This window comes from Maribacter sp. 6B07 (assembly GCF_002700155.1).
GTDB lineage: Bacteria > Bacteroidota > Bacteroidia > Flavobacteriales > Flavobacteriaceae > Maribacter > Maribacter dokdonensis.
The window spans coordinates 1,297,164-1,527,849 of sequence record NZ_PDUT01000001.1 but is presented as its reverse complement, the minus strand read 5'-3'; the positions used below and the strand labels follow the sequence as shown (position 1 = coordinate 1,527,849).

General features: G+C 36.1%; 188 protein-coding genes, 1 tRNA gene and 1 pseudogene (2 of these 190 only partly in view). 108 read left to right on the top strand and 82 right to left on the bottom strand.

Features of this window, described 5'->3' with window-relative positions; all coding sequences use genetic code 11:
• Positions 1-4, bottom strand: partial view of a class I SAM-dependent methyltransferase gene (locus CSC80_RS06355; RefSeq protein ID WP_099190525.1) — the 5' portion only. 830 nt of this gene lie to the left of the window's left edge; only the first 4 of its 834 coding nucleotides appear in the window; it begins with the start codon at positions 2-4; its stop codon lies off the left edge, out of view.
• A gap of 1,103 nt (positions 5-1,107) precedes the next feature.
• Here CSC80_RS06355 and CSC80_RS06350 point away from each other — a divergent pair.
• The 4 genes from CSC80_RS06350 (at position 1,108) to CSC80_RS06335 (ending at position 20,571) form a co-directional block, all read left to right on the top strand.
• Positions 1,108-19,017, top strand: coding sequence for a T9SS type B sorting domain-containing protein (locus tag CSC80_RS06350; RefSeq protein ID WP_180268582.1), 17,910 nt, complete (start codon positions 1,108-1,110; stop codon positions 19,015-19,017).
• 21 nt (positions 19,018-19,038) lie between these two features.
• Positions 19,039-19,986, top strand: a complete 948-nt coding sequence (locus tag CSC80_RS06345; RefSeq protein WP_058105114.1) for a type IX secretion system membrane protein PorP/SprF — start codon at positions 19,039-19,041, stop codon at positions 19,984-19,986.
• Positions 19,987-20,030: 44 nt separating this feature from the next.
• A complete protein-coding gene (gene folB / locus CSC80_RS06340; RefSeq protein ID WP_099190521.1) occupies positions 20,031-20,402 on the top strand; it encodes a dihydroneopterin aldolase in 372 nt (123 codons plus the stop codon).
• Positions 20,403-20,500: 98 nt separating this feature from the next.
• A tRNA-Cys gene (locus tag CSC80_RS06335) sits at positions 20,501-20,571 on the top strand.
• Positions 20,572-20,640: 69 nt separating this feature from the next.
• On the opposite strand, the gene CSC80_RS06330 is transcribed toward CSC80_RS06335, so the two are convergent.
• Both CSC80_RS06330 and CSC80_RS06325 read right to left on the bottom strand, forming a co-directional pair.
• Positions 20,641-21,039, bottom strand: a complete 399-nt coding sequence (locus CSC80_RS06330) for a DoxX family membrane protein (RefSeq protein ID WP_099190519.1) — start codon at positions 21,037-21,039, stop codon at positions 20,641-20,643.
• Positions 21,040-21,045: 6 nt separating this feature from the next.
• The gene (locus CSC80_RS06325; protein WP_071340800.1) at positions 21,046-22,206 is read right to left on the bottom strand and encodes a DNA polymerase III subunit; all 1,161 of its coding nucleotides are present in this window, start codon (positions 22,204-22,206) and stop codon (positions 21,046-21,048) included.
• Positions 22,207-22,330: 124 nt separating this feature from the next.
• Between CSC80_RS06325 and CSC80_RS06320 the strand changes: the two genes are divergently transcribed.
• From CSC80_RS06320 to CSC80_RS06310, 3 genes are all read left to right on the top strand, one after another.
• Positions 22,331-23,521, top strand: a complete 1,191-nt coding sequence (locus CSC80_RS06320; RefSeq protein WP_091607953.1) for a phosphoglycerate kinase — start codon at positions 22,331-22,333, stop codon at positions 23,519-23,521.
• A 117-nt stretch (positions 23,522-23,638) separates the two neighbouring features.
• On the top strand, positions 23,639-25,270 hold the full coding sequence (locus CSC80_RS06315; protein WP_236973333.1) for a LysM peptidoglycan-binding domain-containing protein: 1,632 nt from the start codon (positions 23,639-23,641) through the stop codon (positions 25,268-25,270).
• Between the two features lie 13 nt (positions 25,271-25,283).
• The gene (locus tag CSC80_RS06310; RefSeq protein WP_058104569.1) at positions 25,284-26,288 is read left to right on the top strand and encodes a DUF4837 family protein; all 1,005 of its coding nucleotides are present in this window, start codon (positions 25,284-25,286) and stop codon (positions 26,286-26,288) included.
• 100 nt (positions 26,289-26,388) lie between these two features.
• Here CSC80_RS06310 and CSC80_RS19435 read toward each other — a convergent pair whose 3' ends face one another.
• From CSC80_RS19435 to CSC80_RS06300, 3 genes are all read right to left on the bottom strand, one after another.
• Positions 26,389-26,565: a DUF6747 family protein gene (locus CSC80_RS19435; protein ID WP_164674209.1), complete on the bottom strand. Its 177-nt coding sequence runs from the start codon at positions 26,563-26,565 to the stop codon at positions 26,389-26,391.
• A gap of 279 nt (positions 26,566-26,844) precedes the next feature.
• On the bottom strand, positions 26,845-29,280 hold the full coding sequence (locus CSC80_RS06305) for an OmpA family protein (RefSeq protein ID WP_236973332.1): 2,436 nt from the start codon (positions 29,278-29,280) through the stop codon (positions 26,845-26,847).
• A gap of 316 nt (positions 29,281-29,596) precedes the next feature.
• The gene (locus CSC80_RS06300) at positions 29,597-29,782 is read right to left on the bottom strand and encodes a twin-arginine translocase TatA/TatE family subunit (RefSeq protein ID WP_058104567.1); all 186 of its coding nucleotides are present in this window, start codon (positions 29,780-29,782) and stop codon (positions 29,597-29,599) included.
• A 195-nt stretch (positions 29,783-29,977) separates the two neighbouring features.
• Here CSC80_RS06300 and CSC80_RS06295 point away from each other — a divergent pair, with 195 nt between their 5' ends.
• From CSC80_RS06295 to purD, 17 genes are read left to right on the top strand one after another with little or no spacing between them, the layout of a single operon-like run.
• The gene (locus CSC80_RS06295) at positions 29,978-30,850 is read left to right on the top strand and encodes a M23 family metallopeptidase (RefSeq protein WP_058104566.1); all 873 of its coding nucleotides are present in this window, start codon (positions 29,978-29,980) and stop codon (positions 30,848-30,850) included.
• 6 nt (positions 30,851-30,856) lie between these two features.
• Positions 30,857-32,362, top strand: coding sequence for a GH3 auxin-responsive promoter family protein (locus CSC80_RS06290; RefSeq protein ID WP_099190517.1), 1,506 nt, complete (start codon positions 30,857-30,859; stop codon positions 32,360-32,362).
• Positions 32,363-32,408: 46 nt separating this feature from the next.
• Entirely contained in the window at positions 32,409-34,091 is a 1,683-nt protein-coding gene (locus CSC80_RS06285; RefSeq protein ID WP_099190515.1) for a hypothetical protein, read from the top strand.
• Positions 34,092-35,087 (top strand): hypothetical protein, encoded by a 996-nt coding sequence (locus tag CSC80_RS06280; RefSeq protein ID WP_099190513.1) that lies wholly within the window; start codon positions 34,092-34,094, stop codon positions 35,085-35,087.
• 3 nt (positions 35,088-35,090) lie between these two features.
• Positions 35,091-36,098 (top strand): dTDP-glucose 4,6-dehydratase, encoded by a 1,008-nt coding sequence (gene rfbB, locus CSC80_RS06275; RefSeq protein WP_099190511.1) that lies wholly within the window; start codon positions 35,091-35,093, stop codon positions 36,096-36,098.
• A 2-nt stretch (positions 36,099-36,100) separates the two neighbouring features.
• Positions 36,101-36,961 (top strand): glucose-1-phosphate thymidylyltransferase RfbA, encoded by an 861-nt coding sequence (gene rfbA, locus CSC80_RS06270; protein ID WP_099190509.1) that lies wholly within the window; start codon positions 36,101-36,103, stop codon positions 36,959-36,961.
• On the top strand, positions 36,958-37,503 hold the full coding sequence (gene rfbC, locus CSC80_RS06265) for a dTDP-4-dehydrorhamnose 3,5-epimerase (protein ID WP_099190507.1): 546 nt from the start codon (positions 36,958-36,960) through the stop codon (positions 37,501-37,503). Before rfbA ends, rfbC begins: the two co-directional genes overlap by 4 nt.
• Positions 37,500-38,270 carry a dTDP-4-dehydrorhamnose reductase gene (gene rfbD, locus CSC80_RS06260; protein WP_099190505.1) on the top strand — a complete coding sequence of 257 codons (771 nt, stop codon included), beginning with the start codon at positions 37,500-37,502 and terminating at the stop codon, positions 38,268-38,270. The genes rfbC and rfbD overlap by 4 nt, the downstream gene beginning before the upstream one ends.
• A 35-nt stretch (positions 38,271-38,305) precedes the next feature.
• A complete protein-coding gene (locus tag CSC80_RS06255; RefSeq protein WP_099190503.1) occupies positions 38,306-40,519 on the top strand; it encodes an ATP-grasp fold amidoligase family protein in 2,214 nt (737 codons plus the stop codon).
• A gap of 7 nt (positions 40,520-40,526) precedes the next feature.
• Complete coding sequence (locus CSC80_RS06250; protein ID WP_143751723.1) at positions 40,527-41,612, top strand: glycosyltransferase; 1,086 nt, start codon at positions 40,527-40,529, stop codon at positions 41,610-41,612.
• A 10-nt stretch (positions 41,613-41,622) separates the two neighbouring features.
• Positions 41,623-42,654: an EpsG family protein gene (locus tag CSC80_RS06245; protein ID WP_099190499.1), complete on the top strand. Its 1,032-nt coding sequence runs from the start codon at positions 41,623-41,625 to the stop codon at positions 42,652-42,654.
• Positions 42,651-43,772 carry a glycosyltransferase gene (locus tag CSC80_RS06240; RefSeq protein WP_074670869.1) on the top strand — a complete coding sequence of 374 codons (1,122 nt, stop codon included), beginning with the start codon at positions 42,651-42,653 and terminating at the stop codon, positions 43,770-43,772. Before CSC80_RS06245 ends, CSC80_RS06240 begins: the two co-directional genes overlap by 4 nt.
• Positions 43,750-44,835: a glycosyltransferase gene (locus CSC80_RS06235; protein WP_099190497.1), complete on the top strand. Its 1,086-nt coding sequence runs from the start codon at positions 43,750-43,752 to the stop codon at positions 44,833-44,835. Before CSC80_RS06240 ends, CSC80_RS06235 begins: the two co-directional genes overlap by 23 nt.
• Entirely contained in the window at positions 44,832-45,968 is a 1,137-nt protein-coding gene (locus CSC80_RS06230; protein WP_099190495.1) for a hypothetical protein, read from the top strand. The genes CSC80_RS06235 and CSC80_RS06230 overlap by 4 nt, the downstream gene beginning before the upstream one ends.
• Positions 45,969-45,991: 23 nt before the next feature.
• The gene (locus CSC80_RS06225) at positions 45,992-47,356 is read left to right on the top strand and encodes an exopolysaccharide biosynthesis polyprenyl glycosylphosphotransferase (RefSeq protein WP_099190493.1); all 1,365 of its coding nucleotides are present in this window, start codon (positions 45,992-45,994) and stop codon (positions 47,354-47,356) included.
• A gap of 10 nt (positions 47,357-47,366) precedes the next feature.
• Complete coding sequence (locus tag CSC80_RS06220; RefSeq protein WP_099190491.1) at positions 47,367-48,347, top strand: UDP-glucuronic acid decarboxylase family protein; 981 nt, start codon at positions 47,367-47,369, stop codon at positions 48,345-48,347.
• Positions 48,348-48,376: 29 nt separating this feature from the next.
• The gene (gene purD, locus CSC80_RS06215) at positions 48,377-49,648 is read left to right on the top strand and encodes a phosphoribosylamine--glycine ligase (protein ID WP_099190489.1); all 1,272 of its coding nucleotides are present in this window, start codon (positions 48,377-48,379) and stop codon (positions 49,646-49,648) included.
• Positions 49,649-49,707: 59 nt separating this feature from the next.
• Here purD and CSC80_RS06210 read toward each other — a convergent pair whose 3' ends face one another.
• A complete protein-coding gene (locus CSC80_RS06210) occupies positions 49,708-49,929 on the bottom strand; it encodes a hypothetical protein (protein ID WP_058104550.1) in 222 nt (73 codons plus the stop codon).
• 40 nt (positions 49,930-49,969) lie between these two features.
• Here CSC80_RS06210 and CSC80_RS06205 point away from each other — a divergent pair, with 40 nt between their 5' ends.
• Genes CSC80_RS06205 through CSC80_RS06195 form a run of 3 tightly spaced genes read left to right on the top strand, consistent with a single transcriptional unit; the run spans position 49,970 to position 52,580 of the window.
• Positions 49,970-50,899: a DUF6427 family protein gene (locus CSC80_RS06205; protein ID WP_058104549.1), complete on the top strand. Its 930-nt coding sequence runs from the start codon at positions 49,970-49,972 to the stop codon at positions 50,897-50,899.
• A gap of 39 nt (positions 50,900-50,938) precedes the next feature.
• Positions 50,939-51,541, top strand: a complete 603-nt coding sequence (locus tag CSC80_RS06200) for a DUF4254 domain-containing protein (protein ID WP_074670885.1) — start codon at positions 50,939-50,941, stop codon at positions 51,539-51,541.
• A complete protein-coding gene (locus tag CSC80_RS06195; RefSeq protein WP_343224339.1) occupies positions 51,528-52,580 on the top strand; it encodes a glycosyltransferase family 9 protein in 1,053 nt (350 codons plus the stop codon). The genes CSC80_RS06200 and CSC80_RS06195 overlap by 14 nt, the downstream gene beginning before the upstream one ends.
• On the opposite strand, the gene CSC80_RS06190 is transcribed toward CSC80_RS06195, so the two are convergent.
• The 8 genes and pseudogenes from CSC80_RS06190 to CSC80_RS06155 form a co-directional block, all read right to left on the bottom strand.
• On the bottom strand, positions 52,577-53,194 hold the full coding sequence (locus CSC80_RS06190) for a TetR/AcrR family transcriptional regulator (protein ID WP_058104546.1): 618 nt from the start codon (positions 53,192-53,194) through the stop codon (positions 52,577-52,579). The genes CSC80_RS06195 and CSC80_RS06190 overlap by 4 nt on opposite strands.
• 248 nt (positions 53,195-53,442) lie before the next feature.
• Entirely contained in the window at positions 53,443-54,498 is a 1,056-nt protein-coding gene (gene arsS / locus CSC80_RS06185) for an arsenosugar biosynthesis radical SAM (seleno)protein ArsS (protein ID WP_074670891.1), read from the bottom strand.
• Between the two features lie 213 nt (positions 54,499-54,711).
• Positions 54,712-55,047 (bottom strand): arsenosugar biosynthesis-associated peroxidase-like protein, encoded by a 336-nt coding sequence (locus CSC80_RS06180; protein WP_082642972.1) that lies wholly within the window; start codon positions 55,045-55,047, stop codon positions 54,712-54,714.
• Between the two features lie 240 nt (positions 55,048-55,287).
• A pseudogene (locus CSC80_RS06175) lies at positions 55,288-55,917 on the bottom strand (metallophosphoesterase family protein); the annotation flags it as partial.
• On the bottom strand, positions 55,902-57,242 hold the full coding sequence (locus CSC80_RS06170; RefSeq protein WP_099190485.1) for a sodium:solute symporter: 1,341 nt from the start codon (positions 57,240-57,242) through the stop codon (positions 55,902-55,904). The pseudogene CSC80_RS06175 and the gene CSC80_RS06170, both read right to left, overlap by 16 nt.
• 88 nt (positions 57,243-57,330) lie before the next feature.
• Positions 57,331-58,755, bottom strand: coding sequence for a SusD/RagB family nutrient-binding outer membrane lipoprotein (locus CSC80_RS06165; protein WP_099190483.1), 1,425 nt, complete (start codon positions 58,753-58,755; stop codon positions 57,331-57,333).
• Positions 58,756-58,765: 10 nt separating this feature from the next.
• On the bottom strand, positions 58,766-61,969 hold the full coding sequence (locus CSC80_RS06160; RefSeq protein WP_099190481.1) for a SusC/RagA family TonB-linked outer membrane protein: 3,204 nt from the start codon (positions 61,967-61,969) through the stop codon (positions 58,766-58,768).
• A 53-nt stretch (positions 61,970-62,022) separates the two neighbouring features.
• On the bottom strand, positions 62,023-62,757 hold the full coding sequence (locus CSC80_RS06155; protein ID WP_157681221.1) for a DUF2064 domain-containing protein: 735 nt from the start codon (positions 62,755-62,757) through the stop codon (positions 62,023-62,025).
• A 328-nt stretch (positions 62,758-63,085) separates the two neighbouring features.
• On the opposite strand from CSC80_RS06155, the gene CSC80_RS06150 reads away from it, so the two are divergent.
• Positions 63,086-64,600, top strand: coding sequence for a Do family serine endopeptidase (locus tag CSC80_RS06150; protein WP_099190479.1), 1,515 nt, complete (start codon positions 63,086-63,088; stop codon positions 64,598-64,600).
• A 78-nt stretch (positions 64,601-64,678) separates the two neighbouring features.
• Positions 64,679-65,452 (top strand): patatin-like phospholipase family protein, encoded by a 774-nt coding sequence (locus CSC80_RS06145; RefSeq protein ID WP_099190477.1) that lies wholly within the window; start codon positions 64,679-64,681, stop codon positions 65,450-65,452.
• A gap of 4 nt (positions 65,453-65,456) precedes the next feature.
• Here the strand turns inward: CSC80_RS06145 and CSC80_RS06140 are convergent, their stop codons facing one another.
• The 3 genes from CSC80_RS06140 to CSC80_RS06135 all read right to left on the bottom strand — a co-directional run bounded on the left by CSC80_RS06140 (position 65,457) and on the right by CSC80_RS06135 (position 68,511).
• A complete protein-coding gene (locus CSC80_RS06140; protein ID WP_236973331.1) occupies positions 65,457-67,115 on the bottom strand; it encodes an SLC13 family permease in 1,659 nt (552 codons plus the stop codon).
• A 17-nt stretch (positions 67,116-67,132) separates the two neighbouring features.
• A complete protein-coding gene (locus CSC80_RS19670; protein ID WP_236973330.1) occupies positions 67,133-67,303 on the bottom strand; it encodes a hypothetical protein in 171 nt (56 codons plus the stop codon).
• 158 nt (positions 67,304-67,461) lie between these two features.
• Entirely contained in the window at positions 67,462-68,511 is a 1,050-nt protein-coding gene (locus CSC80_RS06135) for a ferredoxin--NADP reductase (RefSeq protein WP_099190475.1), read from the bottom strand.
• Between the two features lie 242 nt (positions 68,512-68,753).
• Here CSC80_RS06135 and CSC80_RS06130 point away from each other — a divergent pair, with 242 nt between their 5' ends.
• From CSC80_RS06130 to CSC80_RS06000, 27 genes are all read left to right on the top strand, one after another.
• Positions 68,754-69,101: a YciI family protein gene (locus CSC80_RS06130; protein ID WP_058104536.1), complete on the top strand. Its 348-nt coding sequence runs from the start codon at positions 68,754-68,756 to the stop codon at positions 69,099-69,101.
• A 5-nt stretch (positions 69,102-69,106) separates the two neighbouring features.
• Positions 69,107-70,345, top strand: coding sequence for a sigma-70 family RNA polymerase sigma factor (locus CSC80_RS06125; RefSeq protein WP_099190473.1), 1,239 nt, complete (start codon positions 69,107-69,109; stop codon positions 70,343-70,345).
• A gap of 115 nt (positions 70,346-70,460) precedes the next feature.
• Entirely contained in the window at positions 70,461-71,930 is a 1,470-nt protein-coding gene (locus tag CSC80_RS06120) for a DUF5687 family protein (RefSeq protein ID WP_099190471.1), read from the top strand.
• A gap of 209 nt (positions 71,931-72,139) precedes the next feature.
• Positions 72,140-72,859, top strand: a complete 720-nt coding sequence (locus CSC80_RS06115) for an ABC transporter ATP-binding protein (RefSeq protein ID WP_099190470.1) — start codon at positions 72,140-72,142, stop codon at positions 72,857-72,859.
• 366 nt (positions 72,860-73,225) lie between these two features.
• Positions 73,226-75,781 (top strand): hypothetical protein, encoded by a 2,556-nt coding sequence (locus tag CSC80_RS06110; RefSeq protein ID WP_099190468.1) that lies wholly within the window; start codon positions 73,226-73,228, stop codon positions 75,779-75,781.
• A 3-nt stretch (positions 75,782-75,784) separates the two neighbouring features.
• A complete protein-coding gene (locus CSC80_RS06105) occupies positions 75,785-76,207 on the top strand; it encodes a polymer-forming cytoskeletal protein (protein WP_058104530.1) in 423 nt (140 codons plus the stop codon).
• Entirely contained in the window at positions 76,185-76,418 is a 234-nt protein-coding gene (locus CSC80_RS06100; protein WP_058104529.1) for an AtpZ/AtpI family protein, read from the top strand. Before CSC80_RS06105 ends, CSC80_RS06100 begins: the two co-directional genes overlap by 23 nt.
• Before the next feature lie 4 nt (positions 76,419-76,422).
• Complete coding sequence (locus CSC80_RS06095; RefSeq protein ID WP_143751722.1) at positions 76,423-76,815, top strand: DUF6168 family protein; 393 nt, start codon at positions 76,423-76,425, stop codon at positions 76,813-76,815.
• Between the two features lie 93 nt (positions 76,816-76,908).
• Positions 76,909-78,084 carry a F0F1 ATP synthase subunit A gene (gene atpB, locus CSC80_RS06090; RefSeq protein WP_058105111.1) on the top strand — a complete coding sequence of 392 codons (1,176 nt, stop codon included), beginning with the start codon at positions 76,909-76,911 and terminating at the stop codon, positions 78,082-78,084.
• A 38-nt stretch (positions 78,085-78,122) separates the two neighbouring features.
• A complete protein-coding gene (atpE, locus tag CSC80_RS06085) occupies positions 78,123-78,317 on the top strand; it encodes an ATP synthase F0 subunit C (protein WP_027065438.1) in 195 nt (64 codons plus the stop codon).
• 87 nt (positions 78,318-78,404) lie between these two features.
• Positions 78,405-78,905 (top strand): F0F1 ATP synthase subunit B, encoded by a 501-nt coding sequence (locus CSC80_RS06080; protein WP_074670920.1) that lies wholly within the window; start codon positions 78,405-78,407, stop codon positions 78,903-78,905.
• Between the two features lie 8 nt (positions 78,906-78,913).
• Positions 78,914-79,453, top strand: a complete 540-nt coding sequence (gene atpH, locus CSC80_RS06075; RefSeq protein WP_099190466.1) for an ATP synthase F1 subunit delta — start codon at positions 78,914-78,916, stop codon at positions 79,451-79,453.
• Position 79,454: 1 nt separating this feature from the next.
• The gene (locus CSC80_RS06070; protein WP_074670921.1) at positions 79,455-80,264 is read left to right on the top strand and encodes a hypothetical protein; all 810 of its coding nucleotides are present in this window, start codon (positions 79,455-79,457) and stop codon (positions 80,262-80,264) included.
• 29 nt (positions 80,265-80,293) lie between these two features.
• Positions 80,294-81,874 (top strand): F0F1 ATP synthase subunit alpha, encoded by a 1,581-nt coding sequence (gene atpA / locus CSC80_RS06065; protein WP_099190465.1) that lies wholly within the window; start codon positions 80,294-80,296, stop codon positions 81,872-81,874.
• A gap of 81 nt (positions 81,875-81,955) precedes the next feature.
• A complete protein-coding gene (gene atpG, locus CSC80_RS06060; protein WP_074670923.1) occupies positions 81,956-82,816 on the top strand; it encodes an ATP synthase F1 subunit gamma in 861 nt (286 codons plus the stop codon).
• Positions 82,817-82,953: 137 nt separating this feature from the next.
• Complete coding sequence (locus CSC80_RS06055; RefSeq protein WP_099190463.1) at positions 82,954-84,174, top strand: TCR/Tet family MFS transporter; 1,221 nt, start codon at positions 82,954-82,956, stop codon at positions 84,172-84,174.
• A 73-nt stretch (positions 84,175-84,247) separates the two neighbouring features.
• Positions 84,248-85,090, top strand: a complete 843-nt coding sequence (locus tag CSC80_RS06050) for an alpha/beta hydrolase (protein ID WP_099190461.1) — start codon at positions 84,248-84,250, stop codon at positions 85,088-85,090.
• The gene (locus CSC80_RS06045) at positions 85,090-85,584 is read left to right on the top strand and encodes an RNA polymerase sigma factor (protein WP_099190459.1); all 495 of its coding nucleotides are present in this window, start codon (positions 85,090-85,092) and stop codon (positions 85,582-85,584) included. Before CSC80_RS06050 ends, CSC80_RS06045 begins: the two co-directional genes overlap by 1 nt.
• Positions 85,577-86,137, top strand: a complete 561-nt coding sequence (locus tag CSC80_RS06040) for a hypothetical protein (RefSeq protein WP_099190457.1) — start codon at positions 85,577-85,579, stop codon at positions 86,135-86,137. Before CSC80_RS06045 ends, CSC80_RS06040 begins: the two co-directional genes overlap by 8 nt.
• Positions 86,138-86,286: 149 nt before the next feature.
• Positions 86,287-86,658: a hypothetical protein gene (locus CSC80_RS06035; RefSeq protein ID WP_143751721.1), complete on the top strand. Its 372-nt coding sequence runs from the start codon at positions 86,287-86,289 to the stop codon at positions 86,656-86,658.
• Between the two features lie 51 nt (positions 86,659-86,709).
• Complete coding sequence (locus tag CSC80_RS06030; protein ID WP_091607839.1) at positions 86,710-88,170, top strand: oligosaccharide flippase family protein; 1,461 nt, start codon at positions 86,710-86,712, stop codon at positions 88,168-88,170.
• Positions 88,167-88,601, top strand: a complete 435-nt coding sequence (gene dut, locus CSC80_RS06025; protein ID WP_099190453.1) for a dUTP diphosphatase — start codon at positions 88,167-88,169, stop codon at positions 88,599-88,601. The genes CSC80_RS06030 and dut overlap by 4 nt, the downstream gene beginning before the upstream one ends.
• 16 nt (positions 88,602-88,617) lie before the next feature.
• Positions 88,618-89,553: a hypothetical protein gene (locus CSC80_RS06020; protein WP_099190451.1), complete on the top strand. Its 936-nt coding sequence runs from the start codon at positions 88,618-88,620 to the stop codon at positions 89,551-89,553.
• A 34-nt stretch (positions 89,554-89,587) separates the two neighbouring features.
• Positions 89,588-90,346 carry a DUF4292 domain-containing protein gene (locus CSC80_RS06015; RefSeq protein ID WP_236973329.1) on the top strand — a complete coding sequence of 253 codons (759 nt, stop codon included), beginning with the start codon at positions 89,588-89,590 and terminating at the stop codon, positions 90,344-90,346.
• 4 nt (positions 90,347-90,350) lie between these two features.
• On the top strand, positions 90,351-91,574 hold the full coding sequence (locus tag CSC80_RS06010; protein ID WP_058104514.1) for a peptidoglycan DD-metalloendopeptidase family protein: 1,224 nt from the start codon (positions 90,351-90,353) through the stop codon (positions 91,572-91,574).
• 11 nt (positions 91,575-91,585) lie between these two features.
• Positions 91,586-92,431, top strand: coding sequence for an aldo/keto reductase (locus tag CSC80_RS06005; protein WP_099191431.1), 846 nt, complete (start codon positions 91,586-91,588; stop codon positions 92,429-92,431).
• 254 nt (positions 92,432-92,685) lie between these two features.
• A complete protein-coding gene (locus CSC80_RS06000; RefSeq protein ID WP_099190449.1) occupies positions 92,686-92,898 on the top strand; it encodes a hypothetical protein in 213 nt (70 codons plus the stop codon).
• A 5-nt stretch (positions 92,899-92,903) separates the two neighbouring features.
• Here the strand turns inward: CSC80_RS06000 and CSC80_RS05995 are convergent, their stop codons facing one another.
• Together CSC80_RS05995 and CSC80_RS05990 are read right to left on the bottom strand one after the other, a co-directional pair.
• Positions 92,904-93,416: an acyl-CoA thioesterase gene (locus CSC80_RS05995; RefSeq protein ID WP_058104512.1), complete on the bottom strand. Its 513-nt coding sequence runs from the start codon at positions 93,414-93,416 to the stop codon at positions 92,904-92,906.
• 60 nt (positions 93,417-93,476) lie between these two features.
• Entirely contained in the window at positions 93,477-94,448 is a 972-nt protein-coding gene (locus tag CSC80_RS05990; protein ID WP_099190447.1) for an SPOR domain-containing protein, read from the bottom strand.
• Positions 94,449-94,540: 92 nt separating this feature from the next.
• Between CSC80_RS05990 and dprA the strand changes: the two genes are divergently transcribed.
• The gene (gene dprA / locus CSC80_RS05985; RefSeq protein WP_099190445.1) at positions 94,541-95,659 is read left to right on the top strand and encodes a DNA-processing protein DprA; all 1,119 of its coding nucleotides are present in this window, start codon (positions 94,541-94,543) and stop codon (positions 95,657-95,659) included.
• Positions 95,660-95,840: 181 nt separating this feature from the next.
• Here the strand turns inward: dprA and trpS are convergent, their stop codons facing one another.
• Positions 95,841-96,809 carry a tryptophan--tRNA ligase gene (gene trpS, locus CSC80_RS05980; RefSeq protein ID WP_099190443.1) on the bottom strand — a complete coding sequence of 323 codons (969 nt, stop codon included), beginning with the start codon at positions 96,807-96,809 and terminating at the stop codon, positions 95,841-95,843.
• Positions 96,810-96,878: 69 nt separating this feature from the next.
• On the opposite strand from trpS, the gene CSC80_RS05975 reads away from it, so the two are divergent.
• Positions 96,879-97,619, top strand: a complete 741-nt coding sequence (locus CSC80_RS05975; RefSeq protein ID WP_074670942.1) for a lysophospholipid acyltransferase family protein — start codon at positions 96,879-96,881, stop codon at positions 97,617-97,619.
• On the opposite strand, the gene CSC80_RS05970 is transcribed toward CSC80_RS05975, so the two are convergent.
• The 4 genes from CSC80_RS05970 to recA all read right to left on the bottom strand — a co-directional run bounded on the left by CSC80_RS05970 (position 97,616) and on the right by recA (position 101,258).
• Positions 97,616-99,130, bottom strand: a complete 1,515-nt coding sequence (locus tag CSC80_RS05970) for a hypothetical protein (protein WP_099190441.1) — start codon at positions 99,128-99,130, stop codon at positions 97,616-97,618. The genes CSC80_RS05975 and CSC80_RS05970 overlap by 4 nt on opposite strands.
• 32 nt (positions 99,131-99,162) lie before the next feature.
• On the bottom strand, positions 99,163-99,729 hold the full coding sequence (locus tag CSC80_RS05965) for an RNA polymerase sigma factor (RefSeq protein WP_071340869.1): 567 nt from the start codon (positions 99,727-99,729) through the stop codon (positions 99,163-99,165).
• Positions 99,730-99,745: 16 nt separating this feature from the next.
• Positions 99,746-100,171 (bottom strand): hypothetical protein, encoded by a 426-nt coding sequence (locus CSC80_RS05960; protein WP_071340870.1) that lies wholly within the window; start codon positions 100,169-100,171, stop codon positions 99,746-99,748.
• Positions 100,172-100,250: 79 nt separating this feature from the next.
• A complete protein-coding gene (gene recA / locus CSC80_RS05955) occupies positions 100,251-101,258 on the bottom strand; it encodes a recombinase RecA (RefSeq protein WP_058105109.1) in 1,008 nt (335 codons plus the stop codon).
• Between the two features lie 370 nt (positions 101,259-101,628).
• Between recA and CSC80_RS05950 the strand changes: the two genes are divergently transcribed.
• The 9 genes from CSC80_RS05950 to CSC80_RS05910 all read left to right on the top strand — a co-directional run bounded on the left by CSC80_RS05950 (position 101,629) and on the right by CSC80_RS05910 (position 111,080).
• Positions 101,629-102,660, top strand: a complete 1,032-nt coding sequence (locus CSC80_RS05950; RefSeq protein WP_074670953.1) for a rhodanese-related sulfurtransferase — start codon at positions 101,629-101,631, stop codon at positions 102,658-102,660.
• 241 nt (positions 102,661-102,901) lie between these two features.
• Entirely contained in the window at positions 102,902-104,098 is a 1,197-nt protein-coding gene (gene ricT / locus CSC80_RS05945) for a regulatory iron-sulfur-containing complex subunit RicT (RefSeq protein WP_099190439.1), read from the top strand.
• On the top strand, positions 104,091-104,576 hold the full coding sequence (locus CSC80_RS05940; protein WP_074670959.1) for a gliding motility lipoprotein GldH: 486 nt from the start codon (positions 104,091-104,093) through the stop codon (positions 104,574-104,576). The genes ricT and CSC80_RS05940 overlap by 8 nt, the downstream gene beginning before the upstream one ends.
• A gap of 3 nt (positions 104,577-104,579) precedes the next feature.
• Positions 104,580-106,925 (top strand): transglycosylase domain-containing protein, encoded by a 2,346-nt coding sequence (locus CSC80_RS05935; RefSeq protein ID WP_058104501.1) that lies wholly within the window; start codon positions 104,580-104,582, stop codon positions 106,923-106,925.
• Between the two features lie 106 nt (positions 106,926-107,031).
• A complete protein-coding gene (locus CSC80_RS05930) occupies positions 107,032-107,730 on the top strand; it encodes a CoA transferase subunit A (RefSeq protein ID WP_071340875.1) in 699 nt (232 codons plus the stop codon).
• Positions 107,731-107,734: 4 nt separating this feature from the next.
• Positions 107,735-108,388, top strand: a complete 654-nt coding sequence (locus CSC80_RS05925; RefSeq protein WP_058104499.1) for a CoA transferase subunit B — start codon at positions 107,735-107,737, stop codon at positions 108,386-108,388.
• Positions 108,389-108,878: 490 nt separating this feature from the next.
• Positions 108,879-109,244, top strand: coding sequence for a hypothetical protein (locus CSC80_RS05920; protein WP_074670962.1), 366 nt, complete (start codon positions 108,879-108,881; stop codon positions 109,242-109,244).
• 146 nt (positions 109,245-109,390) lie between these two features.
• Complete coding sequence (locus CSC80_RS05915) at positions 109,391-109,915, top strand: GNAT family N-acetyltransferase (protein WP_099190437.1); 525 nt, start codon at positions 109,391-109,393, stop codon at positions 109,913-109,915.
• A 16-nt stretch (positions 109,916-109,931) separates the two neighbouring features.
• Positions 109,932-111,080, top strand: coding sequence for a serine hydrolase (locus tag CSC80_RS05910; protein WP_099190435.1), 1,149 nt, complete (start codon positions 109,932-109,934; stop codon positions 111,078-111,080).
• 8 nt (positions 111,081-111,088) lie between these two features.
• Here the strand turns inward: CSC80_RS05910 and CSC80_RS05905 are convergent, their stop codons facing one another.
• The 12 genes from CSC80_RS05905 to CSC80_RS05850 all read right to left on the bottom strand — a co-directional run bounded on the left by CSC80_RS05905 (position 111,089) and on the right by CSC80_RS05850 (position 124,618).
• The gene (locus tag CSC80_RS05905; protein WP_343224337.1) at positions 111,089-112,330 is read right to left on the bottom strand and encodes a methionine aminotransferase; all 1,242 of its coding nucleotides are present in this window, start codon (positions 112,328-112,330) and stop codon (positions 111,089-111,091) included.
• Entirely contained in the window at positions 112,330-112,875 is a 546-nt protein-coding gene (locus tag CSC80_RS05900) for a type 1 glutamine amidotransferase domain-containing protein (RefSeq protein WP_074670970.1), read from the bottom strand. Before CSC80_RS05900 ends, CSC80_RS05905 begins: the two co-directional genes overlap by 1 nt.
• Before the next feature lie 131 nt (positions 112,876-113,006).
• Positions 113,007-113,489, bottom strand: coding sequence for a very short patch repair endonuclease (locus tag CSC80_RS05895; RefSeq protein WP_099190433.1), 483 nt, complete (start codon positions 113,487-113,489; stop codon positions 113,007-113,009).
• A gap of 65 nt (positions 113,490-113,554) precedes the next feature.
• Entirely contained in the window at positions 113,555-114,301 is a 747-nt protein-coding gene (locus tag CSC80_RS05890) for a succinate dehydrogenase/fumarate reductase iron-sulfur subunit (RefSeq protein WP_058104492.1), read from the bottom strand.
• Positions 114,302-114,370: 69 nt separating this feature from the next.
• A complete protein-coding gene (locus CSC80_RS05885; RefSeq protein WP_058104491.1) occupies positions 114,371-116,386 on the bottom strand; it encodes a fumarate reductase/succinate dehydrogenase flavoprotein subunit in 2,016 nt (671 codons plus the stop codon).
• A gap of 12 nt (positions 116,387-116,398) precedes the next feature.
• Positions 116,399-117,079 carry a succinate dehydrogenase cytochrome b subunit gene (locus tag CSC80_RS05880; RefSeq protein WP_074670975.1) on the bottom strand — a complete coding sequence of 227 codons (681 nt, stop codon included), beginning with the start codon at positions 117,077-117,079 and terminating at the stop codon, positions 116,399-116,401.
• Between the two features lie 168 nt (positions 117,080-117,247).
• Positions 117,248-117,679, bottom strand: a complete 432-nt coding sequence (locus CSC80_RS05875; protein ID WP_074670976.1) for a hypothetical protein — start codon at positions 117,677-117,679, stop codon at positions 117,248-117,250.
• Between the two features lie 110 nt (positions 117,680-117,789).
• A complete protein-coding gene (locus CSC80_RS05870; protein ID WP_058104488.1) occupies positions 117,790-118,179 on the bottom strand; it encodes a DUF2721 domain-containing protein in 390 nt (129 codons plus the stop codon).
• A gap of 12 nt (positions 118,180-118,191) precedes the next feature.
• Positions 118,192-118,530: a cupin domain-containing protein gene (locus tag CSC80_RS05865; protein WP_099190431.1), complete on the bottom strand. Its 339-nt coding sequence runs from the start codon at positions 118,528-118,530 to the stop codon at positions 118,192-118,194.
• A gap of 4 nt (positions 118,531-118,534) precedes the next feature.
• Positions 118,535-121,381 (bottom strand): sialidase family protein, encoded by a 2,847-nt coding sequence (locus CSC80_RS05860; RefSeq protein ID WP_099190429.1) that lies wholly within the window; start codon positions 121,379-121,381, stop codon positions 118,535-118,537.
• A 37-nt stretch (positions 121,382-121,418) separates the two neighbouring features.
• Complete coding sequence (locus CSC80_RS05855) at positions 121,419-123,179, bottom strand: M28 family peptidase (RefSeq protein WP_099191425.1); 1,761 nt, start codon at positions 123,177-123,179, stop codon at positions 121,419-121,421.
• The gene (locus tag CSC80_RS05850; RefSeq protein ID WP_099190427.1) at positions 123,167-124,618 is read right to left on the bottom strand and encodes a M20/M25/M40 family metallo-hydrolase; all 1,452 of its coding nucleotides are present in this window, start codon (positions 124,616-124,618) and stop codon (positions 123,167-123,169) included. The genes CSC80_RS05855 and CSC80_RS05850 overlap by 13 nt, the downstream gene beginning before the upstream one ends.
• 147 nt (positions 124,619-124,765) lie before the next feature.
• On the opposite strand from CSC80_RS05850, the gene CSC80_RS05845 reads away from it, so the two are divergent.
• Together CSC80_RS05845 and CSC80_RS05840 are read left to right on the top strand one after the other, a co-directional pair.
• On the top strand, positions 124,766-126,058 hold the full coding sequence (locus tag CSC80_RS05845) for an aminopeptidase P family protein (protein ID WP_099190425.1): 1,293 nt from the start codon (positions 124,766-124,768) through the stop codon (positions 126,056-126,058).
• A gap of 9 nt (positions 126,059-126,067) precedes the next feature.
• Positions 126,068-126,838 carry an exodeoxyribonuclease III gene (locus CSC80_RS05840; protein WP_099190423.1) on the top strand — a complete coding sequence of 257 codons (771 nt, stop codon included), beginning with the start codon at positions 126,068-126,070 and terminating at the stop codon, positions 126,836-126,838.
• Between the two features lie 58 nt (positions 126,839-126,896).
• Here the strand turns inward: CSC80_RS05840 and CSC80_RS05835 are convergent, their stop codons facing one another.
• Positions 126,897-127,517 (bottom strand): fasciclin domain-containing protein, encoded by a 621-nt coding sequence (locus CSC80_RS05835; RefSeq protein ID WP_091607781.1) that lies wholly within the window; start codon positions 127,515-127,517, stop codon positions 126,897-126,899.
• Between the two features lie 92 nt (positions 127,518-127,609).
• Positions 127,610-128,887: a branched-chain amino acid transport system II carrier protein gene (gene brnQ, locus CSC80_RS05830; protein WP_099190421.1), complete on the bottom strand. Its 1,278-nt coding sequence runs from the start codon at positions 128,885-128,887 to the stop codon at positions 127,610-127,612.
• Between the two features lie 251 nt (positions 128,888-129,138).
• On the opposite strand from brnQ, the gene CSC80_RS05825 reads away from it, so the two are divergent.
• Positions 129,139-129,360 (top strand): hypothetical protein, encoded by a 222-nt coding sequence (locus tag CSC80_RS05825; protein ID WP_074670994.1) that lies wholly within the window; start codon positions 129,139-129,141, stop codon positions 129,358-129,360.
• A 16-nt stretch (positions 129,361-129,376) separates the two neighbouring features.
• Here CSC80_RS05825 and thiL read toward each other — a convergent pair whose 3' ends face one another.
• Both thiL and CSC80_RS05815 read right to left on the bottom strand, forming a co-directional pair.
• Complete coding sequence (gene thiL, locus CSC80_RS05820; RefSeq protein WP_071340892.1) at positions 129,377-130,420, bottom strand: thiamine-phosphate kinase; 1,044 nt, start codon at positions 130,418-130,420, stop codon at positions 129,377-129,379.
• 98 nt (positions 130,421-130,518) lie between these two features.
• Positions 130,519-131,976, bottom strand: coding sequence for a Gfo/Idh/MocA family oxidoreductase (locus CSC80_RS05815; protein ID WP_099190419.1), 1,458 nt, complete (start codon positions 131,974-131,976; stop codon positions 130,519-130,521).
• A gap of 127 nt (positions 131,977-132,103) precedes the next feature.
• Between CSC80_RS05815 and CSC80_RS05810 the strand changes: the two genes are divergently transcribed.
• The 13 genes from CSC80_RS05810 (at position 132,104) to CSC80_RS05750 (ending at position 143,618) form a co-directional block, all read left to right on the top strand.
• On the top strand, positions 132,104-133,351 hold the full coding sequence (locus CSC80_RS05810) for a choice-of-anchor B family protein (RefSeq protein ID WP_099190417.1): 1,248 nt from the start codon (positions 132,104-132,106) through the stop codon (positions 133,349-133,351).
• Positions 133,351-134,697 carry a hypothetical protein gene (locus CSC80_RS05805; protein WP_236973328.1) on the top strand — a complete coding sequence of 449 codons (1,347 nt, stop codon included), beginning with the start codon at positions 133,351-133,353 and terminating at the stop codon, positions 134,695-134,697. The genes CSC80_RS05810 and CSC80_RS05805 overlap by 1 nt, the downstream gene beginning before the upstream one ends.
• A 123-nt stretch (positions 134,698-134,820) precedes the next feature.
• The gene (locus CSC80_RS05800; protein WP_058104477.1) at positions 134,821-135,150 is read left to right on the top strand and encodes an iron-sulfur cluster assembly accessory protein; all 330 of its coding nucleotides are present in this window, start codon (positions 134,821-134,823) and stop codon (positions 135,148-135,150) included.
• 42 nt (positions 135,151-135,192) lie between these two features.
• Positions 135,193-135,558, top strand: coding sequence for a four helix bundle protein (locus tag CSC80_RS05795; protein ID WP_099190415.1), 366 nt, complete (start codon positions 135,193-135,195; stop codon positions 135,556-135,558).
• Between the two features lie 39 nt (positions 135,559-135,597).
• The gene (gene sufB, locus CSC80_RS05790; protein ID WP_058104476.1) at positions 135,598-137,043 is read left to right on the top strand and encodes a Fe-S cluster assembly protein SufB; all 1,446 of its coding nucleotides are present in this window, start codon (positions 135,598-135,600) and stop codon (positions 137,041-137,043) included.
• Positions 137,044-137,099: 56 nt separating this feature from the next.
• The gene (sufC, locus tag CSC80_RS05785; protein ID WP_058104475.1) at positions 137,100-137,852 is read left to right on the top strand and encodes a Fe-S cluster assembly ATPase SufC; all 753 of its coding nucleotides are present in this window, start codon (positions 137,100-137,102) and stop codon (positions 137,850-137,852) included.
• A gap of 76 nt (positions 137,853-137,928) precedes the next feature.
• Positions 137,929-139,245 carry a Fe-S cluster assembly protein SufD gene (gene sufD / locus CSC80_RS05780; RefSeq protein WP_099190413.1) on the top strand — a complete coding sequence of 439 codons (1,317 nt, stop codon included), beginning with the start codon at positions 137,929-137,931 and terminating at the stop codon, positions 139,243-139,245.
• 124 nt (positions 139,246-139,369) lie between these two features.
• Positions 139,370-139,963 (top strand): outer membrane beta-barrel protein, encoded by a 594-nt coding sequence (locus CSC80_RS05775; RefSeq protein WP_091607769.1) that lies wholly within the window; start codon positions 139,370-139,372, stop codon positions 139,961-139,963.
• 75 nt (positions 139,964-140,038) lie between these two features.
• Positions 140,039-141,253: a cysteine desulfurase gene (locus CSC80_RS05770; protein ID WP_099190411.1), complete on the top strand. Its 1,215-nt coding sequence runs from the start codon at positions 140,039-140,041 to the stop codon at positions 141,251-141,253.
• A gap of 73 nt (positions 141,254-141,326) precedes the next feature.
• Positions 141,327-141,752 (top strand): SufE family protein, encoded by a 426-nt coding sequence (locus CSC80_RS05765; protein ID WP_058104471.1) that lies wholly within the window; start codon positions 141,327-141,329, stop codon positions 141,750-141,752.
• A 5-nt stretch (positions 141,753-141,757) separates the two neighbouring features.
• Positions 141,758-142,090, top strand: coding sequence for an SUF system Fe-S cluster assembly protein (locus tag CSC80_RS05760; protein ID WP_058104470.1), 333 nt, complete (start codon positions 141,758-141,760; stop codon positions 142,088-142,090).
• Positions 142,091-142,119: 29 nt separating this feature from the next.
• Entirely contained in the window at positions 142,120-142,626 is a 507-nt protein-coding gene (locus CSC80_RS05755) for a DUF2480 family protein (RefSeq protein ID WP_099190409.1), read from the top strand.
• A gap of 71 nt (positions 142,627-142,697) precedes the next feature.
• Entirely contained in the window at positions 142,698-143,618 is a 921-nt protein-coding gene (locus CSC80_RS05750; protein ID WP_058104468.1) for a DUF3078 domain-containing protein, read from the top strand.
• A gap of 275 nt (positions 143,619-143,893) precedes the next feature.
• Here CSC80_RS05750 and hflX read toward each other — a convergent pair whose 3' ends face one another.
• Positions 143,894-145,105, bottom strand: coding sequence for a GTPase HflX (gene hflX, locus CSC80_RS05745; RefSeq protein ID WP_058104467.1), 1,212 nt, complete (start codon positions 145,103-145,105; stop codon positions 143,894-143,896).
• A gap of 110 nt (positions 145,106-145,215) precedes the next feature.
• Between hflX and CSC80_RS05740 the strand changes: the two genes are divergently transcribed.
• On the top strand, positions 145,216-146,193 hold the full coding sequence (locus CSC80_RS05740) for an endonuclease/exonuclease/phosphatase family protein (RefSeq protein ID WP_099190407.1): 978 nt from the start codon (positions 145,216-145,218) through the stop codon (positions 146,191-146,193).
• Between the two features lie 164 nt (positions 146,194-146,357).
• Positions 146,358-148,556 carry a S8 family serine peptidase gene (locus CSC80_RS05735; RefSeq protein ID WP_236973327.1) on the top strand — a complete coding sequence of 733 codons (2,199 nt, stop codon included), beginning with the start codon at positions 146,358-146,360 and terminating at the stop codon, positions 148,554-148,556.
• A gap of 6 nt (positions 148,557-148,562) precedes the next feature.
• On the opposite strand, the gene CSC80_RS05730 is transcribed toward CSC80_RS05735, so the two are convergent.
• From CSC80_RS05730 to CSC80_RS19430, 10 genes are all read right to left on the bottom strand, one after another.
• Complete coding sequence (locus tag CSC80_RS05730) at positions 148,563-149,072, bottom strand: DUF3124 domain-containing protein (protein WP_071340903.1); 510 nt, start codon at positions 149,070-149,072, stop codon at positions 148,563-148,565.
• Positions 149,073-149,163: 91 nt separating this feature from the next.
• Complete coding sequence (locus CSC80_RS05725; RefSeq protein WP_099190405.1) at positions 149,164-149,886, bottom strand: 3'-5' exonuclease; 723 nt, start codon at positions 149,884-149,886, stop codon at positions 149,164-149,166.
• A 943-nt stretch (positions 149,887-150,829) separates the two neighbouring features.
• Positions 150,830-151,243 carry a DUF6326 family protein gene (locus CSC80_RS05715; RefSeq protein ID WP_099190401.1) on the bottom strand — a complete coding sequence of 138 codons (414 nt, stop codon included), beginning with the start codon at positions 151,241-151,243 and terminating at the stop codon, positions 150,830-150,832.
• A 322-nt stretch (positions 151,244-151,565) separates the two neighbouring features.
• Positions 151,566-152,018, bottom strand: coding sequence for a hypothetical protein (locus tag CSC80_RS05710; RefSeq protein ID WP_099190399.1), 453 nt, complete (start codon positions 152,016-152,018; stop codon positions 151,566-151,568).
• 167 nt (positions 152,019-152,185) lie between these two features.
• On the bottom strand, positions 152,186-154,837 hold the full coding sequence (locus tag CSC80_RS05705) for a TrlF family AAA-like ATPase (protein ID WP_099190397.1): 2,652 nt from the start codon (positions 154,835-154,837) through the stop codon (positions 152,186-152,188).
• A gap of 386 nt (positions 154,838-155,223) precedes the next feature.
• On the bottom strand, positions 155,224-155,700 hold the full coding sequence (locus tag CSC80_RS05700; RefSeq protein ID WP_099190395.1) for a methylated-DNA--[protein]-cysteine S-methyltransferase: 477 nt from the start codon (positions 155,698-155,700) through the stop codon (positions 155,224-155,226).
• Between the two features lie 8 nt (positions 155,701-155,708).
• Positions 155,709-156,833: a hemolysin family protein gene (locus tag CSC80_RS05695; RefSeq protein ID WP_058104446.1), complete on the bottom strand. Its 1,125-nt coding sequence runs from the start codon at positions 156,831-156,833 to the stop codon at positions 155,709-155,711.
• Between the two features lie 37 nt (positions 156,834-156,870).
• Entirely contained in the window at positions 156,871-158,214 is a 1,344-nt protein-coding gene (locus CSC80_RS05690) for a serine hydrolase (protein WP_099190393.1), read from the bottom strand.
• A gap of 12 nt (positions 158,215-158,226) precedes the next feature.
• Positions 158,227-159,216, bottom strand: a complete 990-nt coding sequence (gene hemB / locus CSC80_RS05685) for a porphobilinogen synthase (RefSeq protein WP_099190391.1) — start codon at positions 159,214-159,216, stop codon at positions 158,227-158,229.
• A 20-nt stretch (positions 159,217-159,236) separates the two neighbouring features.
• On the bottom strand, positions 159,237-159,389 hold the full coding sequence (locus CSC80_RS19430) for a hypothetical protein (protein ID WP_167342549.1): 153 nt from the start codon (positions 159,387-159,389) through the stop codon (positions 159,237-159,239).
• Positions 159,390-159,548: 159 nt separating this feature from the next.
• Here CSC80_RS19430 and CSC80_RS05680 point away from each other — a divergent pair, with 159 nt between their 5' ends.
• Complete coding sequence (locus CSC80_RS05680; RefSeq protein ID WP_099190389.1) at positions 159,549-162,191, top strand: DEAD/DEAH box helicase family protein; 2,643 nt, start codon at positions 159,549-159,551, stop codon at positions 162,189-162,191.
• Position 162,192: 1 nt separating this feature from the next.
• Here the strand turns inward: CSC80_RS05680 and CSC80_RS05675 are convergent, their stop codons facing one another.
• The 7 genes from CSC80_RS05675 to hemA form a co-directional block, all read right to left on the bottom strand.
• Positions 162,193-162,981 carry a PhzF family phenazine biosynthesis protein gene (locus CSC80_RS05675; protein WP_099190387.1) on the bottom strand — a complete coding sequence of 263 codons (789 nt, stop codon included), beginning with the start codon at positions 162,979-162,981 and terminating at the stop codon, positions 162,193-162,195.
• Positions 162,982-162,994: 13 nt separating this feature from the next.
• The gene (locus tag CSC80_RS05670) at positions 162,995-163,939 is read right to left on the bottom strand and encodes a DUF4421 family protein (protein WP_091607719.1); all 945 of its coding nucleotides are present in this window, start codon (positions 163,937-163,939) and stop codon (positions 162,995-162,997) included.
• Positions 163,930-164,832, bottom strand: coding sequence for an oxygen-dependent coproporphyrinogen oxidase (gene hemF, locus CSC80_RS05665; RefSeq protein WP_074671063.1), 903 nt, complete (start codon positions 164,830-164,832; stop codon positions 163,930-163,932). Before hemF ends, CSC80_RS05670 begins: the two co-directional genes overlap by 10 nt.
• Positions 164,822-165,364, bottom strand: coding sequence for a GNAT family protein (locus CSC80_RS05660; RefSeq protein WP_099190385.1), 543 nt, complete (start codon positions 165,362-165,364; stop codon positions 164,822-164,824). The genes hemF and CSC80_RS05660 overlap by 11 nt, the downstream gene beginning before the upstream one ends.
• Before the next feature lie 42 nt (positions 165,365-165,406).
• Positions 165,407-166,438, bottom strand: a complete 1,032-nt coding sequence (hemE, locus tag CSC80_RS05655) for a uroporphyrinogen decarboxylase (protein WP_099190383.1) — start codon at positions 166,436-166,438, stop codon at positions 165,407-165,409.
• Between the two features lie 167 nt (positions 166,439-166,605).
• Positions 166,606-168,186, bottom strand: coding sequence for a hydroxymethylbilane synthase (gene hemC, locus CSC80_RS05650; RefSeq protein WP_099190381.1), 1,581 nt, complete (start codon positions 168,184-168,186; stop codon positions 166,606-166,608).
• Positions 168,183-169,439 carry a glutamyl-tRNA reductase gene (gene hemA, locus CSC80_RS05645; protein WP_074671081.1) on the bottom strand — a complete coding sequence of 419 codons (1,257 nt, stop codon included), beginning with the start codon at positions 169,437-169,439 and terminating at the stop codon, positions 168,183-168,185. The genes hemC and hemA overlap by 4 nt, the downstream gene beginning before the upstream one ends.
• 192 nt (positions 169,440-169,631) lie before the next feature.
• On the opposite strand from hemA, the gene CSC80_RS05640 reads away from it, so the two are divergent.
• Positions 169,632-170,528 (top strand): AraC family transcriptional regulator, encoded by an 897-nt coding sequence (locus CSC80_RS05640; protein WP_099190379.1) that lies wholly within the window; start codon positions 169,632-169,634, stop codon positions 170,526-170,528.
• Here the strand turns inward: CSC80_RS05640 and CSC80_RS05635 are convergent.
• Both CSC80_RS05635 and CSC80_RS05630 read right to left on the bottom strand, forming a co-directional pair.
• Positions 170,525-171,364 (bottom strand): N-acetylmuramoyl-L-alanine amidase-like domain-containing protein, encoded by an 840-nt coding sequence (locus CSC80_RS05635; RefSeq protein WP_099190377.1) that lies wholly within the window; start codon positions 171,362-171,364, stop codon positions 170,525-170,527. The genes CSC80_RS05640 and CSC80_RS05635 overlap by 4 nt on opposite strands.
• A gap of 9 nt (positions 171,365-171,373) precedes the next feature.
• Positions 171,374-172,444, bottom strand: a complete 1,071-nt coding sequence (locus CSC80_RS05630; RefSeq protein ID WP_099190375.1) for a mechanosensitive ion channel domain-containing protein — start codon at positions 172,442-172,444, stop codon at positions 171,374-171,376.
• Positions 172,445-172,620: 176 nt separating this feature from the next.
• Here CSC80_RS05630 and hemH point away from each other — a divergent pair, with 176 nt between their 5' ends.
• From hemH to CSC80_RS19425, 4 genes are all read left to right on the top strand, one after another.
• Complete coding sequence (gene hemH / locus CSC80_RS05625; protein ID WP_099190373.1) at positions 172,621-173,664, top strand: ferrochelatase; 1,044 nt, start codon at positions 172,621-172,623, stop codon at positions 173,662-173,664.
• Positions 173,665-173,694: 30 nt separating this feature from the next.
• Complete coding sequence (locus CSC80_RS05620) at positions 173,695-174,468, top strand: DUF3050 domain-containing protein (protein ID WP_099190371.1); 774 nt, start codon at positions 173,695-173,697, stop codon at positions 174,466-174,468.
• 50 nt (positions 174,469-174,518) lie between these two features.
• Positions 174,519-175,895, top strand: a complete 1,377-nt coding sequence (locus tag CSC80_RS05615) for an MATE family efflux transporter (protein WP_099190369.1) — start codon at positions 174,519-174,521, stop codon at positions 175,893-175,895.
• Between the two features lie 69 nt (positions 175,896-175,964).
• Positions 175,965-176,105, top strand: a complete 141-nt coding sequence (locus CSC80_RS19425) for a hypothetical protein (RefSeq protein WP_156894553.1) — start codon at positions 175,965-175,967, stop codon at positions 176,103-176,105.
• A gap of 1 nt (position 176,106) precedes the next feature.
• Here the strand turns inward: CSC80_RS19425 and CSC80_RS05610 are convergent, their stop codons facing one another.
• The gene (locus tag CSC80_RS05610) at positions 176,107-177,411 is read right to left on the bottom strand and encodes a dienelactone hydrolase (RefSeq protein ID WP_099190367.1); all 1,305 of its coding nucleotides are present in this window, start codon (positions 177,409-177,411) and stop codon (positions 176,107-176,109) included.
• 272 nt (positions 177,412-177,683) lie between these two features.
• On the opposite strand from CSC80_RS05610, the gene CSC80_RS05605 reads away from it, so the two are divergent.
• The 3 genes from CSC80_RS05605 (at position 177,684) to CSC80_RS05595 (ending at position 184,798) form a co-directional block, all read left to right on the top strand.
• A complete protein-coding gene (locus CSC80_RS05605; RefSeq protein WP_099190365.1) occupies positions 177,684-180,827 on the top strand; it encodes a glycosyl hydrolase in 3,144 nt (1,047 codons plus the stop codon).
• A gap of 170 nt (positions 180,828-180,997) precedes the next feature.
• A complete protein-coding gene (locus CSC80_RS05600; protein WP_099190363.1) occupies positions 180,998-184,123 on the top strand; it encodes a glycosyl hydrolase in 3,126 nt (1,041 codons plus the stop codon).
• 123 nt (positions 184,124-184,246) lie between these two features.
• Positions 184,247-184,798 (top strand): CopD family protein, encoded by a 552-nt coding sequence (locus tag CSC80_RS05595; RefSeq protein WP_099190361.1) that lies wholly within the window; start codon positions 184,247-184,249, stop codon positions 184,796-184,798.
• Between the two features lie 14 nt (positions 184,799-184,812).
• On the opposite strand, the gene CSC80_RS05590 is transcribed toward CSC80_RS05595, so the two are convergent.
• From CSC80_RS05590 to CSC80_RS05545, 10 genes are all read right to left on the bottom strand, one after another.
• A complete protein-coding gene (locus CSC80_RS05590) occupies positions 184,813-188,055 on the bottom strand; it encodes a sensor histidine kinase (RefSeq protein WP_099190359.1) in 3,243 nt (1,080 codons plus the stop codon).
• A 391-nt stretch (positions 188,056-188,446) separates the two neighbouring features.
• On the bottom strand, positions 188,447-189,334 hold the full coding sequence (locus CSC80_RS05585) for a PfkB family carbohydrate kinase (protein WP_099191418.1): 888 nt from the start codon (positions 189,332-189,334) through the stop codon (positions 188,447-188,449).
• Between the two features lie 74 nt (positions 189,335-189,408).
• On the bottom strand, positions 189,409-190,515 hold the full coding sequence (locus CSC80_RS05580; protein WP_099190357.1) for a DUF4960 domain-containing protein: 1,107 nt from the start codon (positions 190,513-190,515) through the stop codon (positions 189,409-189,411).
• 7 nt (positions 190,516-190,522) lie between these two features.
• Positions 190,523-192,247 carry a DUF5018 domain-containing protein gene (locus CSC80_RS05575; protein WP_099190355.1) on the bottom strand — a complete coding sequence of 575 codons (1,725 nt, stop codon included), beginning with the start codon at positions 192,245-192,247 and terminating at the stop codon, positions 190,523-190,525.
• Between the two features lie 36 nt (positions 192,248-192,283).
• Positions 192,284-193,984: a RagB/SusD family nutrient uptake outer membrane protein gene (locus CSC80_RS05570; protein ID WP_099190353.1), complete on the bottom strand. Its 1,701-nt coding sequence runs from the start codon at positions 193,982-193,984 to the stop codon at positions 192,284-192,286.
• A gap of 4 nt (positions 193,985-193,988) precedes the next feature.
• Positions 193,989-197,066, bottom strand: a complete 3,078-nt coding sequence (locus CSC80_RS05565) for a TonB-dependent receptor (protein WP_099190351.1) — start codon at positions 197,064-197,066, stop codon at positions 193,989-193,991.
• A gap of 79 nt (positions 197,067-197,145) precedes the next feature.
• Positions 197,146-199,356, bottom strand: coding sequence for a GH32 C-terminal domain-containing protein (locus tag CSC80_RS05560; protein ID WP_099190350.1), 2,211 nt, complete (start codon positions 199,354-199,356; stop codon positions 197,146-197,148).
• Entirely contained in the window at positions 199,334-200,896 is a 1,563-nt protein-coding gene (locus CSC80_RS05555) for a glycoside hydrolase family 32 protein (protein WP_099190348.1), read from the bottom strand. Before CSC80_RS05555 ends, CSC80_RS05560 begins: the two co-directional genes overlap by 23 nt.
• The gene (locus CSC80_RS05550) at positions 200,893-202,221 is read right to left on the bottom strand and encodes a sugar porter family MFS transporter (RefSeq protein ID WP_099190346.1); all 1,329 of its coding nucleotides are present in this window, start codon (positions 202,219-202,221) and stop codon (positions 200,893-200,895) included. The genes CSC80_RS05555 and CSC80_RS05550 overlap by 4 nt, the downstream gene beginning before the upstream one ends.
• A gap of 239 nt (positions 202,222-202,460) precedes the next feature.
• Complete coding sequence (locus CSC80_RS05545; RefSeq protein ID WP_099190344.1) at positions 202,461-205,217, bottom strand: substrate-binding domain-containing protein; 2,757 nt, start codon at positions 205,215-205,217, stop codon at positions 202,461-202,463.
• 298 nt (positions 205,218-205,515) lie between these two features.
• On the opposite strand from CSC80_RS05545, the gene CSC80_RS05540 reads away from it, so the two are divergent.
• The 5 genes from CSC80_RS05540 (at position 205,516) to CSC80_RS05520 (ending at position 212,170) form a co-directional block, all read left to right on the top strand.
• Entirely contained in the window at positions 205,516-206,928 is a 1,413-nt protein-coding gene (locus tag CSC80_RS05540) for an ATP-binding protein (protein ID WP_058104423.1), read from the top strand.
• A gap of 18 nt (positions 206,929-206,946) precedes the next feature.
• Complete coding sequence (locus CSC80_RS05535) at positions 206,947-207,729, top strand: enoyl-CoA hydratase-related protein (RefSeq protein ID WP_099190342.1); 783 nt, start codon at positions 206,947-206,949, stop codon at positions 207,727-207,729.
• A gap of 17 nt (positions 207,730-207,746) precedes the next feature.
• The gene (locus CSC80_RS05530; RefSeq protein WP_058104421.1) at positions 207,747-209,300 is read left to right on the top strand and encodes a hypothetical protein; all 1,554 of its coding nucleotides are present in this window, start codon (positions 207,747-207,749) and stop codon (positions 209,298-209,300) included.
• Between the two features lie 47 nt (positions 209,301-209,347).
• Complete coding sequence (locus CSC80_RS05525) at positions 209,348-210,421, top strand: PA0069 family radical SAM protein (protein WP_099190340.1); 1,074 nt, start codon at positions 209,348-209,350, stop codon at positions 210,419-210,421.
• A 315-nt stretch (positions 210,422-210,736) separates the two neighbouring features.
• Positions 210,737-212,170 carry a glycosyltransferase family 2 protein gene (locus CSC80_RS05520; RefSeq protein WP_074671118.1) on the top strand — a complete coding sequence of 478 codons (1,434 nt, stop codon included), beginning with the start codon at positions 210,737-210,739 and terminating at the stop codon, positions 212,168-212,170.
• Positions 212,171-212,253: 83 nt separating this feature from the next.
• On the opposite strand, the gene CSC80_RS05515 is transcribed toward CSC80_RS05520, so the two are convergent.
• The 3 genes from CSC80_RS05515 to CSC80_RS05505 all read right to left on the bottom strand — a co-directional run bounded on the left by CSC80_RS05515 (position 212,254) and on the right by CSC80_RS05505 (position 214,157).
• Positions 212,254-212,931 carry an HD domain-containing protein gene (locus CSC80_RS05515; RefSeq protein ID WP_058104418.1) on the bottom strand — a complete coding sequence of 226 codons (678 nt, stop codon included), beginning with the start codon at positions 212,929-212,931 and terminating at the stop codon, positions 212,254-212,256.
• Positions 212,928-213,512, bottom strand: coding sequence for a lysophospholipid acyltransferase family protein (locus tag CSC80_RS05510; RefSeq protein WP_317038729.1), 585 nt, complete (start codon positions 213,510-213,512; stop codon positions 212,928-212,930). The genes CSC80_RS05515 and CSC80_RS05510 overlap by 4 nt, the downstream gene beginning before the upstream one ends.
• 234 nt (positions 213,513-213,746) lie before the next feature.
• Positions 213,747-214,157, bottom strand: coding sequence for a BrxA/BrxB family bacilliredoxin (locus CSC80_RS05505; protein ID WP_058104416.1), 411 nt, complete (start codon positions 214,155-214,157; stop codon positions 213,747-213,749).
• 130 nt (positions 214,158-214,287) lie between these two features.
• On the opposite strand from CSC80_RS05505, the gene CSC80_RS05500 reads away from it, so the two are divergent.
• From CSC80_RS05500 to CSC80_RS05485, 4 genes are all read left to right on the top strand, one after another.
• Positions 214,288-215,028, top strand: coding sequence for a TerB family tellurite resistance protein (locus CSC80_RS05500; protein ID WP_074671123.1), 741 nt, complete (start codon positions 214,288-214,290; stop codon positions 215,026-215,028).
• A gap of 25 nt (positions 215,029-215,053) precedes the next feature.
• Entirely contained in the window at positions 215,054-215,638 is a 585-nt protein-coding gene (locus CSC80_RS05495; protein ID WP_099190338.1) for a HupE/UreJ family protein, read from the top strand.
• A gap of 85 nt (positions 215,639-215,723) precedes the next feature.
• Positions 215,724-216,161: a dCMP deaminase family protein gene (locus tag CSC80_RS05490; protein ID WP_058104413.1), complete on the top strand. Its 438-nt coding sequence runs from the start codon at positions 215,724-215,726 to the stop codon at positions 216,159-216,161.
• Positions 216,162-216,175: 14 nt separating this feature from the next.
• Positions 216,176-217,801, top strand: coding sequence for a S41 family peptidase (locus CSC80_RS05485; RefSeq protein WP_091609087.1), 1,626 nt, complete (start codon positions 216,176-216,178; stop codon positions 217,799-217,801).
• On the opposite strand, the gene CSC80_RS05480 is transcribed toward CSC80_RS05485, so the two are convergent.
• Positions 217,798-218,001, bottom strand: a complete 204-nt coding sequence (locus tag CSC80_RS05480; protein WP_058104412.1) for a hypothetical protein — start codon at positions 217,999-218,001, stop codon at positions 217,798-217,800. The genes CSC80_RS05485 and CSC80_RS05480 overlap by 4 nt on opposite strands.
• 38 nt (positions 218,002-218,039) lie before the next feature.
• Positions 218,040-218,618 carry a MarC family protein gene (locus CSC80_RS05475; RefSeq protein WP_058104411.1) on the bottom strand — a complete coding sequence of 193 codons (579 nt, stop codon included), beginning with the start codon at positions 218,616-218,618 and terminating at the stop codon, positions 218,040-218,042.
• 115 nt (positions 218,619-218,733) lie between these two features.
• Here CSC80_RS05475 and CSC80_RS05470 point away from each other — a divergent pair, with 115 nt between their 5' ends.
• Positions 218,734-219,303 carry a DUF3109 family protein gene (locus CSC80_RS05470; RefSeq protein ID WP_099190336.1) on the top strand — a complete coding sequence of 190 codons (570 nt, stop codon included), beginning with the start codon at positions 218,734-218,736 and terminating at the stop codon, positions 219,301-219,303.
• On the opposite strand, the gene CSC80_RS05465 is transcribed toward CSC80_RS05470, so the two are convergent.
• Together CSC80_RS05465 and CSC80_RS05460 are read right to left on the bottom strand one after the other, a co-directional pair.
• Entirely contained in the window at positions 219,296-221,131 is a 1,836-nt protein-coding gene (locus CSC80_RS05465; RefSeq protein WP_099190334.1) for a tetratricopeptide repeat protein, read from the bottom strand. The two genes, CSC80_RS05470 and CSC80_RS05465, sit on opposite strands and share 8 nt — an antisense overlap.
• 146 nt (positions 221,132-221,277) lie before the next feature.
• Positions 221,278-222,012 carry a LytTR family DNA-binding domain-containing protein gene (locus tag CSC80_RS05460; RefSeq protein WP_058104409.1) on the bottom strand — a complete coding sequence of 245 codons (735 nt, stop codon included), beginning with the start codon at positions 222,010-222,012 and terminating at the stop codon, positions 221,278-221,280.
• Between the two features lie 218 nt (positions 222,013-222,230).
• Between CSC80_RS05460 and CSC80_RS05455 the strand changes: the two genes are divergently transcribed.
• From CSC80_RS05455 to CSC80_RS05440, 4 genes are all read left to right on the top strand, one after another.
• Complete coding sequence (locus CSC80_RS05455; protein ID WP_074671142.1) at positions 222,231-222,458, top strand: hypothetical protein; 228 nt, start codon at positions 222,231-222,233, stop codon at positions 222,456-222,458.
• A 22-nt stretch (positions 222,459-222,480) separates the two neighbouring features.
• Entirely contained in the window at positions 222,481-223,038 is a 558-nt protein-coding gene (locus CSC80_RS05450; RefSeq protein ID WP_143751720.1) for a hypothetical protein, read from the top strand.
• Positions 223,039-223,529: 491 nt separating this feature from the next.
• A complete protein-coding gene (locus CSC80_RS05445; RefSeq protein WP_058104406.1) occupies positions 223,530-224,516 on the top strand; it encodes a ribonucleotide-diphosphate reductase subunit beta in 987 nt (328 codons plus the stop codon).
• A gap of 122 nt (positions 224,517-224,638) precedes the next feature.
• Positions 224,639-227,119, top strand: a complete 2,481-nt coding sequence (locus CSC80_RS05440; RefSeq protein WP_099190329.1) for a ribonucleoside-diphosphate reductase subunit alpha — start codon at positions 224,639-224,641, stop codon at positions 227,117-227,119.
• Positions 227,120-227,677: 558 nt separating this feature from the next.
• Here CSC80_RS05440 and CSC80_RS05435 read toward each other — a convergent pair.
• The 3 genes from CSC80_RS05435 to CSC80_RS05425 form a co-directional block, all read right to left on the bottom strand.
• Positions 227,678-228,601 carry a TIM barrel protein gene (locus CSC80_RS05435; protein WP_099190327.1) on the bottom strand — a complete coding sequence of 308 codons (924 nt, stop codon included), beginning with the start codon at positions 228,599-228,601 and terminating at the stop codon, positions 227,678-227,680.
• Between the two features lie 78 nt (positions 228,602-228,679).
• Positions 228,680-229,327 carry a gluconate 2-dehydrogenase subunit 3 family protein gene (locus tag CSC80_RS05430; RefSeq protein ID WP_071340965.1) on the bottom strand — a complete coding sequence of 216 codons (648 nt, stop codon included), beginning with the start codon at positions 229,325-229,327 and terminating at the stop codon, positions 228,680-228,682.
• A protein-coding gene (locus tag CSC80_RS05425; protein WP_099190325.1) for a GMC family oxidoreductase crosses the window boundary here: on the bottom strand, positions 229,327-230,686 show its 3' portion. Its footprint extends 350 nt past the window's final position; only the last 1,360 of its 1,710 coding nucleotides appear in the window; the start codon falls outside the window, past its right edge; the stop codon is at positions 229,327-229,329. Before CSC80_RS05425 ends, CSC80_RS05430 begins: the two co-directional genes overlap by 1 nt.

The following is a 230,686-nucleotide window of genomic DNA, read 5'->3' as shown; positions in this document are numbered from 1 at the left end:
TCATTTCATACTACATGTTTTGGCACAAAAGGTTAAAATGCAAAATTATATAGTGCTTAAAACCTAAAGCTTCGTAATAAAAATTCTAATAAATAATTGGCTGTAATTAGCTAAGCCTTGAAAGAGCTCAAAGCTTTTTTTACTCGCTTTCCGAGAAAGTCTTTTAGAAAGACATTGCTAATATGTAGTATGAATATAACAGGCTATAAATATAGTAATTCTTATCTCGTACTCATTTGAACTTCTAAATAATTTTTGTTTAGGTATATTAAAATAGAGGTTCAAAGGCTCAGTTTTAATATTTGAGTATACAATAAACAGTAGTAGATATTCAATATAATAGTTGCTCATAGCAGTACCTTTAAAGAATTTTGACTTTAAAATATAGGGGAGCAGCACAAGGTTTGTAGTTGTAGTAAAGTGCTTGAAAACTATTAGTGCCCTACAGCTTTATATAAGCTATTTTAAAGACTGTTTTTTTGCAGAAGACCACATTGCTTTTAATATTGTTTAAAACGCCTTAATGCACTCCAAATAACATTTTTCATTTTGATTTTAAGCGCCTTTTAATATCAGAAAAACAGGTAAATGTTATTAAAAAATATCTGGAAATACAATTTTTGAAACGTTTGGTTCGGATGTTTTGTGTTCATTTTTTAAGCATAAAATAGCATTATTTTACTCATTTAAAATTGTTGTTAGTGCATTAAAAATGAGTTAGAAATACATGAAAAATTTACTCTAATTTCAGAAAAAATGACACTGATTTTTATCCCTGAAAAAGAGGTGTTTACATAAAAAATCTGCCAAAATTTTTATTAGGATTACCTCATTCAATGCATTTTTAAAGTCGTGCCTTTGTGTGTATTATCGTTGAAATGCACACTTTTTGATAAAAACAAACCCATTTTATTTGCTGTTTCACAACAGAAAACATCGTTACCACAACAATAAATTCTTCACGTTACTACTAAGGTTAATATTTGTTATTGGAGAATTCCACGTGGACCGATGGGTAATCGATGTCGAGTGAAAGGAATGCTTCAACAATTTTAGGACATGACAAAGCTGACCACATTTTTAGATTTCAACAAACACATTTCTCTTATGGGAAAACAGTACTCAAAATGTTTATTTTTCATTTTATTCTTGGCACTTGGTTTACAAACTGCGGTTGCTCAGGTTAAAAATGATTTTGATGTTCGTTACGAAGCGGATATACGAGGTGAACTTACATTCATTGCTAACAACATTGTAAATAGAAGAATACCAGAGACCACAAGAAGACAATGGGTTTATAGAAATGGCAGATGGAGACGCGAAACTGTAACAATTCCCGAAGTTTCACCTAATGAACCACTTAATGCTACCGGAAGTTCTTCAGATTATAATGATAATTACGACATGCAGTATATTGATGTCGATAATGATAACAGCACATTCAGTTCTAGTAGTGCAAACTTAGAAATACCGGATGTTGATTGTTCATTGGTACGTTATGCAGGTCTTTATTGGTCAGCCGTTTATGTAAATCCAGATAGAAGTACTATTGATGATATTAAGTTTAGAACTCCAGGAGGAACTTACCAAGATATTACTGCAGATGAAATAATTTTTGATGGTAATGGTGATGTAGATTTTGGGTATTACAGCCCGTATGCAGCTTATAAAGATGTCACTTCTATAGTAGCTAGTTTAGGAAATCCAAATGGAGATTACTTTGTAGCCAATGTTAGAGCTAGTACAGGCAATAGTATTTCAGGTGGTATTTCCGGTGGATGGAAAATGGTCATTGTATATGAAAACCCAAATTTACCGGGTGATAAATTCATCACCACTTTTGATGGTTATGCGGGTGTAAAATCCGGGGAAAGTATTGACATACCCGTAAACGGATTTACAACCTTGCCAGCACCTTTTCCTGTGTATGCAAATATGGGTGTTGCTGCCTTAGAAGGTGATAATAGAATTGGTGGTGATGCACTACAAATTAATGCCAACGGCTCTTTTACCACATTGTCAAATGGTCAAAACCCAGCAAATAACTTTTTTAATTCCAGTATTACTCAGTTCGATGCTCAGTATACCAATAGAAACCCTAATAGTGTAAATACACTGGGTTGGGATGTTGATCTTTTTGAAATACCTAATGGTGGTGCCAGTAATACCGTAATACCTAATGGTTCTACAAGTGCTATTTTAAGGGCAAGTTCTTCACAAGATAAGTATGATATCTTCTTTACTTCTTTTGATGTCGATATAATTGCGCCAAACATTGTTTTGGAAAAAAGAGTACAAACTCCAGGCGGTGTTGACATTACAGGTCAAGGGGTAAACTTAGGTCAAACATTGGATTATGTATTGACTTTTGAAAATATTGGTAATGATGATGGGGTCAACTATACCATTAGAGACGTATTGCCAGTTAACGTATCTCCACCAGATGGACGTAGCTTTTTCAATGATACTGATTTTTCATTTCCCGCACCTATATGTACGGGAACACCTAGAACATGTTATGAAATTACGTATACCTATGATCCAGCAAGTAGGGAAATAGTTTTTAATGTTCCTGATGTTTATGTTGAGGATGAAGATGGAGAATATTCAATTATTTTTAGAGTTCAAGTTGCTGAAAACTGTTTTGATTTTATAGATGCATGTTCAGATTTAATAGAGAACTTGGCTTATAGCTCATATAGAGGTGAAAACAACTCTGCCCAAGTTACAGATGACCCAAGTGTTACAGATTTTAATTCTTGTGGATTTGTTGTTCCGGGAGCTACCAATTTCCTATTGGATGATTTGTCCGATTGTAACTTTCAAAGAACCATAGAACTTTGTGGTACAAGTACTATTTTAAATGCAGGTGATGGTTTTGATTCCTACGTATGGTATAGAGATACAAATAGTAACGGTGAAATTGATGCTACCGATATTGAAATCAATGACGGTGATCCAGATAATGACCCAAGTACACAAGTAGTAACACTTGTTGGTCAATATATAGTGGATAAAATTGTTGCCGATCCATGTAAAGGGTTTAAAGAAATTATAAATGTAGAGCCATTTGGTTCGGGTAATTTACCAAACCCTGTTACGGAATACTTTAATGAAGTAAATGGTGATGCCGACCCTAGTAATGACATACCTGGCGAAATAGTTTTCTGTTCAGATGATAGCTCTTTTTTACCTAAAATTTTCTTGTGCGGTATTAACGATACCCAACCATTGGCTGTTAATATTGTTGATGCTCAAAGTGTCACTTGGGAGATTTTGGATGAAGGTAGTTGCGGTGTTACTGTTGGTGAGGATTGTGCCAACAGGGCCCTTACTTGTTCTTGGACAGAAGTAGGTACCGGTAGTAATTATTTATTAAATGCACCAGGTGAATATAGGCTATCCGTAGTGTATCAAAATGGATGTACTAGCAGTTTCTATTTCAAAGGTTTTCAGAACAATTTAGATATAGATTTTAATAATAGTGATATTGTTTGTGATACTGATGGTAATATTACCATTACAAATATTGGAGCGGGTTACGGTTATCAATTGGTAGATAATGACACTAATAATGTTATTGTTCCATTTAGTGCTAACAACGGTCCAAGTTTTGATTTTGCTTCTGGTGAGAACGGTTCTTATAGAGTTGAGGTTACTCAATTAGATACAAACGGTGATCCAATTCAAGATGCATGTATTTTTTCAACTCCGGTTATAGGTATTAGAGAAAGAGCGGTAACATATGACGTAAGTGTAACTCCAGAGACGTGTTTCAATTTAGGTACTATTACGCTTCAGATTACAGATGCTGATTCTCCATATGATTTTGAAATAAGACTAGATGATGGCACTAACGGTGGATTGGGTACATTAGTAGATAGCCAAAATGGTCATGCAGATAATAACTATCCTTTTACAGATGTAAGTGCCGGTAATTATATCGCCTATATTTCTACAGATGATGGATGTTCTTATAGTGAAGCGGTTACTGTTTTAGATGAGAACGATTTAGAACTTACCGCTAGTGTAGACCAACATATTACTTGTGAAGATGGTATTATTTCAATGAATGCTAGTGGTGGTAACCCAGATTACTCTTATGTAATTTGGAGCTATGTTGATGAGGGAGGAGCTACGGTTATTTCTTATTCTGATTTTGCGGATATTCCTGCAACCAATTTCCAAACAGAGACTACGTTCAATGTTTCTGGAGCTGGAGATTATATTTTCTTGGTATTGGATAGAACAGGTTGTTATGTAGAATCAAATACGGTCTCTATAGAATATCACCCAACTGCAGATTTTGATCCTACGACTGTTACAGATGTACTTTGTTTTGGTGAAACTACCGGTAGAATTCAGTTTAATGTAACCAACCCTAATGGCTATACTTTAGATTTCGCATTATTTGATGATACCGATCAACCATTAGCAGATAACAGTACAGGTAGTTTTCCAAACTTGGCAGCAGGAGACTATAGAGTTGAAATTACCCAAACAAGGGGTACGGCAACTTGTATTTCAGAAGAAAGTTTTAGTATTGACGCACCAACGGCTGCAATTAGTGGTGATGCTATTTTGGTACAAGATTATACCTGTTTACAAGAGGGTATAATTGAGGCACAAAATGTAATAGGAGGTACCGCACCATATTCATACAGTATTGACGGTATTAACTTTGTTCCCGATACGACAGCAAATGCTAATCGTTTTGAAAACTTAACAGATGGTTCTTATACCATTACTATTAGAGATGCTAATAACTGTACTTTTGTAACCAATCAAATTGTTATTGATAGACCAAATCCACCAACGGATTTAACTATTACTGAATCTCAAATTACATGTCCTGCTGGAACATCTAACTTAACTGTTAACGCAATTAATGGTACAGCACCTTACGTATATTCCATTACTGCACCTTCTGCCATTGGTCCAACAAGTACCTCAGGAAATGAGGCTGTCTTTGAAGATTTGTCTCCAGATACCTATACGGTTAGAGTTACTGATGCGGATGGCTGTTTCTATGAAGAAAATTATACGATAAATGCAATCAATCCAATATCGGCTAGTGGAGAAACCACACAGCCTATTAGTTGTTTTGGAGCTGCAGATGGGGTTATTAGGTTCAATGTAAATTTCCAAGCAGGTCAAAACTTTACTTATACAATCACTGGTCCTACAGGTGTTGTTAGAACTGGTGGTACAGAAGCTGTCATTGACAACATCAACAACTTGGTTGCCGGTGTTTATACCATAGACATTGTAGATACGGATACTAACTGTACCTATTCTGAAACACATGAATTGGAAGGTCCTGCCTCGGCGTTGACCATTTCTAACCTAACTGAAACACAACCTAGTTGTATAACAGATGGTAGTGTTAGTGTAACCGCAACTGGCGGATGGGGAAGCTATGTATATGAATTGAACAATCCAGATACTTCGGTTTTTGGGTCTAACTCAACAGGTTCTTTTACTGGTTTAACCCAGTCTGGTACATATAACGGCACGGTAACAGATGCTAATAACTGTAGCGTTCCGTTTACTTTTGACCTTAATCCTGCAACTGCTCCGGTATTGGTTATTACACCAAATCAAGATTGTTTTGATGATGCCGTGTTATTGACCTTGACCGCAAGTGTTTCTTCTGGTGGTGACGGTACTTTTGAATATAGTTTAAATGGCGGTCCTTTTAGTACAACCAATGTATTTTCTGATCTTTCAGCAGGAACATATACGGTTGAGGTAAGAGATGGTAATAATTGTACAGACACTGAAAGTATTACTGTAAATCCTGCACTTACGGTAACTGCAAGCGCAAGTAACATTACTGCCTGCGGCACCGATACCGATATTACTATTAGTGGTGCAGGTGGCGATGGTAATTATGTATATGCAGTAGTTGCTGACGGGGTTACCCCAAATGCTGGAGACTTTGATCCAAGTGCTACGGTGACGGTTACCGGCGCAGGTAATTATGATGTTTACATAAGAGATAATAACGGTAATGCTGATTTCTGTGAATCTAATTATGACATCACTATTGACCAAGATGATCCATTAGCATTATCTATTTCTAATACAGATATACTTTGTAGTGGAGAAAATCAATCTACTTTAACAATAGTTGCTTCTGGTGGTGAGGCACCATATACCTATAGTATTAATAATGGGGCAAATTATCAAACTCCGAATACTTTTAATAACCTTGGTGCAGGTTCATACAACATTAGGGTAAGAGATGCTAACCTTTGTGAGGTAAATCAGATTTATAGCATATCAGAACCATTAAATTTATCTGCTTCGGCTGCAGTTGCGGCTTTAGTTGAATGTAATCCATCTGATGGCGCTGAGGTACGTATAACAAATGCTCAAGGTGGTACAGCACCATATACATACAGTTTTGATGGCGGTAATACGTATGATACTAGTGCTATTGGTTACCTTTTAGCGGGATCGCACACCGTGTATATTCAAGATGCTAACAATTGTACCTTTCCAATGGATATTACTATTGAGCAAGCACCTACACCACCAAATGTAGAATTAACGCCTAGCGTAGATTATTTATGTGATGGTACGGGTATTGTTACCATATCTGCAGATAATCCTAATCTAGAATACACTTATAGTATTGACGGAGTAGAAAACACACCAGCTAATTCTAATGTTTTTGATGCCGTATCTGTTGGTACACATACAGTTTCTGTAGATTATATAAGTAGTACACCACCATCGGTTAGTACTTTATTACAAGAAAACTTTGGGTCTGGTGTAAATACGAGTATTTCTCAAATTGACCCTTTATATTGTTATGAACCACAAGATGGTAGCGAAAGTCTTTGCGGATTTGGGACGGATACACATATTCAGGATGGAGAATACTCTGTTACCAGTGTTATTTCAAACCCATACGGAAGCTGGTTAAGTCCTAATGATCACACAGGAATAGCTAATGGTAGATTTTTAGCAATTAATGTTGGAGGTGCTGCTGGTGTTGGAGGTATTATCTATGCCAAAAGAGGAGTGGAAATTATTCCAAATAGAGATATTACCATCTCACTTTATGCTTTTAACTTGTTGCGTAATGGAACTTCGGGAGGTGACCCTACAATTGAAATAGAACTTGTAGATGCTGGGGGTAATGTAATTGCTAGTACAGCAACCGGAAATATTCCTAAAAATAATGGAATAAATGATTGGCAAAATTATAGTGTAACTCTAGATCCTGGGTCTAATTCTAATTTAGATATTGTTATTAGAACAAATTCTGCAGTAGTTAATGGAAATGACATTGCCATTGATGATATTTCAGCAACACAAACTCCAGAACAGTGTTCGCAGACAGTTACTATAGATGTTACGGTAGAAGATGGTAATGCATTTGAAGCTAGTCTTCTTACTTCTGAGGATTTAGATTGTAATGGTGATAATTCTGGATCAATTACTTTTGAAGTAGATAACTATGGCGCAAGCGGATTTGAATATAGCTTAGATAATTTTGCTAGTATTTTAGGTAGTACAACGGTATCGCCACAAACTATATCCGGACTCTCTGCAGGTACGTATAGAGTATATGTTAGAGACGCGGCGAGTTCTTTACCTGGTTGTACAACATTTTTTGATCATACTATTAACGAACCAACAGTTGTGGTTGCTGATGCAGACCTTTCACAAGAATTTACTTGTAATAATGGCGGAGCAGAAATAACAGCGAGTGCTACAGGTGGTACTCCAGGGTATGAGTACCAATTAGAAGATACTTCTGGCGGAATAATAACTGCATATCAAACGAATACAGTGTTCAATGGCTTATCGGCAGGAACATATAATATTCGTGCTAGAGATGCCAATGGTTGTTCAGATTTAATTGACACCCCAATTGTAGTTACGGCTCCGGAAACACCAGCTTTTACATTATTGGAAACAACGTGTTATAGTGGTAGTAATGATGCAACTATTGTTGTAGATGTTACCGCCGGTAATGGTGATTATCAGTTTAGAATCAATGGAGGAGCGTTTGTTACCCCTACACCAATTGATGCAACCACATATACATTTACAGGTCTTTCAAATGGAACGTACACTATTGAGGTTACCGATGCTTATGGTTGTGATGCTCCTGTCCAAACCGTAACCATTGAACAACAAGTAACGGTCAGTGCAAGTGCAAGTACTATAACAGCTTGCGGTACCGATAGTGAAATTAATATTACAGCAGCAGGTGGTGACGGAAATTATGTTTACGCAGTAGTTGCTGATGGTGTAACTCCTACAGTGAGCGATTATTCAGCTACCAATCCGGTTACCGTTAGTGGTGCTGGGGATTATGATGTGTATGTTTTGGATAACAATGGAGCGGCAGATGCATGTCCTGCCATGTACGACATCAATATTGATCAAGATGCTCCAGTAGCTGCTGTACCAACAGTAGTAGATGTAACTTGTTTTGGTGGAAATGACGGTAGTATTTCTTTAGCCCCTAGTGGTGGTGAGGCTCCGTATACTTTTAGTATAGATGGCGGTGCAAACTTCGGGTCTGTAAGTTTATTCAATAATCTAACTGCAGGCACATATGATGTTCGAGTTAGGGATGTAAATAATTGTGAGCTAACGTTGTCTGTTGACGTAGATCAATTACCCGAAATTGTCGCTGAGAGCCAACAAACACAAGATTATACCTGTAATCAACTGGCAGAAATTTCGGTAGGTAGCATTACACCTACTGTGGGCGGTTCTGGTTCTTATCAATATAGCTTAAACGGTGGTTCTTGGACAACTGCTACTACAGGTGGTACGGTTTTCACAGGATTAACCGATGGTGCGTATACTGTGCAGGTTAGAGATGCAAATAATACAGGTTGTGTTGTTGACCTTCCAAATATTGTTATAGCTCCATTACCAACGGAACCATCCTTAAGTAGTAGTGTTACTTATAATTGTGACGGAACAGGAAATATTACAATTCTTCCTAATGATGCTACATATACATACAGTATTGATGGCAATACGCCACAGACAAGCAATGCATTTAACAACGCATCTGTTGGTCAACATACGGTTACCGTGGATTATGGTAGTGACTGTACAACAGATATTATTGTAAATGTTCAAGACGGTAATGCTTTTGAAGCTGCAATTCTATCTTTTGAAGATTTGGATTGTAATGCAGATAATAGTGGTACAATTACTTTTGAAGTCGATAATTTTGGAGCTGGTGGTTATGAATATAGCTATGATAGTTCTTTTGCAACTATAGCAGGTAGTGATACCGCAACAACACATCAAATTACTGGTCTAGCTGCCGGTACTTATACTATTTATGTTAGAGACGTAGATAACCCTATTGCAGGGTGTACGGTTCCTTTAACGCAAACAATATCAGAACCTTCAGCACTTGTAGTTTCAAATACACCTGTTCAACCTACATGTGATGATGATGGTTCGGTAACTATTAATGTAACCGGTGGTACTTCAGCATATTCTTATGTAATAGAACTGCCGGACGGCTCCAATACGGCTGTACAAAGCACAGGGGTATTTACAGGTTTGGATCAATTAGGTTTACATACGATAACGGTTACAGATGCAAATGGCTGTACGGAAACGGATACATTTACATTAACCGCTCCTGTAGCTCCTGTAGCGAGTATTTTACCAAGTTCAGATGTATGTTTTGATTCTTCGGTTACTGGATCGGCTACTATAGAGGTAGGCGCATCAGGTGGAATGGCACCTTACACTTACAGAATTGGAACGGGTGCATATAGAGCATCGAACAGTTTTACGGGTCTTACCCCAGGTAGTTATACTTTTGAGATTAGAGATGCCAATGGTTGTACAGATACGGTAACTTTTGATGTTGAACCTCAATTAACGGCGAACCTTACCCTAACAAAAGATTTGGATTGCTCGGTATCGCCAGATGCAACTATGGATTTACAGGTTGCTGGTGGTTATGCTCCTTATACTTATGAGTTAGATGTAAATAGTGGTGGTTATACCGCTTTTACGGGAACATTCCCATATACCACTTCTACAGCAGGTACGTATAGGTTTAGAATAACTGATAATCAAGGTTGTACAGCTGTTTCTAATATAGTTACGGTTACACCAACAGTAAACCCTGTTGCAACGGAAACCGTTACCAACCCTACGTGTTTTGGAGATACCAATGGTATCGTTGAAATCAATGTGGATCCTAACTTTGGTTCATCACCTTATGAAATTAGTTTTGACGGCAGTGCCTTTACAAGCCAAAGGGTTTACACAGGTTTGGCCGCTGGTGCTTATAATTATATAGTTAGAGATTCTAAAGAATGTACGTATAATGGTAGTGCAACTGTTGTTGATCCAGTATTGTTTGATGCAAATGTTGTAGCTACAGACGTTAGTTGTGGTCCTTCTGGTGATATTCCAGGTAGTATTGAAATTACGATTACAAGTGGTGGGGTCCCTAATTTTACATACACCCTATATGATAATCTTAATAATGTTGTTCCTACGACAGGACCAAACCCTGTGGTAAATACGACAGCAACTACGGTAACTTTTGACGGATTGGCTTTCGGAGACTACTATGTTCGTGTATTGGATGCCAATGGTTGTGAGTATTACGAGAATCCGGTTAGGGTTTTGTCAAGTCCATATTTATCGGTTGACCCGGTTTTAATGCCAGTTAGTTGTATTGCTGGTGGTACCGCTGAACTTACCGCAAGTGGAGGTTCAGGAAATTACGATTTTACTATTTATGGTACAGGTACCGCACCAGATGCTGAGGCGGCGGGTGCTACAGCTGATGAGGAAGTTGCAACATACAACGGACTAAACCCTGGTGCCAGTTATGTTTTTCAAGTGATCGACACGACAACAGGATGTTCTAGTTTTGTTGAAGTTGATATTCCTAATGTATCTGCTATTGATGTAGTTGCAGATCCAACGGTAACAGATGTTTCTTGTTATGGAGATATAGATGGGTCTATTTCTTTCCAGTTTGAAGAATATGATCCTAATGTAACTACTATAAATTATGAAATAAGAGAAAGCATTAGTAATACACCATTAGGTGGTGCATATTCAGGTAGTGTTACAGGTCCAATAGGTCCTGGTCCAACACCGTTGGAAACGGTTTCAAACATTCCTCCTGGAGATTATGTACTATTTTTCCAAGAAGCAGCTACTCCTGAGTGTACAAATACTTTCGAATTTAGAATTTTAGAGCCTAATCCGGTGACTTTGACCTTGGCGGATCAAAATAACGGTTACTGTTCTGAAGATGCTAATGTAACCGTAATTGCAGGCGGTGGAAATGGCTCTTATACGTATGCCTACGTTGAAAATGGTGTTCCTCCTGTTGCTGGTGATTATATTACTAGTAACTATGCGGAATTAGACCCTTCGGTTAATACAGAGTGGGATATTTATGTGATGGACGGTAACGGTTGTTCTACGGCACTACCATTGGATGTTACTATTGCAGATGACCCAACACCGGCTATTTCTGGTGTCGTAATCAACCAATGTACGGCAGATGAAGGTGACTTTATTATAGAAATTACTTTAGACGGAGAAGGTATTCAACCTTATACTTTGAGTATAAATAGCGGTTCTTACCAATCATCTACGTTGACCACTGCAGGCTCAACACATCAGTTTACAGATTTAAGTTCTGGAAATTACACCGTTCAAGTTCGTGATTTTAACGGTTGTGGAAATGTAGAGACGATCGAAATATTTGCACCGACAGCTATTACAGCTGAAGTTACTACCCAACCTTCATGTACGGAAGGCGATGGAGAAATAGTAATTACAGCTTATGGTGGATCTACATTCTATGAATATGAGTTATTCGATAATGGCGGAGTTAGTGTAACTGGTAGCCCTCAACCTTCACCTATTTTTACAGGGTTGGATTCAGGCATTTATACTGCTCATGTTTATGATACGGTTTTGGGTGGTTGTACTGCACAAACAGACGTAGAATTAGAGTTGGCAACCCCTGTTTTATTTACGACAGATATAACAGATGTAACTTGTTTTGGAGCAACAGATGGTTCTATAGTGGCCATTTTAGATGCATCTATGGATAACCCACCGTACGTTTATCAGTTATTTATTGAAACCGCGCCTTCGGTGTTAACTCCTGCAAGTGCCCCTCAAACAACGGGTACATTTACAAATTTAGTCGCAAATGATGATTACGTTGTTAGGGTAACTTCTGGTCGTGGTTGTGAATTAGAGGTAGATAGTCCTGTAGGTACTCCGTTACAAATTGCAAATGTAAATGCAGATGTTGTTGAATTTGGTTGTACAGCTGGTAACAATACAAACAATGCAACAATAACCGTGGATACGGCAGCAATTACAGGAGGTAGCAATACCTATGTAACTTACGAATTTATTGATAGCAGCTCTGCTGTTGTTCAGTCTGGATCATCTAATGTTTTAACGGTTACCGATAGAACGGGTGAAACATATACCATCAATGTTTATGATGATAATGGATGTTCCGGTAGCACTACGGCTACTGTGCTTCCGTATGATGAATTAACAGGAGCAACGGCCGCGGTGACCAATACGGTTACTTGTGCGCCTGGTGCTGATGGTGAAATTACCGTAACGGCAACTTCTACAGCTAGTGATAGTTCTAAATACGAGTATAGTATTGATAATGGTGTTACATACCTTTCTACCAATGTTTTTGGCGGATTGTCTGCTGGAAACCATAACTTCTTGATAAGACATACAGATACGGGTTGTATTATAACTGCTTCGGCTAGAATTGAAGAGCCAAACACGTTTACGATTGATGTTGTTAAAACAAGTGATGTTATTTGCTTTGGAACAGATACCGGTGAAGTAACTTTTGAATTGATAGATGCTACATATAGCACAGGTTTTGATTGGGAAATTTTCCGTACCGATAATACTTCTGTTCTTAGTGGTTCTGAAGCTGCGAACGGTCCTACACCAATAATTAATTTAGGTGTTGGTGAATACTATGTTTCTATTTCACAAACCAACAATCCATTCTGTACCAATGTTGAATTTTTCAATATTGCAGGTCCAGATGCAGCTATTACGGGTAATACAGTAGTAACTGATATTACTTGTGTACCAGGAAATGATGGCAGTATAACCATTACCGATGTTGTAGGTGGATGGGGTGGCTATACCTATTTTGTTGGCACAAGTGCTCCTGCAACTACAGATTTCGTAGCTAACGCTACTTTTGATTCGTTACCTGCTGGTACATACCAAGCTTGGGTTCGTGATGCTGAAGGTTGTGAGCAATTAATACAAGATAATATTGTACTTGATGTTCCAGACCCAATTGCGGCAACATTAGCAGTAAACATAGAGAATTGTACAAACTTACAGGGAGAAATAGAAGTTAGTGTACCAACTGGCGGTCAAGGAAGTAACTATACCTACCAATTGGTAATGAACGGGTCTAATTTCCGTGCTCCGCAGAACACTAGAGTTTTCTCAGGTTTAGGAGCCGGAGCATATGAAGTGATCATTACAGATCAATGGGGATGTACATTTACAACTGCTCCAGTAGAATTATACGAACAGTTAAGTGCAACTACTACGGTAGACAAGGCTATTGATTGTACGGGTACACCAGGTGGTACTATAACTATCAATGTAACCGGTGGTTCATCAAACTTAGAGTTTATTATGACACCTCCAACAGGTGCTGCGGTTACGCAAACCAATAATGCAACATTTACGGACTTAACCGTTGATGGAACGTATAGTTTCTTAATAAGAGATTTAGATACTACAAATCCTGTTTGTGAAATTACGGTAACGCGAGAGTTGGCTCCTGCTATTCAACCTGTTTTTACAGATTCGCATATAGATATTACTTGTTTTGGAGCTAACGATGGTTCAATCACTTTGACACAAGTTGAAAACGGAGTAAATCCGTTAACATTTACGATATCTCCAGTAGCAGGAACATTCAATGCAAGTAACAATACATTTGAAGGCTTACCTCCAAATACATACGTTGTAACGGCAACAGGAACTAACGGTTGTACTACGGCATCAGGTAACATTGTAATAGACGAACCTGCAGTAATATCGAACATAGATACTACAGTTGTAGAATTCGGTTGTACTGCTGGTAATAATCCTAACAATGCTACAATTACAGTTGACGAGACTGCCATTACCGGTGGTAGCGGTAACTATGTAATCTATGAATTTGTGGATAGCAGTTCGGCTGTGGTACAATCTGGTGCATCAAATGTATTAGTGGTTACAAATAGAGCAGGTGATACTTATACCATCAATGTTTATGATGATAAGGGTTGTGCTGGTAGCACAACAGCTACTGTTCGTCCTTTTGATGAAATTACCGATATAGACGCTTCGGTTTCAAATACGGTTACATGTGCTCCTGGTAGCGATGGCGAAATTACGGTAGTGGTGACATCTACTTTAAGCGACCCAACTAGGTTTCAATATAGCATTGATAATGGTGCCAACTACCAAACTTCTAACGTTTTCGGTAGTTTGTCTGCGGGATCGTATACGATATTGGCAAGACATATTGATACGGGTTGTGTGGTTTCTGTTGCAGAAACTATAGAAGAGCCAAACACATTTACTATCGATGTTGTTAAAACAAGTGATGTAATTTGTTTTGGAACTGATACGGGTGCTGTGAACTTTGAATTAGTTGATGCAACCTACCCTGGCGGATTTACTTGGACTATTTATGACACTGAGGGAACATTAGCAGATACTAGTGATGACACGGTTGTTATTTCTGGTTCAGAAGCAACAACAAATGGACCTACAGCAGATATTGACTTATTTGCAGGTAGTTACTATGTTTCTATTACACAAGACAACAACCCGTTCTGTACAAATACAGAAGCATTTACTATCAACGGTCCTTTAGCTGATATTACAGGAAATACTGTAGTAACCGATATTACATGTGTACCAGGAAATGATGGTTCAATTACCATTACCGATGTTGAAGGTGGTTGGGGTGGTTATACGTATTTTGTTGGTACAAGTGTTCCTGCAACTACAGATTTCGTAACTAACGCTACTTTTGATTTGTTACCTGCTGGTACTTACCAAGCATGGGCTCGTGACGCTGAAGGTTGTGAGCGATTAATTCAAGACAATATTGTACTTGATGTTCCAGACCCAATAGCAGCAACATTAGATGTAAACATAGAGAACTGCACCAACTTACAAGGAGAAATTGAAGTAAGTGTGCCTACTGGCGGTCAAGGAAGTAATTATACATACCAATTAAGATTAAACGGTACTGATTTCCGTGCACCACAAAACACTAGAGTATTCTCAGGTCTTGGTGCTGGTAGTTATGATGTTACTATTATAGACCAATGGGGCTGTACTTTTACAACTAATGCGGTGGTACTTTATGAACAAATGGATGTTTCTACGACAGTAGATAAGTCTATTGATTGTACGGTGACTCCGGGTGGAGAAATAACGGTTAATGTAACCGGGGGTTCTACAAACCTTGAGTTTGAAATGACTACTCCATTAGGTTCTGTGGTAACTCAAACAACAGGTGTGTTTACAAACTTAACAGAGGCTGGAACATATACTTTTGTGGTTAGGGATTTAGATACGACAAATCCAGTTTGTGAAAGAACGGTAACTCAAGTTCTAGATGCTCCAGTAGACCCTGTATTATTAGATGCAACTATTGTTAATGTAAGTTGTTTTGGGGATAGTAATGGTAGTATTAGAGCCAATATTGATCCGGCAACAGATGATAATCCTATTTATCAATATGAATTATATGATATTGCAGATTTGGTAACGCCAATTGTGCCAGCTCAAAACGATCCGTTGTTTACAGGTTTAGCTGCAGGAGAGTACCAAGTAAGAGTAATTTCTAGTAGAGGCTGTGATGCTGTTAAGAATGAAACCATTACTCAACCAACGCAATTAACCGTTTCTGCAACAGCAACAGAATTTAGTTGTGCGGCAGATAATAGTGTAAATACTGCGACTATAACAGCTACGGCTGGTACAGGTACAGGAACCGCACCATACTTATACAGTATTGATAATGTTATTTTCCAAGCGTCAAATACGTTCAATGTTACGGACGATGGAAGCGTACAAACCATAGATGTTTACGTAAAAGATGCCAATGGTTGTACCACTTTCGATACCGTTACAATTCAACCTATAAATACATTTACGGCTACAGTAGCTCAAGATGTCGCAATTACATGTACAAACGATGAGAGAATAACAATTTCAGTAGTTGATAATGGTTTGGCACATAACTATGGTTATGAATTGTTACCAATTGGTAATGCCACAGGTACTTTGGTTAGTACAACAGCAACATCTGCAACTTACGATTTAAATACTGTTGGTTCCTATGTATTTAGAGTTACAGATTTAGATACGGGTTGTTATGTTAATACGGAAAGTTATACGATTGCTCCGTTCGATTTTATAACTGCTACGGCAACGGCTATAACAGAAGTTACATGTTTTGGTGATACCAATGGAAGTTTGGAAATTGATATTGATGGGTATACCGGAAATTACACTTATGAAGTGTTCAACGCCGCAGGAGCATCGGTTATAGCAGCAACTGCTTCGGATACCAGTGTTAATCCAAGAACAATAACAGGATTATCCGGTGGTAGCTACTATGTTACCATTACAGAAACAGATGTTCCCTTTTGTTCTGAAGATACAAATATGGTGACAATAATTTCTCCGGATAGACCACTGAGCGGTGTGATAACGCCTTTGGCAGAAGCTACTTGTACAGATGATCAAGGGGTTATTAGAGTTGAAATAGAGGGCGGCTATAGTCCTTATGATATCGTATTGACCAACACTACAACTGGTGATGTTTATACCATGGACGATGTAAATGAAGGAGTCTTTACAGATTTAGCTGCGGGTGCTTTCACAATAAGCATTACCGATGATGCCGGATGTATTGTAAATTATACTGAAACATTAACGCCAGCAACACCTATAGTGGCTAATGCAACTCCGCTTGTAACAGACCTAGCTTGTTACGGTGATACAGGAGCGGTTGTAACTGCAAATGTAACAGGTGGCGGTAGTGGAAATTATAGCTATCAGTTGAATTTCTATAATGAAACCGGTACTACGATTACTACAACGACTGGTGTTCAAACCAATCCTAATTTTACGGATCTAGGCGCAGGTTTCTATAGCGTTACCGTAGTCGATGGGTGGAACTGTGATACCACAACAAATGTTGTTGAGGTAAGAGAGCCAACAGAAGTACAGGCAAGTTTAATTAGAACAGATGCATTGACCTGTACTACTGGTGCTGAGTTTGAACTTACTGCCACAGGTGGTAGCGGAACATATGAGTATAGCGTTGATAACGTCAACTTCTTGCCTATGACCAGTAATCCGTTAGGGTTACCTGAAACAGGTATGTATCCTGCCGGTAGATATCAATTCTATGTACGTGATGCTATTAACGGTTGTGAGTCTGCAGTTTCAAATGCAATTACAGAAAGTGAGATTCCTGCTTTAGAATTAACGGTTGACACCTCTGCTGCGGTACTGAACTGTACAGGTGAAAGCACGGCTATCATTTATGCAACTGCCGATGGCGGATTAGGTAACTACCAATATGAGTTGTTTACAGATAGTTCTTTAAGCGTAGCTTCTAGAATTGCCGGTCCACAATCTCAAGGTGTGTTTAGAGATTTGGGAGCAGGTACGTATTATGTAACTGTAGTTAGTGATGATTGTACAACAACACCAGAAGAGGTTATTATTGTAGAACCTACACCGCTTTCTTATACAGACAATGTTGTTGATATTACTTGTGAAGGAGAGAACAACGGTGAAATAACGGTTACATTATCTGGTGGAGCAGGTGGTTATCAATATGCAATTTCACCAAATCTGAACCAATTCTATGATGAAAACACGTTTACAGAATTGGGTCCTGGAGAGTATACTGTTATAGCTCAAGACCAAAATGGTTGTTTTGAATACTTAACGTATACTATTTCTGAACCATCAAGTTTGGTTGTTGAAGTAGAGACTACACCGGAAATTTGTGTTGATAGTCAAGATGGTACTATAATTCTTGATATCACAGGAGGTACGGCACCATATAGTACAGCGTTGAATTCTAATAGCGATGAAGATTTTGTACTGAACAGAACTGAATTCTATGATATGGCAGCAGGTAATTATATCATTGTAATTAAAGATGCCAATGGTTGTGATACCAATGTTGTAGTTGATATTGAATCGGGAGTAAACCTTAATGCAACGGTAATTCCTGTTTACGAATGTTCGGGTGATGTGCCAGATAATTTTGTGAATATCACATTAGAAGATGATAGTGTAATTGGAGATGTATTATACGCAATAGATTCTGTGGACCCTGCAGATCTTCAATTGAATCCTGATTTTAGAAACTCGGCACCGGGCAACCATTACATTACTATTGCCCATGCTAACGGGTGTTTTGTAACTATTGATTTTGTTATTGAGGATTTTGAGCCATTGACTCTAGCATTGGAACAAAATAACATGAACGAAATAACAGCTGTTGTTGAAGGTGGTAGAGAAGGTTACACCTATTATTTTGATGGAATAGATAATGGCGATAGCAATACCTTCTATATTACTAGAACAGATACCTATGAAGTTCGTGTTGTTGATGAGAATGGATGCTCAAGGGTAGCAAATATATTTATGGAGTTTATAGACGTGGAAATACCTAATTTCTTTACCCCAGATGGAGATGGGCAGAACGATTTATGGATCCCAAGAAATATTGAGCAATACCCAGAAATACTAATAAAAATATTTGATCGTTATGGTAGAGTGGTTTCTGAACAATCTGTTGATTCTGAAGGTTGGGACGGAACATATTTAGACAATGAATTGCCAACGGGAGACTACTGGTACGTAGTTAAACTAAATGGCGATAGAGACGAAAGAGAATTTGTTGGACACTTTACCCTATACCGTTAAAAACTTAACCTAAAAATGATGATGCGGAACAGTCTATTGACACTGGTATTATTTATAAGCGTGCTCACCGCAAGAGGGCAAGAGCTTACTATACCTCAATTATCTCAATATCTTGCCGATAACCCCTTTGTAATGTCCCCAACTTACGCAGGTATCGGTGACCATGTTAAAATAAGATTGAATGGTCTTACCCAATGGGTAGGTATTAAAGATGCGCCAGATACCCAATCTCTTGCAGCAGATATGCGAATAGGAGAAAAATCGGGTATTGGTATGGTCTTGTATAATGACAGTAATGGTGAAACCAAACAACAGGGTGCAAGATTATCATTTGCACACCATTTGACTTTAGATCGTTATGATGATGAGTTTTTATCTTTTGGGTTGTCTTACAACTACAATCAATTTAGAATAGACAATTCTAATCCAGATTTAATTGCGGACCCGGCGTATGTTGGAGATAAGGCAACCACCAACCATAACTTTGACATTGGTGTATTGTACAGGTACGATAAGTTTTATTTCAGTGCCAACGCATCAAACATTTTAGATAAGGATCTAAGTAATTTTAATGAACTATATGAGCCTAATAGATTAAGAAACTACTATATCTATACCGGATATAGATATATGAAGAAAAGAACTAGTAAAGTAGAAGTAGAGCCTTCTGTATTGTTTCAGTTATTTGAGAGTGATGGTAGATCGGTTACGGATCTAAACTTAAAGTTCAGGTTTTATGATTTTGAAGATTACTTCTATGCTGGGGTGAACTATCGTTTCTTGAACGATCAAATAGGAAACCCACTTTACATAGCTCCTATTGCAGGTTTAAAGAAGAGTAATTTTTACTTCGGATATTCTTATCAGGTAATTTTAAACGAACTTCTTGGCTATAGTTCAGGTACACACGTAATCACCTTAGGGGTAGATTTATTTCAAGGGATCAGTAATTGTCGTTGTACATACTAAAGCTACAGGGAGATTCATTAAATTTGTACTCCAGAATATAAGTAATGGGTAAAGTACAATTAGAGAATATAAAAGCATATGCCCATCATGGGTGCTTGCCACAAGAAACCAATATTGGCAGTGATTATTTGGTCAACGTTTCCGTAGATACGAATTTATTAAAAGCTTCGGTCTCAGATGAATTAAAGGACACGGTAGACTATGTTCATATCAACAGAATTGTAAAGCAAGAAATGGCAATACCATCAAAATTGTTGGAGCATGTTGCCAAAAGAATCATTGATAGAATTTTTATTGAATTGCCTACCGTAGACACTGCAATGGTTTCTGTTTCCAAAATCAATCCGCCCATTAACGGAGATGTAGAAAAGGTAACCGTATCATTGAATTTGCAACGTGGTCAATTGGTAAACTAGAATCATCCACCTTAAATATTATAATTTACTACAATTTCTTGGTTGTGAATGCAGCTTAGATTGGTATAAATTGTTTATTTTTGCTCTCGCTAAAAAAGGGCATCGTGGCCGAGTGGCTAGGCAGAGCTCTGCAAAAGCTTGTACAGCGGTTCGAATCCGCTCGATGCCTCAAAAAAACCCTCCAAGTTGGAGGGTTTTACTTTTTAATAAAAGAACCTTTTTTATAGGCTATACTTCCTTAAGATTGTAGCAAAAACACCAATAATATTGTAGGTATAAAATAAACGGCAATAGTTTTAGCTCCTTCGTAATCCTTGGCCACACGTTGCCCAAATAGCAACATTAAAAGTGTTATACCTGATAATACTGCGCCATACATTGCAAAAGTGGTATTACCAGAACTCAAAATTTGGTAAATGCCAATAACGCATAAAAGTCCTGCAATAACTTCTGTTACCAAAATTATCCCAACCAGCAGTGGAACACTATTTTTAAACGGGGTTTTAGAAAAATGCTCTTTAAGCCATGAGACATTTCCGTTCCAATCGGTAATTTTATCAAAACCACTTTGTAAAAAGGTAATGATTAAAAATAATAGTAATAAAACTTCTGTAGCGTTGTTCATTAATATCTCCATTTAGGTTTATTTAAGTTCGGTCTTTTTTTTGTGAAGTAACCGTGTAAGCTTAATAGATAGATCGGTAAATATAATTTTTGAGTTACCGTTACGCTCCACATGGTAAATGGCATCTTCCAATTCTTTGGTAATGTCAAGAATATTATTCTCGTGAACAAAGGGAGCAAATTTTTTCAATTGAAACCCTTCTGCATGTATTCTTAAATAAGCTAGTTCTTCTGCACCATAGTTGATCATTAGGGCTTGCCGCATAACAGTAATGCAATAACTTAAAAAGTTTTTCTGTGTTTCCCTACCTGTTTTCGCTACTTCTTCACTCCACAATAAAAGATCATGAATTGCGGCTTTATTACCTTTTGCCTTAAACGCAGTTCTAACCCATTGTACAAACCAATTTTCAAAAACCAGATCTTCAGAATCTTTATTTAAAAGATCTAGGGCCTTGTTGAAATTTCCATTCGCCTCATGTGCCAAAAGCATAGCTTCTGGTTTATTGGCTCCCTTTTCAACTAGTGCCGTAGCAATGGCATCTTCTGCTAAAGGAGGAAAATGTACTACTTGACATCTAGATTTAATGGTCTGTATGATCTGTTCCTCATCTTCGCAAAGTAACAAGAAAATAGTTTTTTCTGGTGGCTCTTCAATAAGTTTCAATAATTTGTTGGATGCGGCGGTGTTCATCTTTTCTGCCATCCAAATGATCATGACTTTGTAGCCTCCTTCGTATGATTTTAAAGAAAGCTTTTTAACAATATCCTGAGCTTCGTCTACACCTATTTGCCCTTGTTTTTTTTCAATTTCTATATGTCTGTACCAATCGAATAAATTACCATAAGGTTGCTCCATGATAAATTCACGCCACTCTTTCATATAGTGGTTGCTCACTGCATGTGATTTTACTTTGTTAGAATTGGAGACCGGAAAAGCAAAATGTACATCTGGGTGGGCAAATGATTTAAATTTTAGATTACACGCTTCATTACCACCATTGTTTTCGCCATTGGAGTTTTGACATATTATATATTGGGCGTAAGCCAAAGCCATAGGCAACAGTCCGCAGCCTTCTGGACCCACAAATAGTTGCGCATGGGGTATTCTACCAGCATCTGCACTTGAAGACAGATGATTTTTGATATGGGAAAGCCCTAAAATTTCTTTGAATAACATAGATTCAAATATAGTTGTTTATAGCACAACAAATTTAAGGGTATTGAGTGTAAATTATCCTTATTAGCACTTTATCACAAACCTTTTAATCTTTACATTTGTTAACTAACAAAAGGATATATAGATGAAAGTATTAAATGACTTTAATTTTGAAGATAAAAAGGCGTTAATAAGGGTAGATTTCAATGTGCCACTTAACGAAAACTTTGAAGTAACCGATACCAATAGAATTGAGGCTGCAAAACCTACAATTATAAAAGTATTGGAAGATGGTGGTAGTGCCGTTCTTATGAGCCATTTAGGTAGACCAAAAGGAGAACGCAATCCAGATTTATCATTGAGCCATATTGTAGATGCAGTATCTGAAATTATTGGTGTTGCCGTTAAATTTGTTAGTGACTGTGTTGGTGATGAAGCTGAAAAAGCCGTTGCGGAATTAAAGAACGGAGAAGTACTTTTATTAGAAAACTTAAGATACTATAACGAAGAGGAAAAAGGTGATGAAGGTTTTGCTGAAAAACTTTCCAAACTTGGTGATATTTATGTCAATGATGCTTTTGGTACTGCGCACCGTGCTCATGCATCAACTACAATTGTTGCTAAATTTTTCCCAGAAGCTAAATGTTTTGGCTATTTATTGGCAAAGGAAATAGATGCTATTGAGAAAGTTATGGCTACTGGTGAAAAACCTGTATTAGCTATTCTTGGTGGTGCAAAAGTATCTTCTAAGATTACGATTATAGAAAACATTTTAGATAAAGTGGATGATTTAATTATCGGTGGGGGTATGACTTATACCTTCATTAAGGCTCAAGGCGGTAAAGTTGGAGATTCTATTTGCGAGGACGATAAAATGGATCTTGCAATGGAAATTCTTGAAAAAGCAAAACAGAAAAATGTAAACGTCCATATTCCTGTAGATGTGCTTGCTGCCGATGATTTTGATGCAAATGCAAACACCCAAATAGTGGATGTAGACAAAATTCCTGATGGTTGGCAAGGTTTAGATGCCGGACCTAAAACCTTAGAGATATTTAAAAACGTCATTTTAAATTCTAAAACCATTCTTTGGAACGGACCGATTGGTGTGTTTGAAATGGAGAAATTTGCAGGTGGTACCATTGCAGTTGGTAATTATATTGCTGAAGCTACAAAAGCGGGAACATTCTCGTTAGTAGGTGGTGGAGATTCAGTTGCTGCCGTTAAACAATTTGGCTTTGAGGACAAAGTTAGCTATGTATCAACAGGCGGAGGGGCAATGTTAGAAAGTTTAGAAGGTAAAACCTTGCCAGGGATCGCTGCAATATTAGCGTAGTCAGGGCGTTATCGACAAACGGTATATAACGAAAATTTGTGCATTTTAAGAGAATATATTTTATTCTCAGTAAAAAATGTACGATTTTCGTTTGTTCCGTTAAGATATTTTTGCCCCATGATGAATAAAATAACCTATAATTGTTTTTGTTTTGGATTGGCACTGTTTCCTATTATAGGTGCTGCCCAACAAAAAGATACCGGCACTACGGTACAAGACTCTTTACAAAGTAATTTAATTGTAGCTCAAGATTCTACAGATAGTGTAGTACCATTAGAGCAACTGAAAATAGTTAAAAGCTCCAATACAGAGTCTTTGGCATTGTTTAAGCCAACGGAATCATCCACCTATAACCTTCAAGACAATGTACTTGCTGCAAAGTTTGATAGTCTTTGGATGAAAGAGCTTGTAGATGCCGCACCACTTTTCAACGAAATGTACCAAGAGGTTCTAACGGAACCAGATACAACAGCGACTTTTGTTTTGGACCTACCTACCGATACTTTAAGGATGCGGTTGGCTAGAATGAACGAAAGAACACCGTTCAACATTGAATATAACTCATCATTGGAAAGCGTAATAAAATCTTTTCTTACCAGAAAAAGAGATTTAATGGAACGCATGCTTACCATTAGCCAATTTTACTTTCCTTTATTTGAACAGGAATTTGACAATAAGAATATTCCATTGGAGATGAAGTATTTGTCAATCGTAGAATCTGCATTGAACCCCAAAGCACGTTCTAGGGTAGGGGCAACGGGATTGTGGCAGTTTATGTACGGTACTGGTAAAGAAATGAAGCTTAATATCAATAGTTATGTTGATGAGCGTAGCGATCCTATTAAGTCTACCGCAGCTGCCGCCAATTATCTTAATAGATTGCATAGAATTTATGATGATTGGGATTTGGCTTTAGCAGCGTATAACTCTGGTCCAGGAAACGTAAACAAAGCTATTCGTAGAAGTGGCGGACAACGAAATTATTGGAATATTCGAAGAAATCTACCACGTGAAACGGCGGGGTATGTTCCTGCTTTTCAAGCTACCATGTATATATTTGAATATGCCGAGGAACATGGTTTAAGATCTAAAAAAGTGGATCGTGCCTATTTTGAAACAGATACTGTTCATGTTAAAAGCCTAATAACATTTGATCAAATTTCTGAATTGGCAGCTATTGACAAGGAGGAATTAAAAATACTTAACCCGCATTACAAATTAGATGTTATTCCTTTTGTAGAAGGAAAACCTAACGCATTGAGGTTGCCCGTACGAGAAATGGGAAAGTTTGTTGCTAATGAAGAAGCAATTTATGCCCATGTAAAAAATGAACTTAAAGAGAAAGAGAGCATTGTTGCTGAGATTCAAAAACAAGCAGAACAGAACAGTATTCGATATAGAGTAAGAGATGGCGATTTTCTTGGTAAAATAGCAGAACGTTATGGTGTACGTGTAAGTCAACTAAAGCAATGGAACGGTTTGCGAAGTAATAATTTACGCATAGGCCAAAGATTGACTATTTACCCGCGAAAAAAGCCTACTTCATCTGTTAAACCTAGGGAAACCCCTACTAGAACTGCGGTTGCCAACAATTCAAAAATTCATGAAGTAAGAAGTGGAGACTCATTATGGACCATTTCTAGAAAATATCCTGGGGTTACTATTGAAAATTTGCGAAAATGGAACGGTATTAGTGGTAACAATTTAAAACCTGGCACAAAATTAAAACTGTGCGACTGTTCATCGTAAATTAAAACACCAAATGAAAAAAAGAATATTACTTTGTTTTTTAGCAACTTTAGGATTATCAATAGCTTGTAAAGAAGAAGGCAAGGCAGATTATTTACCAGAATCTGTAGGTGCCATGAATACGCTTACGGTTGTAATTGATAATGATTTGTGGAATAGTAACGTAGGCGATGCCATACGAGAAAATTATACGGCAGCGGCACAGGGCTTAACATGGGACGAGGCGCTTTTTAGCGTAACCCAAATTCCCCAACAGATATTTAGTGGCGCAATACGTAATACGAGTTCTGTATTATATGTTATGGAAGACACTCTGAACATTGCCCACATGAAATCTAACATGTATGCCAAACCGCAAAAGGTAGGTGTTATTAAGGGGCATAATAAAGAAGAGCTTATTGAGAATATCAATAAAACGGCAAAAGAATTTATAGCGGAATATAAAGCTTTGGAAATTGGTAAGGCTCAAAAACGTTTTGAGAAATCATTGAATAAGGAAAAGGCTCTTGAAGATAAGTTTAATATTTCAATGAAAATTCCTTCCATTTATAGAGTAGGTAGAGAAGAGGATAATTTTGTATGGATCGATCGCCAAATTCAAAAAGGGAACATGAATATTATTGCGTATACCATGCCTTGGGACAGCTTTAAGAACGATTCTACTTTTGTTCAAGACATTGTTAAGATGAGAGATTCAATAGGCGGTCTTTATATTGGCGGGGAAGATGTACCTGGTAAAAAGAACCACATGATAACGGAGAAGGCTTTTTCCCCATATGTCTTTCCTGCTGAGGTTTCTGGTAAAAAGGCAGCAGAGGTAAGGGGAATCTGGGAAATGTCTGCATACCCTATGGCAGGACCATTTTTGACCTATATTATAAATGATAAGGAGAACAACCGTAAGTTGGTCTTGGAAGGCTTTGTTTTTGCACCGGCTACTAAGAAAAGAGATTATATGTTCGAGTTAGAGGCGATATTGAAATCGGTTCAATTCAATGTAGGAGATCAAAAGAACTAATTTCCATTTCATTATGATATAATAAAAAAGGCTCAGGAAACTCCTGAGCCTTTTTTATGTGAATTAAGTTCAACTATTCAGAACCTAAAATTATACGGTCTTATAGATTACTAAATGTAAAACCGGTAGATACTCTGTATATCAATGCGTACATGGCAAAAGCAATCAACACAAAACATAACCAAGAGAATACTTTGAAGTAATGCTCTAAGATATAGCTTTTCCAATTTCTAAAAGCTTCAATGTATATTTCCTTCACTAGAGTAATTTTTTCCATAATCAATATATTAGTTGTTGCTGGGTGTAAAGTTCACCATAATAGAAAGTTATATGGAATAGTTTAGGTGAAAGGATAATTATTACTACCAACTGTACCCTTTTAAAACCAAAATCTATTAACGGTTATTAGATCAGATGAACGACCGGTGTCATTATTTTATTGGATCGATAGCATGTATATTAAATGGGTTAAAGTGGTTTTTAGAGAGATTAGAAAAGAGTTTAAAAACAAAAAACCCGCTATTTAGCGGGTTTTATTATTCTAGTTACAGTTGTATTACATATTCACTATAATGAATTCTGATCTACGGTTTAGGTAGTGTTCCTCCTCTGTACAACGAACAGAACCATCACATTCATTGATTAAGCGTTCTTCTCCATAACCAATAGCACTTTCTATACGTTTTGGATCAATACCTTGAGATATAATGTAGTCTCTTGTAGATTTTGCACGTTTATCTGATAGGTATTTGTTGTATACGGCATCACCCCTGGAATCTGTATGAGATTCAATTTTAATGACCATGTTTGGTGAATCGTTCATAACGGCTACTAATTTATCAAGTTCTAGAGCAGCATCTTTACGAATGAATGATTTATCAAAGTTAAAGTGGATCATCTCTGTTTTGAGTTTCTTAATACCCTCTTCAACAGCAATCATATCGTTCAGTTTTCTCATGGAAACATCTACATTAACAATTTCATTTTCTTTAGTAGCGGCTTCTCTGGTGTCATCAAAATAAGAACCCTTTGTTGTTCTTAATACATACCTAGTATCGGCATCCAAGTCTTCAAAAATGAAGTTACCATTCTCGTCGGTCTCCATTTCTTTTAGTTTAATATTGTTTTCATCAAGTAGTTCAACCAATGCGTTAGGCATTAAATCTCCAGTAATCAACTCAGTAACAATACCTGAGATAGCGTTAATACTGGTTGGTATTTCCTCAATCTGTAAGGTTTTAAATGAGTAGATATCATCATCTCCCTTACCGCCACTACGATTAGAAGCAAAGTATCCTTTTTGTGTTTCTTCATCAACAATAAATGAAAAGTCATCTTTTTTACTGTTGACCGGTTTTCCAACGTTTCGTACTTCCAAGAAACCAACTTCATCATCAAAAGCTACTTCAAATACATCTAGTCCGCCTAATCCTACATGACCATCTGATGAAAAATACAATTTCTTGTCATTAATAAAAGGAAACATTTCTTTATGCTCGGTATTTATTTCTGGACCTAAATTTCTAGGCGAAGAAAAGCTGCCGTCTTCTAATACGTCTACTACGAAAATGTCAGTTTCCCCTATGCTACCAGGCATATCCGATACAAAGTATAATTGTTTTCCATCTGGACTCAATGCTGGGTGACCAGTAGAGTACTCATCACTATTAAATGAAACCTCTTCTGCCTCTAACCATTCGCCATTTACCTTTCTAGATCTATATATCTTTAAATGATTAATGCCGTTTTTATCTCGTTTTAGTTTTTTACCGTAATTGTTTCTGGTAAAATACATAGTCTCATTATCCGGTGAAAAGGCAACTGAGGCTTCGTGATATTTAGTATTTATTTTTTTTGAAAATTTAAGAGCATTCTTAAAGTCTTGGGTTTCATCATTTACCTTAGCTACAAATAAATCTAAATACGGCTGATTGTTCCATTTATACCTTCTGGTATTAAAAATAGATGAATCTTTTGCTGAGGCATATACCATTTGATCACCACCATAATACATTGGTGAAAATTCTGAATACTTTGAGTTTATACTAAGGTTATTTATATCAAATTTCTCTTCCATTCTAAGAAGTCCGTCCAACACAATTTCATTATGCTTGGTTTGCTGCTCCACTTCCTCACCGGCAAGTTTTCTATTGTATAACTTTAAAAGTCTTTTAGATCTTTTGTAGTTACCAATACCTTTTAGAGAATGAGCATACTTAAATAAATAATCTAAGCCCATGTCAGATTCATATTTGGTATAAAGTATATTGTACCACTTATATGCATTCTCCATGTCAGTATTAAAGTAATGCGCATCTCCTGCTTTTTTTAATACGTCATAAGAATATGATTTTTCTCCTTTTGATAATGCCTGTTCGTATAACTTAGCTGCTTCAGCATACCACATTTTATCAAAATATTCATCGGCTCTTTTAACAAGTTTGGTTTTAGATTCAGTATTTACCGTTGTAGTTTCTTTAAGCATATCATAAGTAACATCTTCAACAGGTACAGTTTCTGTATTGAGCAAAGACTCCGTTTCTCCGTCTAGTATCTTAAGTACCCAAACTTGATCTTCATATCTGCCGCCAAATTTTGAAGAGCAGTCGTTTAAAGCGTCGCGCCAAGAGTCATAATGATTTAGATAAACGTAGTAAAGTTGATTTTCAGGATTTTGAAAGTAACCGGCATTAAACCCCTTCTTGTTCAGCTTTCTTACTTGAGACTTTAAATTTTTACTTTTTGAGAAGGTACCAGAGATAACGTAGTAGCCATTTTCGGTGTTCTCAACTTTATTAAAAGCTCTGTATGGAACCGGTATTGCTTCTGCAGCTTTTTGAAATTCTTTCTTATCTTCTTCTTCAAAATCTGATACCATTCTTGTACCATATTCCTTTTCTTGAGATAAATCTGCTTCTATATTATCTCCAAAATTCTGGGCTTGGGCAAATAGAACAAATACTAGAAAAAATAAATTTAAAACACTTCTCATAAATATAAATCTAAGCTGAATGAATAATTCAACAGGGGGTTAAGTATAGTTCAAACGGTTAGCCATTGGTTTTTAGTACCGTTTGTTTAACGAAATTAGATTTATAGGGGTATTCTGAATACTAATTGTTGTGAAAGAGGTATTTTTTGTCGTGTATGTAGATTATTCAGTAGCTACCTACGTTGTAAGGGCGCTGTTAAACCTTGATCAATAAACCTTTGTACAAACTAATTGAAGGTGTAGATTGAATATTAAAAATACAAAAAGCCCTGTTTAACAGGGCTTTATAATGATTGACAAGAAGTTTATTTTGTAATTACTCCTTATTCTTTTCTCCTAATTGTTCATCCTCTTTAGAGGCATCTTTAAATTCTTTGATTCCACTACCTAAACCTCTCATAAGTTCAGGAATCTTTTTTCCTCCGAATAATAGCAGAATTACGACTACCACTAATATTATTTGTGGAGCGCCTATGGCCAAAAATGTAGATAAGAATGTCATAAGACTATAATTTAAATATGGATTTCAAAGATACTAAAAACTACTGTAGAAATCTTCAGTATATCCAAATACGTTTAATGGTTTGTATATTTTAACTATAATTTGGGTATATACGAACAAAAAGCTATCGTTATTGCCGTTATATTTCTTAAGTGAATAGGTTTAAAATTAAATTCTAAGTTTATCTTTGTTAAGATGGCCAAAAAGAAAGTCAAAAAAAGAAAGGAGATAAAACGTAAATTACTGCATAAGTACCGTTTGGTAATACTAAACGAAAGTACTTTTGAAGAAAAGATTTCTTTTAAATTAAGTAGGCTCAATGTATTTGTTACGGGATCTCTATTTATGATCGGTCTAATAGGGCTTACCACCTTATTGATAGCCTTTACACCGTTAAGAGAATATATACCAGGGTATTCATCTACCAGGCTGAAAAAGGAAGCCACTGAACTGACCTATAAAACGGATTCACTCATTAGAACCTTAAATTATACCAATAAGTATTTAGATAATATACGTATGGTTTTAAAGGGAGATATAGAGAATACCGTAGTTAATAGAGATTCATTATTTCAACAATATAAACTAGATCCAGCATCAGTAGATTTAAGTCCGATCAAGGAAGATTCCTTATTACGTGCCGAAGTTGCATTAGAAGATAAATACAACTTGTTTGAGCGTACTATAGATAAAAAAAATTTGGTTTTGTTTACTCCGGTCACCGGATCAATATCTATGGGGTTTAACCCCAATGAAAAGCATTATGCAGTAGATGTTACTGCAGTTACCGATAGTCCGGTAAAAGCTGTAGCAAATGGAACCGTAATATTTTCAGAGTGGACCGCCGATACTGGTTATGTTATTATTATAGAACATGAAGGAGGACTGTTAAGTGTGTATAAGCATAATGGTTCTTTATCAAAATATCAAGGTAATATCGTAAGAGGGGGAGAGGTAATTGCCGCTGTTGGTAATACGGGAGAACTTACTACCGGACCACACTTACATTTTGAAATTTGGGACAATGGTACACCAATTGATCCAACCAATTATATTGACTTTAATTAAAACAAAATGTCCTTAAAGACCATTGCTGCTAAAATATTTGCGCACCGTATTGCCAAAAGGACCAATAAATGGGTAAACAACCCCATTGAGACCCAAGAAAAGGTTTTTAAAAGTTTAATTGCCAAAGGAGCGGAAACAAAGTTTGGTAAAGACCATAGTTTTAAAACCATTAAAAAACATAGCGACTTCATTGCCCAAGTACCCGTACGTGATTATGAAGAACTAAAGTTATATGTAAACTTGGCGGTAGAAGGACAAGAAAATATACTTTGGCCCGGTAAACCACTTTATTTTGCCAAAACCTCTGGTACCACTTCTGGTGCAAAATATATTCCTATTACTGAAGGGAGTATAAAAGAACAGGTTAAAGCCTCTAGAAATGCCATACTCAATTATATACATGAAACCGGGAATGCCGATTTTGTAACTGGCAAAATGATTTTTTTACAAGGAAGTCCTTTATTACAAGAAAAGAACGGTGTAAAGTTGGGTAGACTTTCAGGTATATCTGCACATTACGTTCCTAATTATTTACAGAAGAATAGAATGCCCAGTTGGGAAACTAATTGTATTGAAGATTGGGAAACAAAGGTTAATGCCATAGTAGAAGAAACCAAGAATGAGGATATGACCGTAATTGCGGGTATACCATCTTGGGTACAAATGTATTTTGAAAAACTTAAAGAAAATACCAATGAGTATGTTGGTGATCTTTTCAAAAATTTTGAACTCTTTATATACGGCGGAGTCAATTATGAACCTTATAGAAAGAAGTTTGAAGCATTAATAGGTAGAAAAGTAGCCAGTATAGAACTTTTTCCGGCAAGCGAGGGTTTTTTTGCTTATCAAAATTCGCAGAAGGAAAGCGGAATGTTGCTGCTCCTAGATGCGGGAATATTCTATGAATTCATAAAGTCTGATGAATTCTTTAATGAACACCCCAAGCGAATTACGTTAAAAGATGTAGAATTAGGTGTAGATTATGTAATGATTATTTCCACAAATGCGGGACTATGGGGCTACAACTTAGGAGATACCATTCGGTTTATTTCAAAGGACCCTTTTAAAATTCTAGTATCGGGGCGTATTAAACATTTTATTTCAGCCTTTGGAGAACATGTAATCGCTAAAGAAGTTGAAGAAGCAATGTTGGTTGCAACGAATGCTACAGATGCAAGTGTAAGCGAATTTACGGTAGCTCCGCAAATTGTTCCTCAACATAACGAATTGCCCTATCACGAATGGTTCATTGAATTTGAAAAGTTACCAAGTGACATGGACAAATTCATTAATACGTTAGATGTGGCTTTGCAACAACAAAATAGCTATTACTACGATTTAATAGTAGGTAAGGTGTTACAAACATTAAAAATTACACCTGTACAGCATGGGGCTTTTATGGAATATATGAAGTCAATAGGTAAACTAGGCGGACAAAATAAAGTACAAAGATTATCCAATGATAGAAAAGTTGCTGATGGTTTATCAAAATATAAGCTAAGCAATAGCTAACTTTTTAATAACAGATTATAAATCGTAATTTCGTTCGAAATATTCAATGGGAAAAGCAATTACAACTACAAGGGCGCAAGAGTCAACAAATGCAATTGAACGCATGTACATCACCATGCGCCATTTGTTCAATAGAGGTTTTTATAAACCTAACGGCGTATCGGGGGAAGCTTTAAAAAATGCACTTCTACAATTAAGACCTGAAATATATGGTTCCGTAGGTGAAGAAAAAGCAGAATTGAACGGACTCATTTATGTTCTAGAAAGATTGCCAGAAGGTATAGAACAGTGCTCTTTTATTAATTTAACTTCAGATGAAGGGTATGGTATTTCACACATTAACCCAATAATACCACCAAAGAGAAGAAGAAATTGCTACCGAATAGATGAGGAGCAAATGAATATTGAAATTACTAGGGGACGATCAGATATTTATGACATTCTAACTCACCTTACATTTTTGTTCATTGAATCTGAGAAAATATGTAAAAAGGTCCTTATAACAGATACAGATAAAACCATCAGGGATTGGACCAAGCTTGAAAATGCCGTACAAAAGGATGAATTGCCTCAATCTGAACGTGAAATTGCCATTATTCATACGGCAAATATCTTAGGTAGATCCTTTGAAGAGATATTGGAGGTGTATAAAAAATTCAGTACCAAAGACAATCCCGATCGTTTTCTAAAAGTAATTTATTGGTTAGGTAAATTAGCCTTAGATGAAGAAATAACAGGTGAAAAAAGAACTATAACGTTCAGTGCATTGTTAAGAGAGCGTTTGGGGCATCATATTCATGGTGAACGATGGGCAAATAATATAAAAGAGGTACTGACCAAAAATAATTTATTGCAAAGACCAATTCATATTATCTCTGCCAATATGCACAGTGTAATGAATTCTTTATTTGCTAAAGCAGCCTTAAAGAGTGAATTTCCAAATAATGATTCTTTAGAGATTTTTGAAGCACTTAGTAGTTCTGGGAACGCTGCTTTAAGAAAAAAGGTTATTGATTTAGCAGAAGAAAATGGTATGATCGCTATTGATGATACATCAGGAACCAATATTGATGTGCAAATTTTTGATACGGCGAAAATAAAAATCAATAACTGCTCGTACGAATTTTCAGAAAATCAAGATGATAAAAAACCTGTTATATTTGTAATGGATTACGCATTTGGCGAACAGGCATATGAGACTATAGACGAGTTGTTGAAACCATATGTAACCAAGAAGGGCGGTTCGTCGTTGATTAACGTAGATTCTGTTTCCATTATGGGTAAGGCAGGAATATTAGAAGGCGGTAAGGGAGATTTAATGATTCCATCTGCACATATATTTGAAGGTACGGCAGATAATTACCCATTTAATAATGAACTTTGTGCCAAGGATTTTGAGGGTTATGGTCTTAAGGTTTTTGAAGGAACCATGGTAACCGTGTTGGGAACATCACTTCAGAACAAAGACATACTAAAGTTTTTTCACAAGTCTACATGGAACGTTATTGGACTGGAGATGGAGGGAGTACATTATCAAAAAGCAATACAGAGTGCTTCAAAAATTAGAAAGAGTATAGGAGAAGATGTAAAAGTACGTTATGCATATTATGCATCGGATAACCCTTTAGAAACCGGTAGTACATTGGCTTCTGGAGGTTTAGGAACTACTGGGGTAAAACCAACATATCTTATTACAGATAAAATTTTAAAACAAATATTCAATACGTAAATGGCAAGCAATCAATCACCATCTACCCAGAACAATTCAGATGAAATTGACTTAGGGCAATTGTTTCAATTAATAGGAAGGGGCTTTAATGCTGTTTTTCGTTGGTTTTTAAGAGTATTTCTTTATTTAAAAAAGAATCTACTCATACTTATTGGCCTGGTTGTTGTTGGTTTTGCAATTGGGTACGGTCTCAATCAAATTATATCTAAAAAGTATAAAACAGAGGTCATTGTTAAACCTCAATTGGAAAGTAAAAACTATTTATATGATGTTGTAACCGAAATACAATCTAATATACAAGCGAAAGATACTTTGTTTTTTAATACCATAGGTATAAATGAAGTTGATTTTACAGGTTTAAAAATTGAAATAGGTAGAGTCGCAGAGGTAAGCAATTCTGAAAGTGACTTAAAATATTTGGAACTGCTTCAAAGCTTTGAAAATACAGATGCTATTGCTGATATCGTTAGGGCCGAGTTACAAAACAAAAGCTCTTTCAACCATAGAATTACTTTTTATTATAACAATGCTGCATTTGGTAAGCAGTTTGCAAAAAAGGTTTTAGATTATATTAACTCCAATACCTATTTTAACGGGCTATTAGAAATATATAGAAACAATGCCCAAGATCGTATTGAACAGGACGAGAAATTATTAAAACAAGTAGATGAGATTATAGTTAATTATACAAGTGGTCTAGCTAACAAAGGTAATAGTACTGCAACTGATAAGATTATTCTTGATAACCAAGAGCAAGTTAACATTGCTGATATTTTTGAATACAAAACAGGACTGATCAGAGATATAGAATCCAAAAAAATAGAACTAGAAGAACGTACTGTGCCTGTAAGTGTTATCAACCTTGGGGAAACACAAGTAGAGCATAAGTCGTTTTTTGGGAAGAGTATTGTGTTGATTCCATTATTACTTCTTTCTGGCTTCTTCGTTTTTTCAGCACTCCTTTATTTGAATAAGAAGGCAAAATCTTTAATGTAGTGTATGATAGACCAGCTATCTGACAACACAATTCTAATCACTGGTGGTGCTGGTTTTATAGGGAGCAATTTTATTGTTTACTTTTTAACGAAATACCCTAATATTAGAGTAGTTAACTTAGACAAACTAACCTATGCTGGTGATATAAACAATTTGAGTGAATTAAGTAATAATCCTAATTACACTTTTATTGAAGGAGATATTTGCGATGCAACCTTAGTTTCAAAACTATTTCATAAGCATGAAATAAAAGGCATAATCAATTTTGCCGCAGAGTCACATGTAGATAATTCAATTAACTCTCCAGGGCAATTCATAAAAACCAATATTGAAGGTACTTTTACGTTATTAGAGGCAGCTAGAAACTATTGGAAAGGTGAAAATTATAGATTTCATCATATTAGCACAGATGAAGTTTATGGGTCTTTAGGTGAGAATGGTTTTTTTACCGAAGGGTCAAATTACCAGCCAAATAGTCCTTACAGTGCATCTAAGGCTTCATCTGATTTTTTGGTTAGAAGTTATCATCATACTTATGGTATGAACGTAGTCACCAGTAATTGCTCAAATAATTATGGACCGAAACAGCACGATGAAAAATTAATTCCTACAATTATTAGATCAGCTATAAAAGGATTGAAAATTCCAATTTATGGTAATGGTAAGAATGTAAGGGATTGGTTATTTGTAGAGGATCATTGCAAAGGAATAGATCTTATTTATTTTAACGGCGTTGCTGGTGAAACCTATCTTTTAGGAGGAAATAATGAATATGATAATTTAACGATTGCTGAAAAAATTTGTGAATTTATAGATTTAAAAGTACCCAAAAGTAATGGCAGTTACAGGGACCAAATTAAGTTTGTTGATGATCGATTAGGTCATGATTTTAGGTATGCCATTGATGCATCCAAAATTAAAAAAGAACTAGGTTGGAATGCATTAGAAAGTATCCATACTGGTTTAGAGAAGACAGTTGACTGGTATTTAAAAAAGTTTCAATCCAAATAATTATGAAAGGAATTTTACTTGCAGGAGGTACGGGATCGCGACTTTGGCCTTTAACAAAAGCATTAAGTAAACAGTTAATGCCAATTTATGATAAGCCAATGATTTATTACCCGTTATCTACGCTAATGATTGCTGGAATAAGGGAAATTTTAATAATAACTACACCAGATGATTTACCGTTATTCAAAAAACTACTGTCAGACGGTAAACAATTGGGTTGTACATTTCAATATGCTATTCAGCCAGAACCAAAGGGTTTGGCAGAGGCTTTTATAATAGGTAAGGAATTTATTGGTAATAGTAAGGTTGCTCTAGTTTTAGGAGATAATATTTTTTACGGTAATGGTCTGGAAAAATTATTAAAAGAAAATTCTAAGCCAGAAGGCGGTATAATTTATGGGTATCATGTAAATAATCCAAATAGATATGGTGTGGTTGAATTTGATGAATTTGGAAAAGCTATTTCAATTGTTGAAAAACCTAAAATTCCTAAATCTAATTATGCTATACCGGGAATTTACTTTTACGATAATAATGTAGTAGAGATCGCAGAGCAAATAAAACCTAGCAAAAGAGGAGAACTGGAAATTACAGATGTAAATATTGCTTACTTAAATAAAGGTAACTTGAAAGTAAGTGTTCTTGATAAAGGAATTGCTTGGTTAGATACGGGTACCTTTAGTTCTTTAATGAACGCATCTCAGTTTGTGCAAGTAATAGAAGAACGTCAAGGATTAAAAATAGGTTGTATAGAAGAGGTAGCATATACCCAAGGCTTTATTGACGCAAAACAACTAGAAAAGTTAGCCGAGCCGTTATTAAAGAGTGGATACGGAGAATATTTAATGCGCCTGATTAAATGAAAATATCTGAATCAAAACTAAAAGGATGTTTAATCTTGGAACCCCAAATTTATTCAGATGAACGAGGGATGTTTTTTGAGGTTTTCAGAAAAAAGGAATTGGAGGTTTTTTTAGGTCATAATATTGACTTTGTCCAAGAAAATACCTCTATTTCCAAGAAAGGGGTTTTACGTGGTTTGCATTACCAAAAAGGACTAGGGGCACAGGCTAAATTAGTTTCCGTCCAAAGAGGAGAAGTAATAGATGTGGTGGTAGATTTAAGACCAAACAGTGAAACTTTTGGACAGCATATCAAGGTTAATCTATCTGATAAAAACCGCACAAGTCTTTTTATACCAAAAGGTATGGCCCATGGTTTTGTAACACTTACCAACGAAGTAATTTTCACTTATTTATGTGATAATTATTACGACCCTGAATTGGAATCGGGCATTTTATATAGTGATCTAGATTTAGGAATAGACTGGAGCTACCCGATTTCAGAACTGACCGTATCAAAGAAAGACATGCTTCTGCCTAGTTTCAAAGATTTAGAAAAATGAAGAAAGTATTAGTAACAGGAGCCAATGGGCAACTAGGTCAATGTTTGCAAAAAATAGCTCCATCATATAAAGAATTGAATGTTATATTTAAAAGTTCCAAGGAGTTAGATATCACTGATATTTTAGGAATAGAGGAAGCATTTGTAAAGGGCAATTTTAATTATTGTATTAACTGCGCCGCATACACAAATGTAGAACAAGCCGAGAAAACACCAGATATTGCTTATAAGGTAAATGCAGAAGGTGTTAAGAATTTAGCCAATGTATGTAAAAGTTATAATACGACCTTAATACACATTTCTACCGATTATGTATTTGATGGTGAAAAGGATGAACCGTATACCGTAAAGGATGTGCCTAATCCAATTAACGAATATGGTAAATCTAAATTACTAGGTGAAAAGCATATTCAAGAGATAATGGACAATTATTGTATTATAAGAACATCTTGGTTGTATTCTGAATTTGGCAAGAATTTTTATACTACTATTCTGAAGAAGGCTAAAACAGATGATATTCTTAAAGTTTCAAATACTCAATTAGGATATCCCACGAATGCTATGAATTTGGGTGAATTTATCATTGGGGAAATAAAGTTGAATGAGTTTAAATATAGAGTTTACCATTTTACCGATAAAATTGAAATGACTTGGTACCAGTTTGCAGTGAAGATAATAAATGACAAAAAGCTTTCAAATAAGGTCGTTATATTTGATAATAACACAGCTTATCTTGCTTCTAGACCAAAAAATAGTAGGATTAATTGATCTTTTTTAAGAGGGTTACAATGAAAAATTAATTAATGAAAAAGTTCAAAATTTTATTAGACAAATATAACAACATTGTCCAAAATTTTTCTTATTTAACCTTACTACAAATATTCAATGTTTTTTTTCCCATTATAATTTACCCTTTTTTAATTGATATGTTCGGGTTAGAATTATGGGGAAAAATAGTTCTAGCTCAATCTTTAGCGCTTTATTTGTCATTATTTATTGATTTTGGATTTGACCGATTTGCAGTAAAGGAAGTTTCTATTTATAGAGAAGATATAATAAAGTTATCTGAAATTGTTTCTTGCATTGTTCCAATTAGGCTATTTCTTGGTATAATAGTATTCTTTATTTATTTCATAGTGGTTATAAACGTTCCTTTCTTTAAAGGAGATGAAATCTTGTATTTATTATTTTACGCCTTGAATTTTAATTTCATTCTTTTTCCAAAGTGGTTTTTCCAAGGGATAGAAGAAATGAAATACATAGTTATCATCAATGTGTCAGTTAAAATTGTTTTCGTTGTTTTAATGTTTTTAACCATTAAAAGTGCTGCGGATTATTTGAACGTGCCTATTTTTTTCGGAATTGGTGCATTTGTTGGTGGTCTAATTGGGTTATATGTAATGTTTAATCATGAAAAAGTTACTTTAAAATTATACAGTTGGGATAAGTACTTTTTTTACTTAAAAAGTAGTTTTTATCTTTTTGCATCAACCTTTGTTATTTCTATTAAGGATCGTTTTAACGTATTTATTGTTGGATATTTTTTAGGAATGCAAGAAGTAGCTTTGTATGATATTTCGATTAAACTTATTTCCTTTATAACGCAGCCAATAGAGGCTATAAATGGAGCAATTTATCCAAAGGTTGCAAAAGATTTAAACATGGGTTTTGTTAAAAAGGTTGCTTTTTACAGCTTTTTGTTAGTATTATCAATGGTAGTAGTTACACAATTTTTTTTAACAGAGATTTTTCATTTTTTGAATATTGAAGAGTTGAATAATGAGAAAGAAATTCGGCTATTTTTATTTAGTTCATTATTTCTTACGTTATCTGTTTTTTTAGCGCGAAATTGTTTTATAGTATTTGATAAGTTTAAACTACTTTTTCATACAATGCTAATGTCATCTGGGTTTTATTTGATATTAATCGTTCTATTGTACTTCTTAAATCAAATAACTTTCAAGTATATTGTTCTAGTAGTGTTTATTGTTTATATTTTTGAATTTTTATATCGCTATTATCTAGCAATTAAATACAATCTTATATCCATGGGCATTAGATCAAAATTGGGCAAATATTATTATGGTGGAGGCTCTTTTAGCTACTTAGCAAAACCTTTAGTTTATCTGTTTGACTTTTATAGGCATAGAATTGTTAAAGAAAAGGCTTTTACCGAAAACCGTTTTAAAAGAAGAATGGGCTATGATTTGGATTTAAACAATCCAAGAACATTAAATGAAAAAATACAGTGGCTAAAACTCTATAATAGAACACCCTTACATACTATATGTGCCGATAAAATTGCGGTTAGAGATTATGTGGCGGATAGGGTTGGTGCAGAGTATTTAGTTCCTTTAATTTTGGTTACAGAAAATGTCAATGATATAAATTATGAAAATTTACCAGAGGAGCCGTTTATTATAAAAACAAACCATGATTCTGGAAGTTATAAAATAGTAAAGGATAAAAATGATATTGATGATTGGAATGAACTTAGGCGTTTTTTTTCAAAAAGCTTAAAGTCTAATTTTTACTACAAATCAAAAGAATGGCAATACAAGAACATACCACCAAAAATTTTAGTTGAAAAGCTTTTAATTACAAAGAATGGAAGAATACCTGAAGATTATAAGATTCATTGTTTTAAAGGTGAACCCAAATATATACAGTTAGATGTAGACCGAGGTAAGCCGAATCATTCTAGAAATTGGTATGATATAAATTGGAAAAGAACACAGTTTCATTGGTCTACTAAGCTGAAGACGGGAGGAGAAACATTACCAAACAACTTAAATATTCCTCGACCCAGTACTTTAGACGTCATGATTGAATTAGCAAGGGTTTTAAGTGACGCATTTCCGTATGTAAGAGTTGATTTTTATTCATTAGATGATACTAAAGTATATTTTGGTGAGATTACTTTTAATCATGACTCTGGTTTTAGACCGATTATTCCTAAAGAGTGGGATTACAAGTTAGGTGAGTTGGTAACGTTGCCAGTTGATAATAGAAAATAATATAAATATGAAACTGAGAGTCGTTTTTTTACTACCATCACTTGGCGGAGGCGGTTCTGAAAGGGTTTTCATGAATTTGTGCAAGTATTTCAATAAAGATAAGTTTGAAGTTACTTTGTGTCTCTTAAAAAAAGAAGGTGAGTTTTTGCCTCAGATTGAGGAGGACCCAACTATTTCCATACATGATTTAAAAGTGTCAAGAGTTCGTTATTCGATTTATCCAATCATAAAATTTATCAGAAAGGAACAACCGGACATAGTTTTATCTACATTGGGTCACTTGAATGCAATGTTATCAGCTGTTTCTTTTTTAATTCCAAGAAATGTAAAGGTGATTGGCAGAGAATCTAATATTGTAAGCAAAAGCAATCATAATAGAATCTCGATTCTTTTTTATAAAATGTTTTATAAGAATTTTGACAAAATTATAGTTCAAAGTGATGATATGGAGATAGATTTAAAAAATCTTGTAAGAAATTTAAAAGAAAATCAAGTTGTAAAAATTAATAATCCAGTTGATTTAAAACATATACAAAGTCTTAAGCATTCTACAAGCATTTTGCTTCCTCAAGACAAAATTAATTTAATATCTGTAGGTAGTTTAACTTATCAAAAAGGATATGATTTGCTTTTTAAATCTTTTGCGAAATTTGAGGATAAAGAGAAATATCATATTTCTATTATTGGAAAAGGTAAGTTAAAGAATGAGTTAATTGAATTATTAAAAATATTAAACATCGAGAAACATGTTTCGTTACTTGGTTTTCAAGATAATCCTTATAAATACATATCACAATCATCAATATTCATTTCAAGTTCTAGATTTGAGGGTTTTCCAAACGTTGTTTTAGAATCTCTCATCTGTGATGTTCCGGTTATTGCAAACAATTATAAAGGCGGTATTAATGAAATTATAAATAAGCCAATTTTTGGTCAAATTATAGATATAGAAAATTCTGAATTATTAGAAAGAACTTGTAACAAGATACTTTCTAAAGACCATTCAAAAGATAAAATTAGCGAAGAAGTGAATCAAAGATATGGTATAACTTCTATTGTAAGCAGATATGAAGATTTAATACTGAACATGTAAATTATTGCACATGATAAATTACATTGTTCTTTACTTATATCTTTTTTCAAATTCTCTGCTCCAAACGATTTTAAATAAAAGAATTAAGGGATTAATATTCATTGCTTTTATAGCTTTAGTTTTTGTGCTTACTATAAGAGGAAGCCATGGTGTTGATACTGAAATTTACTTGACATTTTTCAATGATATTGGCAAAAGGGTAAAGGGTTATGACGGTTTGGACTTGGGCTTTTTATATATTTCAACGTTGATTAAAAAAATTTATAATAATGAAATTTTCTTTTTATTCTGTATTGCTTTCATTTCAGTAAGTTTAAAATTAAAAGCGGCCCATAAATTATCCCCATTGCCTTTGGTCACAGCATTTGTGTTGTTTGGAACGTATTTTTTATCGCTTGAAGCAAATCAGATTAGACAAGCAATGGCACTTGGAATAGGTCTTTTTTCACTTCATTATGTGATAGAAAGAAAGAAGACTTCTTTTTTTATATGTATCATCTTAGCTGCAACATTTCATGTTTCGGTCATCATATTTTTACCGGTTTGGTGGTTATATGATTTAAAAATCAAAAGAACTACTCTTTTAGCAATACTTGGTATTTCATTTTTATTTGTCTTTATATCCTTAATTGAGGTATTTCAATTTGCTGTCGGGTTCAGCTTTTTGTGGGGAGAATTTATTTTTTCGAAACTTTTGAATTATGCTTCTAAAATGGAAAGAGTAGGTTTTTCTCCTATTCAAATTTGGTATATTTTAATATCTATTATTTTTATTACAGAAAAGAAAAAAATCAACGATCCCAAATATTCGTTTTTATTGAACTTGTTCATAATTGGAATATCGCTCAATTTTTTCTTAAATAGTTTTTCCTATATGATACGAATTACTTATTACTTCATAGCTGTTGAAGGTTTTTTGTTGGCATATTTAATTAAAAAATCTGAAATGGTAACCAGAATACTATTGTTTCTATTAGCTGCTATTATGCTAGCGCTAAAAAATTATAAGTACATAAATGCTAACTTAGAATATTTTCTATGAAGAAGGTACTTCATCTATTTCCTGCGTATAAAATAGGAGGCGCCCCGGTAAATGTTTTAAGATTCATTAAAGGAAGTAAAGATAAAATTCGCAATTATGCTGCTGCCTGCAATATTGATGGAAATTTGTTTAACAAATATGTTGAAGCTACTGATGATAGCTTTGATGTAAATTTAACTAGTATTAAACTAAGCTCGTATCTTAAATTGCTCCGAATAGTAAAAAATGTCAAGCCTGATATTATACATGCTAATGGTAAAGGCGGGGCATTTTATGCGTTTTTAATTTATATATTCTATAAGGTAGATATTTATTATACGTTTAGGGGATTTCATATTAAGTATTCTGGAATTAGACATACATTTCATATGCTTTTTGAAAAATTATTTTCTTATTGTTATGTAAAGGCTATTGCAGTTAGTCATTCTGAAAAAGAATTGTATTTAAAGACTACTGGGGTGAATGATATAAAGGTAACGGTAATCGGTAATGGAGTAGACATTTCTAAAATGCAATTACCAAGTGAATTACAAGGTGTTTTAGATAAATATAAAATTAACATTGTAAGCTTATCTAGAATAGACCCTGTCAAGGACATTGTTACAATGTTAAAGAGCTTTGCATTACTGAACAATCAAGATACGGCTTTGCACATTATGGGCGGATTTTTAGATGGTGATATATTGTATAAGGAAAAAGTGGAAAGTACAATTAAATCATTAAAATGTAGCGATAGGGTGTATTTGTGGGGGGATATGCCTAGTGCGGGTAATTATATACATAATTTTGATTTATATTTGTCAACCTCCTTGTCAGAAGGTTTGCCAACTTCAATAATAGAGGCTGGACTAAGCAAAATACCAGTAATTGCATCTAACTGTAATGGGAATATTGATTTAATTAAAGATTTTGAAACAGGATATTTGTTTTCTAAAAAAGATATAGCAGGTCTTGTTAGTAAACTTCAATTAGCTATAGATCAACTAGGATCTGTTGAACAATCAGAGATTTTAATTAAAAATTTGAATCAAATGCATTCATATTCTATAGATTCTCATGTTAATAAATTAATAGAATTATATATTAATAAAGGTATTGAAGGTTTTACAAGTAAATAAATATTATTATCCAGATATTGGGGGTGTGGAGACTGTAGTAAGTCAATACGCTCAAGCTTTAAAAAATCTACACAAGGTCAAGGTTTTGTGTATTCATAAAAATTTTACTTTTAAGACGGTAAAGGAAAATATTGATGGGGTTGAAATAGTGAGGTGTTCTTCTTTTGGAACTTTTATGTCTATGCCACTTTCAGTTTCTTTTTTTTATCATTTCTTCAAATTATATAAATCTCATGATTTATTTCATTTTCACGAACCGTTTCCATTGGCATCTTTACTTTCGTTGTTTATTAGTAGTAAGAGAAAGATTGTTGTTACATGGCACAGTGATATTATAAAGCAAAAATCTTTAAAACGACTTGTAGAGGTTTTTCAATCACATTTATGCAAGAAAGCATCTATTATAACTACAACGTCCCCTAATTTGCTTAAATTCTCGAAGGTTTTGAAAAAATTTGAGAATAAAGTATCAATATTACCTTTAGGGATTAATTTGAATCCAATAGATGAAAAGTTATCAAAAGGAGAGTATATTTTATGTTTAGGAAGACTCTCGTACTACAAAGGTATTGATGTCTTATTACAAGCCTATTTGAAAGCTAAAACAAGAAAAGAACTATTTATAGTAGGTGATGGAGATAAAGATATAGTGGAGTTGATCACAAAGTATCAAAATAAATCCACAAGAAAAATCAAGTTTATAAATCAATTTGTCAGTGAAGAAGAGAAACGGAATTTATTAAAAAAATGTTTGTTTTTCGTTTTTCCCTCAATTGCTGCTAGTGAAGCATTTGGGATTATTCAATTGGAGGCGATGTCTTATGGCAAACCTGTAATTAATACTAATTTGCCAACTGGGGTCCCTTTTGTGAGTCTTGATAATGTTACAGGAATTACAGTTGAACCTTCCAATATAATAGCATTAGCTCAGGCTATTGATAAATTGTCTTTTGATAATCAATTGGTTGATTTAATGGGAGAAAATGCAAAAAAAAGAGTAATCTCTCATTTTTCTAATGTAAAAATAATGACAAAACTGCTTAGAATCTATGATAGTTTATGAAGCTAGATAAGAACTTTATTGGGTTTTACATTTTTGCATTAGTATTACCCTTGCCCTTACCTTTGATTGTATTGTCAATTGCTGCAGGTTTATTGATTTTAAACTGTTTTTTTTTAATAAAAAAACCAATTGGTATTGATTTTTTATCTTTGTTGTTTCTTTTGTTTTTCCTGTCTGATTTATTGTCCTTGGTATTTTCTGGTAGGAGTTTTTTTGAAAATACTATTATAAATGATGTGAAGATTATTTGTTCTGTTCTTCCAATATTGATTTTTAATATTAAGGATAAATTAAAATTAAAGTCAATACAAAAATCTATTTTAGATATTTTTACAGGTGGTGTTTTAGTTTACATAGTATATTGTATACTTTATTATTTCTATTTTATTTATACGCACCCAAGGTATACGGTTCAAATTGACAATTATTTATTTTGGGCAATAGAAAATAATTTTCCTGGTACTTTTCATAGATCTTATATTGGTGCTTATATAGTTTTTTCATCTGTATATGTGTTAAGAAATTTTCTTAGGCTAAAGAATGTTAAGTTAAAAGCGCTATATGGTCTTATTTTTTTACTTGAATTATGTGCTATATTTTTTTTAGGTTCAAAATTAACCATGGGTATTTTTTTATGGGTTAATACGCTCTTGTTATTGAAAAACTACAGGGTCTTGGTAATCCCATTATTTTTAAGTGTTTTGGTTGGTTTCTTTCTTATTAAAGAATGGATTTTCAAATCACTAACAAAATCATATTATGACAGGACTGTGTTTTTTTCAAGATCTGTTGAAATAATAGACGAGAATTTTTTATTTGGAATAGGAGAAAAGAATATTTTAAAGCATACGGTTACAATAAACGATGTGGTTACAACACTAATTCCTCATAATTCATTTTTAAAAGAACTTTTGTCTAACGGATTTTTAGGGTTTTCTATATTAACTAGTTTGTTGGGATATGTAATTTATTTAGCATTTAAAACCAACAATTCATTGTTTCAATATTTTTTAGTTTTAGTAATAAGTTTATGTTTAATTGAAGATTTTATGTATTTGCAAAGAGGTCTTTTCTTTTTTATTTTCTTTACTGTTTTCTTTTGCAATACAAGTATTAGGAAAAATTTAGTATAAATTGCGAATCTTTAATTAGTGTTATGCCCAATCCTTCAATTTTAAATTCAATAGAACGTAAGTTTATTCTCTTAGTTGGGGATTTGGTTATTATATTAGCAAGTCTAAATGTTTTTATCAATAATGCTATTGATATTGAATTTGCGTCTTTTAAATTAAAGGTTATAATAACTGTATTTGGAGTGTTTTCTTTTCTAACGCTTTCTTACATTTTGGATTTATATAATCTACAGAAAACCTTAAAAAGAAAGTATGTTGTTTCACAGGCACTGTATATTACTGCTTTATTTGTTTTCACTGTTTTTATATTTTCTGTATTGTTTTTTGACACTAGTTTTTGGAGAATTCCATTGCTGGTCTTCCTAATTCTAACACCAATAGAAGTTGCTCTTTGGAGATTGTTCTTTGTAAATGTTTTTAGAGTTATACCTACGACTAAAAATGTATTACTAATTTATGATAAGGAAACAGAAAAACATTTTAGGGAAGTAACCTCTTCTATTGATGGCGGCGATGTTGAAACTTTTTATAAGGTAAAACTGACATATAATCTTAATCAGCACAATGAAATAAGAAATAAGTTTTTTGTTGCAACAGAAAAAGTCGACTCTTGGATAGTGAATATTAAAAATTATAGTGATTTTCCGGATGATTTGGAAAAACTACTTTTAAAATCCATTTTAAAAGGCAAAGAGGTTATATCCTATACTTCTTTTTATGAAAATACTTATGAAGCATTACCTATACAATCTCATAATGACAGTTTTTATGAAATATTGCAATTAAGAAATAGAAAAATTAGGTATTTACATACAATATTTAGTTTTATTGTGAATCTTATTCTATCGATTTTTGTTGGTTTGGTCTTATTGTTCTGTATTCCGGTGGTTTTTATTTTGAATTTCTTTTTTAATAGAGGACCTTTATTTTATACTCAAAAAAGAGTTGGGCTTCATGGAAATGAGTTTAAAATTTATAAGTTTCGATCAATGGTAGTTAATGCTGAAAAGGAAGGGGCCAAGATGGCGGTAAAGAATGATGCTAGAATAACTCCATTTGGAAGAATATTGAGAGTATTTAGAATTGATGAGTTACCTCAAATATTATCGGTTATAAAGGGCGATATGCAATTTATTGGACCAAGACCTGAGAGAAGAGTTTTTGTTAACCAGTTGAATTCGTTAGTACCTTTTTACGGTACTCGTCACCTTATTAAGCCCGGTATTACAGGTTGGGCTCAAGTTAAGTATAAGTATGGAGAGAATCTTGAAGATTCTATCAAGAAGTTGGAATATGATTTATATTATATTAAAAACCGTTCGATAACTCTCGATTTAAGAATTATTTTTAAAACTGTAACTACAGTTCTTTTTTCAAGAGGTATATAACTAAAATAATATGAAAAAAATACTAATAACAGGCGCTGCAGGGTTTTTAGGTTCTCATTTATGCGACCGTTTCATTAGTGAAGGGTTTCATGTCATAGGGATGGACAATCTTATTACAGGTGATTTAAATAATATTTCTCATTTGTTTCCATTATCAAATTTTGAGTTTCATCATCATGATGTAACAAAGTTTGTTCATATTTCTGGTAAATTGGATTATATTTTGCATTTTGCCTCTCCTGCAAGTCCCATAGATTATTTAAAGATTCCAATTAAGACATTAAAGGTCGGTTCTTTAGGTACGCTAAACTTACTTGGGCTTGCAAAGGAAAAAGATTCTAGAATTTTGGTAGCGTCAACTTCTGAAGTTTATGGAGATCCGTTAGTACACCCTCAGAACGAAGAATATTTTGGTAATGTAAACCCAATAGGACCGCGTGGAGTATATGATGAAGCCAAACGCTTTATGGAGTCCATTACAATGGCTTATCATAGACACCATGGGTTAGATACACGTATTGTTCGCATATTTAATACCTATGGGTCTAGAATGCGTTTAAACGATGGTAGAGTGGTTCCAGCATTTATGGGTCAAGCGTTACGTGGAGAAGATTTAACGGTTTTTGGAGATGGTTCTCAAAGTCGTTCATTTTGCTATATCGATGACCAGGTAGAAGGAATATACCGATTGTTATTCAGTGATTATACAGATCCTATTAATATTGGAAACCCGCACGAAACTACCATTAAGGAATTCGCCGAAGAGATTATAGCATTAACAGGAACTAAACAAAAAGTTATCTATAAGCCTCTTCCTCAAGATGATCCTACGCAGAGGCAACCTGATATTAGTAAAGCTAAAAAAATCTTGGGGTGGGAACCAAAGGTACATAGGGCAGAAGGACTAAAAATCGTATACGATTACTTCAAATCGTTGTCTACAGAGGAATTACAGAAGAAAGAACATAGGGATTTTTCGACGACAAGATAAATTATGCAATAAACAAGGTTATTTATAAAATGAATATTTTAATATTAGGATCGGGAGGTCGCGAGCACACGTTCGCATGGAAAATAGCACAAAGTGAAAAAGTATCTAAACTTTTTGTGGCGCCAGGAAATGCAGGAACTAATAAAATCGCAACGAATGTACCAATTGGTGTAAATGATTTTGAAAAAATCAAAACATTGGTTTTAAAAGAAAATATTCAATTGGTGGTAGTTGGTCCAGAGGATCCTCTAGTTAATGGAATCCATGACTTCTTTTTGGATGATAACGAGTTAAAAAATATTGCTGTAATTGGTCCGGAAAAGTTGGCGGCTACTCTAGAAGGTAGTAAAGAATTCGCCAAAGAATTTATGATGCGCCATCAAATTCCTACCGCTCAGTATAAAAGTTTTACTTCAGAAACAGTTAAAGACGGATTCAAATTTTTAGAACAACTTAATCCTCCTTATGTATTGAAAGCTGACGGACTTGCCGCTGGTAAAGGCGTAGTTATTTTAAATGATCTTGATGATGCCAAAAATGAACTTAAATCTATGTTAGTAGACAAAAAGTTTGGCTCAGCAAGTGCTACTGTAGTTATAGAAGAGTTTCTAGACGGAATTGAGTTAAGTGTTTTTGTGCTTACAGATGGCGATTCGTATAAAGTGTTACCTACTGCAAAGGACTATAAAAGAATAGGAGAGGGCGATACCGGATTGAATACGGGCGGTATGGGGGCTATTTCCCCTGTTCCTTTCGCTAATAAAGCTTTTATGGACAAGATAGAGCAGCGAATTGTAAAACCTACCGTAGAGGGGCTTAAAAAGGACAATATGCCGTACAAGGGTTTTATCTTCATAGGTCTTATAAAAGTTGGAGATGACCCTAAGGTTATTGAATACAACGTTAGAATGGGAGATCCTGAGACAGAGGTGGTATTGCCACGTATTCAAAATGATATGGTCGATTTATTAAAGGCCGTAGCCGACCAGAAACTATTTGACATAGAATTACAATTGGATGAAAGAACCGCTACAACGGTTATGACCGTTTCAGGTGGTTATCCAGGGTCTTACGAGAAAGGTAAAGAAATTTCTGGTATTGAATCTATTGAAGATTCCTTGGTTTTTCACGCCGGTACTACGCTTAAAGAAGGTAAGGTCGTAACTAATGGTGGTCGGGTAATGGCAATAACTTCTTTTGGAAGTGATTTTAAAACTGCACTATCTAAGTCTTACGAAAATGTAGCGAAGCTCTCCTTTGAAGGTATGAACTATAGAAAAGATCTTGGATTTGATCTTTAACAATTACTTATTTCATCGGATTTCAATTTATAAAATCCGATGAAATAAATGTATTTTATTTATAGGTATGAGTGAGAAGTACTTGACTTGTCTTCTTCTCCCTTTTCATTGTATTTTTTCAACTCTAGCATCCAATACACAAATGCTACTGAACCTATTAGCATAAATATCCAATTAAGAATATTTGCTAATGCCCAACTATCAGTAAAACGCAAAAAATCCAACGGTGCAAACAATACATTTACGAACAAATCCGCGATACCTTCAAAAAATGATTTCATCTTATTACTATATTTACGAGCAAAAATATAAAAAGCTTAGATGATTTCAAGCATTTTTGAGAAAACAAAACCGGTGAATTTCATAATTCTTCTGGTTTTTTTGTTTCTATTTTATTGGTCGGTTCAATTTTACTTGTTTGATTTTGAAATAAGTGAAGTGGAAATCATGCCATCTATAGGTATTTTAGCCATTCTTCTTTTCAGTGTATTTGTTGTTGATTTCATTGTAAAACGCAATAAGCTTACTGGTACAAACTCTTATGCCATATTATTTTTCACGTTACTTTTTGTGGTCTTTCCAGAAACTTTGGGTGATAGTAAGGCTATTTTAACCAGTTTTTTTCTTCTATTGGCCATGAGGCGTTTGCTGAGTATTAAATCCTTGAAGAATATTAAGCTAAAGATTTTTGATGCAGGTCTATGGATCTGTATTTCAAGTGTCTTTTATGAATGGGCACTGCTATATTTACTTTTAGTATTCGCGGCAATTTATATCTATGAGCCTAAGAATATTAGAAATTGGATGGTAATTTTATCTGTTGGTTTTTGTTTTTTTATGATTCTTTATGGAGTTGTCTTACTTCTTGATAAGCCTAATTTTATAGCTGAGCATTATGATTTTGCAATTGATTATGATGCCATTTTTCCAATAAAATGGTGGACCAGCTTAAAAATGACGCTTTATGCTCTATTGAATATGGCCATGGCATTTTCTGCATTTATCCACCTAAGTAAATCTGGTGTCGGTAAGGTTATTGTTATGAGGTTAATTGCATTTTCATTTATCATTGGTCTGGTAGTGAATATTTTAGTGACCTCAGATAACAACAATGCGGTCATAATAACTTTTTTCCCATCGGTTATCTTTATTGTAAATTATCTTCAATCTATTAAAAAGCCTAAGTTTTTAGAGCTTGTAATCATTTCTAGCATTGTGGTTCCGTTAATAGTCTATCTGGTCAAATTATAGGTTACAACTATAAACTTTATCTTTGTAAAAAAGGCTCATATGTTTAGCGAATTCGCGTTTAAAATTTTTAATGACAGTATTGAAGAATATCATGTAAAAGATGATGTTTACCAAAGTTTTGAAAACCCTTATTCCAAGGAGGAAATTGAGCATTTATTATATAGAAAAAATTGGATCGATACGGTTCAATGGCATTATGAGGATATCATTAGGGATCCGGACATTAATCCTAACGATGCTTTGGTTTTAAAACGTAAAATTGATGCCAGCAATCAAGATAGAACAGATTTGGTAGAATTTATAGATAGTTATTTCTTAAAAAAATACCAATCGGTAGAAGTTAAGCCGAACGCTACTATCAATACAGAGAGTCCAGCTTGGGCAATAGATAGATTGTCCATATTGGCATTAAAGATCTATCACATGAAAGAAGAAGCAACAAGGTCAGATGCTGCTTTGGCACATAGAGAAAAATGCCAGGCCAAGTTAGAAGTTTTGTTGGAACAAAAAAGTGATCTTTCACAAGCTATAGACCAGTTACTTGCTGACATTGAAAGTGGCATTAAGTATATGAAGGTCTATAAACAAATGAAGATGTATAATGATGAGGAACTAAACCCCATCCTTCGTGGCAATAAATAGTCATAAACACATTTTGGTCATCCGACTCTCCGCTATGGGAGATGTTGCTATGTCGGTTCCTGTTATCACAGGTATTGTTAAAAAATATCCTCAGGTAAAAATCACTGTTCTAACAAAAGCATTTACTGCTCCTATATTCCATAATATAGCTAATGTTTCAGTTTTTAAGGCAGATGTAAAAGGTAGGCATAAAGGATTTTTAGGTCTTTGGAAATTATACAGAGAGTTGCAATTATTGCAGATTGATGCCGTTGCGGATATTCATAATGTTTTACGAAGTTCAATACTAAAACAATTTTTTAGGTTATCAGGTATTCCATTTGTACAATTGGACAAGGGTAGGGCAGAAAAGAAAGCTTTGATAAATGCCAATAGAGATGTTTTTAAGCCATTGAGTTCCACTTTTGAAAGATATGCCGATGTATTCGGCAAATTAGGCTATCCCATTGGTAAAAACGAAATGGAGACCATGTCTAAAAAGCCCATGTCTAACGATTTTGCCACTTTGCTTGAAAACCATAATTATAAAGTTATAGGTATAGCCCCTTTTGCTGCTTTTAAAGGAAAAATGTATCCTTTAGACTTAATGAAAAAAGTGGTTTTACAATTGGATTCTTCAGAGAGCTATAAATTGGTGTTATTTGGCGGTGGTACCAGCGAAATAGAAATTCTTGCTTCATGGGAAAAGCAGTTTAAAAATTGTATTAGCGCTGCAGGAAAGCTATCATTTTCAGAGGAACTCGGCTTCATATCCAATCTTGACCTTATGCTGGCCATGGATAGCGGTAACGCTCATTTAGCTGCCATGTATGCTGTGCCAACCGTAACAATTTGGGGTGTTACCCACCCTTATGCTGGTTTCTCACCTTTTAATCAGCCCGATGAAAATGCCCTTTTATCCGACAGGAATCTGTATCCTGCTATACCAACTTCTATTTATGGAAATAAGTACCCTGAAGGTTATCATAAGGTCATGGAAACCATAAAACCAGAAACCATCGTTCAGAAAATAGTTGATATTTTAAAACCTACAACTTAAGGGGTAGTAACCTTTGCTTCTATACTTTTAAAATATTGTCTTAATTGAGACATGAATCGGTATTTTTTAGCTGCTGGAGCAGAGCTGGTCATTAATGTGCGTACTCCAAAATAAGAACTCATTAAAAAGGTTGCAGCGGCTTCGCAATCTACATGTCTGTCCAAGAAACCGTTGAATTTTCCTTTTTGTAAGGTAGTTACCAAGTTAACTTCCCAAACCGTTACAATTTCATTTAAATGTTTCATGATGACTTCGTTCTTTCCGTTGAATTCAGATAAGAAGTTACTTAGAATAAAACCATAATCCATTTCATTATGTACGGCAGTTTCCATAGCATCGTCAAAACATTTTGTAATCAGCGTTAAAGGGTTCTCATGACCTTCAATGGGCTCTATTAATGTGCTATAAATTTTACGGGCCAATAAATTCTGTATGATTTGAACAAAGAAATCTTCCTTAGAATCAAAATGATAATAAAAAGCACCTTTAGAGAGGTCTAGTCTTTTTAGGATATCGTCTATACTTGTATTATAATATCCTTGGGAATAGAACAATTCTAATCCTGTAGTCTGCATACGTTGCATGGTAGCCATGCGCTTTAAGCTCTTGTTCATAATACTGAGATTTGGGTATTTAGACCATATGGTCTGTTTATAGAACTTGAGATTTATATAACTGAATGGAATTTATAGATGAGATGCATTTTTATTCGGTAAACGCACCGTTTTTAATTGAAAAACAATACTATAGCGTTAATAAACATACTCCTTGGTTGGTTGTGGCTATAAAAATAAAAAGGTTTGTAAAAGAAAAACCGCTCAATGCATTCACTGAACGGTTCATTTATTATCGGTAATTGTTACTAAGCAACGGTACCTTGGCAGCTACTACCGGCACCCGCTGTACAGCCATAGCAATGTTGTGATATTATAATGTTTCTATCGTTTAAGATATCTTCATTATAATCTTTTATATGCTTTACCTTACTGGCTACTTTTAAATCTAACATTTGGTTAAAGTCACAATCGTACAACCAACCGTCCCAGCTAATGGAAATGGTGTTGGTACACATTACATTTGCCACTGCAGACGGATTGTATGCTTCTACCAATGCATACATGTAATCTTCATAATTTTCTGATGCGATCAAATAATCCAAGAAACGTGCAATGGGTAAATTGGTAATGGCAAATAGGTTGTGAAAGTCAATATTAAAATCTTCTTTAAGCGCTTTTTTGAAATCTTTCTCCATGGCAGCTTGATCTCCTGGTAAATATGCGCCAGACGGATTGTAGACTAAATCTAATTTTAGATCACTGCCAGGCATGCCATAACCCCTTTCGTTCAATTCTTGTAATGCTTTTATCGATTTGTCAAAAACACCGTCTCCTCTTTGTTTATCCGTTTTTCCACGGGTATAGTGCGGCATAGAGGATATTACATGCACATTGTGCTTTTTAAAGAAATCTGGTAAATCATAGTACTTCTTGTTGGCACGTATAATGGTTAGGTTAGAACGAACAATAAAATCTTTAATGCCGGCTTTTGCCGCTTCTTCAACAAACCATCTAAAATCAGGATTCATTTCTGGTGCACCGCCCGTTAAGTCTAAGGTATGTGCTCCAGTGTTTTTGATGACCTCAATACATTGCTGCATGGTTTCACGGGTCATGATTTCTTTACGATCTGGACCAGCATCTACATGACAGTGTTCACAGACTTGATTGCACATATAGCCTACGTTTATCTGTAGGATCTCAAGTTTCTTGGGGCGTAATGGAAAATGCCCAATATCTGCGATTTTGTCTTTAAAATAAGGAAGCTCTCCATCAGCAAATATGCCTCCGTTCAATATTTCTAACTGCTTGTTGGAAACTGCTAAATCGTTTCCTTTTGCTTTTAATGATTTTGTAGCCATTTTTTAGTTGTTCGTTGTTCGTTGTTCGTTGTTGGCATTTTGTAAATGCTTCAAATTTTAACATGACAACAATTAATTTCTTATTCTTAACCGTGGATATTCATAATGAATATTCCATTTGCACTTTTTTTTAAACTTGCTTTAATTTCAAAGTAGTGATTGTTGAAAAAAGGATGCGACGAACAACCATCAACGAACAATCAACAATGAAATTTACATTGACAATTTGTTATACTTGTTCATCATTTGTACTCCATGCACCAAGGTGGCACCACCTTCAATAGCTGCTCCTACATGCACCGCCTCCATCATTTCTTCTTTAGTAATGCCTTTTTGTAAGCCGTCTTTAGTATAGGCGTCAATACAATATGGACATTTGACAACATGAGATACCGCCAATGCAATTAAAGACTTTTCTCTAGCACTTAGTGCGCCTTCTTCGAAAACCTTACCATAATAGTCAAAAAATTTGGTACCAAGCTCTTCGCTCCATTCTGTAATTTTTCCAAATTTTCTTAAATCTGCTGGGTCATAGTACGTATTTGCCATCTTTTTCTGAGTTTTAGTTTGTATCGTATCTTTTTGTTCTTGGTTAAAATATATTGGAATTCCCTGTCCCATTTTTTCTAGTTCAGGTAGTATTTCCATATTATCCCATATACCAGATGTAAGCGTGTCTCCATATGCTTCAGGTAAATGGTTTTTGTACATTAATTTTTGAGCGGTTTCGGCATCATATTCAAATGAATGATGGGCATAAGCAACTTCACCATCTATAATATCCAATATCATATACCATACCCTTGGAGTACCATCATTTGCAGGCATACCTATTACACCTGGGTTTAGCCATACATTTTCCTTTAGAGTTTGATGAAAAGGTAACCCGCAATGACCGGCTATTATAATATTACTATTAGTCTCTTTAAAACAGTTTTCTTTACTTTCCGTGGCGTTCGACTTAAAAATGAATTCAGAGGTATTTCCATAATTTCCATGGACTACCGTTACTTTTTTACCACCATAATCAAAACTGATGTATTCAGGAATTTCTTGCATCCACTCTAATGATTGCTGTGATAAATGCCCTTTGGTGTACGGAAACCACATTTTTGAAAAATCGTCGCAACGGCTACCGCTTTTAAAATCGCACCCACAATCTTCACTATCATTTGCCAATTGCAATTCTACATTGCCCGCAATACTTAAAGCACCCCATTTTTGAAACAACTGTACCGTTTCTTCCGGTTGTGCGCAATAACCGGTAATATCACCGGTACTAATGCAGTTTTCTGGTGCAATACCGGCATCTTTGGCTATGGAAATTAGTTTTTCCAAAGCTTGAAGGTTGCTGTACACACCTCCAAAAAGCAACAGCTTTCCTGATTTAGTGCCCAAATGTTTTATTTCTTTATCCATGTAGGTATCATATAAACGAAAAGGCAGCATAAGATGCCCCAAAAATTAATCCATAATAAATTGGCATACTTGCCAGTGGTAAATATTAAGCTATCTGGAAACCAATTGAAAATCAATAAAAAACCGAATAACAATCCGCAGAAAACACTTAAATGAAAACTGATTTTAGGAGCACTACCTTTCCAAAATAAAAAAACGGGGGTTAAACCGATTACCATTGTACCGCTAATGGTGGTGGCAGATAATATTTCAGCATCTAAAAAGACCGGAACCGTACCCAATACTGCTACAGCGACCATTGACCAACGACCAAATTTAACCGTGTTGCCAAGGTTTAGGTCAAGAGCCAATAATTTGGAAAAAGATGAAAAGGTAGAGTCCAAGGTCGATGCTGCCGAAGTGATCATAATAAAATTGATGACCAATAGTATAACAGTACCAAACGCCTTACCAACTTGAACAGCTGCCTGACCCTGCATGCCCTGCGATTGCGCATAAACACCTATAATGCTGAATAGAACAATGCAAATAGCTCCAAGTACACTTGCCCACAGAAAACTTTTCAATGTTACTTTAGGACTGCTAATAAAACCTCTATCGGTCAACACGGGATCATGAAAAGGGTAGCTGAAAGATTGCAACAAGGCAGCGAACAATAAATTCAGCCCGGTTTCAAAAGACCATATGCCAGAATTTACTACTTCGGATGTGGTTATAGCATTGTTTTTACCAAAGATGGTGAACAATATTACCGCTAATAGTATTGAAAATAGCCCCATTTGGACAACATCGGTAAAAATGGAACTGCTCATGCCGCCTTTTAGAACATAGGCAAGGGTTAAACCTGTAAATACTAAAATGGACCAATAGTAGGCGGTAGTGCCCATATCACCAAAGTAAGAACCTATGACCATGGTATTGCTCCATACTTCATTGAACAAACGAAAAGCAATCAATATGGAGAATATAGTTACGGCAGTTTTACCAAATTTTGAGGTTAAAAAATGATGTATGCTAGTATACTTACCGTGTAGCCTCATTTTATAAATGACAATACCTGCCACGGCAAATGATAAATAATAGCCTGCATAGGCTACACCACCAACAATACCAAAATCCAGACCTAAATTTGCAGCGTTGGTGATACTTTTGGCAAATATCCATGAGATGATAAGGCTGCCCATTAACATAAAGGTATTGGGCGCTTTCTTCTTTTGCACGGCTTTAAAAAACTGATTGGTATCTTTTGCCCACGGTGACAGTAAGAACAACACCAAACTAGATGTGATCACCAATCCCCATTGCCAAATTTGTACTTCAGTCATAAATTTAATTTATTCGTAATTTTAAGCTTCAGCAAAAAATTCCTTTTTTTCCTAACTCCTAACTCCTAACTCCTAACTCCTAACTCGGTTATTCATCCCACCACACAGGTACATTAATACTATTGCCATCCGTGTTATTTGAAGCTTGGGTATAATTGGCATTATTTAATGCTTCTTCTTCAGATGGATAAGGCATACGGGTAGGTATCAAATTATTGTTTAAACTAGCCGATATTGTTTTCAATTGCGGAAAACCCGTTCTTCTATACTCTATCCAACCTTCATAACCGTTTATTGAATTTGCAATCCATTTTTGAGTAATGATGTTTTCTATGATATTGCCGTTATCAAACGGGGCATCTTCTGTTAGGTAATTTTCAGATAGTTCTACCTGCCAATAGGCAAATGCCTGTGTTACGCCGGTATTGTATAAAGTTTGGGTATCTGCAGAAATGAATCCTCTTTCAGCAGCTTCGGCCAACAAAAAGTGGGTTTCCATACTGGTCATAAAATTCGCATCCAATAAACCGGTGTTTTCCCTAAAAATGGTACCTAATAATGAGTAATCTGCCAATGATACCCCAACTGATGCGTCTATACCGTTCAAAAGCCCATTGTATTCACCATCTGCACTGTTGGCAAAAGGTTGGTACAGACGACCAATACGAGGATCGTTCAAGTTGGTCAAAATTTCATCCATAGTTTCAGAAAGTACATAGTTGTTAAAGTCTCCAACCCTAAGTTGCGCAAGTCTAAAACTATTAGGTTCACCATCGGTAAAGTTGAAAATGGCATTTTCTTCATTATCATCAATGAAATTACCTTCACTTACTATGGTCTGTAATTGCGATGCAACATCTATTTTATTAGAAACCCTCATCAAGTATTTTATCTTCAATGAATTTGCAAAACGAATCCATCCATCTAAATCACCATTAAAGAGAATATCTCCCTCTAAAGCTATAGTACCTGAATAATTCTGAATGGCTAAAATTCCTTTGTCAAGATTGTCAAAAACACCACCTTCATCCATGTAAATTGACTCCTGAGTGTCATAGGACGGAGTAACCGTTTCTGTATCTCCTTGAAATGCTTCTGAATAGGGAGCATCACCAAATAAATCTGTTAACCCGGCCGCCATGTATGCCTTCATAATTCTTGCCGGACCTTCATAAACGGCATATGCAGCATTCTCTTGGGACAATTTTAATATGATTTCATTATCCCTTAAGTTTTGATAGAATATAGGCCACGGATTACCACCTAATTGGGGCGACTTTAAATCATGCCTGTCAAATAAGTTAAAGTCTAGAGCGGTACTATATTGTCCTAATAGGTTACCGGCAGTAAAACCTTCATATGACATTTGTTCCCCATAGTCATAAATTACCTGTCTTAACAAAAGACTAGGTTGTACGGTTACGGGATCGTTGGTGTTCGTATTAATTTCCTCAAAATCTTTTGTGCAGCCAATGACCAACAATAAGATTAAAATGCTATATATATGTTTCATCTTTTCTTTCTTAAAAATTAAATCCGGCTTTAAAACCTATACTTCTTGTTGTGGCATATGACATATCTTCAACACCACTAATAAATCCTTGTCCCTGTACTGCTAATTGCTCTGGGTCAAAATGCGGATTCTCTGTTATAGCAAATAAGTTCTTTCCTATTAATGATAAACTCAACGTAGCATCTTGGTTGAACAGGCTAAGATTGTTAAACGTATAACCAATAGATAGTTGGCGTAGCTTTAAAAATGATGCATCATAGGTGTTGTTTTCTTCGTGGTTTCTATCATAAAACTGGCGATAGTAACTTTCTGCGGAAACCGCTACAGTATTTGCTTCATAAACCGGATTGTCATCGGTGCCTGTATTTACTACACCCTCTGGTACAATACCTGTTTCTGGTCTAAAGGCCGTTTCTGCCAACTGACCACCAACATTTCCTAATGCCCTTGTTCTAGAAACTATGATTCCACCTTGTCGCCAATCTAATAGAAAGCCCATATTCCAATTTTTATAATTGAATTGGTTGTTGAAACCCAGCATAAAATCAGGATTATAATTACCCAATTTTTGTAATTCATTGTCCGGTATATATCTACCCTCATCGGTTAAAATGAAATCTCCATTTTCATTTTTTAAGTATCCGGTTCCATATAGATCTCCTACGCGACCACCTTCTTCTGCCTGTAAAAATACCGTTTGGTTTTGACTGTCATAGATTCTAGAGTACGCCAAAGTTAATCGCCCTTCATCTTGCGGTAAACTTTCTACGGTTGATCTATTGGTACTAAAATTTAAGGTGCTGTTCCATTTAAAATTTTGACTTATTATAGGGGAAACACCTACTATGACCTCAAGCCCTTTAGAGCGAACTTCACCTCCATTGACCACTTGTTGTGTATATCCTGAAGAAATGCCTATAGGTAATGAGATAATTTGATCCTTCGTCAAAGCATTGTAATAGGAAACATCAAAGCGAAGTTGATCATTGAAAAAACGTAGATCAGCACCCACTTCAAATGAGGATGTCAATTCAGGAACAAGATCGGCATTTGCAATAGTGTTTGAATTGCTGAATGTTGGTTGCCCATTAAATGGCGTTTGTGCAACAAATGCCCCTGTAGTTTGGTATGGGTCTGTGTCATTACCAACCTGTGCCCAACTTGCTCGTAACTTGGCAAATGAAATAACCTCAGGTAAACTGACCACCTTGGATACTATAAAACTACTGGATACCGATGGGTAAAAGAAAGAGGTATTATCTACTGAAAAAGGGGTAGCCAATGCGCTAGACCAATCGTTTCTTCCGGTGACATCCAAAAATAGAAAATCCTTATATCCAATTTTTGCTAAGCCATAGAAGCTGTTGATTCTCTTGTTTGATTCAAATTCGAAAACTTCAATAGGTGATGCTGCGTTAGATAACCTAAAAATACCCGGTTGAGCCAAACTTGTAGTTTGCGATTGTGAAGTAAACGCTTTTTGGTCTAATCGGTTTCCACCTAAAGAGACATCTATATTAAAATCATTGAACTGATTGGTATAATTTATTAAAAAATCAGTGTTTACCTCCCTATAGAATACATCGTGCTCCGCATAACCACCATTTGCGAAACGATTAGAACTATAGGCTCTTCGCAATTGGCGTAGTTCACTAGAATAATCCATCCCTGTTCTAACGGTTGCCGTTAAATGATTTGTGATATCATAGCTAGCGGAAATATTTCCGAATACCCTATCTCTATTGAACGAGTTTCTGTTTTCATTAAGAATGAAATATGGATTATCAAAAAAGGTATAGTTGTACGAGTATTGTTGTATACCCTCTAAACCTGGTTGCCAGTAATTTTTCAGATTCTCTATATTCAGCGAGCGTGGTCCCCAAGCAACCAAAGAATAGTTTGCGTTTTCCGACCCATAACCGTTAGACGGTCTGTTGTCAGAATTAGAATTGATATAACTTATAGATGAATTGATGCGTAATTGATCAATGGGTTCAAAATTGAGTCGTGCGCTCACCGTTTGCCGGTCTAAATCAACACCCGGTATTATAGATTCGCTTCGTAAGTCCGTAAATGAAAGTCGGTAATTACCGGTATCAAATCCGTTGGAAATAGCAATATTATTAATTAACGTAGTACCGGTTTCGTAGAAGTTCTTTAGATTGTCCGGTTGTGATCTAAATTCTGTAAGGGTGATAGGTATTCCGCTGTAAAGAGCGGTGTCTCCACCTCTTACAACGGTACCGTCTGGCAAGGTAACCGGACTATCATATTGCGGAATAAGATTACCAACATCTAAACGTGGTCCCCAACTGTACGTAATAAGGTCATTGGTTCCACCACCTAATCCGTCTACAAAGGCGAACTCTCCTGAATTTCCTTGTCCGTATTCATTCTGAAAATCGGGCAGTTGAAAAGCTGAATCCACAAAAATGCTGGTGTTATAACTAATGCCCAATCCTTTTGAATTCTTGCCGCTTTTTGTTTCAATAATAATCACTCCGTTAGAAGCTCTAGTACCGTACAATGCCGCAGCACTTGGTCCTTTTAAAACCGATACCTCTGCAATATCATCTGGGTTTACCTCCATGGCTCCGTTTCCAAAATCGATTTCTTGAAATCCGGCTGCCGCTTCATTGGTGAAATTAAAAACCGAATTATTGTTGATAGGAACGCCATCTACAATAAATAAGGGATTGTTGTTAGAGAAAGATGCTTCTCCACGAATGGTAATTTTAGAGGAAGACCCTACACCCGTAGCACCTTGGTTGATGGTTACCCCCGCCAATTTACCTGAAAGGTTGTCTAGGAAATTGACCGATTTTACCTCGGTAACTCCTTTGGCATCTAAGCTTTGAACTACATAACCTAATTCTTTGGTTTCTCGTTTTAGACCTAAAGCCGTTAATACCACTTCATCTAAGACCTCGGAAGAGTCGCCTAGGACTATATCAATTGTTCGTCTGTTATTTATGGTAATTATTTTGGTTTCATACCCTAAAACGGAAAATTCAAGAGCACCGGAAAGTTCGGGTACATCAATGGTATATATGCCGTTTTCGTTAGTGGTAGTGCCGTTTAGCGTGCCAGACAAAACAATGTTGACATAAGGTATGGTATTTCCATCGGTATCTTTTACAGTACCGGTAATTGTTTCTTGAGCATTGACCATAGTACATATAAACAAGGTCAACACTAGTAATAAGTGTTTCATATATAGTTTTTCGACTGGTTTTTCATTTATCCAACCATTGGATAAAGGGGGATCTAGATAAATGAAACCAAAGGCGAGCCCTTGTTGTATAGAAAACTGTTTGGAAATAGACGAAAGAAGTGCTGGTTAGTGTAGTATAGACTTCTGTTTACTCGTAATATTGCTATTATCACCAATAGCAGGGTAGTGGGTAAGTCTTTTGAGAATGATAAAATAGCCTTTAGATCTTTTTCAGTATCCAAATCCTGTAAAACGGGCAATTTCACCAATGCCGTTGATTCTTCTTGTAGCCACATGGTAATTTTGTGGTACAAGCCAAAGCGTTGCCAAGGTAGATCTTGAAATTCGCCTACCTCAAAATTCGATTTTTGTAAACCTAAAAGGTAAAAACCCCCATCAATAGATGGTCCAATAACGGACTTGCCCTTTGCCAATTGCTTGGCAGTATGTTTAAGTTGTTGTGTTTTTAAGTGAGGAGTATCGTTCCCTATGGTAATAACACTTGTAAAACCTTTTTCAAAAACGGAAGCTATGGCATTCGTGAAACGTTCACCAAAACTGTTGCCAATTTGGTTTTCATCGGAAAAATGAAAAACGGGCAAACCTGTATTTTTTGCTTTACGAAGTGTGGCCGTGGTAAGAATGTTAAACAATTGTTCACCTTTGGCAATACCCTTATTGGCTAAATCTTCCTTAGCGGAATTAGCAAATACCAATATAGCAGTAGTACCTAGTGAATTCAATTCAATTTTCTTTCTCGTTGTTAAACTTACGTAAAAATATGGCAAAGGTTTTTTAACTATACATTAATTGTATCATTAAAATATAAGAATCGCCTTACTTTAAGTCAAAATGTCAGTTTTAGACCAAGCAGTTTGTTTCTCTAAAACATTTTAGGGTTTACAAATTGCAAAAGCCTATAAACAAGCTATAATATCAGTTGATGAGCATAATTTTTATGCTTCAAGTAATGTAATTTTAAGGTTACAGACCACTTAGTCTAAAAAATCCCTTAAAATTTCAAAAACTTTTAAATTTTTTTTAGCAATGACATGGCTATACATGGCATAGCTATTGACACTAGGCAGTTAGAAGAATATTAAAATTTATATACATATGAAATCAAACACAAATTCTAGAGGAGCTTGGAAGGTTTACTTCTTCTCAGCTATTATTGCCCTTGCCGTAAGTTATGGGGTAATTCATTTCAACAAAAAAGATGTAAAAGAGTCTAGGGGTGTAACAGTGGTAGAATCTATACCCGGGGCACAGGCATTATATACCAAAGACAACGATGGTAATATTAAACCATTGGATTTTACAGAAACTTCAGAGAAAGTTTTAGATGCCGTTGTACACATTAAATCTACACAAACGGGATCATCATATCAAAATCAAGGTGCTCGTGAACTGCCTGATCCGTTCAAAGAGTTTTTTGGGGATATGTTCAAGGGGCAGTCTCCACAAGGATCCTCATCTAGACCTAGAATAGGTACGGGGTCAGGCGTGATCATCAATGATCAAGGATATATTGTTACCAATAACCATGTCATTGACAATGCGGATGAAGTTGAGGTAACCTTATATAATAATCAATCGTACAAGGCTACGGTAATTGGTACGGATCCTACTACAGATTTGGCGCTATTACAGATCAAAGCAGATAATTTAAAAACCATGTCTTTGGTAAATTCCGATGATGTTGAAGTAGGTGAGTGGGTATTGGCCGTTGGTAATCCTTTAGGGTTGAACTCTACGGTTACTGCAGGTATCGTTAGTGCCAAGGCAAGAAGTATACATATAAATACCGATAAGTTTGCGGTAGAGAGTTTTATTCAGACAGATGCTGCCATTAACCCAGGTAACAGTGGGGGTGCATTAGTAAATTTAGACGGAAACCTAGTAGGGATCAATACGGCCATTGCAAGTACTACGGGTACGTATACAGGGTACGGATTTGCAGTGCCTAGTAATATTGTTACCAAAGTAGTAGAAGACCTATTGAAATTCGGTAATGTGCAACGTGGTATGTTAGGGGTAACTATTAGGACTATGGATAGCAACTTGGCAAAAGAAAAAGATGTTGATTTTACTAAAGGTGTTTGGGTAGAGCAAGTTGGTGAGGATAGCGGTGCAGATTTGGCAGGAATGGAATCTGGTGATATTATCGTTAGCGTTAACGGAAAGGAAACGGCAACATCACCTAGACTTCAAGAAATTATTGCCGGTAAAAGACCAGGTGATAAGGTAACTATTGTGGTAAATAGAAACGGAAAGGAAAAAGAGTTTGAGGTTGAGTTACATAATTCTCAAGGTGGGACCAATTTTATCAAAAAAGAAAAGAAAGAGGTATTTAACCTTTTAGGAGCGGATTTTGAGAATGTGGATAAGGAAATCGCTAAAAAATTGAAAATAGATGGCGGTGTTAAGGTTTCTAAACTTTACCCTGGTAAAATTAAGAAGGAAACCCAAATGCGAGAAGGGTTTATCATAACACATATAGATGGTAAACGTATCAATGATATTGAAGATGTAGCCGCTGTTTTGGAAAACAAAAAAGGCGGAGTAATGTTAGAGGGCGTTTATGAAGACGGAAGTAAATATTATTATGCCTTCGGATTGGATTCTTAGTCCGTATTTATGATTAATTTTATGCCAAGCGAATAATAGTATTCGCTTGGCATTTTTTTTGAAATTAATTTTAGATAGATGCAAATAGGTTCTAAGTCCATAGGTTTGGTACTTTCGGGCGGAGGTATTAGAGGCATGGCGCATATAGGTGTGATTAAGGCAATGCAAGAATTCGGTCTTGAGGCCAATGTGGTTTCGGGTAGTAGTATAGGTGCCTTGGTAGGTGCTTTGTATGCTGCGGATAAGCCCGTAGAAGATATGCTTCGGTTTTTTAAGGAAACGCCACTCTTTAAGTATAATTACTTTGCGGTTGCCAAACCTGGTTTGCTCAATAGTGAAAGTTATATTACTTCTTTTAAACAGTATTTTCCAGAGGATAGTTTTGCCGCCTTAAATAGGGAACTACATGTTGTGGCAACCAATTTACAGAAAGGTGAGGAGCTGTTTATTCATGAAGGCGAGCTTATAAAACCCTTATTGGCCTCCGCTGCATTACCACCTGTTTTCAGTCCGGTGGAATATAATGGAGAATTATATGCAGATGGTGGGATCATGAACAATTTTCCTTCTGAACCGGTTTTGCCCAAGGTAGATTTTGTTATTGGTAGTAATGTATCTATTGTATCTCAATTGGAGAAAAAGCACTTAAACAACTCATTTCAATTAACGGGCAGGGTTACCGGATTGATGATTTACGCCATTAACCGACAAAAGATCAATAATTGTCATTTGGTGCTTGAATCTAAAGAATTGGAACATATTGGCTTGTTAGATAGAAGGGGTATAGAAAAAGCCTACGCCATTGGCTATGAAGCTGCTATTAAAAAGTTCGAGGAGGTATTTACCAAATAGCTGATTACAACATAGCACTTAAAAGTAAGGTGCCCACGATCCAAAGCACTAGGGATATAACCCCTCCGATTACTAAAAAGTGTTTGAATTTATAAATTCCCATACTGTAGATAAGCGCATTTGTTTGATATCCTAAGGGAGTAAAGAAACTGAAATTTGCCGCAAACATTACACAAAGAATAAATGGCTTGGGATCAAGACTTAATCCGCTGGCCAATGAAATTCCAATAGGTGCCATTATAATTGCCGTAGCATTGTTTGATACTACACTACTTAGTATCATTGTCGTTAAAAACAACAATCCGATAATGAATATAGGTTGCTCACCGGACATTAATGCCAACAGTTCTTCCGTGATCCATGTATCTGCCTTGGCATTGCTCATTGCTATACCTAGTGGTATCATACCTGCCAATAAGAAAATAATTTGCCAATTGATCTTCTCATAAATACGATTTAACTCAACACATTTGAAAAGGAGCATAGCTAAGGTTCCAGTAATTACACTTGTCATTACTTCAAAAACTCCGGTAGCTGCCATGGCAATGGTGGCAATTAATATAAGGATGGATAAGTTTCTTTTAAACGGCGTGGCAGGTGCACGACCTTCATATTGGTTTAATACCGCTAGATTATTGCTGTTTTCAAAATTAGATACGTACTCGGGCTTGGTTTGTATCAATAATCGATCTCCTACATGAAGCTTTGTAAACTCATGATTGCTTTGATGTAGTCGGTTCTGAAGAATACGTAGCTTCTTTCGCTTGTTTACCGCTAAAGGGATTGCCCTTGGTATCAACATGGTTTTTAATTCAGATAAGTTTCTGCCTAAAAATTTAGAACCGGGTAACAGCAATAATTCTAACAAAAGGCTTTCATCATCTTCCTCATTATTTTCATCATTCTTTACTTGGGAATCACTAACTTTTTTGATTTGGGTATTTTTAGTGGATGTAAAATGGTCTTTGTCTTCCGAATCCACTTCAAAATAACCTTCGGCACGCATTTTTTGAAGGTTTTCCAAACTACAGTGCAGAAGAATTACATCATTAGGTTGAATTAACAAATCATGATTCAATAAGTTTTGGTCAAAGCCTTTTCGTGTTAGTCGCAAAACGGTAATGTCAATTTCTTTGAACATGAAACTTTCACCTATTGGTTTGTTTACCAAAGGAGAATCACTTTCTACCGTCACCGTCAAGAGATATCGATCAAGGTCATAAATATCTGAAAGTTTACCAGTGTCTTTTGGCAAAAACCGATAAAAAAGGGCAATAATCCCCATTGAAATTCCTAAAAAAACAATGCCGGTCAACGTAAATTCAAAGAAACCCAATTTTTCACCGGTATACCTTGCGGCTATATTACTTACCAAAAGGTTGGTAGATGTGCCCATTAGGGTACAACTGCCCCCTAAAATACTTGCAAAAGATATAGGCAATAACAATTTGCCTGGGGGTAATTGATATTTTTCACGTAGTTCTGCAACAATTTTAATAAACACAATGACCACGGCAGTAGAGCTTACAAAGGCAGAAATACTTCCCGCAATCAGCATTATAGCGACCATGGCCAAGACAACCGGCCAGTTCTTTAGCACCTTTAAGCCTTTTGCGAGATAAGATATGGCTCCATTTTCTTCAAGTCCGATCGCTAAGATCATTAGACACAGAATGGTGATTACGGCTTTGTTAGAAATCCGCTGACGGCTTCTTCGGGTGAAACCAAGCCGGTTAATAGTAATGCGGCAATAATGCAGAAAGCGATTTTATCCATCGGAAAAACCTCAAAAGCAAATAAAATTATAACTACCGCAATGATGATAAAAACACCAATGATTTCTATAGACATACCTTTAGCGAATTGAAAATACTATTAAAGGTATTTTAACCCCCTAAAAACAATAACGCAATCCAATTTAATTTTGCCTTTGAAAAGGTAGCCCAGGAAATAAAAAACGCCATTACTAAATTATAATAATGGCGTTTTTTAATTAAACTAATATAGTTTTATACATCATCAAAATCTACCTTTATTGTAGGTGTGGTGGCATGCGCTTGACAGGTTAAAATAAATCCGTCCGCAATTTCTTTATCGGTCAAAATTTGGTTCATGACCATTTCAGCACTTCCTTCAGTTACTTTAGCAATACAGCTGCTACATACCCCACCTTGGCAAGAATATGGTGCATCAATGTTTTCTTTAAGAACGGCATCAAGAATTATGTTTTTCTTGTCCATGGTGAATTGAAATTCTTCATCATCAACAAGTACGGTAACTGCTGTTTGACCATCGGCCTGTATAGGTAGTTCCTCTTTTATTTCAGTGGGTGTAAAAAGTTCAAAATGGATTTTATCCTTATCTACTTCATTCTCTATTAAAGTATCTTGTACCAAACGGATCATCTCTTCTGGTCCACATAAATAGTATCCATCAAAATCAACGTCCTTATGCTTGTTTAATAGTGCATAATTTACCGTTGAGGTATCTATTCTACCGAATAAAGCCTTGTCTTCACGAGTTTGACTATTGGTAAAGTACACAAAAAACCGATTGGCATATTCTAATTCCAATTTCATCAAATCTGTATAGAACATAGTCTCCTCGTAAGATTTGTTACCGTACACCAAAACAAATGTATTCTTTGGGTTACTATCTAAAACGGACTTAACAATACTCATAATAGGGGTAATACCACTACCTGCTGCAAATGCGGCAATGTTCTGTACCTCTTTTGTTCTTTTAAAAACAAAACGACCTTCTGGTTCCATAACCTCTAAAGTATCGCCTACCTTTAATTGTGAGTTTGCGTAATTGGAGAATCCACCATTGTCTACTTTTTTGATTCCAATAGTGATACCATCTTTGTCCGTAGATGAACTAATAGAGTATGCTCTTCTAAGTTCTTTGCCCTTTATTTCTTTTTTTATGGTGATATACTGACCCGCCGTAAAGGTGAAAGTCTGTGCCAATTCTTTAGGAATTGAAAATGTAACGGCAACAGATGTTGGCGTTAATTTCTTAATATGTTTTACCGTTAATGGGTGAAATTGCGACATATGTTCATTTCTTTAAATCGATCTACAAAATTAAGCATGCTTTTGCGATATCATATGACATTTGTCAAAAAAGTCTAACCATCAATGGTATTTGAAGGGTTTTTATCATATTAAATAATTCTTAACTTATCTTTTTTTGAAAAAAACCTATAAAAATTGTCCCTAATTTGATTTCGGTAACGTCATGGGGTAAACATGAGAACTTAGAGCAAGTTCTATGTAAAAATTAAAAGGATTAAATTATGAAAGATTTTATGATGATTTTCATTGGTGCAGATTACCAAGAATTAGGTCTATCACCAGAACAATTACAGGAACGTATGGGGAAATGGTTTGCTTGGAACGAAAAAATGCAAAAACAAGGCATTGTTAAATCTGGCGATGCATTAATGCCCCAAGTAAAAAGAGTATCCGGACCAAACCGTACCGTTACAGACGCCCCTTTGATCGAAGGTAAAGAACTGATAGGAGGTTACTATATTGTACAGGCAGAAAGTGCAGAAGCTGTAGTTGAAATCGCTAAAGATTATCCAGATTATGATTTAGACGGTACTGTTGAGATTAGGGAAGTAATGGTTTTTGAGCAGTAAACTAAATGGAACATAAAGTAGTAGACCATCTTTTTAGACATCATTATGGGAAGATGGTCGCTATTTTAACCCGTTTTTTCGGGTTGTCATATATAGAGACCATTGAAGATGCGGTACAGGATACCTTTATAAAAGCAGCTACGCAATGGCGGACTAAAATACCTGATAATCCAGAGGGGTGGTTGAACCGTGTCGCCAAAAATAGAACCATTGATATTCTTCGTAGTATACAAGCCGAAAAAAATAGGAACCTTAGCATTACAACTGGAGCATCATCTTTACAAATTGAGGAACTGTTTTTAGATCATGAGGTTGCAGATAGTCAGTTGCGAATGATTTTTGTTGCCTGTCACCCAAGTTTACACCCTAGCGAACAAATAGCCTTTGCACTTAAAACCATTTCCGGTTTTAGTATCAAAGAAATTGCCGCTGCCTTATTGACCAAAGAGGAAACTATCGCTAAGCGATTACTAAGGGCAAGAAAAACCATTCAGGATAAAAATATTCAGTTTCAATACCCAAGTCCTGAAACTGTTCAAGAACGAATGGCACGGGTTATGGAAGTCATTTACTTAACGTTCAATGAAGGCTTTCATTCTACAAACAAGGAAAAGTTAATAAAAGAAGATTTATGTGGCGAAGCTATTCGCCTTTGTCAATTACTTTTAAAAAAGGAGCAATTTAGAAGTGGCAGTTTGTATGCACTTTTTGCATTGCTATGTTTTCATATGTCACGACTAGAAAGTAAAGTTTCCTCTGACAATCAAATAGTTAATTTGCGGTATCAAGACCGTACCAAATGGTATTTTCCATTGATAAAGATGGGAAACAGTGCCATGCTTAAAGCTACGGAATATGAAGATACCTCTGTGTATCATTATGAAGCTGCCATAGCCTCTGAGCATTTAAATGCCAAAACATTTAAAGATACCAATTGGAAAAATATCTCTTATTGGTACGAACAATTGTATATGTTTAAACCCAATATGTTTACGTTGTTAAATCATGCAACAGTATGTCTTCAGTTATCTGATTTTGAAAAAACACATCAATTGTTAAAGCGCATTGATGTTGCAGAACTTGGTCAAAGGGCTTATTTATATTACGGTTGTTATGCGGAATATTATATGAAAATAGGAGAGAAATCTTTGGCGATTTCTTATTTGGATAAAGCATTGGCTTGGACTACGAATACGTTAGAGAGAGATTTTTTGATGGGGAAGAAAGAGGTATGGACATGTTAATTTTCAATAAATATATATTAAGGTATAAAACTGAGCTGTTTAATAATTTTTAAATATTCTTTGTAACAAACTCAAGATTTTTCTTACTTATATTTAGAATACTAAAACCAACCGAATGTTTAAACGATTTTCTTCCTTACAATGGAAATCTTTTTTTAGATCCTCTAACCTTGGAAAAAGTTTAGGGATAAAAATAGTCATGGGATTTTTTGCGGTGTATATGTTGATATCGCTCGCCGTAACCGGTGGGGGTATGTATTTTTTACTACGCAAGTTCTTTCCGGACCAAAGCCCGTTATGGATTGTTAGCCAGTATTTTATCTACTGGATTTTGATGGAATTAATGCTCAGGTATTTTATGCAGAAATTACCCGTAATGGACATTAAGCCTTTTTTGACCACACCGGTAAAGAAAAGTACCATTGCACATTATATTTTAGGTAGATCTGCCGCATCTATCTATAATTTACTCACATTATTTTTCATTGTGCCATTTGCCGTCGTTTTGCTGTTTAACGGTTACCCTGCATTAAATGTATTTTTATGGGTAGTTGCCATTATTGTAATTGTTTTGAGCATAAATTATGTAAACCTTTTGGTGAATAAAAACGATAAGGTTTTAATAGGTATTGTTAGCATACTTGTTTTAGGCTACGGATTGGATTATTTCGGTGTGTTTTCTGTAAAGGCCTTTTTTGGGCCTGTTTTTCATGCTCTTTACGCATACCCAATTACGGTTTTGATTCCTATTGCGCTTGCAGTCGCTATGTACTATGTAAATTATAAATACTTAAAAGATAAAATTTACCTAGATGCAAAGCTCAAAGCAAAATCGGTACAGGCAAATACCTCAGATTTAGCTTGGACCAAACGCTTTGGCGAAATGGGCTCTTTTCTTCAGTTAGATCTTAAAATGATTTGGAGAAATAAAAGAACCAAGTCACAAGTGTATATTTCGCTATTGTTTGTCTTTTACGGTCTGGTATTCTATACCCAGGAGATATATAGTAGCATGATGCCTATGAAAGCCTTTGTGGGTATATTTATGACAGGTATTTTCTTAAGTAATTTCGGTCAGTTTATTCCGGCTTGGGATAGTAGTTACTATAGTATGATGATGTCGCAAAACATACCCATGCGAAAGTATCTGGAGTCAAAGGTTTCACTAATTACAGTGAGCATAGTAGCTATGTTTTTATTGACGATACCTTACGTTTACTTTGGTTGGGATGCCTTGGCAATTAATTTTGGATGTGCCTTATACAACTTGGGTGTAAACATACCCGTCATATTATATTTTGGTTCGTTTAATAAGAAAAGGATAGAGTTAGATCAGAGTCCGTTTGGTAACATGCAAGGTGCAAGTGCTACTCAGTTTTTGGTTATGCTTCCGGTATTAATTGTACCAATCATTATATTCTCCATCTTTTACTACATTTTTAATTTGGAAGTGGCGGTAGGAGTACTATCAGTGATGGGAATTATAGGCTTTGCCATGAAGAATTACTTATTAGGTCTAATTACCGAGCAATACAAGAAAAAGAAATATGGAATGATTGCAGGTTTTAAAGAAAAGGCGAGTTGATTGATAAGTACCGAGTAATAAGTACAAAGAAAAAAGCTTATTTAGGAAAGCTTAAAGAATTCAGTAAGGATTATAAAGTTGCAGAGATAAGTACATTAAATGTCGGCTAATTGATAATAAGCTATTGAGACAGATATATTGGATTTATTTCTTTTAACCAATAACGAACAAAAAGGCTGCTGAGCGTAGCCAAAGTAAATAACACGATTATGATTACAATAGAAAATTTATCAAAAATATATGGTTCACAACAAGTATTGAATATAAAGAACCTACAAATACCAACAGGACAAAGTTTTGGATTGGTAGGTAATAACGGAGCAGGTAAGACAACGCTGTTTAGTTTGTTGCTAGACCTAATACAACCAACTACCGGTCATATTATTAATAACGAGGTACAAGTAAACACCAGTGAAAATTGGAAACCGTTTACCTCTTCCTTTATTGATGAAACCTTTTTGATCGGGTATTTGACTCCTGAAGAATATTTTTATTTCATTGGGGACCTACGTGGACAAAATAAAGCCGATGTAGATGCACTTTTGGCACAATACCAAGACTTTTTTCATGGAGAAATATTAGGTCAAAAGAAATACTTGAGAGATTTATCTAAAGGAAACCAGAAGAAAGCCGGTATTGTAGCTTCATTTATTGGGAACCCCAAAGTTGTTATTTTAGACGAGCCGTTTGCAAATTTAGATCCCACAACACAAATACGCCTTAAGCAGATCATTAAAGATTTGGCTGCACAGCAAGATGTAACGGTATTGGTTTCTAGTCATGATCTAATTCATGTAACCGAAGTATGTGAGCGTATTGTTGTACTGAACAAAGGTGAGGTGGTCAAAGACATAGAAACATCTGCCGAGACTTTAAAAGAATTAGAAGTTTTCTTTGGGTCTGAAAAGGCTGAGGTAGTTGTGGAATAATTTAAACATATATGTCCGCTTAGAGCACAGTTAAGAACTACATATGGTAAAATTTAATTGGTTTTCAATAAGACGTACTACAGTTAGTGTAAAAACTTAAAACCGACCATTAGGTCGGTTTTTTTATATCTACATTTCGTCGCTGATCTTATAAAATCCGACGAAGTTGCATTGGATCAGATTATCTGCAGTAAACTCATAAGCTCTTGATCATTTTATTGTAAAACAAACTATATGGTCGGTAAAAATTTGGTATAGCGGTTCATAAATGGTGACACGGCTTAAAAATAAATATGCAGTTTACCGATAAACGGTATAATAATCTGGTTGTTTTTAAGTTAATCATACATACGTAGATTATCTATTTTGAATCTTAGAAACAAACTTATTTTATCCGGTGTTTTAACGAGTATGCTTTTTAATGCATGTTCCGTTAAGAAAGACAAGTTCGTAAACCGAAATTGGCACGCGCTCAATACCAAATACAATACCTTGTATAATGGTAACATTGCTTTTGAACAAGGGCGAGAAACGCTGAACGATACGTATCAAGATGATTATTTTGAAGTGTTGCCCATAGAACGTTTAGAAGTTAGTGGCGAAATAAAATTAGATTCAGAAGACAACAATCCTAATTTTCTTATTGCAGAGGAAAAAGCTACAAAGGCTATTCAAAAGCATAGTATGGATATTAAGGATGAAGAACGCAACCCTCAAATAGATGAGGCTTTTTTATTATTAGGTAAAGCGCGTTATTTTGATGAACGCTACATTCCTGCATTGGAATCCTTCAATTACATTCTCAATAAATATTCAGAAAGTGATAAGCTTAATGAAGCAAGTATCTGGAGAGAAAAGGTAAATATTAGGTTAGAAAATGACGATCTAGCGATAAAAAATTTAAAACGCTTAATGAAATATGAGCGTTTAAAAGATCAAGAATATGCAGATGCAAGGGCAATGTTGGCACAAGCCTATATAAATCTTAATGCTCCGGATACTGCGGTTCAAAACCTAAAAATTGCATCGCATTACACAAAAAAGAATCCTGAAAAAGGAAGGTACTATTATATTATTGGTCAGTTGTACAATCAATTGGGTTACAAGGACAGTGCCAATTATGCTTTTGATAAGGTGATTGAGTTGAATAGAAAGTCCCCTAGGATTTATATGATCAACGCCAAAATCGAAAAATTAAAGAATACCCAAGTCACTGGTGAGAATAAAGAAGAAATCTTGGAATATTTAACCAAGATGGAGCTAAATAGGGAGAACAGACCTTACTTAGATGGTATTTATAGACAATTGGCAGAGTTTCACTTAGAACAAGAATCCGATAGCTTGGCAATATTGTATTTCAACAAATCGCTCAGAGCATCGCAGAACAAGCCAAAATTGAATGCGCTCAACTATGAGAATTTAGCAGAATATAATTTTGATGAAAGTATCTATAAGCCCGCAGGTGCCTATTATGATAGTGTATTGACCAACCTTAACGAGAATACCAAGAAGTTTAGGGCGATCAAGAAAAAAAGGGATAACCTTGAAGATGTTATTAAGTACGAAGACATTGTGCATTATGCAGATAGTGTAATTACGGTTTACCAAATGCCAAAAGATGAGCAATTGGCATATTTTGGTAAACATATTGAAGAGCTACAAAAAGCTAAGGAAGCTGCGCAGAAAAAAGAGAAGGAAAGAATTACAGATGGTTTTGCTGCTTTTAACAACAGCAAGGGTGGTAAAGAGAATAAAGGCAAATTCTATTTCTATAACATTACTAGTTTGGGCTATGGTCAAAACGACTTTAAAAACCGTTGGGGCAATAGAGAATTGACAGATGATTGGCGATGGTCAGACAAGTCGCTTATTAATAGTGAGAATATTGCATTACAGAATGCTCCAGGAGCAAATGATAGTATTAGTGTAGTTAGTGATGATGAGAAATTCTCGTTAGACTATTATATGGATCGTTTACCTACAGATGTTGCTATTATAGATAGCTTAAAGACAGAACGTAATTTTGCCAACTATCAATTAGGGCTTATCTATAAGGAAAAGTTCAATGAAAATCTTTTAGCGGCAGAGAAATTGGAAAACGTTCTAGCCTCAAATGCCGAAGAGCGTTTGATCTTACCTTCTAAATATAACCTGTACAAGATATATGAAGAAGTAGATAGTCCGTTGAAAGAGACTATGAAAGCAGATATTATTGCCAACCACTCAGATTCTAGGTACGCGGAAATACTGTTAAATCCACAAGCGGTTCTGGCAGACAGTTCAGATAGTCCAGAGAAACGCTATGAGAATTTGTTCAAACAATATCAAGAACAACACTTTTTGCAGGTAATTACAGGTGCGGAGGAAAACATCAATAGATTTACAGGTGACCCTATTGTTCCAAAGTTTGAAATGTTGAAAGCAAATGCCATTGGTAGGCTGCAAGGTTTTGAGCTTTTTAAAGAAGCGTTAAATTATGTGGCATTGACGTATCCTAACAATCCAGAAGGTAAAAAAGCCGAGCAAATGATAGCAGAGCAACTTCCTAAATTGGAGCAAAAAGAATTTTCACCGGAAACAGACTCCAAGGGAACCTCTAACTGGAAAGTTGTTTTTCCTTTTAAGAGAAGTAATAATGAAAAGGCGCTAAAGCTGATGGAACTATTAGAGAAATCAATTACCGATCTTAAATACAAGAACAAGATTTCTAAAGATATTTATAACCTAGAAGATCAATTTGTAGTAGTTCATGGGTTTAAGTCAAAAGATTATGCACTTGGCTATGCAGAGCTATTAAAAAATAATAAGGATTACCGAGTTGCTGATGAGAATTTTGTAGTTTTATCAGAGAACTATAAGATTATACAAGTACACAAAAATATAATCGATTATAGAAATACGCTTTTAACCCCAAAACCGTGAACAATGTTTTCAGACAGACAAAAACCTAAAGCTATGAATGAAATAGGAGGACAACCCAACAGAATAGAGAAGAATACCAAAATCAAAGGAGATATCATCTCAGAAGCAGATTTTCGTATAGATGGAAAGTTAGATGGTAATGTAAAAACCTCTGGCAAAGTGGTCATTGGTAAAGACGGCTATATTCATGGTAAAGTAGAATGTGTAAATGCAGATATAGAAGGTAGTTTTAATGGCGAACTATTGGTATCTGATCTGTTATCCTTAAAGTCATCTGCTGTAATAGAAGGTACGGTATCTGTAAGTAAGCTGGCAGTAGAGCCAGGTGCTACTTTTAATGCTTCTTGTAACATGGGCGGTAAAAAAGGAGGAAGTAACCCTGCAGGTTTTAAAGCACCGAACAATGGAGCCGCAAAAGCCTCGTAAAGACAATGATAATTCTGAGCTTTTAAGAAACGCCGCAAGCTTATCTGGTGTTGCCATACAAATGGGTGTCACTATATTTTTGGGCAATCTTTTAGGAGAATGGTTAGATGAAAAATATGAAAAAACGTTTTTAGAAGATACATTTACTTTACTTGCAGTATTTTTGTCTATCTATTTGGTCATAAAAAAGGTTATGGCATTAAATAAATAAAACGTTGCTAAAAAATATCATTTTATATATAGTCGTGTTCACTGTTGTGGGCGCGACTTCTTTTTTTTTACAAGATCAGCTTTTAAGCAATGCTGAACCTTATTTTATTCCATTATTGAAAAAAGCCTATACATTTCATTATGTGTTTTCACTCGTATTGGTGATTGTCTTTTTCATTGCGGCTAAAAACAATTCATTTTTTCAGCAATTAGGGTTTCTATACATGGCGGCACTTGTATTTAAGATTACGTTGTTTGCTATGATCTTTTACCCATACCTACTTGGAGAACGTATTATGCCTCAGTTATATAGAGGAATGCTGTTGATTCCGATTTTAATTTTTCTATTTCTAGAGGTGTTTTTTATTGCCAAAATAATGGGGAATAAAAGTCTGTAAATTTTAAAGCTTTAAAATTGGGATGGTTATGTTATTATTAACTACTTTTGCGCAAAATTTCTAGGAGCTTAATTTTTTGATAAAGAACTAATGATGCAAGTTTCAAATACGATTAAAACCTTATTACAACTTCTAATACTTTGTTTTTCATTGCAAAGTTTCGCGGTATCAGACACAGCACCTGAAGGAGCGGTAAGTGGTAAGGAGCAGGTAGATGAGTATATTTTACATCACCTTAAGGATTCTCATGATTTTCATTTATTCTCCTATACCAATGATGCTGGTGAAAGAAAGCATGTTGGTTTTCCGCTTCCGGTAATACTTTGGTCAAGCAATGGTTTGGTGACTTTTATGTCATCAGAATTTCATCATGACGATAACGGACACGTAATTGTTGAAAAGAACGGTTCTAAATTTGTAAAACTTCACAGCAAAATTTATGAGTTGGAAGCTGGTGCTTCATCTGTAAATTTTGACGAAGAACATCACGCAACAAATGCGCATAAAGTTTTAGATTTTTCTATTACCAAAAGTGTTGTTGGTATCTTGTTGGTAGGTTTGTTATTGTTGTTTGCATTTTCTTCTTTAGCTAAACAATATACTAAGAAAAGTGTACCAACTGGTTTTGGTAGAGTGTTGGAACCTCTTGTTTTATATGTTAGAGATGAGATTGCTAGACCTAACATTGGAGAAAAACATTACAGAAGATTTACAGGGTATCTTTTAACGGTATTCTTTTTTATATGGGTGTTGAACTTGTTGGGGCTTACTCCATTTGGGTTCAATGTAACTGGGCAAATAGCGGTTACAGCTTGTTTGGCAATATTTACCTTGATCATATATACAGTTAGCGGTAACAAAGATTACTGGATGCACATTTTGTGGATGCCAGGTGTACCGGTTTTCGTAAAACCAATTTTGGCGATTATAGAATTGGCAGGTGCTTTTATCATTAAGCCTTTTTCATTATTGGTACGTTTGTTCGCAAACATATCTGCAGGGCATATTGTTGTAATGAGCTTAATTGCGATTATGTTTACTCTTAAAGAAAGTTTAGGTGTGGCAGGTGCTACGGGTCTTTCATTGGTTTTGTCATTCTTCATCACCCTTATTGAGGTGTTGGTGGCCTTTTTACAGGCATATATTTTTACGGCACTTTCAGCTTTGTTTATAGGTATGGCGGTAGCGGAACATGATCACGACCATGAGCATGATTCTCACGGTCATGAAGTGGCAGATGTAGAGGATGTTAGAGGAGATTTTATTTAACAAGAGTTTTTTTAATTTAATTATATAAATCAATTAGTATGGTAACTTACAATTTAATTGGAGCAGGTTTAATCGTTATCGGAGCAGGTTTAGGTCTTGGTCAAATCGGTGGTAAAGCAATGGAAGGTATTGCTCGTCAGCCAGAAGCGGCAGGAAAAATTCAAACTGCGATGATTATCGTAGCTGCACTTTTAGAAGGTTTAGCATTCGGTGCTTTGTTCTTAGGAAAATAAGAACACGAAAACCCAAAGACATCTTCCTGTAACGGTTGGTTACAGGAAATGTTTTTAATTATTGATTTAGATTTTAAAGATTAGAATATGGAAGTTTTATTGAATGATTTTTCACCAGGATTGTTTATCGTACAAACAATTCTATTATTAGGTTTAATTTTCTTAATGGTAAAATTTGCTTGGAAACCTATCTTGAACTCTTTGAACGAAAGAGAGACAGGTATTCAAGAAGCATTGGCCGCAGCTGAAAAAGCAAAAGCGGATATGCAAAACTTACAAGCGGATAATGATAGAATGTTGCAAGAGGCACGTGCAGAACGTGAATCTATGTTAAAAGAAGCTCGTGAGATCAAAGAAAAAATGATAGCTGATTCTAAAGAGCAGGCAAAAGCTGAAGGCGACAAAATGTTGAAACAAGCGCAAGCTGCTATAGAAAGTGAGAAGAAAGCTGCTGTTGCCGATATTAAAAGTCAAGTTGCAGAATTGTCTGTAGCTATCGCAGAGAAAGTTATAAAAGAGGAGTTATCTAGCAACGAAAAGCAATTGAAGTTGGTTGATACAATGTTGAGCGACATAAAACTTAACTAAAAAAAATAATGAGCGAATCTAGAGCTGCATTACGTTACGCAAAGGCGATATTGGACATGGCCAAGGAGAATAAAGCCTTGGTTGCTGTTGAGAAAGATATGCGTTCAATCGTCGCTACTATTTCAGATAGTAAAGAATTAAAAGATGTATTGGCAAGTCCGGTTGTTTCCGGTGCTTCCAAAAAGAATGCATTACTTGAAATTTTCAAAGGATGCGATTCAATTACTGAAGGTACTATTAGCATGTTGGTTGATAACAAGCGTGTAGGTATGCTAAATGAAGTTGCTTTAAAATACATTATTCTTAATGAGCAATTAAAAGGTAAGAACGTTGCTTACGTAACAACCGCTGTTCCTTTAGATGCTGCGATTGAGAAAAAAATATTAAAGCAGGTTGCTACTATTACTGGTGATGAGGTTACCATTGAAAGTAAAATTGACGAAAGTATTATTGGAGGTTTCATCTTAAGAGTTGGAGATTTACAGTATGATGCTAGCGTAAGCAACAAGCTTAATAATTTAAAAAGAGAATTTTCAAATAGTCTATAATATGAATAGAATAGTTTTTGGACTGGTTTTATTTTTTAGTGTGTCTGTTAGTGCTCAAAAAATAGGCGTTAAAAAAGGTGCAATATTAGTGGATAAGGTTGCCATTCCTATAAAGATGGAAACTGAGCATAGAGCTACAAAGACTATGGGAGATTATGATATTTTGTATTCATTTACGAATTCAAATTCATCAGAATTGTTTCTTCAAGTAAATAGTGTAGGAAGAATGTTGGTTCCAAATGGGGCGAAAGAGAGCTGGTTAGAGATATCAAATGCGGATTTTTCCAAAACTAATGCTATAGATATAGATCCTGATTATGGGACTGGTAAAAAGAAAATTATAAGTTTTTTAATTGAAAAGCTTCAGTTTTTTGATTTGTCGGGAAATGTAAATACGGAAAAAATTTCTACTTTCCTTGATACTAAAACTGAAAGTACCGCAAAAGAGAAGGTTAACAAAGTTAAAAATCAAGATAAAGAATTAGATGCAAAGGTAGCAGCGATTAATCCATTTGTACAAAAGGATTTAAGTATTACCAAGGGTGGTAGAATGGGAACTGACGTAATTGGAAAAGTTGTCTCGCCTGATGAATATTCTGGTACAAGATCAACTCCTATTAAAGTGTATGATGTTGACGGAAACTTAATTGCAACAGCAACAACAGATATTCAATCACCAGTAAAAGTTTCATTGCAAGATGGGTCTAGTTTTGAATATAAAGCAAAAAGACAATTAAGTAAGGTGACCAAACAAGAGTTTTTGACCGAGTTAATTGGAGAGTTGATTAAAAAAGGTAATAGTCCTTGGTAAAAATATTACAGTAAAATAATAAGTAAGATATGGCAGGAGTAAAAGCCGCTGAAGTATCAGCAATTTTAAAAAAACAATTATCAGGATTTGATGCTACCGCTACTTTAGATGAAGTAGGTACTGTATTAACTGTAGGTGATGGTATTGCAAGAATCTACGGATTAGCCAATGCTCAATACGGAGAATTAGTTGAGTTCGAAGGTGGACTTGAAGGTATCGTTCTTAACCTGGAAGAAGATAACGTAGGTGTGGTTCTTTTAGGACCTTCTAAATCTGTTGGTGAAGGAGATACGGTTAAACGTACGCAACGAATCGCTTCTGTAAAAGTTGGTGAAGGAATTGTTGGTCGTGTGGTTGATACTCTAGGTAACCCAATCGATGGTAAAGGACCTATTGCCGGTGATACTTATGAGATGCCACTTGAGCGTAAAGCTCCAGGTGTAATCTACAGAGAGCCTGTAACAGAGCCAATGCAATCTGGTATTAAGGCAATTGATGCGATGATCCCAGTTGGTAGAGGGCAGAGAGAGCTTGTTATTGGTGACCGTCAAACTGGTAAGACTACGGTTTGTATTGATACCATTCTAAACCAAAAAGAATTTTATGATGCTGGTGAGCCTGTTTACTGTATCTATGTTGCCATAGGTCAGAAAGCATCTACCGTTGCCGGTATTGCTCAAGTATTGGAAGATAAAGGTGCAATGGCATATACTACCATTGTAGCTGCTAACGCATCTGATCCTGCACCAATGCAAGTATATGCACCATTTACCGGAGCATCAATTGGTGAGTATTTCCGTGATACAGGTCGTCCTGCATTAATTATATATGATGATTTATCAAAACAAGCGGTAGCTTACCGTGAGGTGTCTCTTTTGTTAAGAAGACCACCGGGACGTGAGGCTTACCCAGGTGACGTTTTCTACCTACACTCTAGATTATTGGAGCGTGCTGCAAAAGTTATCAATGATGATGATATCGCAAAAGAAATGAACGATTTGCCAGAGGTGTTAAAACCAATGGTAAAGGGTGGTGGTTCTTTAACGGCTTTGCCAATTATTGAAACTCAAGCAGGTGATGTTTCTGCATATATCCCAACGAACGTAATTTCTATTACTGACGGACAGATATTCTTAGAGCAAGATTTATTCAACCAAGGTGTTAGACCTGCAATTAACGTAGGTATCTCTGTATCTCGTGTTGGTGGTAACGCTCAGATTAAATCAATGAAGAAAGTTGCCGGTACATTGAAACTAGATCAAGCACAGTTCCGTGAATTGGAAGCCTTTGCTAAATTTGGTTCAGATTTAGATGCTGCGACATTGAACGTAATTGAAAAAGGACGTAGAAACGTTGAAATATTAAAGCAAGCTCAGAACGATCCATTTACGGTTGAAGATCAGGTAGCTATAATCTATGCAGGTTCTAAAAACCTGTTAAGAGATGTTCCTGTTGAGAAAGTAAAGGAATTCGAACGTGATTATTTGGAGTTTTTGAACGCTAAGCACAGAGATGTTCTAGATACCTTGAAGTCTGGTAAGCTTACTGATGAAGTAACAGATACCTTGACTTCTGTTTGTAAAGAGCTTTCTGCGAAATATAAGAACTAAAAAAGTACTGAGTACTGAGTAAATAGTACAAAGTGTTGAAGCAACTTAATACTTTGTACTTTTTACTAAATACTGAATAAAATGGCAAATTTAAAGGAAATACGAAATAGGATTTCATCGGTTTCTTCAACGATGCAGATTACCAGTGCCATGAAAATGGTTTCTGCTGCAAAATTGAAAAAGGCGCAAGATGCCATTACGGCAATGAGACCTTATGCCGATAAACTGACCGAATTACTACAAAACCTAAGTGCTAGTTTAGAAGGTGATTCTGGTAGTGTTTATGCCGATAATCGTGCGGTGAATAAAGTTTTGGTCGTATCGGTTACTTCTAACAGAGGACTATGTGGGGCGTTTAATACCAACATCTTAAAGCAATCTGTTAACCTTGTTGAAAATGTTTATGCAGGTAAGGAAGTTGATTTTGTTGCGGTAGGCAAAAAAGCTAATGATTACTTAGGTAAACGCTATAATGTTATTGCTAACCATAGTGGTGTATTTGATGATCTAACCTTTGATAATGTTGCAGCAATAGCAGAGAACTTAATGGAATTGTTCACGGCTGGCGCATATGACCGTATTGATATTGTGTACAACAAATTCAAAAATGCGGCTACCCAAATTGTTATGACCGAGCAGTTTTTGCCAATTGTACCATTAGAGGTAGAAGAAACGGCAAGTGCAGATTATACTTTTGAGCCTTCTAAGGTTGAAATTATAGAGCAATTGATTCCTAAATCCTTAAAAACACAATTGTATAAAGGTATAAGAGATTCTTTTGCTAGTGAACATGGTGCTCGTATGACTGCAATGCACAAGGCTACAGATAATGCAACTGAGCTACGTGACCAATTGAAATTGACATATAACAAAGCAAGGCAAGCAGCAATTACTAATGAAATTTTAGAAATCGTTGGTGGTGCAGAGGCATTGAACAATTAAAAATGTTCACATATAGATGACTTCATGTTGTCTAAAGCTTAAACGCTTTAAACTATATATAAAAACCCCACTAACCAGTGGGGTTTTTGTTTTTATTGCTTTTATTTTCCTTTTTTTACCCGACTTTTGTCTTCACCATGAAATCCAATAAAACCGCCTTACTTTTTATATTCATAACTATTCTTGTTGATGTCATTGGCATTGGTATAATTCTACCAATTATCCCTGATTTGATTATGGAATTAACGGGTGAAGGCAATCATATGGCTATTATCTATGGTATGTGGTTAACAACGGCTTTTGCAGGTATGCAATTTCTGTTTTCGCCTGTATTGGGTGAAATATCCGATAAATATGGTAGACGTCCCATATTGCTTATTGCCTTGTTAGGGTTAAGTATAGACTATTTAATCCACGCTTGGGCACCCTCTATTGTTTGGTTGTTTTTGGGTAGGTTTTTAGCGGGAATTACCGGTGCAAGTTTTACCGTGGCATCCGCCTATATTGCAGATGTTAGTACCAGAGAGAATAAAGCAAAGAACTTCGGATTAATAGGTGCCGCATTCGGAATAGGATTTATAATAGGTCCAGGTATTGGTGGATTTTTCGGAGAGATAGATATTAGACTCCCATTTTATATTGCTGCAGGCCTAACATTTGCAAATTTCCTTTTTGGTTATTTCTTTGTGCCTGAATCTTTGACTCCGGAGAATAGAAGGCAAATCAACTTTTCAAAGATGATTCCTGGGGTTTCATTGTTCGCATTGCGCAATTATAAGGGAATTCTACTGTTGATTTCTGCATTTTTCTTGGCAAACCTTGCAGGTCAGGCATTACCTTCTACATGGTCTTATTACGGGATAGAACGGTATGATTGGAACCCAAGACAAATAGGGTTGTCTCTTATGGTAGTTGGCTTATTGGTTGCTGTTGTTCAAGGGTTTTTGGTTGGTAAATTAGTGACAAAATTTGGAAAACGTAAGGTTATCATCTACGGCTTTCTATTGTGGACAGTGGGTATGTTCTTGTTTTCTTTTGCCCATGAACCTTGGATGCTGTATGCATTCTTGATTCCATATGCATTGGGTGGTATTGCAGGTCCAACCGTACAAGGGGTTATTTCTAATCAAGTATCGGAAAAAGAGCAGGGAATTTTACAGGGCTCTATAACCGGTCTGGTTAGCATCACGGCCATTTTAGGGCAATTTATATTTGCGCCTGTATTTTATTATTTTATTAGGCCTGAGACTTCAATTTATTTTCCGGGCGCTCCATATGCCCTTGCAGCGGTTCTTCTCTTAATTGCCTTTATTTTGGCTACAACGGCTATAAAAAGGATGAATGTAGAACCGGAATAATATTTTTTCAAATAATAAGGTAACATTTTTTAATTCTTGAATCTAAAGGGTGAACAAAACAAAAACTCTTACGATGAAAACAATTAAATTATTAGTATTCGCATTATTTATTATTTCCTCTTTTTCAATAACTGCTCAAGACAACCCTTTTAAGGTTGAAGTCATTGGTAAAGGTGAACCAATACTTTTTTTTCCGGGCTTTGCCTGTACTGGTGATGTTTGGGAAGCTTCCGTTGCTGAGCTATCTAAAGATTATGAATGTCATGTATTTACGTTTGCCGGTTTTGGTGATGTGCCCGCTATAGAAAAACCTTGGCTACCAAAAATTAAAGATGAATTGGTTAAGTATATTTCTAGTAACAAATTAGATAATGCTATTCTGCTTGGGCACAGTTTAGGCGGTGCATTAGCACTTTGGATGGCTACAGAAAATAGTGCTTTTAAAGAATTGATCATAATTGATGCTTTGCCCTCAACCGGTGCTTTAATGATGCCTAACTTTAAAAGTGAATATATGGTTTATGATTCACCTTATAATAAGAAAGTAATGGGCATGAACGATAAGGATTTTGAGTCCATGGTCAGTCAAATGGCAAGCGGAATGGCTTTAGATGCATCAAACCAAGAAATAATAAAAGATTGGATGATAAAAGCTGATCGAGAAACATATGTCTATGGTTATACTGATTTATTGAAATTGGATTTGCGTAACGTCCTTTCTAAAATTGATATACCTGTAACCATTTTAGCGGCAACAGAACCTTATGGGATAGAAATGGCTAAAACCACATATAATAGTCAATATAAAACCCTTAAAGAATATAACTTGGAATTTGCCATGGGGTCTTCGCACTTTATAATGTTTGATCAACCAGATTGGTTCATTGAAAATGTACTTAAAGCATTAGAGGATTAATGACACTTAAGGAATCAACATATAAAAAGATATATGAGATTAATTACCCTAAAGTAATGCGTTTATGCATGGGGTATACCGGAGGTAATGATGTACTGGCCAAAGATTTGACCCAGGAAACGTTCATTAAAGTTTGGAAAAACTTAGATACGTTTAGAAATGAAAGCGGAATAGCTACATGGATCTATAGAATTTGTGTGAATACTTGTTTGGCAGAAATACGTAGGGAGAAGAAAGAAGAGAAAAAACTACAAATTGATGATTTGCAAATAAGTGAGAATAGTGAAGATCCTGTAGAAAAAGAAGATATGCTTTTTCAATTGTACAAATGCATCAACCAATTAAGTAGCACTAACAAGGCTATAATTTTGTTGGAACTAGAAGATGTGCCACAAGTAGAGATCTCAGAAATAATAGGGATTAAGCATGACGCTATCAGAACTAGAATACATAGAATAAAACAACAACTTACAAAATGTGCAAATCATGAATAATTTTGAAGATTTACAAAATACATGGCAAAACCAATCTAAGATATCTGCAACTGAAGAGAGTTTTAAATCACTCTTGAAAAGTGTAAAATCCATTGAAAACAAACAAAGAACAGGGAATGCGGTTTTAACAATTACAATCATAACATTGTTCGCTTTTCTACTGTACGTTTCTGGCTATAAAAATGCGACATTTTTACTGGGGATCGGTTTAATGATCGGTAGTTTAATGGTTAGAATAGGTATTGAGCTCTTTAGTTTAAGAAGATTAAGATCTATCAATTTTAGTGCTGACTATAATACGTTTAAACAAGATTTGACTACATATTACTCCTTCAGAAGGTTTACACATTTTATAATTACTCCATTGGCGATTATTATTTATACCGTTGGGTTTATTATTCTGTTACCTATGTTCAAAGCATCGCTGTCACATGGTTTTTATGTATATATACTATGTTCATCCATAGTTTTTTTGACGGTTTTCTGTGTATTTATTTATAAGCAGGTAAAAAACGAGCTTAATAAATTAAGGCAATTGCAGAAGGCAGATTAGGGCATTAAATTGTGATAGCCATGTTAAATGACGTATTAAACCCATATTACTTATTATCTTTATAAGTATAATATGGTCTAATGAAATATCTTAATACTTATTTTTTACTTTTTTGTCTTTGTTTAACTAGTTGTACTTCTCAGAAAAAGTTGCAAGCAGAACCTTCATTTGATATAGGTAAAGCGTCTTGTCAGGAATATGTGAGTGGTCGTGAAGAAAGTGGTTCTGGTACAGAATTGAGAATTCCGGTTACATTGATTGAGAATTCCGATATTCAAATGAATCATGTTTATTTTAGGGGGAAACAGGTAGATGCCATCGTCAATACAGTGAATGGCGAAAATGTGATCGTTGTCAGAATACCTAATACTGCTTCAAAGTCTCCTGAAGCTATAGATTTAAACCTAGGTAAAGATGAGGCCGTTGTGAGTTACAGCGAAAATGGAAAGTTGAAATATGCAAAGGTATCAGACATAAAACAAAAACAACCCCAAATTTATAAAGGCGCACCCAAAAACTAACTTTGTAACTAGGCTTTTAATAGGTACTTTTATCGCCTTAATGTACAGTGCTTGAATCCACTCAAAAAACTTTTTAAACAAACTGCGATCTATGGCTTGGCAACTGTCTTGCCAAGGATGATTTCATTTTTACTTGTACCTATTTATACCGATGTAATGGCACCGGGCAAATATGGTGAGGTTACTTTGATATTTTCTTGGTTTGCAATTTTCAATGTTTTTTTGGCCTACGGTATGGAAACGGCGTTTTTTCGTTTTTACAAGGAGTCAGAAAATAGAAAAAAGGTAGTTAGTACGTCGTTATTATCCATAATGGGCTCAACCGCTTTATTGGTTTTAGTGGGCATATTATTTAAGACGCCATTGTCCACTGCGTTGAATATTGACTTGCCTTTTATGAATTATGTGTTAGGGATATTGGCATTAGATGCTTTAGCTATTATTCCTTTTGCTTGGTTAAGGGCTAACGAAAAGCCAATGCGATACGCCATTGTTAAAATATTAAACGTATCTCTTAATCTAGGGCTCACCTTATTTTTCTTGATCTTCTTACCTAAGATAGCTACAGGTTCATCAACAGGTTTTTTCAACTCGTTATATAAACCGGATTATGAGATACCTTATATTTTAATTGCCAATTTAATTGCTAGTGGTGTTACATTATTATTGATGATCAGGGTTTACATCCGTAAGCCATATGTTTTCGATAAAGATCTCTGGAAAAGGATGGTCCGCTATGCTATGCCGGTTATGGTTGCCGGTATTGCTTTTACCATTAATGAGGTTTTTGATCGCTATCTGTTATCGGAGTTATTGCCAATAGATATTGCCAAAAGTGAAATGGGAAAATATTCAGCATGCTATAAACTTGCGCTGTTCATGACACTTTTTGCGACTGCTTTTAGAATGGGAATTGAACCTTTTTTCTTTAGTCATTCAGATACCAAAAACCCCCAGAAAGCTTATGCTCAGATTACAAATTATTTTGTGGTTTTGGGCAGTATTATTTTATTGTCGGTTGTGGTTTTTTCTGATGTTTTAAAGCGTTTTCTTGTTCTAAATGAATCATATTGGGATGCCATGCCTATAGTTCCATTAATTGTTTTGGCAAGTTTCTTCTTAGGAATTTACCATAACCTGTCCGTTTGGTATAAAGTTACGGATCGCACCAAATTTGGCGCTTATATTTCAATGATAGGTGCCGTACTGACTATAATTATCAATTTGATTTTTATTCCGTATTTCGGCTATATGGCATCAGCAGTGGCTACATTAATGGCATATGGTACCATGATGATGCTTTCATTTTATTTTGGACGTATGTATTATCCCATTCCATATAACTTTAGAAAAATTATCTTTTATTTAGGAATGTCCATCTTGTTTTCTACGCTTTCATTTTACATTTTTGATAGGAACCTATTTATAGGTATACCTTTGTTATTAGTATTCTTGGGCTTGGTATATAAGCTGGAATTTGAAAATCTTAAAAAATTATATCTAAACAGATGAACATAAAAATTATCAATAAGTCAGGTCACGATTTACCCAATTATGAGACCAATGCGTCTGCTGGTATGGACTTAAGAGCTAATCTTGCCGAAGCGGTTACACTACAACCTTTAGGAAGAGCTATTATACCAACTGGTCTTTTCATTGAATTACCTGTAGGTATTGAAGCTCAGGTAAGGCCAAGAAGTGGTTTGGCGGCTAAAAAGGGAATAACCGTACTTAATGCACCTGGCACAATTGATGCTGATTATAGAGGAGAAGTAGGTGTTATTTTAGTAAACCTGTCCAATGAAGATTTTGTAATTGAAAACGGCGAACGTATTGCTCAAATGGTCATTGCAAAACACGAACGTGCAGAATGGAACCAAGTAGAAAGTTTGTCTGAAACTGCTAGGGGAGAAGGCGGTTTTGGTAGTACAGGTGTTAAGTAGAAATCTGATAAATAGTATGGTAAAGGCGGTGTTTTTGGGTTTTGTGATCGGGGTTTTATGTACCCCCTTAACCATTTGTGCACAAGAAACGCCTGAATTGGATATTGAACAAAGTTCAGAAGTTTTCCTTGAAGAGTATTCTGATACTTTTCAAGAAAATTTTTTCGAAGGCTTAAAGCAGAAAGGCATTAGAAATTATGACCGTGCAATTACGTATTTCTTGGAATGTAAGCGTTTACAACCTCAAAATACCGTTGTTTCTTTTGAGTTGGCCAAATTTCATTTGTACGAGAAGCAATACATCAATGCACAAGAGTATGCGGTAGAGGCATTGACCGGAGAACCAGAAAATTATTGGTATGCAGAAACACTTGTAGATGTTATTAACGCCAAAAAATCCGTAATAGACGACGTTAGAGAAGAATTACCATGGAACAATGTTCAGATGAGGGTGAATTTAGCGGAGATCTATTATTTGAACGAAGATTATGTTACCGCACAAACGCTGTTAAAAGGTGTAAATATCTCTAAAAAGCAAGAGTATTTAGCAAAAAAGATTACGGATTCTATTGCTAACCAGAAAAGGACTTTTGTACATTCAGTTAGAGCCGTAAATACTGCACCTAATAAAGATTTAAACAGTATAGAAGGTTTTAAATCTAGAATAGAGGCAATGCTCAAAACAGATACGGGGAATGGTATGTTGTTAAAAACTACGGAAGAAGCAATGGAGAGTTTTCCGTCGCAACCCTATTTTTATTATGCCAACGGAGCTGCTTTGAACAGCTTACAAAAGCATAAAGATGCTATTGAAATATTAGAGGGTGCGTTAGATTATTTAATAGATGATATTCCTTTGGAAAATGCCATTTATAAAGAATTGGTCAAAGCCTATACCGCAACCAATAATACGTCTAAAGCAAATATGTACCTTAGTAAAATTAAATCTTGATGTATAGATGATGAAGTTTTTAAAAATAATAAAAATGAAATATGCCTTACCTATGGTCATGATAATTTTCATGGCATCTTGTAAAAGTACAAAGGTGATTTCTGGGGGTACGGTAGATGCTAAGCTATCATCCAAATCAGTTATAAAGGCACATTATCAAAATGAAGCTGGATTTAAAACATTGGCAGGTAGGGTAAAAATTAGTTATTCTGATGGTGAAACCTCACAGAACGTATCAGTGAGCCTACGTATGGAAAAGGACAAGGCAATATGGATGAGTGCTCCTCTTGGCATTGTTAAGGCTTATATTACTCCAGATAGGGTGTCTTTTTATAATAAATTGGAAAATGAATATTTTGATGGCGACTTCTCGTATTTAAGTGATTTGTTGGGTACAGAAGTTGACTTTTCCATTTTACAAAATCTGCTCACAGGGCAGGCAATTATAGATTTAAGACAAGGAAAATACGATATAGGCATCTCAAATGAGAGTTATCGTTTAACTCCTAAAGAGCAAGACGTTTTATACAAAACATTATTTCAGGTAGAGCCAAAGAACTTTAAGATGGCTTTACAGCAACTTTCGCAACCGCTGGAGAAAAGAGTTTTAGAGATTGCCTATAAAAATTATCAAAGTTTGGATAATGAAATTTTACCTAATGAAATTATGGTAAAAGCAATTACCAAGGATAGTGAAAATAATATAGACCTTGAATTTAAGAATTTGGAGTTGAACGGCACGGTTAATTTTCCATATTCAATTCCTAAGGGTTTTAATGAAATAGAGCTTTAAACAGATGTTGTTCAGATTTAAACCTAGTGTTTTGTTACTATTATTGTTTACTTCGGTAAACCTAATAGCGCAGACTAGCGAGCAAAAAGCTTTAGAGGAAAAACGCGAACAACTTCAATCTGAAATACGCGATATCAATAGATTGCTATTTGCTGAGAAAAAGGAGAAAGGCAACGTTCTGGATCAGATGGAAGCCTTGGATAAAAAAATTACGGTGCGCCAACAATTAATTCGGGTAACCAATCAACAATCTAATTTGTTGAACAGGCAAATTAATACCAATATCAGAAATATTGGCAAATTAAAAACCGAACTACAAGAGGTAAAGGATGAATACGCTAAGATGATACAAAAGTCTTATCAGAATAAATCCAAACAAAATAGATTAATGTTCCTGCTATCTTCAGAAAGCTTCTTTCAAGCCTTTAAAAGGCTTCAATATATGAAGCAATATACAGATTATAGAAAAGAACAGGGAGCTGAGATATTGGCTAAAACTGACGAGCTTTCACGGTTGAATGCCGACCTTAACGAGGAACGAAAAGTAAAAGAGGTATTATTGGCCCAGAACAAAAAAGCAAAGAATCAATTATTTGCCGAAATTCAATCTCAAAAAGCACTTCTAGGAACTATTCGTAAAAATGAAAGCAAGTATGCAAGTGCAATCGAAGCTAAAAAGAAAGAGGCAAGAAAGATCGATCAACAAATAGAAAAATTGATACGAAGTGCTATTGCTGCTTCTAACAAAAAATCTGGTAGCACTTCCAAGAATACCAGCAAATTTGTTCTTACCCCCGAAGCTTCTAGAATAGCCAGCAGTTTTTCAGCGAATAAGGGAAAGCTGATCTGGCCAGTTGAAAAGGGAATTAAGAGTCAGGGGTTTGGAGTGTATGCGGACCCGGTTTACCCAGGGATCAAGCACCAAAGTAATGGTGTGATCATTGCCACGGATGAAGGAGCCAAAGCCAGGGCTATTTTTGAAGGCGAGGTCATTGCAATTTTAGCAGTACCCGGTGGTAACAAAGGTGTTCAAATTAAGCATGGTAACTTTATAAGTACGTATTACAATCTATCTGAACTTTATGTGAAGAAAGGTGATAAGGTATCAAGTAAGGAAGAGTTGGGTATCGTATATACCAACAGGAACAATGGCCAGACCAGGTTAAAATTTTATTTATATCAAGATACGTCTCGTTTAAACCCAGAAGAATGGGTGTACCGTCTTTAAACTGTATTCAAATGGAAAAACACATCAATATTACCGACCTTACAGGGGGTTTTACATTACATAACGGAGTACAAATGCCGTATTTAGGCTTGGGTACTTATCAGTCAGATAATGATCAAGAAGTGGTTAATGCCGTTAAAAGTGCACTTGAAATTGGTTATAGGCACATAGATACTGCTGCAATCTATAAAAACGAAGAAGGTGTTGGTAAGGGTATTCGTGAAAGTGGTATAGATAGGAAAGAAATATTTTTGGTTTCTAAAGTTTGGAATGAAGATCAAGGCTATGATGAAACGCTAAATGCATTTGATGCGAGTTTAAAACGTTTGGGTGTAGACTATCTAGATCTTTACCTTATTCATTGGCCGGTTAGTGGTAAGTATAAAGAAACTTGGCGAGCTTTAGAGTATTTGTATGCTCAAAAGAAAATAAAGGCCATTGGGGTAAGTAACTTTCTTAAACATCATTTAGAAGATATTTTGCAAGATTGTAAGGTGGTGCCAATGGTTAACCAAATGGAGTTTCATCCACATTTGGTACAACAAGATCTTATTGATTTTTGTGCGGCTAAAGGAATTCAATATGAATCTTGGTCTCCCTTTATGCAGGGTAAGGTTTTTGAGTTGGATATTTGTGCAGATTTGGCGAAAAAGTACAATAAGAGCGTAGCGCAGATTATTCTACGTTATAATCTTCAAAAAGGTATTGTCGCTATTCCAAAATCTGTTCATGCAAAACGTATAGCGGCTAATGCGGAAATTTTTGACTTTGAACTATCATCTGAAGACATTTCCTTTTTAGATGGGTTGGAAACTGGTGAACGTATTGGTCCTGATCCCGATAACTTCAATTTTTGATACCCTATTTTGTGATAATGATTTTTATGTTATTTGAATAATATCATTTCTTTAAAAATTAGTTATCATACTGATTTACATGTAGTTATGTTTAGGTAATTTCATTTTTTTTGCGAAATTTGGTTAACTGATTAAAAGGAGACTATCATGGAAAATACCTTTACATTACATTCGACGACTACCGATAAAAATTATAATAAAAGAAGTACAAAGTTAAAAGCGGAAACCTATGAGGGTTTAGATCATATATTCCTATGATGGTCTATGCCGTATTTCTTATAGTAAGTTTAATGATTGCCCTATTTAGTTCATTGCTGTTCTCCAGTATTTTCTTTATAGTAGGCAGTGTAGTCCTAGCAGCACTTTATGTTTGGGTCAATACAAAAGGTGCGGACATGGAAGTTTCTTTTCAAATTGATGTTGATCAGTCTGAATTGGAAAGGGAGTTATACGAACAAGTGGCTTAAAGTAATTATTTGGTAAATAGAGCCTTTAATTCTGTGGCATTGTCCGGTTTCATTTTACCTGCTAAAACCAAACTTAACTGTTTCCTGCGAAGGGCACCCTCAAAACGAGTGATTTCTAAGGGTGTTTCAGGAACCAACTCTGGTACCTCGGTGGGTTTACCGGTTTCATCTACGGCAACAAAGGTATAAATTGCTTCATTTGCCTTAGTTCGTTTTCCGTTATAGCGGTCTTCTATCCAAACATCTATATACACCTCCATAGAAGTATTGTAGGCTCTAGAAACGGCTGCTTCAACAGTAACTACACTTCCTAATGGAATGGCCAAATTAAAGGCAACGTGGTTTACAGATGCGGTAACCGTTATTCTGCGGCTATGTCTTCCTGCGGCTATACTAGCGGCACGATCCATACGGGCCAATAATTCTCCTCCAAATAAATTTTGTAGGGCATTGGTCTCACTAGGGAGTACCATATCTGTCATTGTAGTACGAGATGCTGAAGGCGATTTTGCTTCCATTAAATAGAAATTTTCCGCAAAGATACGGGCATCAATGATACTTATAAAATGTGTGCAGGTTTATTTTTCAGATAACAACCAAGCGTCTTTGGACTGTGTAAGCTTAATTTCACGCAGTGCTTTTAAAGCATCGTTTGCATTTGTAAAGCTATCGAATGTAACCATGTGCAATCCATAAGCATTAGTGCCATAATAGCCAGCATTAAAGCCAAGTGACTTTAGCTGTTCTATTTTTCTGTCCGCATTTCCTTTAACTCTAAAGGCACCAGCAACAATATAATGCATTTCTTCACCTTCGTTAACTGTTGGTTGTGTAGTTGAAGTAGAAGAGGCATCAATGGTTACCGTTGGTAATTCTAATGGTGAAAGATCAAAAAATGTAGCTTCCTGTATTTGCTTGTTAACATACTCTTGGGCATCTTGTCTTGCAACTTGCTCATTGGTACGTTGCTGCTGGTATGCTCTGTATCCTGTAATTCCTGTTGAAAAGGCCAACATTAAAATAGCAGCATATTTCAAGTATGGTCTAAAACGACCGCTTTCTCTACGCTCAGGACTAATAACGAACGGTATTTTTTCTTCAATTTCTACGATTTCCTCTTTTAGTTCTTCCCTTAACACAGGGATTGAATTGAAATTGGAAAGTCCGAAAGAGGACGTTAAATAGTTGGTCTCATTTGCAGGCTGAAACAATATTTTGTCTTCGTTGTTCCTAGTAAGAGATCCAATATTCTTTAAGTGCAATGACGTTTCTTGTATCAAGGCCTCTTGCCAAATTTTCACTTGGTTTTCTATTTCTACCAATGCAGTTTCATAAGAAACTTTCTCGGCATTGGATACATAAGAAACCAAAAGCCCGTCATTTGAAACCAGTTGTCTATTAAAAACAATGGATTTATTGGGTGCGCTGAACGTATTGGTAACTACGTTTAATTTCGCAGAATTTTTTTGGGTAAGGAACGCTCCAAACCCTGGGACAACAACACAGTTGTACCTATAAAGTAAATCGCTTATATAGTGTTCTAAAACCATAGTTGCGCAAATATGGAAAAAATAAAGAGGTATAAAAACCTCTTACGTAACTTTTTATTAACATATTTTTTCACCTAATTTGTGAACAAGAAATGAAAACTACACAACATACTGCCGATGAACTTGTTGCAATACTTCGTTTGCAACATGTCCCCAATATTGGAGATGTCCTCGCAAAAAAATTAATTTCACATTGCGGGAGTCCAACAGCAATTTTTGAAGACAAAAAGCAAAATTTATTAAAAATTGATGGTATAGGTACCCATACAATTAAACATCTTTTTGATCTTGAGCATTTGGAAGCTGCTGAGGCAGAATTCAATTATATTACTAAATATGATATTGAATGCACATATTTTTTAGATGATCATTATCCTAAATATTTAAAGCATTGCATTGATGGGCCTATATTATTATTCAAGAAAGGAAATATTGACCTAGCCCAACGAAAAATTATTAGCGTAGTAGGTACCCGTAAAATAACGAGTTATGGAACGGCTTTTTGTGAGCAGTTTATAGAAGATGTGGCACCACTGGATCCTGTAATCATAAGTGGTTTTGCGTACGGAGTGGATATTTGTATTCAAAGGGAAGCCATAAAACATGGGCTACAGACTGTAGGATGCCTTGCTCACGGCTTAAATCAAATCTACCCTAAAGTTCATGCAAAATATCAAGCTGAAGTGCTTAAAAATGGCGGATTCTACACTGAATTTTGGAGTACAAGTAATCCTGAACGAGAAAATTTTTTAAAAAGAAACCGTGTAATCGCTGGTATAAGTGAGGCTACAGTGGTTGTAGAATCTGCTGAAAAAGGTGGGAGCCTGGTTACCGCTGATACTGCCAATAGTTATAATAGGGATGTATTTGCCGTTCCTGGAAGAACTACGGACAAGTACAGTTTAGGTTGTAATAATTTAATAAAGCAGCAAAAGGCACATGTAATGACCGCAGCGGCAGATTTGATTTATCTGTTAGATTGGGATATAGGAAAAAAGGAAACCAAGCCTATTCAAAAACAATTGTTCATTGAGCTTGATGAAATTGAGCAAGGCATCTACACATATTTACAGAATAATGGCAAGCAGTTATTGGATAGTATTGCCTTAGATTGTAAACTGCCAATTTTTAGAACGTCATCTACCTTATTGACTATGGAAATGAAAGGGGTGATACGACCATTGCCAGGGAAATTGTTCGAGGCTATATAAAGTTATAGCAAACTACTGGGTCTGTTTTTCTAGGTTTGTTACGTATTTTCTTTAGGTTCTTGTTCTTTATCGTGAAATGACTTTATGATGACGATGATTTTAAGACATGGGATAAGTATATTAAAGACAAAAACCGACCATTTGGTCGGTTTTTGTCTTTTGTAGTTTTTTAAACTACTCGTTAATACCCTAACTTTTCACGAACCCTTTCTAGTACTCCGTCTGCAACTTTTCTGGCTTTTTCAGCTCCTAATGCCAATGCGTCATCAATCTCATTAAGATTGTTCATGTAGTATTCAAACTTCTCACGTGGTTCTTCAAATTTATTTACAATGACTTCATAAAGTGCTTGTTTGGCGTGCCCATAACCATAATTTCCTGCTAAATAATTAGCACTCATTTCTTCAATTTGAGGCTGACTAGCTAAAAGTTTATATAGCGCGAATATGTTGTCGTTAGCAGGATCTTTTGGTTCTTCCATGGGAGTGCTATCTGTTTGTATTCCCATAATCTGCTTGCGTAATTTCTTATCTGTCTGAAACAAGCTGATCAAGTTGCCCTTACTCTTACTCATTTTGGCACCATCTGTGCCAGGTATATACATGGTTTCTTCTTGTACTTTTCCTTCTGGTAATACAAAAGTTTCACCTAATTGTGCATGAAAACGAGATGCGACATCACGCGTCATTTCAATATGTTGCATTTGATCCTTGCCTACAGGTACTATGTTGGCGTCATATAATAGAATATCTGCCGCCATTAACATGGGGTAGGTAAAAAGTCCGGCATTTACATCGTCTAATCTATCTGCCTTATCTTTAAAAGAATGGGCAAGTGTTAAGCGTTGGTATGGAAAAAAGCAACTAAGGTACCAAGCTAATTCTGTGGTTTGCGGTACATCGCTCTGTCTGTAAAAAACGGTGTTTTCAATATCCAGACCAAAAGCAAGCCATGTTGCTGCAACTGCATAAGTGTTATGGCGTAATTCTTCGCCATTTTTTATTTGTGTCAACGAATGCATATCTGCAATGAACAGAAAAGATTCGTTAGACGGATCATTGGCCATATCTATTGCCGGTTTGATCGCTCCTAGAATATTTCCTAAATGTGGTGTTCCCGTACTTTGAATACCTGTTAAAATTCTTGCCATTTTCTTTAATTGTATCAAGCAAAGGTAAAACAATACAAAAAAACTATCCTAAATAACTACTTTTGATTTATGCTTAAAGTCGTTAGACAAATTGGTCAGACCTTATATCGAATTTGGTTTTATATTCTAGTAGCCATACCTATCATTATATTTTTCCCTGTATTGGTCGTTTTTGCCTCAAAAGAGACTTGGTATCCGCAGTTTTTTTGGATGGCAAGAAACCTATGGGCAAAGCCGATACTGTACGGTATGTTTTGTTTTCCAAAAGTGACTTATGAGCAACGTTTGATTAAGAAGAAGAGCTATATGTTGGTGGCCAACCACACCAGCATGCTAGATATAATGCTAATGCTTGTGGTTAGTAAAAATCCGTTTGTATTCGTTGGTAAAAAGGAGTTGGTGAAAATACCACTTTTCGGATTCTTTTATAAACGAGTTTGTATTATGGTAGATCGGGATAATACCCAAAGTAGGACAGGAGTGTACAGAAGAGCACAGAAAAGGCTTCAGCAAGGGTTAAGTATTTGTATTTTTCCAGAAGGCGGTGTTCCAGAAGAACATGTGTTGTTGGATAAATTTAAAGATGGGGCATTTAAAATGGCCATTGCCCATAAAATACCCGTAGTGCCTATGACATTTTATGATAACAAAGAGCGTTTTTCCTTTACGTTTTTTAGTGGTGGCCCTGGTAAATGTAGGGCTAGAGTGCACAAGTTTGTAGAGACCCACTCATTGTGCCCAGAAGACACAGTAAACTTGCGGGACCGAGTAAGAAAAACAATACTTGATGATTTGATCAAGAATAGTTAAAATTTGAAAGTTAGGCCACTATAAACGCCAACAGAATACGGTCTAAATGTTCCATTTACATCAGAAAATGTGTTGAGCTGGTATTTAAAAATGGGTTCAACATTAAAACGGACTTTTTGTGAAAAATTATAATTTAACCCTAGACCCATATTGGCACTAAAATTAAGGTCGTTAATATTGTTTGCCTCTCCAATTTCAGTAGTTAGATCTCCAGATGTTAACGATACGGCATTATCTATTAAGAAAAGTGAACTGACACCGCCAATAATGTTTACCCCGAATTTTTTATCCAATAGGGCATAATTCAATTCTACAGGAAGCTCTAAATAGCCAAACTGTTGAGACATAAACCCATCTCTTGTAGGGCTTTTTGCTGTAACATCTTGGGCTAAATTGGTAGTGGTATACTTTTCAGAAGTAACAATGTTACTTGCAATTGTCAATGTATTTGAGGTTTCGGCATAATTAATTGTGGATAATTGACCACCTTTAGAAGCTAAACTGGAAGAAGAGGAAAATGCTACATCTTCCGTGTCATAACCATAATCAACTTTATTGATCCCAGAACGAATAGTTAGTTTTTTAGTCACGGCATAAGCCACGGTTACACCGTAACTCATATTTATATTACCACTTTTGGTATTAGGAGTAAAAATAGAATTGACTGGAGAACCTTCACCAAGTGCATTAAAATATACTGGTGCAACATTGGGACCTGCGGACCATCTATTGGTTGCTACTTTTTCCTTTTTCAATTCTTCTTGGTGTTCTATTTCCTCAAAAATTGATTTTTTGTTGGGTTCAACTGTTTCAGTAGTTTCTTCAATAGGGGTGTTGGCAGTAACGGTATGTTCTTCTTTAAGATTATCCGTGTTTAGAGATTTAAAGGATTCTCTTTTATTGATGGCCATGGCTTCGCTTGAATTCAAATCTTCGTTTAGCGGATTTTCCGTGTTGTTTTGATTAAAGCCTTCTTTAGAGATGTTTTCGGTAATTAAAGTTTCTTGTGATGAAGCATTGGTTTCTTGGTCAATAGTATTGTTTTTGGCAATATGGTCTGTGGTTTGAGCCTTTTTATCGTTGATTTTTTTGGTTAAAACTGTAGATGTATTGGTTTGTTTTTCCGGGTTTAATGAGCTGTCTTCAGGATCATTTACAGATTCTTCATTAGTTATGCTTTGTTCAACAATGGCATTTGAATTGGTAGTTATGGAGTCGATAAAAACCTCATTTTCGGTGTTCGGTTGAATGTCATCAATGGTTGTAGGGGCATTGTCGGTTTCCACCAAAATCTCATTGGTAGTTGGTTCTTCTGTAAGCTGATTAAAAATCAATAATCCGATCAATAAAGCTGCCGCTATTCCACTTAATGACCACCATATAGGTATCACCCTTCTCTTTTTTCTTTTGTCCAATGACGCATCAATCGCACGCCAGACCTTATTGTCCGGTGCTTGTTTGAAGTCCGAGAGTTTATCTCGAAAAAGTTCGTCTATATTTTTTCTCTGCATCTAGTACTATTTCAGTCTATAATCATGTTAGATTATAAAAAGTGATTTGATATTATGATAAGGACACTAATAATGGACTGTGTTACCTTTGTTTCTATTTTTTCTTTTAATAATGCGCGCGCCCTTGCGAGATTGGATTTTGAAGTACCTACCGAAGTACCCAGTATTTCGCTGATCTCTTTATGGGTGTATCCATCCAAAACATATAAATTGAATGTAGCTCTGTATTTGTTGGGCAATTCTTGTATGTAGCCCAAGAGGGTTTGTAGACTTATATCGCTAAAGGCGTTATCTACGGTTACTTCTTCTTCTGTGTTATCCGTAACTACATTTAAATACTCTTCTTTTCTATATTTTTGAAGAGCGGTATTGACCGTAATTCTTTTCATCCATCCTTCAAAAGAACCTTTGTTTTTAAACTGACCTATTTTGTCATAGATGGTCATAAAGCTATCATGTAGGGTGTCTTCTGCTTGAGATTTGGATTTTGAATATTTTAAACATATGCCAAAGAGGGTAGTTGCGTAGGCTCTATACAATAGTTCCTGCGCTTTGCGGTCTCCTTTTTTGCAATTATGTATGAGTTCTTCTAGACTCACAAATGGTCGGTTGTTTTTAAGGTTTGTTTACTGGAACTACAATTTCCATATATTCTGCCTCTCCGTCACTATTGTTTCCGGTATAAAATTTAAATGTATATGGTTTATCATAGATTACCTGAAAGTTAAAAGATGCAGTTTCCTGTATTAATTCTTCAGTGCAATCATCGAAATCTGTTCTTACGGTGCCTATGGCAACTACGCTTCTAACGGTCAAGGAATCCTTTACAACATCAAACCCTTCGTAATACGTACAGCTATCTGGTTTTAAATAATCTACAGATATTTTGTAGGTTTCGTTTAAATCAAACGATTCTGGTACTTCTGCTTCTACAATTTCCAGCGCTGTAAAATGGAAATTGGCGCCATCATCATCAATAGAACAACCATTGCATAGAAATGCCATGACGGTTGCCAGCAGCATTATCTTTTTTCTCATCATATAACAGTTTTGTTTATAAGATGAAAAGTAAGTGCAATGGTTGCGTTAAGTTACTTTTGCTAAAGTATATTTATTGAATTTATGCATTTAAGGCTGCAATGGCTTCTCTGATCTTACCATCTAATTCCTCAAATAATTCAGGATTATCCAATAATAGGTTTTTAACCGCATCACGACCTTGACCTAATTTTGTGTCGCCATAGCTAAACCAAGAACCACTCTTTTTTACTATTTCATATTCAACACCTAGGTCTATTACCTCGCCAACTTTAGAAATACCTTCGCCATACATAATATCAAACTCTGTAGTACGGAAAGGTGGTGCAACCTTGTTCTTTACAACTTTAACCCTTGTTTTGTTTCCTTGTACGTTACCATCGGTATCTTTTATTTGAGTAGATCTTCTAATATCTAAACGAACGGAAGCATAAAATTTAAGGGCGTTACCACCAGTAGTGGTTTCTGGGTTACCGAACATAACACCAATTTTTTCACGTAATTGGTTAATGAAAATTACTGTACAATTTGTTTTGCTGATAGAACCGGTAAGTTTTCTGAGCGCTTGTGACATTAAACGTGCATGAAGCCCCATTTTAGAGTCACCCATTTCACCTTCGATCTCACTTTTTGGGGTTAATGCCGCAACTGAATCCACAACAACAATATCAATAGCCCCAGAACGTATTAGATTGTCTGCAATTTCTAGTGCTTGCTCCCCATTATCTGGTTGAGAAATAATTAAATTGTCAATATCTACCCCTAATTTTTGAGCGTAAAAACGGTCAAAGGCATGTTCTGCATCAATAAATGCCGCAATACCTCCATTTTTTTGAGCCTCGGCAATGGCATGTAGGGTCAAAGTGGTTTTACCAGAAGATTCCGGTCCGTAAATTTCAATTACCCTACCTCTTGGGTAACCGCCTACACCTAATGCAATATCTAAACCTAATGAGCCAGAAGGAATCACTTCAACATCTGCAACAACACTATCCCCCATTTTCATTACAGCGCCCTTTCCGTAGGTCTTATCCATTTTGTCAAGGGTCAACTTTAATGCTTTTAATTTTGCTTCTTTTTCAGAACTCATTTTCATAATTTTTTGGAAAGCTAAATTACCAATTCTTTTTTGAACTATATAATATTGAAACCGTTTACGCAACCAATTTATGTATTTGACATCTATTTAAAAATAGAAGTTGCTTTATTGGTAATAGATCGCTGTTTAGTGTTGGCGATTTTTGGTGGCTATTTCCTTTTGTACTCTCTAAGAATGTTATGAAAAAGAAAAAATGGGATAGCCTTTAAAGAGCCTTGTTTATAAACAGGGCTCTTTTTAATTTATATAAGGTGTTAAACCTTTATTAAATAGGGGTTTCTTCAGAATTATCGTTATTTTTGCCCTTCAAAAAATTTCTATAACCTTCTGCCTATGGGCAGGCTTAAATTATTAGTATAGCATGCAACTGTACAATACGTTAAGTGCAATAGAAAGAGCGGCTTTAATTGAAGAAGCGGGCAAGGAGCGCCTTACGATCTCTTTCTATACCTATGCACACATTGGTAATACCACTATTTTTAGAAATCACCTTTTTATCCATTGGAATGAAATGGACGTTCTTGGGCGAATTTATGTTGCCCATGAAGGTATAAACGCCCAACTTTCTGTTCCTGCGGAAAACTTCAGTGTTTTTAAGGCACATTTAGACAGTATTTCATTTTTGGAGAATGTAAGATTGAACATTGCCATAGAACAAGACAACCTTTCTTTCTTGAAACTAAAAGTAAAAGTGCGCAAGAAAATTGTAGCCGATGGATTAGAGGATAATTCTTTTGATGTAACCAACAAGGGTATTCACGTGGGGGCAGAACAGTTCAATGAGCTTATTGAAGATCCAGATACTGTGCTAGTGGATATGCGTAACCATTATGAAAGTGAAATAGGTCATTTTAAAAACGCCATAACTCCAGATGTTGATACGTTTAGAGATTCGTTGGATATCATTGAAAAGGACTTGGCAGATCATAAGAAAGACAAGAAACTTGTAATGTACTGTACCGGTGGCATTAGATGTGAAAAAGCCAGTGCTTATTATAAACATAAAGGTTTTGAGCAGGTATATCAGTTAGAAGGGGGTATTATTGAATATACCAGACAAGTGGAACAAAAGAAACTTGAAAATAAGTTTAGAGGTAAGAACTTTGTTTTTGATCACAGAAGGGGAGAGCGTATTAGCGATGACATCATTGCCAATTGCCACCAATGCGGCGCACCTTGCGATGATCACGTGAACTGTGCCAATGAAGCTTGCCACTTATTATTTATTCAATGTAAGTCTTGTGCGGAAAAGATGAATAATTGTTGTTCAGATGCTTGCAAAGAAGTACATGAGTTACCGTATGAAGAGCAAAAGGCGCTAAGAAAAGGTAAGGTAGTCAGCAATAAGATATTCAAGAAAGGACGGTCTGAGGTGTTGAAGTTTAAAAAATAGAGCTTCGTTTGTATAGTAAACGTCAGAGCTAAGGCTGTTTTAGGTGTCTAAAGCTTGCTTTTTGAACACTCTTTTGTTGTGAAAACCCTATGGGCGACTAATAATTATTGAAGCTTTTTAAAACGGTTAGAGAGAACTTAGCTTTTATTTCACATTAAAAAAACTGTATCTTTACCTATAAGTTTTTTATGAACCTTTTTTGGTGAATTTTAGAAAATTCGACCAAATCAATATATATAATATGGGTTGTAGTAGTTGTTCTACCGGTAAGGATGGACAACCAAAGGGATGCAAGAATAACGGTACTTGCGGTACAGATGGTTGCAATAAACTGACAGTTTTTGACTGGCTTTCAAATATGTCGCTCCCAAACGGGGAACGACCATTCGATTTTGTTGAGGTAAGATTTAAAAATAGTAGAAAAGAGTTTTTTAGGAATACTGAAAATCTCTCACTTTCCATTGGTGATATAGTTGCCACACAAGCACAGTCAGGTCATGATATTGGCATGGTTACCTTAACGGGTGAGCTTGTTCGTGTGCAAATGAAACGAAAAAAGGAATCTTTTAAAGAAGAAGAGGCTCCTAAAATCTATAGAAAAGCCAGCCAAAAAGACATTGATATTTGGCAAAAATGTAGAGATCGAGAAGAAGAAATTAAGAAAAGAGCACGAGAAATAGCTATTATCTTAAAACTTCAAATGAAAATTTCCGATGTTGAGTTTCAAGGTGATGGCTCTAAAGCTACGTTCTATTATACCGCAGATGAGCGTGTAGATTTTCGTCAGTTGATAAAAGACATGGCCAAGGCTTTTGGCATTAGAATAGAAATGCGTCAAATAGGCTATAGGCAAGAAGCCCAGCGTCTTGGTGGTATAGGTTCTTGTGGTAGAGAATTATGTTGTTCTACTTGGTTGACCGATTTTAGATCGGTAAGTACCTCTGCGGCACGCTACCAACAATTATCATTGAACCCGCAAAAGTTGGCAGGTCAATGTGGTAAGCTTAAGTGCTGTTTAAATTATGAGCTAGATGTGTATTTAGATGCGCTTAAAGACTTTCCTTCCCAAGATACAAAGTTGTTTACGGAGAAGGGTCTAGCTTTTTGTCAAAAAACGGATATTTTTAAAGAAATGCTTTGGTTTTCTTATAAAGAAGATCCGGGCAATTGGCACGTGCTTTCTAAAGATCAGGTCAATGAAATCCTTCAAAAAAATAAAAAGAAGGAAAAGGTAGCTAGCCTTGAAATGTACGCAATGGAAATTGTAGTAGAGGAAAAAGTAGTTTTTGAGAATGTTGTTGGTCAGGATAGTCTTACCCGTTTTGATAAGCCTAAAGGCGGAGGAAACAGGAACAAGAGCAGAAACAAGAACAAGAATCGAAACCGTAATAAGAACAAGAATAGAAATCGTAATAGAAATCAAAAGAAGAATGCGTAGTATATTTTGTTGTTTTTTAGCACTTGTGCTCTTTGCTTCTTGTGACAGCAATATTATAAAATCTGAATACAGAACATTGGAAGATGGTGTTTGGAACAAGGATAATGTTTTAGAGTTTTCTCTAAGTGAAATGGATACCGTTACGGAACATGATATCTTTATCAATGTAAGAAATGACAATACCTTTCCATATAGTAATTTATTTATTATTGCAGCTCTAACTACACCTGAAGGTGAGGTTACTAAAGACACACTTGAATATGCCATGTCTTTACCAGACGGTACATGGTTGGGCAAGGGTAACGGTAGTATAAAGGAAAGTAAATTGTGGTATAAGGAAAACATCGTTTTTTCCTCTTCTGGCGTATATACTATTGAGGTATCCCAAGCAATGCGTAAAAACGGTAATGTTTCTGGTATTATTAACTTAGAAGGTATTACTGATGTAGGTATAGAAGTAACAAAAAGCACCCCTTAAAAAATGGCAAAAGCGGTAAAAAAGAAAACAACCAATAATTTTTCCAAATTCATCTTGTGGTTTTGGATCTTATTTGCATCTGGTATTGCCTTAGTGGCACTAATATTTTTATCTGCCTCATGGGGGCTGTTCGGTGAATTGCCACCCTATGAGTATTTAGAGAATCCACAAACCAATTTGGCATCACAGATTATATCTTCAGATGGCAAACTTTTGGGTAAGTTTTATTTAGATGATAACCGTACAGATGTAAAGTTTGAAGAACTTCCGGATAATCTGGTGAATGCACTTATTGCAACGGAAGATGCTCGTTTTAGAGACCATTCGGGTATTGATGCTCGTGGTACAGTAAGGGCATTCGCATATTTGGGAAGTAAAGGTGGTGCCAGTACTATTTCGCAGCAATTGGCGCGTCAGCTTTTCGTTGGGGTTCGTTCTAGAAGCAAGTTCGATGCTATAAAACAAAAAATAAAAGAATGGGTACTTGCTATTCGGTTAGAGCGTAGTTATACCAAAGAAGAAATCATAAGTATGTATTTCAATATCTATGATTTTGGTAACAACGCAGATGGTATTAGATCGGCTGCTCGTATATATTTTGGTAAAGAACCTAAGGATCTTAAAATTGAAGAATCTGCTATGTTGGTGGGTATGTTCAAGAACTCATCGCTTTTTAATCCATTGCGTAGAGAAGAAATGGTAAAGACCCGTAGGGATGTTGTTCTTGCCCAAATGGCAAAATATGATTATATCACCGAAGTTGAGAAAGATTCGCTTCAAGCGATGAAAATGGATATCAATTACAATCCTGAAACACATAGCGTAGGTCTAGCTACATATTTTAGAATGTATTTGCAACGTTTCATGAAAGATTGGATCGATAAAAATCCAAAGCCGGCCATTGGTGATGAACCGGACAAGTATAATTTGTATTTAGACGGACTCAAAATTTACACTACCATTGATTCTAAAATGCAGGCTAATGCAGAAGAAGCGGTCAATGAGCACATGACAAAATTGCAAGCGGAGTTCTTTCATCAAAATACACCGGATAGAAATAAAACCGCCCCTTTCTTGGATATTACACCAGAAGAAACGAAGGCAATTATGGAACGGGCTATGAAAAATTCCGATCGATGGAAGATTATGAAAAGCGAGGGTAAATCTGAAAAGGAGATCCGAGAGTCTTTTGATAAGAAAACAGAGATGACCGTTTTTGATTGGAAAAGTCCAACAAAAGAAAAAGATACAATTTTAACTCCGCGAGACTCTATTCGTTATTATAAAGCATTTTTAAGAACGGCAATGATGTCCATGGAACCACAAACGGGTCATGTAAAAGCATGGGTAGGTGGTATTAATTACAAGCATTTTCAATATGATAATGTAATTCAAGGAGCAAGACAAGCAGGTTCTACGTTTAAACCTTTTGTATATGCTGCCGCTATAGACCAGTTAAGGCTATCTCCTTGTGAAACTCGCCCAGATACACAATATTGTATAGAAGCGGGCAAACACGGTAACATGGAGCCTTGGTGCCCAAGAAACTCTAACCTTAAATATTCTGGTAATAGCTATTCTTTAAAGAAAGCCTTAGCAAATTCTGTAAACACCGTTACGGCACAATTGATTGATGAGGTGGGACCAAAATCTGTAGTGAGCATGGTACGTAATCTTGGTCTTACGGGAGATATTCTAGAAGTACCTTCAATTGCTTTAGGTACGTTAGATGTTAATGTATATGAAATGGTTGGTGCATATGGCGCCTTTGCAAATCAAGGTGTATATGTTAAGCCTGTTATGGTTACACGTATTGAAAATAAAGATGGTACCGTACTATATGAGTATGTACCAGAAACAAAAGATGTCCTAAGTAAAGATGTTTCTTATGCTATTTTAGACCTAATGAAGGGTGTAACCCAAGGTGGTTCAGGTACACGTTTAAGAACAACTGGGTTTAATAAATGGAGACCGGAGTATGATGAAATTATAACGGGTTATCCTTATAAGTTAACCAACCCTATTGCGGGTAAAACAGGTACTACTCAAAACAATAGTGATGGTTGGTTTATGGGTATGGTGCCTAATCTTGTTACCGGTGTTTGGGTTGGCGGTGAAGAAAGATCGGTTCACTTTAAAAGTATCACATATGGTCAAGGTGCCTCTATGGCTTTGCCTATATGGGGACTATATATGACCAAGAATTATGCTGATGAGGAGTTGGGTATTTCAAAAGAAGACTTTGTTAAACCTGAAAATATGTCCATTGAAATTGATTGCGATAAATTTGTTGAAGGCACTAATACTGATTCGGACACAGATGATGATCTAGATGATTTAGATTTTTAAGAGATAATGTAATGTATTTAAAAAAGGTCTTGGCGTGCGCTAAGACCTTTTTTTATTTTATCCCATTTATATTCGGTATTTTAGTAACAAGATAATTAATAACAAAATGATACGTAAAACTGTAAATAATGTAACCGAAGCATTAGCGGGTGTTAAAGATGGAATGACCTTTATGTTGGGCGGATTTGGTCTTTGCGGTATACCCGAAAATGCAATTACTGAACTAGTAAGATTGGGTGTAAAGGATATTACCTGTATATCCAATAATGCGGGAGTGGATGATTTTGGCTTGGGATTATTGTTGCATCAACATCAAATTAAGAAAATGGTATCTTCTTACGTTGGTGAAAACGATGAATTTGAAAGACAAATGTTAAGTGGTGAGTTAGAGGTAGAGTTGACACCACAGGGCACATTAGCTGAAAAATGTAGGGCTGCCCAGGCTGGTTTTCCCGCATTTTATACTCCTGCTGGATATGGTACAGAAGTAGCCGAAGGTAAGGAGGTTAGAGAATTCAATGGTAAAATGTACATTTTAGAAGAAGCATTTAAGGCAGATTATGCTTTTGTAAAAGCTTGGAAGGGTGATGCTGCCGGAAATTTAATTTTTAAAGGTACGGCACGTAATTTTAATCCTTGTATGTGTGGAGCAGCTAAAATTACCGTTGCGGAGGTAGAAGAGTTGGTGCCCGAAGGTGAGTTGGATCCAAACCAAATACATATACCTGGTATTTTTGTTCAACGCATATTTCAGGGTAAGGGTTATGAGAAAAGAATAGAACAAAGAACTGTACGTCAAAAATAAGCTCATGTTAGATAAAAACGGAATTGCAAAAAGAATTGCACAAGAAGTAGAAGACGGTTATTATGTTAATCTAGGTATTGGTATTCCTACCTTGGTCGCAAATTATGTACGAGATGATATTAGCGTGGAGTTTCAAAGTGAAAACGGAATTTTAGGTATGGGTCCCTTTCCAGTGGAAGGAGAAGAAGATGCAGATTTGATCAATGCGGGTAAACAAACGATAACTGCATTACCTGGAGCTTCTTTTTTCGACTCGGCCACAAGCTTTGCCATGATAAGGGGTAAGCATGTTGATTTGACTATTTTGGGGGCAATGGAAGTGGCTGAGAATGGCGATATAGCCAATTGGAAAATACCCGGTAAAATGGTGAAGGGAATGGGTGGCGCTATGGATCTTGTAGCTTCAGCGGAGAATATCATAGTTGCGATGATGCATACCAATAGAGCTGGGGATTCTAAGCTATTAAAACGTTGTAGTTTGCCATTAACGGGTGTGGGTTGCGTAAAAAAGATAGTTACCAACTTAGCTGTTCTAGAGGTAACTGAGAACGGATTTCTATTGTTAGAGAGAGCACCAGGTGTTAGTGTTGATGAAATTAAGAAGGCTACGGAAGGTCAGTTAATTGTACCTGATCAGGTTAAAGAAATGGAGGTTTAGAATACCGTGAATTCATCGGTGAAATGTGCTTTTCATTTTTTTCACAACAGGTTATATTCTATACACAACAATTTTTGTTGGAATTGGGGGAAACAAATATATCTTTAGGTCTCAATAAAACCCTTAATCTATTAATTACTTAACCACCATGAATTCTCAAACAAACAACATTACACCAGAACATAAGGTACAGGTTTACAGAAATGACTTTTTAAGCGGATTTCTTAGACTTACTAAAAAGCTGTTTATGCTATAAATAAACTGTAAAGAATTAAAAAAAGAGCGACATATTAGTCGCTCTTTTTTTTTGCACCATGTCTAGATATTTCTTTAAATATTATTACGGTGCTCAATTCATAAACCAATCAGTAGAAGTTCACAACAGATTTGCTAAGTTTTACCACAAATATTATTTTGTAAGAAAAAGACTACATATATTTGTATTGTAATTAAGAGTGAATCCCAAATCGCTTTTGAAACTTAACCTAATATGAAGTATGTATTCAACTATCTGGTTCTGATGGTACTGGTTACCTCATGTTCCAAAATAGAGGAGAACAATGACCCCATAATCGGTATTTGGCAGCATACAGTGAAAACTGCTACCAATGAAAATAAAATGGTGGTAGATAATGAGGAATGGATTTTCAATGACGTTTATTTAGGTAGGTTTCATGGCTATAACAAGGGTCAAGTGGTTTACCTAACAGATTTCAGTTGGAGTGTTCACGACGGAATTTATATAGTAAGCTATCCAGGCACAGATTTCCCCGACGATTTTGTAAAAATGGAAGAAACCGACGATGGTACTATTTTAATGAGAACAGAAGGAAAATTATTTGCAGAAAAACAATAAAAGTTCGCATATGAAAAATGCCCGCGAATAATAATACCGCTTTTGTAGAGCGGTATTAAAAACAGATAAGTTATCAAATCAACCTTTTTATAGAATTTCCCCCGATTAGGAGCAAAGTAATTTGCTCCTTTTTCTATTTTAGTAATATGGAACTCACATTTACCAAATGTTCTCTTAAAGATGCGGAACAATTAAGATTGATTTCTGAGCAGACCTTTGTAAATGCCTTTGAAAAAGATAACGACCCCGCAGATTTTAAAGATTATATAGAAAAGGCTTTTGCCTTTAATAAAATTAAATCTGAACTTTTAAATGCCAACAGCGAGTTTTATTTCGTATTCAGAAATGATATGTTGGTGGGTTATTTTAAACTCAACGTGCTTTCTGCGCAATCAGACGTTAAAAGAGCTGATAGCATAGAGTTGGAACGCATCTATGTTTTAAAGGAGTATCAAAATTTAGGTTTAGGGAAACAATTTTTGCATCACATTAAAAATATAGCATTAATAAAAAATAAGAAAATGCTATGGTTAGGGGTATGGGAAGAAAATGCAAGGGCAATTAAATTTTATGAACGTCACGGTTTTCAAAAATTTGACACCCACCCGTATTTCATAGGCTCAGATGAGCAGACTGATTGGTTAATGCAGTTCGATTTAAGTACCTTGTAACTTTAAACCAACATTTATGAAATATTCTCTTATCATCTTTTTGACTATTTTCTTAATTGGAAATATTCATGCTCAAGATTATTATTTTCCCAATCCGAACGCTTCTTGGGAACAGCGTGCTCCAAAAGACTTTAAAATTAAAGACGCATTATTGCAAGAAGCTATTGCTTTTGCAGAAGACAATGAATACTCTGGGTCTAGAGATTTACGTATAGCAATTGTTAAGGGTTTTGAGCGCGAACCTTTTCATAAAATATTGGGACCTACAAAGAAAAGAGGCGGACCTGCTGGTATGATTTTAAAGAATGGCTATGTGGTTGCACAGTGGGGAGATACAAAGAGAGTTGATATGACCTTTAGTGTCACTAAAAGTTTTTTAAGCACCATGGCCGGTCTGGCAGAAGACCAAGGTCTCATTGAAGACACCAAAAATTTGGTGGGTGATTACGTATGGGACGGTACTTTTGATGGTACCCATAATTCCAAAATTACATGGGAACATCTGCTACAGCAAAACTCGGCTTGGTCAGGTGAGCTATGGGGAGGTAAGGACTGGGCAGATAGACCGCCGAGTACTGGAAATATTGATGACTGGAAAATGGAAATGCCCAAAGAGCCGGGTACTGTTATGGAATATAATGATGTTCGTGTAAATGTTTTGGCATATTCCCTAACCCAGGTTTGGCGTAAACCAATGCCGTTGGTGCTAAAGGAAAATATTATGGATAATATTGGGGCATCTACTACATGGCGTTGGTATGGCTATGATAATGCATGGACAGAGATAGATGGTCTACAAATGAAATCGGTCACTGGAGGAGGTCATTCAGGGGCAGGAATGTTTATCAGTACCCAAGATATGGCACGCTTTGGTCTGTTGTTCTTAAATAATGGTAGGTGGGAAAATAAACAATTGATTTCCGAAGAATGGATTAAAAAGGCAACAACACCATCCATACCTAATAGTAACTATGGGTATATGTGGTGGTTGAATAAAAAGGGTGCAAGACATTGGGAAGGATTATCTGAAAACATTTATTACGCTGCCGGTTTTGGAGGTAATTTTATAGTTATAGACAAAGAAAATGATCTTGTAGTCGTTACACGTTGGTTAGAACCGAATAAAATTGGAGCATTTGTGAAGAAAGTAAACGCTGCCTTATAAATTGAAGCTTATAGGCTGTTCAAAATCTCAATTGCCTTTTCAAGGGTAGCTGTCTTTTTTGCAAAGCAAAATCTGAGCATATGGTCATTTCTATTTTCAACATTGAACGATGAAATAGGAATTGAGGCTATACCGTTTTGTTTAATTAAGCGTTCAGCCATAGCTTCATCAAATTCCGTGGATATAGCGGAGTAATCCAATAATTGAAAGTACGTTCCTTGTGATGGTTTATATTTAAATTTGGACGATTTTATCCCATTAAGAAATAAATCTCGTTTTTCCTGGTAAAAATTATTCAAATGTAGATAATTGGAAGGGTTTTGTAAATAGGTTGCTAATGCACGTTGAACAGGATGATCTACACAAAATACCGCAAATTGATGCACCTTCCTAAATTCGGCCATTAGTTCATTTGGTGCTACGCAATACCCAACCTTCCAACCGGTAACATGAAAAGTTTTGCCAAAAGAGGCACACACGAAACTTCTATGGGCAAGTTCTGGATATCTTGATGCGCTTTCATGCTCTTGATCATCAAAAGTGATATGTTCATAAACTTCATCACTTAATAATATGATGTTGGTAGATTTTAAAATAGTCTGTAGTTGCTCCATATCCCATTTAGATAAAACCGTTCCACTGGGGTTATGGGGTGTATTTAAAATCACCATTTTAGTTTTACTGGTAATTTTTTCCTGAAAGACTTCCCAATTTATGCTATAGTCTGGTGCATTGAGTTGTACATACACTGGAATGCCACCATTAAGAAGAATAGCGGGCTCATAACAGTCGTAAGCAGGTTTTATAACGATAACCTCATCACCTTTACTAACAAAGGCTGTAATAGCCGTAAAAATAGCTTCAGTTGCACCTATGGTTACGGTTATTTCTTTTTCTGGGTTGTAATGTTTGTTATGTAGTGTGTTTATTTTATCGGAAATAATTTCTCTTAAGCCAAAATAACCAGGCATGGGTGCATATTGGTTATAGCCTTGATCTATAGCATGGCTTACCAAGGATTTTAGTTTCTCATCTACTTCAAAATTTGGGAATCCTTGAGATAGATCAATGGCATCATGTTTTCTTGCAAGATTGCCTATTGTAGTGAAAATCGTCGTCTTTACATCTGGTAATTTTGATGCGTTTATAAGATGTTCATAGTTCATAGTAGTAAATGTATGAATTTTAACTACGGACATAAAAAAAGCCCAACCAAATGGCTGGGCTTCTACATTCCACTTCAGATGCATTATGCATGTTGCATTTCATGCTTTCCTTCTTTTATTTCTTCAACCAATTTAGAATTAAAAGCAGGTAAATCATCCGGATTTCTACTTGTCACGAATCCTTCGTCAACAACAACTTCTTGGTCTACCCAATCAGCTCCTGCATTTATTAAATCATCTTTAATGGAGTGGAATGAAGTCATTTTTCTTCCTTTTACTACACCTGCACTAATCAATGTCCATGGTGCATGGCAAATAGCTGCTACAGGTTTTTTCAATTTAAAAAAGTCTCGTACAAAATCTAAAGCCGTTTCTTCCCTTCTAAGTAAATCTGGGTTAATTACTCCGCCAGGTAATACCAATGCGTTATAATCCTCAGCTCTAACTTCGTTCAAGGTTTTATCTACAGTGTAACTGTTAGACCAGTTACCGTCTGCCCAACCTTTTATTTCTCCTTTTTCTAAACTTACAATGTCTACATTAAAGCCTTCTTTCTCCATGGCTTCTTTTGGAGATTTTAATTCACTTTCTTCAAATCCATTTGTAGCTAATATTGCTATCCTCTTCATAATATATAGTTTTTAACGATTAATAATTTCTTTGATACTAAGTTACACACCAAAGGGAGTAATGTCCGTTAAAGCCTTATTAATAAAGGGGTTTCAAGGGTTAAACATTTGCTAAATGAACTTTATACATATTATTTTGTGCTCTTTTCAAAAGAATTTAGATGGCTTATAGTTATCTGTAGGCAGTTTTCAAGATCCTTTTTCACTTGGGTTTCCCAAAACCTAAAAATGGTGTATCCTAATCTTTTTAGTTCTTGGTTGACTTCTTGATCGCGTTGTATATTACGTTCAATTTTTGCAATCCAAAAATCACGGTTGGTCTTAATTTTTGGTTTACGCTCTTCCCAATTTTTACCATGCCAATATTCACCATCAATGAATATTACTGTTTTGTACTTTGGCAGGGCTATATCTGGTTTGCCTATTAGCTTTTTATAATCAATGCGATATCTATATCCAGCGGCATAAAGGGCTTTTCTAAAGGCAAGTTCGGGTTTGGTGTTCTTACCCCGTATTTTGCTCATTATTTTAGAACGTTGTGGAGTAGTGTAAAAACCAGATTCCTCAATGAATCGTGGTACTTTAATTCGCTCTTGTTTATAGTCTTTTGACATATCTTAAAAATAAAAAATCCCGAACCTTAATGGTCGGGATTTTTAAAATTTTATGATTTTTAAGTCTAACTTTTAACGTTAGCACTTAAATATTCGCGGTTCATTCTTGCAATATTCTCTAAAGAAATTCCTTTAGGACATTCAATTTCACAAGCACCGGTATTGGTACAGTTACCAAAACCTTCCAAATCCATTTGTGCTACCATGTTCTTCACACGATCTACGGCTTCTACTTGACCTTGAGGTAATAAAGCATATTGTGATACTTTTGCGCCAACAAATAACATTGCAGAGGCATTTTTGCAACTTGCTACACAAGCTCCACAACCAATACAAGTAGCGGCATCCATTGCTTCATCAGCTGCGTGCTTTGAAATAGGAATGGCATTTGCATCTTGGGTATTACCAGAGGTGTTTACAGAAATATATCCACCAGCGTGCTGAATACGATCAAAAGAACTTCTGTCTACCACTAAATCTTTAATTACAGGAAATGCCTTTGCTCTAAATGGCTCAATAGTGATAGTATCGCCATCTTTGAACATACGCATGTGTAATTGACAGGTTGTAACACCTCTATCAGGACCGTGGGCCTCACCATTGATGTACATTGAACACATACCACAAATACCTTCACGACAATCATGGTCAAAAGCTACTGGTTCTTCTCCTTGGTTGATCAATTGCTCGTTAAGAACATCCATCATTTCTAAGAAAGACATATGTTCAGATATATCCGTTACCTTATAATCGACCATAGAACCTTTATCTTTTGGTCCCTTTTGTCTCCAGATTTTTAATGTCAGATTCATAATTATTTCGTTTTTGGTTGTTCGTTGTTCGTTGTTGGTTCATTTAAACCAGCAACTAGCAACCATCAACTACTTATAACTTCTTTGTTTTAATTCTATTTCGTTGAACTCTAATTGCTCTTTATGCAAAACAGCATCACCAGGTTCTCCTTTATATTCCCAAGCCGAAACAAAGGCAAATTCAGCATCGTTACGTTTTGCCTCACCTGCTTGTTCCCCGCCAATTTCAACGGATTCTTCTCTAAAGTGTCCTCCACAAGATTCTTCTCTTACCAAAGCATCTTTTGCGAACAATTCACCCAACTCCAAGAAATCTGCTACACGACCCGCTTTTTCCAATTCAGGGTTCATTTCGTTGGCAGCACCTGGAACATTAACTTCTTTCCAGAAACTTTCTCTTAGTTCCTTAATTTCTTTTGCAGCTTCTTTTAAACCTTCCGCATTACGGGACATACCACATTTATCCCACATAATCTTACCTAGTCTCTTGTGGTAATAATCAACAGAATGTTGTCCCTTATTATTGATAAAGAAATCAATTCTATCTTTTACAGATTTTTCTGCTTCATCAAATTCAGGGGAATCAGTAGCAATTTTACCTGTTCTAATTTCATTGGATAAGTAATCGCCAATGGTATATGGTAATACAAAATAACCGTCTGCAAGACCTTGCATTAACGCAGAGGCACCTAACCTGTTGGCACCGTGATCAGAGAAGTTAGCTTCACCAATACAGTAAAGACCATCAACAGTAGTCATTAAATTATAATCAACCCAAACACCACCCATGGTATAGTGTACTGCAGGGTAAATCATCATTGGTGTTTTGTACGGATCTTGATCTACGATTTTTTCGTACATCTGAAAAAGGTTACCGTATTTCGCTTTTACTATAGCCGCACCTAGTTCATATATTTTGTCAGCAGAAGCATTGTTGATGTTATGAATTTTAGCTTGCTCTTTACCATATCTTTCAATAGCAGAGGCAAAATCCAAATAAACAGCTTCACCGGTAGCATTTACACCATAACCGGCATCACAACGTTCTTTTGCTGCTCTTGATGCAACATCACGTGGTACTAGGTTACCAAATGCAGGGTATCTTCTTTCTAAGTAATAATCTCTTTCGTCTTCAGATAAATCTGTAGGTTTCTTTTTGCCCTCGCGAATAGCAATTACATCGTCCATATTTTTAGGAACCCAAATACGACCATCGTTACGTAAAGATTCTGACATCAAAGTCAATTTAGACTGATAGTCACCTGAGCGTGGAATACAGGTTGGGTGAATTTGAGTATAGCAAGGGTTGGCAAAGAACGCTCCTTTTTTATGGATTTTCCAAGCAGCCGTTGCGTTAGATCCCATTGCGTTGGTCGACAGGAAATATACATTACCATATCCACCAGAGGCAATTACTACTGCATGTGCAGAGTGGCGCTCAATTTCACCGGTAACCAAGTTACGGGCAATAATACCACGAGCCTTACCATCAACTTTTACTACATCTAACATTTCATGACGATTGAACGGGGTAATTTTACCACGGGCAATTTGTCTGTTCATTGCAGAATAAGCACCTAATAATAATTGTTGTCCGGTTTGACCTTTGGCGTAAAAAGTTCTTGAAACCAATACACCACCAAATGAACGGTTGTCTAGTAGTCCGCCATAATCACGTGCAAAAGGAACCCCTTGTGCCACACACTGGTCAATAATATTTGCAGAAACTTCTGCTAATCTATATACGTTTGCTTCTCTTGAACGGTAATCACCACCTTTTACGGTATCGTAAAATAAACGGTATGTAGAATCACCATCACCTTGGTAATTTTTTGCTGCGTTAATACCACCTTGTGCAGCAATAGAGTGTGCCCTTCTTGGAGAATCTTGATAGCAAAATGTTTTTACATTATAGCCTAATTCTGCTAAAGTTGCAGCAGCAGAACCACCCGCCAATCCTGTTCCAACTACAATAACATCTATATTACGTTTGTTGGCAGGGTTTACCAAATCTATATGGTTCTTATAATCGGTCCACTTCGTTTTCAACGGACCTTTAGGTACTTTTGAGTCTAATACAGACATAAGTAATAGGTATTAATGATGATTAAAATGATGAAAAAGTGCAATGAAAATAAATCCTAATGGAATTATTATAGCATACGCTTTACCAAACAATTGTAATTTTTCTTTTCTCATGCTCGTTGCACCGGCAGACTGAAATGCAGAACTAAAGCCATGCATTAGGTGTAACGATAAGAATACGAAGGCGATTACATAAGCGCCAACACGTAATGGGCTTTCAAACTTATGGGCAAGTTCCTCATAATATCGAAAGCCTTCACCGTTACCCAATAAACCAGACATATCGCCTTGAATATATTTTGTATTGATTTCTGGAATCCAGAAATCAATAAAGTGAAGTACCAAAAATGCCAAAATGCACAAACCGCTGTAAATCATATTACGGCTCATCCATGATGAATTGGCAGCACCATTGTTTTTTGCGTATTTTTTTACCCTAGCACTTCTGTTTTTGGCTTCTAAGATGAAACCCATCACAAAATGATAGATTACACCGAAAATTAAAACAGGCTGCAGAACATATTGTACGGCCCAAAATGTACCCATAAAGTGCGAAGCTTCATTGAAGGCATTAGGACTGAAAACCGATAAAATGTTAATTGCAAAATGCTGAAGTAGAAAAAACATTAAAAAGAAAGCAGAAAGTGCCATTGCGTACTTTCTACCAATCGAAGATTTAAAAAATCCGCTCATTAGTTGATAATTTTATATGCGAATTTACATCACAAGCTAGTTATTAACAAGAATTAACAGGATTTAGTATGTCTATTTAGACTGATTATAAAATCTATTTTGAAGATGTTTAAGATTTTTTTGTAAATAAGGCTTTCAAATAATTATTCTTTCAACAAAATTATAATGTTAATTTACTGATTCTGTAGATTTTTCGGAAATTTCAGTTGCCCAAGCCACAGCTTTGTCTAAATCTACGAACCTTTTTATCCTTTTTGGGAAGATTAATTTTTTTAAGAACATGCTTAACGCATGACCTTTTAAAGGACCTACCGCAGCAATATGTTGCATATCAAACCTATTTTTGTAGAACTTGAACCAGTCAAAAGGAGCTACATGATATCTATTGATTCTATTGGCAATATAAATGAATGGAATATGATCGTCGTAAATTTCTTGAGCGGCATAAACGGCTTTTTTTGCATTATCCCATCTGAAGAGAACGCCTTCGTGCATTTCAGAAATAACAATACCGCCTTTAAAGAAATAGAATACGCCAAATTCAAACTCCCTTATTTCCCGTATTTGATTAATTAATTCGAGATCTCGAACTTTTTTCATGCCAATTAATTATCGGACGGCAAATATACTGGATATTAGTTAAATAGCTTATAAAAACATCGACGAACGGTAAGGTAATTAGTTTGGGGTTCTTTAAACAAGTAGCTCCATTAGTTCTCCATATCCTTTAGCTGAATTTCTAGTGCTTTTGTCGATAGCTGCACCTCGATCAAGGATAAGACCAAAGACACCATTAGCGCAAATAAACTAATGCTAAATATCAAATTTGCCCAAAATGTAAGTTCTACATAAATAAGGGTCATTGTAATTACTGCCAATAAAAAACTGAAGATCGCAGTGGCTTGCATGTTTTTTATAATGGTGAGGCGTTTACGTAATTTTTGAACTTGTAGGCCAACGGATTGCGATGCCGTTTCTTGATATTTTTGATGTAATTGGCGTATTAATGCGGCAATAGCCAAGTATCTTGCATTGTATGCCAACATTGTCAATGAAATGGCAGGGAAAAGTAGTGCTGGTATGCCTAAAGTGAGTTCCATAAATAATAATTTTTAATCCGTAGCTATTCCAAAATAAGTCCAAGTTACATTTTGGTCAAATGGGTTGTGTTGGCCATGTATTTCACCAGGGGCTATAGTAATGCATTTTCCAGGGCCAACCTCATAATCCTTTCCTGAAATAGTAAATACGGCTTTACCGGTCTGTATATGAAAAACTTCAAACATAGTATCATGTTTATGAAGCTCAACTTTTTGACCAGGCTTGAAAACAGCGGTACCGTACATCATTAATTGTGGTATTTCACCACGATTTATCAATGTCTTTTTCCTAATACTTGGGTCATGGCTAACACCTAGTTCCGATAGCTCGTTCCAATCTACTATTTTCATTGTGCTATTCTATATCAAAAGTTGCTTTTTCAACAGTTCCGTTTCCTTTGATTTCTATGGTATAGGTTCCTTTTGGTAGGTAGGTGCTCCCATTATCAGCTTGTTTTAAAACGGTTTTGTGTTTTTTAAGGTAATTCATCTTGCCAATTTTAGAGAAAGCAACATCATAGGATAAAACATTTAAACCTTTGTCTGCAATAATTTCAGTTTTACTCACTACGATATCATCTGAAGATATTATTTTGGCTTCATACACATCATCACTATCAGAGTAGAAGGTGATGTCTAATCCTGGTGTTCTAGGTTTTGACCAAGAGCTCCAAGAATTACCCCAACGTGAAGAATGTTTAATATTTTCTATGGCATATACGTGCAGTGCTTTGTTCTGAACTTCTGAAGTCAAATTTTGAAGCGCAGCGATATTTGCGGTATAAATACTTCTACCATGCGTACCCACCACTAAATGTTTAGCATCTTGTTGTATGACTAAATCATGAATGGCAACATAGGGCATTCCATTTTGGAAAGACTGCCATGTTGTTCCCCTATCCAATGAAACGTATAAGCCATTATCCGTACCAACAAATAAAAGGTTTTCATTTTCCGGGTCTTCTACTATAACATTCACGGCAGATGTAGGTATGTTATTAGAAATGTTTTTCCATGTAGACCCTTTGTCATCACTTACAAAAACATAGGGAGTAAAGTCGTCTGAACGGTATCCGTTTAATGTAGCATATACTCTATTTTCGTTATGTTTTGATGCAATGACCTTGCTTACCCATAAATTTTGAGGTAGGTTATTAGATACGGTTATCCAACTACCACCACCGTTATCAGTTCGTTGAATTAAACCATCATCACTACCGGTATATAACAATCCGAATTTATAGGTAGATTCAGAAATTGTTGTCAAGGTACCATAGGCTACATTACCTTGTTTTCCTCCTTGTGTCAGGTCAGCTGAAATAGTTTCCCATGTGTCTCCTTTATTTAAGGAACGATGCATTTTATTACTGCCCATATATAAAATATCTTGGTTATGGGGAGAAAGTAAAATAGGAGTTTGCCAGTTGAAACGGTAAGGAGCCTCGCCTAGCTCATGTTTTGGTTGAATATAATTTCTTTGGTCTTTTTCTAAATCGATTCTAAAATAATTTCCGAATTGATATCCCGTGTAAACGATATTAGCGTTGCGATCGTCAATCTCTACCTGCATACCATCTCCGCCTAAAATAGATTTCCAAGGGTATTGCCCTGTTTGCTGCCATTCACTGTTTTCCTCTGCATTGTGTGGTCCCATCCAAACTCCGTTATCTTGTAATCCGCCATATATGTTATATGGTTTTTCATGATCTACGGCAATGGCATAAAACTGACCAACCGTGGGAGAGTTGTTCTTAAACCAATTTTTACCGTCATCGTAGCTCGTGTTAACTCCGCCATCATTTCCATTAATGAGATGCCCAGGTAATTTTGGATTGATCCATAACGCATGGTGATCTGCATGAACGTTGTCACCATTTATTGATGTATATGTTTTGCCGCCATCTTTAGATGCTATAATGGGTACGCCGGCTAAGTAAATGGCATCAACATTATTGGGGTCAACTGTAACCTGGGCAAAATAGTAGCCGTAGCTATAAAAAAGATCGTCTATATAGTCTTCGTTTTGTTTTGACCAAGTTTTACCGCCATCATTACTTCGGTAGACTTCTGCACCAATAACCGGAGTATCGAACAACATACTGTTGGCATCTTCTAAATACAACGCTAAGTCTGCCGGTTGTATGGCATTACTACGAACCATTTGCTTGACATTGGCAGCTCTATATTTTTCGTGAAAATTATTGGTTTTTAGAAATTCGTTCAGCTCTTTGTCGTTCAGCTTCAAGAACTGTTCTTTGGAGAGCGATTTGAAATCATCTTTTGTTAAGCCCGACTGTTTCTCCTTTTTTTCTTTGGATTTTTCTCTTCTAAATTGATTGTCATGAACTGCATAAAGAATGTTGTCATCAAAAACGGCCAAGCCAATTCTACCAACTCCTTCTCCCGTAGGAAATCCGTTTGAGGGTGTTGAAATTTTTGTCCATGTGGTGCCGGCATCTGTACTTTTATAAATGCCAGAACCTTCACCGCTGCCGTTAAAATTCCATGCTTTTCTATCTTTTTGCCATGCTGCCGCGTATTGTATCTGATAATTATTAGGGGAAACCGCAACATCGATGATGCCTGTATTGTCATCAATGAATAAAGTTTTTTTCCAAGTTTTACCGCCATCTGAGGTTTTGTAAATGCCGCGTTCTTTGTTAGGAGAATATAAATGACCGGTAACGCCTACGGTTACTTCATTTGCATTATCAGGATTTACTATAATGCGCCCAATATGGTGCGAATCTGATAAGCCCATATGTTGCCAGGTTTTACCCTTATCGGTAGACTTTAAAATTCCGATACCGGCGTATGATGAACGTGATGAGTTATTTTCTCCTGTACCTGCCCAAATGGTTCCGCTTTGCCAATGAACCGTAATGTCGCCAAGATTCTGGGTTTGGGTTTCATCCATTACCGGAGTAAAGGTGTTACCGTTATTGTTGGTGTACCACAATCCACCAGAAGCGTATGCTACGTAATATTCTGTTGGGTTGTTGTCGTTGACCGCTAAATCTACTACACGACCACTCATTACAGACGGACCTACATTTTTTAATGGAATATTTTTGACCAGTGAATTGGCATCCATAGCCTGTTTGGCAATCAATGATTCATCTATTTTTTCTGATGTAGTTGGTTGAACCTGTGCCGATACTATTGAAATACCGGTTAGTAATAGGAAATAAAACTGTTTCATTATAATGTTTTTGATACTGCAGATGGTAAGTTACTGATTAGTTTTTAGAGCTGGTTTTCAATTTCTTGATCAATTCTTGTGATTTTAACGATACCCTTGATTGTGATTCTTTAATGGCGTTTTTAATATCGCCATTTGATTTTGAAACAACATCGCTGGCGGTTGAGATGGCTTTAACGTACCAATCTTCCCAAGCTTCTAGAATAGCTTTTTCATTCTCAATGGCGTTGCCATCCTTAATTGCGTTTACACTTAACTGAAACTCAGTTTGTAAACGGTCTATGGCTTTTTGTTCCAATAAGGATATTTGTTCTAAGGCAAATGCCGTAGATGAATTTACTAGGGTGAGTCCGCTCACTAGTGCCGCAGTACCCACATTTTTCATGGTTTCTTGTGAAACCTTATCTATACGGTCGTTATCGGTATGGTAAAATTGGTCTGTAAAATGCCAAAGTAAAAGTCCGGGAATATCAGCTTGTAAAAACGGAGTGTGATCACTGCCACCTTCAAACGGGTTGGTTTCTACCACCCAATTCGCAAATTCGCCCTGTTTTGTAAAGGTCGATGTTATAAAATCATTTAAATAGTGTGGTTTCATGTCTTCTAACTTTAAAACATCACCGCCCCATTCACTGTGTTTATCATTGCCACGAGTCCAAATGGCACTTGGGTCTGGCATTTTTTCAATCAAGAAAGTGCCGCCTGTTATTGCAGTATTTTCGCCTACCATATCAAGACTAATTCCCCATTTAATTCCTTTTGCACGCTCTGGATTTTCTTGAATATACCGGTTGGTAGAAACAATTTCATCGCCCCATAAAAAAGTCATGGTTCTTTTAAATGCTATTTTATTTTCGCCGAATAATTTGGCTGCGGTTTTAGCCATTTCTAATTGCGTGCCAACACCCGTTGCATTGTCATTGGCACCGGGTTCTTGAACATGTGCGCTGTACACCAAACGTTCATTGGGCAATTCACTTCCTTTAATATCTGCAACAATGGTCAGTTCTTCGGATGGATATCTTTTGGTTTCTATCTTTACTAGAACTTCGGTATTTCCTGTTTTAAGTTGCGCCACTAATTTTTCTTTTGCTTCATATGACAGGGCAATGCCCCAGAAATCACTATCAGATGGTGAAGGAAGACTTCTAAATTGAATTGAAGTGGTATTTTTCTCTGGTTGTAAATACCCTGGGTTGTCATAGGTGAGAATTCCTATTGCCCCGTTTTTCACTGCGGTTTTGTACAATTTTCTAGCACTCATTTCTGCAAAAACTACTTTGCCTTTCAAGGAGGCGGACTCCATATCTTCAACAGATGTTACCCATACAATTTCTGCCTCAATAACTTCTTTTGGGGTAGAAGCTGAATTTAAATAAGTCATGTTCCTATTGGTTTGTGAAAGTAGCAAGGGCATTTCTTGACCTACAATTTGTAGTGATGCCGAAACAGGTTCCCAAGTTTGGCGGCTCATTGCTCGCTTTTCAATACGGTAGGTAAACCGATCACCAGTTTTTGCTTTCTCTTCTAATACATAACCTGCTGCTTTAAGACTATCTGCAATAAGGTGAATTGTTTTATTAAAACCGGTGTTGCCCACAACACGCCAATAATCTTCTACAAAATCTGTAGTTTCAGAGGCAAGCTGACCCGTGAATTCTGGACGAACAAGCTCAAAATAATCTACTGGTTTTTCTTCAGGCTGCTGAGAGCATCCTGCTAAAAAAGAAAGGCAGAGTAATGCGGGTACAATGCCCTGCCTTAATAATATTCTTTTGATGGAGATTACTCTTCCCATTTCCATTCGTTGCCAATGATCAATTTCTCTTTTAAATCATTTTTAATCATGAATTCTTTAGTAGTTTCACTATCCATTTTTGTTGCTGGTAAAGTATCGGCATTTGCCAGAGTATACAGCATCATTGTGCCAAAACGTGCCGTATTTTTCATATGGTCTTCATTCACCAAATGAAAATCGTCACAATCAGAATGGTAGCATCCGTAGATAGAACGGTCTAAATTACTGTGTACCGATAAAATGGGAACTCCCTCAAGCATAAATGGTTGGTGATCGCTATGTAGCCCTGATCTGTTGGAGAATTTGTTTTGATAAATAGTATCCTGTTTTTGAATGGCAGCACCTAAATCTTTAAAAAACTGTTCATTATCTAATTTACCGCCAGCATTTATACCTATTGGGTTACCGGACATATCTAGGTTCATCATATATTTAATGTTCTCAATGGTATTGTTTTCAACAGCTTGTTCTACCAAATATTTAGAACCTAGTAAACCTTGTTCCTCTCCCATGAACATAACAAACTTCACGGTTCTTTTTGGCTGAAGATTATTAGCCTTGAATGCCCTTGCAATATCAAGCACTGCAAATGAACCAATACCATTATCTATGGCACCGGTAGCCAGATCCCAAGAATCTAAATGACCACCAATGACAATTTCTTCTTGAGGTATTTCCGTACCTGGTAATGTTGCAACTACGTTTCTTGCCTTAATTATATCGCTTGTATTGGTCATGTCAATTTTGGCGGTAGCTTTTTTGGTCTTCAACGTTTCTTTTAATGCCATGCCATCTTCCTTGCCAATACATACAGCAGGTATTGGAATCAACTCTCCTGTTACCGATGCGGTGCCTGTTAATAGAACACCATGGTCCACTTGGTTAATGATAATAATACCAATAGCACCATATTTTATGGCTAAAGCCGTTTTCTCGCTACGGTGTAAATTGCTTAACCCTTCTTCGCTACCTGGTAGAATATTAATATATACCAAAGCTATTTTTCCTTTTACGGCATCTGGGTTGGCAGCGTAGTCTGCATCTAGTCCATTGCCCATGTCTACAATTTCACCGGTAACGTGTGCCTCTACAGGTGCATGACCTAAGGTCACTACCTTAATATCATCCTCGTTGATGGTTAAAGTAACTTCGCCTCTTGCCCATGCCTCAACTTCAAAAGTTTGATAAACAACATCTTCAAAACCATATTCCTTGAATTTGTTATAGGTGTATTCTTCTGCTTGTGCACCGTTGGTTGATCCTGTTAACCTATGACCTATAGTTTCTGTAGCTTCCTTTAATGTGTTATAGCCTTTGGAATTTTGTTTTATTTCGGTATCAATACGGGCAAAAAGATCGGATTGTGTTTCTTCTTTTGGTGTTTCTGAACATGCCTGTAGGCATAGTGCACCTAAGATGAGGTAAGCAATTTTTCTCATGAGTTGTCTTTGTTTGGTTTAGGTATACAAGTTAGCCATTTTGTAGCTAAGAAGTTGTGCTAACATTCTTGTAAATTTTATAATTCCATGCCCTATTTTTTAAGGAAACAACACATAATGCGTAATTTTATATCAAAATATAAATTCATGAAATACGATCAAATACCTAACTCCCTATTTATAAAGAACCGTAAGAAGTTTATGGACCGCATGCAACCTAAAAGTATTGCAGTTTTTAACTCTAACGATATTTACCCGATAGGAGCCGATAGTGTTTTGCCTTTTGAGCAACATAGAGATATATTTTACCTATCCGGTGCTGATCAAGAAGAAACGATACTGGTGTTGTTTCCCGATGCCATTAATAAAAAACATCGCGAAGTTTTGTTTGTTCGTGAAACCAATGAGCATATTGCCATTTGGGAAGGTGAAAAATTAACCAAAGAAAAAGCTACGGAAGTCTCTGGTATAGAAACCATTTGTTGGTTGCAAGATTTTGATAAAATCTTCTTCGATCTAATGACCGAAGCCGAGACTATTTATTTCAATACAAACGAACATTACAGGCAGGCGGTAGAAACGCAGACTAGAGAAGATCGGTTTATTGAAAAATGTAAGCGTGAATATCCTGCTCATCGCGTAGCAAAGAGTAATCCTATTTTGCAGGAAATTAGAGGTATAAAAGAGCCTGAGGAAATTGATATTATGCAAACGGCATGTAATATCACTGAAAAGGGATTTCGAAGACTACTAAGTTTTGTGAAACCAGGGGTAATGGAGTATGAAATTGAGGCTGAGTTGCTGCATGAGTTCATAAGAAACAAATCTAAAGGTTTTGCTTATCCGCCAATTATTGCATCTGGTAATAATGCTAATGTTTTACATTACCTGGAGAATAATAAACCATGTAATGCAGGTGACTTAATTTTGATGGATACTGCTGCGGAATATGCCAATTATTCTAGTGATCTTACTAGAACTATACCTGTAAGCGGAAAATTTACCAAACGCCAAAAAGAGGTGTACAATGCTGTTTTACGTGTAAAAGACGATGCTACTAAAATGTTGGTACCGGGTACGCTTTGGGCAGAATATCACAAGGAATGTGGTAAAATAATGACCTCAGAACTTTTAGGTCTTGGTTTGTTGGATAAAGCCGATGTACAAAATGAAAATCCCGAATGGCCTGCATACAAGAAATACTTCATGCACGGTACAAGTCACCATATTGGTTTGAATACGCATGATTATGGGGCTTTGAAAACACCAATGAAAGCCAATATGGTATTTACAGTAGAGCCGGGTATTTATATACCTGCGGAAAATATGGGTATTCGTTTAGAAGATGATGTGGTTATTCAAGAAAAAGGAGAACCTTTTAACTTAATGGCGAATATTCCGATTAAGGCAGATGAGATAGAGGAATTAATGAACAACTAAATAGCAAGCATGAAATTAGTATCGTGGAACGTTAATGGAATTAGGGCTTCGGTTAAAAAGGGATTTGAGGATATTGTTAAGGAATTTGATGCCGATGTGTTTTGTGTTCAAGAAACCAAAGCGCAAGATGATCAGATTGCCGAAGCATTGAAAGAAATTACAGATTATGAACTGTTTAGTAATAGTGCCGAAAGAAAAGGATATTCTGGTACCGGAATTCTTTCTAAAAAGAAACCCGTGGCGTTCAACAAGAATATGGGGGTAGAAATTCATGATTTAGAAGGAAGGATTACCCATTCTGAATTTGAACACTTTCATTTGGTGAACGTCTATATTCCAAATAGTGGTAGTGGACTAAAAAGATTGGATTACCGTGCAGGATGGGATAAAGATTTTACCAATTACCTAAAAGAGCTTTCAAAATCAAAACCTTTGATCATTACAGGTGATTTTAACGTGGCACATACTGAGAACGATTTAGCCAACCCCAAAAGTAATTACAACAAAACTTCTGGATTTACCCAAGTGGAGATAGATGGGTTTGACCATATGTTGAAAGAGGTTAATTTAGTTGATAGTTTTAGAAAACTACACCCTACTACGTTCAATAAATATACTTTTTGGAGTGCACGTGGTGGTGCAAGGGGTAGAAACGTGGGCTGGCGTTTAGACTACTTTTTGGTAAGTGAATCTATTTGGGACAAAGTAAAGTCCTCCGAAATTCATGATCAGATTATGGGCAGTGATCATTGCCCTATTAGTTTAGAAATAGATTTTTAAAAAAAAGAACGGCCCATTTTTAATGGGCCGTTCCTATAAATTGGGGGAATATTAATTCTTACATACCTGGTAAAACCACGGCATCAATAACATGAATTATTCCATTTGATTGGTTTACATCTGCAATTGTCACAGTAGATATATTACCCGCGGCATCTTTTAATTGAACCTTCTTTCCTTTTAGCATTGCGGTTAAAGTGCCACCGTTTACTGTAGTTAATTCAGCTTTTCCGTTACCATCCTTAATCATCTTCATTAAATCCATAGCGCTGACTTTTCCAGCAACTACATGGTATGTTAAAATCGATTGTAATTTCGCTTTGTTTTCAGCCATTAACAAGGTCTCAACAGTCCCTTTTGGTAATTTCTCAAATGCTTCATTTGTAGGAGCAAAAACTGTAAACGGACCTTCACCTTTTAAAGTTTCTACTAATTCTGCTGCTTTTACTGCTGCAACTAGAGTTGTGTGGTCTTTTGAGTTCACTGCATTTTCAATGATGTTTTTATTAGGGTACATTTCAGCGCCACCGACCATTTTGGTCTCCATCATCATTTTTTCCTTTTTCATCATTTTCTTGTCCTTCTTCATTTCCATAGCACCATCTTGAGCGAAGGATGAAGTAGTAAGTCCTAAAGTTAAGGCAAGAGTGGCAAGTTTAATCGTATTTGAAATTTTCATAATCTAATTTTTTAGTATACCTCACTTACGGAAACCAAATGGCGAAGGTTTGGTTTTTGGGTATGAATTAGATGAAATAAGTTTTCAGTAATTTATTTTTTGTTGGCGTTTATATAAATATTGAAAATTACGAACACAATCAAAGCTGGCAAGACCCAGCCTAAACTATACTGCTGAAGCGGAATCCACGAAAACGTATTTGCTTCAGGTGTTACTGCTCTAATACTTCCCAAGAAATCAGGAATACTAAATAGTATGGTGGCTATGGTTACCGCTCTAAATACCAAAGACGATGCATATTTATCTGGCACTACATTCAAAACAATGAGTATAATGGTAATGGGGTAAATGAACATTAAAGAGGGTATGGCTACGGCAATAATATAAGCTACATTGAACTGACCAACGAGAACACCTAATACACTACCAATAATAGCCATAATGGTATATGCCGATTTTGACTCATTAAATCTTGATGCTACAAAATCTGCCGTTCCGGTTACGATACCTACTGCGGTGGTAAAACATGCTAAACCTACCAGTATACTTAAGAACAAATTACCGATGTTACCTAAACTCTGTTTTGCTAAACCGGATAATATTTCGGTTCTGGTAGTTTCTGCATTAAAAACAGCATGAGACAAGGCTCCAGAAAGAATAAGCCCCATATAAATTAAAAACAAGGCCAAACCGGCAAACCAGGCAGCATTTCTAATTAATGTTTTCTTTTCCTCATAGGTTGCATCAACATATTTTAGGTTAATGGATATGATGATTACCCCCCCAACAACTACAGCGCCAATAGCATCGAATGTTTGGTAGCCTTCCAGTATTCCGTTGGCAAACGGACTGGCAATCGTAGTGCTTCCAAAATCAAAGGGGAAAGAGAAAATCGTTATTCCTATTACCAAAAGAAGAATTAAAATGATAGCCGGCGTCAATATCTTGCCCAGTATATTCAATATTTTAGAACGGTTAAGCGCAAACAATAACACAAAAGCAAAATAGATGCTGCTGGTAAACCAAGAAGATATATCCCAAAATGGCTGAATGGCCATTTCATGCGTTACAGATGCTGTTCTAGGGCTGGGGAGTGCTATGGCAATAGCGTATATGAAAAATGCATATACTAAGCTGAAAATAGGTGAGACCTTATTGCCAAAGTCTATAAGGGAACCCTGTAATTTTGCATGAGCCAAAATTCCGAGAACGGGAATGGCCACGGCAGAGAGTCCAAAACCGATAGTAACTACCAACCATTGATTTCCAGAATTAAACCCTAATAGGGGAGGTAAAATAAGATTGCCCGCTCCAAAAAAAAGAGAGAATAGAGCAAAGGCGGTTACAAGGGTTTCCTTCTTTTTAAACATAGGTACAAATTAAGTGAAAGATTATTAAATAACAGGTAAGCCAAGCTTTTTCATTTTTTGAAACCGCAAAAAAAAGAGCATTGACAACAGCATAGGTGAAACTCACAACAATTAGTGGTTCAGTCCTTTAATATACTGTACTTTAACAAAAGGAAAATAAGCGTATGCTAATTTCCTGAAGTTTCAACCTAATATATTAACCGCATTTTCTCGATCACCCAAATCGGAATTCTTGCAATAAAACCTACAGCATGAAAAAAATATTCTGCAGCATCTTTGGCCATCACTATTCCATTTCTAAGAAAGTGACATCGCACATTAAGGAGTACAAATGTATTCATTGTCAAAAAGAAGTAACCACAGACGTAAGTGGCAACCTGTCTATATTGACACCTGAATTACAAGATATCAATAGAACATTAGAACATATTTACCAAAGAAGACATACGGCTACTCAACAACAGGTAGCATAGTCATAATAGGTATTTATTAGTCAAATGAATTCCAACCCTGCGCGGTTAACGGAATCTTCGTATTATTCCTAGAAATTAAGTAAGCCCCTTCGTCTTTTCCCGTGGTATGCCCTATGACGGTAAGGTTAGGATTGCCTTTAATTTTTGGGAATTCTTTTTGGTCAATAGTGAACAATAGCTCATAGTCTTCGCCACCGCTTAACGCTACAAGGGTACTGTCTATCTTGAATTCTTCACATGCAGATATTACGGTAGGGTCTAAAGGAATTTTGTCTTCGTACAAGTCAATTCCCAATCCGCTACTTTTACTCAAATGAAGAATTTCTGAGGATAGACCGTCGCTAATATCTATCATTGATGTAGGATGAACTTCCAATTGTTTTAATAACTCAGGTATATCCTTTCTTGCTTCAGGCTTCAACTGTCGCTCTACGATATAAGAATAAGGTTCTAAATCGGGTTGACTATTAGGGTTTACTTTAAAAACCTCTTTTTCCCTTTCCAGAACTTGCAAGCCCATATATGCCGCACCCAAATCACCGGATACAACCAATAAATCGTTTGGTTGTGCACCTGAACGGTAAGCAATATCTTCTTCATTGGCAATACCTATGGCCGTAACACTGATCATTAAACCTGTTTTGGAAGAGGTAGTGTCACCACCCACTAAATCAACATTATATGTTTTGCATGCCGTAGCTACGCCAGCATATAATTCTTCAAGAGCTTCTAGCGGAAATCTATTAGAGACTGCAATAGAAATGGTTACTTGAGTAGCCGTAGCGTTCATGGCATAAATATCGGATAGGTTTACCATGATAGATTTATACCCTAAATGCTTCAATGGCATATAGGCAAGATCAAAATGAACGCCTTCAATTAAAAGATCGGTACTTATTACAGTCTTTTTATCCTTGAAATCTAAAACTGTGGCATCATCACCAATTCCTTTGAGTGTAGATGCTTGTTTTATTTCAAAACCCTTGGTAAGGTGTTCAATGAGCCCAAATTCGCCCAATTTCTCCAATGATGTTCTTTCTTGTTCTTTATCTTCTAGCATGTTGCAAAAATAAGAAGTAAAATAAGATGTATGGCATAAAAAAGACCGAAGCTGAAAAGCATCGGTCTTAGTACTGAAATTATAAAGTTGTTGCGTGCTTATCCTAAAGAATAACCATCTCTATAGGTGCGTTTTACGTATTTATTTGCGGGTTCAAAATTAGTGATTTTCATATTTGCGGCATCCCATTGTAAGCGTTTTCTACCGTGGTATTGTTTGCCACCGCCCCAAAAGCTTTGGTTCTCTACCGTAGGGTCTACTTCAAAATAAGATTTTAATGCCAAGTTACCAATTAGGATACTTTCTGTAAATGGTCCGGCATAATCAAAGGATGAACTGGTCTCTGCATTACCGTAACCGGCCATACAAGCGTTTACCCATTGTAAGTAGTGCCCTTCTGGTACACGAGCAATGGTTTGTTCAACTTCAAACTGTTCGTTTAGGCTCAGTGGAAGTAAACGCGGATTTGCACCATAACAATCTGCCATTAACTTTCCTTTGGTACCTATGAACAATACACCACCATCCCAGTTTCCTAAAGCTTCATCATCACCTAGTTCCTCTGGTCTTTCAGGTAATAGTCCGCCATCCATCCAGGTTACTTTTATTTTTCCTTTGCCATCCGTTCTTGGGTAGCTTAAATGTATTTTACTGGAATTCGGGAAACTTTTAGGGTAATCTTTATATTGGAAATTGCCACTGAAGGAGTCAGATACACTACACTCTACGGTATCAGGATATAAAATTGGAAGAATTCTATATACCGGATCCATAATATGGCAGGCCATATCACCTAGTGCACCTGTACCGAAATCTGACCAACCTCTCCAATCAAATGGTAGGTAGGCATTGTTATAATCTCGCATTTGTGCGGTACCTAACCAAAGATCCCAGTTTAGACCTTTAGGAACACGATCTTTTTTAGTTGGTGTTTGTAATGCCTGTGGCCAAATTGCTCTGTTGGTCCAACATTTTACGGTATGTACCTCCCCTATAATTCCGGTATCATAAATTTCTTTCATGGTACGTACACCGTCACCAGAACCACCTTGGTTACCCATTTGAGTAACAACTTTGAATTTTTTGGCAGCCTCTGTTAACATTCTTGCTTCCCAAATATCATGGGTCAAAGGTTTTTGTACATACACGTGTTTGCCCATTGACATTGCCTGGTAAGCTGCAACGGCGTGGTTGTGATCGGGGGTAGAAACAGAAACGGCATCAATGTTTTTACCTTCTTTATCTAGCATTTCCCTAAAATCCTTGTAATAACTGGCTTTTGGGAAGTTTTCTCTAGAAGTAACCGCTTGTCTATCATCTACATCACAAAGCGAAACAATGTTAACGTTGGGGCTCTCGGCAAACGATGCAATATCGCTTTGCCCTTTACCTCCTGCGCCAATACCTGCAATGTTAAGTTTATCGCTGGGAGCAATAAAGCCCGTTCCTCCAAGTACATGTCTTGGTACGATCATAAAACCGGCTGCCGCCATACCGGTATTCTTCATAAATTTTCGGCGGGTGTTCTTTTTGTCGTTGATTTTGTTGTTTGACATAAGTTGTTGTTGTTTGATTCGGTAATGAAGATAATCGATTTCTTTTGAAATTTAAATGGTTAACGGATTTAATACATTCTGTATGAATGCATTTAGTATCTTTAAGTGTTGACTATAAATTGATTGCATGAAAAAGGTGATTTGGTTTTTAACATTTTCTTTGCTTTTTAGCTGTTCTTCAGATGATAGCGCCAATTTAGAGCTAGACGATGAGGTAGAAAATGAAACGCCTTCCAACATACCTAACGAAATTGGAAGTATACCATGCAATAATGGAATGGCAGGTATTTACCCTTGCAATGGCTATGATTTGGTAGCGCATATTTCTTTGGACGATTTTTCTGCTAGCGAGGCTAATGATATATGGGGGTGGACCGATGCCGAAACAGGTAAGGAGTATGCCATAATGGGCTTGGATAATGGTATGGTATTTATAGATATTTCCGATGCTGAAAACCCCATGTACTTAGGAAAACTACCAACAGCTACAACTGCCAGTTCCTGGAGAGATGTAAAAGTGTATGAAGATTTTGCTTATGTGGTCTCAGAGGCTAATGGTCATGGTGTTCAGGTGTTTGATTTAAAGCGGTTGCGAAATGTTGTTGGCCCTCCCCAAGAATTTACGGCTGACGGGCGTTATACCGGACTTGGAAATGCACATAACATCGTAATAAATGAAACCTCTGGTTTTGCCTATCCGGTCGGTACAGATAGGGATGATGAGTTTAACGGCGGAGTGCATTTTCTTGATCTACAAAATCCTATTGTTCCTGTACTTGCAGGTGGTTGGGGTTTGAATGGCTATACGCATGATGCCCAGGTGATTACATATAATGGACCTGATGCTGATTATCAAGGGGCGGAAATATTTGTGGGTGCTAATGAAGACTTAGTGGTAGTCGTGGATATATCGGACAAGAGTGCACCGGTAACCTTGGCCACATTGCCATATCCTAATATTGGCTATACACACCAAGGTTGGTTTACGGAAGATCAGCGTTTTTTTATCCTAGGTGATGAATTGGATGAGGTGAGACAAGGTTTTCAAACACGTACGCTAATTTTTGATATGGCAGATTTAGAGAATCCCGTGTTGCATCACACGTATTTAGGTCCTACGAATGCCATAGATCATAATGGTTATGTATTGCAAGATGAGTTTTTCTTGGCCAATTATACTGCTGGTGTGCGAATTTTGGATATTTCTGAAATTGAGAACAGTGTAGTTGTTGAAACAGGGTATTTTGATACCTACCCTGAAAATGATAATACGCAGTTTTCAGGTGTTTGGAGTGTTTATCCTTATTTTGAAAGTGCCAATATTGTTGTAAGCGATATCAATAGCGGTTTCTTTATTATTAAAAAATCGAACTGATGATAAGACGAATTCTTTTGTTCTTGGTGCTGTGTGTTGTTTTTTCTTGTGCAAAAGAAGATGCAGAAGTTGCTTTTAACGGGCTAGAATCTGAATTTGTAGGGGAGTTGGTTTGGGTCAAAAATTTTGGCGGTAGTGGAAACGAAAGTGCTCAGGCAATTATTGGAACAAACGATGGCGGTTTTGCCGTTTTAGGATATACAGGTAGTATTGATGGTGATATTGCTGCAAAGTTTGAGGAAGAAAATGATTATTGGTTTTTAAAATTTGATGCCAACGGAGTTTTACAATGGAACAAAACTTATGGCGGTAGTATGGACGATATCGGTCAGAGTTTGGTTCAAACTACAGATGGGGGTTATGCGTTAACGGGTTATGCCATGAGTAGTGATGGTGATGCTACCAATAATCAAGGTTTTCATGACAACTGGATTTTAAAATTAGATGCACAAGGTGTTTTGGAATGGGAGAGCAGCTACGGATTTTCTGGACATGATCATTCATACGATATTCTTGAGGCGTCACAAGGTGGGTACTTTTTTACGGGTTTTTTAGATATTACCTCGGCCAGGGCCGACGGCAATACTGAAAAAGGAAACGGTCTTACCAGCCATGGGGTGGGTGAATTTTGGGGAACCAAAATAGATGAAAATGGAAGTATTCAGTGGCGAGGTTATTTTGGTGGAACAAACAATGACCGTGCTCACAGCGTGGTTCAGAGTAATGATGGTGGTTTTGTAATGGCCGGCTTTACTGAAAGTGATGATTACGATGTTAGTAGCACCAATGGTAGTTATGAGTTCTGGGTAGTTAAGGTAGATGCATTTGGCAATCTGCTTTGGGAGCATTCATTTGGGGGCGATGGTATTGAGGTTGCATATGATATAGCAAAAACCTTAGATGATGGTTATGTTGTGGTAGGAAATACATTTAGTAACAATGGAGATGTATTGGTCAATCATGGAGGGTCTGATGTGTGGATGATTAAAATTGATGCCGAAGGTAACCTTGTATGGGAGCAGACCTATGGCGGATCGGAGTTTGATCTGGCACAAGCTGTTGTGCAGAGTAAAGATGGCGGTTTCTACATTACCGGTAATTCAAAAAGTGATGATAAGGACAGTTCGTTTAATTATGGTGAGAATGATATTTGGCTGGTGAAAACCAACAGTGTAGGAGAATTGGTCTGGGAGAAATCCTATGGTGGGTCGGGACTGGATTTTGCATATGATCTCATTGAAAATGAGGACGGAAGTGTAATGGTGGTGGGAGAAACGGCAAGTACTGATTTTAATACCTTGACCTCTAAAGGAAATACAGACCTTGTACTTCTAAAAATTAAATAACCTTCAACAGTTGATTATAGGATTTCTCTATTGACTTATACGTTATAATAATGTAAGGTTCTATGGTAAAAACCTACTTATAACGTATATTTGTAAACTATTTTTAGATTAAATCGAGATATTATGATTCAAGTATCAGAAACGGCTAAACAGAAAGTCATCAGCCTCATGACAGAAGAGGGTTTTGATGCTTCTAAAGATTTTGTGCGTGTTGGTGTTAAGAGTGGCGGGTGTAGTGGATTATCTTACGAGTTAAACTTCGATAATAAGAAAGATGAAGCTGATAAAGTGTTCGAAGACAATAATGTACGAATTATCGTAGATAAAAAAAGCTTTTTATATTTAGTAGGAACTGTGTTGGAATACTCAGGTGGTCTAAACGGAAAAGGATTTGTTTTTAACAACCCTAACGCACAAAGAACCTGTGGTTGTGGCGAAAGTTTTTCATTATAAATTAAAGTAAAAAGAGAAAAAAGGAAATAAGTAAAGGTGGTTATGTATAGTTCTTTTGAAGATTTAGAAGTATACAAATTATCGATAACGTTTACAGGGAATATCTATAGATTGCTAGAAGGGCAGCCTCTGAAAAATGATTTTGCAATGGTTGATCAATTAAGAAGAGCAACAATTTCAATTTCAAATAATATTTCCGAAGGTTTTGAACGAGAAACGGATAAGGAATTGATTAGGTTCCTATATTTTGTGAAAGGATCTTCAGGAGAAGTGAGAAATCTTTTCAATGTAATGGAGGAAATAGGATATTTTGATAAAAGGGAATTAATAGAGTATAGAGCGCAAATTGTGGTAATTTCAAAGCAGCTAGCAAACTATATTAAATATGTTAAGAAGAGATGTAGTTAGTTTTAACTCGTTATCTTTTAACTTATTAACTATAAATATATGGCATATACAGAAGAAGAATTAAAGAAAGAACTGGAAACCAAAGAATACGAGTATGGTTTCTATACAGATATTGAATCCGAAACGTTTCCCAATGGTTTAAACGAAGAGATCGTTATTGCTATTTCTAAGAAAAAAGGAGAGCCGGAATGGATGACGCTTTGGAGATTAGAGGCTTTTAAGTACTGGAAAGAAATGGAAGAGCCAGAATGGGCTAATGTACATTATCAAAAACCAGATTTTCAAGCGATATCTTACTACTCCGCCCCAAAGAAAGCAGATCCGAACAAAACTTTAGATGATGTTGATCCAGAGTTGTTGGAGATGTACAAAAAGTTGGGAATATCTGTAGACGAGCAAAAGAAACTCCAAAACGTTGCGGTTGATATTGTAATGGATTCTGTATCCGTAGCAACAACATTTAAGAAGACCTTGGCGGAAAAAGGTATTATATTCTGTTCCATTTCTGAAGCTATTAAAGATCACCCAGAATTGGTGAAAAAGTATATTGGTTCTGTAGTTCCAAAAAGAGATAATTTTTACGCAGCCTTAAATTCTGCGGTTTTCTCTGATGGTAGTTTCTGTTACATTCCAAAAGGTGTACGTTGCCCAATGGAACTTTCTACTTATTTTAGAATAAATCAAGCAGGTACAGGTCAGTTTGAGCGTACCTTGGTTATTGCGGATGAAGATAGTTATGTAAGTTACCTTGAAGGTTGTACTGCACCTTCTAGAGATGAAAACCAATTACATGCAGCCGTTGTAGAGCTTATTGCTTTAGATGGTGCGGAAATTAAATACTCAACGGTACAAAACTGGTTCCCTGGAGGAAAGGATGGTAAAGGAGGAGTATTCAACTTTGTTACCAAAAGAGCATTGGTAGAAAAGAACGCCAAAGTTTCTTGGACACAGGTAGAGACAGGATCTGCCGTTACCTGGAAATATCCTTCCTGTATCTTAAAAGGAGATAACTCCATAGGGGAATTCTATTCTATTGCAGTAACCAACAATTACCAACAAGCAGATACGGGAACTAAAATGGTTCATATTGGTAAGAACACCAAGAGTACTATTATTTCTAAAGGTATTTCTGCAGGTAAATCCCAAAATAGTTACCGTGGACTGGTACAGGTGAACAGCCGTGCAGAAGGTGCACGAAACTTCTCTCAATGCGATTCTTTGTTGATGGGTAACGAGTGTGGTGCACATACCTTCCCGTACATTGAGGCAAAGAACAAAAGCGCTATGATAGAGCATGAAGCTACTACTAGTAAAATTGGTGAAGATCAAATTTTCTATTGTAACCAAAGAGGTATAGATACTGAAAAGGCAATTGCATTGATTGTAAACGGTTTCAGCAAAGAAGTATTAAACAAACTACCGATGGAATTTGCTGTAGAAGCCCAAAAACTATTGGAAATTAGTTTAGAAGGTTCTGTAGGATAAGAAAAGTCAATATTAAAAAAAAGCCATAGGCACCAGAATATTTAAAGTAACATATTATGTTGAAAATTAAAGATCTACATGCTAGTGTAGAGGATAAGGAAATATTAAAAGGAATTAATCTAGAAGTTAAAGCAGGTGAAGTGCATGCTATCATGGGACCAAATGGTTCAGGTAAGAGTACATTGGCTTCTGTAATTGCAGGTAATGAGAACTTTGAAGTTACCCAAGGGTCTATTGAATTAAGCGGAGAAGATTTAGAGGATGTATCTCCAGAAGAAAGAGCGCATAAAGGTGTTTTTCTTTCTTTTCAATACCCAGTGGAAATTCCAGGCGTTTCTGTAACCAACTTTATGAAAACTGCCATTAACGAATCTCGTAAGGCAAAAGGTTTAGAGGACATGCCTGCCAAGGATATGTTGAAATTAATTCGTGAGAAATCTGAATTATTGGAAATCGACCGTAAGTTCCTATCTAGATCTTTGAACGAAGGTTTCTCTGGTGGCGAGAAAAAGAGAAACGAAATTTTTCAAATGGCAATGTTAGAACCAAAGGTGGCTATCTTAGATGAAACCGATTCTGGTTTGGATATTGATGCCTTAAGAATTGTCGCTAGTGGTGTAAATAAATTAAAGAGCAAGGATAATGCAGTTATCTTAATTACACACTACCAACGTTTGTTGGAATATATAGTGCCAGATTATGTTCATGTTTTGCACAATGGTAAAATTGTGAAATCTGGCGGAAAGGAACTTGCCTTGGAACTAGAAGAGAAAGGATACGACTGGTTAAAGCAAGAAACAGCGGTTTAAAAAATTAGTACTAAGTACAAAGTACTTAGTATAGAGTACTTATTACTTTGTACTAAGGACTTAATACTAAAGATATATGGATTTAAAAGATAAATTGATTTCCTCTTTTATGGCGTTTGAGAACAACGTGGATGTAGAGCATCCGGTACACGATGTTCGTATGGCGGCTATAAAGAACTTTGAGGAAAAAGGGTTTCCTTCCAAAAAGGAGGAAGCATGGAAATATACTTCGCTTAATAGCTTACAGAAAATTGATTTTAGCATTTTTCCAAAGGAGGATAATGCGTTGGAATATAAAGATGTAAAGCGTTACTTTTTACACGAGATCGATTCTTATAAGATTGTTTTCGTAGATGGTATTTACAGTTCTTACCTTTCTGAGACCACGCATGACGGTGTAGATATCTGCTTAATGAGTGCTGCACTTACCAAGCCAATGTACAAACCGGTTATAGATGTGTATTTCAATAAAATTGCATCTAAAGACGAGTCATTGACATCTTTGAATACAGCATTTAGTAGAGAAGGGGCGTATATCTATATTCCTAAGAACAAGATGCCTAAAAAACCTATTGAAATTTTACATTTCTCCACAGGTAATGAGGCTTCACTAATGTTGCAACCACGTAATTTGATCGTTGTTGAAGAAAATGCCGAAGTACAAATAATTGAACGTCACCAGAGTTTAACCTCAAACGAGGTACTTACCAATGCGGTTACGGAAATTTTTGCTGCTAAAAGTGCTATCGTAGATTTTTATAAGATTCAGAACGATGTTGAATCTGCTTCATTAATCGACAATACCTATATTGATCAAAAGGACAAGAGTGTCGTTAAGGTTCATACCTTTTCCTTTGGGGGTAAATTAATTCGTAACAACCTTAATTTTTATCAGAATGGGGAGTATATAGATTCTACCATGAAAGGTGTTACTATATTAGGTGAAAAGCAACATGTAGATCACCATACCTTAGTTCATCATATTGAACCTAATTGTGAAAGTCACCAAGATTACAAAGGTATTTATGGTGATAGTTCAACTGGGGTATTTAATGGTAAAATTATCGTTGATAAAATTGCTCAAAAGACCAATGCTTTTCAGCAGAACAATAATATTTTAATCAGTGACAAGGCCAGCATCAATACAAAACCGCAATTAGAGATTTTTGCCGATGATGTAAAATGTTCTCACGGTTGTACTATTGGTCAGTTAGATGAAGATGCATTGTTCTACCTGCAATCTAGAGGTATTCCACAGAAAGAAGCAAGAGCATTATTAATGTATGCCTTTGCAAATAACGTATTGTCTTCTGTTCGTATTCCGGAATTAAAGATTAGAATTAATAAATTGATAGCAAAGAAGCTAGGGGTGAACCTTGGGTTTGATTTGTAATATATTTTTTCAATTCAAGATTATTTAAAATTAACGGTTCGTTAGGTTATTCTTAACGAGCCGTTGTATTTTCTTACACCACTATTAAGCTATTTTCGTCTTATAAATATTTAACTGGAATTTTATGAAACGACTTTTACTTACCTCATTTTTAGTATTTACCTCTATTATTTTACATGCTCAAGATCAGAAATGGAGTGTTGAGGCTAATTACCCATTCACATTAGATGATGGTACATTTTCCAATAATGATGGAGCAATTGATTTAGGTATAAAATACCGCTTTTTTAGAACAGACTTAGTTCGTTTGGGTTTAGACCTTAATGGTGGTTTTGTATATGACAAAGCAGGTAATAATAATGAAGATACGTTCAAGTCTAAAACATATCTTTTTCAACCGAAGTTGTTTGCGGAGTTTAGTGTGCCATTTGCACCAAAATGGCATCCTATGGTCGGTGTTGGTTATTCTGTTGTGAGTAATAATTTTAGTGGATCAATTTCAGGTACAGATTTTTCAGATCGCAGTGGTGCTGATGGAGGATTCAATTTTGATATCGGAATCTCCTATGATATATCATCAAGATTCTTTTTACAATTAAAGTATGATATGATTTTACTTCAAGTTAAAGATGAGGTTGTATTTGATAATGAAAGAATAAACATTGATTTTAGAGAAAATATAGATCGCCTAAAAATAGGAGTAGGATTTAGATTCTAAAATTACATATTACAATACCCTTCATACCCGATATGTTTTCATTATCGGGTATCTTTGTATATAAGAAGATTGACTATGTTAGATATTAAAAAGATAAGAGAAGATTTTCCAATTCTTAAGCGTGAGGTAAATGGTAAGCCATTGGTCTATTTGGACAATGCCGCTACATCGCAAACGCCACAACAGGTTATTGATGCTATTGTAGATTATTATCAGAACTACAATGCCAACATACATCGTGGGGTGCATACGCTTTCACAAGAGGCTACAGATAAATATGAGCAGGCTAGATTAAAGATTCAGAAACATTTTAATGCTGCAAAATCTTATGAAATCATATTCACGTCCGGAACAACGCATAGTATAAATCTTGTTGCCAACGGATTCTCTGCATTGATTAAGAAAGGTGATGAGGTAATTGTTTCTGCCATGGAGCATCATTCCAATATTGTGCCTTGGCAAATGTTATGCGAGCGTACCGGTGCAATTTTAAAAGTAATTCCAATGAATCAAGAAGGGGAGTTACTGATGGATGCGTACGAAGAGTTGTTGTCCAATAAAACGAAATTGGTATTCTGCAATCATATTTCAAATGCGTTAGGTACCATTAACCCTATTGAAGAAATAATAGAAAAGGCACATAAGGTTGGCGCTGCCGTATTAATTGATGGGGCACAGGCAGCTCCGCATTTAGTGGCAGATGTACAAGCTTTAGATGTTGACTTTTATACCTGCTCCGCTCATAAAATATGTGGACCAACGGGAGTTGGTATGCTATACGGTAAAGAAGAATGGTTGAATAAGTTACCACCATACCAAGGTGGTGGCGAAATGATCGCGGAGGTTACTTTTGAGAAAACTACCTATGCAGATTTGCCACATAAATTTGAAGCGGGTACGCCTAATATTTGTGGTGGTATTGCTTTTGGCGCGGCATTGGATTATATGAATGCCATAGGTTTTGAGGAAATTGCCAAGTATGAACAAGCATTATTAGAGTACGCTACGCAAGAACTATTGAAGATAGACGGACTTAAAATCTATGGTACAGCTAAGAACAAAACGTCTGTGATATCATTCAATATAGAAGGTATACACCCTTATGATATGGGTAGCATTCTAGATAAATTGGGTATTGCGGTACGTACAGGTCATCATTGTGCACAACCAATAATGGACTTCTTTAAAATACCGGGAACCGTGCGTGCAAGTTTTGCATTTTATAATACCAGAGATGAAGTAGATGTGCTTATCGCCGGTGTTTTAAAAGCAAAAAGCATGTTGTTGTAACACAAAGTTTCATTGGTAATGTAAAGGTTTGAAATGCATCAATTGTTATCGTATTTTTGTATAAAATAAAGCAATGGAAATAAAAGAGATTCAAGAAGAGATAATAGACGAATTTTCCATGTTCGATGATTGGATGCAACGGTATGAATATATGATCGAGTTGGGCAAATCTTTGCCATTGATCAAAGAAGAATTTAAGACCGATGATAATATTATAAAGGGTTGTCAAAGCAAGGTTTGGGTACATGCGGAGCTTGAAGATAATAAGTTGGTTTTTACCGCGGATAGTGATGCCATTATTACTAAAGGTATTATTGCCATTTTAATTAGGGCGTTCAGCAATCAAAAGCCACAAGATATTTTAGATGCGGACACAGAATTTATTGATGAAATTGGATTAAAAGAGCATTTATCGCCTACAAGGGCAAATGGTTTGGTGAGTATGATCAAACAACTAAAGTTATACGCAGTGGCGTATCAAACACAAATTGAAGAATAGAAATTATGAGTGACGAAAATATAGCAGAGGATAGTGCAGAATTAGGGGAGAAAATTGTTCGTATTTTAAAAACAATATATGATCCGGAAATTCCTGTGGACATCTATGAATTAGGCTTAATTTATGATGTATTGGTGAACGAGGACAATGAAGTAAAGATTTTAATGACCCTAACTTCTCCTAACTGCCCAGTGGCGGAAAGCTTGCCTGCAGAGGTTGAAGAGAAAGTAAAATCTTTGGATGCCATTAAAGATGCAGAGGTTGAAATTACTTTTGATCCACCTTGGACCCAAGATTTAATGAGCGAAGAGGCTAAATTAGAATTAGGTCTACTTTAATAAGACCAAGCAATTGATAATGTGCTTCTATGGAAGATGAAATTTTAAATAAAGTTGCCCAAAGCAAATTGATCACCTTTAATCTTGAGGATTACTATCCAAAAGGTGAAAGAATGGTTTTGGACATCAAAGATTGGCTATATGAAGGCTTTATTCTCAAAGAAAAAGAATTTAGAGCCTTTGTTGATGCCCATGACTGGTCGCAATATAAAGATGCATACGTTGCCATGCATTGTTCTACAGATGCTATAATTCCTGGCTGGGCTTACTTATTGCTAAGTGTAAAGCTTAGCGGTATTGCCAAAAAGGCGGTACAAGGCTCACTGGTAGATCTGGAAACCAGTATATATCAATCCGTAATTGAAAATATAGATATATCAGAATATCAAGATAGATTAATTATCATAAAAGGTTGTAGTAAAAAACCTGTTCCTGCCAACGCATATCTTTTTCTGGCTGAGCGTTTAAAGCCTGTAGCAAAGTCTATCATGTACGGTGAGGCTTGCTCTTCTGTGCCTTTATACAAAAGAAAATAACATTTTCCTTTTTATAGATGGCGTCAATAATATTACCTTTGCGCCACTATAAACTATAAACATTAAGTATTATGAAGAAAATTGTATTAACCCTAGCTCTTGCTTTTGTAGCAACCGTTGGTTTTTCTCAAACGGAAGAGGAATTAAAAACACAGTTAGGTGCGGCTAAAGATTCAATAGCGGCTATACAAGGTAGAGCAGATGCTATACAAGGTAAAATTGACGCCTTGCCAGGTTGGAAAAAAGGTGCCTTTGGTACTATTGGTGCAAACTTGAGCAGCTTTAACAACTGGTATGGTCAAGGAACTCCAGATTTAGCTTCTGGTAACATTGGTGTAACTGTAAATGCGTTTGCCAACTTAAAGGAAGAAAAATTCTTTTGGAGAAACTCTGCTAATGTAAACCTTGGATGGGTAAAGTTCGATGATAAGAACGACGATACCGATGATGATAGCTTTCAAAAAGGTACCGATGTATTTAACATCACATCTCTTTACGGTAGAAATATTAGCAAAACGTGGGCCATTTCTGGTTTAGGTGAATATAGAACTACTATACTAGATAACTTCAACGATCCAGGATACCTTGATTTAGGGGTTGGTGCTACTTGGAACCCTAATGCCAATTTAGTGGTTGTAATACACCCATTAAACTACAACTTTGTTTTTAGTGATAACGATGCAGTTTTTGAGTCTTCTTTAGGTGCTAAGATCGTTGCCGATTATACCAAAAAATTTGGAGCGATCAATTTCAAGTCTAATCTTTCTATGTTCCAAAGCTACAAGAGCGGAGACCTTTCTAACTTAACTTGGATCAATTCTTTTGGTTACACGTTATGGAACGGTATTGGTTTAGGTTTTGAATTTGGTTTACGTGACAACAAGCAAGAAGCTTTAAATTTCGCATTAGCTGATAACCCTGCTGAAACGTTTGATACTGTAGATAACAAGTTACAGACATACTTCTTGGTAGGTCTTAACTATGCGTTCTAAGTATAAGAAGTTTTAAGTGTACATATTAAAAAAGCCCTCTAAACAGAGGGCTTTTTTCGGTTAAGTAATTATCGTAAAATTTGGGGTTTTACTTTTTGTTTTCATAAGTAAAATATCGATTTGGGGTCAATACCTTTGCTTAAGTACACTGTAAAATTAATGCATAAGGTCTTGCTGAAAACAATTTATGTTGTGAACTGATCGCATTGTGTTGTGAGATTTACCATCGGTTTCATTTCATCGATGAACTGCATCAATTCTATTAAAATTGGTATTTAGTATTCGTCCAAATGCTCTGGATAAAGAAAATTATTATATGGAAAACGGGTTACATGGATGTCTCTTACCTCATCATAGACACGTTTTCTAAACTCATCTAAATTTTCTTTGTTCAATGCAGAGATAAAAATAGCACGGTCACCCACTTTTTCCATCCAGGTATGTTTCCAATCATTAATGGTAAAATGTCTTCCGGTACGCTCGGTAACTAAATCGTCTTCATCAATGGTTTCATGCTCGTACTGGTCTATTTTATTGAAGACCATAATGGTTTTTTTATCCGAACTTTTAATATCCGATAGAATATTGTTTACAGAGTCTATATGCTCTTCAAACTGTGGATGAGAGATATCTACAATATGTAAAAGTAAATCTGCCTCACGAACTTCATCTAAGGTACTTTTAAAGCTTTCTACCAATTGCGTAGGTAGTTTTCTAATAAATCCAACCGTATCACTTAAAAGAAAGGGTAAATTGCCCAGAACTACCTTTCTTACCGTGGTATCCAAGGTGGCAAATAGTTTGTTCTCGGCAAATACATCGCTCTTACTAATAACGTTCATTAGGGTAGATTTGCCCACGTTGGTATACCCCACCAAAGCAACGCGTACCAAAGCGCCACGGTTACCTCTTTGGGTTTCCATTTGGCGGTCTATTTTCGCCAACTTCTTTTTAAGCAGTGTTATACGATCACGTACAATACGTCTATCCGTTTCAATTTCGGTTTCTCCGGGCCCACGCATACCTATACCACCTTTTTGTCGTTCAAGGTGGGTCCAAAGTCCGGTAAGTCTTGGCAGCAAATATTCATATTGTGCCAGCTCTACTTGGGTACGGGCATAACTGGTCTGTGCACGTTGTGCAAAAATGTCCAGGATCAAACTTGTTCTATCAATGATCTTACAGCGTAATATTTTTTCAATGTTACGTTGTTGTGCAGGTGATAGTTCGTCATCAAAAATAACAGAACCTATTTCGTTCTCTTGAACATAACGTTCTACCTCTTCCATTTTACCACTTCCGATCAGTGTTTTTGGATTAGGTACATCCATACGTTGTACAAACCTTTTGGTTACTTCTCCACCAGCGGTGTAGGTAAGGAACTCTAACTCATCTAAATACTCAGTTACCTTTTCTTCATTCTGTTCCTTATTGATAATACCAATAAGAACCGCTTTTTCATAATCTATACTCTTCTTTTCTATCATAATACCGTAAAGTGCAAAATTAAGCAATTACCCATAAGCTATTTCGTATTTTTATTGACTCGATAATCAAGAGTACGTGCTCTGAAGTAGTTTACTCATTAATATTATACATGCGATTACCATTTTTTAAGAAAAAGACTAAAAAACAGCGCTACACGGTTGCTTTCTACAATTTAGAAAATCTATTTGATCCAGAACGCAATGTGAATATTTTGGACAAGGATTTTACCCCTAATGGAGTAAAAAGATGGACCGTTGAAAAATACCAGCGTAAACTTCAAAAACTTGCAAAAACTATTTTTAAGATAGGGGATGAGGAACACCCTTACCCACCTGCCTTAATAGGTGTGGCAGAAGCAGAGAACAATAGTGTGCTCAAGGCATTGTTAGATACCGATCCTTTAGAAGATGTGGACTATGGTTTTATACATTTTGATTCTCCCGATGAACGTGGTATAGATACTGGGCTAATTTACCGTAAACGCTTTTTTAAAGTGTTGCATGCAGAACCATTGGCTTTGTTGGTAGACAATGTTGGGGGTGTAAGGGATACCACAAGAGATATACTATATGTAAAGGGAGAGTTGAATAAAGAGTTGGTGCATGTATTCGTAAATCACTGGCCGTCTAGAAGAGATGGCGGTGTTGAAACTGAATATAAACGCGTAATTGCGGCAAAGGAAATAATTCAGCGTATTGAAGCTATTAAAATGGAAGAATTGGACCCCAATATTATTGTCATGGGCGATTTTAATGATGATCCATCTTCTTTGAGTATGCAGACCTTAAAAGATGAAGCCGGACTATTTAACCCTATGGAAACTTTGCATATTCCAAATAGCCGAGGGTCTTCCATGTATGGAAGCAAGTGGAATATGTTCGATCAAATTTTGGTCTCCAATTCATTTTTCAATTATGAAAAGAACACCCATAGTTTTGATAAGGCGGATATTTTTGACCATAAATCGCTTAGGGAAAAGAAGGGGAAATATAAAGGTACTCCGTATAGAACCTTCGTTTCTGACAAATATCTAGGAGGTTATAGCGATCACTTTCCGGTCTATGCTATGTTTACTTTCAACTCTTAACAGGGAAAGAATTGGAAAGAAAAATCCTACACATCAAAAAATAGCGTTTTCACAACAGGTTCGCCGTAATGTTTAGGTAATTCATCGAATAAAAGTGTTCATTCACCGAACACTGCCCATGGTTATTATATTTGTAGTCCAAATCTTACAATAATAACCTAACGATGACTACCTACAAATCTACCTACCGTGCTAGTAGTATACTTTTGCTACTATTATTTGTGTTCACTATGGGCCAAATGACCATGGCACAAACCTCTCAACAACGTTTGCAAATTTCGGAAAACAATAAGAAAACGGCTTTGGCAAGTTTCAGGTCTAACTTAATTTCTGAATACGCTCTTGAAAGAACAAAATTAAAAGAGGTGGCCAAACTGAACAATTGGAAAATTAAAGAAACGTTGGCCAACGGTAAAAAAATAGAATTACAGGGTATAGGTGCAGATGGTAGTCCGCTATACTACGAAACATATTCAGATGAAGCAGGTTTGGTGTCAAGAGCAAGTACTTTAAATACAGATGGTTTGATGGGTTTGGATTTAAACGGTGATGGTATGAACGTTGGGGTTTGGGATGCCGGTATTGCATTACAGCATCATGTAGAGTATACTTCTAGAATTGCGATCGGAGATGAGAATTCTGAAGTAGATACCCATGCCACCCATGTAACGGGCAGTATTATCTCTACAGGTCTTAAGAAAGATGCTAGAGGTGTTGCCAACAAGGGCAATGTTATTTCTCATGATTGGACAAGAGATAAAATAGAGGTTGCAGAAGCAGCTGCCAATGGTCTTTTGCTTTCTAACCATTCTTACGGGATTAAGGCAGATCGTGTACCAGATTGGTATTTTGGAGCCTATACCAAAGTTGCTCAGGACTGGGATAAAATTATGTACAACGCTCCTTATTATTTAATGGTTACCGCAGCTGGAAATGCTCAAAAAAGCATGGATAATGACACACCTACATACGGTAAAACTGCAGATGGATTTGATGTGTTATTGGGTTTTACAATTTCTAAGAACAATATTACGGTTGCCGGTGCCAATTCTAAAATAGATAACAACGGAAACCTAAAAAGTGCCGATGTTTCCGCATACAGTAGCTTTGGTCCTGTTGACGATGGTAGAATTAAGCCAGATTTGGCAGGTAACGGTGGTTCTGTGTTGTCTACAGATGCTGCCAGCAACACTAGTTATGAAACATCTTCGGGTACGTCAATGGCTACACCTGGGGTTACGGGCTCGTTATTATTGTTGCAACAATATCATGAAGAGCTTTACGGTGCGTACATGAAAGCCGCTACATTAAAGGGTTTGGCTTTGCATACTGCAGATGATATAGATGCTGAAGGTCCTGATTACAAAATGGGATGGGGTATCATGAATGCTAAAAGTGCTGCCGAGTTATTGAACAATAAAGATTTTACAAGCCATGTGGCAGAAGAGTCTTTACAAAACGGCGATTCTTTTTCATTTGAGGTTACTGCCAATGGTGATGACACATTGATCGCTTCTATTTCTTGGACAGATGTACAATCTAGCGTTGTAAATACGGGTGAGCTGAACAGCACAACGGCTGCCTTGGTAAACGATCTTGATATTAGGATTACAAAAAACGGACAAACCTTTTTACCTTGGAAATTGAACCCGGCTCAAGCCAATAGTGCAGCTACCAAAGGGGATAATAAAGTAGATCCTTTTGAAAGAATTGAAATTCACAATGCAAGTGGTACGTATACCATTACCGTTACCCATAAGGGAGAACTTGTTAACGATGCTCAAGATTTTTCCTTGATCGTATCTGGCGTTTTAATGACTTCTTGTTCTATTGATGCCCCTGAGGTTGCCTTGGAACAAGCAGAAGTAGCTCAAGTAACCTTAAATTGGAATGATAGTGATGATGCCTTATATGAAATTCAGTATAAAGAAGTATATCAGGAAGAATGGACTACCGAGTATATTTCTGTCAATAGCTTTATTTGGAAGGGATTGTCATTAGATCAAACCTACTCTTTTAGATTAAGAACATTCTGCTCACAGAACATTGCTTCTGAATATAGTGATGTAGCTACGTTTACTTTTACGGGCGAAGAGACCCAATTGGAAACATTAAGCGCTTTAAGTGCCGATTCTCAAATTCCTTTTAATGTTTACCCAAATCCTGCGGTAGATGAAATTCAGTTAAACGTAAAAACATCGGATACGGCGGTTTATAGAATAATGAGCACTAGCGGTGTGGAATTAAAAATGGATGCGGCCACAAACTCAAGAATCAATGTTTCAGACCTACCTTCTGGTCTTTACGTTTTACAGATTCAAGATTTTGATGTTAATAAGAGTACTAAGTTCTATAAGTACTAAATAGCTTTAGTTAATTCTTCTGGATTGTGTAGTAAACGAAAGTCCTTGTTGCCCAACAGTGGAATTCATTACGCCTTCAAACAATGGTTCTGGGGAATTTTTGGGTGCATGCCATTCAAAAATAAAATTAGAACCTGTACCACCTTCAACATCCATTTCATCAATAATGATTTCTACGGTTTCAAGAGGTGCCAAATATATTGGGTGATTAAAATAGTTGCGTAATGATACGCCATGGGTATCAAAATACTCGGCTTTGGTCAAGTATATGGTGTCTATATCACTGGTATTGCGTAAACTTACCATAGCCGTTAAATTATGGGTTTTATGCTCAGAGCTGCTATATATTTGGGAATAGATAGATAAGTAAGATTTACCATGTTCTAAAGAATCCATCGTTTTTATAGTCGCTTTTCTCTTGGTCCAGTTTTCAGGATTTATAGAGCTTATTTCCTTTTCTTGCACACAGCTTGCTACTAAGACAATTACCGAGAATAATAGGATGCACTTTTTCATAAATAAGTCGCTTTTAAAACAATGATGGTACAAACAAAATTACATCATTAGTCATGTATTTATATCGTTAGATGCTTTTTTTAACTCAAATCTATTTTTTGGCTACTTTCTTTACTTCATCATCTTTTAATACCGGTTGGTTTCTTAGTCGTAAATAGACCTGGGCAGTAGTAAGCACATCTAATTCGCAATAGGTTATAATGCGGTTTAAATCGTTCTGTTCATAATAGACCACGCGTACCATACTGCCGTCAATATCTTCTTTGGGCGATGGTATTCCCAGCACATGTGCCATTAATTTTAAGGAGGTATAATGCTTGTAATCACCAAACTTCCAAAGCTCCATGGTATCTATGTGTGGTACTTCCCAGGGTTTTTTGCCAAACAAGTCTAGTTTCTGGGGCAATGATATGCCGTGAATAATCATTCTACGGGCAATATAGGGGAAATCGAACTCCTTACCGTTATGGGCGCAAAGCACATGCTTGGCATGGTTAAAATGCTCGTCCAATAGGTCTTTAAAATCCTGTAGAAGCTTGTTTTCTTCATCGTGAAATGTGGTGATCCTAAAACTTCTACGGTCACCTTGAATAATAAAATAACCTACCGAAATACAAATGATTTTACCAAACTCCGCCCAAATACCGGCACGTTCATAAAAATCCTCAGCCGTAATTTCGTCTTTTCGTTGGTATTGAGATTTATGTGCCCACAGTTCTTTGGTGGTATCATCCAACTGGTCAAAAGCACTTTTTTCTGGCACGGTTTCAATATCTAAAAACAAGATATTTTCAAGATGTATTTTATCGGGCATAGAAAGGTAAGATACTAATAAGTAAGAAATTATGGTAATTTCATTATCGACTTACTTACAATAGCTGTTTTTTAATTCTTAAAATAGACTCTCCCATCTAATTGATATGAAATGGTGAACCGACCAACAAGTCTGTTTTTTACTGGTAGATGGAGTTGAAAATTGTAGAAAGCAACGACGGAAATGGCACAAGCATCGGTAAAATACAAAGAATGTAATGTTGAATGGGTGTTTTAAATACTGAACAAACCAAGCAGTTTGTTTTTTTGTTTGTAAAAACGTGTGGGTTGGGCACAGAAATAGGAATTAAACCTATAGATTTTCTTGTGATAGACCTAGAAATGAAATCACGGATAAGAAGTAAGTGAGATTTTTATTTGCAAAGATTGGTCTCGGGTGAGAATAGTGGGAAGTAAGGAACTATACGTTCTTATACTTGCTTTATTCTTTCTCTTGCAGTTCAGATTCAATCAAATTCAAAATCTCAGTAAAGTAATCTAACATTTTAAGGTGTAGTTTAGATTTTTTGTCCAGAATTATAAAGTACAATGTCCCAACTTATATCTTTTGGCTAGTTGAGTAATATTTTTTCTTTAAGTAAACATAAGTTGGTAAGGTCAGAACTAATAAAATCCCGATTATTTTAGTCAAATCGGTTATTATAAAACGACCAGTTTTCCATTCCATGTTTTCAGATTTGCCCTCAAAGATTTCTATTCCGCTATACACAAATAATGAAAATAGAATTATAATTAAAATCAGAAAAGCTAGATTAAAATATGCTCTTTTCATAAGTTCCTCAAATGACACTCAACGTGTTTGGCAATGGTTTGCTGCGCGGTTAAGTACCTAATTTAGCAAATAAAAACTGAATAGGTAATCTTTGGTAAGTAGACTAGAACTAACAATAAATTATATACGTTGAAGGCAACTGGCTTTTTTCTTAAAGTATTGGTTTTTCTTTGGGCCACTTCCAAGCATACCAAACAATTAATACGGTAATAATACTTTCTAAAAATGCCAAGAATACATAGAAACTATACCACTCGGTATTTGAATTGAAGCCAATAAATAACATCATTGTTGTAAACAATATTCCAAATACAATATTCAGAACACGATTTATTTTCGGTTTTAGGATAATTGAAAGTGCAACCATTACTGATGAAGTTGCCAAAATCATTGTGGCTATTAATAATTTGGTGGGACTATCCAAAATATTTTCTCCGGTAAGTAAACTGTTTATTTTTCCTGGTGTATAGAGTTCAAAATAATCTCCATATAAATAACAGAAAGTTGCTGATGCCCATAAAGCAGCAAGTTTAATTTTGATATTCACCTTTGGGTTTTCTAACATGTCCTTTAAAGTTTTAGAATACAAGTGCCTTTGTATGTATAAGACGCAAAATCTAATTAAATGGTTGCCTGAATTCTAAATTTGGTAGGGTTTTTAGCTTGTAGCCATCCGTTTGGTGAAGTTTAGTACATGGGCAAGAAAACCTTTTGTTGCCTTCTTAGCACGCAGCTAAAGCTTATTATTTAGGTTTATTTTTTCTTGTCCAAAGCTAAATCCATTCCCGATAGCTATCGGGGCAGCGACATTATAAAAATACGCAGACCTTTCGGCTTTGCCCTAAACTCCGCATTACGTTCAGGCTTTGTTGTTTGCTGGTTTTTTTTCATCCGATTACTCTTTCTGGAAACGATTCTAATTCTTTAGTCAATTCCTTCGCAACTTTTTTCAATTCCGCATTGTCCATTATGCAGTCAACATAATATTCTTTATTATCATTTGCATTTTGCGGTCGAGATTCCAAGTCAAATATTAGTCGGACAGTTTTTAAATCTGATTGATTTTTTATTAATTCAAATTTCAAATTCGGTTCCATAAACATAAGCGAATCAGAATTCGTTTCAATGTCATATGAAAGTTTTTCAAACCATTCGATTATTTCTTTTAAATCTCTTACCAAAAGTGAAGGGTCAATCGTTTCCCAATTTCCACAATCACTTTTTATTTTTAAATAAACTAACAACCAATTTGAGTCATATTCGCAATTCGTTATTTCAGGAAACTGGTAGTTAGTTATCCTAAATTCAACAGTTTGGTTATTTATTCCTTTAAATATCATTTATTTCAGATTGGTTTTTTCAGTTTGCGCACAACGGTCTCGTGTATGAGTAGTAGCGGATTTCTACTCATAAACCTTTCGGTTTTGCACTGACCTTTGTTTTATGTTTTTCCTTTTGTTTTATCACTTAAACCGCTCTTACTTATACACATTGTTACCTGCTGGCTTTACTTAATTCCATATATTTCTTGTCTTTGAGTGAAAGCTCTTTTTCCACCTTCTAAAATTTCACAGCATTTTTCTCTCGTCTCTTTTCTATCGATAGAACCAGCATTCAATACGTGAGATTTAATACTCGTACTTTTCAACGGAATTATTAATTCAGCGTCACCTAAAACAGCTATGTTGGCATTATGTGTTACAATTATTACTTGTCTTTGTTCTTTTATCTTTCTCAAGTTTTTGACAATTGTCTTGTAGATGAATTCACTATCTAAATTATCTTCAGGCTGGTCTATTATTAATGGCTTATTACTGTCAGAGAGCATAAGTATTCCTAAAAGCACCGAATGTTGTTGACCTAAAGAAAGTTGAGAGATAGGTTTACTGTAGTACTCAACTCCGCCTTTTCCATCATCTATAGCTTTGGTTACAATAATGGAAGGGAAATCTTCAAAATTTAAAGCTTCGTAATCTTCGAAATTATTGTCTTTCATTGTTTTGTCAATAATACTAGTAGCTTCAAACTCTGATAATAGTTGATTACCATCATTATCTTGAATGGCTAATAAAGTTGCTTTATCCCCTTTTTTACAAATTTCTACGAATTCAAAAGGTGACACGTTTTCTGAAATGACCTTGGATTTTTTAAAGTTTCTCCAATCCATTTTTGAACGTAAAAGGGCTTCAAAGTCAGGTGAGAATTTACCCTTCTTGTATTTTATTGATATGAAAAAACCATCAATAGTGTTTTTTAAATCGGCATTAGCCTTTTTTGCAAAACTATTGCGTTGAGTAAAAACATCGTTTTTTAATTGAACTCTTTTTGCAATTAAGCCGTCTCTAACTAAAGATAATTCCTTTAATTTTTTCTTATCAAGATTGAGTTTTGTAATGATTTTTTGATAGTCAACTATGTCTTTAGATATTTGATTTATTTTGCCCAAATCAAACGGTATTCCCTGTTTTTCTAACTCTATTTTCTTTGCATCAATTTTATCTTGGATAGATTTCTCTTTGGCTTTCCAATTATTGAGTTGTTCATTTAACTCTGCTATTTTAGCGGATAATTCTGCATTTAATTCACCTGACTTGGCTTTCACTACTTTTGAAAAGTCAGACACTATTTCTTTTACTTTTTTAAAATAGTCTTTTCCTACAATAATATCTGTGTCTTCTAAGGCTTCGAAATTCGTGAATGTGTCATCATCACTTAGGATTTCTTTGTAGTTTTTAACAAGCTGATTCAAATCATTTATTAGTTCACTTCTTATATCACGTTCTTTAATCAAAGCGTTTTGATATTTGACTAATTCTCCTGCTTTTTCCTTTTGAAGGTTCTGTAATTTTTTCTGCTCATTTTTTAAGGCTTTTTCAGTTTCTTCAAAACTTAAAAGTCCTATTCGAAGTTTTTTAGCCTCGCTTTGATTATCTAAGAGCAAGGTTATTAATTCTTTATCTTCAACACCTTTTGCACCTAACTTTAAAAAACTATCTAAAAAGTCAATAAGTACTTTAGGATTTTCATCACTATGTTGAATTGTATCTGCTGTTTCTCCTTGACCGTAGGTTTCAATATCAACTTTTAAGATACCATTTATAGGGTCTGTAATGTTTTGAAGTTCATTATTTTTCTCTCTTGCAAAGTTTATAGTTTGGTTAGCTTCATCTGTATATTTTAGTTTTATCTTTTGTGGCCAAACGTCAGAATCAACAACACTTGATTTTGAATTATTTCCAGTTGTTTCTCTAATAGCTTCTAAAAGTGTAGACTTTCCTGCTCCACGACTACCGATAATGCAAGTTAAATTGTTACTTAAATTAATTTCTATTTTATCTAACAAACCACCTTCAATTGAAATACTTTCTATTATTGGTCGCATTTCTGGGACTTCATTCTCAAGTCGAACTCTGGATTCGTGAGATAACAATGCAATTTTTATTGAATGAAAATCTAGCTCATCAACTTTGAATCTAGTTAATTTTGTTTCTCCTTCTGCATTTGTTCCTAATCTATTTAAGGTATGTGAATCTGATGACATCAGTTTGGGTAGAGAATAACCGTCATCATATTCTAAATGAGCTTTTCTAAGTTTTATAAGTCTTTTTCTGTCTGGGCTATCATCTAATTCTGTATATAAATTAATACTTGTTTTTGAGTTTATTTCAAGCCCTAATAAATTTTCATTTTTTAAAATTTCTTCAATCGGTGGACCAAAGCGACCAATTGTTTTCTCAAATCCCGATGGCAATTCTATGTGAGCAAGAACTCCAAAACCACCATAATTTTTGGCTAATTCTAGACATTCTACAATTCCTTGATTGCATAATGTTTTTTCTTTATTGATTGATAGATTGCCAAAAAAATCTCTTAGGTTTTTATAAGTCTCAAAGTAAACTAATAAATGTCCTTGAGTTGTACTTATTTCAACTCCAGGTATTACTAGAAGGTTTTTATCTTTAGCATATTCAATCGCAGTATGAGAATTTTGAATTTCATTGTGGTCAGTAATACTTATAATGTGCAAGTTTTTTTCAATTGCTGTATCAACAATTGCATTTGGTGTCATTGAAGTATCAGTAACATCGTATGAACCAAACTCACCATAGGAATGGATATGTAAATCAGCTCTTAAAAATTTTGCTCCAATGTTTTTCATTTCGTTTTTTCAGCTTGCAGGTAACTATTGTTTATGTACACAATTGCACATATTCTCCAATATAGCGGAATATGTACAATTGTTTTTCTGTTCACTAATATAGTATTAAAGAATAAACCTACAATAATCACCTGGATCTCCATTACGGGAAACCATAATGGTACTACTTTTTAATGATTTTAAAGAAGTACCTACAAAACGGGCGTAAAATCTCCCAACCGACCCACTGGTCTGTTTTATAAAGTAAAAAAAGAATAGTGATGTTCATATTGTACGATAGCCATGGCAATAGTATCGACCAAATGCACCTACTGTTTCGTTTAAAGGGAAATATGGGCACGTAACCAACCAAGCGGTCTGTTTTTTGTAGGGTTTTAGAAGTGTGTTTAAAACAAACTTTGCTGTTTTGCTGGACTCTCGTGGTTCAATAACCACTGTTTTCTGTGTAGACCGCCGGCGTAACCGGTAAGTGATCCATCTGTACCGATCACTCGGTGGCAGGGCACTACGATCCATAACGGATTTCTGGCATTTGCAGATGCTGCGGCACGGGTAGCATTGGGATCTCCCAACGCCTTTGCCAATTCTAAATAGGATTTTGATTTCCCGTAGGGTATGTTCTGTAATGCTGCCCAAACCTTCTTTTGAAATTCGGTACCCACGGGGTTCAAGGTTAAATTGAACTCCGTTCTTGCTCCCTCAAAATATTCGTTGAGTTGGTACACGGCATCTTCTAAGGATTCCGGTATCACATCGGTTAATGGTTCATCGGAGTTGAGTACGGTAATGGCGGACACTCCTTCCGCATCGCCAACAATTTTGGCAACGCCTAAAGGGGTTTTTATGTACGCAATATCCTCCATGTTCCCAATTATTCGTCCGGCGATGTGGGTTTTTCAATTACTCCCGTGGCTTTTGCACGTGTTTCCCAGTTTTTTCGGGCAAGACTCTGCAGATCGGCAATATTGTCGCTCTCGTCCATGATTTCAAGTCCCAGTAGGGTTTCTATAACATCTTCCATAGTGACCAAACCACTTACGGAGCCATATTCATCCACTACAAGAGCAATGGCTTCGCGTTTTTGAATGAATATCTCAAACAACGTAGGGATCGGTGTGCTTCTACGTGTAACCAGGATTTCTCGTTTGATCTCCTTTAAAGGAATGTCACCGTTCTTATTGATCATTTCTTCAAGAACGTTATCCTTAAGAACAAAACCGGTAATGTTATCTATTTTGTCCGTATACACGGGTATTCTAGAGAAGCGTAGTTTAGGGTTGTCCTCAAAGAAATCTGCAATGGTCTTTTCATCGGATGCAATTTTCATTACGGCACGTGGTGTCATAATATCCTTCACTAACACTTCATCAAATTTCAATAGGTTTTTGATGATGGTAGATTCCGATTTTTCAAACACACCCTCTTCATGTGCCATATCTGTCATGGCATGAAAATCTTCGCGACTCAAAACACTGCCATGGTGATTGCCACCGCCTACCATTTTGGTAAACAGGCGCAACAACCAAAGTAGACCGGTGTATTTAAGCCCTAGCACCATAATGTTCAATGCCTTGGTAGAAAAATTCGCCAATTGTTTCCAGTAAGTTGCCCCAATGGTCTTCGGTATTATTTCAGAGGCCACAAGAATAAGTATGGTCATGATGGTTGAAACCACACCTACCATAACATCCTCAGTAAATTCTATGCCAAAAATAGAACTGGTTTCACTACCGTACAGCTCCGCATACGCCGCTTTTGCCTGTACACCTACCAAAATTGCACCTACGGTGTGGGCAATGGTATTGATGGTCAAAATAGCGATCAAGGGTTGATCCACATCTTTTTTCAATGCCTCTAGCGTTGTTGCATAGCTTTTGCCCTCCTTCATTTTCACATTGATGAACGTTGGGGTAATACTCAGTAATACTGCTTCTAGAATAGAACACAGGAACGAGAAGAAAATGGATATGAATGCGTAAAATATAAGTAAGCCCATAGGGTTGTTTTAGAAATCTAAGATATTGATAAATATACTAATGATCGTGCTGTTTTGATCTATCAAATGCGCTATAAAATATTTGTTGAATGGCGGGGCGTATATTTAGGTCGTAAATATTACGGTTTTCACGGGTTGGAAATACCCTGTTCGATAGAAAAATATATACTAATTGATGTTCCGGATCTGCCCAAACAAAAGTGCCGGTAAAGCCGCTATGACCAAAACTGGTGGCACTCACTTCTGGCGCCGGATAGGCATTTGCCAAGGTAAACTGATCATTTTTTAAATAGGGCTTGTCAAAACCTAAACCTCGCCTATTATCATTTGCAGGATATTGTACACTTGTAAATTCTTGCACGGTGTTCTTGGAGAGGTACTGCTTGCCATTGAAAAGGCCGCCCTGTACATACATTTGCATAATGATCGCTAAATCTTGCGCTGTACCAAATAGACCGGCATTCCCTGAAATACCGCCCAGGAGCGATGCATTTTCATCATGCACCCAACCTTGCGTTAGGGTATGTCTGTACAGGGTATCTATCTCGGTAGGTACAATGTTGTTGCTAAAATTCTTAGTGCTGGGTAAGAACCCGAAGGTTTTCATACCAAGTGGTTTATAAAATTGCTCCTCCAAATATTGCTCGTAGGGCATGCCCGTTAGTTGAGTGATTAGTTCTGGAAAAATGAGGAAGGATAAACCGGAATATTTATATTTTTTGTCAGCAGCTACTTCAGAACGATTGATGATACGGTACATTTTTCGGTTGAATCTATTTTTAACATAGATGTCTTTAAAAGCCCGATTGCTGAAGTTGCGATTTGCTTTTGTACGAAGGAACCTATTTTTAAACCGACCGTTATTTTTTAAGGTCTTGCTTAAGAATACAATGTAAGGTGCTAACCCAGCCTGATGCGCCAAAATCTCCCGTAGCGTTATGTTTCTTTTGTCCTTATGCCTTTTCCAAGGTTTCCAATAGGTGCTAAAAGGTTTATCTAAATCCAACTTCCCCTCATCTACCAATTTCATGATGGCAGGTAAGGGACCTAAAATTTTGGTGACCGATGCTAGATCATAAATATCATCCAATGCCACAGGCTGAATGCTATCATAGGTATGAAATCCGTAGGCATGGTGAAAAATGATGTTTCCCTCTTTAGCCACTAAAACTTGTGCACCGGGGAAAGCGTTATTTTTTATACCATTGGTTATAATACTATCTACCTTGCGATATACAAAGGCAGAATCCAATGCGTAGGTCTTCAAGGAAGATTCTTGTAAACTAGAACCCACCGGAAGCAACAACGGTGTGGTCCGCTCTACCTGTGCAAAGCCAACAGCGTAAAATAAACCGAAAAGTATAAATAAATAATTACGCATGTAAACCGTTTTTTAACCTAACAATTTAACGGCATCTTTGGCAAAGTAACTAGCTATGATATTAGCACCCGCTCTTTTAATCGCGGTCAATTGTTCCATCATTACGGCATCATGATCTAACCATCCTTTTTCTGCGGCTGCTTTTACCATAGCATATTCACCTGAAACTTGGTATACGGCAACGGGAACATCAACCTCATTTTTAATTTCACGAACAATATCCAAATAGCACAATCCCGGTTTTACCATCACGATATCCGCACCTTCATCAATATCCAACTGCGTTTCTCTAATAGCTTCAAATCGATTCGCATAATCCATTTGATAGGTCTTTTTATCCTTAGGTACATTTTTAATATCTACGGGAGCGGAATCCAAGGCATCCCTAAACGGACCGTAAAAAGCACTGGCGTATTTAGCGCTGTAGGCCATAATACCGGTATCTAAGTAACCTTCGTCTTCCAATGCTTCACGAATGCTGAGAATACGACCGTCCATCATATCACTAGGGGCAACAAAATCTGCACCCGCCTTGGCATGGGATACGCTCATTTCGGTCAAGACCTCAATGCTTTCGTCGTTCAATATTTCGCCATCGGCTACAATACCGTCATGACCGTAAGAGGAGTAGGGATCCAGGGCAACATCTGTCATCACCAACATTTCAGGACATGCATTTTTTACGGTTTTGATCGCCAATTGCATTAATCCGTTTTCATTTAAGGCCTCAGAACCTTTGTTATCCTTTAAGTTATCTGGAACTTTAACAAATAATAGCACTGAATGTAAACCCATTTTCCAAAGCTCTTTCACTTCTTTGGTCAAATTATCTAAACTAAGTCGGTAATAATTGGGCATAGAAGGTATTTCTTCCTTGATTCCCTTACCCTCCACTACAAATAACGGTACTAAAAAATCGTTGGGTGAAATAATGGTTTCACGAACCAAACTGCGTACAGCTTCTGAACTTCTTAATCTTCTGGGGCGTATAAGTGGGTACATAATTCTATTTTTTGTTTCCTTTATTTTTTAGATTCTTGACTTTTTTTAATGATGCTCTTTAACCGTTCTTTTCTAAGCGCTGCTTCCTTCTTCAATTTGTTCTTCTTTCTATCCATGAGCTTGGCATGCTTTGCTTTGTTCAATGTGTTTTTGGCCTTGCCTTTTTTTGCCATATTCGAATATTTAAATTCAAACGCTCAATCGCTTTAAAGCCTTAGTTGTTATGCCATAAAACGTGCATCTCTTGAAGTTTTACAAAAATAGGGGAATTTGAAGAATAGCTACAGTGGTTATTACTTATTTTTATGGGCTTAGCCGATAATTGATTCTTGATGCAAAAATTCAGAGAACTATTAAAGTTCAAATATACATGGCGTAGCTATCAACAAAAATTTTTGGATGGTTTTCAAAGTCATATTAAAGACGAACATTTACATGTTGTTGCACCACCGGGATCGGGTAAAACCATACTTGGCTTAGAAATTCTAATTCGTATAGGTAAACCAACCTTGGTTTTGGCGCCTACATTGACCATACGTAACCAATGGCGTTCTCGGTTGTTAGATTTTTTTGCAGTTCATAAAGATTTTAATGAGTATTCACTAGACCTAAAAAAACCTAGCTTAATTACCTTTTCAACCTATCAATCGTTATTTGCCTTAACCAAGTCTTTTGATGAAAATGAGAAACAACAGCTGTTAGATTTTATCACATCCCATGGCATTAAAACCTTGGTTTTAGATGAGGCGCATCACCTTAAAAATGAATGGTGGCAATGCCTTTATCATTTAAAGCAAATAGAAGGTCTAACGGTGGTCTCGTTGACCGCAACTCCGCCTTACGATAGTTCTACAACTGAAATCAATCGTTATTTTAGTTTATGTGGTCCTATTGATGATGAAATTGCAGTACCAGATCTTATTAAGAACGGAGACCTTTGTCCGCATCAAGATTTTGTGTATTTCTCCAAGCCTGAGGAGGCACAGATCAAATACATTGTAAACTACCGTGAGCAAATTTTAAATTTTACCAATCAACTTCTTGCAAATAAGGAGTTACAAGAGGCGTTGATCACTCAGGATTTCTATGTTCACCCAAAGGAATCTTTGGAATATATCTATCAAAACCCAACTTTTTTTAGTTCGGTTATTATTTATCTGAATGCTTGCGGTTATGCCGTAAATGAGCAGAACTTAAAAATTCTTGGTTTTTCTAACAATGATGTAAACTTTCCCAGTTTTACCTATGAATGGTCAGAAGCATTGTTACAGCATTTATTGGTGGATCAGCGGGAAGCATTTAGTGCTCTTGAAGCAATTTTATTGCCTTTGGAAAAGGAACTAAAGCGTATAGGTGTTCTCGAAAATAAGCGGGTAAATTTTGTTGGTGATGAGGTTTTGTATAGAAACTTATCCAATAGCCCTAGCAAGCTTGAAAGTATTTATCAAATTGTAAAAAGTACAAATGCCAATTTGGGTGATGCTGCTAGAACCGTCATTTTGGCTGATTTTATCCGAAAGGAGTTTTTAAATTTTGAAGGAAACGATACTAAAGCTTTAAACAAGCTTGGGGTAGTGCCTATTTTCAAATACATTTTGGAAAAGCAAAGTGATTACTCACAACTTGGTGTGTTAACAGGGTCATTGGTGCTATTGCATGAAACTGTTTTGCCAAATTTGAAAGCCCTTTTGGCTATTGAAAAGCAGCATGTGCAGGCTGTTGAGGGTGCTGTTGGGTATCTTTTTATACAAGTACCCGATACGCTTAAACATAAAATAGCAGAGTCTATTACGCAGTTATTTCAAGATGGAGCAATAAAAACCTTGATCGGTACAAAAGCTTTTCTGGGCGAAGGATGGGATGCTCCTTGTATTAATACCTTGATCTTGGCATCTTATGTAGGTTCTTTTGTTTCATCAAATCAAATGCGAGGTCGCGCCATTCGTGTAGATGCAAATAATCCTGATAAAACAGGTACTATATGGCATTTGGCTTGTTTGGACCCAACTGCTACCGATGGTGGTAAAGACATGGAAAAACTGCAGCAACGTTTTGAAGCCTTTACAGGGGTGTCGCTTCGTGATGAAATTTATATTTCTAACGGAATAGACCGATTGGTATTGCCTCCGCAATGGGATGAAAACACCCATTTAGCAACGATTAATGCAGAAATGCTAGAAACCGCACAACAGAAATCTGACTTTCTATATAGATGGAATCACGCCATTGAAAAAGGTTCCATTTTGGTGCGCGAACTTAAGATACCATCTGCCGGTGATCAGCCTTTTGCCAAAACAAAAAAATTACATGCCTTAAATGTAGGTAAGTACGTGATGCTTGAAGTAGTATTAGGGGTGTCTATGTTTGTTCCTGAATTTTTAATTAAAAATATGGGTGCCGTTTTGGGCAAAGGCATTTTGCAGGTTTTTTATATATTCTGCGCAGCCCTTCTTCTTGGTTTTGGACCAAAAACGTTCAAAGCATTAAAGCTTTACGTTCTATTTGGCAATCAATACAAGAAAACAAAGAAAATAGCAAAAGCGGTGTTGGGGTATTTGCTAGATGATAAGACTCCGTATTTTGAATCGAACAATGCTACCATACATGCCGAACAGGATTTAAAAGGAACTTTTGCTATCTATTTAAAAGATGCTAGCCAACATGATAGTAATGTATTTATTTCTCTTTTAGAAGATATTATAGCACCCATTGACAATCCACGTTATCTATTGGTAAACAGTAATTGGTTTAAGCGAAAGTTGAACATTAGAAATTACTACGTAGTTCCAAAGGAAGTAGCTAAAAACAAAACCGAAGCTTTGATTTTTCAAAAACATTGGAACGCACATGTAGATGGCTCTAAAATACTTTTTACGAGAACCTTAAAAGGTAGAAAAGTGCTGTTAAAGGCTAGATTTGCCCATCTAAAATATCAATTTGAGGAGGTGTCTAAAAAAACGATTACCTGGAAATAGTTTAAATGTTTATTTCCCCAACCAAATAACAAACCCCGTTACCCGATATTTTTACGCGGTCTCCATGATATTCACATTGTATATCGCCGCAACGCTCAGACAATTGTTTGGCGGTCATTACTTTCTTGTTCAATTTCTCTGACCAATATGGGGTTAAGGTGGTATGTGCAGATCCGGTAACAGGATCTTCTGGAATACCGCATTGCGGAGCAAAAAAGCGTGATACAAAATCTACATCGTTACCCTTTGCAGTAATAATGACACCTCTACAATCCAACTCGTTCAACAAATGAAAATTTGGTTGCATGGCTTCTATTTCCTCCTGGGTTTCATAAATAAGCATGTAATCGGTTTTGCCTTTAAAAATTTCCAAAGGTTTTTTTCCTATTGCTTCCGTGATATTTGGTTGTTCTGTAACAGCAGTTACAACATCGGTAGGGAAGTCCATCGTTAACAAACCCGAGTCGTTTTTTTGCACCAATAATTCTCCGCTTCTTGGAGAAATAAACCGTAGGGTATTTTCTTTGAAACCATAGTAATAGTATAGTACAAAGGCTGTTGCCAACGTGGCATGACCACAAAGATCAACTTCAACTTCTGGGGTAAACCAGCGTAACTCATAATGATCATCTTTGGCAACGGCAAAAGCAGTTTCGGCTAAATTATTTTCAGCGGCTATCTTTTGCATGGTGTCATTTGCTAGCCATTTTTCAAGAATACAAACCGCTGCAGGATTGCCACCATATAATGTGGTAGTAAACGCATCGATCTGATAAATTTTTTGCATCATGGGATAAGGATTATCATTCTATACCAAATTTACGACTTATCTCATCGGCTTTAGCGATCCATTTTTTAGGGGCATCAAATCTATACCCTACATAGAATTCTAAAAAACTGATGGAATCGTCCAAAATAAAATTCTCATCGGAAGTATGACTTAATAATTGCGTATTGATATTTACACCGCCAAAGAAGGATTCGGAATTATATCCGCCTGTCATTCTGAAAACCAATTGTGCCAAGCCGTTAAAAGAGTTCTTACCGTCCGTACTTGAATAATTGAAACCTAAACCACCGGTTGCACCAGCAGAAAGCAGGTAATTTTCGTCAAATATCCAATTGTAATAGTACCCGGGACCAATAGCCATTTTGAACGATTTTTCCAATTGATTCTCGATCAGCGGATCTTCCAATTTAAATTTGGTATAATAATACGTTATGCTGGGAATAAAGCTACCTACGCTTTGTTTTTGCCATTCGTTCTGAAAACCGATGGCTCTAAATGAAAAATCCGGATTAAATATGTAGCTAGAACTTCCGCCTATTTTTAAGGTCTTTAAGTCATCTATGGGCAAGGTGATATCTTGTGTGCGTATAAAGAACCCCTTTTGCTTGTAATAATCTATGGTCTGCATGTACTGCCCAAAGAATGTTCTAATATTAAAGGTGATTAATTTGGAGTCTCCGTTATCCTTATTTTCCGAAAGGAAATTGGGGGCATAACCCAGATCAACTTCTAAAAACCGAAATAAAATGGACAAGCCCAAATAGCTCTTGTCATTGGGTATAAACTCCGTTTTGTTACGTGTTATCTTATCTCTAAGCGTAAAACTATTGGAAGTCGTCTGTAACGCTAGTCGAAGTGTAATTTTATCAGGGAAGTCTTCCTTGTAGTGAGAGTTTTGAGCGGTACACCAGCTAATTGAGCAACATATACCCAAAAAAAGCAGTACCCTTAAACCCATGCTTTTGGTGCTTTTAAAATATGTAATAAACGTTCTTCTTCACTGCCTTTTTCGGGTTGGTGGTCATAACGCCATTGTACATGTGGAGGCAAGCTCATTAAGATACTTTCTATTCTTCCGTTCGTCTTTAGTCCGAATAAAGTTCCTTTGTCATGGACTAGATTAAATTCTACATACCTTCCTCTTCTGATTTCTTGCCAATCTCTTTGTTCCTTAGTGTAGTCAAGGTCTTTACGTTTTATAACGATTGGTACATAACATGATAGGAAACTGTTACCTACTTCCGTAACAAAGTCGTACCACTGTTGCATATTCATCTCTGGAGTAGCTTTACAATAGTCAAAAAATAAACCGCCTAGTCCACGCGCCTCATTTCTATGGGTGTTCCAAAAATACTCATCGCATCTTTTTTTATAAGTATCATAAAATGTTGGCTGATGTTTGTCGCATGCTGTTTTACACACTTGGTGAAAATGAACGGCATCTTCATCAAAAAGGTAATATGGAGTCAAATCCTGACCACCGCCAAACCATTGATCTACAATTTCACCTTGCTCATCATACAATTCAAAATAACGCCAATTGGCATGAACGGTAGGCACCATAGGATTTTTTGGGTGCAAGACCAAGCTTAATCCGCATGCAAAGAAATTACCTTCCTTCACTTTAAAATATGCTTTCATACTATCGGGCAATTCGCCATGAACACCAGAAATATTTACGCCTCCTTTTTCAAACACTGCCCCATTTTCTATAACACGGGTTCTACCACCACCACCTTCCGGTCGTTTCCAGATATCTTCTTGAAAAGTAGCTTTACCGTCTACTTCTTCTAATTTCGCGGTTATCGTATCTTGAAGTTGTTGTATGTATGCGTAAAATTTATCTTTCATTTTCTAAAACGTAAAGTTCCATATCTAACGGTTCTTCGTTAGGTGGGGTAAAGGATTTTTTTAAGGTTTCTTTCCAAAGATAACCACATTTTTCTGCGACCCTAATGCTACCAATATTCGTTTTGTGTACAAGAATCCGTAGCGTATTAATATTCGGTAATTGTAATGCCCATTTAGAAATGGTTTCTACCGCAATAGTGGTGTACCCTTTATTGGCTTGGTTATAATCTATGCAATAGGCTAATTCTGCTTCATTTTTAGCAAGATCAATAGCTTTTACATACACCAGCCCTATTATTTTACGGTTTTGAGGCTTTTTTAAGGTGAATAGATATTCCTCGTTTTTAATAAACTCGCTGACTTTCTTTTCAACAAAGAGCTTGGACAGGGTCGGATTTAAATTTGACGCAAGTGTACTAGGGAAAAATCTGCTTAAGTGATTTTCGTTTGCACAGCAAAAATCACATAATCGCCACCCGTCTCGCTCAGATATAGGGTTAATTTCGAAATCTGGTAGTTGAAAAGAATTCATGATGCTACTGTAATTTCGGCTATATGTTACAAATGATTGGAATTAAGCCGGCTTATATTCTTTTACGGCGTCAATAAAGGCTTTTGCGTTTTCTACTGGAACATTGGGTAAAATACCGTGCCCTAAATTAACCACATAGCTATCCTTACCAAACTCGTTGATCATTTGGTGAACCATTTTCTTGATTTCTGCCGGTGGAGAAAGCAATCTGGCAGGATCAAAATTTCCTTGAAGGGTAATTTTGCCACCACTTAAATAACGTGCGTTTCTTGCCGAGCAGGTCCAGTCCACACCCAATGCAGATGCACCTGATTTTGCCATATCGCCCAAAGCGAACCAACAACCCTTACCAAAAACAATGACCGGAGCCTCTTCTTTTAAAGCATCTATAATCTGCTGAATGTACTGCCAAGAAAATTCTTGATAATCTGTTGGTGATAACATACCACCCCAAGAATCAAATACCTGTACTGCATTTACACCAGCAGCCACTTTAGCCTTTAAATAAGCAATGGTGGTATCGGTAATTTTTTGAAGCAATTCATGTGCAACAACGGGCTGTGTAAAACACAATTCTTTAGCCTTATCGAACGTTTTGCTGCCTTGACCTTGTACGCAATAGCATAAAATAGTCCAAGGGGAACCTGCAAAACCGATCAAAGGAACTTCATTGTTCAGCTTTTCTTTGGTAGCTTTTATAGCTTCCATTACATACCCTAAGGTTTCATGAACATCTGGAACAATGACGCTATCCAAATCTTTCTGATTCCGAATAGGATTCGGTAAATACGGACCAAAATTCGGTTTCATCTCCACATGAATGTTCATGGCCTGTGGTATCACCAAAATGTCACTAAAAAGAATAGCGGCATCCATACCATATCTACGAATAGGTTGTACCGTAATTTCAGATGCCAATTCAGGAGTCTGACATCTTGTGAAGAAATCATATTTTTCCTTGATTGCCATAAACTCAGGTAAATATCTACCCGCTTGGCGCATCATCCACACTGGTGGTCTATCTACAGTCTCACCTTTTAATGCTTTTAGAAATAGGTCGTTTTTTAAGCTCATATTCTTTTAATAGCTTTTAGCTGCCAGCCTTTGGCTTTTAGCTATTTTTTATTTTACTAATTAGACCATGGGTCATTTTAGATTCTTTTTGAATTAATTCAAATATTGACCTCAAGTCTCTTATTCTATTGCAACTATGTTAACAGCCAACAGCTAAAGGCAATGTATTAATCCTGATAATCTCCATTCACCAATTCAATAACACTTTCTACCGTTGGTATTTTGGCAACTTTTACTTCTGTGAAATGTTCCCTGGCCGCTTTTGCAGTGGTTTCGCCTATGCAATACGCAATTTTGTCTGCCGAATTTTCTTGAAGATAACTTTCAACGTTAGACGGACTAAAGAACATGATGCCTTTTACGGATTCTGGTATGGACTTACCGGATAATTTTGTTCTATATGCTTCAATGGCATTGACCGTAATATCGTTTTCCTCTAAAATAACAGGCAATTCTTCCAAGCTAAGATTTCCGTGAAAATAGGTTACTTCTGTACCATCAATAAATTCCACTAAGTGATTGGCCAGGTCTTTCGCATTGTTTTCGTAATGCGTTATTTTGCCAAACTTATTTTTTATAAATCGTCTTGTTTTTCTACCTACACAATAGATATTCTCAAAATTTAATTCGGACACATCTCTACTTGCCAATACTGCTTCAACCGCATTTTTGCTGGTGAAGACTACATTCTTGTGCTCCTTTTTAAGAACAATCGGAGAAATACGATTAAAATTGATTTTTATGAAATCATCTGAATCCGCATTTACAGAAATATTAAGGCTAAGTTGCTGTTGAGGTGTAAGTTTCTTTGTAGAAAAAATGTTTACCTCGGTTCCGGCACTTGCCAATTCGGTCATTAAACGTCTACCACCTCTGGCCAAAATGGTCTTGGCACAATCTATACCTAAATTTTGGTGTTTCCCTAGTGGTGCGGTTAGCTCTGTTTCTAATTTTTTACTTCCATCAACATTTAACAATACGCCTTTTAGCGTTACAATATTTTCTTTGTTGATATAGGATAGTGCCCCTATAGGTGCGCTACAACCACCTTCCAGTTCCCTAAGAAATTGTCTTTCCAATGTAACGCAGGTATCGGTTTCCTCATGGTTCAGTTGTGCACATGCTTCACGAACTTCTTCATTGTTCTCCATGGCTACTACCATAATTGCTCCTTGGGCAGGTGCGGGCAACATCCAGGTAAGACCAATGGTATTCTCTGGTTCTAAACCAATACGTTCCAGGCCTGCAGCGGCAAAAATGGCACCGTTCCATTCATTATTGTACAATTTCTCTAAACGGCTGTTTACATTTCCCCTTAGATCTACAACAGTGTGTGTTGGGTATCTGTTGAGCCATTGTGCCTGTCTACGTAAACTACCGGTAGCGATAACGGCATTGCGTGCTCCCAAAAACTCTTCATTGTCCTTAAATGCCATGATATCCATGTAATTGCCACGTTTTAAAACAGCGGCCTTTACAATCCCTTGCGGCAGGGCAGTGGGTACGTCTTTCATGGAGTGTACGGCAATATCAATATCCCCATTGATCATGGCAACATCCAATGTTTTGGTGAACACCCCGGTGATACCTAATTCATATAAAGGCTTATCTAAAATTAAATCTCCCGTAGATTTTACAGGAACTAATTTTACAGTATGGCCTAATGCTTGTAGTTGATCTTTTACGGTATTTGCCTGCCATAGCGCTAACTCGCTATCGCGTGTGCCTAATCGTATTACTTTACTCATTTCTCGTCCAATTCTAATTGAAAAACTTTTTGGATAAATTCTAAACTTGAATTGGAATCTACCGAGTCATCTTTAAGATGATTTGCAAATTGTTTGGTTATTTTTTGAATGATGCGATTGGTAACCACATCTGCCTGGTGCGAATTGAAATCTACCGTTTTTTTAGATTGATAGTCAAGCTCCTCATCTTTAATGGTCTTCAATTTCTTTTTTAAAGCTTTAATAACAGGAGCAAATTTTCTGGTTTCTAACCACTGGTTGAAATCATGCTTTACTTCTTCATTTATAGCTTCTGCATCTGGAATGTATTGTTTTCTACGTTCCAAGGTTTCATCTGTCATTTGAGATAAATGATCTAAATGGATTACGGTTACGTTGTCCATATTGGAAACGGAAGCGTCAACATTTTTAGGAACGGACAAATCTAATATCAATAAAGGTTTATTGGTATAGATCAATTCTTTGGTAATCGTTGGTTTTTGTGCACCTGTGGCAACCACCAGAATATCCGATTTTCTTATTTCAGATTGTAAATCGCCATAATCTTTTACCATAAGGTTGAACTTCCCTGCAATTTGTTCAGCTTTACCTTTGGTTCTATTGATAAGGGTGATATGTGAATTTTTGGTGTGCTTTATTAAATTCTCGCACGTATTGCGACCAATCTTACCAGTACCAAATAATAAGATGTTCTTATCCGATACATTTTCAACGTTACGCATAATGTATTGTACAGATGCGAAGGCTACCGATGTAGCTCCGGAAGAAATCTCAGTTTCGTTTTTAATACGTTTACTGGCTTGTATGATGCTATTGCAAAGACGCTCAATGAACGGATTGGCAATACCAAATTCTTTAGATCGCTTAAAACTTTGCTTTAGTTGGCTAATGATTTCAAAATCCCCAAGTATCTGACTGTCCAAACCTGTACCTACACGAAACAAGTGATTGATAGCTTCTTTGTTCTTGTAGACATATGCCACTTCTTGAAAAGCTTCAACGGTTCCGTTAGAGTGGTCACATAATAATTTTATAAGTTGAAAAGGGTGTTGGGCAAAACCGTGTAACTCGGTTCGGTTGCACGTAGAGGTGGCCAATAAACCATCTATTCCCTGCTTTTTAGCTTCAGTAAGTAATTTACCAATGGCAATTTCGTCTAAACTAAATTTACCACGGGCCTCGGCATCGGCCTTTTTATAGTTAAGGCCAATGGTGTAAAAGGAGTTGTGTTTAGAAATGTGATAGTCCTTCATAAAGCGGGTACAAAAATATGGTCATCAATTCAATAAAAACAACGCTAGAGGTACTATTAATGTCGTCTGCCGAATTTTTAGATAAAAAATGACATTTATCAGTTAATTAGCTATAATTTTATAGTGTTATCAGCGAATAGTAGGTGTTTTATTTAGATGCTTTCTAAATAGAATAAAAATAGAAATTGAAAAATGGAAGATAAAAGTAACGCTCAAGGGTCATACGATGAGGTTTTGATAGAAGACGGATTCTATGTGCTAAAGTTTCAGAATGAGGAGGATAGGATGGTACAGTATACCCGTGATATCAATAAGCGGTTCATACAGTTTCACTTCTGTCTTAAGGGAAGCGGAGCCTATAATTTTAATCAAGGAAATTATTGTCTAGATGTTAAGGAAGAGAATTCTTTACTGTTGTATAACACCCAATTAGACCTTCCTTTAAATTTGGACCTTAATCCAAAATCCTCATTGGTTTCTGTGGTGATGACCTTACGAAAATTTCACTCCCTCTTTACGGCAGAGGCAGATTATATTCCGTTTTTAAGTGCAGATAACAAAGAAAAAAAGTACTATGCACAAGAACCTTTTTCGCCCTCTATTGCCGTTATATTAAGTCAGATCGTGAATTATAATCTACATCCTTCTATAAAATCGTTGTACGTAAAAGGTAAGATTTATGAATTGATTGCCTTGTACTTTAATAGAAGTCCTAATGCAGATATTGAACAATGCCCATATTTGGCAGATGAGGAGAATGTAAAGAAAATCAAAAAAGCCAAAGAAATTATTTTGGCAAATATGGCCGAACCACCAACATTGGCAGAACTGTCAAGTGAAGTAGGCCTGAGTTTAAAACGCTTAAAAGAAGGTTTTAAACAAATTTACGGCGATTCTGTGTACAGCTTTTTATTTGATCATAAGATGGATTATGCAAAGCGGTTATTAGAAACCGGTCAGTATAATGTGAATGAAATAGGGTTAAGGGTTGGGTATAGTACTTCTAGTCACTTTATTGCGGCATTTAAGAAAAAGTATAATACAACACCTAAAAAATACTTGTTGGCCTTGGCGGGAGGTACTGCTTAAAGAGGTCTTGCCACCATAATACCCGTATTGCTTTTAATGCCTTTTAAATAATCTGCCAACGGTTTTTTTGATACTTCAACCTCCATAGACCCGGTTGATGCATGTAGTAAGTGAATTCTACCATCTTTTTCTCTGGTGGCAATACCCGTATGGGTTACATCTAAACCGTTAATGGAAGTTGCTAAAGCAATAATATCACCTGTTTGTATTAAATGTTCGTTGGCTGCAATATCATCTTGGGCCAGTACACAAATAGCCTGATTATTTAAATAGTTCTCTGAAGCTTTAATTTTTGAGAAATTGACATCATCTGACAAGAAGGGATATAAATCTCGGTGTGTACTCATAAAATTGATATCCTTTGTGATTGCTGCTCCACCAATTTCACCGGTAATATCTTTAAGAAGTCCTTTTTCGGCATTGTTGGCAATCCACTCAGAGAAATAATGAAGGCGAGAGGCGTAACCATTTAAAGAACCATCTTTATATCTTATAATTTCCAAATTTTTTAAGTAGGCATCAAACGATTTTTCTTGTTGGCGAAGTAATAGTGAAAATGCAAGCACGTTTTCCACAAAAGTGGTGCAATCTAATCCTTGTAGATTTACTACTAAAGTTTCTGTATTGCCAATTTCTAAGGTTTTGGCAACATACGGAGTTTGCATAAATGTTTTACCAACGCTGACCATGGTGGCGCCAATATCATCCTGATACATTCCGTCGATTTCAACTAGTTTGCTTTCTACAGCCGTGCTGTCTTTTGGCGAGCAGGTGATTTGTTGGGCTTGAACTGAAATGCACCCACAAAGAAAAAGAATCAAGAATATATGTTTCATTAAGCTAAATTATGAATTGTTATTTTCTTCCGTAGATTTTTCCAATAAAACCCTGTTCTTGGCTATACTCTCAGGATAATTTTTCTGTAAAAAAGTAATGAGCTTTTCACGAACATGAACACGTAGATCCCAAGCAGTGGGAGAGTCCTTAGCGCTCATAAGGGCTCTTATTTCTACACAATTCTGTTTGCTATCGGTTACTTGAAGTACATTAACCTCTTTGTCCCATAAATCTGTACTTTTTAAAATCTTGGTCAGTTCTTCACGCAAGGCATCAAAAGGTACAGTATAGTCGGTATAAAGAAAAACGGTTCCTAAAATATCAGATGAGGTTTTGGTCCAGTTTTGAAATGGTTTTTCAATAAAATACGTAGTGGGCACGATCAACCTTCGCTTGTCCCAAATTTTTACTACGACATAGGTCAATGTTATTTCCTCAATTCGTCCCCATTCACCTTCTACAATGACCACATCATCAATTTTTATGGGTTGCGCAATGGCAATTTGAATACCTGCCAAAACGGTACCTATCATTTTTTGTGCTGAAAAACCTATAATAATACCAGCAACACCTGCAGAGGCAAAAATACTTACGCCAAGCTCACGTATACTTTCAAAGCTCATAAGAACTGCGCCAATGGCCAATATAATGATGGTAAAAATAAATATACGTTCCAGTATGTTGAACTGTGTGTAGATTTTTCGGGCTTTCAAATTATTTTCTACGTGAACATCATAGTTACTGACAATTACAGTTTTTATAATCTTTAATAAATTGAGCAACAACCAGGTTAAAGATGCAATAAAGAGAATAGTACTTGTTTTCTTAAACCAGTAATCATGCTCTTCTAATTGTAATAAAGTTCGTATAGACTCCGATCGCAACCAAATCGAGAATATGATCAAGAAAATGGGTCTACTAATTTTTTTGAATGCTCCGTTTGGTAGTAGATATTTAGGGTCTTTACCATATTTTTTGATGAAAAAGGAAATGACCCAATAGGCAATTAGAACACCAAGGGTAGAAGCTATAAAGAAGTAAAGTGCACTTTTTGGTACCGTATCAAAAAAAGTATTCATATAAAATGGGTTAGAGATCTCTATACTCTACAACTTACTAAAACAAAATAACACTAAAAATTTATTGGCCTGTTATTAGTTTGCTTTATAGAAGTATAGAAAAACTATTGTCAAAAATTAAAATATCATCTATGTTCAAGTGTTATTTTTGCATTTGAAAAATAAACACATACGCTATGAAAGGAGTTTTATTGGTTAATTTAGGTTCGCCTGATAGTCCTACCCCAAAAGATGTTAAGCCTTATTTAGATGAATTTTTAATGGATGAGCGCGTAATAGATGCGCCCAAATGGCTAAGAACAATTTTGGTAAGGGGAATTATTTTACAGACCAGACCAAAAAAATCTGCTGAGGCCTATGCTAAAATTTGGTGGGAAGAAGGTTCTCCTTTAATTGTAATCTCTGAACGATTTACCAATAAATTAAAGACAGAGACCAAAATGCCAGTTGCCTTGGGTATGCGCTATGGCACCATGACCATTAAAAACGCCATGCAAGAATTAAAGGATAAAGGTGTGGACGATGTGCTTTTAGTACCACTTTACCCTCATTATGCCATGTCTAGTTTTGAAACGGTAGTGGTAAAGGTACTTGAAGAGCAAGAAGCTTCATTTCCTGGAATGAAAATAACTACCTTGCCTGCTTTCTATAAACATCCGGAATTTATCAAGGTGTTATCGGAAAGTATAAAAGACGGGCTGAAAGGCTTTGATTACGACCACGTTTTATTCTCTTACCACGGTATTCCAGAACGTCATATCCGTAAGAACGATCCAACCAGATTTCACTGTAAAATAGACGGTACATGTTGTAATGTTAATTCCGTAGCTCATAATACCTGTTATAGACACCAAGTTTATGACACAACCAAAATGGTCAAGGAATATTTAGGGTTACAAGAGGAACAAGTGAGTACTTCTTTTCAGTCGCGTTTGGCGGGTGACCCATGGCTAAAGCCTTATACCGATTATGAGTTTGAACGATTGGCGAAAGAAGGCAAGAAGAAATTAGCGGTTATTACTCCCGCTTTCGTGAGCGATTGTCTTGAAACGTTAGAAGAAATAGCTATGGAAGGCAAAGAACAGTTTTTAGAAGCTGGTGGAGCTGACTACAAACATATACCTTGTATGAACGATAATGATGCTTGGGTAAAGGTCATGGCCAAATGGGTCAATGATTGGGAAGAGACCAATAAGTTAGATGTTGCTCCAAGCACATAAATTTTTAATAATTCTAAGAAAATCACCGCTATGAAAATCGAAGAAATAGAAATTATATTAGAGCCTTTAAGAGAGCAATTAAGAAATCATGTCCTTTATAACAAATTAAAGTCTGTTGAGGATATCCAAATATTCATGGAAAGCCATGTATATGCCGTATGGGATTTTATGTCGCTCTTGAAAGCATTACAAATTAACCTTACTTGCACAACATTACCGTGGAAACCGGTAAAGAATACAAATACCGCTCGGTTTATTAATGAGATTGTTTTAGAAGAAGAAACAGACGTAAACGAATTGGGAGCATTAAAAAGTCATTATGAAATGTACTTGGATGCTATGGTAGAAGTAGGTGCGGATACTAGTAAAATAACCGATTTCCTAAGTAAAATTGATTCGCTTGATACGGTTTTAGCAACAATTGGTAATGCCAATTTAAATGATGCCGTACAATCATTTTTGTCATTTACTTTTAAAACGATACAAACGCAAGAACCTCATAAAATTGCAGCTGCATTTACTTTTGGTAGGGAAGATTTAATACCTGATATGTTCTTGAAAATTGTAGATCAGGCTGGTGATAATGCATACCCTAAATTAGAATACTATCTAAGAAGGCATATAGAATTGGATGGGGATGAACACGGTCCGCTTTCTTTAAAAATGATTCAAGAATTGTGTGGTGATAATGAAGCCAAATGGCACGAAGTATTAGAATGTTCTGAAAAGGCATTAAAAGAGCGTATTAATTTGTGGGATCATATAGCAGATTCCATTGTTAAAAATCAGTCGACTGTAGTGTAGCGCTATTATTTCTTCTAAGAATGAAAAATTAAAAGTTAAAACTCAATGCAATGGCAAACGTTTCCGCAGAACAATTAGGAACGGAATCAATATCTAGTTTGCTTATAAAACAAGCATTGCCTGCCAGTATCGGTATTTTGGTAATGTCACTCAATGTTCTAGTAGATTCTATCTTCGTTGGTAATTGGATAGGGTCCATTGCTATTGCAGCTATAAACGTAGTTTTACCCATTTCTTTTTTTATAGGAGCTTTAGGTATGGCCATTGGTATTGGCGGTGCCAGTATTATTTCAAGGGCCTTAGGTGCAGGAAATAAAGAGAAGGCATTACGTACTTTTGGTAATCAAATTTCATTTACCATTTTGATCACCACAACAATGGTTGCCGTAGGGCTTACTTTTGTTGATACCCTAATCCCTGCATTTGGCGGTAAGGGCTCTATTTTTGAGTTGGCTAAAATCTATTATGTTATTGTACTGTATGGTGTCCCTTTCTTGGGTCTTAATATGATGGGCAATAATGTGATCCGATCGGAAGGCAAACCCAAATTTGCCATGATCGCCATGATAATTCCGTCAATTGGGAATTTGATTTTGGATTATTTGCTTATTAACGTGATGGATTACGGTATGGAAGGGGCCGCTTGGGCCACAACCATAAGTTACTTGCTATGTTTTCTTTACATCGTTTATTTTTTTCTGTCCCATAATTCAGAATTAAAACTGAGTCCAAAATATGTACGCATCAAGTTTTCAATAATCAAGGAAATAAGCTCACTTGGGATGGTGACCCTTTCTCGACAGGCTGTAGTGAGCGTAATTTATCTATTGATGAATAATATTCTTTTTGATTTGGGAGGTGAGGCAATGGTAGCGGTATATGCAATTATTGGTAGAATGTTAATGTTCGCCCTTTTTCCGGTATTTGGTGTTACACAAGGCTTTTTGCCTATTGCAGGGTTTAATTATGGTGCTGAAAAGTACGATAGGGTAAAAGAATCTATATACACAGCTATAAAATATGCGGCAATATTGGCAACAATTGTCTTCGCCGGACTCATGATTTTTCCTGCTGAAATAGCCGGACTCTTTTTAAGCCATAAACCAAATATGAGCGAATTGGAATTGGCAACCAATGCATTTGTTTTGGAGAATACCCCTTCTGCCATGCGATGGGTATTTGCCGCTACTCCCATTATTGCCTTACAGCTTATTGGTGCGGCATACTTTCAAGCCATAGGTAAAGCTGTGCCGGCATTGTTATTGACCTTATGCCGACAAGGGTTCTTCTTTATTCCCTTAATACTGATCCTACCAAATTTTCTAGGCGAACTAGGTGTTTGGATTTCCTTCCCCATTGCAGATGTACTTGCAACTATTGTTACAGGGTATTTTTTGAAAAAGGAAATTGATAAGAATTTGGTTTAATTCAATAGTAAATCAAACCTTACAAAACATATTCCGTAAGTAGCGTTAGAAACGCTAAATAATACGAATATGATTTTTATCTTATCACAATTAATTGCGGTTGCCATATTTCTATTGGTATGGAAATTGAAAGAGTTGATTTCCAATCAAAACACATATATGAAGCTGCTAAAGGAAGAAGTTCCTAAAGCAGCTAAATTGAGAAATTAGGTTAGTTTGCAGGTTGTGCATGTAACAATTCCATTCCGGTAGATGACCTAGGTTTAAAACCTGTCCAGTCTTTTTCGTTGGAATCTTCCTGAACTTCAAAAAACTTGGTGTTGTCTTGGTTTTTTAAATGCTTACCTATGAAGGCAGTTACAAAATGCTGGTTTATATTATTCATTTTGCGCTGATCCCAAGATGGCTCTGCGTATCTGTAATATTCATCTATATGTAGACCTGGTGCCAAAGCTTCTGCTGGTGGTGGGTTAGGGGCTACATTATGTCTTGCATTCATATAGGTCAGCAAATAACGGTCGGCATTTACTGCACCCTCGTATATGGCTTTAATTCCCTTTTCATAACCAGAGATATCATCTTGGCTGCCGGCAATAAAGAAAGTAGGGGTTTTTAATCCTTTTAATCCTTCGGCATCCCAAACACCACGTTCCATTCCCCATGGTGCAAATGCTACGATTGCCTTAATTCTGGTATCGGTCATTTTTTCGTAATCAGCATTTCCGGCTGTATGTACTGAGATTGCAGTGCTGCCACCGGTCATTCCTGTAAAGAATTGTGCCAGACCAGCGCTATAACCGGCTCCACCTACATTTAATACGCCGTAGCCTCCCATGGAATACCCTATAATTGCGGTATTGTTAGCGTCTACTACACCTTCTAAATTATTTTTAGAGCCTTTTGCACCCATTTTTTCCATTTCATTGATAACAAAACGAATATCCTTTGGTCTATTCAATAATGTGCTTTGAAATGCATTGGCGTCTTTGAAAGTAGAATCGGTATGATCTATGGCGGCAACGATATACCCTTTAGATGCGAGGTTTTCGGTTAAATAGGTCATTAAGTATCTAGAGCCAACATAACCGTGAGAAACAACAACTAAAGGAAATTTATTTCCGGTCTTTGGTGTGGCATCTTTGTATGCGCGTCCCTTAAAGGTAAATGGAGTTAAAGGTCTTAACGAATCTCCCCTAGTCCCCATGACTTCATCATATACAACGGTTTTAGCATCGTCGCCTACATTGGCAGGATACCAAACTTCAATCGTAATTGGTCTGTCATACGTTGGGTCGTTACCTTCTTTTGAATTTAAAATATCTACTTGGTTGGGGTTAACAAGGTTTACCGTCTTTACACCTACCTTATATTCCCCTTTGGCACTTAGTTCTGGTGCATCTGGTAATTGGTCTCCGTAAAGAAAATCATTGGTTTGGGCATTAACCGTATTTATTGTCAATCCGTTGAATAGAATGACAATTAACGATGCCGAAAATAATAGTGCTCTAAATTTCATAATTGTTAGTTTGTTGCTCTAAATATAAGAATACTTTAATTGTTCGCATATTTTATTGTTAATGTTACAGAGCCGATTTTTTTACTTTCTGGGAGTACTTAATTATTTAAATAGGAATAGTTACCCTTCTTTTTGAAGATTGAATTTGTAAATGCCTAGTAAATTTTCATTTTGATAATAATCCTGTTCTAGAGATGCTAATAAAATCTTAAAATCAACATTTGCTCAACTAATTGTTTAATTTTAGAGAAGACTAACTTCAAACTATCAAAATGAAAAAGCACCTTACCAATGCTGGCATACTCTTGCTGGCATGTTTGCTATTGCCGTTATCGGTACTATCTCAAAGAAGAAACAAATCACAAAGTACTTTACCGACCTACCCAGAGGAATTATATTCTAGTTTAGATTATAGATTAATAGGTCCGTTTCGTGGTGGCCGTTCTGCAGCAGTAACTGGAGTACCCGGGGAACCCAATTTGTTTTACTTTGGCGCAGCTGGTGGCGGAGTATGGAAAACACTGGATGGCGGCCGTACTTGGGATAATATTTCCGATGGATATTTTGGTGGAAGTATTGGTGCCGTAGAAGTTGCAAAAAGCGATCCTAATGTCATTTATGTTGGTGGTGGTGAAAAAACCTTAAGAGGTAATGTATCTTCTGGTTACGGAGTATGGAAAACCGAGGATGGCGGTAAAACATGGGCTACCGCCGGATTGGAAAAAAGCAGGCACGTACCTCGTCTTCGCGTGCACCCTACAGATTATAATACAGTTTATGCTGCTGTGCTTGGTGATATTTATAAACCAACAAAAGACCGTGGTATATATAAAAGTACCGATGGTGGAAAAAATTGGAAACAGGTACTTTTTGTAAACGAACAGGCCGGTGCGGTAGATCTGACTTTTGATCCTAACAACCCAAGAATATTATATGCATCTACATGGCATGCACAACGTACACCTTACAGTTTAATTAGTGGTGGCGATGGTTCTGCACTTTGGAAAAGTATGGATAGTGGTGAGACCTGGACAGAGATTTCCAAGAATGATGGTTTTCCTACCGATACTTTAGGTATTATAGGAGTAGCTGTTTCGCCAAAAAACTCGGAAAAAGTTTGGGCAATTGTTGAAAACAAAGATAAAGGTGGATTATATCGTTCAGAAAATGGAGGTAAAACATGGTCTCTTGTAAATGAAGAACGTAAAATTCGTCAGCGCGCATGGTATTACACTAGAGTGTATGCCGATACTCAAGATGAAGATGTTGTTTATGTGCTGAATGTAAACTACCATAAGTCTACCGATGGTGGTAAAACGTTCAATACCTTCAATGCTCCGCATGGGGATCACCATGATCTGTGGATTTCTCCTGAAAATTCTCAACGTATGATCATTGGTGATGATGGTGGTGCACAAATTTCCTATGATGGCGGAGAAACGTGGAGTACCTACTACAATCAGCCCACAGCTCAATTTTATAGGGTCACTACGGACAATTCTTTCCCGTATAGAATTTATGTGGCACAACAAGATAATTCAACCTTGCGAATAGAGCATAGAAGTGATGGTCGTACTATTGATGATAACAACTGGGAGGAAACTGCAGGAGGTGAGTCTGCATGGATTGCCGTAGACCCAACCAATGATGATATTGTCTACGGTGGTAGTTATGACGGATTTCTAACTCGTGTAAATCATGAAACGGGTTCTGTAAGAGGAGTCAATGTATGGCCGGACAATCCTATGGGAGCCGGAGCAGAAGCAATGAAGTACCGTTTTCAATGGAATTTTCCTATTCTGTTCAGTAGACATAATCCTAAGAAACTATATACCTTCTCCAATTATGTGCATGTAACGGAAAACGAAGGCCAAAGCTGGGAAGTTATAAGTGGTGACCTTACAAGAAATGACCCTACAAAATTAGGTTCAAGTGGCGGTCCTATTACTCAAGATAATACCAGTGTTGAATATTACTGTACCATTTTTACGGCAAACGAGAGTCCTTTAAAAGAAGGTTTGCTTTGGGTAGGTAGTGATGATGGATTAATACATGTTTCAAAAGATGCCGGGACAACATGGGAAAATGTTACTCCGCCGAATATGCCAGAATGGAATATGATCAATAGTATTGAACCTTCTAATTTTGATGAGGGTACCTGCTATGTTGCGGCAACGAGATATAAGCTGGGCGATTTTCAACCCTACCTTTATAAAACAACGGACTATGGTAAAACATGGTCAAAAATAACTAACGGTATACCTGCTGAACATTTCACAAGGGTGCTTCGTGAAGATCCAAAAAAGAAAGGTTTGTTATATGCCGGTACAGAAACCGGTATGTATGTTTCGTTCAACGACGGGGCTAGCTGGTCTTCTTTTCAAATGAATTTGCCAATTGTGCCAATTACGGATTTAACGATCAAAGATGATAACTTAATAGTAGCTACACAAGGTAGAAGTCTATGGATTATTGATGACCTTACTGTTTTACATCAGTTAGATGAATCTAAGAAAAGTGCAAGTACCGTATTATTCAAGCCAAAGGATTCTTACCGAACTAAGGGTATGGCAGCTAAAAAGCCCTCCAAAACATCAGGACAGAATTTGGAGAACGGTGTAATTACTCATTTTTTACTTAAGAATTATTCAGAGAAAGATACGGTTCAGCTGACCTATACCAGTATGGCAGGTGATACCTTGGCGAACTATAGTTCTATCGCAAAGAAAAAAGAGGAGAAACTAGACCTTAAAAAAGGCGGTAACACTTTTGTTTGGGATACGCGAGGTAAAGGAGCCACCAAATTGGAAGGTATGATTTTCTGGTGGGCTAGTTTTGACGGGGCAAAAGCAGTGCCTGGTGATTATAAAGTGCATTTGAACGTAAACGGCAGCAATAGTAGCGAAACGTTTACCATTTTGCCAGACCCAAGAGCGGAAAGTTCAGTGGCAGAAATGCAACAGCAATTCGATTTTATTACCGATATCAATACTACCATTGAAAATGCGCATCAATCTATAAAGAAGATTAGAGATGTTACCAAGCAACTGAATTCATTTACGGAGCAGTATAAAGATGACGCTAGAACCAAGGATTTAATCGAAAAGGCAAAAGTGATGAAAGAGAAACTTGGTGAGGTAGAGAAGGCGCTGTATCAGACCAAAAACAGAAGTAGACAAGATCCTTTGAACTTCCCTATTAAGTTGACCAATAAATTGGGTCATTTAAACAGCTTGGTTTCTATAGGCGACTTTCCACCAACTGAACAAGATATTGCCGTAAAGAATGAACTAACGGCCAAGATTAATAAAGAACTTCAAATTTTTAACGAGGTAATATCATCAGAACTCAAAGAATTTAATAAAGGCTTCAATGAATTGAACTTGAACTATTTGTTTATTGATGACAGTAAGTAAGGTTCAAAACTGTCATTTCGAGTGAATTTTTGAAGGATGAAAAAATTAGTATCGAGAAACCTTTGTGTTCCCAATGGTTCTCGATACAATTTTTCTTTAGGCTTTACTCTAAGAAAAACCACTAGAACGGACAATTTAGAATATCATAAACAACCACCTAACTACCACACATGAAAAAACAACTATACTGCTTTGTAACGTTACTGGCAACGACCTTAACTTTTGCACAAACTGCCAATGATTACTTTGAACCTTTAAAATTTAGAAATATTGGTCCGTTCAGGGGTGGGCGATCGGTAACTGCTACGGGCGTTATTGGTGACCCAATGACGTATTATATGGGTACGACAGGTGGCGGAGTTTGGAAAACCGAATCTGCAGGGCAACGGTGGGAAAATATTTCTGACGGATATTTTGAAATGGGTTCCGTTGGTGCTGTATCGGTATCGGCGTCTAACCCTAATATTGTATATGTTGGTATGGGTGAACATGCGCCACGAGGGGTAATGACATCTTACGGAGACGGAGTATTTAAATCTACGGATGCCGGTAAAACATGGAAGAAAATGGGACTTGAAAAAACCCAGCATATATCGCGAATTATCATTCATCCTACAAATCCAGATATTGTTTATGTTGCCGCACAAGGAGCTCTTTTTGAAGGCAATGTTGAACGTGGAATCTATAAATCTATAGATGGAGGAAAAACATGGAAAAATACGTTATTCGTAAACAACTTAACCGGTGCTTCTGAATTGTCTATGGATGCCAATTATCCAGAAATTATGTACGCTGCCATGTGGGAACATCAACGTAAACCGAATATGGTGGTAAGTGGAGGACCCGGTAGTGGACTTTATAAATCTACCGATGCAGGTGAAACATGGCAAAAAATACATAAAGGATTACCTGAGGAAAAAGGGAAAATGGCTATTGCCGTTAGTCCGTCTAATTCCGATAAGGTATATGCATTAATTGAAAGTGATTCAAATGCGGATAAAGGTGGTCTGTTCGTTTCAAATGATGCCGGGGAATCTTGGAGTATGGTCAGTGGCGATAATCGTTTGGTGCAGCGTGCATGGTATTACATAGAGGTATTTGTTGATCCAAATGATGAAGATACCGTTTATGTATTGAGTGCTCCTGCTTTACGATCTGAAGATGGTGGAAAAACCTGGGAGGATCTAGATATTGCACATGGCGATACTCACGATTTGTGGATCAACCCCAATAACTCTAAAAATATGATATTGGCAGATGACGGTGGCGCATCTGTTTCCTTTGATTATGCTAAAACGTGGTCTACACAGAACAATATGCCAACAGCACAGTTTTATAGAATTAGTGTAGACAATCTATTTCCGTATAATATTTATGGTGGTCAACAGGATAACACCTCTGTAAAAATTGCAAGTTTGTCTACAGGTAGCGGTAGCATTACAACAAGGGATTGGACCGATTCTGCCGGTGGTGAAAGTGCCTTTTTGGCATTTGACCCAGATAACCCAAGGTATGTTATGGGCGGTCAATATTTAGGTACTGTTGAGGTAATGGATATGGTGTCAAAATCGGCTACGCAAATTATGCAAGCGCCTATTCAGTATTTAGGTCGCGAGGCTAGGGATATGAAATACTTGTTCAATTGGAATGCTCCTATTATAGCTTCGGTACATGAACCTGGAACTTTTTACCATGGTGCCCAATATGTTTTTAAAACTATGGACATGGGTAAAACCTGGGATATTATTTCACCGGACCTTACACGTGATATCGATGCAAAACAAGGAAATGGTGGAGGTCCGTATACCAATGAAGCTGTTGGTGCGGAAAATTACGGTACTTTGGCATATATCTTGGAATCCCCACACGAAAAAGGATATATATGGACCGGAAGTGATGACGGATTGGTGCATTTGACCAAAAACGGTGGCGAAACTTGGGAGAACGTTACCCCTAAAGGGTTAAAGGAATGTTTGATCAATGCGATTGAAGTTTCTCCGCATGATCCTGCTACGGCTTATATTGCTACCACAAGGTATAAGTTTAATGACTACACGCCTGGATTTTATAAAACAACCGATTATGGCAAAACATGGACGGCAATAAACTCAGGGATTCCGTACGGCGCATTTACCCGCGTAGTTCGTGAAGATGAGTTTAAGAAAGACCTGTTATATGCAGGTACCGAAAAAGGAATATATGCATCATGGAACGGAGGTAAATCTTGGGAGCCTTTTCAATTGAATTTGCCAAAAACCCCTATTACCGATTTAAAAGTTCATCAGGGAGATTTAGTAGTGGCTACTTCTGGACGCTCGTTTTGGATTTTGGATGATATTATTGCCTTAGGCCAATATCAGCCATCTAAAAAAGGACTTCAGATGCTGAAGCCAAAAGAAGCTTATAACGGTTCTTGGGGCAGTCCTTTAAATGGTGATTCTTCAAAATTTACGGGCAGTGATCCTTTTGAAGGTATCAACCCTGCAAATGGGGTGGTATTGTATTATGAGCTTCCAAAATTAAAAGATAGTACGGCTATAACTTTAGAAATTACAGATGCTAAAGGAAAAATAATCAGAACCATTAGTTCTGAAAAAAATCCTTCATACAAGCCTCATAATGGTGGTGGCGCTCCACCGGCACCGGTTTTAAGTAAAAATGAAGGTTTAAACCGTTTTGTTTGGGATATGAAACATCCTATCATGCCAGGAATACCAGATGTCTATATTGAAGCTGGGTTTTCAGGTCATAAGGTTTCTCCTGGTAATTACACGTTTACGTTAAACGTGGATGGTCAAAAAGTGACTACTACGGGTATTATAAAAGAATTGCCTACCTATGAAACAAAACCTGGGCAATACGAAGAGTTCGATGTATTTATGACCGCTGCCGAAGCAGAATTGACCGTAATGCACAATATGGTCAATCAATTATATGCTGCTCAAAAAGAGTTGACTGCGATTTTAAAGAAAGTAACGGATCCAACGGTGAAAACTGCCGGTGAAAAACTACTGACCGATATGAAGGCCTGGGATGCTGAAATGGTGCAACGTAAATCCCAAGCTTATGATGATGTGGAGAACTTTCCTAATAAATTTACGGCTGAATATCTGTTCATGATCAACCAGACCAATAGCAGTATCCCCAGGTTGAATAAGTCTAGTATAGATAGAAAGACTGAGTTAGATGCGCAATGGATGGGTCTAAAAGCTAGGGGAACTCAATTAAAGAATACGGCAATACCTGCTTATAATAAAACCCTGTGGGATGCAGGAATTGGAGCAATAAGATTATAAAATACATTCAATCGACTTTTACTAACTTTGAATTTCTATAAGACTAGAAAAGAGAAGAGGGAAAAGTGATTGAGTTCTGCATTTGAACTTGCTTCTTGAACTTGAGTTTGTTTTTATAATCCTATGTCAGAATATTACAATTATATAAAGTCCTTGCATCTCATCTTTGTCATCACATGGTTTGCAGGGCTTTTTTATATACCTAGGTTATTCATTTACCATATTGAGGCTAATGCTAAACCATCACCTGAAAAAGAGATTCTTTCCAAACAGTTAAAGTTGATGACCAAACGCTTATGGTATATTATTACATGGCCATCAGCTGTATTGGCAGTGTTCTTTGCTATTTGGTTGCTAGTCATTTATCCAGGATGGTTATCACAACCTTGGATGCATGTTAAACTAGGTTTCGTGGTCGTATTGATTTTATATCACTTAAAAAACCATCAGATTTTCAAGAAGTTTCAACGCGATGATATTCAGTATACTTCTAAATTTATGCGAATATGGAATGAAGGTGCTACGTTGATTTTGTTCGCCATTGTATTCTTGGTGATTTTAAAGAGTTCTTTTAACTGGATTTTCGGAGTAATAGGTATTATCGTTTTAGGTATCCTTTTAATGTTAGGCATAAAACTGTATAAAAAAATTAGAAGCAAGAATCCTGAAGCTTAGTTATTTATCTTTAATTATGATTTTATAGATTTTTTTGCCGCAATTTTGGCTTTTGGCAGTATAAGTTTAAAAGTAGCCCCTTTACATTTTCCTTCTGATTCTGCGATTATGGTACCACCATGGGATATGGCAATCTGTTTCACCATATACAATCCTAAACCCGTTCCTTTAATATTGTCATGAAATCGTTCAAATGGGGTAAATAATTTATCTAACGCATTTTTATCCATACCCAAACCATTGTCCTTGACCAAAAAGATATTATTGTCACCTTCCTCTTCAAAATCTACATCAATTCTAGGGTTAGGTTGGTCTCCCATATATTTAATGGCATTATCCAAGAAATTACCAAAAACCTGTATTATTCTATTACGATCCCCAAAAATATTGGGCAGATTCTCAGCTATGTTAAGTTGTATGTTTTTGTTTTTTAGCTGACCTTTAATAAGATTTCTTGATAGCGCCAATATTTCATTGGTTTTCAACAACTCATTTTTATTCTCAATTTTACCTAATCTGGCAATTTCCGTAATGTCAGAAATTAGTTCGTTCATATTATTACACGAGACATCTATTAGGCTCAAATACTCCGCTACATCCGGATGGTCTTCCAATTCCATTTCTAACGGTATAAGACTAGCTAATCCTTTAATGTTGCTTAACGGACTTTTTAAATCATGTGATACGGCAAAAGTGAAACGTTGTATTTCTTCGTTTTTTGATTTTAAGTTGTTTGCAGCCTCTACAAGTTTGTTTTTTTGAAGTTGTAATTCTTTGGTGCGTTCATCGACCTTTAGCTCCAGCCTTTTTTGATTTTTTCGAATATTCAGTAATTTAATATGTTGAGCTATATAGAATAACAATAAAACCAGGGCAACCATTAACAGTTTAAACCACCAGGTCTGCCAATAAGGCGGGGTAATTGTTATATGAAGGTCAATTTCATTATCTACCCAAACGCCATCAGAATTGGTTGACTTCATTTTAAGCTTGTATTCCCCGGGATTTAAGTTGGTGTATGTTGCTGTAGGATTGTTGCCTACGTAATTCCAGTTTTTCTCAAATCCTTCAAGGTAAAAGGCATAGTTTACACTTTCTGGTCTTCTAAATGTAAGTGCTTTAAAATCAATATTAAAAACAGATTGATCGTGACTAAATGTTAATGAGTCTACTTGGCTAATATCTTTTTTTAAAACCCCAAACTCATCATTGGGTAAAACGGGTTGATTAAAAATTTTAAGTCCAGATACAAACAACCTAAGCGTATCTTTTTGCTTTTCAACATCTTTGGCGGTAAATACATTTAGTCCATTTATCCCTCCAAATAGGAATTCCCCTTTTTTAGAGGTCATTGATGAACTTGCTATGTATTCTTTTGCCTGTAGACCGTCACCTATATCATAATTTATAGTTTCACCTGTTTTGGTATTGTATCTAATAATACCATCTTCGGTGCTAAGCCATAAATTACTGTCTTGGCCATTGATAATGCCTTTTACAGCATCGTTCTTAAGACCTTTTTCTTTTGTAATTGCTAAAAAGGAATCTTTTTCGGGGAGATATTTTAACAGTCCGCCCTGGGTACCCACCCAGACATTGTTTTCATTATCTTGTATAATGACATTGACGAATCTATTGGTTAAGCTATTTTTGGTATGATAATGAACAATTGACCAATCATTATCTTTCTCTGTCAGCTTAAACAGACCTGAGTTTAAGGTGCCGATCCAAATATTACCTTGATTATCTTCGAATATTTTATGTAAAGAATTTATGGTAGTACCGTCTATGTCAGATATGAGCGTTATATTTTGATGCTTATCTGTCTTAGGATCATATAGTTGAACTCCCGCAAAATAGTTTACGACCCATATTCTTTCCTTTCTATCTTTTAATAGGTCTATAACTATATTGGATTTTAAAAAAGAGTTTTCTGAGGTTAGTACACTATAATTTTTGGTTTTAGTATTCAGAACCGATATACCATGGGTCCAAGTTCCCGCCCATAATTCGTTTTCTTTAGTTTCTAAAATGGAAAGAACAACATCGCTATTAAAGGTTTTGTTCTTTAAAGAGTAGTTTTCAAAAGTATTTAGAGACCTATTCCAATAATTAATACCGCCACCATCTGTACCGATCCAAATGTTGCCCTTGGGGTCTTCCAAGAAGCAATTGACAAGTTTGTTACTAAGTGATTTTGGATTAAACGGATCAGATTCTATATGTTGAAACTTGTAATACTCCTTGTCATAAAAATTAAGCCCACTTTTGTAAGGTGCTACCCACATGGTGCCATTTCGTGTACATAATATTGCCCATATAGAGTTTCCTGCCAATGAATGGGGCTTTGTTACATCATATTCTACGTGGTTCTTTAAATCTAAATTTTTAGAATAGATATATAAACCTCTGTTTTCTGTACCGACCCAAAGTTCATCATCCAAATTTTTTTCTAAAGACCGAATACCAAAACCGGGACTAGTTTCTTTTTCTTCATGAATACTTACCGTGTCTTCCTCTACCGTCAATTTATACAACATACCATTACCGGAACCTAATAAGAAGTTCTTTTGGGAAAACTCTATACCTGTAATGATGGCTTCTGTCTCTAGAACGTTACTGGTAATATTCATGTCAAAATCTAGCAAAAGCGTATTGTAGGTAAAAATGACCAATACCCGCTCATTATCTAATATTTCAACCTTTACAACTTTATTTAATCTTGGGTTTTCTAATTGTAAAAGCTCATTGGGTGGTGAAAAGTGTTTTAGTTTTCCTGTTTTCAACTCATATTTGTACAAACCTGTTGATTCTGCACCTAACCATAACACATCATCTTTTCTTACGATAGTTTCAAAAACTTCATTACTTATTGTTTTTCCCTCATTTTTAAATGGATATGGAGTTATTATATTTAGACTACGATGGTAAAGGCTTAGTCCTTCATTGGTACCAATGATTATATTTTCATCATCTTCATATAAAGACACAATATATTCATGGGTCAATCCCGTTTTTCCGTCCGTGCTCTTGGTATATATTTCAAAATCTTTACCATCATATCTATTAAGCCCATTACGGGTGCCGATCCAAAGAAAACCACAACTATCTTCTAAAAGAACTGTAGCGGTACTTTGAGATAAACCATCTTGAATATGTTGAAAATGAAGGTTTTCTTGTTGTTGGGATCGTGTTATATGCGACACTAAGAACACTACCAAATAAGTAAGAATGATAGGGAATTGTTTTATGTGCATGCTTGTTCTTTAATAATCTACTACGTACTAACGCAAATAAATGTAAGAAATTACTTCCAAATCATTTATTAACCTGTAATAATTATATAGTAAATTATTTAAAAATAAGGTTAGTTTTATTTGAAATGATATTTACTGAATTAAATGAGATATAAGCAGCTTTAACCCATGTTAATTTGCTGTCACGCATTTTTGAGCTTAAAATATATTTGGTGTAAAGCGCATCGTTTTAATTCGTGGATGTTGCTATTACAAGATAAAAATTGATCTAGTTAAATGAAACATATAATTAGAAAGCGCAACATAAAAAGTAATGTTGCGCTTTTTTTGAATTATTTATAAAGTTAGCCTGTATGGATAATAATCTGTCCTTTAAATGGACCACAAATTATTACGGATGCATGAACTTTTTAATTTTCAAATCTGTAATAATAGGGTTTGCACCTTCACTTTTTGCCACCATTGCCCCAACTGCACAACCAAAATTTATGGCATCTTGGGGGTCTTCATTATTAAAGAGTTTATAAAGTACAGAGGCCAAGAACGAGTCGCCTGAACCTACCGTATCTAGTACCTTAATTCGATAACCACTATTATAATAAAAATTGCCTGAAATATATAAAACCGCTCCATATGCACCTTTTGTCACACAGATAGTATTAGTTTTAGTTTTTCTGGCTATAAACTCAATAGTCTGCTCCAATGAATTGAACCTTGATCCCAAAGTGAGGGCTATTTCAAATAATTCATCATCATTGAACTTAATAAAATCAGAAGTAAGCATCAAATTCAACAATAACTCATTTGTATAATAAGGAGTTCTTAGATTTACATCAAACACTTTATAAGGCGCAAGTTTCAACAAGGTGTTCAATGTGGCTCTTGATTGGGCATCACGACAAACCAAACTGCCAAAAACAAAAAAATCACTATTACTAACTACAACCTCTTGTGATTTTTTATGAACAATTTTATCCCATGCTACTGGATAAGCAATATCATATGATGCTATTCCTTTTTCGTTTAAAACCACATTTACACAACCAGTTTGGTGCTCTTCCTGTACTGAAACATTATTTGTATAAATTTTAGATCTCTTTAAAAAATTTATTATTTTTTTTCCATTGGTATCGTTTCCAACGCTACTAATCAAAGATACATTTGCACCATATGATTTAAGTCTTAGCGATACGTTTAGTGGTGCTCCACCTATTTTTGAATGTGTTGGAAAATTATCAAATAAAACTTCTCCAAAACAAACGGCATTAATTTCTTTCATTTTTAATTTATTAAAAAAAGCACAGGTCCTAAAACCCATGCCTTTAAACTAACTCAAGCAAATTCTTTTAAATACTACAATGAGCTTAAATAATCAATACTATTTTTATAGACTTGTTCTACATTGCTTAAATAAGGGTTTTCTCTACCATCATTCATATTCCATTCCATTCCTCCAATACCAATGGTTATCATGTAACCTTGAAACCTTTCAAAAGGTTTCCATATAATGATACCTGCGGCACCTTCGTTACTTAGGGTATGGTCCCATATAGATATTGGTTCTGCATTGTAGATAGAATTAAAATTGGAATACTTTGGTTCTGGTATAGAACCTAGGTTCCAAAGCGCATTATGGTCTTCCTTATACCCAGGGTTAATAACATCTACAAAATTATTTGCGTTACGTGGTACATCGTTAGATATTATATTGGCTACCGTTGAATTCGTAAAGCCAATTCCCCAAAGATCAGGATTGTCACCTCCTAGACCTGTGCCAATAATGGTTCTTAGTCCAGAGGTATCTCTGCCCAATTCTTCTACAAGACCGGTACCTAAAAGGCCTGCAACAATTTTGCCGCCCTGTACATAAAATTTTGATAGTACATTCAGCTTGTTCAACAATGCTGCTGGTTGGTCTGATGTACCAACATTGTCATATACATAAACAATTACATTGACACCTTCTAAAGCCTCATCGGTCAATTCATCATAAGCTATGTAAACAAAGTTATTGCCATAGGTTGCTTGGGTCCATTCTGCTGCGGCCTTAACATCATCATCTGCAATTTCCGCAATAGTAGCGCCATCACCCAAAAAAGCAATTTTAGAAGGTAGTAGTGTGGCATTTAAGGTATAAATACGTTGACCAAAACCATTGTCAACTACAACCGTCAATTCATTTGTTAAATCCAATGTAGTGCCGCTTTGTGGACTGGTAGTCACCCCTGTTGGGGCTATTGCTTCAAATAGTACGGTAGATAGGTCTATATTGCCAACCAAGCTAACATTTATTGTACCTGCAAGGTGATCAATCTCTGCACTCTTACCATTGATCATTATTTCCTCTACAATGTCTAAAACTGTGGGTGCATCGGTATAATTTTCTCTCTCATTGCATGATTGTAATCCTATTAATAGGATTACAACCGCAATGATATTTTTTATTAATACTCTTTTCATAATTTTTTTAATTTAAAAGGTAGTCAATTACGTTAGTGTGCAGTTGGTAGATATTATCCTGAAATTCGTTTACCGCTCCATTATTATCTTCCATACTCCATTCTAACCATCCACCGGTATTTAAGATCATGGTACCTTGGTATTCGCTGGTAGGCTTAAATTCCGCTAAACCAATACCACATCCTCTAGCATCTAACCACTCGTACCATCTTATTAAAACACTATTGGTTGCAGCCTCAAATTCTAAAGCACGTTCTTCTGAACAATGATCTGCCGAGAATAAACTGTTATATTCACCGCCAAAATCAATTCCAAAATTCCTGTCTTCTTTATAGCCTGCATTGTTCATTGGAAAATAATCTGTACCACCCATTTCCAGACCGGCCAATAACGGATGATTTTCAGATTCTGGAGTACTTGGTAGAGAATAACTGCCCCTTAATCCCCAAGCATCAGGGTTAGAACCTCCTGGACCTATATTTCCACCTTCGTTGGTCATCACGGTTCCGGCTATGTTTATTCTACCTATATCATCTAAAAGGTTTATGGCAAATCCTTCTACCATTATATTACCGCCCGCTTTATAGTAGTTGGTGATTATTTCAACCTTATCTGAAGTTATACCGCCATCTGGCATTTCCTGTGTATCTACATTGTCCCAATACAACAAAATCAATTCTGTTTCCGTCAAATCATCTGCGGTCAAGGCACTGGCCTTTAGGTACACAAAATCTTCAGCGTAATTGGCCTTTAACCATAAGGCTGCCGCTTTGGTATCCGCTTCTGAAATGCTTTCCACACAATCTGCACCGCTTATAAACGCAATTTTATTACTCGATGTAACTGTTCTTGCAGTAACATCATATGTATTGGACAACCCTTCTACATTGGTAACGGTATAGGCTACACTCCCCGCAGAAAAGTCTTGTACTATCCCAGATTCGGGATTTATGGTAGAGCCCTCCGTAACTTCAATCAACGGTGTTATAGCAGATAGATCTGAACCGGCTGGAAAATCTAGGGTAATTGTAGCGGCATCATTATCTATTATACCCGTTACACTGCATATATCTTCTCCAGTTTTAAAACTTGTAATTAATGCATCTGGTAATTGTACTACGTACACAAAATAAGATTTTCCCGTAAAACCGTCATTAGAGGTTATGGTATATTTCACCGGAGCCGTAAAGTCTTGAGCCACACCAGAAGCGGGACTTGAAGTGGTGCCGCCAGGTATAGTATACTGTGGTGTAAGGGCCTTAATATCCTCTTGGCTTCCAATGGTTAAACTGATAGTGCCATTTTCTTGGTCAATAACACCTTCATTTTCACCAATTGAAAATGTGGTGATCAATGGGTTTCCAAAAGAAGAGACAGTTACGGTATACGGTCTGGAAATTCCATTATTGGTAACCGTAAATACTACTGGTCCATTAGAAAAATCAATAGTACTACCAGAAGATGGCTCCAACGTAGCACCTTCTGGCAATGTGGCATCTATGGTTACGTCACTGGTATCCGTTCCTGCAGGCAGGGTAAGAGCTACGGTACCGGTTGCATGATTAATTGTCGATGCTTGCCCATTGACCTCAAATGAACGAATAATTGAATTTGTATAATCTGGTGCCAAATCTTCAAAAGTTACATCATCCGTACAACTGGAGAAGAATACAAATAGCGCACCTATTAATAGGAGAGTACTTGATTTAATATTTTTAGCTATATTTTTCATTTTATATTGTTTATTAAAATTTTAGTTGATTTTACATTAGTATCCTGAACGTTGCTTATATACACCACCACTTGCATCTATTTCTATTTGAGGTATAGGAAGATATTCATCTCTATTGGCCGTAAAAGAAGCACCGCTATAATAGGCCCTTTTACCACTTTCCGTTAACAAATAGTCATTAATCCAGGTATCGGCAATGCCCCATCTCACTAAATCATAAAAGTGATGACCTTCATTATGTAATTCCAATCTACGTTCCATACGCAATGCCTTTCTAGCATAACCTTGGGTAACACCCGTACTGGAATACAATTCAATATTATAGTTTGCGGCATTAGTATCTGGATTTTCAAAATCATATACATAAGGTGAGTTTTTAGCCCTATTTCTGATTTCATTGATTATGTTGATTCCAGTAGCGATATCATTTAACTCTATTGCGGCCTCCGCCTTCCATAACATTACATCGCTAATCTTGATGATAGGCCAATCTAATGCTCCCTTTGCCCATGGAAAACCACCAGATGCTCTTAGATCCGAGTATGGATCTATCTGGTTTTTCTTTCTTACATAGGTACCGTATGTGGCAATATCCCTACTCCAATTATCTTGCATTGGCATTTCTTGCCATTTTTTCCATGTAATGCCCGGTCTTCCAATGGAATGGTCTAGTCTTGGATCTACCGAAGTTTCTACATCCCTAGGAGCTAAATCAGAATTATTATAGGTATCCAACAATGGTAAACCATCTTCATCCACCTTAAAGGCATTTACAATATTTTGGGATGGTTTATCAAAATCATCTCCGTTTAAGTAAGGATGATTTGTATCGTCTGAAGGAGAATCTGGTGAATTTAACAGGTTACCGAAATCCAAGTTTCCAAATTCCGACCCATCATTGATAGAATATTGAATAGCAAAAACATTCTCAGAGTTTGCATATCCGGGTGATGAATACAATTTCTCAAGGTCGTCTACCAACTCATAAGGGCCAGCAATGACCAAGTCGGCACTTTCAATAGCTTCTTGCCACTGTCCTTGAAAAAGCTTTGCTTTTGCCAAGAATGCATGTGCGACCAACTTATTTACCCTACCTAATTCTGGTTGGGTATCTGGCAATACATCAATAGCAGTATTCAAATCTGCCTCTATCTTGCCCCATAGAAAATCCTCGTCAAATGAATTTTCAAGAGTAGGTACATCCTCAATTGGGGTATTTTCATCTATATAGACGAATGAACCGAAATTCTTCATCGCCTCAAAATAGAAATGAGCTCGTAACACCTGTAATTCAGCAATACGCAAATCTTTATTGGCAAAATCCGCATTGTTGTTCAGGGCCGTAATTGCACTATTTATACGGAATACCGAAAAATAGATGGCACGCCATAGGTTATAGACATTTTCTGACGAAGGAAACACCTGGTGAATTTCAAGAGCGTGCATTCCACCTCCCGGATTATCACCAACACCTCCACCGCCTTTGTATGCATCACCACTTCTTATGTCAGAAAAACACCAATTGGAAGGGGCATGGTCAAAAGGCCATAAATCTTTAAATTCCCCCGTATTGTACCTATAATCCAACGAACTATAGGCGCCGACCACCAATTGTTCTAAATCTAAGTTGTCTTCTGATACTACATTTTCAGGACCTACTTCCAAATAGTCCTCAGAGCAAGCCGTTAAACATAACGCTGCCATCAATACTGCTGTTATAAATTGATTTCTTTTCATCGCTTTAAAATTGTAAGTTAAATCCAAAACTATACGTCTTTGTATGCGGATATACCGCCATATTAGCTATACCGATACCTGTTCTACTTAAACCGGGAACTTCATAATCAAAACCAGTAAAAGAGGTGATATTAATGAGATTTTCTGCCTGTATATAGACCTTTGCTCTCTTTATCCCCAATTTGTTAAGGCTCTCGGTATTGAAATTATAGGCGAGGTTTACATTTTTTAACCTAAAGAAAGAACCATCTTCCACAAAATAGGTAGAAGGTCTTTTTTGGTCATTGGTATCTGCCGTACTCAAGGCAGGGATGGTGGCATTGGCATTACTAGGTGACCAGGCATCTAATGTGTTTAGACCATGGTTAAAACCAAAGTAAGGCAGGTCTAACAACTCCCTTTGCTGGTTGTACATATCATTACCTTGTCGGCCATCAAAGAATAAACCAAAATCCCAGTTTTTATAACTAGAGGAAAAATTGATTCCATAGATAAAATCTGGATGTGGATTTCCAATTATGGTCCTATCGTCTTGGTTAACGACACCATCTCCATTTAAATCCCTGTATCTAATATTACCCAAACCTTTGCCCGGTTGTTCGGCATGGACGGCAACTTCTTCGGGAGTCCTGAAAAGACCATCTGCAACATATCCAAAATAGGAGCCAATTGGTTGCCCCGCACCGGTATAGGAAACACCTTGTAGAATAAAATTATCTGTACCATTTAAACCGGTAACCTCATTTTCGTAGGCAGAAAACGTAAAGTCCAATCCAAAATTAAAGTCGTTTTTTCTTTTGGAGGAATATCCTAAGACGATATCTATACCTTTATTGGTCATATCGCCCGCGTTGAAAAACAGCGTGCTACCAGCCTCCCCTAAAACCGAAGGTTGTATGGTCTGAAGCAATAGATCGGATGTTACCTTTTCATAAACATCCACTACCAAATTGATACGGTTATTGAATAAATTGGCATCTAACCCTAGGTTGGTCTGGTAAGACTGCTCCCATTTCAAATCTGGATTACCTACCTGATTTGGTGATACCCCTAGGTCAATAGGACCTGTGCCGCCACCGGCCAAATCATAATTACTATTTTCAACTGCCGCTTGGTAAATTGAATATTGGGCATATTCTAAAATATCCGCATTACCGTTACCTCCCCAAGAAGCTCTTAATTTAAGATTGTTGAATACTTTGGAGTCTTGCATAAAGCCTTCTTGACTAATGGTCCAACCCAATGAAGCCGTAGGGAAAATTCCATATCGGTTATTTCTTCCAAATCTAGAACTACCATCTCTACGTATGCTGGCAGACGCATAGTATTTATCTGAATAATCATAAGACAATTTGGCGAACATAGATTCTCTTTTACTATCCGCACCAATGCCGTAAGCATCTAAAATAGTGTTGTCGGCTATGATGTCATATTGCTCAATGTTATCAAAGTCAACCTGGGTGCCTTGGGCAACTTGTATGCGTTTAAAATCATTGTCCTGTACCTTTCTAAACGTTTCATGACCTGCAAAAGCATTTAAAGAATGGTTTCCAAGTTCTTTATTAAATCTCAATAAATTAGTAAAGATATAGGTGTCAGAAATATTCCTGTTTCTAGCAAATCGTTCAAAGTTTTGGCCATTATCTATAAAAATATTTCCAAGAATACTTCCGTTTTGGTTAAACGATTCAGTGTTCTCATCATACTTATAGCTATTGTGGTCAAAGTTGAATTTAGAACTCAATGTCAACCCATCTACGATATTGATATCGGCATATACATTACCAAAGGTTCTCCAAGTTTTCTCCACATTATTACGGTTGATAAATAAAATTGCCAATGGGTTCCATTTATCCTGTAATCCTGCTCCTGTTGGGCCACCATATGTGCCATCTTCCGCAAAAACTGGTATTAATGGGTTCTGTAAAAGTGCATCTTCCATAGGGTTGATCTTTACTTCCCTAAAATTGGCAACGGTTAAGTTTTCACCAATGGTAACTCTATCCTTGAACAATTTTACGCTGGCATTTAAACGAAGTGTAGCCCTATCATAAAAGGTACGGGCAATAACACCCTCATCCTTTGCATACCCTAACCCGGTAAAGATTTTCCATTTATCTGTGGCAAAGGAATACCCAAAATCTGTTGTGGTAGACAATGAGTTTTTAGTGATTTCATTTACCCAATTGGTATTGGAAGTTCTAAGATTATTTTCAGCATCTATAAATTGGGATAAAGGTGTACCCGGAGTATAGACAAAATTACCGGCTACAACTGGTGTGTTGCCTTGTGCCCTGTATCTTACATCTAACCAATCTTGTGCACCCAGTACACTAAAATCTTCACGTATGGTATTTAAGGTAACCCTAGAATCTAAGGTGATTTTACTAGTTCCGCTCTTTGCTTGTTTTGTAGTAACAACAATAACCCCTCTAGCTGCTTCCGTACCGTAAATACCAGCAGAAGCGGCATCCTTAAGAACCTGTATACTCTCTATATCATTTGGATTTAACCCTGCGGGTGAACTTGTTTGAACTCCGTCTATGACCCACAACGGTCCTGTGCCACCAAATACAGAGGTAAGGCCTCTAATGGATATTTGCGTATCGTTACCCCCTGGTGATCCAGAAGATGTCAAAGAAAGCCCTGGTACCCTAGATTGCAGCTTTGAGATTACGTTCGGTGTTGCTACCGCATCCAATTCGTCAACGTCAACAACGGTTATGGCGCCCGTTATATCCTTCTTTTTTTCAGTAGAATACCCTGTTACTACAACAGCATCCAATTCATTGACATCTTCAATCAATTCTATGTCATAAGTGCTTGTAGCACCTACTGTTAATTTTGCCTGTCGATAACCAATGTAAGAGAATACCAGTATATCGCCCTCGTTGGCTTCTAATTGGTACACCCCGTTAAAATCAGTTGTTGTTCCTTTACTTAATTCTTCAATGAAAACCGATGCCCCTGGTAAAGGAAGACCATCGCTACTAGAAGTAACGACACCCTTTACCTGTACCGCTTGTTGTGCAAGGGCAACGGAAGAAATTAAAAACAAGTACAATAAAGTAAGTTTCTTCATTTGAATTAAAAATTTAAATAGTTTGGTTAATAATTAAGTTGTTGAGTTTTTGTTTCATTCATTGTTGTAGTTATTGAGTTTAATTAGTGATTTCATATAAATTGATATTAGCAGTTGCCGTGCTCCCTGTAATGAACATGTCTACCCCGGTAGAAGCAGGTAATGTTGGGTAAAAACGTCCCGTGAAATGTACTTTGTCATCAACAAAGACCTCTACAACAGATCCATCTACGAACACCCTAAGATGTATGGTGTTACCAGGGTTAATTGTGTAACTTCCTTTTCTTATATCATTTCTGGCCTGGTTGTTCAACGATGCTTTGGAAGCATCTACCACCCATTCCTGATTATTCATGTCATAATAGATGCTATAGAATTCTTCGTTATTGGGAGACTTTCCTAAAATAATTCCAACTTGCCCACGATTGCCTAGTTGTATGGTAGCGTCCATTTCAAAATGGCGACCGTTATAATTCTGTAGATAATTTGTTTTGCCTTCTTCTAAGACTACATTGTTAAACTGTGTTGAGGTACCCCTATAATTTTGAAGTTGTGGATGCGGGGCTATTTCAATAGTTTGTTCTGCATTTAAAGTCCAGACCTGAGGTACACTGAACAAATTGGCCCAACCCTGTTCTTTTTGAAATTGTGGCCTAACCTCATCTGGAATAATACCTATGGCGGTTATGCGCCCATCGGTATCCGTCGTTACGGTAGGCGATAAAAATCCGTTGACTACCTCTAAATTCTTTGCTTTTTCAAAATCTGTTTTAAAAACGCCATTTTCAAATTCCCCAATATAGTAGGTGGTAATTGCAGGGGTTTGATCTGGAGTTTTTTGTACGAGCAACATTTCCTTACCATTTGGAAACGAATAAAGGACTGGCATTTCCCAAAATTGGCTTTCCCCTTTTTCTTTGTTGCCTTGGTATGCTATGCCGCCATAAGACCAATTTGTAAAATCTGGACTGCTATAATAGACCACATTTGCACCAATAGTTGAAACCCCACTACCTACCAACATATGGTATTGTCCATCTTTATGCCAAACATAAGGGTCTCTAAAATCCATATCCACATTGTATGGTGCGGAACCAATTATTGGATTAAGTTCGTTTTTAATAAGTGTTCGGTAATTGTCCGGTGAGGTAGCCGTTCCTATACCTGCCTTAACACCATCAACCCCGGTATAGACGACCACAGGTGTGCCATCCTCTAAAATTAAGGCACCTCCGGACCAAATGCCATGATTGTCCCAACCTACCGTAGGCCATAATACCGTAGGTTCCTCGTCCCACAGTACCAAATCCGAACTTGTGAAATGACCCCAATTTTGTTGTGCTATGCCAAGGAATACATCATTTTTTTGATAGAACATATGATATTTGCCCTCATGATATAATAGTCCGTAAGATTCATTTGCCCAGCCATAATCTGGTATTGGATGATAGATTGGCCTATTGGAATCTTCCGTATAATCAATCTTAAAAGAATAATCTACCGCACTTGGTGGAGTATATTCATTCTTTATATCTACTATGTTTTGTTGTGTAGGCTCACCTTTATACAGTTTTATTTCATCTATTGCCCCAGAGAAAAAACCAATATCATATAGTCCTATTTTCTCTCCATCCACATTTTTGCCAATACTAACATCAAGCGTAGATGATGGCCAAGTAATACTTCCGGAAGTAACGGGAACGGTCAATAGCGGATTACCGTTCAAATACACTATTCCATATTTTTTGGTTGTACTAAGGCCAATAGCCACATGGTTCCATTGGTTTTTTGTTAGGCCTTCTTCTGTTACGAAATGGCTAACCTCATTGTTAATCGTATACTTTAATGATATCTGCCCAAATTTATTGATGCCCAAAATAACTCCTGAATTTTGTGCTTCGCCAGTTAAAGCCAATATGGCCGCCGTACCTACCGGAAAGGTTTTAGGAGATACCCAAGTGGATATGATCATATCTTTTTTAGGCGCTAAATCCGAGGACAGTTTTCCTGACACTTGATTGGTTAACCCGTCAAAGAATAGAGCGTTGCCCAATACGCCGTCCATAGTGTTGACCGTTTTGCCCAAAACTTCAAATGATGAATTGGTTTTGGTTTCCAGAATCTTATCCCCTTCTACCAAAGCATTAAAATTGAATTGAAATACCTCACTAATATTTGGTGGTATTACTACACCCTGATCAACAGGAAGCTGGTCTACTTTGTTACAAGCAACCAGCATGAATGGAACTAACATTGGCCATAACATACTATTTAGCCTTTTTGTATGCATCTTCTTTTCTTTTAATATGTTTAAGGCTAAAGTTTTTTATAGCACCCCCTTTTTTCTGATCGAATAAGAAACTGGTAAGTGGCTCATTGGTGAATATTTGTGCCGTCATTACATATTCACCCTCATTGATGAATACTTCAATGGATGAAGCATCTAAAACAACGTGTATGTTCATGGAATTTCTATGGCCTATCTCCATAGTCTGATAACTAGATTCCTTATATTTTTCGCTAAAATCAAGAACACCTGCTCGCCCTCTATCCAAATAGAACATACCGTCATCTTTTCTGTAGCCTATCATTAATTCATCGCCTTTTTCATTGAATAAATTCACTTGCATTTCCCTTTCAATAGTGGCATCAAAGGAAATTGAGCTGCTTTGCAAGTATTCATATTTAAACTGATGTGGATAGGTACCTGTAATGTGCTCTTGGTTTGGGGTCGATAGCATATTTTCAAAACCATCTATTAATTTACTTTTAACCAAATAGTTGTCACCGGATTTCATTAATTGCAACTCTCTAGGCAAGGTCATGGCACTACGCCAAGATTTTGTAGGCGTAACGGTTGCATAATTCCAATTACTCATCCAGCCTATAAATATTCTTTTGTTGGTGGGGGTATCGTTATAGGTTACACCTGCATAATTATCCGTTCCATAGTCAAGCCAGTGACTTTCTTTTTGATCTGTTGTAAAAGTGGTACCGTCATAATCGCCAACAAAATAGCGAGTTCCAGATCCGCCATTTGGTGCACTTTCACCACCATGGCTTACAATAAGTACCCACTTTTCCTCATCTTCATTGTTAACTTTAAGCTTAAAGAGGTCTGGGCATTCCCATACACCTAACTCACGGTTTTCCTCAAATCTAAATTCACTGATTTTATTCCATACTTTAAGATTTTTAGACTCATATATCTGTACGTGGTCTTTGGCGACCAATACCATTTGCCAAACGGCCTTTTCTTTGTTCCAGAATACCTTGGGGTCTCTAAAATCCTTAATACCGGGGTTTTTAACCACCGGATTATTTTGATATTTTACCCAAGTTTCCCCTTCATCCAAACTATAAGCGATACCTTGGGATTGATATTGATCATTACCTGCTTTTTCGGCTACCGGGTCATGATAAGTATAAACAGCGACCATGGTATTTTTGCCAAATCCGGCAGAATTTTGTTTGTCGATTACCGCACTACCGGAAAAAATATACCCTAAACTATCTGGATATAAGGCAATTGATCTATGTTCCCATTGTAATAAATCTTTGCTTTTGGCATGCCCCCAATGCATTGGCCCCCAAACCGTACTGTCTGGGTAATATTGATAGAACAAATGATAGTTTCCATTATAGTACACCAATCCGTTTGGATCGTTCATCCAATTGGTCTTTGGGGTAAAGTGGTGCTGAGGTCTATACTTCTCCGTACTAATTGTTTTATTCTTTTTAACTGTTGAACTATACGTATTAGCCTTAGGTGCGTTTTTGCACCCAAGAACCAATACGATAACAATAAAAACTAACTCGATTTTTTTCATTTCTTTTTGCGGTCCTTACTTAATTGATTACTTAATACTTCAAGGGAAATTCCTTTGGTTTCTGGCATAATAAAGACCACAAACAATAATTGTAGAACCATCATAAAAGCAAAAAATGTGAATACGATTGCTGGACCTACAGAGGTGAATAACACGGGTATCAATGAAGGAATAATGGCAGCCAAAACCCAATGGACCGAACTACCAAAACTCTGCCCATAACCCCTTAAATGATTTGGAAATATTTCTGATACAAACACCCAGATAACAGTTCCTTGACCTATGGCGTGTGCAGCAATAAAAAGAAATAGAAAAAAGGGAACGGCCAACCCTTTCCACTCAAACAAAAATGCGCAGGCAACAAGGCTTAAAGAAATTATATAACCTATAGAACCTATATACATTAATTTTTTTCTACCTACGCGATCAATTAAATAGATGCCTAAAAGGGTAAATGCCAAATTAGTAAAACCTATTCCAATGCTACTCAGTAATGCTGATTTAGCACCCAAACCGGCTTCTTCAAGAATTCTTGGTGCATAAAATAAAAACGCGTTGATACCAGATAATTGGTTGAAGAATGCAATACAGAAAGCAAGTATTAAGGGAAAACGGTATTTTTTAATAAAAATAGTCTCATCAGTACCGCCCTTATATAGTGTGGAGTTAATTTGGAGCATAGACTTTTCCAAATCGGCGCTGGGGTCTATAACCTGTAAAACATTTTTTGCCTCGTCAACCTTAAATTTTGATAGTAACCATCTAGGACTTTTAGGAATCGTGATTGTAAAGATGGTATATAAAATAGCGGGTATGGCTTCTACTCCTAACATCCATCTCCAGCTATTTTCTCCAAGATCACTTAATAGGTAGTTGGATAGGAATGCGATTAAAATTCCGAACACAATATTAAATTGGTATAACCCTACCAATTTGCCCCGATCTTTAGAAGGTGAAATTTCAGAAATATAAGCAGGTGCAGCTATTGTGGAAACCCCAACACCTAAACCGCCAATAAACCTAAAAACGGCAAATGTAATTGGGTCATTGGCAAAGGCAGAACCAATAGCTGAGATGGTATATAATACCCCTATATATAATAAGGTAGTTTTACGGCCTAATTTATTGGTAGGTATGCCACCAAACAATGCTCCAAAGACCGTACCCCATAGCGCCATGCCGATAACGACAACGCCATGAAAGGTGTCAGATGTATCCCATAAAGCCTGAAGTTTTTTTTCTGCTCCTGATATTACCACCGTATCAAACCCAAAGAGGAAACCCGCTAAGGCCGCAGTGATAGACCATATCCATATTTTTTTCATACAATGTAATTACAAACCGTTTCCGCTAAAGTATTCGTAAAAAATAGGAGTGTATTTTACTAATGTTGCAATATGTTATGATTTTGTTAAGGAAATATAAAAGTTGTGTAATTATTTGTAAATCAGATTTTTACATCTTTTATTGTATATGTTCAAAATTGAAAACGTATACTGATGTTACCTCAGGTATAGTATTGTTGCATGCTAAAAATTGATTTAGTGTATAGGTTTAACTTAACCTATGAAAATGACTTACGATAGGTACCCGGAGTGGTCCCAAATTGGTTTTTGAATACGGTGGAGAAATAATTAGGAGACGAAAATCCGGTAGTATATGCAATTTCCGCCACGGTCAAAGTAGAGTTTTCGAGCAATGATTTGGCTTTCTCCAATCTAATTTCACCAATATAATCACTAATGCTCATACCCATAATGGCCTTTACTTTTCTATATAATTGAACCCTAGATATATTTAGACTATCCGCTAAATTTTCCACTGAAAAATCTGAATTGCCCAAATTCTCTTGTATCAATGCATTTAATGAAGTAATGAACTTTTGCTCTATATTATCAAAAGCATCGGCATTTTCTATCTTATGAATATTACTGGTATAATAAAACCGTAACTTTTCCCTATTGTACATTAACGACTTTATAGACTGTATTAAAATGGAGTAGCTAAAAGGCTTTGTCAAGTACAAATCCGCACCAGATTGTAATCCTCTCAAATAAGATTCCTTATCGCTCAGCGCAGTCAGTATTATAGCAGGTATATGGGAAGTACGCAAGTCTGCCTTTAATTGAGCACATATTTCAAAACCACTTTTACCAGGTAAGTTGATATCACAAACCACAATATCCGGTATTTGTTCAATAGCCTGGTTGATGGCATCAGGACCATCGGACAACAGAACATTGAACTCCGCTTGCAATTTGTTATTAAGAAATTGTGCCAAATCTTTATTATCCTCAATAACCAATATCGTATATTTATCATTGGTGTCGGAAGCAATATTGGTTATAAAACCAACCTCTGTATCTTCCGTTATCGTATCTTCTACAAGGGCGGTTTTGGATATCTTTTGTTCTGTTATTAGCTGATCTTCGTTAAAATGCTTATCTCCTTTATATAATTTAATTTCAAATTCCGTACCGTGATAAGATTGTACTTCTATGGTTCCTAAATGTAGCTCAACAAATTGCTTACTTAGATGTAAACCAATACCTGTACTATTTTTTCTATTGTTAGAGCCTTTAAAAAAAGGTTCAAAAACATGGGGTAATTCATCTTTTGGTATTCCTATGCCGTTGTCCTTTATTTTTATGGAAACGTAATTTTTTTCAGGATGACCATTGATTGTAATTTTAATGAACCCCCTATCAGGTGTAAACTTGAATGCATTGGAAAGTAGGTTAAAATATACTTTATCCATTAAATTTCGGTCTATATAAAGCATAGTCTCCTCATCATCTGCTTCTATCTCAAACTGAATTTGTCTTTTTTTGGCTTCCCTACTAAATTCATTAAGTATGGTTTTACTAAATAAATAGATATTCGTCTTAGATGCTCTTACATTAAATTTTTGGTCTTCTGAACGCCTATAATCCAATAAATTGTTCATCAATCTTAACAACCTATTGGAGTTGTTTTTTATTAATTCAACTTCATAATTGATCTCTGATTTTTTTCCCTTGAACATATCGCCTACAGACTCAATAGAACTCATTATAAGGGTCAAGGGTGTTTTAAACTCATGGGAAAGTCCGGTAAAAAAATTGAATTTTTCTTCATCGGCTTCTTTTATTTCCTTGGCAATGCGTTCTATTTCATTTCGTTGTTCCGTTATCTGTTCATTAGTAAGAAGCAGCTGTTTGTTCTTTTTTCTAATAATTACTATAGAATAGATACTATAGACAGCAAGAGCAAAAACTATGGCTAACAGCGTCATTAAGATTTTCAACAAATTGTTTTGTGTATCATATAGCTGTTCCTGCTTATTTATTTCATCAACTTGTTTCTCTATATCTTTTTGTTGATCGTTGATCTTATCAAATTGATTTTTCATAATATCTACATTATGAATATCAATTACCGTTGTACTCAATAAATTTAATTTAGGTACCTCTTTGCCCTTCACTGCATGTATTGCTAACTTTATAGCCTCTGCACCACCTGTAGGATATAATATGGAAGCTTCGAGAATGCCGTTTTTTACCAGCTCAATTCCTCCGTTTTTACCATTTAGGCCATCAATGCCTATAAAATGAATATTGTTTCCAACGCGTTTTTTTCTAGCTATCTGCCAAGACTCGTATGCTAAGGAATCATTAAAAGCATAAAAATAATCTATAGGCTCATCTGCCAAAGAATCCAGTATTTTCGATAAGATTGCCTTGTGCATGATGGCATTGGTATAATTTACACTGGCTACGACCTGTATGTTCTCCTGGTCAGTGATTACTTCATGAAAACCTTTACTTCTCTCAATTGCCGGGGAAGAATTATCATCTATTTTTAGTTCTATTACATTGGCAGGTTGATTTTTGGACATTGAAGCAATGTAATTGCCCGCTATTCTGCCAACTTCCATATTATCCGTTCCCACATATGAAGTAAACTTTTCGGAATTGATTTTACGGTCAACGATGATTACCGGAATTCCTTTGTCGTAAGCCTTTTCAATTGCAGGTGTAACGACATCCGGACCCATAGGGGATACAATAATCACGTCCATTTCATCATCGATCATTTTTTCTATTTGTCTGATCTGTAGATCTGCATCTTTATGTGCGTTGTAGATGCTTAGCTTGACCTCTGGTGATAATGAGGCTTGTACACGCATAGCCTGGTTCATGGCATCACGATAGGGATGGTCATCTATACATTGTGAAAAACCTATTCTAACCTTATTTTTAATGGAGTTAGATTTATCACAAGAAAACAATAATACCGTTAGTCCAATGTATAGGAATATGAAAAAATTTCTGAAAATCATTTGGTGAAGATAGAATTGTAAATGCATACTAAAATTTAGTATAATTTCTTGATTTAAAGCTAAACTATTGCTGTTCAAACAAAAAAAAATATTATTTCAGGTTATTATAATGACCTATAGCATGTTATTATTATTTACAATACTAATATAATTTTATCATTTACATGTATGTGTGTTGACGAGAATAGGTTTTTGATTTGCTAACTTGATTTTTTTTGGTGCGATATTTGCTAACTTTAGACGAAATAATGAAAGCTTGTTAACAAGAGTATCTTTACGGTCGCGCATTTTCTTATCCATGATATTTTTGGTGCTCATTGCATCTGTATTAATAGCTGGGGTTACGGTATACCAATATCGTGAACAATCAAAGGATTATCATGAAAATAGAATGGAGCGTAAAGAGGAACAAATACGTCAAAGTATAGACCTTGCCATTCAGAAAACAACGTATCCGGTTACCACGGAGAATCTAGATTTAATTTTTAAAAATGAAATCTATGAGATTGCCGTTGTTCAAAACATGAACTTTAATATCTATAGTTTGGAAGGCGAGCTAATTAAGAGTTCTAGACCCAAGTTTGCCAATGATTCTATTTCTATGTGCCTAGATGCTGAGGTACTTAATAAGCTAGAAATAAGTCCCAATAAGCGTTATGTCATGGAAAATGCCTTGGCGGGAGATAAGTATCAAGCTTCATTCACCTATATAGCGGATCAAAAGTTTAAACCAATTGGTATTTTAAACTTGCCCTACTTTGAAGATAACTCGTTTAACGATTATGAGTTGAAAGAATTTTTGTTTCGTTTATCTGGGGTTTATCTGCTAATGCTATTAATGGCAATATCTTTTGCTTTTTTCATTTCGAAATATATAACCCGTTCACTGGAGACCATTTCAACCATGATGGGCAAAACCGAGCTAAGTAAACAGAACAAGAAAATTTATTTGGATAACCCGGGTGAAGAAATAGAAAAACTGATTTCTGCATATAATGGAATGATTGATGAATTGGGTCAAAGTGCGGTTAAATTGGCTCGTAGCGAACGTGAACAGGCATGGCGAGAAATGGCCAAGCAAGTGGCGCATGAAATTAAGAACCCACTTACGCCTATGCGACTGAGCGTGCAGAGTTTTGAACGAAAGTTTGATCCCAATGATCCAGATATACATCAAAAAGTAAAAGAATACTCCAATACTTTAATTCAGCAAATAGATACCATGAGCAGTATAGCATCTGCATTCTCAAATTTTGCAGAAATGCCGGCACAGCAAAATGAGACATTGAATGTGGTTAAAATCGTGAAATTAGCTCTGGATATATTTAATGAAGACTATATTCATTTTATTGCCGATGAAGAGGAAATTATTGCGAAATTGGATCGTACCCAACTTATTAGAGTGGTTACTAATTTGGTGAAAAATGCTATACAGGCAGTGCCAGATGTAGAATCTCCAAGAGTATTGGTAACGGTAGCATCTGAGGGTAATATGGTAAAATTATCTGTGGCAGATAATGGTCATGGTATAGAGAAAGATAATGAAGACAAAATATTTGAACCAAAATTTACTACTAAAACCAGTGGTATGGGTCTAGGTCTTGGCATGGTTAAAAATATAGTGGAAACGTATAAAGGCACCATTAAGTTTACTTCGCAATTAGGTAAGGGTACGGTGTTCTGTGTAAAGTTCCCTAAAGAAAATGTATAATTCAACAACTTAATAACAATGGCATACGAAACAATATTAATTGAAAAAGAAGCAACAACGGCAATTGTAACTATTAATCGCCCTAAAAAATTAAATGCTTTAAATAAGGAGACCATTGGGGAGTTACATGATGCTTTCAAAGATTTGCAAAAAGATAAGGATGTCAAAGCCATAATTTTGACCGGTAGCGGTGAAAAAGCATTTGTAGCGGGTGCCGATATTTCTGAATTTGCAGATTTCGATGTTAAAGAAGGAAAAAAATTGGCGGCCAAAGGTCAAAAACAATTATTTGATTTTGTTGAAGGCTTATCTACACCTGTTATTGCTGCGGTCAACGGTTTTGCTCTAGGCGGCGGATTAGAGCTTGCAATGGCTTGCCATTTTAGAGTGGCAAGTGATAATGCAAAAATGGGACTGCCAGAGGTTTCTTTAGGATTAATACCTGGGTACGGTGGTACGCAACGTTTGCCTCAATTGGTGGGTAAAGGTAGGGCAATGGAAATGATCATGACCGCGGGCATGATCTCTGCCGATCAAGCTAAAGCTTACGGGCTTGTAAACCATATAACTACACAAGAAGAACTATTACCGCTATGCCATAAGATAATAGCAAAGATCACCAATAATTCCTCTGTAGCCATTGCTCATGCAATAAAAGCGGTAAATGCTGGTTTTAAGAATACTGTAAATGGTTATGAGCAGGAAATTGAGGCTTTTGGTGACTGTTTTGGAACAGATGATTTTACCGAAGGTACTACTGCATTTTTGGAAAAAAGAAAAGCTGAGTTTCCGGGTTCATGACATAAACCAAACTGGTTATGTTAAAACGTAGCGTATTCTTATTTTTGTTCATTACCAATGTACTAGCTTCTTTAGCACAAGAAGAATTGGTGACCTATACCATTGGGGAAAAATTTCATGACAAGTACAGATATTCCAATATGCTGGCAATTGCTGATGACGGCAATGAAGGTACCGTTGTGGTACGAGCATATTATACCGGTATAGTTTTAAAGCCCAAAGGTTATTTTATTGAACATTACAATAAAGACCTTGAATTGGTTTCTGAGTATAATTATAAGCTTAAGGGTGCTAATTTTATAGATGCATATGTCCGTAATGGACAGGTTTATCTATTATTTTTAGAGTATAATTATAATAACAGAAGCTATCAATACGAAGTACATAGGAGTCCGTTTTCCCAATTTCAATTTACTAAAGAGACCATTTTATCCATTGCTTCTGAACCTGTAGAGCAACCTTTGGATAGAAATTTCTATAACCGAAATTTTTCATCGGGTTTTACAACTTCCATTTTATTTAATGATGATAAATCGGCATTTGCAATAACTACGCATTATAAAAAGAGAAAAGTTGATCAGCATACTATCTATGCCTTTAATGCCAATTTGAATAAGCTCTTTGAGCATGATTTCTCTGATGAGGTAGAGGAAAAAAATTACGCTTTTGAAAACGTAGTTTTTTCAAAAGATATGCAAAATGTGTATTTGGTAGGTAAGGCATACTTTAAGAAGAAACGTTTTAACGCTACGGAACGTAAATTTCAGTATGAAATGGTAAGGGTGTCCAGTAGCGGAAGAAGTTTACAGTCTTTTTATACCCCAGGGAAATTTCCAGAGGCATTAAAACCTATATTTAAAGGAGGTGAATTACTGTGTATAGGATTTTACGCGGATAGAAAGGATAATAGGTATAACGGCATTTCCTATTTTAATTTAGACCCTAGGTCGCTTACTTTAAAGACAGAAAAATTCAATGCCTTCTCTGAACAGTTTATGTTGGATAAATTTGGAAGGGAAGATGATAAGGCCATTAAAAACTTGGTGTTTAAAGGGATGGATATCACATCTGAAGGTAATATCCTGTTCAACGCAGAAGAATACTTTACCAGTAACAGCGTACAATCGAATTCAAGCGGTGGTAGGGTGATGGTTACTAGGTATCATCATAACGATATTATAAGTGCAAAACTTAGCGCCACCGGTGACCTTGTCTGGGCAAGAAATATAAACAAAACGGAAGTGACGCAAGGTGATGGTGCCTATGCTTCTTACAGTGCCTATACTAAGAATAATAACACCTATTTCTTTATAAGTACATCAGCTGAAAATCCACAGCAATTGAGTGATGACCGTATTATGTTTAAGCAAGGGTTGAGCAGAAATAGAAATGTATTTTTAATTCGTTTGGATGAAAACGGACATATGAAGTATAATAAGGTTATTGATGATACTGAAGCACGTTTGCCGTTAATGGTTTCTGCACCATATATTGATCGTCAAAAAGATGAATTAATGTTCTACGCCAAAAGGGGAACAAAAAAACAACTGGTTCAAGTAGGTGTTAAATAAAATTGTAGTTAGGATTTAATCCATAATTTTGGATTAAATCCTAATCAATGAAATCAGACTTTTCTATAAAAGGTAGAGGCGCCCAAAAGAATACCTTAAATAAATTTTCAGCATACAACTACGAAACCAGGGACGATTTTCTTGAATTTTGCCGACTTGAAGGTGAAATTGCCGATAACAATAAGACGCAATACATACCTGTTTACCCAAAAACAATAGTGAATAAGGTAACTAGCCCAGATGTGGGTATGAGTTTTTCGATAAACATGTACCAAGGTTGTGAGCATGGTTGTATTTACTGTTACGCTAGAAATGCACATGAATTTTGGGGCTATAGTGCAGGTTTGGATTTTGAACGTAAGATTTTGGTAAAGCATAATGCGCCAAAATTGTTAGAAGAGAAATTAAAAAGTAAAAGTTGGAAGGCATGTACCATTGTGCTTTCAGGAAATACAGATTGCTACCAACCTGCTGAACAAGAGTTCCAATTAACCCGTAAATGCTTAGAGATTTTCTTGAAATACAGGCATCCAGTGGGAATTATTACTAAAAATGCGTTGATTTTGCGCGATTTGGATATTCTAAGGAAATTAAACGAGCATGGTTTAATTGGTGTAAACATATCGGTTACCTCTTTATCTGAAGAAACCAGAAGGATATTAGAACCAAGGACTACCACCATTAAAAAGAGGTTAGAGGCTATTAAAGTTTTATCTGACAATGGCATTCCGGTAAATGCTATGTTGGCTCCGATCATACCTGGCATCAATAGTCATGAAATTTTAAATTTAGCTAAGACAGTTGCGCACCATGGGGCATTATCAATGGCCTTTACCGTGGTCAGATTAAATGGAGCCATTGGTCATATTTTTACCGATTGGATTCGTAAAACACTTCCAAATAAAGCAGACAAGGTTTTGCATCAAATTGAGGAGTGTCATGGAGGAAGTTTAAATGATAGCAGATTTGGTATCCGAAGTAAAGGAGAAGGTAAAATTGCTACTCAAATTCATGATATGGTCAGTTTGGCAAAACGAAGCTATTTTAAAAACAGAACTTTCCCAAAATTAAATACTGATTTGCACGCATCATATAAAGATGGTCAATTGAAATTATTTTAAAATTTTTCTGCAATTGGTGAAAATCCCAAGGAAATTATAATTAGATAAAAATGGTAATGTTTTTTACATCAATTGGGCTGAAATGTTTCTATTTTATTTGAAATAGATATTTCCCAAATAAATGGTATAACCGCATGAAAATGAGTAAAATATTGTTATTAAGTCAAAAATTTATGGTTTTAAATTAGTGTGCTAAGTAAAAAAATCGTGGTAAAGTTTACGGTAAAAAAATCTTTAAAAACTTTTGTTAAAATAAGATCTAAAAGATGATTCTAAGCGTAGATAGGGAGAATGAAATAAATATTAGAACCATTTATGAAAACCAAGAACACTACCATAAAAAATATGAAAACCGTAAACAACAAAACCGAAAAGAAAACTAAAAAGTCTTTCTTTTCCAAAATTGCCAACCAAATAGAAAATGCCAATGCATGGGGTGTTTTTGTAATGGGCAGCACATTTGTATTAATGTTTGGATCTGCTTATTTGGCTTATATATTACAGAGCGATTTTTCAGACTTACATTTAGAACGCAGAAGTAGCTTAATAGGATTTATTTTTATGATCGTTGCTGCGGCCTTCTTTGTATTCAAGTTAAGTTTTTTCATCTATACGTTTGTCCGTTTTTTAAAGTACAAGGCTATACCTTCAGTTTCAGATGATGAACTGCCTACGGTGACCGTTATTGTACCGGCTTATAATGAAGGAAAACAAGTTTGGGCCACCTTAAAAAGTTTGGCAGATAGTGACTACCCAGAGCATAAAGTGCAATTATTGGCAATTGATGATGGTAGTAAAGATGACACTTGGAACTGGATGCAAGAGGCAAAAAAAGAATTAGGTGACAGGGTTTCTATTTGTCAACAGCCTAAGAATATGGGTAAACGTCATGCACTTTACAGAGGCTTTAAGGAAGGTACAGGTGAAATTTTTGTTACAGTGGACAGTGACTCTATAGTTGATCCAGATACTTTAAGAAATTTAGTTAGTCCGTTCATCGTTGATGAAAACTGTGGTGCGGTTGCAGGTAATATTCGTGTTTTAAATAACAAGAAGGAAATTTTACCTAAAATGTTAGATGTAAGTTTTGCACTTAGTTTTGAGTTTGTACGTTCTTCTGAAAGTACTTTAAATTCAGTTTTATGTACTCCAGGAGCTTTGGCAGCTTATAGAGCTACTGCGGTATTTGGTTGCTTAGATGAGTGGATCAACCAAACCTTTATGGGGCAGCCTTCTGATATTGGTGAAGATAGAGCTATGACCAATATGATCTTAAAGCAAGGTTTCCACGTATTGTTTCAAAGAAATGCTTTTGCTTATACCAATGTTCCTGAAAAATATAAAGGTCTGTATAAGATGTTCATTAGATGGGGTAGAAGTAATGTTCGTGAGAATATTCAAATGTCTAAATATGTATTTACGAACTTTAGAAAAGGACCAAAAGCAGGTACTAGATTATTATTCTTCAGCCAGTTCTCAAGAATTGTATTGTGTTACCCATTTGTACTGTTCATGTTAGTTTTTGTTTTCACGCATCCGTTGTTGTTCTTAAGCTCAACGTTCTTAAGTATTTTGGTACTGTCAACATTCCCGGTAATATTTTACGCAAAAAGATATACGTTCTCAGAGTCTTTTTGGGCATATTCTTACAGTGTTCTATATACTTTTGGTCTGTTCTGGATTACCCCTTATGCTATTGCAACGGCAAGTAGAAGAGGTTGGTTAACAAGAGAGTTGCCGCAGAAATAAATAATTCAGAAAATGTAAAGGGTCTCAATTGAAATTGAGACCCTTTTTTTATGACTTAAAATATAGATATGATTCGGTAATGGCTAGCTTAAATTTTTAAGAGGACTCCATTCTTGGTAAAATTGTTCTAGAAAGTCTATCATATATTGGTGTCTTTGCTGGGCCAATCGCTTTCCGGTTGCGGTGTTCATTTTATCTTTAAGTAATAATAGTTTTTCGTAGAAGTGATTTAGAGTAGGCGCTTTTGACTTTTTATACTCCTCTTTACTCATTTCCAAGTTAGGAGGTATACTGGGGTCATAAAGGGCTCTATTTTTAAACCCACCATAATTAAAGGCCCTTGCAATACCTATGGCGCCAATAGCATCTAAGCGATCGGCATCTTGTACTACCTGAAGTTCTTTTGACGTAAATAGTTTTTTCTTCATTTTACCATCATTTAGACCAGCCTTAAAAGAACTATATTTAATGATATTGGTGACGTGGTTAATGGTTCTTTTGGGAACTTTTAGACTTAACAAAAAGTTCTCTGCCATCTTTGGTCCTAAAGATTCATCACCATCATTAAATTTGGCGTCTGCAATATCATGAAGTAAGGCACCAAGGCTTACCACCAATAAATTTACGTCTTCCTCTTTAGCAATAAGCATGGTATTATTGAAAACACGTTCAATATGGAACCAATCATGACCTCCCTCGGCATTTTTTAATGTTTCTTTGACGAAAATGATAGTTTCTTCTACGATTTCTGAGTTGGTCATTTAAAGGAGTTTATACCGCTTACTACGGATGCTTCAATTTGTGTTATTAGTTCATCAAGATTACCCTTGTTCTCTATGGGTTGTTGTACCTCTAAACGTACCTTGGAACCTAATCCCATAGGAAATTGACCGAATCTTACAAGCTTCCATGAATTATTGATGCTTATGGGAACGATCAAAGCTGAAGGCGCTTTTTTAAGAAGCATTTTAAGTCCCATAGGTTTAAACGGTTTTGGGTGCCCATCCCTACTTCTGGTACCTTCAGGAAAAATTACTGCACTTCTATTATGTTTTTCAATGTACGATCCAAGTTTGCCTATCTCCATAATAGCGGATTTCCCATCCTTTCTATCTATAAGAACAGAACCACCATGAACAAGATTGAAGGAAACGCTTGGTATACCTTTACCCAATTCTTTTTTACTCACAAACTTTGGGTGGTGTTTGCGCATGTACCAAATCAACGGGGGTATGTCATACATACTTTGGTGATTGGTTACAATTATTAAAGGCCTGTTTGTAGGAAGATCGTATTTGTTGGTGAATTTATACGTAGTGCCTAAAATATTAGTGCTTCGCATTAAAAAGAAATTCAGCTTGCTAACAACAGGCTTTAGTCCATTGTATCCAAAAACTTTAAAACCAAACCATTGAATGGGGTGAAAAATAAGAAGACATAGTCCAAAAGCTATGAAAAAAAAGGGGGTTATTATATATGAAAGCAGTTTCTGCATCTTACAAAAATAAAAAACCGCTCAATTAGAGCGGTTTTTTAATACTATTATTTTACTTAAATAGAGTCTAAGACCATAGTTTTAGCAAAACTCATCATAAGCTTGTGCTAAATTTTGAGCAATCATTTCAGCTGGTCTACCTTCAATATGGTGACGTTCGATCATGTGAACCAATTCTCCATTTTTGAACAAAGCCATTGATGGCGATGATGGAGGAAAAGGGATCATTAGATTTCTTGCTGCATCAACCGCTTCTTTATCAACGCCGGCAAATACCGTTACGGCATGATCAGGTCTTTTACTGTTCTGCAAGCTCATTTTGGCCGCAGGTCTTGCATTGGCAGCTGCGCAACCACAAACAGAGTTTACAACAACTAAAGTTGTTCCTTCTTTGTTAATGGCATCGGTAACTGCATCTGCAGTATATAATTCTTCAAATCCGGCAGAGGCCAGATCATCTCTCATTGGTTTAACTAATTCCGCAGGGTACATATTCTTAATTTTTTAATTAATTGTTACAAAGATAATCAATTAGTCGTAGGACTGCTTTATACCTTAACGTTTCATTGGCCATACTTTCTATTCGTAATATTTTATCTTTGGCAAAATTGAGTTTACGAAAATGATTAAATGGTTAGGGGCCGTAATTGGTTTTTCTTTTAGAGGGTTATCTGGAGCAATTTTAGGCTTCTTTGCCGGCAGTATTATAGATAACTTTTTTGGGTCTAGTAAGGGCAGTGCACGTAGCGTTTTTGAAGATTATACCAGACCAAATGTTACGGCTGCAGATTTTGAATTGAACTTGTTGTCTTTATGTTCTATAGTTATAAAGGCAGACGGACAAGTAAGCCAATCAGAAATGGACTATGTACGTCAGTACTTTGTGAGCACTTATGGGAAGGATAAGGCAAATGCTATTTTTAGGAGATTCAATGAAATCAATAAAAAAGGGCAGATATCCGCACAAAACGTGTGTACATTTTTGGCACAACGTACCCGCTATGAGGTCAGATTACAATTATTGCATTTTTTATTTGGTATAGCACAATCAGATGGCAACATTAGTAATCCTGAAATTCAAAAAATAAGGGAAATTGCAGGTTACCTTAGAGTATCATTGAACGAGTTTGAAAGTATTAAAGCCATGTTCGTGAAATCTGCTAACAATGCTTATAAAATTCTTGATGTGCCTAAAACTGCCACCGATGCCGAGGTGAAAAAGGCGTACAGGCAAATGGCAAAAAAATACCATCCGGATAGGGTCAATACTCAAGATGAAGCTATTAAGAAAGGTGCTGAAGAGAAATTTAAACAAGTACAAGAGGCTTACGAAACTATACAAAAGGAACGCGGATTAAATTAGTTTGAACAGATAATATAAAAGTGCAATGCAAGAATTTTGGTTTTATATAAAATTAGGTTTGCAACATGTATTGGATATCAATGCATATGACCATATCCTTTTTTTGACGGCGATGGCGCTGCCATTTACGTTTAAAAGCTGGAAAAACGTATTATGGTTGGCAACCGTTTTTACGGTAACCCACTGTTTAGCTTTGGTTTTCTCAGTTTATGAGATTATGGTAGTAGATGCTACTTGGATAGAGTTTTTAATACCTGTAACCATTTTAGCAACAGCGTTGTTCAATATAGTAGATGTATTGTTGCTTAAAGAAAATAGAACAATTTGGTTTCATATGTTGGCAACAGGTTTTTTTGGTCTGGTTCATGGTTTTGGCTTTTCCAACTACTTTAAGATGATGATTATGGGTGAAGAAGATAAGCTTGCACCTTTACTGGGTTTTGCCGGTGGAATAGAATTATCTCAAGTGGTTATTGTTTTGTTGGTATTGGTCCTAGCTTTTGTTGTCCAAACACTAATGAATGTAAAACAGCTTGCTTTTATATTGGTAGGCAGTATTGTTGTGATACTGATAACCTTACCGTTGTTATATGAAACATTTCCTTTTTAGATTGTTAAAGTTTAGCCTAACATAATGTTGTTACTGTTCAAAGCAGGTAACTTAGGGTTATGCGCTTTTATAAAGCTCACCGTTCATGAAGAAAGAAAAACAATTAAAATACGATAGGGCCTATTTAAGAATGGCCACAGAATGGGGAAAATTATCGTCATGTAAAAGAAAACAGGTAGGTGCAATTATCGTCAAGGATAGAATGATTATATCTGATGGTTATAACGGTACCCCTACCGGTTTTGAAAATTATTGTGAAGATGAAGATGGGTATACCAAGTGGTATGTTTTACATGCAGAGGCAAATGCCATTCTTAAGGTTGCCAGTTCAACACAATCTTGCCAAGGGGCTACTTTATACATCACTTTATCTCCCTGTAGAGAATGTAGCAAACTAATTCATCAGTCTGGCATTAAACGTGTGGTGTATCAAGTTGGTTATAAAGATGATTCGGGATTAAAATTTTTAGAGAAAGCTGGGGTTGAAATAGAACACATGCCAGAAATAAATGTGACAAACTAACGTTAACACTAATGATGAACAAAAAATACAGTGCTCTTTTTCCTTTAATTATCGCTTCTGCTCTTGCATTAGGGTTTTTTATTGGTGGAAAACTGAATTTTAATGATTCTCCCGAAAGACTATTCTCTACCAATTCCAAAAAAGATAAATTAAACAGACTTATAGATTACATTGATTACGAGTACGTAGACGATGTAAATACAGATAGTATAGTCGATGTTACCGTGAATAGTATCCTAGAAAAATTAGATCCCCATTCGGTCTATATTTCAGAAAAGGAAATGTCTAGCGTAGCAGATAATATGAAAGGTGATTTTGTGGGTATAGGCATTAATTTTTACTCTTATCATGATACCATTGCAGTAATCAAAACCGTTAAGGATGGTCCTAGCCATGCAAAGGGAATATTACCTGGCGATCGTATTTTAATGGCTGATGAAGACACGCTTTATGGTCATGATTTTCCTAGCGAAATTATTGTGGACAAGCTAAAAGGTAAAGAAGGTACTTCGGTTGACCTTACTGTCTTTAGAAAGTCTGAAAATAGAACGTTTAACGTTAAAGTAAAACGTGGTATAGTGCCTTTAAAAAGTGTAGATGCCTTCTACATGCTAACAAAGGATATGGGCTATATTAAAGTGAATCGTTTTGCTGAGTCTACCTATAAAGAATTTAAAGATGCTTTAGGAAAATTACAAAAACGTGGTGCCCGCAAGTTGGTTCTTGATCTAAGGGATAATCCAGGCGGTTATTTGGGTATGGCAGAAGAAATGGCGGACGAGTTCTTGGAAGATGGTAAACTGATCTTGTTTACTAAAAATAAGAAGGGAAAGATCAGTAAAAGTTTCGCAACTGACGAAGGTAGTTTTGAAGATAAGCCTATTTATGTTTTGATCAACGAAAGATCTGCTTCGGCTAGTGAAATTGTTGCCGGTGCGTTACAAGATAATGATATAGGTACCATTGTTGGTCGTCGTTCTTTTGGTAAAGGTTTGGTACAGCGAGAAATGGCTTTAGGCGATGGTTCTGCAGTTAGACTGACCGTTTCTAGATATTACACCCCAACGGGTAGAAGTATTCAGAAAACATACGCAAATGGCACTAAAGATTATTATCAACGTTTTACCGACAGATATCATAGTGGCGAAATGATTTCGGTTGATAGCATAAAAGTGGCAGATTCATTGAAATTTGTAACCCCTAAGGGAAAAGTGGTCTATGGCGGTGGCGGAATAATTCCGGATGTCTTTGTGCCTATCGGTTCAAATGAGGAAGAGGCAGTGGATAGTATGGATAATTTGGGCTTTATTTCATTTTTTGTATTTGAACATTTAGATGAAGATCGTGAACGGTATGCCCAGTATACCCAAGAGGAGTTCGTGAACGATTTTAATGTTGATGATATCCTTTTTGAAAAGTTTGTGGAGTATTCGGTAGATAGAAACCTAAGAATGAACTTTTATGAGCATGAGAATAGCATTAAACTGTTCTTAAAGGCTAATATTGCAGAACAACTGTTCAATACAAATATACATGCCAAAATTAAGGCAGATGAGGACTTAATGCTGCAGAAAGTATTGGAGTTAGATGGTGGTGGTATTGAACAGCAAGAGTCTGGCGCAATTAAGACCTACAACTAATCTTGGTTCATCTTATCCTGAATCTTCTTGCTGGTTACAAATACCAAAAGTAGTACTATAGCACATAAAGATGCCATAATACCGATCAATGCAATGGTACTGTTCTTTTCAAAAGGATCTGCAAAATTTACCAATGTGACATTATAGGCAATTAAAGCAATTGCAATAACTATGAATATTATGGATAACGTCTTGCTCATATAATCTTGTTTTTATAAAAGTACAACCTTCTATCGGTCTAGAAAAGTTGATTAATGTTAGCGGCGAATAATTTAACGGCGATGGCCATAAGAATTACCCCAAAAACCTTTCTAATTACATTAACACCATTTTTGCCTAGCATTTTTTCGATCTTGCCCGATGATTTCAATACTATGAACACGAATATAATATTGACGATTATGGCAACGATTATATTTTCTACATAATATTCAGCTCTTAAAGAAAGTAAAGAGGTCAATGTACCGGCACCCGCAATTAATGGGAAGGCAATAGGTACAACAGATGCACTCTCTGGTTCGTCATCCTTGTATAGGGTAATGCCTAAAATCATCTCAATAGCCAAAAAGAAAATAATAAAAGCTCCCGCAACGGCAAATGAATTTACATCAATACCGATCAAGTTCAATATCTCCTCACCAAGGAACAAAAAGGCTACCATGATCACGGCAGCTACAACAGAAGCTTTTTCAGATTGTATGTGCCCAACCTTTTTACGTAACCCTATGATAATGGGTATACTGCCTAAAATATCTATTACGGCAAATAGAACCATGCTAGCTGTAGCAATCTCCCTTAAGTTAAAATGAAATTCCATCTTTCAAATTTTTTGCAAATTTACGTTTTATGTATGCATTTGGATCTTTATTCTTAAAATAATCTATCTCAAAGACTTTTTTAAAATATGTATCTTGCGGTCTTTAAACTAAGCCATGTTTCAATTAGGGAAAACCATAGTATCCGAGGAAATAATAGAGAATGATTTCGTTTGTAATCTTAGCGCCTGTAAGGGTGGTTGTTGCGTAGACGGAGAGGCAGGTGCTCCCGTAGAGGATAGTGAAACGGAAATTATGGTAGATATCTATTCAAAAGTAAAACCTTTTCTAAGACCTGAGGGAATTTCGGTTATTGAAAAAGAAGGAGCTTTTGTGAAGGGAGAAGATGGTGAATGGGAAACTCCGTTAGTAAACGGTAGTGAGTGTGCCTACGTAATTTTTGATGAAAAAAAAGTTGCCAAATGTGGTATTGAAGAGGCTTATAACCAAGGTGTGATTAACTGGAAAAAACCGGTTTCATGTCATTTATACCCTATAAGAGTTCGTGAGTACACAGAATTGACTGCGGTTAATTACCATAAATGGCATATTTGTGACCCTGCATGCGCCTTAGGTGACGAATTAAAAGTGCCTATTTATAAGTTTGTGAAAGAAGCGTTGATCAGAAAATTTGGTGAGGCTTGGTATAAAGAGTTAGAAGAGGTAGCCGCGGACCATCTTAAATAGTAGGTATATAAATTACGATTTGTGTGCCGATCGGATTTGTATCGTCATCGAATTTGTCAATGATATCAACGTGGAAATAGTTTTCATAGTCACGGGAGAAATTTGCTAAACGCTCTTTGGTAATATCGATGCCAACAGATTTTCTTTTAAGTACTTTACTGTCTTTTATTCGTTCTGCAGCATCTCTACCTACACCGTTGTCCGTTATTACTATCTCTATAAAGCCGTTTTTACCTTTTTTTACTTCTAAGTCAATATTTTTGGCACCCTCCTTTGAAGATAGTCCGTGCCATAATGCATTTTCTAGAAACGGTTGTAGAATTAGCGATGGAATTTTAATGTTATGAATATCAATGTCGTCTTTTATATGGACGTTGAAGTTGATTTCATTAGAAAACCTAATGTTCTCTATGTTCATATAAAGCTCAACAGTTTCTAGTTCCTCTGCCAGAGAAATCTCGCGTTGGGAAGATGCCTCTAGTATTTTTCTTACCAGTTTTGAAAATTTGTTGAGGTAATGAACGGCATTTTTCTTCTCATTGTTTATAATATATAATTTAATTGAGTTCAGTGAATTGAATAAAAAATGTGGATTCATTTGGCTCCGAAGCATACTTTGTTCCAATGTTAATAGCTTTTTATCTGCATTCAATTGGCTCTGGCGATAGAGAATGTATAAAATACCTATCAATAGTATAAGTGATATACCTATGATAATCAACATGGTCTTATTTTTCTTCAACTTTAAACGAACAGATTCATTCTCTTCTGCAAGACGTTCTAGTTGATTGGCCCTCATTTCAGATTCATATCGCAGAATCATATCATTCACATACCTAAGGTTGAGTGAGCTGGTTATGCGTTCTTCATATTTTTTAAAATCTTTATAGTAACGCATTCCCTTTTGGTAATCGTCACGTTTGATCCATAGTTCAGACAGAAATTTATTTGCTTCTGCTATTTCTGCGTTCAGTTTGTTCGTTTTTGCCAATGTTAAACCAGATTCTAAATTGGTTTCTGCGGCATTATAATCCCCTAAACGAATAAAGGCCCAGCCAAGGTTTATGTAAATGGTAGTAATGAGTTTATTGTCATCTAAGGAAATTGCTTTCAACAAATTTGATTGTAGAATGTCTATAGCTTCCTGAATTTTGCCTTGATGGACATATACATGGGCAATGTTGTAATTACACGTTATTTTGCCCTTATTAGAGTCCATAATCTCATAATAAACAAGGGATTTTCTGAAGTTTTTTAAAGCGGGCTCCAATTTGCCTTGGGCTTCATAACATTCGCCTAGGTTTTTATGGTTAATGGCCAAGCCCAGCTTATCGTCCAATTCTTTTTCAAGAATCATCGATCTCTCGTACTTTTCTATGGCCAGGTCATACTGCTCAAGCATTTGATAGGTTGCTCCTATATTATTTAAAGACGCTATAATGCTCTTTTTGAGTCCGTCGCTGGGTGTAGCTACAGTTTCAGCCAATTCAAGTGCATTTTGACTATAGTCCAAAGAGGACTTAATGGCTTCTGTCCTTGAATATACACTGCTGATCATATTTAGGCTGTAGACCCTAAATTCTATATTGTTTGCTTCAACCGATAATTGGAGCGCGTATTGGTATAAGGCTAAGGCTTCTTGGTATAGTGCTTGATCACGGTACAATGAACCAAGTTGATTGAGCGCATATACTTGTCCTAAAACATACTTATCGGTAATTGACCTTTCTTGAATATAACGAAGCGATGTGCTATCATTACTATATGGTTTTAGAATATCATCAATTTCTTTATGGGTTTCTGGTACTACCGTTAAAAGGCTGTCCATGTTTTCCTTTAAAACAGTAAATATGTCTTGCGAGTAACCGTAAAAAGACAGCACTAAAGCATAGAGAAGTAAGAATGAAATTTTATACCTAATGATGTACACTATTATTTTAGAAAAGCTTTGAAATGGTTTTTACGGTTGTTGACTTACAACATGTCTAAAAAATCTGATTTTTTTTGTCTGGAAACAGGTATTTTATGGTTGGACTTTAATACCACGTAACCATCTGTCTTCAAGAATTCCTTTATTTTATTTAAATTAATGATGTATGAATTATGAATTCTGAAAAAAGAATCGGAAGGTAGTAATTCATTTACCTCTTTCAATTTTTTGGTTAACACTATTTTTTGACCATCTGTTAAAAAAATGGTGCTGTAGTTACCATCAGATTCTGCGTATAATATTTCATCGCTTTCTAGAAATAACAATTTGCCGTCGGTATTTAAAGTAATACGCTTATGTATGGCTCTTGAATTATAGTTTAAAAGTACCATTTCCAATTTCTCGACAGAAAAATTGTTATTGTTGAATTTTTTGATCTTTGCAATGGTTTCTTCCAAATCATCGGTATCGATCGGTTTTAATAGATAATCTAGAGCCTGACTCTTAATGGCCTTTAAGGCATATTGGTTATAGGCGGTAGTTATTACAACAGGAAAATTCTTGTTGGTCAGTTTTCTAATGAATTGAAAACCGTCCATAGTGGGCATTTCTATATCTAAGAATAGGCAGTCTGGTGTGTGTTTTTCTAAGTAGGTAAGTGCTTCATTTGGATTGGTAAATGAGGCAATTACGTTGATTTCATCACTAAAATTAGTGAGCTCCCACGTTAAGCTTTGCAGTGCTTTTATTTCATCATCAACAATTACAGCTTGTAGCATAAGGTTAGGGTATCAAGTTAGAAAGTTATGAAAAATTAAGTTTTTGTATGGTTTTTGAATGCTATTTTGTGTCAATGGATCTAATTTTAGTGTAATCGGTATATTTTGACTAGGTGGCGATTATTTGGATTTATAAATACAAAAAGAAAGAAAAATACTACAAATTATATTTATGAAAATTCTTTTGAATTTTTCATGCTCCGATTATACATAAAAGAGTGCAGATTATACAAAATAGGTGTTTGCTGTTTCAGCTTAAAATTACCTTTAGCCTAGAGTTTCAGTATATTATAAATGAAATTGAAATGAGAAAATGCGGTTATATGTTGGCATTTTTTATTGTAATCTTATTGATTGCATCTCATTTTATGGAAGATGAAGAGCCAATTAATGAGGGATTGGAAGTAGCTATTGAACTAAAACAAAATAAAGTGACCAGACCATAATTCAAAAACTCAACTAATGATCATGAAGAATAGTTTTCGGTTTGTTGGTAAATTTTTGAAGTTGGTTTGCTTTGGTATTGTACCATTTATGCTATTAAGTGGTGGGTCAAAAGTTGGGGTTACTAATAATAAATTGGATGATGGCACTTGTAGTTTTAACATCATTGGCAGTACTAATTTTCATATAGACGGTTTTGCATCGTTTAAAAGAATTACTGAACCTGATAACTTTGGAAATATTGCAGATAAATTAGTGTTGAGTTTTTCTGATTGTGATACTAAAAAGATGCATAATCTGGAAATTGTTATCGCATCGACTAATACTGATGACGTTGGTGTTTCGGTCGGTAAACATAAAATTAAAAACATTCATTGTCTGATCAATAGGTTCAGCGGAGTATATGGTTTTGCCGATTTAAGTGAGGTAGGTGAACTGCCTTTCTTTGTGAAATCTGGTGATGTTATAATAAAGGAAAGTATTTCTAATAAAGTTGATGGAAATTTAGAAGTACAATTAGAAAATGCTAACGGAGAATCTTTGAATGTCAAGGGCTCTTTCAATGCACTGATAAAAGTTTAAAAATAGTACGGTTCTTTATAAGGTAGTGTATGTTGCCTTATATCTAATGTTTGAGCGCCATATAGTATAAATACGATTAGTCGTATGATTACATTCTAAGAAAAGGTTTCGGGGGAACTACCTTTATTAGTTTTGGTGGGCATTTTTCATAATAGAAGCATTAGTGGGGCCGTACATTTTTTATGGAATACACTTACCTGTTTTACCTCTTTTTATAAACTAGTTTTAATAAACCATTGAGTATGATTTTTTATACTTTTTGGTTTAAAAAATTCATGTTTAAAGTTTACCTAAAATTAACGCTAAGCCCTTATTTCGCAAAGGTTAATGAACACTAGGAGTACAGGTACATTTCAACACACGGTGTTAAAAACTTTGTGGTCAAAATACCTAAACTAACTTTATATTTTCAATGCAATTTTAAATCTTTGTTAGTACCTTCAGAGAAGAAAACTATTTCTTTTTCACTACTAATTTTAAATCTAAATTATATGTCCGCAGCTTTAGAGCCTATTTTGGAGCCAAATGATGATCGCTTTGTTATTTTTCCTATTAAACATGATGATTTATGGGAATGGTATAAAAAATGTGAGGCTTGTTTTTGGACAGCGGAGGAGATTGATCTTCATGAAGATTTAAATGATTGGAATAACAAACTGAATGATGACGAGCGTTATTTTATAAAACATATTCTTGCATTTTTTGCAGCTTCCGATGGTATTGTTAATGAGAATTTGGCTGAAAATTTTGTGAGTGAGGTACAATATGCCGAAGCAAAGTTCTTTTACGGATTTCAAATAATGATGGAGAATATTCATTCTGAAACCTATTCGCTTTTGATAGATACTTATGTAAAAGATGAAAAGGAAAAGAATGTTCTTTTCAAAGCTTTGGAAAATTTTCCAGCAATAAAGAAAAAAGCAGATTGGGCCTTAAATTGGATCGAGTCGCCAAGTTTTGCAGAACGATTAATTGCTTTTGCAGCAGTAGAAGGTATATTTTTCTCCGGTGCCTTCTGTTCCATATTCTGGTTAAAGAAAAGGGGCTTAATGCCAGGTCTAACTTTTTCTAACGAACTTATATCAAGAGATGAAGGCATGCATTGTGATTATGCGGTTCACCTGCATAACAAACATTTAATGAATAAAGTGCCAAAAGAACGTATTACTCAAATTTTGACCAATGCCCTGGATATTGAGCGTGAGTTTATTACAGAGTCGTTACCGGTTAGTTTAATTGGAATGAACTCTAAATTAATGACGCAGTATTTGGAATTTGTAACAGATAGGTTATTAGTTGAACTTGAATGTGATAGAGTGTACAATGCCTCCAATCCATTTGATTTTATGGATATGATTTCCTTGCAAGGCAAAACTAACTTCTTTGAAAAACGTGTTTCTGAATATCAGAAAGCAGGCGTTTTGAACAAAGATAAAGATGATGATTCCCAGAAAATTAGCTTTGATGCTGATTTCTAATTAATGTAGTGCACAATTTTACCAATAGAAGTATACGGGAAAATTGTGTCATCATTTAAAATGTTAAAATTTTAACATTAATAACGTAAATATAATATTAACCCTTAATTGTTTGTAGCCAAATGTTCGTAGTTAAAAGAGATGGAAGAAAAGAAGTGGTCATGTTTGATAAGATCACCGCACGTGTACGTAAATTATGTTATGGTCTAAATGGTCTTGTTGATCCGCTAAAGGTAGCTATGCGGGTAATAGAAGGTCTTTACGATGGTGTAACTACTTCTGAGTTAGATAATCTAGCAGCGGAAATAGCGGCAACAATGACTACCACACACCCAGATTATGCAAAATTGGCTGCACGTATATCTGTATCTAACCTACATAAGAATACTAAAAAATCGTTCTCACAAACCATGAACGACCTATATACTTATGTCAACCCTAGAACTGGTAAAAAGGCTCCTTTATTATCAGATGAGGTTCATAAGGTAATTGCTGAAAATTCAGAAAGATTAGATTCTACAATTATCTATAATAGAGATTTTAGCTATGACTATTTTGGCTTTAAGACTTTAGAGCGTTCTTACTTATTAAAAATCAATGGTAAAATTGCAGAACGACCACAACACATGCTAATGCGAGTATCTGTAGGTATACATTTAAATGACCTTGATGCTGCTATAGAAACGTATGAACTAATGTCTAAAAAGTTCTTTACACATGCTACGCCAACATTGTTCAATTCAGGAACACCAAAGCCTCAAATGTCATCATGTTTTCTTTTGGCTATGAAAGATGACAGTATTGATGGTATTTATGATACTTTAAAACAGACCGCCAAAATTTCCCAATCTGCAGGAGGTATAGGTTTATCTATACATAACATTAGAGCAACTGGGTCTTATATAGCAGGTACAAACGGTACATCAAATGGTATAGTGCCAATGCTACAAGTGTTTAATGATACTGCTCGCTATGTAGATCAAGGTGGTGGTAAACGTAAAGGTAGTTTTGCAATATATCTTGAGCCTTGGCATGCCGATATTTTTGAATTTTTAGACCTTAAAAAGAACCATGGTAAGGAAGAAATGCGTGCAAGGGATTTGTTTTATGCCATGTGGATTTCAGATTTGTTCATGAGAAGGGTAGAAGCCAATGAAGATTGGACTTTAATGTGTCCTAATGAATGTCCAGATTTGTTTAATAGACATAGTGATGAGTTTGAAAAACTTTATCTACAATATGAAGCTGAAGGTAAAGGACGCAAAACGGTCAAGGCGCGGGAACTTTGGGAAAAAATATTAGAATCGCAGATAGAAACGGGCACACCGTATATGTTGTATAAAGATGCAGCCAACCGTAAGAGCAATCAAAAGAATCTTGGAACCATACGTTCATCAAATCTTTGTACCGAAATCATGGAATATACTTCGCCAGATGAGGTAGCCGTGTGTAATTTAGCATCTATTGCGTTACCTATGTTTGTAAAAAACGGTGAGTTTGATCATAAAGAATTGTTTAAGGTAACCAAGAGAGTGACTAAAAACCTTAACAAGGTCATTGATAGAAATTACTACCCTGTTAAAGAAGCGGAGAACTCAAACATGCGCCATAGGCCTATTGGTTTAGGTGTGCAGGGTCTTGCAGATACTTTTATAATGCTGAGAATGCCTTTCACAAGTGACGATGCAAAAAAATTAAACCAAGAAATTTTTGAAACTTTATATTTTGGTGCGGTGACGGCATCTATGGAAATGGCCAAAGAAGAAGGTCCATATTCTACTTTTGAAGGTTCTCCAATGTCCAAAGGAGAATTTCAATACAATATGTGGGGAGTAAAAGATGATGAATTATCCGGTAGATGGGACTGGGCAAAACTTCGTAAAGAAGTGCAGACCAATGGGGTAAGAAACTCTCTTTTAGTAGCACCTATGCCTACTGCTTCCACTTCGCAAATATTAGGGAACAATGAGTGTTTTGAACCTTATACATCTAACATTTATACCAGACGCGTTCTTTCAGGTGAATTTATTGTGGTCAATAAACATCTTTTAGAAGATCTTGTTGGTTTAGGTATGTGGAACGAGAGTATGAAACAAGAGCTTATGAGAGCCAATGGATCTATTCAGCATATAGAAACAATACCCCAAGATATCAGGGATCTGTATAAAACGGTTTGGGAGCTCAGTATGAAAGACATTATAGATATGTCTAGACAAAGAGGTTATTTTATTGATCAGAGCCAGTCCTTAAACTTGTTTATGGAAAATGCCAATTATTCTAAACTTACCTCAATGCATTTTTATGCTTGGAAGAGTGGTTTAAAGACAGGAATGTATTATTTACGTACCAAAGCAGCTGTTGATGCGATCAAGTTTACATTGGATAACAGTAAGAAAAATGTTGTCGCTACAGATGAGGTGAAGAAGACAGAAGTTGTTACGGCAATAGACAGTGAAGTGGTTATTACAGATACAAAGGTTTCTAAAGTGGCTCCTCAAGCAGAATTGGATATAGCACCTTTGTCACCTCAGGAGATGAAAGAAATGATTGCTAGGGCTAAGGAAGGGCAGGCAGATGATGATTGTTTAATGTGTGGTTCTTAAATACCATTTTTAAAAATAACCATAAAAAAGACCCCACATTTTGGGGTCTTTTTTACATACGGCTAAGCCGGAGGTTAAGTAAGGGGGCGTTTATTTATCGTTTGTGATATATGGCTTTAATACCGTCGTAAATACCAACGCGGCTACATATATCATTAATATTGTAATGTAGTTTTCCATAACTTAAGTAAAAGGGTATAAGCTATATACGTATTAAAAACCTGTTTGGATTACGGAAATTTAATGGTATCGTTAAAAAGACTGTGATACATTAATCTTACAGCGTTTTTAAAGTTGAACCATTTGTAGGTTAGTTTCATTTGAAATAGCTCAAATGAATTGGACCTTATCTTCTTATAGATGTAAAAAGATAATTTTGAAGCCAGTAATAAACCGGCATAAACGAGTATTGCTTGTAGGTATTGGGACATATACAAAAGAACGAATAAGTAAGTTAATTCTTACAAAGTGAATATGTATTTCATCGAATAAATATTATTTTTCGATGAAATACATTCAGTTCTTCTTTTTACTAGTCAGTCATAGTGTTGCTGAACCCTATTTAAAGCTATCTACTTTTTTATATGCTTCAATAACGGCGAGTTCACCTTCTTTGCCCTCTCTAGAGTTTCCATGTTCCATGCCTAAAATACCATCATAACCCTGCTCATGAATCCATTTGAATACGTTGCCATAGTTTATTTCGCCAGTTGTGGGTTCTTTTCTACCGGGGTTATCTCCAATTTGTATATAGGCTATTTCAGACCAAGAAGCTTCCATATTGGGTATTAAATTACCTTCTTGTATTTGTTGGTGGTAGATATCGAACAATATTTTACATGAAGGTGAATCAACTGCTCTACATATTTCATAGGCTTGGGGCGAATCCGTCAGGAATAATCCTGGATGATCCCTGAAATTTAAAGGTTCCAAAACCATTGCAATATTATGTGGTTCCAGTAAAGCTGATGCCTGTCTAAGACTTTCAATAACGTTGGCAGTCTGGTAGCCCATTTTTATTTTCAAATCTAAATGTCCGGGTACTACTGTCATCCATTTGGCGTTCACCCGCTTGGCAACCGCTATAGAGTTTTTAATATCATTTAAGAACTCTGCTCTTTTTGTCTTATCTCCAGACGCCAGATTAGGGGTTTTCCAATGTATTTCATGTGCTACGAAGACGCCCATCTCCAAACCACGTTCCTTCATGGTTTTTGCCATCTTCTCTTGCAGTTCAATAGGTCGTTTACGCATTTCATTATCTTCGAATGCGGTATAACCTTGATCGGCCATAAAGTTTAATTGATCAATAGGATCTTCACCTGCAAGATTTTTGAACATCCCTAAATGGGGAGCATATTTTAGGTTGTATTTATGAACTTTTGGTTTCTGGTTCATAGAATTTGCATAAGCTAAACTGCTAGCTAATGAAATGGCCCCTGTGGTCAAGGCGGACTTTTGAATGAAATTTCTTCTTTTCATAAGTGGTTTTTTAAAGTAAAAAGCCAAGAACTATGTACGATCAAGTTCTTGGCTTTTAATAATTAGAAAGTTATATGGTTATAAGGACCATGCCTTACCACCTGTAAGCTCTTGCATATCTCCACATGCTACGTATTCACCCGGTACAGGTAAATATGCCAATACTTCTTCACCTACATATTCAGAAGCTTTATAGCCCCAAATGGTCATTCCTCTCAAGTTGTTGGCAAATGCAAATCTTGATATTTCATCATCTATTTCCGCGGTTGTACCTTCAGATATAGCTTTTGTGTAACTATTGATAGTTTCGAACATTTCTGCTTGCTGATCTTTTGTGTATTTCAAAGAACTTGCCAATACTGGCTCTAAGTCTTCGGTGGTAAGATCTTCGGCATTTTCCTTGCCAGAATCTGCCAACGCTTTATCAATAAATTTGGTCATTGACATTTTAAGGAAATCCTGTTGTTCCTTTTCCATTACATCTTGCGCAAATTTGTCGATAAAAATATCTACTTGTACTTCAGAAGCAGAGGGAGTATCTGTTTTAGGTAAAATGATGTCAACCAATTTTGTTAAAACGTTACCTTGGGATTGAGCTAGAAATTCGGGAGTCCAGGTAATTGCCGGTTCACTTTTACAGCTTTGAACGATCGATAATAAAGTTGGGGTAGCCACCATATATCCAAGTGACATTCCCATATTTTTTAATACGCGTCTTCTATCCATTATATATTTCCTTTTTTAAGTTCTTGAACTGCATGGTTTGCAGCTCTGGCCGTAAAGGCCATATAGGTTAATGATGGGTTTACACAACTTGCAGAGGTCATAAATGAACCATCGGTTACGTAAACATTTGGTACATCATGTAGTTGATTGTTACCATTCAATACCGATGTTTTTCTGTCTCTTCCCATACGGGCAGTTCCCATCTCATGAATACCTAAACCTAATGCACTTTCGTTATCATATCCTTTTACATCTCTTAAACCTGCTTTTTCTAACATATCTACAGCAGATTCAAGCATGTCTTTTCGCATTTTAAGCTCGTTTTCTTGTAATTCGGCATCAAATGTCACGGTAGGCAGTCCCCAGTCATCTAATTTGTCATAGTCTAGGGTAAATCTATTGTTCTCATATGGCAATACTTCACCAAAGCCCATCATACCGAACGTCCATCCACCTGGTTTTAATACGGCATCTTTTAAATCTTTACCATAAGATAGCTCGGCAATGGTTTCTTCCCAATTACCTCTAGAGGCACCACCTTGGTATCCAAATCCTCTTTTATAATCTCTTTCAGAATCACCACCTAAATTTCTAAATCTTGGAATATAGATACCGCTTGGCTTTCTTCCTTTGTAATATTTATCATCAAAACCATCAAACTTACCAGACGCACCCACTTGTAATTGGTGGTCCATAATATTACGTCCTAATTGATCAGATGCGTTACCCATACCATTAGGGAACGTTTCAGATTTAGATTGCATTAAGATAGATGTAGAGGCAATGGCCGATGCACATAAGAAAATCACCTTTGCTTTGAACTCAAAAGTTTCTTTTGTGTTTGCGTCAATTACTTTTACACCTGTTGCTTTCTTGGTATTTGGATCATACATTACTTCATGTACAATAGAGTCTGGTCTCAAGGTCATGTTACCTGTAGCTTCCGCTGCCGGTAATGTTGATGATAAACTACTAAAGTAAGCTCCAAAAGGACAACCTCTAATACATCTATTTCTAAATTGACATTTACTTCTTCCGTCAAATTGTTTTGTTCCTGTAATATGGGCCGTTCTACCAGCTGTTACCACACGCCCATCAAAATTCTCCGCAACCTTTTCCCTAAATTCCTGCTCAACACAGTTAAGCTCCATCATAGGTAGAAATTTACCATCCGGTAATTGTTCCAAACCTAAGTTCTCTCCACTTACCCCTATATATTCTTCTACCTTGTCATACCAAGGTGCTATATCTTTATAGCGTACAGGCCAATCTACGGCAATACCCTCTTTTTTATTTGCTTCAAAATCAATATCGCTCAAACGGTAACTTTGACGGCCCCATTGTAAAGAACGTCCACCT

Bases quoted from the DNA above. Each gene is read 5' to 3' on its own strand.
- arsS (WP_074670891.1), bottom strand. From the start codon at position 54,498: ATGGCTACAAAATCATTAAAAGCAAAAGGAAACGATTTAGCAGTTTCC.
- CSC80_RS05500 (WP_074671123.1), top strand. From the start codon at position 214,288: ATGATTAAATGGTTAGGGGCCGTAATTGGTTTTTCTTTTAGAGGGTTA.
- CSC80_RS05670 (WP_091607719.1), bottom strand. From the start codon at position 163,939: ATGGGTTTAAGGGTACTGCTTTTTTTGGGTATATGTTGCTCAATTAGC.
- hemC (WP_099190381.1), bottom strand. From the start codon at position 168,186: ATGAGTAAAGTAATACGATTAGGCACACGCGATAGCGAGTTAGCGCTA.
- atpH (WP_099190466.1), top strand. From the start codon at position 78,914: ATGAGCGAATCTAGAGCTGCATTACGTTACGCAAAGGCGATATTGGAC.
- CSC80_RS05835 (WP_091607781.1), bottom strand. From the start codon at position 127,517: ATGAAAATTTCAAATACGATTAAACTTGCCACTCTTGCCTTAACTTTA.
- CSC80_RS05470 (WP_099190336.1), top strand. From the start codon at position 218,734: ATGTTTCAATTAGGGAAAACCATAGTATCCGAGGAAATAATAGAGAAT.
- CSC80_RS05485 (WP_091609087.1), top strand. From the start codon at position 216,176: ATGAACAAAAAATACAGTGCTCTTTTTCCTTTAATTATCGCTTCTGCT.
- sufB (WP_058104476.1), top strand. From the start codon at position 135,598: ATGGCATATACAGAAGAAGAATTAAAGAAAGAACTGGAAACCAAAGAA.
- CSC80_RS06160 (WP_099190481.1), bottom strand. From the start codon at position 61,969: ATGAAACACTTATTACTAGTGTTGACCTTGTTTATATGTACTATGGTC.
- CSC80_RS05520 (WP_074671118.1), top strand. From the start codon at position 210,737: ATGAAAACCAAGAACACTACCATAAAAAATATGAAAACCGTAAACAAC.
- CSC80_RS05430 (WP_071340965.1), bottom strand. From the start codon at position 229,327: ATGGATAGAAGACGCGTATTAAAAAATATGGGAATGTCACTTGGATAT.
- CSC80_RS19670 (WP_236973330.1), bottom strand. From the start codon at position 67,303: ATGTCTATAGAAATCATTGGTGTTTTTATCATCATTGCGGTAGTTATA.
- trpS (WP_099190443.1), bottom strand. From the start codon at position 96,809: ATGGCAAGAATTTTAACAGGTATTCAAAGTACGGGAACACCACATTTA.
- CSC80_RS05860 (WP_099190429.1), bottom strand. From the start codon at position 121,381: ATGAAACAGTTTTATTTCCTATTACTAACCGGTATTTCAATAGTATCG.
- CSC80_RS05800 (WP_058104477.1), top strand. From the start codon at position 134,821: ATGATTCAAGTATCAGAAACGGCTAAACAGAAAGTCATCAGCCTCATG.
- CSC80_RS05615 (WP_099190369.1), top strand. From the start codon at position 174,519: ATGGCAAACGTTTCCGCAGAACAATTAGGAACGGAATCAATATCTAGT.
- CSC80_RS05590 (WP_099190359.1), bottom strand. From the start codon at position 188,055: ATGCACATAAAACAATTCCCTATCATTCTTACTTATTTGGTAGTGTTC.
- CSC80_RS06285 (WP_099190515.1), top strand. From the start codon at position 32,409: ATGGGAAAAGCAATTACAACTACAAGGGCGCAAGAGTCAACAAATGCA.
- CSC80_RS05895 (WP_099190433.1), bottom strand. From the start codon at position 113,489: ATGTCAAAAGACTATAAACAAGAGCGAATTAAAGTACCACGATTCATT.
- CSC80_RS05620 (WP_099190371.1), top strand. From the start codon at position 173,695: ATGAAAATCGAAGAAATAGAAATTATATTAGAGCCTTTAAGAGAGCAA.
- CSC80_RS05580 (WP_099190357.1), bottom strand. From the start codon at position 190,515: ATGAAAAGAGTATTAATAAAAAATATCATTGCGGTTGTAATCCTATTA.
- rfbD (WP_099190505.1), top strand. From the start codon at position 37,500: ATGAAGAAAGTATTAGTAACAGGAGCCAATGGGCAACTAGGTCAATGT.
- CSC80_RS05765 (WP_058104471.1), top strand. From the start codon at position 141,327: ATGGAAATAAAAGAGATTCAAGAAGAGATAATAGACGAATTTTCCATG.
- atpE (WP_027065438.1), top strand. From the start codon at position 78,123: ATGGTAACTTACAATTTAATTGGAGCAGGTTTAATCGTTATCGGAGCA.
- CSC80_RS05635 (WP_099190377.1), bottom strand. From the start codon at position 171,364: ATGAAACATATATTCTTGATTCTTTTTCTTTGTGGGTGCATTTCAGTT.
- CSC80_RS05705 (WP_099190397.1), bottom strand. From the start codon at position 154,837: ATGAAAAACATTGGAGCAAAATTTTTAAGAGCTGATTTACATATCCAT.
- CSC80_RS05545 (WP_099190344.1), bottom strand. From the start codon at position 205,217: ATGATTTTCAGAAATTTTTTCATATTCCTATACATTGGACTAACGGTA.
- CSC80_RS05770 (WP_099190411.1), top strand. From the start codon at position 140,039: ATGTTAGATATTAAAAAGATAAGAGAAGATTTTCCAATTCTTAAGCGT.
- CSC80_RS05805 (WP_236973328.1), top strand. From the start codon at position 133,351: ATGATAAGACGAATTCTTTTGTTCTTGGTGCTGTGTGTTGTTTTTTCT.
- dprA (WP_099190445.1), top strand. From the start codon at position 94,541: ATGAAAACTACACAACATACTGCCGATGAACTTGTTGCAATACTTCGT.
- CSC80_RS05575 (WP_099190355.1), bottom strand. From the start codon at position 192,247: ATGAAAAATATAGCTAAAAATATTAAATCAAGTACTCTCCTATTAATA.
- CSC80_RS05605 (WP_099190365.1), top strand. From the start codon at position 177,684: ATGAAAAAGCACCTTACCAATGCTGGCATACTCTTGCTGGCATGTTTG.
- CSC80_RS05535 (WP_099190342.1), top strand. From the start codon at position 206,947: ATGGCATACGAAACAATATTAATTGAAAAAGAAGCAACAACGGCAATT.
- rfbB (WP_099190511.1), top strand. From the start codon at position 35,091: ATGATAGACCAGCTATCTGACAACACAATTCTAATCACTGGTGGTGCT.
- CSC80_RS06070 (WP_074670921.1), top strand. From the start codon at position 79,455: ATGAATAGAATAGTTTTTGGACTGGTTTTATTTTTTAGTGTGTCTGTT.
- CSC80_RS19425 (WP_156894553.1), top strand. From the start codon at position 175,965: ATGATTTTTATCTTATCACAATTAATTGCGGTTGCCATATTTCTATTG.
- CSC80_RS05550 (WP_099190346.1), bottom strand. From the start codon at position 202,221: ATGAAAAAAATATGGATATGGTCTATCACTGCGGCCTTAGCGGGTTTC.
- CSC80_RS06310 (WP_058104569.1), top strand. From the start codon at position 25,284: ATGAAAAAAAGAATATTACTTTGTTTTTTAGCAACTTTAGGATTATCA.
- CSC80_RS05475 (WP_058104411.1), bottom strand. From the start codon at position 218,618: ATGGAATTTCATTTTAACTTAAGGGAGATTGCTACAGCTAGCATGGTT.
- CSC80_RS05695 (WP_058104446.1), bottom strand. From the start codon at position 156,833: ATGGGCTTACTTATATTTTACGCATTCATATCCATTTTCTTCTCGTTC.
- CSC80_RS05855 (WP_099191425.1), bottom strand. From the start codon at position 123,179: ATGGGAAGAGTAATCTCCATCAAAAGAATATTATTAAGGCAGGGCATT.
- CSC80_RS06115 (WP_099190470.1), top strand. From the start codon at position 72,140: ATGATTACAATAGAAAATTTATCAAAAATATATGGTTCACAACAAGTA.
- CSC80_RS05970 (WP_099190441.1), bottom strand. From the start codon at position 99,130: ATGCAGAGAAAAAATATAGACGAACTTTTTCGAGATAAACTCTCGGAC.
- CSC80_RS05630 (WP_099190375.1), bottom strand. From the start codon at position 172,444: ATGAATACTTTTTTTGATACGGTACCAAAAAGTGCACTTTACTTCTTT.
- CSC80_RS06180 (WP_082642972.1), bottom strand. From the start codon at position 55,047: ATGGCAAATACGTACTATGACCCAGCAGATTTAAGAAAATTTGGAAAA.
- thiL (WP_071340892.1), bottom strand. From the start codon at position 130,420: ATGCTAGAAGATAAAGAACAAGAAAGAACATCATTGGAGAAATTGGGC.
- CSC80_RS06015 (WP_236973329.1), top strand. From the start codon at position 89,588: ATGAAATATGCCTTACCTATGGTCATGATAATTTTCATGGCATCTTGT.
- CSC80_RS06140 (WP_236973331.1), bottom strand. From the start codon at position 67,115: ATGATCTTAGCGATCGGACTTGAAGAAAATGGAGCCATATCTTATCTC.
- CSC80_RS06040 (WP_099190457.1), top strand. From the start codon at position 85,577: ATGAATAATTTTGAAGATTTACAAAATACATGGCAAAACCAATCTAAG.
- CSC80_RS05710 (WP_099190399.1), bottom strand. From the start codon at position 152,018: ATGATATTTAAAGGAATAAATAACCAAACTGTTGAATTTAGGATAACT.
- CSC80_RS05870 (WP_058104488.1), bottom strand. From the start codon at position 118,179: ATGGAACTCACTTTAGGCATACCAGCACTACTTTTCCCTGCCATTTCA.
- CSC80_RS06120 (WP_099190471.1), top strand. From the start codon at position 70,461: ATGTTTAAACGATTTTCTTCCTTACAATGGAAATCTTTTTTTAGATCC.
- CSC80_RS06045 (WP_099190459.1), top strand. From the start codon at position 85,090: ATGACACTTAAGGAATCAACATATAAAAAGATATATGAGATTAATTAC.
- CSC80_RS05740 (WP_099190407.1), top strand. From the start codon at position 145,216: ATGCGATTACCATTTTTTAAGAAAAAGACTAAAAAACAGCGCTACACG.
- CSC80_RS05750 (WP_058104468.1), top strand. From the start codon at position 142,698: ATGAAGAAAATTGTATTAACCCTAGCTCTTGCTTTTGTAGCAACCGTT.
- folB (WP_099190521.1), top strand. From the start codon at position 20,031: ATGGGTAAAGTACAATTAGAGAATATAAAAGCATATGCCCATCATGGG.
- CSC80_RS06330 (WP_099190519.1), bottom strand. From the start codon at position 21,039: ATGGAGATATTAATGAACAACGCTACAGAAGTTTTATTACTATTATTT.
- CSC80_RS05460 (WP_058104409.1), bottom strand. From the start codon at position 222,012: ATGCTACAAGCTGTAATTGTTGATGATGAAATAAAAGCACTGCAAAGC.
- CSC80_RS05995 (WP_058104512.1), bottom strand. From the start codon at position 93,416: ATGGAAGCAAAATCGCCTTCAGCATCTCGTACTACAATGACAGATATG.
- CSC80_RS05845 (WP_099190425.1), top strand. From the start codon at position 124,766: ATGAAATACGATCAAATACCTAACTCCCTATTTATAAAGAACCGTAAG.
- CSC80_RS05525 (WP_099190340.1), top strand. From the start codon at position 209,348: ATGAAATCAGACTTTTCTATAAAAGGTAGAGGCGCCCAAAAGAATACC.
- CSC80_RS05875 (WP_074670976.1), bottom strand. From the start codon at position 117,679: ATGAAAAAAGTTCGAGATCTCGAATTAATTAATCAAATACGGGAAATA.
- CSC80_RS05560 (WP_099190350.1), bottom strand. From the start codon at position 199,356: ATGCATACAAAAAGGCTAAATAGTATGTTATGGCCAATGTTAGTTCCA.
- CSC80_RS06170 (WP_099190485.1), bottom strand. From the start codon at position 57,242: ATGACTGAAGTACAAATTTGGCAATGGGGATTGGTGATCACATCTAGT.
- CSC80_RS05700 (WP_099190395.1), bottom strand. From the start codon at position 155,700: ATGGAGGATATTGCGTACATAAAAACCCCTTTAGGCGTTGCCAAAATT.
- CSC80_RS05495 (WP_099190338.1), top strand. From the start codon at position 215,054: ATGCAAGAATTTTGGTTTTATATAAAATTAGGTTTGCAACATGTATTG.
- CSC80_RS05510 (WP_317038729.1), bottom strand. From the start codon at position 213,512: ATGCGAAGCACTAATATTTTAGGCACTACGTATAAATTCACCAACAAA.
- CSC80_RS05490 (WP_058104413.1), top strand. From the start codon at position 215,724: ATGAAGAAAGAAAAACAATTAAAATACGATAGGGCCTATTTAAGAATG.
- CSC80_RS05715 (WP_099190401.1), bottom strand. From the start codon at position 151,243: ATGTTAGAAAACCCAAAGGTGAATATCAAAATTAAACTTGCTGCTTTA.
- CSC80_RS06010 (WP_058104514.1), top strand. From the start codon at position 90,351: ATGTTGTTCAGATTTAAACCTAGTGTTTTGTTACTATTATTGTTTACT.
- CSC80_RS06300 (WP_058104567.1), bottom strand. From the start codon at position 29,782: ATGACATTCTTATCTACATTTTTGGCCATAGGCGCTCCACAAATAATA.
- CSC80_RS06350 (WP_180268582.1), top strand. From the start codon at position 1,108: ATGGGAAAACAGTACTCAAAATGTTTATTTTTCATTTTATTCTTGGCA.
- CSC80_RS06165 (WP_099190483.1), bottom strand. From the start codon at position 58,755: ATGAAACATATATATAGCATTTTAATCTTATTGTTGGTCATTGGCTGC.
- purD (WP_099190489.1), top strand. From the start codon at position 48,377: ATGAATATTTTAATATTAGGATCGGGAGGTCGCGAGCACACGTTCGCA.
- sufC (WP_058104475.1), top strand. From the start codon at position 137,100: ATGTTGAAAATTAAAGATCTACATGCTAGTGTAGAGGATAAGGAAATA.
- CSC80_RS05850 (WP_099190427.1), bottom strand. From the start codon at position 124,618: ATGAGAAAAATTGCTTACCTCATCTTAGGTGCACTATGCCTACAGGCA.
- CSC80_RS06245 (WP_099190499.1), top strand. From the start codon at position 41,623: ATGATAAATTACATTGTTCTTTACTTATATCTTTTTTCAAATTCTCTG.
- CSC80_RS05690 (WP_099190393.1), bottom strand. From the start codon at position 158,214: ATGCGTAATTATTTATTTATACTTTTCGGTTTATTTTACGCTGTTGGC.
- CSC80_RS05730 (WP_071340903.1), bottom strand. From the start codon at position 149,072: ATGAAAAAGTGCATCCTATTATTCTCGGTAATTGTCTTAGTAGCAAGC.
- CSC80_RS05935 (WP_058104501.1), top strand. From the start codon at position 104,580: ATGGCAAAAGCGGTAAAAAAGAAAACAACCAATAATTTTTCCAAATTC.
- CSC80_RS05940 (WP_074670959.1), top strand. From the start codon at position 104,091: ATGCGTAGTATATTTTGTTGTTTTTTAGCACTTGTGCTCTTTGCTTCT.
- CSC80_RS06200 (WP_074670885.1), top strand. From the start codon at position 50,939: ATGTTTAGCGAATTCGCGTTTAAAATTTTTAATGACAGTATTGAAGAA.
- dut (WP_099190453.1), top strand. From the start codon at position 88,167: ATGAACATAAAAATTATCAATAAGTCAGGTCACGATTTACCCAATTAT.
- CSC80_RS06050 (WP_099190461.1), top strand. From the start codon at position 84,248: ATGAAAACAATTAAATTATTAGTATTCGCATTATTTATTATTTCCTCT.
- rfbC (WP_099190507.1), top strand. From the start codon at position 36,958: ATGAAAATATCTGAATCAAAACTAAAAGGATGTTTAATCTTGGAACCC.
- CSC80_RS06135 (WP_099190475.1), bottom strand. From the start codon at position 68,511: ATGTCGCAATTTCACCCATTAACGGTAAAACATATTAAGAAATTAACG.
- CSC80_RS05775 (WP_091607769.1), top strand. From the start codon at position 139,370: ATGAAACGACTTTTACTTACCTCATTTTTAGTATTTACCTCTATTATT.
- CSC80_RS05840 (WP_099190423.1), top strand. From the start codon at position 126,068: ATGAAATTAGTATCGTGGAACGTTAATGGAATTAGGGCTTCGGTTAAA.
- CSC80_RS05950 (WP_074670953.1), top strand. From the start codon at position 101,629: ATGCAACTGTACAATACGTTAAGTGCAATAGAAAGAGCGGCTTTAATT.
- CSC80_RS06250 (WP_143751723.1), top strand. From the start codon at position 40,527: ATGAAACTGAGAGTCGTTTTTTTACTACCATCACTTGGCGGAGGCGGT.
- CSC80_RS05555 (WP_099190348.1), bottom strand. From the start codon at position 200,896: ATGAAAAAAATCGAGTTAGTTTTTATTGTTATCGTATTGGTTCTTGGG.
- CSC80_RS05915 (WP_099190437.1), top strand. From the start codon at position 109,391: ATGGAACTCACATTTACCAAATGTTCTCTTAAAGATGCGGAACAATTA.
- hemB (WP_099190391.1), bottom strand. From the start codon at position 159,216: ATGTACCCACTTATACGCCCCAGAAGATTAAGAAGTTCAGAAGCTGTA.
- brnQ (WP_099190421.1), bottom strand. From the start codon at position 128,887: ATGTTTAAAAAGAAGGAAACCCTTGTAACCGCCTTTGCTCTATTCTCT.
- CSC80_RS19430 (WP_167342549.1), bottom strand. From the start codon at position 159,389: ATGGCAAAAAAAGGCAAGGCCAAAAACACATTGAACAAAGCAAAGCAT.
- CSC80_RS06100 (WP_058104529.1), top strand. From the start codon at position 76,185: ATGGAGCCGCAAAAGCCTCGTAAAGACAATGATAATTCTGAGCTTTTA.
- CSC80_RS05680 (WP_099190389.1), top strand. From the start codon at position 159,549: ATGCAAAAATTCAGAGAACTATTAAAGTTCAAATATACATGGCGTAGC.
- CSC80_RS05435 (WP_099190327.1), bottom strand. From the start codon at position 228,601: ATGAAAAGAAGAAATTTCATTCAAAAGTCCGCCTTGACCACAGGGGCC.
- CSC80_RS06145 (WP_099190477.1), top strand. From the start codon at position 64,679: ATGCAAATAGGTTCTAAGTCCATAGGTTTGGTACTTTCGGGCGGAGGT.
- CSC80_RS19435 (WP_164674209.1), bottom strand. From the start codon at position 26,565: ATGGAAAAAATTACTCTAGTGAAGGAAATATACATTGAAGCTTTTAGA.
- CSC80_RS05990 (WP_099190447.1), bottom strand. From the start codon at position 94,448: ATGGTTTTAGAACACTATATAAGCGATTTACTTTATAGGTACAACTGT.
- CSC80_RS06190 (WP_058104546.1), bottom strand. From the start codon at position 53,194: ATGAACAAGAGCTTAAAGCGCATGGCTACCATGCAACGTATGCAGACT.
- CSC80_RS05905 (WP_343224337.1), bottom strand. From the start codon at position 112,330: ATGCATCTGAAGTGGAATGTAGAAGCCCAGCCATTTGGTTGGGCTTTT.
- CSC80_RS05570 (WP_099190353.1), bottom strand. From the start codon at position 193,984: ATGAAAAGAAATCAATTTATAACAGCAGTATTGATGGCAGCGTTATGT.
- CSC80_RS06125 (WP_099190473.1), top strand. From the start codon at position 69,107: ATGGAACATAAAGTAGTAGACCATCTTTTTAGACATCATTATGGGAAG.
- ricT (WP_099190439.1), top strand. From the start codon at position 102,902: ATGGGTTGTAGTAGTTGTTCTACCGGTAAGGATGGACAACCAAAGGGA.
- CSC80_RS05900 (WP_074670970.1), bottom strand. From the start codon at position 112,875: ATGAAGAGGATAGCAATATTAGCTACAAATGGATTTGAAGAAAGTGAA.
- CSC80_RS05565 (WP_099190351.1), bottom strand. From the start codon at position 197,066: ATGAAGAAACTTACTTTATTGTACTTGTTTTTAATTTCTTCCGTTGCC.
- CSC80_RS05735 (WP_236973327.1), top strand. From the start codon at position 146,358: ATGACTACCTACAAATCTACCTACCGTGCTAGTAGTATACTTTTGCTA.
- atpB (WP_058105111.1), top strand. From the start codon at position 76,909: ATGCAAGTTTCAAATACGATTAAAACCTTATTACAACTTCTAATACTT.
- atpA (WP_099190465.1), top strand. From the start codon at position 80,294: ATGGCAGGAGTAAAAGCCGCTGAAGTATCAGCAATTTTAAAAAAACAA.
- hemF (WP_074671063.1), bottom strand. From the start codon at position 164,832: ATGAAAGATAAATTTTACGCATACATACAACAACTTCAAGATACGATA.
- CSC80_RS05880 (WP_074670975.1), bottom strand. From the start codon at position 117,079: ATGAGCGGATTTTTTAAATCTTCGATTGGTAGAAAGTACGCAATGGCA.
- CSC80_RS05450 (WP_143751720.1), top strand. From the start codon at position 222,481: ATGAAGAATAGTTTTCGGTTTGTTGGTAAATTTTTGAAGTTGGTTTGC.
- CSC80_RS06005 (WP_099191431.1), top strand. From the start codon at position 91,586: ATGGAAAAACACATCAATATTACCGACCTTACAGGGGGTTTTACATTA.
- CSC80_RS06000 (WP_099190449.1), top strand. From the start codon at position 92,686: ATGATGGTCTATGCCGTATTTCTTATAGTAAGTTTAATGATTGCCCTA.
- hemE (WP_099190383.1), bottom strand. From the start codon at position 166,438: ATGAGCTTAAAAAACGACCTATTTCTAAAAGCATTAAAAGGTGAGACT.
- CSC80_RS06305 (WP_236973332.1), bottom strand. From the start codon at position 29,280: ATGAGAAGTGTTTTAAATTTATTTTTTCTAGTATTTGTTCTATTTGCC.
- recA (WP_058105109.1), bottom strand. From the start codon at position 101,258: ATGAGTTCTGAAAAAGAAGCAAAATTAAAAGCATTAAAGTTGACCCTT.
- CSC80_RS06290 (WP_099190517.1), top strand. From the start codon at position 30,857: ATGTCCTTAAAGACCATTGCTGCTAAAATATTTGCGCACCGTATTGCC.
- CSC80_RS06320 (WP_091607953.1), top strand. From the start codon at position 22,331: ATGAAAGTATTAAATGACTTTAATTTTGAAGATAAAAAGGCGTTAATA.
- hemA (WP_074671081.1), bottom strand. From the start codon at position 169,439: ATGAAGGACTATCACATTTCTAAACACAACTCCTTTTACACCATTGGC.
- CSC80_RS06255 (WP_099190503.1), top strand. From the start codon at position 38,306: ATGAAAAAGTTCAAAATTTTATTAGACAAATATAACAACATTGTCCAA.
- CSC80_RS05975 (WP_074670942.1), top strand. From the start codon at position 96,879: ATGCTTAAAGTCGTTAGACAAATTGGTCAGACCTTATATCGAATTTGG.
- CSC80_RS05480 (WP_058104412.1), bottom strand. From the start codon at position 218,001: ATGAGCAAGACGTTATCCATAATATTCATAGTTATTGCAATTGCTTTA.
- CSC80_RS06240 (WP_074670869.1), top strand. From the start codon at position 42,651: ATGAAGAAGGTACTTCATCTATTTCCTGCGTATAAAATAGGAGGCGCC.
- rfbA (WP_099190509.1), top strand. From the start codon at position 36,101: ATGAAAGGAATTTTACTTGCAGGAGGTACGGGATCGCGACTTTGGCCT.
- CSC80_RS06205 (WP_058104549.1), top strand. From the start codon at position 49,970: ATGATTTCAAGCATTTTTGAGAAAACAAAACCGGTGAATTTCATAATT.
- CSC80_RS05600 (WP_099190363.1), top strand. From the start codon at position 180,998: ATGAAAAAACAACTATACTGCTTTGTAACGTTACTGGCAACGACCTTA.
- CSC80_RS05505 (WP_058104416.1), bottom strand. From the start codon at position 214,157: ATGTACCCTGCGGAATTAGTTAAACCAATGAGAGATGATCTGGCCTCT.
- CSC80_RS05640 (WP_099190379.1), top strand. From the start codon at position 169,632: ATGGAAGATAAAAGTAACGCTCAAGGGTCATACGATGAGGTTTTGATA.
- CSC80_RS05595 (WP_099190361.1), top strand. From the start codon at position 184,247: ATGTCAGAATATTACAATTATATAAAGTCCTTGCATCTCATCTTTGTC.
- CSC80_RS05890 (WP_058104492.1), bottom strand. From the start codon at position 114,301: ATGAATCTGACATTAAAAATCTGGAGACAAAAGGGACCAAAAGATAAA.
- CSC80_RS05675 (WP_099190387.1), bottom strand. From the start codon at position 162,981: ATGATGCAAAAAATTTATCAGATCGATGCGTTTACTACCACATTATAT.
- CSC80_RS05610 (WP_099190367.1), bottom strand. From the start codon at position 177,411: ATGAAATTTAGAGCACTATTATTTTCGGCATCGTTAATTGTCATTCTA.
- CSC80_RS06230 (WP_099190495.1), top strand. From the start codon at position 44,832: ATGAAGCTAGATAAGAACTTTATTGGGTTTTACATTTTTGCATTAGTA.
- CSC80_RS05795 (WP_099190415.1), top strand. From the start codon at position 135,193: ATGTATAGTTCTTTTGAAGATTTAGAAGTATACAAATTATCGATAACG.
- CSC80_RS05825 (WP_074670994.1), top strand. From the start codon at position 129,139: ATGAAAAAAATATTCTGCAGCATCTTTGGCCATCACTATTCCATTTCT.
- CSC80_RS06210 (WP_058104550.1), bottom strand. From the start codon at position 49,929: ATGAAATCATTTTTTGAAGGTATCGCGGATTTGTTCGTAAATGTATTG.
- atpG (WP_074670923.1), top strand. From the start codon at position 81,956: ATGGCAAATTTAAAGGAAATACGAAATAGGATTTCATCGGTTTCTTCA.
- CSC80_RS05540 (WP_058104423.1), top strand. From the start codon at position 205,516: ATGATATTTTTGGTGCTCATTGCATCTGTATTAATAGCTGGGGTTACG.
- CSC80_RS06150 (WP_099190479.1), top strand. From the start codon at position 63,086: ATGAAATCAAACACAAATTCTAGAGGAGCTTGGAAGGTTTACTTCTTC.
- CSC80_RS06130 (WP_058104536.1), top strand. From the start codon at position 68,754: ATGAAAGATTTTATGATGATTTTCATTGGTGCAGATTACCAAGAATTA.
- CSC80_RS06280 (WP_099190513.1), top strand. From the start codon at position 34,092: ATGGCAAGCAATCAATCACCATCTACCCAGAACAATTCAGATGAAATT.
- CSC80_RS05910 (WP_099190435.1), top strand. From the start codon at position 109,932: ATGAAATATTCTCTTATCATCTTTTTGACTATTTTCTTAATTGGAAAT.
- CSC80_RS05530 (WP_058104421.1), top strand. From the start codon at position 207,747: ATGTTAAAACGTAGCGTATTCTTATTTTTGTTCATTACCAATGTACTA.
- CSC80_RS06295 (WP_058104566.1), top strand. From the start codon at position 29,978: ATGGCCAAAAAGAAAGTCAAAAAAAGAAAGGAGATAAAACGTAAATTA.
- CSC80_RS05440 (WP_099190329.1), top strand. From the start codon at position 224,639: ATGTTCGTAGTTAAAAGAGATGGAAGAAAAGAAGTGGTCATGTTTGAT.
- CSC80_RS05810 (WP_099190417.1), top strand. From the start codon at position 132,104: ATGAAAAAGGTGATTTGGTTTTTAACATTTTCTTTGCTTTTTAGCTGT.
- CSC80_RS05585 (WP_099191418.1), bottom strand. From the start codon at position 189,334: ATGAAAGAAATTAATGCCGTTTGTTTTGGAGAAGTTTTATTTGATAAT.
- CSC80_RS05920 (WP_074670962.1), top strand. From the start codon at position 108,879: ATGAAGTATGTATTCAACTATCTGGTTCTGATGGTACTGGTTACCTCA.
- CSC80_RS06225 (WP_099190493.1), top strand. From the start codon at position 45,992: ATGCCCAATCCTTCAATTTTAAATTCAATAGAACGTAAGTTTATTCTC.
- CSC80_RS05515 (WP_058104418.1), bottom strand. From the start codon at position 212,931: ATGACCAACTCAGAAATCGTAGAAGAAACTATCATTTTCGTCAAAGAA.
- CSC80_RS05660 (WP_099190385.1), bottom strand. From the start codon at position 165,364: ATGAATTCTTTTCAACTACCAGATTTCGAAATTAACCCTATATCTGAG.
- CSC80_RS05755 (WP_099190409.1), top strand. From the start codon at position 142,120: ATGGAAGATGAAATTTTAAATAAAGTTGCCCAAAGCAAATTGATCACC.
- CSC80_RS05760 (WP_058104470.1), top strand. From the start codon at position 141,758: ATGAGTGACGAAAATATAGCAGAGGATAGTGCAGAATTAGGGGAGAAA.
- sufD (WP_099190413.1), top strand. From the start codon at position 137,929: ATGGATTTAAAAGATAAATTGATTTCCTCTTTTATGGCGTTTGAGAAC.
- CSC80_RS05885 (WP_058104491.1), bottom strand. From the start codon at position 116,386: ATGTCTGTATTAGACTCAAAAGTACCTAAAGGTCCGTTGAAAACGAAG.
- CSC80_RS06020 (WP_099190451.1), top strand. From the start codon at position 88,618: ATGGTAAAGGCGGTGTTTTTGGGTTTTGTGATCGGGGTTTTATGTACC.
- hemH (WP_099190373.1), top strand. From the start codon at position 172,621: ATGAAAGGAGTTTTATTGGTTAATTTAGGTTCGCCTGATAGTCCTACC.
- CSC80_RS05725 (WP_099190405.1), bottom strand. From the start codon at position 149,886: ATGCCCGATAAAATACATCTTGAAAATATCTTGTTTTTAGATATTGAA.
- hflX (WP_058104467.1), bottom strand. From the start codon at position 145,105: ATGATAGAAAAGAAGAGTATAGATTATGAAAAAGCGGTTCTTATTGGT.
- CSC80_RS05445 (WP_058104406.1), top strand. From the start codon at position 223,530: ATGTCCGCAGCTTTAGAGCCTATTTTGGAGCCAAATGATGATCGCTTT.
- CSC80_RS06105 (WP_058104530.1), top strand. From the start codon at position 75,785: ATGTTTTCAGACAGACAAAAACCTAAAGCTATGAATGAAATAGGAGGA.
- CSC80_RS05960 (WP_071340870.1), bottom strand. From the start codon at position 100,171: ATGATGAGAAAAAAGATAATGCTGCTGGCAACCGTCATGGCATTTCTA.
- CSC80_RS05930 (WP_071340875.1), top strand. From the start codon at position 107,032: ATGATACGTAAAACTGTAAATAATGTAACCGAAGCATTAGCGGGTGTT.
- CSC80_RS05815 (WP_099190419.1), bottom strand. From the start codon at position 131,976: ATGTCAAACAACAAAATCAACGACAAAAAGAACACCCGCCGAAAATTT.
- CSC80_RS06345 (WP_058105114.1), top strand. From the start codon at position 19,039: ATGCGGAACAGTCTATTGACACTGGTATTATTTATAAGCGTGCTCACC.
- CSC80_RS05865 (WP_099190431.1), bottom strand. From the start codon at position 118,530: ATGAAAATAGTAGATTGGAACGAGCTATCGGAACTAGGTGTTAGCCAT.
- CSC80_RS05465 (WP_099190334.1), bottom strand. From the start codon at position 221,131: ATGGACAGCCTTTTAACGGTAGTACCAGAAACCCATAAAGAAATTGAT.
- CSC80_RS06325 (WP_071340800.1), bottom strand. From the start codon at position 22,206: ATGTTATTCAAAGAAATTTTAGGGCTTTCCCATATCAAAAATCATCTG.
- CSC80_RS06055 (WP_099190463.1), top strand. From the start codon at position 82,954: ATGAAATCCAATAAAACCGCCTTACTTTTTATATTCATAACTATTCTT.
- CSC80_RS05925 (WP_058104499.1), top strand. From the start codon at position 107,735: ATGTTAGATAAAAACGGAATTGCAAAAAGAATTGCACAAGAAGTAGAA.
- CSC80_RS06080 (WP_074670920.1), top strand. From the start codon at position 78,405: ATGGAAGTTTTATTGAATGATTTTTCACCAGGATTGTTTATCGTACAA.
- CSC80_RS06220 (WP_099190491.1), top strand. From the start codon at position 47,367: ATGAAAAAAATACTAATAACAGGCGCTGCAGGGTTTTTAGGTTCTCAT.
- CSC80_RS06315 (WP_236973333.1), top strand. From the start codon at position 23,639: ATGATGAATAAAATAACCTATAATTGTTTTTGTTTTGGATTGGCACTG.